Origin of the sequence: Gordonia sp. SMJS1, from assembly GCF_029866425.1 — a bacterium.
GTDB lineage: Bacteria > Actinomycetota > Actinomycetes > Mycobacteriales > Mycobacteriaceae > Gordonia > Gordonia hongkongensis.
In genome coordinates, this window is the sequence record NZ_CP123381.1 from 5,005,354 (window position 1) to 5,236,039 (window position 230,686).

A 230,686-nucleotide genomic window follows, 5' to 3' on the forward strand; every position below is an offset into this window, starting at 1 on the left:
CTGCCCGACGAGCTCGTCGACGTCGACTCGGTGAAGTACTGGCTGATCACCCCGGAGGATCTCGCCCGGGCGGTCGTGCATGTCATCGACCAGCCGTGGGGCATCAGTCTGTCCGACGTGACGGTCCGGGCCAGCGGCGAGGACTACCTGTACTGAACGTCGGCGCCGTCTCGGCCTAGTTCGACGGGCGGCGTCGTTCACCGCGGTACTTGCGGTGGTACTCGTCGTAGAGGTCCGAGTTCTTCTCTCGTTCGAGCTTGTTCACCAGGTCGGGATCGAGTCCGTGCTGGACGAGCCGGTGACGGCGGTAGACCCGGTTCAACGCGATCGAGAAGAAGAGGTAGGCCAGCAGGATCGGCATGGTCATCGTGATCCGGACGCCCCAGTCGGCCGGGACGAACAGCATCGGGGTCAGCACGATGATGCATGGCACCGCCCAGCGGACCACCATGCGTACCGACGCACCCGGGCCGGCCAGGTCGTTGGTCACCCAGCCGAGCATCGATTTCGGCAGACGCGCCCAGTAGACGTACTTCACGTACTCCCAGGCATTCGGCTTGGTGCGCGGTGCGGAGGTCACCTGTCGATCGTGCACCACGTGCGGGAGTCGTCCGACGTCGCCTCCCCCACCCCGGCTGGGTAACCTGACCGGCATGGGTTCGGAGATGACCGCGTCGGCCGACGACCCCACCGGCCCGGATCCGATCAGCGGCCTCGAGGCCGAACTCACCGATTTCTGGCGACGGGGCCGGGTGCGCACCCGGTTGCGCGCCCGCGCCATCGACCCGCGGCTGGACCCGTCGTGCTACCCGCTCATCACCGTGCTGGCCCGGCACCATTCGATGCCGATGTCGGATCTGGTCACCGCCGTCGGCATGGAGAAGTCGACGGTGACGCGGCAGATCGACGCGATCGTGCGGCTCGGGCTCGCCGAGCGGCACCCGGACCCGCGCGATGCCCGCGCCCGCGTGGTCACCCTCACCGATCACGGTCGCGAACGTGTCGACGCCGTGCTCGCCTCGGCGGTCACCGATTGGCGTGCACGGCTGGCCCAATGGGACCCCGACGACATCCGGACGCTCACGTATCTGCTGCACCGCCTCACCGAGGCCACCAACGATCCCGAGGCCGGCGAGGGGTCTCGTTGACCGGGCGCGGCACCGTCGGCGATCCTTGGCCGGTGACTCCGGACGAAGGACTTCTGCCCCTCGAGGGCATCACCGTGGTGGCGCTCGAGCAGGCCGTCGCCGCACCGCTGGCCACCCGACACCTCGCGGATCTCGGCGCCCGGGTCATCAAGGTGGAACGGGTCGGGGACGGGGACTTCGCGAGGCAGTACGACGCGGCGGTGCGCGGCGGCGCCGCCTCGCACTTCGTGTGGCTCAACCGCGGCAAGGAGTCGGTCGCGCTCGACCTCAAGAGCGAGGACGGACGCCAGGCGATCCGAACCCTGATCGCCGGCGCGGACGTCTTCGTCCAGAATCTCGCTCCCGGGGCGGCCGCCCGGCTCGGCCTTGCCGCCGACGATCTGCGCGCCGACCATCCCGAGCTCGTCGTCGTCGACATGTCCGGATACGGCGACGCCGGACCGTACCGCGACCGCAAGGCCTACGACATGCTGGTGCAGGCCGAGGCCGGGCTGATCTCGGTGACCGGGACGCCCGACGAGATGTCCAAGACGGGTATCCCGACCTCCGACATCGCAGCCGGTATGTACGCACTGACCTCCGTACTGTCGGCGCTGTTCCGACGCGCCACCACCGGAGTCGGCGCGCGCGTCTCGGTGGCCATGTTCGACGCCACGGTCGAATGGATGGGCCACCCGATGTACATGCGCCTGTACGGCGGCCGGCAGATCGCCCGTGCCGGGCTCGGCCATGCGGCCATCGTGCCCTACGACAAGTACCCGACCGCCGACGGCGACATCCTCATCGGCGTCCAGAACGACCGCGGCTGGGACACGCTCACCCGCGTGGCCCTCGAGCGCCCGGATCTGGCCGACGACCCCCGCTATCGCACCAACATCGAGCGGGTCGCCCGGCGAGCCGAGGTCGACGCCGCGATCGGCGCCGAGACCAAACGCTTCACCACCGACGAGCTCGACCGTCGCCTCGCCGACGCGGGCATTCCCGCGGCCGAGATCCGCGACCTCGAAGGCGTCGTCGCGCATCCGCAGCTGAGTGAGCGCGACCGCTGGCGCGAGGTGGACACCGAGGTCGGCCCGGTACGGGCGCTGCTTCCGCCGCTGACCTTCGACGACGTCGAACTCGCGATGGGTCCGGTACCGGCACTCGGACAGCACACCGAGGCGGTGTTGCGGGAATTCGGGATCGGCGTCCCGCCGACCCCGTCGGCGTAGGATCGGCGGAACGGACCTGCAGCCCTCGGGTCCCGTTGTTCATGCCCGGATACGACGACCTCTCGGAGGCGATATGTCCGACGATTCTCTGTTCACCACCCGGGATTCGGGAGCACCCGCGGGGAGTGACGAACACTCCTTGACGGTCGGCGCCGGCGGCCCGATCGTCCTGCACGATCACTACCTGATCGAGCAGATGGCCCAGTTCAATCGCGAGCGGATCCCTGAACGCCAGCCACATGCCAAGGGCAGCGGCGCGTTCGGCACCTTCGAGACCACGCAAGACATTTCGGCTTACACGTGCGCGGCGCTGTTCCAGCCCGGCGTGAAAACCGAGATGGTGGCGCGGTTCTCGACGGTCGCGGGCGAGCGCGGTAGCCCAGACACCTGGCGCGACCCGCGCGGTTTCGCACTGAAGTTCTATACGTCCGAAGGCATCTACGACATGGTCGGCAACAACACGCCGGTCTTCTTCGTCAAGGACCCGATGAAGTTCCAGCACTTCATCCGTTCGCAGAAACGCCGTCAGGACAACAACCTTCGCGACCACGACATGCAGTGGGACTTCTGGACGCTCTCGCCGGAGTCGGCGCATCAGGTGACCTGGCTGATGGGCGATCGGGGGATTCCCAAGACCTGGCGCCACATGAACGGATACAGCTCGCACACCTACCTGTGGGTCAATGCCGAAGGTGTCAAGCACTGGGTCAAGTACCATTTCAAGTCCGACCAGGGAGTCGAGCACCTCACCCAGCACGAGGCCGACCAGATGGCTTCTGCGGACACCGATTTCCACACTCGGGACCTGTTCGAGAACATCGCGGCGGGCAACCATCCGAGCTGGACTCTCAAGGTGCAGCTGATGCCCTTCGACGACGCGGTGAGCTACCGGTTCAACCCGTTCGACCTGACGAAGGTGTGGCCGCACGGCGACTACCCGCTCATCGAGGTCGGCAAGATGACCCTGCACACCAATCCGGTCGATCACCACACGCAGATCGAGCAGGCCGCGTTCGAGCCGAACAACGTCGTGCCGGGTATCGGTTTCAGTCCCGACCGCATGCTGCTCGCGCGCGTGTTCTCCTATGCCGACGCCCATCGCCACCGGATCGGCGGCAACTACAAGCAGATCCCGGTGAACGCGCCCAAGAACGAAGTGCATTCGTACTCCAAGGACGGGGCGATGCGCATCCACAACGTCTCCGACCCGGTCTACGCACCCAATTCCAAGGGCGGCCCGTCGGCGCTGTATCCCGGCCAGGGCGAACCGCAGTGGGCGGCGAACGGGGAGATCCTGCGCAGCGCCTACGTCGACCATCCCGAGGACGACGACTGGGGTCAAGCGGGGACGATGGTCCGGGAGGTCTTCGACGACGAGCAGCGTGAACGTTTCGTGGACAACGTCGTCGGGCACCTCCTCAACGGTGTCTCCGAACCGATCCTCCAGCGGGCGTTCGAATACTGGCATCGCGTCGACCCCGACATCGGTGCGCGGATCAAGTCCGGTGTGACCGAGAAGCAGGACGAATCCGATCCGAAGGCCGATGACCAGGCCAACCCCGCCCGGTCGTCCGCCCAGGAGAAGGCCAAGGCCGAGAAGGCCTGACATTCTCCGCGCAGTTCGCACCGAACCGTGGAACGCGCCCTCTGACGGGGGCGCGTTCTGCGTCGGTGGCCTACTAGGCTCGATGGCGTGAGTGTGCGCGCAGGCATCGTGGTCACCGGAACCGAAGTCCTCACCGGCCGGATCACTGACCAGAACGGGCCCTGGCTGTCCGAGGAACTCCTCGAACTCGGGGTGGACGTCGCCCACATCACGATCTGTGGCGACCGGCCCGCCGACCTCACCGCGCAACTGCGCTTCCTCGCCGAGCAGCAGGTGGATCTGATCGTCACCAGCGGCGGGCTCGGCCCCACCGCCGACGACCTCACCGTCGCCACCGTCGCCGAGTTCTGCGGCCGCGAACTACTCCTCGATCCCGGACTCGAGGAGCACATCGCCGCGATCATCCAGCGCTGGCGCGGGATCGGATTCGACGTCGATTCCGGCCCGACGAGGGCGGGTATCCGCAAGCAGGCCCTGGTACCGGTCGGGGCAGTTCCGGTACCACCGACCGGCACCGCGCCGGGTGTCGTCATCCCCGCTGCCGCCGGCGTGCCGACGATCGTCGTCCTGCCCGGCCCGCCCTCGGAGCTCCAGGCGATGTGGCCGACCGCGATCGCCACGGCTGCCGTCGCCGACGTCCTGTCACGCGCCGACGATCTGCGTCAGGCGACCATCCGCGCCTACGGTCTCCTCGAAGCGGAACTCGCCGAGACGCTGCGATCGGCGGAGACCGCGATCCCCGCCTTCGGGCAACTCGAGATCACCACCTGCCTGCGGCGAGGCGAACTCGACATGGTCACCCGATTCGCCGCAGCTGATGCGTCGGTCTACGACTCCCTCCTCGACCTCCTCGTCGAACATCATGGGCGGCAGATCTTCTCGACCGACGGTTCCACGATCGACGATCTCCTGGTCGCCGCCTTGGACGGGCGACTGATCGCGACCGCCGAGTCGTGCACCGGCGGACTCGTCGCGGCGCGGCTCACCGACCGGCCCGGCTCGTCGGCCTATGTGATGGGTGGCGTCGTGTCGTACTCCAACGACGCCAAGTCGGATCTGCTCGACGTCCCGGCCGAGCTCATCGCCACGCACGGAGCCGTCAGCGAGCAGGTCGCCGCCGCGATGGCCGAGGGTGCGCTCGCACGGTTCGGTACCGATGTCGCGGTGTCGACCACCGGAGTGGCCGGCCCCGGTGGCGGCACCGAGACGAAACCGGTCGGCACCGTGTGCTTCGGTGTGGCTCTACGCGACCGGCCCACGGTCACCGTCACGCGCAAGTTCCCCGGTGACCGCGAGCGTGTCCGGTCGCTGACCACCACTGCCGCACTGCATCTCGTCGTACGCGCGCTGACCTCGGGCACTTCCTGACGCGAGCCAACCCCCTGCTCCCTGAGGTGCGAGGAGCGCAAACGACGAGCCTCGAAGGGTCAGAGCGGGCCGGTCGGGAGGTGCCGGCGGACGAGCTTGCCGGTGGGGTTGCGGGGCAGGTCATCGACGAAGACGACGTCGCGGGGCACCTTGTACCGGGCGAGGTGCTTCTTGACGTGCGCCTTGATGTCCTCAGGCGTGGGGTTCGCATGTTCGGCGGCGACGATGAAGGCGCGCAGGCGTTTTCCGTACTCGTCGTCGTCGACGCCGATGACCGCCACGTCGTCGATGTCGGGATGCTCACCGAGCAGATTCTCCACCTCGAGCGGGTAGACGTTCTCGCCTCCGGAGACGATCATGTCGTCGTCGCGGCCGTCGATGTGGAGGAGCCCGTGCTCGTCGAACCGGGCCATGTCGCCGGTGGACATGTAACCGTCGATGATCTCCTTGTTGCGGCCGTCGGTGTAGCCCTCGAACGGGGCGCCGTTGCGCACGAACAGCCTGCCGCGCACGTTGGTCCCGGAGATCCGGTTGCCCTTGTCGTCGAAGAGCGCGAGTCGGCTGGTGACCGGTGCGCGGCCCACCGTCCCCGGTGCCAGGCGCAGCTCCTTCGGTTGCGCGACCGTGGCGATCGCAACCTCGGTGGAGCCGTAGAGGTTGTAGAGCACGTCACCGAACGTGTCCTGAATGGCTTCCGAAAGTGTCGGCGACAGAGCCGAACCCGCGAGCACGACGATCTTCAGCGATGACAGGTCGTACTTGCCGATGACGTCGGGACCCAGGGCGACCATGCGGTGCAGCATGGTCGGGACGGCGACCAGCACCTCCGCCTTGTGCTCGGCGATCGCGGCGAGGGTCTTCTCCGCGTCGAACCGACGCATCACCACGGTCTTGTTGCCCAGCGCAGTCCCCACCCCCCACAACGCAAAACCGGTGGAGTGGAAGATCGGCGAGACGATCACCATGGCGCTGCGCTGCGGCAACGGGATCCGGTCCAGCAGAAGCGCACTGGCGAACGGCGACATCTTGGATCGCTGGGCGCCCTTGGGCAGTCCGGTCGTGCCGCTGGTGAGGATGACGAGTCCGCCCCACGCGGCGGGTTCGGGCGGAGTCGACGTATCGCCGGTGGCTGCGATGTCGTCGAGGGTCTGGACGCCGTCGCCGACGGGGCGGTTGCCGTCGATCCAGGTGACGATGCGCAGGGTGTCGGCGGGGAGGGCGTCGGCGAGATCGGTGAACTCCTCGTCGTAGAGCATCGCCACGATCTTCTCGCGTTCGGCGACCTCGGCGAACTGCGTCTTGCCGAAGCCGGTGTTCATCATGGCCAGACGAAACCCGGCCTTGCCCGCGGCGCTCATGGTGGTCAGCAGACCCCGATGGTCCCGCGCGATGACGCCGATGACCGATCCCGGCTTGATGCCGGACGCGAGCAGGTGGTTGGCGAGAGCGTTGGCGTGCGCATTGAGTTCACCGAAGGTGAGTTCGCCGTGCTCGTCGGCGACGGCTCCGGCCTCGGGATACTCGTCGGCACCGTGTGCCACAGCCGCCGCACACGGACCGATGATCTTGGCCCGCTTGACCGTGGTCAGCAGCTCCTTGGGTTTCGTGGGATCCACCAGGCCCGACCGCCGCAGCACCTGGAACGCACCGAACGCGTCCTGCGCCGATTCGATCACCGTGCCGACTGCACCGGTCACCGAGACCATGTCCACCCCACCTTCCGCGGCTGGGCCGCGTCGTCGCTCTCTTCAGGTTCACTACGCGCCCGACGCACTCTGGTCACCGTCGTCACCAGCCGTGCCACAGGTGCAGGATATGCCGACCGATGTCCGTTTCACCCGAATCGGTTGTCACACAACTCAGTTCACCGTATTTCGCACTCAGGCCACCGTTCGCCGTCCCGATGGGGTCGACCGAACGGCGATCTCGTGGCGACAGGCTACCAAGTCTGACAACTCGCGTCATCAGATTGGAGGCCCCACGTGCTCTCGGGTCAGTACGGCGGTGGGTCGATGCGGTCGAGTTCTTCGCGGGCTCGTTTGTTGCGGGCGCGTTCGTGTCGCCGGCGGGCCAGTTTGGCGTCCAGTCGGCTGGTGGTGCGCTCCGGGTTGTCGGAGGCGATGACGCGTGGGGTGGGTGGGGCTTGGGCGGCTTGTTCGAACCGGATACGCCGCAGGTTCGGGAAGGTGTCTTCCAGCGTTTCGGCGTCGCCGGGCAGGGTGACCCCTTCGGGGGTTTCGTATTCGGTGACCAGGCGTCCGTCGTCGTCGCGGTACTGCACATCGACCCAGTCCCCGTGGGTCTCCATCAGGTGACCGGGACGGCATTTGGCGTTGAGGTTCTCACTCGACGTCGCCCCACCCCGGGCGGGGTCGGTGTGGTCGTACTCGGTGACATGGTCGAGATCGCACGCGAATGCCGAACGGATACAGCCGGGTTCGGTGCAATAGCCGTCCCGCACCCGCACGAAATCAGCACACGAGGTGGTGGGCCGGTACCCGTTGCCGGGATGGGTCGCCGGATACACCACTGCTACGCCCGAGGCGAGGCCACCGGTTCCGCGGACGTCACCGGGTTCGGCTGCGTCGACATCAGTGCCGCCGTGGGCGGTCGAATTGGGTGCACCGGCAGGCGCGGGGCGATGGGCGGTTCGCTGCGCTGCATCGTCGGCGGTATCGGCGACGTAGGTGGGTTGGGTGCGGGCGGGGGTGACCGGGGTGAGGGTGGCGTCGGGGCGGGCGGCGAGGTCACGGACATGCTCATCGCTGATGATGCCGTGCTCGTCGAGAAACCCCACCCCGGGCGCCCCGGCCAGGGTCGCGGCATCAGTCACCACATGAATCACGACCTCAGCGCGGACCGCGTTGAGGACGCTCTGCGGGTCGGGGATGTCGGCGGTGCACGGCTGTTCATCGTCGCACTGGCAGTCGAAGCTGGTGCGGGTCAACAGCGCGAACATCGCATCGGATCGTCGTATCCCCTGGGTGCGGCCATCCCGCTTGCAGACGGAGTCGGCGAGGATGGCGACGGCTTTGGCCGAGATCCGCACGTTTTCCGCCGACATCACGGCGGTGAGTTCGGCGGTGCCGTCGGGCAGTTCGTGGGTCCACACCCCACGCTGGTCCATGGCGTCTTTGCGGCGTTGGCGTACCGCGTCGGGGTCGTGGCGGAAGACGAGGCGGTCGACCATGTCGCGCAACCGGGCCCGATCCCACACGCCTTTTCGGCGGCGCACCGTGTCGGCGATCTCGGCATCCAACGCGGGGGTGATCGGGTCATCGGTGGGGATCAGTTCGGTGCGGGAGATGACCAACCGGATCTGCCACTGCGACAGGACCCCGTCACGCAGCGTGTCCGCTACCTCGGGTAGCCGATCGCGCAGTGCGATGGCCTCGTCGATGAGGGTTTCGGCGTGCCGGCGGGACACCCCGGCTTGGCGGGCGATGCGGGCGGCGCAGTCCGCGTGGCCGTCCATCACGAACCCCGATGCGCTGGTGGTGATCAGGCGGTCGGTCATCGCCGTGATCGTCTGATAGCGGTGCCAGGCGAGGTATGACTCGCCGCGCCGGGTGGCGTCGAGGCCGGCCATCAACAACACCATGTCGGTCTCGGCGGCGTGGGCAGGATCGACCCCGGCGACGAACTCGCTCGGTAGATCGGTCCACACCCGCACAACGCCCCCCGACGCCTGATTTTCATCACCCGCCCCGAGCTGGGTGATCTGATACGACCAATGTAAACCCGACCACCGACAAAACCTGGATGAGTCTCCACAGCAGATGACGCGTCGTAGACGAAATAGGTTCTGGGCGTTGCGGTATGGTTCCGTCCGGGTTGGCGGCGGATGAGATCGTCGGGTCGCCAGGTGGTTTCGACACGGCGACTCGCCTAGCGGCTCGTTGCCGGCTCAACCGGCGGAGGTGTGCCAGCTCAACCAGCGCGGGGAGGGGCGCCTCGCTCCGCTCGGGGCCGGCTCGACCAGCGACGGATTTCGCGGCTGCGCGACGAGCGCTCCGCAGGTCAGCGACGGCGGGTAGGTCGAACGCGCCGATCCGGAACCACTCCGCCGGCGCTCACACCGACGCCGCGCGGGCCCGTCCGAGCATGGCGCGCGCGACGGTGTCGAGGTGCACGTCGTCGTCCTGGAACAACAACTGGTCGGTCTTGGCCCGCCGGAAGTGGTGATGCAGCGGGTGCTCCCACGTGAACCCGATCCCGCCGTGGATCTGGATGGCCTCCTCCGCGGCGTACATGGCGGCCCGCGAGGCCAGCACGCGAGCCGATGCGGCCCGCTCGGCCAGATCCGCGTCGTCGAAGCGTTCGACATCCGCGGCGTCGAGGACCGTCGCCTCGGCGAGCTCGGTGGCAACGAGCATGTCGACGAGGCGGTGTTTGAGCGCCTGGAAGGATCCGATCGTGCGACCGAACTGCTGACGCGTCTTCGCGTAGTCCACCGTCATCTCGAGGCACCGGCGGGCGATACCCACCTGCTCGGCGGCCAGGGCGATCATCAGCAGCGACCGAACCCGGCGCAGCCGCTCCTCGAGATACGGGCCCGACACCCGGGTCGCCTCGACACCGGTGAACTCGACAGTCGCGAACTCTCGTGTGAGATCCAGGCTTTCACGCTGGTGGCGGCCGACACCGGCAGAGCTGCCGTCGACGACGGCGAGTTCCACACCGGACGCGGTATGCGCGACGACCACGAGCACGTCGGCCGACGCCGCGTCGAGGACGACGTCCTGCCGTCCGTTCAGGACGAGCGTTCCCTCATCGGTGACCTCCGCACCGATCGACGAGGAGACCACGGCGGGGCCGCAGACGAGTGCGGCGCGCCGCTCCCCGGACGCGATGGCCGGCAGGTGTGCCCGTTGCCCCTCGTCGTCGGCGGCATGGAGCAGGGTGAGGCCGGCCATGATCACCGACGAGAGGTACGGCGAGGAACCGAGACAGCGACCGTGGGCGGTCATCACGACCGACGCGTCCTTCACCCCGTACCCGGCCCCGCCCAGATCCTCCGGAAACGGGATCTCGGTCAGTCCGAGTTCCCGAATCGACGGCCAGACATCCTGCGCCGGAGCGTGTTCCGACCATGCATCGGTGAGGGCGGCCTGCAGATCGCGCTGCTCCACGGTGAGTTCGATGGGCATGTGTACTCCTAGCGGGGTTCGCGCGGCAGTCCGAGGCCGCGTTCGCCGATGATGTTCCGTTGGATCTCGTCCGAGCCGCCCGCGATGCGGTACCCGGGTGCGCCGAGCAGATGCTCCGACCATGCGAACGTGTCGGGCTGGCCGGTGTCGGCCACGATCCGGTCGCCGAGGAACGACGCCGCAGCGTCGCCGACGCGCTTCAGGTTCTGCGTCCACACGAGTTTGCCGATGGAGCCCTCGACACCCGGGACGGCACCGGCCCGTTCACGTTCGGCGTAGCGCGCCACCATGAGGGCCGCCGCCCGTTCATAGATCGCGGCGTCGCCGAGCTGCTGGCGGGCCAACGGGTCGTCGGACAGTCCGAGACGGTCGGCGAGGCGGGCGAGGTCGACACTGTTACCGCCGGCACTGACGATCCCGGCGCTGGAGTTCCGCTCGAAACCGAGTGTGGTGAGCGCGACCTTCCATCCGTCGCTTTCGGCACCGACCCGCAGGGAGTCCGGGAGTTCGACGTCGGAGAGGAAGACCTCGTTGAACGTCGACCCACCGGACATCTGCCGGATCGGCCGCACCTCCACGCCGGGCGTGTCCATCGGGACCATGAATGCGGTCATGCCCTTGTGTTTCGGCGCGACCGGTCGGACCGGGCGATGAGCAGACCCCACTCGGAGAACTGCGCGCCGGAACTCCACACCTTCTGGCCGTTGATCCGCCAGGTGTCCCCACTCCGAACGGCTTTCGTCGACAAGCCGGCCAGGTCCGAACCCGCCCCGGGCTCGGAGAACAGTTGGCAGCACAGCTCGTCCGCGCGCAGGAAGGGGCGGACGAACCGCTCCCGCTGCTCGTCGGTCCCGAGTGCGTGCAGGGTCGGCGCCACCAGTTCGACTGTCACCAAAACGTTCTCGTGCCGGTCGGGGGCCTGGTACCCGCGTTCGAGGTTCACGTAGACGCGTTCGTGGCCCGCGGTGAGACCCGGTCCGCCCCAGTCCGGGCCCCAGGTGATCGCGCCGAAGCCTGCGTCCACGCGTCGGGCCTGCCACGCTCGCGCCGCGTCGATCAGCGCACGTTCCTCGTCGTGTGTCCGATTGTGGAAGATGGCGTAGGTCGGGTCGTGCTCCTGTGCAGCCCGGGCCGGGAGTTCGGCGTCGAGCCAGGCCCGCGCCTGCTCTTCGTAGTCATCGAGCGTGATCGCGCCCGGTGCGGTCGTCGTCATTCTCGTCGTTCCTGTCCTGCTCGGTCTTGCTGTCCTGCTGGGTTTCTCACCGTTCGTGCGCCGCGGAGATGGTCACGGCCTGCATCTGCGGCGGTGTGGTCGTGCGGTCGCGGGTCCAGTCGCGGAGGGCGAACTTCTGGATCTTCCCGCTGGCCGTCTTCGGCAGGGAGTCGACGACGAACACGCTCTCCGGGACCTTCTGCATCGCGATTCCTCTCGCGGAGAGGAACTCTCGAACCTCTTCGAGGGTGAGGTCGACGGCGTCCCGGGTGACCACGAAGGCGCAGCCCCGCTCCCCGGTTCGGGCGTCCGGCCCGGCGACGACCGCGATCTCGGAGACCGCGGGATGCTCACTCAGTTCGTTCTCGACGTCGTGGGTGCTGATCTTCTCGCCGGACCGATTGATGATGTCCTTGATCCGGCCGACGATGTGGATTCCACCGTCGGCGTCGAAGTAGGCGAGATCACCGCTGCGGAAGAACCCGTCGGCGGTGAAGGCCTCGTCGTTGAGCGATGCGTCGAGGTATCCGAGGAAGGTGTCGGGCCCGCGCCACAGCACCTCACCGACGACGCCGGTCGCGGCGATGCCCCCGGCGCCGTCGGACACGATGACCTCGGTCGGGGCGAGCACGCGCCCGTCCGTTCCGGTCCGCAGACCGGGATCGTCGAACCTGTTCGCCGACGTCACCGACGGCCCCTCGGTGGCGCCGTACATCCGCGTCACGGTGCCCAGCACCTCGGTGGATCTGGTCACCAGCGAGTCCGGGATGTCGGCGCCCCCGCAGATGATGTAGCGCACCGACGGTGTGCGTACGCCACGGGCGACGGCCGCGTCCACGAGGCCACGCAGGAACGGAGTCGCGAAGATCATGAAGCTGGCGCGCTCTTCGAGCACCCTCGCCAGCGCAACCTCCGGGTCCCACGCGTCCTGGAGCACCACCGGTGCACCGAGGAGGAACGGCAGCATGAGGGCGCAGTTCACGCCCGTCACATGTGTCACCGGCGACGGGTTGAACACGACGTCGCGCTCGTTGAGCCCGAACGTGTCGATCATCGACATGTTCTCGAACACGAGGGTGTTGTGACTGTGCAACGCGCCCTTCGGGTCCGCGGTGGTTCCCGATGTGTACAGCAGCAGGCACACGTCGTCGGGATCGGCGGGCGGCAGCGCGCGCACCGCCTCGATCATCTCCGGTGTCGCGACGGCGATGAGATCGGCGAGTCCGACGGTCTGGTCGTCGGCTGCTGGACCGCCGGTCGTGACGACCAGGTCCAGTTCCGGAAGTCGTTGTCGGAGAGTTGCGTACATCGCGACGTGATCGAATCCTCGGTGTGTTCCGGGAACGAAGGCGACCTTGGTGCCCGCCTGGCCGAGGATGAACCCGACCTCCCGTTCCCGGTAGATCGGCACGATCGGGTTGGCGACACCACGGACCCGATGGATCGCATGGAAGACGACGACCGCCTCGGCCGAGTTGGGGAGCTGGAACGACACCACGTCGCCCGGCTGCACACCGAGGTCGTGGAGCGCCGCGGCCAGGCGCAAGGATTGCTGTTCCACATCGGCGAAGGTCAGCCGCCGGTCGCCGTCGATGACCGCGACCGTGTCGGGATACCGCGCGGCGGCCCGCTCGAGGAAGTGATCGACCGTCTGGTCGCGCCAATGCCCCGCCGCCCGGTAGCGCACGGCGAGATCGGGACGTGGAGAGTGCGTGGGACGCATGGTGATTCCTCCGGATGCTCTTGCCGATTGCTCGTGACGCGTTCTACAGTAACCCACGTCTCACTAAATATGTACATATTAGTGCCCCCAGAGTCCATTCCCAGAAAGAGACCTCATGGCATCCCAGGATCGACGGAGTCGGCGAGCGGTCGTCGCGGCCGGCATCGGAACGGTGGTCGAGTACTACGACCTGACGGTGTACGCGTACCTCGCGGTCGTGGTCAGCCCGCTGTTCTTCCCCAGCGATGACCCGACCGCCTCGCTGCTGTCCAGCCTCGCCGTCTTCGCGTCGGCATATCTGATGCGGCCGATCGGCGGCATCTTCTTCGGACGTCTCGGCGACCGCTTCGGCCGCAAGCGTGCGCTCCTGGTGTCGGTGATCCTGATGGGTGTGGGCACCACGCTCATGGCCCTGCTGCCCACTTACGCCGCGGTCGGGGTCCTCGCGCCGATCCTGCTGGTCATCGCCCGGTTGCTCCAGGGCTTCTCGGCGGGCGGCGAGCTCGGCGGCGCGCTGACCTACGTCTACGAGATCGTCGGACCGAAGCGTCGCGGTCTGGGCGGATCGATCGTCGCACTGGGCTCGAACAGTGGCTTCGCCCTGGCTGCGATCGTCGTCGCGACCACCTCGGCACTGACCTCCGAGGCCCAGATGGACAGTTGGGGCTGGCGCATCCCGTTCGTCGCCGGCCTGCCGCTGCTGGTGCTCTGCCTGTGGCTGCGAACCCGCATCGAGGACTCGCCCGAGTTCACCAAGACCGCCGAACGGCGCGAACTGCCGAAGGCGCCGCTCCGAGAGCTGTTGCGCAGTCAGCCCGCCCAGGTACTGCAGGTCCTCGGGTTGGGTATCGCCCAGAACGCGACCGGGTACATGGTGCTCACCTACATCGGCATCCACCTCGTCCGCGAGGGTGGATACAGTCAGACCGCGGTCACCTGGACCGCCGCCGGCGTGATCGTCTTCATCGCATCGTGTATGCCATTGGCGGGAATCCTGGTGGACCGCTTCGGAAGTCGGCCCGTCCTCATCGCCGGCCTGCTCACCGCCGCCACCCTCGCCTACCCCGCGATGGCTCTGATGACCGGTCACGGCCTGGCGGTGGCCGCCATCGCCTTCGCGGTGTTCGCACTGTGCACCCCGCTGATCCAGGTCGCCACGGCGCCGCTGTTCCCGTCGCTGTTCGACACGAAGGTTCGTCTGACCGGTGTCGCCCTCGGCTTCAACCTGTCGACGGTCCTGGCCGGCGGGACCGCCGCCTACATCGCCACGTGGCTCATCGACCGCACGGACAACTCGCTCTCCCCCGCCTACTTCCTCATCGGTTCGAGCGCGATCGGTCTGCTGACGCTGTTGACGATCCGGCGGAAGCGCCGCGGACTCGGCGAGGCCGGTGACGCTGCCGACGACACCCCGGCCGTTCCCGCGCGTACCTGACCCAACCCGGCGTCATCCGGCGCCCGACAACCGAATCCGACGAAACGGACGCGGACCGCCTCTGCACGGTGTGGTCCGCGTCCGTTTCGGCATACTGTTCGAGAACTCAGTTCCTCGAATCCCGGAGGTTCACGTGGCCAGTGGTCTCGTCGCCCTGCTCGATGACATCGTGACCCTCACCCGGGCGGCCGCCGCATCTCTCGACGACATCGGCGCGGCGGCCGGTAAGGCCAGCGTCAAGGCGGCGGGAGTCGTGGTCGACGACACCGCGGTCACACCTCGCTATGTCCACGGGTTCACGCCCGACCGCGAGTTGCCGATCGTGCGCAAGATCGCCCTGGGCTCGATCCGCAACAAGTTGCTGATCATCCTGCCGGTGGCGATGATTCTCAGCCAGTTCCTCCCACAGGCGCTTCCCTACCTGCTGATCGCCGGCGGCCTGTTCCTCTGCTTCGAGGGCGCCGAGAAGGTCTGGGAGGCGGTCGGCGGCGGCCACCACGCCGAGGAGCAGACCGCCGGTCAAGCCGGTCCGGAGTTCGAGAAGACGATGGTCAGCGGCGCGATCCGCACCGACCTGATCCTGTCCGCCGAGATCATGGTCATCTCGTTGTCCTCCGTCGAGTCCGAACCGTTCTGGACCCGTCTCGCGGTCCTCGTGGTCGTCGCCTTCCTGATCACCGCGCTCGTCTACGGCGTCGTCGCCGTCATCGTGAAGATGGACGACGTCGGGCTGGCACTGGCGCAGCGCGAGTCGCCGACGGTCCAGAAGATCGGCCGCGGTCTGGTCCGCGCCATGCCCAAGATCATGTCGACGCTGACGGTCGTCGGTATCGCGGCCATGCTCTGGGTGGGCGGCCACATCCTGATCGTCAACGTCGGCGAGGCCGGCTTCCATTGGCCCGCCGATCGGCTCCACGACGTCGAGCACTGGTTCGAAGAGCTTGTCCACGGCGGCTTCGGCGCCGTGCTGCCCTGGACGGCGGGCACCGTGCTCTCCGCCGTCGTCGGCCTCGTGGTCGGTGCCATCATCGTGGCGATCCTGCACGTCATCCCGCGGCGCAAGAAGGACACCGCCGCCGCGCACTGACCCGAGGCCCGTCGACTGGGCGTCGATTCACGTCGACCGTGCACCCCGGGATCACGCAAGCAGTCGCCAGAGGCCGATGAGCCCGACGACGACGATCACCCCGCGAAGCGCGCGGGGGGAGAGGCGCCGCCCGTACCTGGCGCCGAGGAAACCGCCGATGAGCGAGCCGACGGCGATGGCCGCCGCGGCCCACCAATCGATCCGGTCGACCGCGACCAGCGTGTACGTGACGGCGGCGACGACGTTGACCACCAGGGACAGCAGGTTCTTGGCCGCGTTCAGCCGTTGCAGGTGGTCCGGTACGACCACCCCCAGGATGCCCATCAAGAGGATGCCCTGCGCGGCGGTGAAGTAGCCGCCGTAGACACCGACGGCGAATGTCCCGATGGTCATCGCCACGACCCGCAGGGGACCGAGATGCGATGGCGTGAGGTCTCCGCCGAGGGACGTGCGAGTGCCCACCCATCTCTGGATGTAGGGCTGCGCGACGACGAGGATCAGCGCGGCGACGAGCAGAATCGGGACCACGGTCTCGAACACCGTCTCCGGCAGATGGAGCAGAAGCCAGCAGCCGGCGATCGCGCCGGTGAACGACGCCGGAATCTGCCACCGGAGGCGCGGCCACTGGCCCTCGAGTTCACGCCGGTATCCCCACGTTCCGGACACCCCGCCGGCGACGAGGCCGATCGCGTTGGACATCGTCGCGGTGACCGGCGGGACGCCGAACGCGACCAGCGTCGGGAACGTGATGAGGGTTCCGCTGCCCACGAGGGCGTTGATCGCGCCCGCCCCGACGCCGGCGACGAGTACGACGACTAGTTCCCAGATGGTCACAGTCTCCGAGGGTGCCCTCCGAGATCTACAGCGGCTGCACCGGGGTGGTTTCGACAGGGCTCAACCAGCGGAGAAGACGGCTCAACCAGCGGAGAACGGAGCTCAACCAGCGGAGAACAGGGCTCGACCAGCGGAGAATCTCGCGTCGCGAGACGACGCCCAGTCGACGGGTCGATCAGTTGATGCGGTCTCCGGTGGACGGGTCGAAGAGGTGCACCGCACTGTCGGACTGGCGCAGGCGGATACCCTCACCGCGCTTGGCCGGGGCCCGGTCGGCAGACCGCGCGACCATCACCATCGGATCGCCGTCGAGATTGCGGACCGAGTCGTCGGCGAGGTTGGCGTAGATGTAGGTCTCGCTGCCGAGTTCCTCCAGGAGGGCGACGTCAGCGTTGAGTCCGGTGCCACCGTCGGACAACGCGAGGTGCTCCGGACGGATGCCCACGACCACGGACTCCAGACCGGAACGACGCAGCGCGGCCTGCGCTTCGGCGTCGATGTCCACGGCGGCACCTGACACGGTGATCACACCGTCGACGACCGGCGCCACGAAGAGGTTCATCCCCGGCGAGCCGATGAACCCGGCGACGAATGCGTTGACCGGACGGTCGTACAGTTCCGTCGGCGTGGAGAACTGCTGCAGCACACCGTTCTTGAGGACAGCGACACGATCCCCCATCGTCATCGCCTCGACCTGGTCGTGGGTGACATAGACGGTCGTGGTGCCCAGACGCCGCTGCAGGGCCGCGATCTGGGTACGGGTCTGAACGCGGAGTTTGGCGTCGAGATTCGACAGCGGCTCGTCCATGCAGAAGACCTGCGGTTCGCGAACGATGGCCCGCCCCATGGCGACACGCTGCCGCTGGCCACCCGACAGCTTCGCCGGCTTGCGGTCGAGGAAGTCGGTCAGGTCGAGCAACCGCGCGGCCTCGGCGACCTTGCGCTTGCGCTCGTCGGCGGGCACGCCGCGCATCTTCAACGCGAAACCCATGTTCTCCCCGACGGTCTTGTTGGGGTACAGCGCGTAGTTCTGGAAGACCATCGCGATGTCGCGGTCCTTGGGCGCGACGCCGACCATGTTGTCGCCACCGATCCGGATCTGACCCGAGTCGATCTCTTCGAGCCCGGCGAGCATGCGCAGGGCGGTGGACTTGCCCGAGCCCGACGGTCCGACGAGGACCACGAACTCACCGTCGTCGATGTCCAGGTTCAGTGAGTCGACGGCGAGTTTGTCCGCGCCGGGGTAGACGCAGCAGGCCTTGTCGTAGGTGATGGAAGCCATGATGTTCTCCGGTTTCTACAAAAGTGTTGTGCGAGTGCGTGTCAGACGGAATGGATCACTTGATCGCGCCGAACGAGAGTCCACGGACGAGCTTGTTCTGGGCGATCCAGCCGCAGATGACGACCGGCAGCGCGGCGAGCACGGATGCGGCGGACAGCTGCGCCCAGTACAGGCCCTGGCCGGACATGAAACCGGTCAGGAACACCGGCATCGTCTGCGCGTTGACCGCGGTCATGTTGACGGCGAAGAAGAATTCGTTCCACGAGAAGATCACGCAGATCAGTGCTGTCGCTGCGATTCCCGGCGAGATGAGCGGGAGGATCACTTCACGCACCGAGGTCCACAGGCTAGCGCCGTCGATGCTGGCGGCCTCGAGGAGTTCACCGGGGACCTCGAGGAAGAACGACCGCATCATCCACACCGCGATCGGTAGGTTCATCGCGGTGTAGAGGATGACCAGCGTCCAGATGTTGTCGAGCATCCCGATCTCACCGACGATCACGTACAGCGGGATGATTGCGGCGACGATCGGCAGCATCTTGGTGCTGATGAAGAAGAACAGCGCATCCTTGGTCTTGCGTACGGGGCGCAGCGACAGCGCGAACGCAGCCGGCACGCCGAGCAACAGCACCAGGATCGTCGACACGATCGTCGCGAACAAGGAATTCAACAGGGGTGTGGCGATTCCCGCGTCGAAGACGTCGCGGAACTGCTGCAGCGTCGGCTCGAAGATGAAGGTCGGCGGGTTCGTCGCGGCGTCGCTCTCCTGCTTGAACGCCGTCAGCACCATCCAGAGCACCGGGAAGAAGAACCCGATGGCCAGGATCCAGGTGACGGCGGTGAGGGCTGCCTGGCGTGGTTGTCGCCGACGGCGGATCTCGGTGCCGGACTTGTCTTCTGTATTGCCGGCCGACGCATGGTCGGAGCGAATGTCGGTGGTCATCAGGCCGGCTCCTCTGTTCCGGAGAATGATTTGAAGATCAGTCGCAGGGCGAGCGTGGCGACGACGATCGTGCCGATCACCGTCACGACACCCATCGCGGCGGCCTGGCCGATGTCGAAGCCGAGGAACGCGCGCTGGTAGATGTAGTACGACAGATTCGAACTGGAGACGCCCGGACCACCGGAGGTCATCATGTACACCGCGTCGAAGGTGTTCACCAGGTAGATGGCCCCGAGCACCGCACCGAGTTCGATGAACCGGCGCAGATGCGGGAGGGTGAGTTCCCGGAAGAGCCGGAAGCTCGTGGCGCCGTCGACGCGTGCCGCTTCCTGGATGTCACGGGGCATCGATTGCAGGCCCGCGAGGATCAGCAGCATCATGAACGGCGTCCACTGCCAGACCAATTCGGCCATCACGCTCATCAGCGGGAACTCCGACAGCCAGTCGGTCTCGACACCGAACGGACTCAGCGCCCAGTTGACGAGTCCGTTGGTCGGCGAGAGCAAGCTCGTCTTCCACAGCAGCGCGGCCGCCACCGGGGTCACCAGGAACGGCGTGATGAGCAGTGTCCGAACCACGCCTCGGCCCAGGAACTTCCGGTCGAGCAGAAGGGCGAACATCAGACCGAGGAGCACCGAGATGAGCACCGTGCCCACGATCAGCAGGATTGTGTTGACCGTCACCCGCCAGAACTGACTGTCGCCGAAGACCGCGACATAGTTGTCGAGGCCGACGAACGCACGGGAATCCGGACGCACCAGGTTCCATGACTGGGTGGAGTAGTACAGCGTGAACACGAACGGGATCTGCGTGACCACGATCAAGAAGATCAGGGCCGGCAGGAGCGGGCCGCGACGCCGCCAGCCCTCGGCGCGCGTGACGTGATCACGCGAGGACGTCAGCGGTGCCTTCGGGGTCGTGTCGGGTGGTGGAGTGGAGACTGCGGTGGCCATGATCACTGCTCCCTCTGGTAGGACTTGCCGACGACCTGGGCGTACTCTTGTGCCTGGGCGAGCGCGTCGTCGACACTGATCTGACCGGCGATGGCTGCCGAGATCTGTTGACTCACCCGGGTTCCGAGGTCCTGGAACTCCGGGATCGCGAGGAACTGGACGCCGGTGTAGGGCACCGGCTCGAGGGTCGGCTTCAACTGGTTCGCTGCGCGCATCGCGCTCAGTGTCTGCTCGGCGAACGGAGCGGCGAGTTCCTTGTACGCCGGCAGTTCATACGTGGACAGTCGGCTGCCCGGTGGAACGTGACTGGGCCCCAGCGTCTCCGAGACGTACTCGATGTAGCTCTTGCTGGTCATCCACCGGATGAACTTCCACGCCTCGTCCTGGTGCTCGCTGCTGGTGGGGATGCCCAGCGACCAGGTGTAGAGCCAGCCGTTGTCTCCCTTGGCCATACTGGGCGCCGGCAGGTAGCCGACGTCCCCGGCGATCGACGAGGTGTCCGGGCTCTCGAGCACCGACACCGCCGAGGTCGCGTCGTACCACATCGCGACCTGGCCCTGCGACAACAGGTTTCCGCACTCCTGGAAGCCCGACGACGCGGCGCCGGCCTCGCCGTGGTTCCGGACGGTGTCGACGTAGAACTTCACCGCCGCGGCGACCTCCGGACTGTTGAGCTGCGCGTTCCAGTCCTCGTCGTACCAGCGGCCGCCGAAGGCGTTGATCACCGTGTTGAGCGGGGCGAGCACCTCACCCCAGCCGGGCTTGCCGCGCAGGCAGATGCCCGCGGTGCGCTCGTTGTCGAGCTTGGCTGCCGCCTCCGCGACCTGGGGCCACGTCGGCTGGGCCGGCAACGACACCCCCGCCTCGGCGAAGAGCTTCTTGTTGTACATCAGGAACGACGACTCGCCGTAGAAGGGCGCCGAGTACATCGAACCGTCGTGAGAGAGAGCCGTTTTCAGCGTCGGGATGAAGTCGTCGACGTCGTACTCGGGATCGGCATCCATGTACGGGGTCAGATTCACGAGCCAGCCGTACTCGCCCCACATCGGGGTCTCGTAGTTGCTGATCATCACGACGTCGAACTCACCGCCGCCGGTGGCCACCGATGCGGTGATCTTGGCCCGCGCCTCGTTCTCGGAGAGGGTCACGAATCGCACCGTGACGCCGGGATTCTGTTCCTCGAACTGCCTGGACAGCTTCACCGCGTCCTGCATCTGCGAGTTGGAGACCATCGCGACGGTGATCTCGCGACCACCGCCGCCGGTGAGTGAACCGGCGCCGGAGCAGCCGGTCAGCACCAGCGTCACGGTCGCGATGATCGCACCCAGCGCCCATCGCACTCGGTGTCGGGAGAACATCATTGTCCGCCTTTCTCTTGCACCACAAGCCATTCGGCGGTGGCGAGGTCGGTGACGAGAATGGTGGCGTAGCCACCGCGCAGTGCACCGAGGATGGATTCGCGACGGTGTGTGCCACCGGACACGAGGATCGATGTCGGGCAGGCCCGTACCGCGTCGAGGGACACCGAGACGGTCCGATCGACGAGACTGGAGGGCACCGCGACGCCGTGCGCGTCATAGAAGCGTCCGCCGATCTCTCCGACCGCGCCGAGTTCCAGGAGCTCGTCGAGGACGACGGCATCGATGAACGATCCCTCGAACAATGTGGTCGACGTCGACACCGACCCGACGCCGAAGAGCATCACCTGCGCACCACGTGCCGCCGCGAGCGCTTGCGACAGAATCGAATCACGGTTCACGGCGGTGACCGTCTCCGGGTCGACATACAGCGGTGCGACCAGCCGCAGCGGACGGGCATGAAGACGTTCGGAGAACCGGGACAGTGCATGGTCGACGCCGGTGTGGTACTCCACCGAGGTCATCGAGCCGTCCATCTGCACGACCCGCTGACATGACGCCGATGCGGCCATGGCGTCGGCGACAGCCACCTGCTCCGGCCCCCAGGTGAATCCGAAGGTGTCGGTCGCCTGGATGCGGCGGGTGAGCACCGAGGCCCCGGCGCGGCCGAGCGCGGCGTTGCCGGTGGTGGTGCCGTCGGCCACCTCGTCGATGATGAGCACCTCGTCGAGACCGAGGGTCTCCTCCACCGCGCGTTCGAGATCGGTGTGGATCGAGGCCGAGAGGTGCGCCGGCGCAGCCACGGACACGCGGACGAGGCCCTGCGCCCGGGCCCGCGCCACCAGCCGACCGGCGGTCGGCCGCGAGACGCCCAGGCGTGATGCGATCTCGGCCTGGGTGAGCCCCTCGAGGTGGTACATGGTCGCGGCGCGGACGAGAAGACGCAGGTCCTGGCCGGAGTCGGGGGTTCCGCGCGAGGCCGCGCGGACTGTCGAGACGGACGGCTCGCCGTCGTCGCTCGTCGACTTCCGAGGTGCCATGGTCGCGTGCCCCGTCCCTGTCGTCGCCGTCGCTCGTTGAGCCAACGACGGTGAGCATCTGCTCACTGGCGGTCAATGTGCTCAATAAGCTAGCATCCGGGTGTGACCCACGCAACAGCCGATCGCCCCATAGCGGACGTTCCCGACGCGATGCGCGCCGCCGTCCTGCATCCCGATCTCTCGGTGACCACCGAAAGTCGCAGGTCGCCGGACCCGGAGCCCGGTGACGTCACGGTGGCCGTGCGCGCGGTTGGGGTCTGCGGGTCCGACACCCACTACTTTCGTCACGGACGGATCGGCGAGTTCGTGGTCCGCGAACCGCTCGTCCTCGGTCACGAGGCGGCCGGGGTCGTCGTCGCCGTCGGGGAAGGGGTTGACCCGGGCCGGGTCGGCGAGCGGGTGTCCATCGAACCGCAGCGTCCCGACCCGACCACAGCGGAGAGCAGACGCGGTGACTACCACCTGTGCCCACACATGCGGTTCTACGCGACGCCTCCGGTGGACGGCGCCTTCGCCGAATTCGTGACCATCGGAGCCGATTTCGCGCATCCCGTACCACCCGAGGTCTCCGACGAGGCCGCCGCCTTGTTCGAGCCGCTCTCCGTGGGCATCGCCGCGATGCGCAAAGCCGAGGCGTCGGTGGGCGGCTCGGTCCTGATCGCCGGCGCGGGTCCGATCGGCCTGATGGTGGCGCAGGTCGCCCGGGCGTCCGGTCTCGCGCGCATCGTCGTCAGTGAGCCCGATGCGCAGCGACGTTCTCGCGCACTCGAATTCGGTGCCACCACGGTGATCGAGCCCGGAACCGGGAGCGAACCCGTCGACGCCTTCGTCGATGCGAGCGGTGTCGCGGGTGCGGTTCGGGATGGACTGGCCCGGGTGCGTCCCGGCGGGCGCGTCGTCCTCGTCGGGATGGGCGCCGACTCGATGGAACTGCCGGTGTCGCTCATCCAGAACCGCGAACTGGTGCTGACCGGGGTGTTCCGCTATGCCAACACCTGGCCGACGGCCCTCGCACTGGTCCGGACCGGCGCCGTCGACCTCGACGCCATGGTCACCGCCCGGTTCGGACTCGACCAGCTCGCCGACGCGCTCGACTCCGATCGCACACCCGGCACCATCAAAGCCGTGGTATACCCGTCTCTTTCGAGATACCAGCCCGGGCCCGGCGCCGACACCGCCCCGAACGAGACGGAAGGAACTCTTCGATGAACACACCCCTGAACAACGAGACGGTGTCGGACCTCGCCGGCGTGGAGGTCCCCACTTACGACCGTTCGGGCGTCACCCCCGGGATCGTGCACTTCGGTGTGGGTGCGTTCCACCGTGCACACCAGGCGATGTACCTCGACCGTCTCCTCGCGACCGACGCGTCGGCGCGCGAGTGGGGCATCTGCGGGGTCGGCGTCCGCACGGCCGACGCCGCGATGCGCGACGCCCTGGGGCCGCAGGACGGACTGTTCACGCTCACCCTCAAACACCCCGACGGTGCCGTCGAGACCTCGGTGATCGGATCGATCGTCGAATACCTCTACGCTCCTGATGATCCCGAGAAGGTCATCGAGCGGCTCAGCGACCCGGCGACACGCATCGTCTCGCTGACGGTGACCGAGGGCGGCTACAACTTCTCACCGTCGACCGGTGAGTTCGACGCCACGAGCCCGGACATCGTCGCCGACCTCGAGGCCAGTGCGCCGCCACGCACCGTCTTCGGGCTGGTGACCGAGGCACTCGCGCGGCGCCGGGACCGCGGTGTCCCGTCGTTCACGGTCATGTCGTGCGACAACATCCAGGGCAACGGGCACATGGCACGATCGACCTTCCTCGCCTATGCGCAGCTGCGCGATCCGGAACTGGCCGCGTGGATCGAATCCAACACCCGGTTCCCGAACTCGATGGTGGACCGCATCACCCCGGCCACACCGCCCGAGTTGGCCGCCGAGGTCGCCGATCGCACCGGTGTCGACGACAACTGGCCGGTGGTCGCCGAGCCCTTCACGCAGTGGGTGCTCGAGGACGAGTTCTCGATGGGACGCCCCGCACTGGAGCAGGTGGGAGTCCAGGTCGTCGACGACGTCACCCCGTACGAGCTGATGAAGTTGCGACTGCTCAACGCCGGTCACCAGGCGCTGTGCTACTTCGGATATCTGCTCGGGTACCGCTACGTCCACGACGCGTCGTCCGACCCGGACATCCGGAACCTGCTGCACCGCTACATGACCGAAGAAGGCGCAACCACCCTCCGTCCGCTTCCCGGCGTCGACGTCGAGGAGTACATCGACACCCTCCTCGAACGTTTCGCCAACCCGGCGATCGGTGACACCATCGCGCGACTGTGCCAGGACTCCTCCGACCGCATCCCGAAGTGGCTGGTCCCGGTGATCCGCGAGCGCCTCGAACAGGGCCGGCGAAGCGACCTCGCCGCTGCGGTCGTGGCGAGCTGGACCCGCTACGCCGAGGGCACCGACGAGGCGGGGGAACCGATCGACGTCGTCGACCCCCTTGCGGCCGAACTCGTTCCGCGAGCGCAACGGTCCCGCACCGACCCGCTGGCCTTCGTCGCCGACCCCGAGCTGTTCGGTACCCTCGCCCAGGATCCGCTGTTCACCACTCCGTATCTGTCGGCGCTTGAGTCGTTGCGCAGCAAGGGAACCCGCGCGACACTGATCGACCTGCTCGCATGACGACGCTGGTCGCCGGGATCGATTCGTCGACCCAGTCATGCAAGGTGGTCGTCTGTGACGCCGACACCGGGCAGGTGGTGCGCACCGGGCACGCTGCGCACCCCGCCGGTACCGAGGTACACCCGGATCACTGGTGGGACGCACTGTGCACTGCGGTCGCCGCCGCGGGCGGCTTCGACGACGTCTCCGCGGTGTCCGTGGCGGGCCAGCAGCACGGCATGGTCTGTCTGGACGGGAACGGCCGGGTGGTCCGGGAAGCATTGCTGTGGAACGACACCCGATCCGCACCGAGCGCTGCTGCTCTCGTCGACGAGTTCGGCGGATCCGAGCAGTGGGCACGCTCTGTCGGGGTGGTGCCGGTGGCTTCCATCACCGCGACCAAACTCCGCTGGCTGGCCGACCACGAACCGGCGCACGCCGACGCCACGGCTGCGATCTGCCTTCCGCACGATTGGCTGACCTGGCGACTGCGCGACAGTCACGACCTCGCCGAGCTGACGACCGACCGCAGCGACGCCTCCGGCACCGGCTATTTCAGCGCGGCGACCGGCGAGTACCGAACCGATCTGCTCGAAGCCGCGTTCCGCGGCCGTCGACCACTTCTGCCCCGGGTCCTCGGCCCCGCGGAACGGGCCGGCGGCACGCCGACCGGCGTCGTCGTGGGCGCCGGCGCGGGCGACAACGCCGCAGCCGCACTGGGACTGCACGCCGGCCCCGGGGATGCCGTTGTCTCCCTGGGCACGTCGGGCGTGGTCAGCGCCGTCGGCGACGTGGCGCCGAATGATCCGTCGGGTCTGGTGGCCGGGTTCGCGGACGCGACCGGGCGTCACCTGCCTCTGGTCTGCACCCTGAACGGCGCCCCGGTGCTGGCGTCGACCGCGTCGATGCTCGGCGTGGACCTGGCCGAGTTCGCCCGGTTGGCCATGTCGGCTGAGCCCGGCGCGGGTGGCGTCACGATGGTGCCCTACTTCGCCGGCGAGCGCTCGCCGAACCTCCCCGACGCGACCGGCACGCTGACGGGGCTGACCGCGGCCAACTTCACCCCGGCCGCGATCGCCCGCGCGGCCGTCGAGGGCCTGGTCTCGTCGCTGGTGTTCTGCCGCGAACGGATCGAGCAGCAGGGCATCGACGTCGAGCGTGTGCTGCTCACCGGGGGTGGCGCGAAGTCGGCTGCGGTGCGCCACATCGCACCGGCTCTGTTCGGCGGCGAGGTCGTCGTCCCCGCCGACGGCGAACACGTGGCGCTCGGTGCGGCGCGACAGGCCGCGTGGGCCCTGACCGGTGAACTGCCCGCGTGGGAGACATCGACCCAGACGCTCACCGGGACGCCCACGCCCGAGGTGTACGCGCACTACCGGGAGGCCTCGCTCATGGTGGAACGCGCGGCGGGGCGGTAGGACTGCGGCGGCCCGGATACGCCGAACGTCGGGCGGCCGTGCGCACTTGCCGGGACAATCGCCCGGGGTCGGTACACAACCGAGGAGTGAGCGATGGTCGATTGGGACGGTGACCGGTACGCGGACGTGAGCGCCTTGCAGCGCATGGTCGCCGAGGAGTCGATCTGCGACCTCGAACTCACCGGGACCGAACGCCTGCTGGACATCGGGTGCGGCGACGGCTTCATCACGATGCTGCTCGCCGACCGGCTGCCGTCGGGCTCGGTCGTCGGCGTCGACGCCTCGCGTCGGATGATCGAACGCGCGCTGCTCCGGGTCCCGGCGGACCTGCTGCGCATCCAGTTCCACGTCGACGACGTGCTTGCCCTGCCCTTCGACGACGACTTCGACATCGTGGTGTCGTTCAACGCGCTGCACTGGGTGCACGACCAGGGGGCGGCGCTGCAAGGAATCGCTCGCAGTCTCGTCGACGGCGGTCGGGCGGTGCTGCAGATGGTGTGCGCCACCGAAAGACCGAGTATCGAAGACGTGGCGATGGAGGTCGCGGCGCAACCGGAGCGGAAGCGCTACTTCGACGGCTTCGACGCGCCCTACGTCCACGTGGAACCGTCGCGGTTCGGGGAACTCGCCACCGACGCCGGGTTCATCGTGGACGACCTGACGGTGAAGGATCTGAACTGGCAGTTCGATTCGGTCGACGACTTCCGAGCCTGGTTCGCCGTCGGGGCGTCGGATTGGACGAGCCGCCTACCGGACAGTGCAGTCGACGACTTCGTCGACACGGTCATCGACCGCTACACCGACGTGGTCGGCGAACCCGCACTGTTCCGGTTCAGTCAGTTGCGCGCCTCGTTGTCGAAACCTGCTCGCCCCGAGAACCTCTCCTGACCTCCGGTCACCCCCGTCCCATAACTCGAGAGAACGACATAACCATTGCTCCCTGAGGTGCGAGGAGCGATAGCGCCGCCACCCCCTGCTCCCTGAGGTGCGAGGAGCGATAGCGCCGCCACCCCCTGCTCCCTGAGGTGCGAGGAGCGATAGCGCCGCCACCCCCTGCTCCCTGAGGTGCGAGGAGCGATAGCGACGAGCCACGAAGGGCCTGGTGAGGCACCTTGCGAGGCCCTTCGAGGCTCGCTTCGCTCGCACCTCAGGGAGCAGAAGGGTCACCGCTCGCACCTCAGGGAGCAGAAGGGTCACCGCTCGCACCTCAGGGAACAGAAGAGGTCACCGCTCGCACCTCAGGGGAGCACAGTCGACGGGGGGTGAATCACTCCGGCACGTAGTTGAAGGTGTCCGGATCGGGCCCGATGCGCTCGTCGCTGTTGAGGCGGTCGATCTGGGCGACCTCGTCGTCGGACAGTTCGAAGTCGAACAGTGCGAAGTTCTCCTCGACGCGCGAGCGGGTCACCGACTTCGGGAAGACGATGTCGCCGCGCTGGATGTGCCACCGCAGGGTGACCTGCGCGGGCGAGCGCTCCTTGGACTTGGAGATCTCGGTGATGACCGGGTCGTCGGTCACCTTGCCCTGGGCGATCGGGGACCATGCCTCGGTCGCGATGCCGTGCTCGGAGTTGAACGCGCGCAACGGGTTCTGCGACAGATACGGGTGCACCTCGATCTGGTTCACCGCGGGTACGACGTCGGTCTCGTCGAAGAGACGCTGTAGATGTGCCTGCTGGAAGTTCGACACGCCGATCGCGCGCGCCTTGCCGTCGGCGTAGGCCTTCTCGAGCGCCTTCCAGGTCTGGACGTAATCGCCCACCTCCGGCAGTGGCCAGTGGATCAGGAAGAGGTCGATCTGCTCGACGCCGAGGTCGGCAAGGGTCCCGTCGAGCGCCTTCAGGGCGTCGTCGTAGTCGTGGAAGCCGTTGTTCAGCTTGCTGGTGATGAAGATGTCGTCGCGCGGAATGCCCGAATCGCGGACCGCTTCGCCGACGCCCTTCTCGTTGCCGTACATCTCTGCGGTGTCGATGTGGCGGTATCCGACCTCGAATGCGGTCAGAGTTGCTTCACGCGTGTCCTCCGGCGGAACCTGGAAGACTCCGAAACCCAACTGCGGGATGGTGATTCCGTTGTTCAGTGTGATGTTCGGGACTGCCATGAGCACTTGTCCTCTCTCTAGGGGTCGTCTACCTCTGCCCCGCACCCGCGCGGCGGGCGGTCTGGGGCCACGTTGTGGTTCAAGACCACCGGCCCATCCGGGTATTCCCGGCCGGTCACGAACGGGTGCCGCCGGCGCCGAGCAACCGCTCGAGGAAATCCGGCGACAACGCTGCCGGCGCGGGACGGTCACCGGCACGAACACCGCGGGCGACGTCGTCGACGAGCCGGGTGAAGTCGTCGCCGCCATCCAGCGGGAACCGAACCATGCCCGACGCTGCGCACTGCGCCAGGACAGCCAGGGTCTGTGCACGTGCCTCGTCCGGCCGCCCGGCCGCGTCGAGACACATCGCCAGGAGTCGTCGCGCCCGCAGAATCGCTCGGTGGCGGCCGCTGCCGACCAACCTGTTCACCCACTCCTGCGCCCATCGACAGGCGACGTCAGGGGCTTCGGCGGACTCGCCGGCGTCGAGCATCAACCGGATCGCGGTCTCGGCATGGAGTTGCGCGACGATCGCCGCGATGCCGCGTGTCGGCACCTCGGCGTCGGCGTCGACACGCGCAGACACCCCTCGACGAGCCGGCAGGTGCCTCACCACCTGCTCGTTCTCGGCGACGGCACGCAGCCGCGGGGTGTCGAGCCGCTCGGCGATGTCCACGGCTTCGTCGAGGTAGGACCCCGCGACCGCCCGGTCACCGTGGCACAACGCCACGCGCGCCCCGACGAGATGCCGAGCCTCGATCATGTCGACGACGCCTTCGGCGGCCCCGATGATGAAGCTCTCGTCGAGCAGCCGTTCGGCTTCGTACAGATCACCGCGCTCGTACCGGACCGCCGCGAGAAGGGCGCTGGCGAGTTGCGCACCCTGCGACTGGGTCGACGAACCCTGTTCGCGCGACAACCGCAGTCCCGTACGGAAGCATGCTTCGGCACGATCGAGGTCGAGCTGTTCGACGTAGGCGAGCCCGTCGAGTCCGTAGCCGTACATGACCGCGTACGGACCGGTGTTGCGTCGGTGTGCCGGGATCGCGCGTTGTTGCCAGCGGTGAGCCTCGTCGAAGTCGAATCGCAAGGTGGCGCCGAGGGTCCCGACATTGTGGATGGCCGACACGAGGAACGGCGGCAACCCGTCGAGGTCGTCGGCCAGGCGCGCCACCAGTTCGTCGAGCCCGTCGAGCCGGTCGGAGATGGCGCGCACGCACGCCTCGGCGATGTCGGCCTCACGGCGAATTCCCAGGGCAGCATCTGACCTCGCCAGTCGCTCGAGTGCGACCCGCGCCCGTTCGAGGGAGGCTTCGGCGAGCGCGGCGCGGTGCAGGAGGAGGTTCGCCCACGCGAGTTGCATCTGCAGGACCGGGTTGGCCGCCACCGTCACAGGAAGCAACTTCTCCATCAATGTGATCAGGGTGGTCATTCGCGAGTGTTCGATGAGTGACCGGCCGTCGGTCTCGACGAGTTCGATGGCACGGTCCGCATCACCGGCGGCGAGCGCATGGTCGACAGCCTCGGTCAGCATTCCGTGCCCCGCGAACCACTCCGACGCCCTGCGGTGCAGTTGCGGAATGAGTTGCGGTTCATCGCGTTCCAGCCTGCGCCGGAGAAACTCGGCGAACAGGGAGTGGAATCGGAACCACTGTCCGGCCTGATCGACCCGGGTGAGGAACAGGTCACGGAGCTCGATCTCCTCGAGCATGGCCTGTCCTCGCTCCTCGCCGCTCAGCGTGGTCGCGAGATCGGCGCAGATCCGTTCCGGCAGCGAGACGGTGAGCAGGAAGTGCAGGACCTCCGGTTCCAGCACGCCCAGGACGTTCTCGGCGAGGAAGTCACCGATGGCATGGTGCCGGCCGGAGATGTCACCGATCAGCTCGCCGGGACGCCCGGATCGGCGCAGCGACACACACGCCAGTTGCAGCGCCGCGACCCAACCGTCGGTCGATGACCACAGTTCGGCGACCTCGTCGCCCCGCAGGTCCAGACCGGCGACATCAAGGAGGAACCGCCCGGCTTCCGCCTCGTCGAAACACAGTGCTCCCATGTCGATCTCGATGATCTCGTCGTGGACGTGCAGGCGACTGACCGGGAGGCCTCGCCGGGTTCGGCTGGTCACGATCACCTGCAGGTGATGGCAACCGTGTTCGAGCAGATAGTCCATCACCCCGATGACCGTCGGGTCCGTCACCCGGTGCCAGTCGTCGACGATGAGCGCGATGCGCCGGCCGTGCGCGTGGACCTCGTTGATCAACGATGTCAACACGTACTCCTCGGCGCGATCGCCGTGCTCCTCGACCGCCGCGGCGAGGTCGCCGACGGCGTCCGGGGCCGCCCGGCGCAGTGCCTCGACGAGGTCGGCGAGAAACCGTGCGACGTCGTTGTCGGTGTCGTCGACCGTCAGCCACGCCACCGGTACGCCGTCGACGGCGAGCTCCTCGGCCCACTGGGCCGCGACCGTGGTCTTCCCGTAGCCGGTGGGTGCGTGGATGAGCGTGAGACGGCGCAGCTTCCCGTCGCGCAGTGTCTTCAGGAGTCGGGTCCTGGTGACCTGCGCTCGAGGCCGGACGGGTGGGCGGAACTTCGTCGACGGCATGGGCAGCGTCATCGTCGTCCGCCGCCGCGGCGGCGTCGTCGAGGTGGCAGGCTCCGAGGACCCGTCCGGCAGCGCCATCCCGTCGAGTGGCACCCCGAGCCGCCGCTGCGCGTTCCGCAGTTCCTCGCCCAGCTCTGCCGCCGACCCGGGGCGGTCCGCGGGTTCGCGCGCCATCGCATGTTCGATGCAGCCGGACACCTCCGCGGGGAATCCGGCCGACGTGAGATCGGGGACTCCTTCGCTCGCGACGCGGAGGAAGTGCGCGACCACTTGCTCCCCGCTGCGCCTCTCGAACGCCGCGTGGCCGGTCAGCGCACAGAACAGGGTCGCGCCCAGCCCATAGACGTCGGAGGTCACCGATGGCGTCGCACCGGCGAGGAGCTCGGGCGCGGTGAAGGCGGGAGAACCGGTGACCAGATCGGCGTCGGTCTCGAAGCCGCCGGAGATCCGGGCGATGCCGAAGTCGGTCAACTGAGGTTCGCCGTATTCGGTGAGCAGGATGTTCCCCGGCTTGATGTCGCGGTGCAGGGTGCCTGCCCGGTGGGCCGTCTCGAGCGCGCCGGCCACCTTGATGCCGAGCCGGAGCACGTCGCGCCAGTCGAGCGGACCGTCCCTGCGGATGCGCAGGTCCAACGACGCGTGGGGGTGGTATTGCATCACGATGAACGGAAACCCCTCGGGCGTGGACCCGACCTCGAGGATGTTGACGATGTTCGGGTGCCCGGAGAGTCGTCCCATCGCACGCTGCTCACGCACGAACCGCTCGAGGTTCTGCGCGTCGAGGTGGTCGGTCAGCACCTTGACCGCGACATCGCGGTCCAATGCGGGCTGGCGGCAGCGATATACGGCACCGTAGCCACCACGACCGATCTCGACCGGATCGGCGAAACCTGCTTCCACCAGTTCACCGGCGACGTCGCGGACGGCATCGCGTTGTGTGGTCAGCGGATCGTTCTCGGCCATGACGTGCCTCGATCGCAGGTCGATCGCGTGGTGCCTGTCCAGCCTACTCACGCAGACCCCGAACACCCGGGTTTCGTTCTCGAACGGGGTACCCGCGCAGCGGACCGCCCACACCGATTGCGCCCTGCGTTTCCCAACGGTCCTCATCTGTGACAGAGTTGACGGGCGGCCATCGGTCTTGGTGGTTGCGCACACTGAAGAAAGAAGTACAGCAGTATGGCACAGGGAACCGTCAAGTGGTTCAACGGCGAAAAGGGCTTCGGCTTCATCGCTCCCGACGACCAGGGCGCAGATGTCTTCGTCCACTACTCCTCGATCCAAGGTAGCGGCTTCCGCAACCTCGAAGAGAACCAGCGCGTCGAATTCGACGTCGAGCAGGGTGCCAAGGGCCCCCAGGCTACCAACGTCAGCGCGCTCTGAGCTCCTGACTTTCGCGAAACGCCCCGGACGGCCACACGGTCGGATGGGGCGTTTCGTCATCCTGACGAAAACCACCCCCCTCGGCGTAGTCCACGTCACAATTAGGCGGGGCCGGACCCCAGGAGACGTGAGGGTGATGCAGGTGACCGATCCGGTGGTGGTGCTGACCAAAGCCCGTACGTCGTGCGAGATGCGGGCGGTACGCGAGTGGACGGCGGCGAACTATCCGGACGCGACGATCTCCCGATCGGCGGAGATCGACTTCGACGGCATGGCGCCGGAGACGTTGCTCGTGCCTGTCCGGGCGGTCTGGCTCCCGGCGGTCCGGCAGGGTGAGCGGCGGGTCACGCTGGGCGACGTCCTGGTGCTGTCCAATCCCCGGCGGCCGCTCGGAGCGGTCCAGCCGCTGATCCGGAAGAGACGTCCGGACAGTCTCCGCGTCGTTGCCGGTGCACCCGCCACGATCGAGGAACTACGCACCCGGTATGCCCATCACCAGGCGCAGGGTGAGCCGTTCGCCCAGTTCGTCCTGTTCCAGGCGTCGGTGTCGGCCGAGCGAGCCGAACGCCAGATCGTCGGTGATCGCTACAAGGTCCCCCGGCTGGTCGCCGAGCAGATCAGCAGTTCGTCGCGATTCCAGACGTCCGCGGCCAAACTCGCAGCCGAGCTGGGTCGGCCCACCGATGCGGTGGTCGCCGAGGCCACCGACAAACTCTCGACCTTCGTCGCCACCCAGAGCCGGCTCATGGACGACGTGTTCTCGGCGACCTTCAACCGACTGCACGAGCGGGCCTGGAACGTCACCGTCGACGTCGAGAACCTCAACACCCTGCGCACCCTCAACAAGTCCACCGGCCTGATCTTCCTGCCCTCCCACCGGTCCTATGTCGATCCGCTGGTCCTGGCGAAAGTGCTGCGCAACAACGACTTCCCACCCAACCTCGTGCTCGGCGGGAACAATCTCTCGTTCTGGCCGGTGGGCCCGGTGGCCCGCCGCGCCGGCATGATCTTCATCCGGCGCAAGTTCGGCGCGGACCCGGTCTACAAGTTCGCGATGCGCTCCTACCTCGCCTACATCGTCGAGAAGCGCTTCAACCTGGAGTGGTACATCGAGGGCGGTCGCAGCCGGACCGGCAAGCTCCGGAAGCCCAAACTGGGACTGCTCACCTACGTCGTCGACGCGGTGGGGCAGCTCGACGAGGCCGACGTGACGATCGTGCCGACCTCGATCGTGTACGACCAGCTCCAGGAGATCGGCGCGATGGCGGCCGAGGACGCCGGTGGCACGAAGAAGCCCGAGGGCGTCGGGTGGTTGTTGCGCTATGCGAAGGCGCAGCGCGCGTACCTGGGCGAGGCCCGGGTGCGATTCGGGACCCCCATCTCGCTGCGGACCGCTCTCGCCGACGCCGGCGAGGGCCGCGCGCGACTGGAGAAGGTCGCGTTCCGGGTGATGGACGAGATCAATTCCGCCACCCCGATCTCGGCGACCTCGCTGGCCGGTTTCGCCCTCCTCGGCGCGCACGACAGGGCGTACACGCTCGCGGAGATCGAGGCCATCCTGGCTCCCCTGCTCGACTACATCCGCCGGCGCGAGCTACCCGGCCCGGACCCGGCCCTGTGCCGCGGGGTCGGGCTGACCCAGACCCTCCGGGTCCTCGCCGGCAACGGCGTGGTGAGCTGCTTCGACGGCGGTTCCGAACCGGTGTGGTCCATCGTGCCGGACAATCACGCGGTCGCGGCCTACTACCGCAACGGGGCGCTCCATCACTTCGTCGACCGCGCGATCGTCGAGGTCGCCATGATCGCCGTGGCCGACGGTGACGTCCGGGCCGACGACATCCCGCCGGACGAACACCCCGTCGGATACGACGAGACGGCCGACGGTCCGCTCGCCGACGAGGGGCTGCTCGCGGCGTCGCAACGGGAGGCCCTGCGAATCCGCGATCTGCTCAAGTTCGAGTTCTTCTTCCCGGCCAAGACCGAGTTCCTGCACCGACTCGGTCTCGAACTCGATCTGCTGGCCCCGGGCTGGCGTGCCGTGACGCCGACGCAGGAGTGGACCTACGAGGTACTGCACGGCCACACCGGCGGACTCCTCGCCCGACGCACCCTGCAGCCGTTCTTCGACGCCCAACTGGTCTTCGCGACCAAACTCGTGGAACTCGGCACCGTATCGCGCGACAAGGAGGACCTGATCGTCGAATGCCTCGGTCTGGGACGCCAGCTGTCCCTGCAAGGTGTTGTGCGCAGCAAGGATTCGGTTTCCAAGGACCTCTACGACGGCTGTTATCAGCTCGCCGACAACCGCCACCTGATCCACGGCGAGGAGGTCGCGGACCTCGCGACCGCCCGCCGGGACTGGCTCGACGAGGTCGAATCGATGCGCGAGCGGCTGGCCCGGATCGCGTCGATCGAGGATCTCCAGCGTGCCGTGGGCGGAGCCGACACCATGGACACGGTCTGGTCGGAGGGGACACCGTGAGTGCCTTCACCGACCGGATGCGGGCCATCCGGTCGGCACCCACCGGTAAGAAGGTCGCCGCGCTGTTCGACTACGACGGCACCCTGATCGAGGGCTTCTCCGCCGCCGCCATCATGCGAGCACGCTTGCGCAGCATGGAATTCGGTTTCGGCGAACTCGCCGACTTCCTGCTCATCGGATTGCGCGGCGTCGTGTCCGAACAGGACTACGCAGAAGTGCTCGACGCCACGCGTCCCACGTTCGCCGGCAAGACCTACGCCGAGCTGATCGAGTTCGGCGAACACCTCTTCAAATACGAGACGGCGGCCAAGCTGCGGCCGCAGATGTGGCAGATCCTGCGCGCGCATCGGGAGATGGGACACACCATCGTCATCGCGTCGTCGGCGACCCGATTCCAGATCGAACCCATCGCGCGGGAGATCGAGGCCGACTTCGCACTCGCCACCGATGTCGAGGTCGTCGACGGGGTGGTCACCGGCAACATCCGGGGACGCCCGCTCTGGGGTCCGGGAAAAGCCGCTGCGGTACGCACCCTCGCCCGTGAGCACGGCATCGACCTCGACGCCTCCTTCGCCTACAGCGACGGCAACGAGGACATCCCGTACCTGGAGTCGGTGGGCAACCCGGCGGCGGTCTCCCCGCGCCGAATACTGCGGGCGGAGGCCGAATCCCGCGGCTGGCCGATCATCGACCTGAAGAACCCCACGTACAACCGGCTCGGGATGCTGGCCCGAACCGGCGCCTTCTACGGTTCGTTTCTCGCCTCCGCCGCGGTGGGCGTCACCACCGGGCTCGTTCGACGCGATCCCGCCGCACTCGTCGAGGCCCTGCCGACCGGTACCGACGTCGGGCTGTCACTCGCCGGGATCCACGTGCAGGTCCTCGACGGAGGCGAGTACCTCACGTCGGCGCGGCCGTGCGTGTTCCTGTTCAACCACCAGTCGAAACTCGACCTGCCGGTGATGATCAACCTCGTGCGGTCCGAGGCCACGGGGGTGGCCAAGAAGGAGGTGCAACGGGTTCCGGTGGTCGGGCCGATCCTGCAGCAGGCGGGGCTGGTGTTCATCGATCGCGCCGACCCGGGCCGCGCGATCGAACAGCTGGCGCCGGCCGTCACAGCTCTGCGGGACGAGGGAATGTCGCTCGTGGTCGCGCCCGAGGGCACCCGGTCGCCCACACCACGTGTGGGCAGGTTCAAGAAGGGTCCGTTCCACATCGCGATGCAGGCGGGTGTCCCCGTCGTACCGGTGGTCCTGCGTAACACCGGCGAGTTGATGTGGCGCGGTGCGCAACTCATCCGACCGGGGACCGTCGAGGTGATGGTGCTGCCGCCGGTGGACACCAGCGACTGGTCGCCCGACGAGATCGGCGACCGCGCCGAGGAGGTCCGGCAGATGTACATCAGCGCCCTGGCCGACTGGCCGCTGGACTTCTTCGCCGACGACGACGCCCGGCCACCCGTCGAGGTACCGGAAGAGAGGCAAGTGTGAGCGAGGAACCGGACCTGACCGACGGGGTGGACCGACCGCTCGACTGGGCCAACGAGCCCCACATGAGCTCGGTGGACACCATCATGTGGCGAGGCGACACCGATCGCCGGATGCGCGGGACCATCTGCATGCTCGAGGTGTACGACTGCGCCCCGGACTGGGACCGGCTCGTGGCTGCCCACGAATGGGGAAGCCGAATGGCCCCGCGATTCCGGCAGCGCGTCGTCGACTCCCCGTTCGGCATGGGAACGCCCAGCTGGGCAGTCGACCCGGACTTCGACCTGCACTACCATCTGCGCCGAATCCGTCTGGGCGGCAACGGCAGCATGCGTGAGCTGCTCGTCACGTGCGAGCAGCTCGCGATGACCGCGCTCGATGCCGCACGGCCGCCGTGGGAGGGCACGCTGATCGAAGGGCTGCCGGACGGCAAGGCCGCATACTTCCTCAAAGCCCACCATGCGCTCACCGACGGCCTGGGCGCGATCATCGGACTCGCCCAGCTGCATTCGCCCACACGCGAACACAATCCGGGCAAACCCCAGCCGCCGAGTCCCGACCCGGTGAACATCACGCCCGTCGACCTGCTCCGCCGGCAGGTGGGCGAGGAGATCCGGCGGATCCCGCATCGTGTCGACACGACCTTCCGCGGCGTCCGCGCCCTGGCACATCCCCGCCAGGCACTGAGTTCCGTTCTCCGCTATGGTCGCTCGGTTCCACGCGTGGCGGGACTGGTCAGTCCCCCGGGTTCCCCGTTGCTCGCGCACCGGAGCCTGTCGTGGCGTTTCAGTGCGTTCGAGGTCCCGTTCACCGACCTCAAGGCGACCGCGACGGCGACTCGTGCGTCGATCAACGACGTCTACCTCGCCGGGCTCATCGGCGGCTTCCGCCTCTATCACGAGAAGATGGGCACCCCGATCGAGACGATGCCGGTCGCGATCCCGATCTCGGTGCGGCGTCCGGAGGATCCGGCGGGTGGCAACCGGATCGCGGTGGGACGGCTCGCCGGACCGGTCGGGATCGCCGACCCCTTCGAGCGGGTCCTCACCATCCGCGAACAGGTCCGCGTCGCCCGGCACGAACCGGCCGTCGACATCTTCAACACGCTGGGCTCGGTGATGGCCTGGTTGCCCGGATCGGTGCTCATGCAGTTCAGCGGCACGACCAGCCAGAACGATCTGCAGGCCAGCAACGTGCCGGGCATCCCGTGGGACACCTACGTGGCCGGCGCCAAGGTCGAGCGGATGTTCCCGTTCGGCCCGCTGCCCGGTTGCGCGATGATGGCGACGATGATCACCCACAACGGAACGGCCTGTCTCGGAATCAATTCCGACGGCGCCGCGGTCACCGACCTCGAGTTGTTCGCCGACTGCCTCGTCGCCGGTTTCGGTGAGGTGCTGGCTCTCGCCGCCGATGACGACGTCGTGCCGGGGGTTCTGCGACGGGTGGTGTGAGGGAACTCGTGGCCCACGTTCTGTGCATTCGAACCAGTCCGAATGGTCAGAACCGAGTAGAATCGGCTCATGAGAACCCTGAGCAGCACAGAAGCCAAGGCGCGCCTCAACGCCGTGCTGGCTGAGATCGAGAGAACCGGGGAAGAGATCACTATCACCACGCATGGCCGACCCGTCGCAGTACTCAGGCCCGTGGCACCACCTCCGCGTCGATTCGGGCAGTTCCCGGCCATGGTTGTTCCCGACGACTTCGACGCACCGCTGTCCGCCGACGACCTCGAGCGCTGGGAGTCGGGTTCGTGACCGATGTCCTGCTGGACACCAACGCGGTCCTGTGGCTGGTCAGCGAACCGGACCGGCTGTCACCCACCACCTTGGACATCCTCGCGAATCCCGGCAACGCTCTCTACGTGTCGGCTGCGTCGGCCTGGGAAATCGCCATCAAGACGCGGCTGGGCAGACTCGACGGAGCGCCGCTCCTCGCCGCGTGGGAAGAAACCCTCTCGTCCATGTCAGCGACCGACCTCGCCATCGATTCCAGCGACGCGGTGACAGCAGGACAGCTCGCCTGGGAACATCGCGATCCCTTCGATCGCATGATCGTCGCTCAGGCCACCCGCCGAGGTCTGACCATCGCGACGAGCGATCAGGTCATCCAGACCGGCACGCTGACACCTGTCATCGACACTCGCCGGTGAGTCCTCGGTGTCAGTCCCCTCCCCTAGAGAGGAACTCATGGACTTTGATGCGTTCACCACTCTGTGGGAACGCCATCCCGCGTGGCGGCTCCTGCGCGCCCACCACTCCCCGCTCATCCTGACGTTTCTCGGGACATTCTTCGTCGAGGGCAACCGTGGTGCGAGTTCAGCTGGAGAACTGGCCACCGCTCTGGATGATCTGCTCTACGACCTGAACACCTCGCTACCCACCAACGACGGTTCGGTTCGATTTCCCAAAGAACCCCGCGCCTACCTCGAGGATTGGGCCGGCACCGAGGCTGGGTTCCTACGACGCTTCTGCCCCTCCGGCGACGACGAGATCTATTACGAGGTGACGCCGGCTTTCGAGAAGGCGTACGCCTGGATCGTCTCTCTACAGGGCAGAGCGTTCGTCGGTACCGAGTCGCGACTGCACACCGTCGTCGAGCTTCTTCGGCAGATCGTGGACGGCACCGAGGTAGACCCCGAGGTTCGACTGGCAGAGCTGCGGCGGCGTCGCGCCGAGATCGATGCAGAAATCGCCGCGGCCGAGTGCGGCGAACTGACGTATCTGGATCAGACCGGGGTTCGAGACCGCTATCAGCAGGTGGCGTCGACCGCACGTGAACTGCTCGCCGACTTCCGAGAGGTAGAAGACAACTTCCGCCTTCTTGATCGCTCGGCCCGCGAGAAGATCGCGTCCTGGACCGGGCCCAAGGGCGAACTCCTCGCCGACCTGGTGGGCAGCCGATCCGAGATCGCCTCGTCCGATCAAGGTCGTAGCTTCGGGTCGTTCTACGAATTCTTGCTGTCCGATTCGCGCCAGACGGAACTGGCAGACTTGCTTGCGAAGGTGTCGTCGCTGGAGATGATCGACGTCGACGAGCGCATCCGCAGCATCCATCACGACTGGTCCGAGGCTGCCGACCGAACCCAGCGCATGGTCCGACAGATCTCTGAACAGCTACGCCGATTCCTCGACGATCAGGTCTGGCTGGAGAATCGCCGCGTACTCGACCTGGTCCGGTCCGTAGAGGCTAGCGCCCTCGAGATTCGTGGCAGGACACCAGATTTCGGGCTCACTGTGGATCAGACCGGTATCGAGATCGCGCTGCCGTTCGACAGGCCACTCTATCAACAACCCGCCTCTGCGACCGTCGAGAGTCGGGTCGAGGACGCGACCGAGAACCTGGACGCAGACCTGTTGTTCGCCCAGACGTTCGTCGACCAAGCCCGCCTGGCAGCCAACATCCGCAGCATCCTCCCGGAGAGATCGTCGGCACTGCTATCCGATGTGGTCACCATGTATCCGATAGAACAGGGTGCGGCCGAGATCGTCGGTTACCTCGCCCTCGACGATGACGATGTCAGCGTCGACATCGACGACACCGACGAGACCCTGCTCGAGTACGCCGACCCGAGTGACCCGAGCACGGTCAAACGTGCCCGGCTGCCGAGTGTCACTGTGAGGCGACGATGACCGACGACCACGCAATTTCGAGTGCCATAATCCGATTGATGCGGGGCGTGGTGTACCGCGAATCGGACGAGGACATCTGGGCCACACTCGAACGCTCGGGAGCCGGCGTACGCGATCACTTCACCACGATCGGCGTCGATGTCATCGTCGACGAGTCCGAGGGCTACGCCTATCTGCGCTCACACCCGGAAGAGGAAGGCGAAGAGCCACTTCCGCGGTTGGTCCGCAGGCGGGCGCTGACCTACAACGTGAGCCTGCTGCTCGTGCTGCTACGCAAACGCCTGCTGGAGTTCGAGATCACCGGCGGTGAAGGACGACTCGTCCTGTCAACGGATCAGATCGTGGAGATGCTACAACTCTTCCAAGCCGAATCGACGAATGAGGCGCGCCTGGTCGAACAGGCCGATAACACCATCAAGAAGGCCGTCGAACTGGGCTTCCTGCGCCAGTTACGTGGGCAGACCGACCAGTGGGAGGTGCGTCGCATCATCAAGGCGTACGTGGATGCGCAAACACTGTCGGATTTCGCGGGCAAACTGCGCCAATACGCAGGAACCGCGGGCCCCGATGACTGACGGTCTGTTCTCAGCGGTCGAACTCGGGGGTGCCGGAGGCGCCGGGTTCCGATTGCAGCACGTCGAGGTGTTGAACTGGGGCACCTTGCGCCGACAGGTGTGGCGGCTCACCCCCGACACAGACACCGCACTACTCACCGGCGACATCGGGTCGGGCAAGTCGACGCTGGTGGATGCGGTGACCACACTGCTGATGCCCGCACACAAGATCGCTTACAACAGGGCCGCGGGAGCTGAGGCCAAGGAACGCACGCTTCGCTCCTACGTCGAAGGCCACTACAAGTCCGAACGACAGGAAGCAACCGGCCGCTCTCGCGCCAAAGGCCTTCGGCAGGAGCGCAATACATACTCGGTCATCCTGGGCGTCTTCAGCAATCGGGGATATGACGAGACGGTCACCCTGGCGCAGGTTTTCCAGCAGCGCGACACCGCCGGACAGCCCTACCGGTTCTACGTCACCGCAACCAAACAACTCGCCATCACGACGGACTTCGCCGATTTCGGTTCAGATTTGCGCGACCTTCGTAAACGCCTACGGTCCGGCGGGGCCGAGGTGGTCGACGAGTTCCCGAAGTACTCCACTTCGCTGCGCCGATTGCTAGGCATCCGATCAGAGCAGGCGTTGGAGCTACTACATCAGACCGTGTCGATGAAGTCCGTGGGCAATCTGAACGATTTCGTGCGCAACCACATGCTCGAGCCGAGCGACGCCGGCGAACGTGTCCGCGACATCATCGACCATTTCGACAATCTCACGAAGTCGTACGACGCGGTCAAACGCGCCCGCGAACTGCTCGAGGCGCTGGATCCCATCGTGGTCGCCACAGAGAAGTACGATGCCGCACTTGCCGAGCGCGAGGCTCTCGACGTACAGCGTGCGGCCATACGCCTGTTCATAGCCGAGAATCGCTCGCGCCTGCTGGCAGACGACATCGCCACCTATACGAGCCAGGGCGAGCAGCTCCTCCGCAACCAGGATGCGGCCAGAGGACGGCTACGCGAGTTGGCCCGCGAACGCGAGTCTCTGATCGAGGAGCGGGCAAGAGCCGGCGGCGATCGAGTCGGCGAACTCGAGCGACTCGCCGCCGTTGCCCGTGACGACGTGGAGAAGCGCCGTCACGGACGATCCCTCTTCGACGCCACCGTCACGGCTGCAGGCTTCGCCCCCGTCACAACGGTTGAGCAGTTCACTGATCTTCACGGCTTCATCACCCGCGAGACCACTACTCGTCGAGGCGAAGAGATCGCTCGATGCTGCGAGCGCCGACGCCATCGGCCGAGAGAAAGAAGCGGCCCGACGTCAGGAGACCATCCGGACCGAGCTCGACGATCTGCAGAAACGCACCAGCAACCTGCCACCCGACCAGGTCCAGATACGCGAACAGCTGGCCACCGACACCGGCCTGACACCTGCCGACCTGCCCTACGCGGGTGAACTGATCGACGTCGTCGAAGAACACAGCGAGTGGCGTGGCGCTGCCGAACGTGTCTTGCGTGGCTTCGCACTGTCGCTACTGGTACCGCAGCAGCACTACGATGCCGTGACGAACTGGGTCAACTCCCGCCGACTCACGTTCCACAATCACGGCGGCCGGACTGTCGGTGCCCGGCTCGTGTACGAACGAGTGCCGATCCGTCGAGTTCCCCTGCAGAGAAATGGCTCTGATCTACCGATTCTCGCTGACTGCCTCGAGATCAAGAGCGGGCCGTTCGAGGGCTATCTGCGCGACGAACTCCTCCGGCGCGCCGAACATCAGCGGGCCGCCACCATCGAGGAGTTCCGCGCTGCCAAGCGCGCCGTCACCCGCGAAGGTCAGGTGCGGTCCGGTGGCCGTCACGAGAAGGACGACCGACACCGGGTCGACGACCCACGCCGATGGGTGCTCGGATGGGCCAATGAGCGCAAGATCGCGGTCCTACGAGAGGATCTCGACGAGTCCGACCGCGAGCGCGTGGCTGCTTCGGCGGAGGTGGTGGCGCTGTCGGAGGAACGCGACGCCACCCAGAATCGCAGCGAGTCCCTGGCGCGGCTGGAAGGATTCCATTCCTGGGCCGAGCTCGACATCGAGGAAGCACAACGACGCGTCGCCACCCACGAGGCCGAGCGCGCCCGGCTCGAATCGGGGTCCTCACGCCTTCGCGAGATCACCACGGCGCTGGAGCAGAACGCCGCGCTCGCGGATTCCACGGCTGCCGCGATCGACGACCTCACCGGCAAGCTCGCAACCACCGCCGCCGCGAGTCATCGGGCCGAGCAGGACAAGAAGAGCGACGACGAGTTCGTCGCGGACCACCCGGAGGCTGAACTCGACGCCGCACGAGCATGCTACGACGCTCTGGAACGTCGGCTGGACGGCGGTGTTCCGGCAAGGGCAGCAGACTGCACCACAGCTCAAACGACACTGACCGCGACGCTTCATCAACGGATCGAGCGCCTCACCCGCGAGCTCGGCGGCTTCGGACAGCGCCTAACGCAGCACATGACCGAGGTTCTCCGCCGGTGGCCGGACCTGCGATCGGACATGGATGCCGACGTCGATGCCAGGGCGGATTTCGTCGCCCTCCGCGAACGGGTCGCGACCGACGATCTGCCGCGCTTCGAGTTCGAGTTCAAAGAACAGCTGAACAAGAACGCCATTCAAGAACTCGCCGGCTTCAACAACTGGCTCAACCGGCAGGCCGCATCCATCGACGAACGCGTGCGGCGGATCAACGAAGCGCTGGGCGCCGTGCCCTACAACCCCGGTCGGTATATCCGGTTGGAGCGCGAGTCAACCACGAATCAGGATGTGGCACAGTTCCGCTCCGACCTGCGGAATCTGACGAGCGACAGTCTCGCAGTAGACGGCGATCAGTATTCGGAGCAGCGTTTCCTCGACGTCAAACGCATCATCGAGCGTTTCCGCGGACGGGACAATCACGCCGACCTCGACAAGAATTGGACGCGGCGTGTCACCGATGTGCGCAACTGGTTCGTGTTCTCCGCATCCGAACGCGATGTCGAGACGGACGTGGAGTGGGAACACTACAGCGATTCCGACGGCAAGTCAGGTGGGCAAAAAGAAAAGCTCGCCTATACGATCCTGGCCGCGTCCCTTGCCTACCAGTTCGGACTCGAGTGGGGTGTGAAGAAGTCGCGCGACTTCCGGTTCGCCGTCATCGATGAGGCATTCGGGCGCGGCTCTGACCTGTCGACCCGTTATGCGCTGGACCTGTTCGCCAAATTGGGTCTGCAGCTCCTGATCGTCACCCCTTTGCAGAAGGTGCACGTCATCGAGCCCTACGTGAAGGCGATCGGATTCGTCGACAATCCGACGGGCACTTTTTCACGCCTGCAGACGATGACGATCGAGGAATACCGGTCACGCCGTGACGGGCGTCTGCGGTGACCGATCGTTGGACCACCCCGGCCGACATCGCCATCAAAGCCAGACGCCGCTGGGACGACGGGACGCTGCTCCGGACGTTTGCGAACCGAGAACCATTCGAGCCCATCGAGATTCCGCTGCGCGGGCCCACCGCGTCGCAGATAGGAGCAGATCTCGGCGCCGCTCGCGACTGGGTCACGGCGTTGGACGGCGGACGTCGTGGCGACACCAGGTACTCCCTGGTCTGGCAAACAATCGGCGGCCGGCACGTCGGGCGTAACACGCTTCCACGACGGGCGATCATCTCCACCTATGAGCAGGCGTGGGCACTTCTGAACGTGAAGGCAGCGGTACAGCAGTTCGAGAGGTTGCTCGAGCTCGCCGCCGACGATCCCGCGGTCCACGCGTGGCTGTTCCAGAACCCGTTTCGCGCAATAGATCTGGCATCGGAGTTTCCTCGACTGATCGACGCGCACCGATGGCTTGACACGCATCGGGACTCCCGACGCTTCCTGCGTGAGATCAGCGCACCTGGGGTCGACACCAAGTTCACCGAAAGGCACCGGGGAGTCTTGGCGTCGATACTCGGAGTGTCGTCGACGGCGTCCGGTTTCGTGACCGGGCTGGGTTTGCAGACGAAACCAGAGTTCGTGAGACTACGACCGTCACCGTCGCTGGGACTTCTCGAGCACGTTTCGGAGGTGAGCCTCCGAGCTGACGAGCTCACCCGGATCGACTTGCGTCCCTCGCGCGTCCTGGTCATCGAGAACGAGATCACCTATCTCAGCGTCGATGTTCCAGCCCACGGAGCCGTGTTCTGGGGCAAGGGATTCGAGATCGACAGAATCGGGCGCCTTCCCTGGCTGACCGACGTGCCTGTTCGGTACTGGGGTGACCTCGACACACACGGCTTCGCGATTCTCGACCGGCTACGTGCCTGGCTTCCGCAGACCGAATCGATCTTGATGGATCGCGAAACATTGTTCGCGCATCGCGATCGATGGGTTACCGAGCCGAGCCCCACCACAGCCGCACTCCGCCACCTCTCACCCGCAGAACACGACCTGTACGCCGACCTCGCGGACGACTCGCTCGGTGAGCGGGTTCGGCTCGAGCAAGAACGCATCGACTGGGCGTGGGCTCTGGAGCATCTCGAACGGTAGTCGTGCGGCCTACGCTCAGATGTGCCAGCGCACAGGTCGCGAGATGATGTCGCGGAGCCGGCGGCGGTAGTACCGGGCGGACTCCTGGTTGAAGACGTCCATCGCGGCCGCGGTCGCCTCGACATCGCGAGCGCGCATGGCGTCGAGGATGTCCTGCTGGAGTTCGAAGGCCGCGAGCCGCGTCGCGATGGGATGCTCGACGGGTTCGGCGTCGCGAACGAGCAGCCACAGCGTCTCCATGACCACCCGCAGTGCGGGATTGCCCGCCGCCTCGTACACCCCGCGCTGGAATGCGGCGTTGTTCTCCTGGAAGTTGGCGTGGTCCTCGGGATGGTCGCGCATCCGGTCCAGTGCCCGCTGCATCGACTCGATCTGCTCGTCGGTGACGTTCTGCGCCGCGGCCCGCGCGACCATCGGTTCGAGCATCAACCGGACGTCGATGACATCACTGATGTTCGCGCCGTTGATCTGGAGGAACAGCTTCATGATGTTGCCGAGCGAATCGAGTTCGGGCCGTTTGGCTATGGGCCCGCCGCCGATTCCCGCCTTGATCGTCACGAGGTCTCGGCTCTCGAGGAGCCGCAGTGCCTCACGCACCGTCGTGCGTGCCACGCCGAACTCGCTGACCATCTCCTTCTCGGTCGGCAGGCGCTGACCCTCGACGATGCCACCGCCGAGGATCTGATCGGCCACCATGTTGGCCACCCGCGCGGACATCTTCTGCCCGCGCGGCTGCCGGGTGGCGGGCTCGTCGGCGACGGTCATGCGGCTCCCGTGTCTCGGCTGATCGGTCGGTGCCGACACCTTACCCGCCCGCACCTGCTCTCTAGTTCGGATCGGGGCGGCAACGGTCGCCCTCGAACGATCGGTGCGGTGGCGAGACGACCCGTCGTCGTAACTGTGTACATATTTTGCTCGCTCGATTACCGTGAGTCCCGTTCCGTTCGTTCGCGCCGGGGCCCCGACCGCCCGTCGGCGCAGTCCACGACAGATAGGCACCCATGCAGACCACCTCCCCGGCCTCCGGGAACCTCTCCGTCACCGTGCACCAGCCCGGTATCGCACTCGTCGAGCTCTCGCGGGGCAAGGTCAACGCCATCGACGGGCAGATGTACGAGGACATCGCGGCGACGTTCGACGCGCTGTCCGACGACCAGGACGTGCGCGTGATCGTGCTGACCGGTCAGGGCCGCATCTTCAGCGCGGGCAACGACATCAACGAGTTCCGGACGATGTCCACTGTCAGCGGCGACATCGCGATGCGGCGGGCCCGGCGGGCGCTGTTCAGCGTGCGCGAGTGTCACCTCCCCGTGGTGTCCGCGGTGAACGGCCCGGCCCTGGGAAGCGGGTTCGGACTCGTCGCGCTCTCCGACCTCGTGGTCGCGTCCGAACGCGCCACCTTCGGACTGCCCGAGATGAACGTCGGGGTCCTCGGCGGTGGTCGCTTCACCGCCCGCATGTTGCCCCAGCAGGCGATGCGCCGCATGTTCCTCACCGCCGAACCGGTCGACGCGTCGACCCTGGAGCGGTGGGGAGCACCGCTCGAGGTCGTCGCCCACGACGATCTCCTGGAGATCGCGACCGCCCGCGCGCGCTCCATCGCGGAGAAGAGCAGGCACGCCATCGTGCTCGCCAAACAATCCCTGAACGGCTGCGAAGATCTCGACATCCGTCGCGGTTACGAGCTCGAGCAGTCCTTCACCGTGCGACTGTCCGAACACCCCGACTCCAAGACCGCGGTGGAGGCCCAGGTCGCCGACCTCGCACGCAAGTGACGACGTCGGGTCCGCGCCATCGGGACGCGGACCCGACGCACCGCGTCAGTCCGTCGCGATGGTCAGCAGGAGATCCCCGCCGTCGACCTCGGTCGATCCCGACACCGCGACACGCTGCACGATCCCGGTGACCGGCGCGGAGATCGAGGCCTCCATCTTCATCGCCTCGATCGTGCCGATCGGTTCACCCCGGCGGAGTTCGTCGCCCTCCTTCACCGACAGCGTCACCACACCGGCGAAGGGTGCGGCGAGTTGCCCCGGGAGGGCGGGGTCGGCCTTCTCCGCGGTGCGTGTCGTCGACTCGACCGAGCGGTCGCGCACCCGAACCGGCCGCAGTTGCCCGTTGAGGATGCAGAGCACGTTGCGCATCCCGGACTCGTCCGGGTCGGAGATCGCCTCGAGCCCGATGAGCAGTTCGACGCCCTTCTCCAGCTCCACGCGATGTTCCTCGTCCTGGCGCAGGCCGTAGAAGAACTGGTTGGTGGACAGCCGAGACGTGTCGCCATAGGTCTCGCGGTGCTCGCGGAACTCACGATTCGGTCCGGGGAACAGCAACCGGTTGAGCGCATCACAACGCTCCGCCGACGTACCGGCGAGCGCCGCGAGGTCGCTCTCGGTCAGGGCGGTCACCGGGCGAGGGTCGGTGCGGCCCTCGAGGGCGCGCGTGCGGAGCGGCTCCGGCCACCCGCCCGCGGGCTCGCCCAGATCGCCCCTCAGGAAATCCACCACCGAGTCCGGGATGTCGTAGGCCGTCGGATCGTCCGCGAACTCGGCGGCGCTCGCGCCGGCGCCGACGAGTGCCAGCGCGAGATCGCCGACGACCTTCGACGACGGTGTCACCTTGATCAGTCGCCCGAGCACGGTGTCGGCGCCCGCATAGGCCGCCTCGATGTCCTCGAACCGGTCCGCCAGCCCCAATGCCAGGGCCTGCTGCCGCAGGTTGGACAGCTGGCCGCCGGGGATCTCGTGGGCATAGACCCGGCCGGTGGGTGCCGGCAAGCCCGTGTCGAACGGCGAGTACGCCGCCCGGACCGCCTCCCAATATGGCTCGAGAGCGCAGCAGGCCGCGAGGTCGATCCCGGTGTCGCGGTCGGTGTTCGCCGTCGCGGCGACGATCGCCGACAACGGTGGCTGACTCGTCGTGCCGGCCAGCGGTGCGCTCGCCCCGTCCACCGCGTCCACCCCGGCCTCCCAGGCGGCGAGGTAGGTGGCCAGCTGCCCGCCGGCGGTGTCGTGGCTGTGCAGATGGACGGGCAGATCGAACCGCGACCGCAAGGCGCGCACCAGGGTCGACGCCGCGGCCGGGCGCAACAGGCCCGCCATGTCCTTGATCGCCAGGACGTGTGCGCCCGCGTCGACGATCCGTTCGGCCAGCTTCAGGTAGTAGTCCATGGTGTACAGGGTCTCGCCGGGATCAGAGAGGTCGCCGGTGTAGGACATGGCCACCTCCGCCACCGCGGTCCCCGTCTCCCGCACCGCGTCGATGGCCGGCCGCATCGCGTCGATGTTGTTCAACGCGTCGAAGATCCGGAACACGTCGACGCCCGTGGCCGCCGCCTCGCGGACGAATGCGTCGTTCACCTCCACCGGGTACGGCGTGTACCCGACGGTGTTCTTGCCGCGCAACAGCATCTGCAGGCAGACGTTGGGCATCGCCGTGCGCAGGGCCGCCAGGCGTTCCCAGGGATCCTCCTTGAGGAATCGCAGTGCGACGTCGTAGGTCGCCCCACCCCACGCCTCGACCGACCACAGCTGTGGGGTCATCCGCGCGACGTGCGGTGCGACGGTCACCAGGTCGCGGCTGCGCACGCGGGTGGCGAGCAGCGACTGATGCGCGTCGCGGAAGGTGGTGTCGGTCAGCGCGAGTGCCGTCGACGCACGGAGCTCGGCGGCGAAACCGTCCGGCCCCAGCTCCCGGAGTCGATCGCGGGACCCCGGCGGCGGTGGGGACGTGAGGTCGATCGCCGGCAGTTTGTCGACCGGGTACACCGCGGACGGCCGCTCGCCGTGCGGTCGGTTCACGGTGACGTCGGCGAGATACCGCAGAATCCGGGTACCGCGGTCGGCGGAGGCGTGCTGCTCGAGCAGGTCCGGTCGGGATTCGATGAACGAGGTGGTGACCCGCCACGCGCCGAAGTCGTCGTCGGCCAGAACCGCTTGCAGGAACGGGATGTTGGTGGCGACGCCCCGGACCCGGAACTCGGCGATCGCACGACGTGCGCGCGCCCGCGCGGTCTCCAGGTCCCGGCCGCGACAGGTCAGCTTCACGAGCATCGAGTCGAAGTGGGAGCCGATCTCGGACCCCAGTCCGACGCTCCCGTCCAGACGGACACCCGAGCCACCGGGCGTGCGGTAGGCGGTGATCCGCCCGGTGTCGGGCCGGAAGCCGTCGGTCACGTCCTCGGTCGTGATGCGACATTGCACTGCCGCGCCGCGGATCTCGATCGAATCCTGGGTCAGTCCCAGCTCCCGCAGCGTCGCACCGGATGCGATCTGCATCTGGGTGGCGACGAGATCGACGTCGGTGATCTCCTCGGTGATCGTGTGTTCCACCTGGATGCGCGGGTTCATCTCGATGAACACGTGCCGACCGTCGGAACCGAGCAGGAACTCGACGGTCCCGGCGCAGGTGTACCCGATGTGCCTGGCGAAAGCCACTGCATCCGAACAGATCCGATCACGGACAGCCGGGTCGAGCGCGGGTGCGGGGGCCACCTCGACGACCTTCTGGTGGCGGCGCTGGAGCGAACAGTCGCGTTCGTAGAGATGGATGACCTCGCCGGTGGCGTCCCCGAGGATCTGCACCTCGATGTGCCGGGCGTCGACCACCGCCCGCTCCAGGAAGACCGTGCCGTCGCCGAAGGCCGTCGTGGCCTCGCGCGAGGCCGCCTCGATCGCCCCGCGAAGCCGCGACGGCTCATCGACGCGACGCATGCCGCGCCCGCCACCACCGGCGACCGCCTTGACGAACAAGGGGAAACCGACCGCATCAGCCGCGGCCACGAGCTCGTCGACATCACTCGACGGGGTCGACGAGGTCAGCACCGGGAGACCGGCCTCGGCGGCGGCCGCCACGGCCCGGGACTTGTCGCCGGCGAGTTCGAGCACCTCGGCGGACGGGCCGATGAAGGTGATCTGCCGGGTCGCACACGCCCGGGCCAGCTCAGCGTTCTCGGAGAGGAAGCCGTACCCGGGGTACACCGCATCGGCTCCGGACGTCGCCGCGACGCGGACCATCTCGTCGACCGAGAGGTACGCGCGGACCGGATGCCCGCGTTCGCCGATCTCGTAGGCTTCGAACGCCTTGGCCCGATGAACGGAGTTGCGGTCCTCGTGGGGGTAGACGGCCACCGTGCTCGCGCCGAGCTCGACCGCGGCGCGAAAAGCCCGTACCGCGATCTCGCCTCTGTTCGCGACCAGCACCTTCTCGAACATGGGTTTCCTTTCGTCACCGGATGCGCCGGAAGTAGCCACGCGAGAAGCGGGCGGCGCGGGAAGGATGTGACCCACATCTCTGGGCCTGACGTCAGGTTACTCTATTCGAAGTAAAGTTACTTAGCGCCGCAACTGGCGGAGTCTTTACCCTCAAACTGCTGAGAAATATCTCTGTACATGTTTCCAACTGTCGCAGGTTTCTATAGTGTGACTTGATATACAGCCTGTCACCTCGATGAGGAGGAACACATGAGTGACGAGCAGTCCGCGGGGGCGGTCGACATCGATCGCTGGATCACCGACTGGGAGTTCAGCAGCCGATACCCGGTGTACACACGCGCCAACGCCGGCGAAGTGCTGCCCGACCCGTCGAGTCCGCTGAACGTCACGATGGTCTGGAACAAGGGCCTCAACATCGGCTGGCGCCAGGGCTACGTCGACAACCTCGGCACTCACCTTGCCGAGGAGATCGACGAGGTGATGCCCGAGATCATCGGCAACTTCGGCGGCTACCACTACACGAACTTCTCGATGACCGAGCTCAACGGCGCCCGGCTCCCGGGGCTGACCGTGCCGGTGTGGAACAGCCTGTGGGTGGGCGACCATCCCGACATCCCCGAGTACGTACCCAAGCCGGGCGACGAGAACGCCGAACTGACGGCTGGTCTCGCCGAGAAGACCGCCTGGGCTCTCACGACCGATGAGTTCCCCGAAGCCGAGGAGGCCAAGCGGCGCGCCGACCGGGCACGCGACCAGCGTCCCGATCTCGCCGCGATGAGCGATGCCGAACTCGTCGGCCACGCTCGCTCGCTGCTCCCCGACCTCATCTACTGCTACGCCTATCACCCGGTCACCACGACGCTGTCGACGATGGGTCCGGCCGTGGCCGGTCAACTCCTCGAAACCATCGGCGAGGCAGACAACCTCGGCGATCTGCTCAGCGGACTGGGCGGCGTGGACTCGGCCGCCCCGTCGTATGCGATGTGGAAGCTCGGGCGCCTCGTCGCCGGTTCGTCCGAACTGACCGGGATCTTCGACGACGGACTCGCCTCCGCCCTCGACGCGATCACCGCGAGTGACTCCGCCGACGCCGCGAGGTTCCGAGAGGAGTTCGACGACTTCCTCTACCGCTACGGCTCGCGCGCACCGAACGAATGGGACATCCGATCGGACAGCTGGGAGACCAAACCCGTGCTGGCACTGATGGCCATCAACGGGATGCGCAACAGCCCGCCGGAGGCCGATCCCGAAGCGATCCTGCGCCGCAATCAGGACAAGCGTCTCGCCCTCACCGAGGAGCTCGCCGCCAAGATGCCCGACGCGGAGTCGGCCACGGCGTTCCGCAACGCCGCGAAGTCGATCACCAAGTTCATGCCGTGGCGGGAGCGCACGAAGACCGCGTGCGTGAAGATCATGGGCGAGATGCGGGCCGCCCTCTACGAACTCGGACACCGGATGGTCGGACGCGGGATCATGGACGACCATCACGACATCACGATGCTCGTCGACGACGAGCTCGATCGCTTTGTCGCCGAACCCGAGTCGTTCGCGGACACCATCAAGGAGCGACGCGAGCAGTATCTCGCCCTGTTCGATCTGCAACCGCCGTTCTTCCTGTTCGAACCGCTCCCCCTCTCGCAGTGGCCCCGGCGCACCGGGCAGCGGGTGGACCCCGCGGTGCCCGGTGACGTCCTCTCCGGAGTCGGCGGCGCCCCGGGCGTCGCCCGGGGACGTGCGCGAATCCTGCACGACCCGTACGAGGCCGAGCAGCTGGAGGAAGGCGACATCCTCGTCGCACCGCAGACCGATCCCGCCTGGACGCCGTTGTTCGTCTTCGCGGGCGGTGTCGTCGTGAATGTCGGCGCGACGATCACCCACTCGTCCATCGTGTGTCGTGAGCTCGGAATCCCATGCGCCGTATCGGTTCAGGACGCGACGGCCCGCATCCCGGACGGCGCGATGATCGAGGTCGACGGCAACACCGGGTCGGTGACGATCCTCTGATGGCGATGACTGACGGCGCCCGCGGCACGACGATCGGGCTCGCCCTCCCCCAGCTCGGCGAGCACGTCGATGCCGCGGCCGTCCGCGACTTCGCGGTGGCCGCCGAGGAACTCGGATTCACCGGACTGTGGGCGCAGGAACACCTCTTCTACTCCGAGCAGAACGCGTCGGTCTACGGTGGCCGGCACACCACGGCGGTGCACCCCGCCTACCGTTCGGTGCTCGGGGCCACCGAGCTCATGGCATTCGTCGCGTCGTGCACCCGGCGGGCGCTGATCGGGAGCAGCATCCTGGTCGCCGGGTACCACCGTCCGGTCGAGCTCGCACAGCGTCTGGCCACTCTCGACGTGCTCTCCGGCGGACGTCTCGTCGCCGGGCTGGGCGTCGGCTGGTCCGACGAAGAACATCGACTCATGGACGTCGACCCCCGGACGCGCGGGCGCCGGATGGACGAACTCGTCCGCGCCATCCAGGCGTGCTGGGGACCGGATCCCGTCGAGTTCGAAGGGGAGTTCTTCACCATCCCGACCTCCACCGTGCGGCCGAAACCGGTCCAGACACCACATCCGCCGCTGCTGTCCGGGCTGCGGTCGGAACGCGGTCTCGCCCGCACCGCGGCACTGTTCGACATCTGGAATCCCAGCAGCGGCACAGCCGAGGCCCTGCAAGCCCAGCTCGACGGGATGGCCGCGCAGCGTCCCGCCGGACGGGCCCCGGTCCGGCTGTTCCTGCGGTCCTACCTCCAGCGCCCCACCGACCCGGTGGGATCCGGCGGACAGGGCATCGACGGTGTGGCCGCCGATATCGCCACCGCGAAGGCGGTCGGTGCGGAACACTTCATCATCGAATGCAATTTCTCCGACGACATCCGGTCGCCGGAGGACTGGGCCACCATGCCCGAGCGGCTGGCGCCGCTGATCCAGCTCGTGCGCGACGACAGCTCCGCGGTGCCCGACTCGTCGGGCGTCGCCCGGCCCCAGAAGGAGAACGCATCATGAAAGCTGCTGTCTGGGAGGGCAGTACACCGACACTCGCCGTCGAGGAGATCCCGCGGCCGACGCCCCGTCGTGGCGAGATCCTGCTCAAGGTCACCGCGTGCGGGGTCTGTCACACCGACCTGCACGTACTGAAGTCCGAGGTGAACTTCCCCGCTCCCGCGGTCCTCGGCCACGAGGTCTCCGGCGTGGTCGAGGAGCTCGGCGACGGCGTCGACACCCTCGCGGTGGGCGATCGGGTCGTGTGCAGCTTCATCATGCCGTGCGGCGAGTGTCGCCACTGCGCGCGCGGACTGGACGACCTGTGCGAGAAGTTCTTCGCCCACAACCGGCTCAAGGGCACGCTCTACGACGGCGAGACCCGGCTGGCCCGCGCCGACGGCACCCCGCTGGCGATGTACTCGATGGGCGGACTCGCCGAGTACTGCGTCGTCCCCGCGTCGGACGCCTTCGTCGTCCCCGACGGGGTCGGACTGGGTGAGGTCTCCATCCTCGGCTGCAGTTCGTTCACCGCGCTCGGTGCCGTGACCAACGCCGAGCTGCGGCTGGCCGACCGCATCGCCGTCGTGGCGGCCGGCGGCGTGGGATCGTCGATCGTCCAGTTCGCGGCGGCGGCCGGAGTCGCCCAGATCATCGCGATCGACGTCAACGACGACAAGCTCAAGGCGGTGGCCGAGCTCGGTGCGACCCACACCGTGAACTCGCGCGACACCGACGTCGTCGCCGAGGTACGGGCACTGACCGACGGCCACGGCGTCGACGTCGCCTTCGAGGCCCTCGGGCACCCGAGCACCTTCGCGACCGCGCTGGACATCCTCGACGACGGGGGCCGCGCCGTGGTCGTCGGGATCGCGCCGGCCGGGACGCCCGGTGAGCTCGATCTGGCTCGTCTCGTGCGCCGCAGCCTGCAGATCCGCGGTTCCTATGGCGCGAAGGCACGACGTGACATGCCGGCGCTGCTGCGCATGGTCGCCGGCGGGATCGTGGAGCCGGAACGTGTGATCACCCGCCGCTACCGCCTCGACGAGGTCGACGAGGCCTACCAGGCCCTCGCCCGCGGCGAGATCGTCGGCCGGGCGATCATCGAGATGGACTCCGAATGACCGAGACCGTGTCCGGCACCGTCGCCATCGTGACCGGTGCCGGCTCGGGCATCGGCCGGGCGGTGACCGAGCTCTTGGTCGGTCGCGGGAGTTCGGTTGTCGCGGTCGACAACTCGCCTGCGGTTCTCGACGAGCTCGCGGACCGGCCGCGGGTCGTCCCGCTCGTGGGGGATGTGACGTCGGCCGACGACAACCGGCACGCGGTCGAGACGGCGGAACAGCGCTTCGGCCGGCTCGACGCGTTGATCCTCAATGCCGGGGTCCCCGCCTCCGGGTCCATCGAAACCCTGGACCTCGACGTCTTCGACCGATCCCTCGACGTCAACCTCCGGTCGGTGGTTCTCGGTGTGCGCGAGGCGATCCCCGCCTTCCGGCGATCCGGGGGCGGTGCGGTGGTGGTGACGGCGTCGGCGACGGCCCTGGGCGGCGAACCCAACCGCTGGCCGTACGCCGCGGCGAAGGCCGGCGCGGTCAACCTCGCCCGGTCACTGGCCCTCGACCTCGCCGTCGACGGCATCCGGGTCAACTCGGTCTGCCCCGGCCCCATCGAGACCGGAATGACACGACGCATCGCGGTCAACACCCCCGAACGCTACGAGTCCCTGCGTCGGATGGTTCCCCTGCAACGCTGGGGCACGGCCGACGAGGTCGCCGAGGTGATCGCGTTCCTCGCCTCGCCGCTGGCCTCGTTCGTCATCACCGGTGCCATCCTCAGCGTCGACGGTGGGACCGCGTCCTACTGAGTTACGCCCCTCTGCAACCTGGCGACAGCCCGTCTGCCACCGCTCCTCGCACCTCAGGGAGCAAGGGTTGTGGCGTTCTCTCGGATTAGTTAGGGCGCATGGGGCCTCTGTTCGCTGAATCGATAGAAACACAGGAGGTCGGGCCCGCGACCGGCAGACCTCAACTCGACCGATGGACTTCGATCGAGGTCTAGGAGTCGAGTTGAAGTCTGCCGGTCACGAAACGGGGCACTGGGGAATGCTCTGAACCTCAGAACGTCCCGCGTACCACCCACGCCACGCAGCGGCCGAGGATGGTCCGGTACTCCGGCACCTCCCAGCTCCCGCGGTCGACACGTCCGAGGTCGTCGATTCCCAGATCCTGGACGTCGAACCGGCCGCGGCAGTGCCCGAGCGTGAAGTAGCAGACGGTTCCAGCGTCATGTCTCTTGAGATAGAGCACCGGCAGCGGATCGTCGGAGGTCGTGTGTCCCTCCGCGAAACCCGTTGACTCGCCGACAAACCGGGTGTGCGCGAGAACCTCGATCGGCTCGAAGAGTTCGCTCACGTAGAGCTCGTCGACGGCGTCGAAGGCCTCGACACCGTCGACAAGCGGATGGTCGGGGTCCGTGATCTCGACCCGGTACGGCGCAATCGGCGGATGACCCAGGAACTGGCTACCTACCAGCTGCGGCAGCACGCCCATGGTGCGTGGGGTGACGTACTTGCTCGGCGACCCCGGTGGCGTCGGCTCGATCGCGGAGTTGGTGGCGTGCAACGCCAGCCATCGACCGCCGCGCGCGAGGAACTCTGTGAGCGACCGCTGCGCAGCCTCGTCCGGAATCCGGTTGCACGTGTAGGTGATCAGCAGATCCGCGTCGTCGATGGCCGGGATCGCACCCGCGTAGTCGTCGAAGACTCGCGTTCGCACCACTTCGTGATCGGCCAGCAACGTGAGGATCTGCAGTCTCGCGTAGTCGAAGTCGTGCCATTGCCCACCGCAGATGACGACCGCGTCGAGGCGGCCGGCGGGTCCGGACATGTCGCTCCTCGAGATCTCAGGCGTGTGCGTGCAGGGGTTTGCCCGCCAGCGCGAGGTGGGCTTCGCCGAGCGCCTCGGCCTGGGTCGGATGCGCGTGCACCAAGTTCGCGACGTCGTCGGCGGTCGCTTCCCAGTTGTAGATCAGCTGTGCCTCACCGATGAGCTCACCGACCCGATCACCGACGAGATGGATTCCCACGACGGGTCCGTCGGACCCGGCACGGACAATCTTCACCCCACCCGACGTCTGGAGGATGCGGCTCTTGCTGTTGCCACCCAGGTCGTAGATGGCGGTGGTGACGTCACCGTGCCGTTCGACGGCCTCGGCCTCGGTCAGCCCGATCGAAGCAACCTCGGGGTGGGAGTAGGTGACGCGGGGAATCCCACTGTCCGCGACCGGCACACAATCGAGGCCGGCCAGTTGCTCCGCCACGAAGATCCCGTTCGCGAACCCGCGATGGGCGAGCTGCGGTCCCGGCACGATGTCGCCGACCGCGTAAACGCCCGCCACAGTGGTCTGCAGCGCATCGTCGACCTCGACGAACCCGTGGTCGAGTCGGATGCCCGCCTCCTCGAGCCCGAGACCGGACGTCCGCGGACCACGCCCTACCGCCGCCAGCAGGATGTCGGCGTGCAACGGTTCCGACTCGCCGGCGAGATCGACGGTGACCCCGGCATCGGTCACGCGCGCGGCGGACAGCATGGCCCCGGTTCGAATCGTGATGCCGCGCTTGCGGAACGCTCTGGTCAACTGCTTCGACGACCACTCGTCCTCAGTCGGGACCAGTCGTGGTGCCGCCTCCACGATGGTGACCTCGACGCCGAGCGACGCCCACAGACTGGCGAACTCGCAACCGATCACACCGCCGCCCAGGACGATCGCCGACCGCGGGATCGAATCCAGCTCCAGCGCACGGTCGCTGGTCATGATCGGACCGCCGATGTCGATGCCCGGCAGGGTCCGCGACTGCGATCCGGTGGCAAGGACAAGGGCCTCACCCCGGTGTCGCGAGGTCCCCCCGTCCGCGAGATCGACTGCGACCGTTCGGTCCCCGACGACGCGGCCGTGACCACGCACCACGCGGATCGCCCGCGATGCGATCAGTCCCTCGAGGCCGCGGTACAGACCGTCGACGACCTTCTGCTTGTACGCATGCACCGCGGTGATGTCGACACCGTCGAGCGAGGCCTTGATTCCGAAATCGGCCGCAGAGCGCACGGAGTCGACGATCTCCGCGGCATGCAGCAGCGCCTTGGTGGGGATACAACCGTTGTGCAGGCAGGTACCGCCGAGCTTGCCGGACTCCACCAGGACGACCGACATGCCGAGCTGCGCGGCGCGCAGGGCACACGAGTATCCGCCCGAACCGCCGCCGAGGACGACGACGTCGGCGGTCTCGGTGGAGTCCGCGCTCATCTCAGAAGTCGAATCGGTTGGTGAAGCCGCCGTCGACGACCAGGTTGGTGCCCGTGATGTGACCGGCGGCGGGCGACGCCAGGAAGGTCACCGCGTTGGCGACATCCTGGGCGGCGGCCAGCTTGCCCAGCGCGGCGGACGACAGCGCCGCGTCATAGAGTTGCGGGCGCTGCTCCTTGATGGTGTCCCAGGGTCCGCCTTCGAAGTAGACCGGACCGGGCGACACCGCGTTGACGCGAATCCCCTTGGCTCCCAGGACACGTGCCTGCGCCGAGGAGTGTTGCAACACGGCGGCTTTGAGCGCGCCATAGCTGTTGGCGGTGGTGATCGGGCCGGCCTCGATGGCCGATGTCGTACTGATCGTGACGACCGACGCGGCCGAGCTCTTCTCCAGGTGCGGTGTGGCCGCCTCGATGAAGCCGACCAGGCTCATCAGATCGACGTTGAAGCTGTTCTCCCAGGCCTCGCGCCCCTTGCCGGTCATGGCCGATGCGTTCACGATGACGATGTCGATCCCGCCGAGCGACTCGGCCGCGTCGTCGACGAAGGACGTCACAGCCGCGGAGTCGCCGACATCGACGGACTTCCAGAACACCGTGCCGGACTCGGACAGCTCGTCGGCGACGGTCTTGAGTTGGGCTTCGCCGCGGGCGCAGATGCCCACCGATGCTCCCTCGGCGAGGAGGGTCTTGGCGATGGCGAGGCCGATGCCCTTGCTCGCGCCGCTGATGAGGGCGCGCTTTCCGGTGAGGTCGAGATCCATGTCGGGTCCTTCTTCTTTCGGTCGTTCTGGCGGTTCGGGCTGGTTGTTCTGGCGGGGTCGGACTAGAGGTTCATCGCCCCGACGGCGGTCTGGAAGTCGAGCACGTGTGTGAAGTCGTTGACGGACTGCACCGCACGGCGGGTGTCCGCGCCGCGCAACACGTTGACCGACGTGTGGTGAACGCGGACCGGCATGTCGAAACCGCTTCCGAGCGCGTCGGCGAGCACGGCATTGATCACCCCGCTGTGGCAGGTGACCACCACGCGCTCGCCGAGGTGCGCGTCGACGATCCGGCCGATCTCGCCGAGCACTCGCGCACGGAAGGCCACCGGGTCCTCCGCGTACGGGAACGGTTCGTAGCTGCGGGTCCTGATGTGTTCGCGGAAGATCCGGGATATCTCGTCGTGCGGAAGGGTCTCGAACGGCGATTCGTCGGCAGGGAAGGACTGCCACGGCTCGTACTCGGTCAGGGTGTCGCGGACGATCGGTTCCAGACCGTGATGGGCGGCGATGGCCCGGCCGGTGTCGAGGGCCCGGCGCAGCGGCGAACTGTAGACGGCATAGACGCTGCGGGTAGCGAGCCGGTCGGCCACGGCGCGCACCTGTCGCTGCCCGAGGTCGGACAGAGGCGGATCGACGGTCTCGGCTGCGCTGAGCTCCTTGCTCAGCGCCTGCTCGCCGTGGCGGATGAGCACGAGTTCGCACAGTCCGGCCAGCGGCGCGAACGGGTTGTCGAGATCGATCGAGCGCGCACGAGTCTGGTTGGGCACGGCTCCAGTGAACCACAAACTAGGTTCTCTATAAAGATACTATCGCGAACCGCCTGCTCAGGTGAACGATCAGACGTCGAAGCTATAGGTTCGAGGGTGTCACATCACACGCTGGCGATGTCGGCGGCGAGCTCACGCACCTCGTCGGAGAAGCGCCGGCGCCCCAGGTTCGCGAGGACGACGTCCTCGGTGAGCCACGACGACGCGGACACCTCGAGGAGGCTGGACAGTGCCGTTGCCGCAGCGGCCTGCTTGGCCTTGGACGTGATGCGGTCCCGCACCCGCAACTCGGCGGAGAAGATCGCGAGCATCTCCAGACGCACCTCCCGGCGCAGCGCCTCGATCGACAGACTCCATCCGGGCGACCGCACGAAGTAGACCAGCGACGCCGCCCGGTGGGCGTCGGTCCACTCGAGAACCGAGATGATCACGTCGCCGAGCGAGGCGTCGGGATCGGCGTCGATCTCCGTGCGCAGTTGGGTGAGCATCTGCTCGGCGAAGATCCGCAGTCCGCCGAGGAGTACCTCCTCCTTGGAGGGATAGTGGTAATACACTGCCGCCGAGGTCATCTGCGCCTCGGCGGCGATGTCTGCGACGGTGACGTCCTCGATCGACCGCATGGAGTACAGGTGCATCGCCGCCTCGACGACGACGTCGCGTCGAGACGGCCGGTGCGCGGCCCGCTTCGCGCCGCTGCCGCCACTCGGAGCGCTCGCCGACGCGCGCCCGGCGTTGCGTCGGCCGGAAGTGCTTCGTCCTGAGGGATTCTTGCCCGCCATGCGATAGATCATGACAGCATCGGGGGCTGCCACGGGCTGTGCCATCCTGATGGCACGCCGTGAACGGAACCGGGAGGTCTGCGCCACGGCGGATCGGGACGGGGAGCACGGCGAGGAGGACGTATGGCGAGATCGAGGCGAGACAACGCCCGGCCGGCCGACGGCATGTCGGAGTCGGACGCCGACTGGCTCGGCTGGGATTCGACCCCGGCTGCCGACGACATCGCACTGGCGGCCGCGGATCCGGGGGCGGGCACCGGCCCACAGGAGGACGTCGATCCCGACGCCGCACCCGACATCTCGCCGGTGGAACACGAGGCCGGCGCCGAGGGCGCACCGCCGGACTCACCGGTCCAGAACGGATCGGGCGCCGGCAACGGCACGACCGCGCACCGTCCGTCGCGGCGGCATCTCATCGTGAAGGCCGCGGTTCGGGTGTTCTCGCGAAAGGGGTTCGCGGAGGCCTCCATCCAGGAGATCGCCACCGAGGCGGGAATGGTCCCGACCGCGGTCTACTATCACTTCGCCAGCAAAGAGGAGCTCTTCGAGAGCGCACTCGGCTATGCGATGGACGCGAGTTCGGCCGCGGCGCAGTCGGCTCGACCGGACGATGTGTCCGCGAGCGCGGACTCGTTCAAGGACGTCGTCGCCGCGGTCTGGGACTGGACCGCCGAGCACCCCAATTCCGCCCGCATGCTGTTCCTGCAGATGGCCGGCGGCGCGACCCCCGGGACCCGGCTGCTGACGAAGGAGTACGAGGAACGGCACATCCGACGTGCGTTCGACTACTTCCCGGCCGGTGAGGACCCGCCCAACCGGCGTGCGGCCACCGCACAGCACGCGGCGCGCACCCTCCGGGTCCGGACGATGATCGCGATGACCATCGCCATCCAACCCCTGCGTATCGAGGGTGGGCCGCTGTCGGACATCCCGGTCCCCAGTCTGCGCACCGCGACGACCGACGTCTGCACCAAGATGATCGAAGGCCGCTGACCCGAGCCGAGCCCGTCGAGTAACTTTATTTCCGAAACAGTTACTCCGATGAAGGTTGGACTCGAACATGCGCATCCTCGCGATCACCGGCGGCCACTCCTTCGACCGAGCCGCCTTCGCCGATCTCCTCGACGCCCTTCCCGGTGAGGTCACCTGGCGCGAACATCCCGACGCCGCGATCGGGCCCGACGACCTCGCCGACCACGACGTGTCCCTTCATTACGACATGCCGGGCACCCTGCCCGAACCGTACGACCCGCCGGAGTCGTTGCTGGACTGTCTGCGCGCGGCCCGCGAGACGGGGCACGGATACGTCGTCCTGCATCATGCGATCGCGAGCTGGGCCACTTGGGACGAGTGGTCGGAGTTCGTCGGCGGCCGCTACCTGTACCAGCCCGGAACCGTGCGCGGGGCACCGCGCCCCGACTCCGGCTATCGGCATGCGGTGGAGCAGCGGATCACCATCGAGGACAGCACCCACCCGGTGACCGCGGACCTGCCGGCACATCTCGACCTCGTCGACGAGACCTATCTCTGCGAGGTGTTCGAGGACTCCGTGACGCCGTTGCTGCGGACGAACGCACCGATGACCGACGACGTGCACTTCTCCACCGCACTGGCCATGTCCGGGCGGCGGGATGAACGGGAGGGGTGGCAGCACGCCGAAGGATCGTCGCTGGTCGGCTGGTGTCGCACCAACGGTGCATCCCGCCTGGTCTACCTCCAGCCCGGCGACACCGCGGCCACCCTCGCCCACCCGGACTATCGGTCCCTGATCGCCAACTCACTGCGGTGGGCAGCCCGTTCCATCTGAACTTTTTTTACAGCGAATACAGTTCGATGTGTTGCCGCTCACTCTCGGTGCTACAGTTAGTGAATACGCTGCCAAGTAAGAGGCGCGCCAGCCCCACCGAGGAGAACCCGATGCGTCAGATCCAGCATCCGATGAGTCGAGCCATCTACGAATTCGACGAGGACTTCAACGTCCTCGTGACCACCAAGGACGGCAAGACCGGCACCTTCGACCCCGAAGGCCGGTACCTGCACGGTGAAGTGAAATCCGTTGACCCGGAGATGGCCCGCTGGGTCGGTCTCGGTCCGCGCGAGCCCGTCCCCATCACCCAGAACCGTCGCTTCATGGGCGCTGCCAAGCTCCTGGAGAAGATGCAGGCGGACCGACTCGCCGACGAAGCCCGCAGCAATCGCCTGGCCGAAGGAGGCAAATTGTGACCGAGATCGACACACGCACCCCCGGATCGTCGGCATCCGACGACGAGCAGGCCGACTACGTCGCCAGCTACCAGCGACTGCTCGACACCGACACCCACCCGGTCCCGCAGGTCCTGCGGGAGGAGACCCACGACCTCTACGAGGATCAGAACTTCATCCCGGTGTCGCGGTACATCAGCCGCAAGTATCACGAGCTCGAGCGAGATCGTATGTGGTACAAGGTCTGGCAGATGGCGTGTCGTGAAGAGGAGATCCCCGAGCCCGGCGACACGCACGTCTACGAGATCTGCGACAAGTCGATCCTCGTCGTGCGCGGCAAGGACATGTCGATCCGCGCCTTCTACAACTCGTGCCTGCACCGCGGCCGGATGCTCCGCGAGGAGAGCGGTCCCGCGGGCAACGACCTGCGCTGCCCGTTCCACGGCTTCTGCTGGAACCTGGACGGATCGCTGAAATCCATGACGTGCGAATGGGATTTCCCCCACGTCGACAAGGACGCGATGAACCTTCCGCAGGTCAAGGTGGACACCTGGGGTGGATTCGTCTTCATCAACATGGACCCGCAGTCGGAGTCGCTTGCCAGCTTCCTCGGCGACCTGGGCAAGCACTTCGAGGCCTGGCCCCTGGAGGATCGCTACATCCAGGCGCACGTAGCGAAGGTCATCGACGCGAACTGGAAGATCGCCCAGGAGGCGTTCTCGGAGGCCTTCCACGTCATCACCACCCACCCGCAACGTGTTGTGGGAACCGGGGATTCGAACAGCCAGTACGACTCGTGGGGCAACTTCAACCGCGGGATCACCGCCAACGGCGTGCCCAGCCCGCACATCAAGTTCACCCCGAGCGAGCAGGAGATGTTCGACTCGATGGTGGATGCGCGCATCGACGAGGACCCGATGGTCACCCTGCCCGACGGTGTCACCGCGCGCGAGATGTCCGGTCTGCTCGCCCGCGAGGGGCTCCGCGACGTCATCGGTGATGTCAAGGCGGACAACATGTCCGACGCCGAGTCACTCGACAGCATCTACTACACGGTGTTCCCGAACTTCCATCCGTGGGGCGCCTACCAGCGCATCGTCTACCGGTTCCGGCCCAACGGCGACGACCACAACACGTCGATCATGGACGTCTACCTGCTGGCGCCGTTCACCGGGCCGCGTCCGCCGGCCGCGAAGGTGCAGTGGCTGACGCCCGAACAGACCTGGATCGACGCCACGGTCCTCGGCAGCTCGGCCCGCGTGTTCGACCAGGACGCGTACAACATGCCGAAGGTGCACCGCGGCCTGAAGACCACCACCCAGAAGTACCTGCCGATGGCGGCGTACCAGGAACTCAAGATCCGCCACATGCACCACCTGCTCGCGAAGTGGGTGGGCGAGGAAGTCGACTGATCCCCCCGTCGTCGATGATCTCGACTCGGCGCTGCGACTTCGGATGAAGCCGCAGCGCCGACTTCGTTCTGTACCCGTCGACTGTGCACCCCCGCTGGTTGAGCTGCCCCCACTGGTCGAGCTGCCCCCCGTTGGTTGAGCCGCCCCTCGCTGGTTGAGCTCCCCCCGCTTATTGAGCTCCCCCCGCTGGTTGAGCTTGTCGAAACCACTCCCTGCTGATCGGCATGATGGTGGGTGTGTTGATGATGACGCTCGTGCTCGTCGTCGGGGCCGCGGCGGCCGGGTGCGCGATGACGGCGGCGTACGTCTACCTGCGGCCCGGTGACGACCATGTGCGCGCCGAACGGCTCGCCCGGCGGTGGCTGATCGCGACGGCGGTCCTCGGTGTCACCGCGCTCTGCCTGCGATTCGGGTGGCTGTTGCTGAGTTGAGATCCAGTACGTAGGCCACGCAGCGCAAAATGCGGGATTCGTGTCGGAAACCGTTACGTATCCCTCACTCTGTTCTGCTGAGGCATACGATGCCGAGCAGTACCCGACCCACGGATTCGGAGTCATGATGCGACTGGGACTACACGCGCTGGGCATCGGGACCGGGGCACGCCGCGACATCATCGACGCCGTGGCCCGCGAAGCCGAGGCTCGCGGTTTCCGCACACTGTGGTGCGGCGAGCATGTCGTGATGGTCGACGACCCGGCGTCGCCGTACCCGTACACCCCCGACAAGAAGATCGCGGTTCCCGCCGAAGCGGACTGGCTCGACCCGACGATCGCCCTCTCCTTCGCCGCCGCGGCCACCACCACGATCCGGCTTGCCACCGGGGTGCTGCTGCTCCCCGAACACAACCCGGTCATCATGGCCAAACAGGCCGCGTCGCTCGACCTTCTCAGCGGGGGACGACTGACCCTTGGCGTGGGGATCGGTTGGTCCCGTGAGGAATTCGAAGCACTGGGGGTACCGTTCGCTCGACGAGGTGCCCGGACCGATGCCTACGTCGAGGCGATGTGCGCGCTCTGGCGGGACGAGATCGTCACACATCACTCGGAATTCGTTGCCTTCGAAAGCATTCGGGTCAATCCGAAACCGGCGGCGGGCCGGATTCCGTTCGTCGTGGGCGGCAACAGTGATCAGGCGTTGCGCCGGGTCGTCGGCTGGGGTGATGGCTGGTACGGATTCAACCTCGACGACGTCGACGCGGTGGCTGATCGGATCCGCACGATCGACCGGTTCTGCCAGGAGAGCGGACGCGACCGTTCCGATCTCGATATCGCGGTCGCGCTGCGGAATCCGGTTCCCGCTGACCGCGCCGGTCTCGACGCTCTCGGCGTCGACGAACTGGTGCTGGTGGAGTCACCGCCCGCGGATTCCGATGCGGTGCCGGGATGGTTGGACGAGCTGGCGGACCGCTGGGCGGTCTGAGGCGGACGGAACTAGCGCGACCACCGTTCCGGCTCCTCACGCAACAGACGCGCACGCCCCTTGCGGCGATAGCGGTAGATCTGGACCGCGCCCAGCCCCCAGAGCATGAACTGCGCCGACATCGCCCAGGTGAACGCCTCCGGCGGATATCCCTGGACCCCGTCCGGGGTTCGCCAGTCGAGGATGAGACCGATGAGCCCCGCGAGGATCAAGCTGGCAATGAACCCCGCCTGGTTGATGATTCCGGTGGCCGTGCCCGCCCGCGATGCCGGATTGGAGGTGCGGCCGACATCGAAACCGATCATCGACGCCGGACCGCCCATTCCACAGACCACCACCAGGAGCACGAGGAGCGCGAACGGCGCACCGCCGGGCCACGCCAGTACCACCGTCCAGGTGGCCGCGATTCCGGCGAGCACCGCCAACACCAGCGTTGACCTGTGCCACGGCCACCGGGTGATCAGCCACGCGAAGATCGGGCCGAACGCCATGATGGCGAACACCATGATCGTCAGGAGCAGACCCGCCGCACCGGCGCTCGTCCCCTCGCCCTCGACGAAGAAGGGGTAGCCCCACAACAGGCCCAGGACGGTGGCGCTGAAGTGGGTCGAGAAGTGCATCCAGAAACCCAGTCGGGTGCCGGGGTGATCCCACGACTCGCGAAGGTTTCGCCGGATACCGGCGAACCCGAGCATCGGTCCCGACACCGACCGGACCGCCGCGGAATCGCGCACGACGACCAGTGCGACCACGAGCAGAACGGCGCCGATCCCAGCGGTGGCCAGGTACGCGCGACTCCATCCGAAGGTGGACAGTGCCCAGGTCATCGGTATGGCGGCCGTGACCGCGCCGAGTTGGCCGAGCACGCCGGTGAGCTGCGTGATCAGCGGGATCCGCCGCGCTGGGAACCAGCTCGTCACCAGTCGCAGGACACACACGAAGGTCATGGCGTCGCCCACCCCGACGAAGAACCGCGACGACAGCGCCCACGTGTAGTTGTCCGCGAACGCGAAGCTGATCTGGGCAAGCGTGAGGATCAGCGTTCCGCTGAGGAGTACCCGACGCGGACCGAACCGGTCGACGACGAGCCCGACCGGCACCTGCATCAGCGCATACACCAGCAGCTGGAGCACGACGAAAGTCGACAACTGCGAAGCGCTGATCTCGAAACGCTCGGCAGCCAGCAGGCCGGCAACGGCCAATGAGGAGCGGTGCAGCACCGCAACGAAGTAGACCGCGACCCCGACGACCCAGATGGTCATCGCCTGCCGCGAACTGACCGGCGAGGTCATCGTTGGGCCTCGCCGTCCGGTCCCACCGACAAAACTCTTTCGATCACCTAACTATTGTCGGGCACGGCGCGGACAGGTCGCGAGCGCCCTCGGACTGCCGCCATCACTCCGCGGGTAAGCCGAACCCGAGCTTGAGCAGAGCATTCCGGAACTTCGACTCATGCTCGGGTTGGACAGCCAAGAATCGGTCTCCGAGCAGTTGGCACAGCGGGCGGAGCCTGCGGTCACCGACGATGAGCATCGCTGTGGCCGGATCGGCACACTCGATCACGCGAAGATGTCCGCGGTCGATGAGTTGTGCTCCCCGCCGGTGGACGTCCTCTATCAGAGTGATGAGCGCCGAAGGCAGTTCGTGTTCGGCCCGACGGTGTAGGTAGGCGGTGAACTCGGTGAGGTCGCGCCCTGCTCCGAGAGCTGCGGTCAGGCTGGCCGGCGACACGTTCCAGGTGTGGTCGGCGGTCTGGGTGGCGAAGGCGGCGAGGGTGAGTCTCTCGGTCTGGGTGATGCCGCGGGGGACCACGATGTCGAGGTTCGGCAACACCATCAACTGCGAGATCTCGGCGAGCTCCTCAGCCGGCGTGAAGGTGTCGGTGCGGCCCAACGCATAGGCGCCGAGCGATGTCAGCCGGATGCGTCGAAGACCGTCGTATCGGCTGAGGGCGTCGAGGTGGTCGCTCCCCCAATTGCTGTGATAGTCCGTGCGGGCACCGACTGGATCTCGGTAGTCGAGATCGAACAGGCCCAGCGTGCCGGCGTACTCGAAAGTCACCGCCATCGTGTACCGGCCTTCGAGCAGTGACCAATCGTGGTGCCCGTCGTATCCGAAGCTCCCGTACTCGCTGTACATATCGACACGCTTGCGCGTGTCGCCCAAGCCAGACTGTGGGACCACAAACCGATCATCCGTGAGAAGTGGGGCATCGCCGAGGGCGACTACGACGGCGACCTCAACATCGAAGAACCCGGCACTGGACGGTCGGTCTACTACGACATGTGGTCAAACATGCACCTCGGATTCGTCGGTCGTGCAGCCGGATTCGACACCCCCACGCATCTAGAGGGCCAGAACCTCCCGATCCCCGGTGTTGGGGAGACCGGACGCAGCGACGATATCGCCACCAGCTGGGGCGCCCGCATGTACGACCGGTACGGCGAGGACATGACCGAGGCAGAGTTCACGCATGCGGTGACCGAGATGATCGACGAAATGGGGACTGAGAAGGTGAACGCACCCGACTGCACCCCGGACATAGACCTGAAGTACAGCAACCAGTGACCTGGCTACGCAGACTCGGACCACTGTGGTGCATTGCGGTAAGCCTCGGCGCCGCCTATGGCGCGGCATGGGTCCGAGGCCGACTCTGGGCCGCCTGCGAAACTCCCGGCCGAGCAAGCCCGGTCGACGGCATCGCCACCTGGTTCGTCTACATACCCCTCACTGCGGCCGCCTGCCTGCGCTCGCCGGCACAACCTACTGGCTCGCGCTTCGGTCCGGCACGCGGATCGCCTACACAGCGCCCCTAGCCGCAGTGGTGGTCGGCGCAGCCGTGATGTGGGCGGCAGTGGCATGGAGCTACGACCCGGCCAGCATGACCGAAATCTGGGGTGACAGAGGCATCCTCGCCTGGGACCTATCGGTCCGGGTTGATGAACCGACTCGCGTTCCCGGTCCAGGTGACGAGCAGATCTTCGCGAGCGCGTGTGCAGGCGACGAAGAGGAGTTTGCGCTCCTGTTCGAGGTCGGACAGATGCGTGGCTCGGTCATCACTCTCGGGAGTGATCACGCCGGCTGGGGGCATGAGCTCGTCGCTGACTCCGACGACTGCGGCGCAGCGGAATTCGAGTCCTTTCGCGCTGTGCATCGTGCCGACTGCCACACCGTTCTGATCTGTGTCTTTGAGTTCCCTTGTGAAGATCCAATGTTCATTCAGCGCGGCTCTCAGCTCTTTGAGGAGGCCGTGGCTGCGGGCGAGCACCCCTATCTCGTTCGCTGGGTGTCCCATCACGTTAACCCAATCGGATATGGTCTCGACAACGTACGCGAGCTCACCCTCCTGTGTATCGAATCCCCTTGTGACAGGGCTATATCCACTGAAGCTGGCTGTGTCGCTTTCCGAGTCCTCGCCTTCGGATGTGTCGTCGCGTTCTGCCAAGTCGGGTGTGACGTCCTCGTCGGAGTTCAGGAAGTCGTGCGCCCAGCGCAGGATCTCCGCTGAGACTCTGTGGTTCTTGTGCAGTCTCGTCGAACGTCCGACGACGTTGATCCCGAGCGCGCGCAGGCTGGTGGGTCGCCGGTAGATGGCCTGCTGGTTGTCCCCGGAGATGAACAGTGCGTTTGGTTGTTCGGTCACTGCGGCCCGGAGTAGCCGCCAGTGATCGGTGGTGAGATCTTGGGCTTCGTCGACGATCACGTAGCGGTAGCCGGGCACGTCGTCGCCGACGTCGTTTGCGAGCGTGCGGGCAGCTTCGTGAAGGATGGTTTCGAACGTCCATTTTCCGGTTTCTGCCATCGTGCGGTTGAACTGTTCGGCTGCATGCCAGACTTGCCGGCGTTGCGCGGCACCCAATGCGCGGCCGCGTCCTCTACGTCGTGCAGCGAGGTAGTCCGTCTCGGTGGTGATATTCTGCGCGAGAATGACTTTCACGTGCTCTTCATGGAGGAAGGTCCCGGTGAAGTCGATGCCCTGGTCGTTGGCGATCTTCTGCCAGAAGTTCGCGGGGCGTGCCATGAACTGGCTGTCGTCGAGTCTTCCGTGCCGGTATTCGAATACTCGGCGTGCGAAGCTGTCGATAGTGCGGATCTTGATCCTCTGGCGCACGTCGGCGTCGTCGACGAGGAGGTCGACGTTGCGTTCCATCTGAACGGCGAGGGTTTTGTTGTAGGTGGTGAGCAGGACGTATCCGTCGTTGCGTTGGGCGAGGCGTTTCGCGCGATGGACGCAGACGACGGTCTTCCCGGTTCCGGGGCCTCCTGAGATTTGCGCCGGACCGTCGTAGTCGGTGCTGACCAGAGCGACCTGACTCGGATGGAGGTAGTTGCGCCACACGTCGAAGGGATAGTCGAGGATACGATTGAAGTCGTCCTCGTCATCAATGATGCGGAACTGATCGACGCTGCGCTCGATCGCAGCATCCAGTTCGTCACCGTTGTCGACGGGTGTGTGCCGCTCGGCGGCGGCTTCCACGCGCGCGGTGATGCTGCCGATGGGTATCCCGGCTGCGAGGTCACTGAGGACCTGCCACTGGCTGGGTGGCATCCATTGTTGGGCGCGGTCCAAGTCGTCGGACATCAGTATCGAACGGGCGAACGCGACGATGTCGGGCGACAGCCCGATTCCGAGAAGCTCGGTATCCGAGTGGGTGCTGAAGAGATCGGCGACCAGCCCGGGGAGGACGTCTGCTTCGGCATCGGGTGCCCTCGTCGGGTCCCAAAAGTCGATGGTGCCATCGACTTTGGAGATGTCCATCCTGGTGCGTTGGACCCAGGTATAGGCGTCGTCGTGCGGAAGGACTTTGACCAGCGTGTAGTTGTTTCCGGTTTCGGGCGCAATGACCACCGCCCGGACAGACCGATCGACCCGGACAGTGCGAAAGCGTGGATGCGCGGCGTTGTTGACCGGTTCAACATGCGTGCCGATGAGTTCGGGCGTTTCGAACTTACGGGGTAGCTGTCGCACTTTGTCCTGCACCGACTTTTCGAGTTTCGCGTAGTCTTTCTGAAACTCTTTGGCCATCCGTAACGTGCGTGGCGCGAGGGGCGTCCCGGCCGTCATCGTCCCGCCTCGTCTCGAGTGATGCGAACGGCGGTACTGAGTGTGGGCTGGACGACTCGGCGGAAGTACCAGTCATCAGGTTCCTGCCACGGATAGCTCTCTGCCCTCGGGTGTGACAGCTTGGCCACCAATGTGCGCACCGGTGAGTTCACGCGGCGAAGTGCGATATCACCGCTATGAATGTCGTTGCCGGGCAGCAGTGGAGACAGTTCACGCCACACACCTCTGCCTTGTACGACGATGAGCGTAGGTTCGAGGATCTCGATGACCGCCCGAAGATGCGGAAAGCAGTTGCGGGTCATCAAGTTCACCCCGGCCGAGCTGTTGCTACGCGGACGTGTGGTCGCCGAACAGAGTCGCGCATTCATCAACGCATAGCATTCGAGCGCGTGAACAGCACGGTCTGGCTGGCCGGCGATGGTGATGTATTCGGAGCTCGGGTCTACTTGGGCCCCAAGGCCGAGTGCGTAGCGAACACCGAGCATGACGCCCTTCATGTGCCGATTGCGCTCCCAGGGTTCGTATGCTCGGGTGTGGTCCTGTGAGCGCCTGATGCGATCGATTCGAGCGTACGGGGCGATCTTGCCGCCAAGTTCCATGCCCACGAACAACATTCGCCATGGGATGTCATCGATGGACATGTCGTAGTGGTCGCCGATGTAGCCAAGTTGGCCCTCGTAGTAGGAGCATCCGGGATGCTCGGCCCGAGCTGCATGCCGACATTCCTGCCCTGAGGTACAGACGAAATCGCGATTCGCGGTGAGCACTTCGGCTCGCATGTAGTCGTCGTAACGTTGCACGCGCTCAGCGGTACGTGCAGTGTCCGACCGATACATGTGAGCCATGGGTCATCTCCGGCCGCGTCGTGTGATCGGATTGGGCCGAGACTCAGGTCGGCAGCTGGGCGGCGGCCAAGCGTCGGTCGGGCAGCGGCGGCTAGGCATCGGACTCTGCCAGTTGCGTCTCTGCGCCATCGTCGGCCGGTGGTTGGGAGAGGAGACGTTCTCGTTCTGCGGCGACCACTTCGCGGGCCAGGTCTGCTTCGGAGATGTCGAAGGCTTCGGGTGCGCTGTCGGCGATATCGCTGACGCGGGCGAAGTCTTCGAAGAGTGCACGTTTGGTGGCGAGGATGTCGGTGACCCGGCGGTCGACGCCTTCTTCACTGAGCAAGCGGTGGACTTGGACGGACTGCAATTGTCCCATCCGGCGGGCGCGGGCGATGGCCTGCCATTCGGTGGTGGGTTTGAGTTGGGGTTCGCAGATCACGACGACGGATGCGGACTGGATGTTGAGGCCGACACCGCCGGCGACGATCTGCGCGACAAGGACTGCTCCGTGCCCGGCTGCGGAGAACCGGTCGACCATTTCCTGGCGGCGCGCCGCGGGTACGGACCCGGTCAGCGGTCCGAACACCCGGCCCGGGAGAGCGTGCGCGACGTCGTCGAGGACCTGGCGGAAGTGGGAGAACACGATGACTCGGCGTTGGTTGGCCTCGGCCTCGGCGACGAGGTCGAGCAACCGTGCGACCTTCACCGACTTCGTTCCCTGGAGCATCGCTGCCTGACGCATCGCCGCGAAATTGCCTGCGCCAACGGCGGATCGGTACGCCGTCATGTCTTCTGCCGACATGGGTAGCATTTCGTCGACCTCGACCAGTTCGGGTAGCTCGGTGAGGACGTCTTCTTGGTTGCGACGGAGGTAGGCCGGTGCGACTTGCTGCCGGAATCGGCGTGGTGAGAGTTCGTTGGCGTCGACGGTGAGGTCGGGGCGAAGGTATTCGACGAGGTTGCGGAACTCGTCGATCCGGTTCTCCAGCGGTGTGCCGGTGAGTAGGACAGTCCGGGGCACTTCGTTGATCAGCGCCGCAACTCTGCGGGAGCGTTGCGCGCCAGGGTTTTTGATGTAGTGCGCTTCGTCGACGATGACGCAGCCGATGTCACGGGTGCGGAATGTCTGTGTGCTAAGCCAGGCGAGGGTTTCGAATGTCGTGACCGCAACGCCACCGTTCCGGACCCATTGGCGCAGCGCGGCTCCCCTCGTGGTGCCGTGCAGTCTGTGTGGGTGCAGGCTGGATTTCGCCGACACCTCACGCATCCAGTTCGTCACGACAGCGGCTGGACAGATAACGAGCGCGTGGTGAAAGCCTTTGGCCTGCAGGTGGGTGAGCACAGACAACGCTTCGACGGTCTTTCCCAGACCCATCTCGTCGCCGATGATGACCTTCTTCTGGACGAGCGCGAAACGAGCACCGAAGCTCTGATACCCGCGCAGCGAGGCCAGGAGGTGTGTCGTGTCGAGTTCTTGATTGCGAACGGCAGCGATGATGGCCTCCGACAGGTCACCGTGAACCTTGTTCTCGTCCTCGGTGAGGAACCCGAGTTCGGCGAGCATGGCGAAGTAGTCGGCCGGCCGGGCGAGGAAGTCCTCCCACGGGTCCTGGGCGGGAGCGGCGGAATCCTGGATCAGACGGTGTCGGGCGTGGAGCGCATCGATGTCGGCGTAGAGTCCCCGTCGATGCGCTGGGTCCTTTGAGATGGCGAGGAAGCGTTCGGGCTTCGATCCCAGCTTCGGTATCAGTGGTCCCAGTGTCTGGGCCACCGCGAGTTCGTTGTCGGTGGGCTTGTGTCGTCGCGTCGCGTCCCACTGGGCGAGTGCGGCGAGCAGGTTGGTGGTGTGTTGGGCTCGGTTGTTGATGTCGATGCGTGTCGGCATCTCCTCGTAGGTGGTTTGCCACAGGGTTTGGGCGGCGCCTCGCATGCGTGTCGCGGTGGTCGCACCCACTCCGGGAAGTGCTTCAAGAGCCTGTCCGTTCTGCATGACTTCCCACACCGTGGTGATTCCCGCATCGGTCAATGCGGTGACTCGGAGCCGGTCGCGGGTCGCGTCTTTGAGTCGCTCCACCCCCATCTCACGAATGAGTTTCTCCGTCTCCGCCCTGCGGACCTCGTTCCCCGCGTTCTCCGCGGCGCGCCGAGCAGTGGCTTCGGTCGTGGCGGCACGGGTGATCACGGTGATTGCGTCGGACAAACCCGTTGTCGAGGCACCGGGGATGAGGTCGGCGACACCCCACTCGGCCAGATGTGCGCCCAGGCCGACCCAATCCGCGGTTGCGAGCCCGAGATCGTGGACCTCGACGTCACGGACCGGATTCGACATGGCTCCGAGACGCGCACCTACCCTCGACTCGAGGATCCACGCATGAAATTGCTCGAGGGCGGCAACGGCCTGGGCACCTGCCTCACGCTTCCCACGGCTGAGAAACAAGCGTCGCCCACCAGCGAGAACCCGTGCATCGTGTACGGCCGTGTCCGCATCACCGGTCAGCGCGGCGATGGCCTCCCTGTCATCGCGAGACAGCGCTGGCAGTTGCTCGTTTCTGGCGATCGCGGTCAGGGTCGCTGTATCGCGCGCGTAAAGCGGCAGGACGAAGACAGCGCTGAGGTCGTCGCTGCCAATCGAATGTACCCGTTTACGCAGGTCGTTTACTGCAGCCCAGCTGTTCTTCGTCACCTGGCCGCGCACCGCCGCCACCGTCTGAGCCTGCCGGATCGCGTGGCTCACCTGATCGGCGATCGCCTTGATGTGGTCCCGTTCGCTACGCCCCATGTCCCTGATTTCTCGTTTCGCGCGTCGATGCGAAGATTAGTCAAGGGCCTCCGGTTCTGCGAAGGTTCACCAATTTGTCAGACGGTGGGACTAACGTAGCGAGGCTATCGACCAGGAGGGTGGGAATGCTGCTCGAACACCTCAAGCCGGGCCTACGTGTGCAGGGAGTGATCCCTGCACAGGTCGTCACGGTGATCGCCGCGCAGCCGCACGGAACCGAAGCGGTCGAGCTCACGTACAAGACCACCGCGGGTGCGCTCGGCCAGCAGGTGGTATTCCGCAAGGACGAAGACGGTCTGTCGGTGGCCACCAGCGGCAGCCGTGCCTTCGATGCCCCGGCCGCCGACTTCAAGCTCGTCGCCGAAGCCCAGCGCATCCAGCTGGCCGGATTGTTCGACCCGATGCTCGCCGTCGCGACCAGCGACGTCCAGCCGCTGCCACATCAAATCCGTGCCGTCTACGGTGCACTACTACCCCGCACCCCGCTGCGATACCTACTGGCCGACGATCCCGGCGCAGGCAAAACCATCATGGCCGGCCTCTACATCAAAGAACTGATCCTGCGCGACGACGTGCACCGATGTCTGATCGTGGCACCCGGCGGATTGGTAGAGCAGTGGCAGGACGAGCTGTATTTCAAGTTCGGGCTGCGGTTCGAACAACTCACCACCCAACTCATCGACAGCGCCGTCGACCTGAACGCGTTCGAAGGCCACCCACTGCTCATCGCGCGGATGGACCAGCTCTCCCGCAACGAGCAACTCCAAACGCAGCTGAAAGAGACCGAGTGGGATCTGGTCATCGTCGACGAGGCCCACCGCATGGGTGCGCACTACTTCGGCAACAAGGTCGAAAAGACCAAGAGGTTCCTGCTCGGGGAACTGCTGGGCACTGTCACCCGGCATCTGCTGCTGATGACCGCCACCCCGCATTCGGGCAAGGAAGAAGACTTCCAACTCTTCCTCACCCTGCTCGACCGGGACCGCTTTGCCGGCAAGAACACCAAGACCGCGAACACCGACGGCATCATGCGGCGCATGGTCAAAGAAGACCTCCTCACCTTCGAGGGCAAGAAACTCTTCCCCGAACGCATCGCCCAAACCGTGCCGTACGAGCTGACCGCAGGCGAATACGCCCTCTACGAGCAAGTCACCGACTATGTCCGGGAAGGCATGAACCGCGCCGACCGCGTCGGCGGTAAACGTAAGAACACCGTCGGGTTCGCGCTCACTGTTCTGCAACGACGCCTGGCATCCAGCCCGGAAGCCATCTTCCAAAGCCTGCGTCGACGCACCGCGCGTCTCGAACGTCGCAAGCTCGAAATTCAGAACGGCACCTACCGCGACACCGAACGGACAATCGACGAAGACGGTATCGACGCCGACGACTACAACTCCGAAGAACTCGAGAACCTCGAAGAAGAGTTGCTCGACGCCGCGACCGCCGCGCAAACAGTCGAGGAACTCAACGCCGAACTCGCCGAACTCGCTCAACTCACCGAGGTCGCCCGCCAGGTTCGCGATGCGGGGACCGACCGCAAATGGGCTGAGTTGTCAAAGGTCCTGCAGGACAACGCTCTCGTCACCGACCGCGCTGGCCGTCCTCGCAAGTTCATCATCTTCACTGAACACCGCGACACCCTCGAGTACTTGCAGCGCCGCATCGGCACGCTCATCGGCAATCCCGATGCGGTGCGTTCCATCCACGGCGGGGTACGACGAGCCGAACGCCGCCAGATCACCGAAGAGTTCACCAAGAACCACACCTGCCAGATCCTGATCGCCACCGACGCCGCCGGCGAAGGCCTCAACCTGCAGGCCGCGCATCTCATGGTGAACTACGACTTGCCGTGGAACCCCAACCGCATCGAGCAACGCTTCGGGCGCATCCACCGCATCGGCCAGGAAGAAGTGTGCCGATTGTGGAACATCGTCGCCGAGAACACCCGTGAAGGCGAAGTCTTCACCCGACTCCTCGAGAAGATCGAAGAGCAACGTAAAGCATATGGCGGCAAAGTGTTTGATGTTCTCGGAGAGGCGTTCACCGGCACGCCGCTGCGGGACCTGCTGAAAGATGCGATCCGCTACGGCGAGCAACCCGACGTCAAGGCCAAGATGAACGAGGTCATCGACCGATCCGTCGGCGACGGGTTGCGGGAACTCCTCGACGAACGAGCCCTCGCCGCCGATCACCTCGCCGATGCGGACCTTGCCAGACTGCGGGCGGAGATGGACAAAGCCCGCGCCCGACGGCTGCAACCGCACTACATCGAACTTGCCTTCAAAGCCGCGTTCACCCGGCTTGGTGGGCGCATCGCGCGACGCGAACAAGGACGCTACGAGATTCCCAATGTGCCCCAACAGATCCGCGCCTCCAAGCATGGGCCGATCGCCACCCGGTATGACCGTGTGTGCTTCGACCTCTCCCGCGTCCAACCCGACGACCTGGCCAAAGCTGATCTCCTCGCCCCCGGCCACCCGCTACACGATGCCGTCATGGACACCGCCATCCACCAACTCGGCAGGGTCCTCAACACCGGGACCGTGCTCGTGTCGCCCACGCTCGACGAACCCCATCTGCTCGTCGGAGTTGTCGAAGAAGTCGCCGACGCCACCGGCGCATCCGTCGCCCGGCGGTTCGGCTACGCCTACGTCGACAGCCACGGCACCGTCACCCCCGCAGGACCCGCACCCTATCTGGATTGCGTTGCCGCGCCGGATGTTCCCGCGGTAGCCGCGGCACGTTCACTGCCATGGCTGGGCGAAGCCGAAGACAAAGCCACCAGCTGGATCATCGCCCACCAACTCCCCGACTATCTGGCCGAAGTACAACCACGACGGGCAGCCGAACTCGCCAAAACCCGTGAACTCGTCACCAAGCGACTCCAAAACGAGTCCGAGAGGTTGCTGCTCGACGCCGCCGTCGCCGCGGACAAGGAGCGCGCCGGTGAGAAACCCCGCGAATCCTCCGACAGCCTGAATCGCAAGGCTGTTGACATCGACCGCCGCCTCCGCGAACGACTCTCGCTACTCGACAGGCAGGAACTCATGTCGACCAAGCCGCCGACCCTGCTCACCGCAGCACTCGTTCTGCCATTGGCAATGGTCGAGAACGCCGTACCGCCGACGGCACCTGTCCACGCCACCGCCACCAAGGACGTCGAGCGACGAGGTGTCGACCTAGTGATGGCTCGCGAACGCGAACTTGGACGCAGCCCCGTCGAGCAAGCCTTCAACAACCCCGGCTTCGACATCCTCTCGACCGATAGCAAGGGCGACACGTACCGCATCGAGGTCAAAGCACGGATCGCCGGAGCTGACGACTTCTTCGTCACCCACAACGAAGTGATGGTCGGCAAGAACGCTTGGCCCCGCTACCGCCTTGCACTCGTCAGCGTCCACCCTGATGGAGCGGTACAAGACGAGGTGCGCTACCTCGATAATCCGTTCGCCAGCACCGACCTCGGCGACTTCGACAGCACCGGCATCCGAGGCGACTGGCACAAGATCTGGACGAAAGGCAAACACCCGTTCTAGAACCTCATCTCGACGCGAGACGATGACTGGATTGACGAGAGACGGATAGGCACACGGACGTGACGACGAAGAAGAAACTGATCGAGGTAGCGCTGCCGCTCGAGGCGATCAATCGTGAATCGGCCCGCGAGAAGTCAATTCGGCACGGTCACCCCTCCACACTCCACTTGTGGTGGGCTCGCCGCCCGCTTGCAGCTGCGCGTGCAGTCTTGTTCGCTCAACTCGTCGACGACCCTTCCGCGCGGCCAGAGGAGTTCCCCACCGAGGAACTGCAACGCAAAGAACGCGAGAGACTCCACAAGCTGATCGAACGCCTCGTGGTCTGGGAGAATATTCGCGACGAGAAACTCCTCGCCGAAGCCCATGCCGAGATCGTGAAGTCGACAGGCAGCGATGTCCCGCCGATCCTCGACCCCTTTGCCGGCGGGGGGACCATTCCATTCGAGGCCCAGCGGCTGGGGCTGGCGTCGAATGCGTCTGACCTCAATCCCGTTGCTGTGCTCATTAATAAGGCGCTCATTGAGATTCCACCGCGCTTCCGAGGGAGCGTTCCGGTCTTCCCAGGGATGGCCGCTGGGCAGATCCGGAATTGGGCCGGTGTAGACGGACTGGTGGCCGACGTCCGGGCGTATGGGGATTGGATGCAGCGGGAAGCCGAGGATCGCATCGGTCACCTTTATCCCAAGGCGACCCTGAGTGACGGCATTCAAGCAAACACCATCGCATGGATTTGGGCACGAACCGTGCCGTGTCCGAATCCTGCGTGCGGTATCGAGATGCCACTTGTCCGTAGTTGGTGGGTTAGCAAGAAGAAGGGCAGGGAGGCTTACCTGTCTCCTCACCTCGTGGCTGACAGTTCACACGCTTCAGGGCAACGCGTTGTGTTCGACGTCCACGACGGGGCTGAAGGTGGCCCTTCCCCGAAAGATGATGGCACTGTTGGTCGTACTGGTGCTCATTGTGTAGCTTGCGCAACTGGTGTCGCTTTGTCCTACATTAGAGAAGCGGGCCGGCACCGTCGCATTGGGACCACGATGCTCGCAGTAGTAGCCGAGGTTGATCGACGGCGATTGTTCTTACCCGCGGACAGCAAGCAAGTTAGCGCGGCCAGAATTCCCGCTCCCGACTCCGCTATTGCGGGCTCGTTGGGATATTATCCGCGCGATCTAAAAGCGGTTACGTATGGTTTTAAAGAATTCTCTGATCTATTTACCCCACGCCAATTGACAGCTCTCGCGACATTTAGCGACTTGGTTAGTGAAGCTAGAACGAGAGTTGTCGCTGATGGCGGCAGCGAGGAGTACGCTGACGCCATCGCAACGTACCTGGGCCTCGGCGTCAGCCGCCTCGCGGACATAGCCAACGCGCTATGCGGATGGGAGAATACCAAAACCCAGGTGCGCCACTTATTTACACGTCAGGCGATCCCGATGATGTGGGACTTCGCGGAGGCTCCGCCGTTCGGAAAAGCTGCGGGCTCGTTCGAAGTGAGCCTGGGAAGTCTGTCCAAAGCTATCGTCGACAGCGGCGGGCCCATCGGCCACGTCGAGCAGCATGATGCGGCGACACGTGACTACTCTGGCTTCGTAGTCAGCACCGACCCGCCTTACTACGACAACATTGGATATTCCGACCTATCGGATTTCTTCTATGTCTGGCTTCGTCGAACACTTAGGTCCATCTACCCCGACCTGTTTTCGACGATGCAGGTCCCAAAAGCAGAGGAGTTGGTCGCCAATCCGTACCGACACGGAGGCAAGACTGAGGCGAAAGAGTTTTTCGAGGACGGATTCCGGTCTGTGTTCGCACGGATCCGTGATTCCGCGCGTACAGATATTCCATTGACCGTCTGGTATGCGTTCAAGCAAAGCGATTCGGATGGTGGTGCGGAGGCTTCCACCGGTTGGGAAACGCTGTTGGAGGGAATGATCCGGAGCGGGTGGGAGATTACCTCGACCTGGCCAAGTCGAAGCGAAATGAGCAACCGCATGATGGCCAAGGACATGAACGCCCTGGCATCATCGATAGTGCTCTCGTTGCGCCCTCGCCCCGACGGGTCAGCAACGATCGACCGTCGCGGGTTCATCACTACCCTTGAGGCGGAGTTACCTAGGTCCCTACGCCAACTGCAGCAGGGGCAGGTCGCGCCTGTCGACCTCCCACAGGCAGCAATTGGCCCTGGCATGGCGGTGTTCAGTCGATACTCCGCAGTACTCGAACCCGATGGTTCGAAGATGACTGTGCGAGCGGCTCTGTCGCGGATTAACGAGATCCTCGATCAGGTGCTGAGCGAGCAGGAAGGTGACTTCGACGCGACGAGCCGCTTCGCGATTGCCTGGTATCGCCAGCACGGCTATGACGTCGGCAAGTTCGGTGACGCCGACAACCTCGCGAGGGCCCGCAACACCAGCGTTGATGTGATGGACCGCAGCGAGATCCTCACAAGTCGCGCAGGCAAAGTTCAGCTTCTCAAGCCGAGCGATCTGCCGTGGGAGTACGACATCCTGGCTGACCCGCACACCAGCAATTGGGAAGCACTCCATCACCTCATCAAGACGCTCGAGCGCGACGGCATCGCGCCTGCCGGTGACTTCTTGCGAATCGCGCTCAGTCGGCCAGACGGTGCGATCGAATCCGATTTGGTGAAGGAGCTTGCACACCTGCTGTTCCGGATTGCCGAGGCGAACGGCTGGACCAAAGCCGCACTCAGCTTCAACACCCTGGTGACCAGCTGGCCGGAGATAGTTGACGTCGCGCGAAGCGCTCCAGAGGCTGGGACCTCACAGGGCACTTTCGACTTCGACGAGGGAGATGAATGATGAAAGATCTCAGCGCAGGCGAGTACCCTCTACGCAAGATCTTCTCAAGCGACTACGAGTTCACGATTCCCGAGTACCAGCGGCCGTACGCCTGGGGCAAGGAACAAGCGCTCCAATTGCTGGACGATTTGGAGGGCGCGTTAGCACGCGATACCGACGAGCCCTACTTCCTAGGGTCAATCGTGCTCGTCAAGGCAGGTTCGGACCCTGATGCCCAGGTGATCGATGGTCAGCAACGACTAACTACACTGAGTATCCTCTTCGCTGTTCTGCGTGATCTAACGGAGAACTCAAAGCTCGCAGGCGAGCTGGCCAATGTGGTTGTCGAGCCAGGCGAGATCCTCGCTGGCACCCAGGCGAAGCCGCGGTTGAGTCTAAGGAAGAGGGACAAGCAGTTCTTTGCGGATCACGTCCAGAACGAAAGCGCCACCAAGAGCCTCGTTGGGCTCGACGACGCTTACCTCAAAACCGATGCCCAGAAGGCTATTCGCGACAACACCGTAGCGCTACGCGATCGCATTGCGTTGTGGTCTGATGACAAGCGGCAACGACTCGCGACAATGCTTGGTATCCGCACACTCCTTGTCGTGGTCAGCACTCCAGACCTCAACAGCGCACATCGCATCTTTAGTGTCATGAACGCACGTGGACTCGACCTCACCCCGTCAGACATCTTCAAATCCAAGGTGATCGGAGATGTAGGAGATGTAAGCGAGCACGAAGTATCTGAGTACGCCGACAAGTGGGAACAAGAAGAAGTCGACCTCGGTCGCGACTCCTTCGCGGATTTATTCGGGCACGTCCGAATGATCTTCCAGAAGGAGCGCGCAACCAAAGTCCTGCTCCAGGAGTTCGACGAACAAGTTCTCAGCAAGTATCTGCCCGGCAAAGGGCGTGAGTTCGTGGATGAGGTTCTCATCCCGTACTCAGATGCGTACGAACACCTTCTGGCCCAGAACTATCCCGACGACGTGAACTGGTCCCCGGTGAATAGCTGGCTACGTCGCCTGATGCAAGTCGACAATGATAACTGGCGTGCGCCAGCGCTGTGGGCCCTCAAGGAACATGGAAACGACCCTGCATACCTTGCAGAGTTTCTCCGGAAGCTCGAACGCCTAGCCGCCAGCATGCTGCTGCGACGCGTATACGCGACCCCGCGAGGCTCCAGGTACGGCGAGTTGCTCAAACAACTCGAGAAGGGCGATGGGCTGGCGTCGGGCGCATTCGACCTCACGGCAGAGGAGGTGGGAGAAACTCGCGATCGGTTGTCCGGCCGACTGTATCTTGTGGCACCCGTACGCAAGTATGTGCTTCTTCGTCTCGATGATCTGCTCGCCAAGGTGCCCGGCGTCAGCTATCAGCACAAGATGATCACCGTCGAACACGTACTCCCGCAGAACCCGAAGGACAATAGCCTGTGGAAGCAAGAATTCACTGATGGGGAGCGCCTGTATTGGACCCACCGCCTCGGCAACCTAGTGCTACTAAACCGCGCGAAAAACAGTCAGGCGCAGAATTACGACTTCGCCAAAAAGAAGGCCAAATATTTCACCAGCGCCAACGGTAGTGCCGTCTTTGCTCTCACTACCCAGGTAATCACGGAAGACGAGTGGACACCCGCAGTGATCGAAAAGCGCCAGAAGGACCTCGTCGCGCTGCTGAGCAAGGAATGGGAGTTGACCTGACTATGGCCGTCAGCAATCGCGAACGCATCGACCGCATGTTCCAAGCTATGGCCCCGGCCGTCGATGACTTCATCTCCACCGCGGTGGGCCAGGTCAATCCAGCGCAGGGCGCTCAGTGGGCACAACTCGTACAAGCCAAGGACCAACGCAACGGATCTGCAGGCGACCGCACCTATGACCCGCGTGATCCTCAAGTCCAGTTCCGGATGCTCACCGAAGGCAACATCACCGCCTCGATCAAGCCCGGGTGGTACCCGTGCAGCAAAGCACTTGGTCGCGCCGGTGAGACCTACGCGAGTGAGCTGCGTGAAGTGCGAAACACGTGGGCACACAACGGAACCTTCAGTGATGATGACGCGTACCGAGCCCTGGACACCGGCGAGCGACTCCTCAAATTGATCGGCGCCGCGAAGGAAGCAGACCAGGTCAAAGAGATCAGGCTCAACCTCCGACGCGTCACCGCGGACAAGGCCGACAAGAAGGTCCTGAAGGCAGCAGTTGACAACCCCGAGTCAACCGGTCTGAAGCCATGGCGTGATGTGCTGCCACCCCATCAGGACGTGGCTACCGGCAACTTCCACGCATCTGAGTTCGCCGCAGATCTATACAAGGTGGCCAGCGGCGGCGAAGTCGACGCCGACTACGCCGATCCCGTCGAGTTCTTCAAACGTACCTACCTCACAGAAGGCCTTCAGGATCTCATAGGACGAGCGGTCCGGCGCCTATCGGGTGACGACAACGCGTCACCAGTCATCAACCTGCAGACCAACTTTGGTGGCGGTAAGACGCACTCGATGCTGTCTCTGTGGCATGTCGCCGCCGGACTTCCCGTCGGGGAGTTTCCGCAAGACACCCAAGAGTTGCTGGCCAGCTGTGGCTACACGGGCGACAAGATCAACCGCGTCGCCGTCGTGGGCAACCACTTCAGTCCCTCGGGCGTTGTCCACGACGGCACGCGGATCAACACGATCTGGGGTGAACTCGCGTGGCAACTTGGTGGCGAAGAGGCGTATGCGATTGTTGCCAAGGCCGATGCCGACCGCACACCTCCCGGGCAGGCATTGCATGACTTGCTGGCCACATACGCACCGGCTGTGATTCTCGTGGACGAATGGGTCGCCTACGCGCGCTCACTCGTCGGTCGCGACGACTTGGCCGGCGGAACATTCGATGATCAATTCACCTTCGCCCAATCACTGACCGAAGCCGCCAAGGGCACGTCTGGAATTCTGCTTGCCATCTCGATTCCCGCGTCGGAAAGTGGTGATGATGCCGAGCCTGCCGCCGGCAACGCTGAAGAGGTCGGCGGCACACACGGACTGGAAGCACTGAAGCGGCTGCAGAACGTCGTGCGCCGCGTCGCCGACCAGTGGCGCCCCGCCTCATCGACCGAGGCGTACCACATCGTCAAACAGCGGCTGTTTACTCAGCCCGATGCTGCCGCGTTGGCGGCGATCAACGCGACCGCACGCGCGTACGTGGAGATGTACCGCAAGTACATCGACGACTTCCCTCGCGAATCTCGAGACTCTGTGTATGAGGATCGGATCAAGCAGACCTATCCGATCCATCCTGAGCTCTTCGACACTCTGTACGAGGAGTGGTCGTCGCTTGAGCGCTTTCAACGCACCCGTGGTGTGCTGCGGCTGATGTCCACCGTGATTCACGCGTTGTGGACCGGCGAAGATGCGTCGCCGCTCATCATGCCGGGCTCCATCCCGTTGGCCACGTCGGATGTGAATTCGGAACTGACTCAATATCTTCAGGACTCATGGAAGGCCATCATCGACGCCGATGTCGACGGCCCGCAGTCCGAGCCGGCACGTATCGACAAGGACAAACCGCTGTTCGGGCAGCGGTCTCTGACCAAGAGGCTGGCCCGGACGGTGTTCTTCGGTGCCGCTCCGACCATTGGGCCGGGGGCGTACAGTAAGGGAATTGCGACCCAGCGCGTGTTCCTCGGAACGGGTATTCCTGGAGATATCCCAGGCAACTTCCACTCTGCTCTGAACCAATTGCAGGACCGCGCCACTTACTTCTATTCCGGGTCAGGCAAGTACTGGTACGACCTGCAAGCCAACATCACCCGTACCGCGAAAGATCAGGCCGAACGGCTACACAAGGAAGACGTGTGGGCCGAGATCGTACGTCGCCTCCAAAGCCAGGGCCGTAGCCGAGGCGATTTCGCTGGCATCCATGTGTGCCCAGAAGTCAACTCCGATATCCCTGACATCGATGAAGCCCGCCTAGTGATCCTGCATCCCAAGGTGTGTCACAAACGGGGTACCGATTCTCCCGCGAAGGTTTTCGCGCAGAAGGCAACCGAGCAGCGAGGTAGCGCCAGCCGAACCCACCGGAACATGGTGGTCTTCCTGGCAGCCGACGAAGCGCGGCTCGAAGAACTCAACAACGCAGTTCGCGACTACCTCGGCTGGAAACATGTCCTAGACAACGAGATCGATCTCGATCTCACCCAGAACCAGAAGAACCAAGCCGATCAGCGCCGGCAGCAGGCCGACCACACCGCAACCTCGCGACTGCTCCAGACATTCGTGTGGGCACTTGTTCCGTCAGCGCAGAAGGACATCAGCGCGCCGTTCGTCGTTCGGGAGGTCAAGGTCGAAGGTCAATCCGACTCACTTGCCGAACGCGCCTCCAGGCGACTCGGCAATGATGGCGATCTCTTCACGCAGCAGGCGGCCAACACGATCCGCTTCTCCATCAACAAGATTCCCCAGATATGGAAAGACGGCCACGTATCACTCGGCACACTGTGGGGCTTGTACAGCCAGTACACCTACATGCCGCGGTTACGCGATCGTCGAGTCCTCGACGAGGGTGTCATCGATATGCCGATGATCTGGGCAGCCGAAGCCTTCGCGCTGGCCAGCGGATACAACGACAGCGAGAACCGCTACGTCGGACTGTGGATACCGGGCGACCCAGGCTCAGCACCCGTACCAACAGACTCGCTACTCCTGGTCCAACCGGACAAAGCTACAGCCCAACGCGACGCCGATACCGAACAAGAAGGCTCGGACGGTGAAGACGAAACCGACCAGGATGGCGGCGACGGCGGTGGCATGCGCCGCCCCGGTCCATCCCCCAAACCGCCCCCGACGCCACAGAAGACACGCTTCTACGGTGTGAAGACTCTCAACAGTGATCGCATCGCCCTCGACTTCAAGAACATCGCAGACGAGGTACTCGCCCACCTTCGCGACGGCGATACTGACGTCACAGTCACCATCGAGATCGAAGCAAATGATCCGACAGGCTTCGCGGAGGGCAAGATCCGGACGGTTTCTGAGAACGCGCGAACGCTCAAGTTCGACCAGTCGGGTTTCGAGGTGGAGTGACTCATGTCCGGGACTGAGTTGGGGTGCAGATCGATCTTCAGGGTCGAGAGTGATCCTGATCTGGCTACCAAGGTTCACGAGCAGATTTACGCCTGGTGCAAAGACCCTCGAAAGAGTTGGGATGCAGACAAGCTCGCGGGCCCGGGCGTCGCGGAGGTTGCGCCTGGCGTGGTCGCCTCACTAGTCCGCGACGAACGCCAAGACGGCAGCATGATTGAGCGGTGGCGCTTTCATCAAGACGAGGGTCACGGCATATGGGTTACGCAACTGACCACCTTCGTTGATCGTAAGAACGACGGCTGGGTGTGGACCGATGTCTTGAAGCCTTCAGGGCAATCCGCAAGTGTGCCGCGACTTGTTGGCAATGTGCTGGAGGTCTGTGAAGGTCTTGACGGCCACCATCGATTGACTGCAGAACCGCTTCGCTCGCAGGTTGACGATGTCCCTCAGATCTACAGTGCGTTGACCGACCCCGACCGGCGCGGATTTCTCTTCATCGCCGGAGCCGACGACAATCCCACTATCCCGCAGCCCAAGTGGGCAGACTTTGTTTCCACGCTTTTAGCTCGGACAAGAGGCATTGCCAGCGCCTACGTTCTGGACGCGGGAGCAACGCTCGCACTCAACGCGCGCCTGCCCGAATCCCACCGGCTACGGCCATGGTCGATTCGCACGTTCCTACCACAGCCGGAACTGAGTGATCCACATGATTCGCTCCGTCACCGCATCCTGACAACTCAACGCATCATCAATGATTCCGAGTATCACCTCCGAGATCTGCTGGCACGAGCTGCCTGTCGCCACTCAACGACGGTCAGCGCGCCATCTGAACTGGTTCGCATTGACCGCAAACTTCGCGAACTTCTCGATGAAGTGATCGTTGATCGCGTCACGGTCCATGCATCGCCCCCGCCCCAGACGGTTGAATCCTCCCAAGTCGACACTGTGACGCCTGACTCCTCGACTGCGCCACAGCGAGCAGATCGCACGCCCGTTGTCTCTGACATCGAGACTCCACTACCGAACGGAATCGTCGCGGCTCTGAAAACCGTTGTGCGGTCGGTGATCGGCACCGCCGAAGTGACGGCAGACGCCGTCACCCGGCTTGGTCAGCTCGCCACCGACGCGATCCATCAACGCGACAGCGTCAAACTGGTTCGGGAACGCATACAGACGATCCAGTCTGAGCGAAACGCTCTGGAGGATCAGAACATTGAACTGACCCGCAACGTGGAAGACGGGTTCCTCGATCTTTCTGAAGCTCAAAGCGATCTCGACGATGCCAACCGAGAACTCCGTCATCTTCGCAGTGAGCTGGCCCGGGTGGGCGAGCAGGTCGATTGGCAAACACCAACGTCTCCACTCGATGTGTCTCCCAGCAGCTTCCAAGAACTCCTCGATCGCTTCGACGAGTTCCACTTCGTAACCTTCACCGGGCAAGACAAGTTCGCCATCGAACTGGATGAAAAGAACCCACTGGATTCATGGGCACGCAAGACGTGGAACGCATTACGGGCACTCGAGGACTACTGCCGCCTACGCACAAATGGAGAGTTCATCGGAAGTGTGACCGACTATCTCGAACGGACTCCCGCCGGCTGCGTTTCCATTCCGCCTCAGAGCCACGCACGAGATGAAACCTCCTCCACCGAGAGGCATCCACAATTTGGTCCGGCACGCACGTTCCCGGTCCCGACTGAGGTAGATCCGACAGGGCAGATCTTCATGGGCGCTCACGTGAAGATAGCCAAGCACGGGACCGTGAGCCCGCGAATGCACTACCACAACGATGCGGCTGGTACGGGCAGGGTCTATGTCGGCTATATCGGACCGCATCTGCCCAACTTCAGGACGAACTGACATGCGACGACGTGGTAGTGGTTGTTTGCCGCCGGCGCGTTCTATGACTGCAGGATGGAGACCCTCGGTGTCGTACCCTTGTCGTAATCTTCAGCCTGGCGAAGTGAGCCGGATCAGCATCAGGAGCGATGAGCTCTGCCCTGCCGCAGAGAAGAAGCCTAGGCCGAGGAGAAGTTAGTCATTATGGGGTTCTGGCACACCGGCTACATGGATTTCCATGAGCCAACGGCAGATGATGATGGCCCTTTCGCAAGAACACCGGCCACGTTCACGTGCCGGACTTGCGACGCCCAATTTGCCACACACCGCGATCTCAATGTCCACCTGTTCGAGGGCCACGCAACGGCGCGGCCGCTGCTTATCCTACGAGGCCGTGAATGCGGTCGAAGCCGGCTCACTATCACTACGAAAACGTCACCCAGCGACTGGGCAATACGATCATCTGATCAGGTCACTGTTAACAATGCTCGGGTCGCGATCGGCGAGGCGATCCAACTGCTGTCGTCACAGCGGCGTGGTGTCATCGACATCGGTTTGCATAACTCCGGTGTTGAACAGAAGTTTGAGTTCGAGTTCGCACTTGCCGACAACGACGATCTTGAAGGCGTCGACTCTGCCCTGCAGCACTTCATCGAGGGCGGCGAACTCAGTCGCCGGTCCATTGACGATTTCATTATGCGGTCACATCATTTCGCGACAGCTGCAACTTACCGAGGCGGCATCGCCAGCTACCTTTACGGCGTTCTCGCGCGCGAACGAGAGTCGGAAGCAGGCTCAATCAACGCAGGCTCAGGCGCGTATGAAGCGAAGTACGACCAGGCCGTAGCCAGCCTCGGCGCCTTTGACCGACCACCCGCCGAAGCCATATGCGGGATTGTCGCATTTCACTACAACCAGTTCCGCCGCGCGATGACCAAAACACGAAGCAGGCGAGTCGCTGAAGTCGCTCTTCGTTTCGAGTCAATGTTGAACGGCACGTCGTGGGATACATCAGATCTCACGGTGTCGCCGGATACGAGCCTTGACCACATGCTCAGCGATTCCGTGATCGAACAGGTAGTAACTTGGAGCGCAATCCCACTCGACGGTTCCGCGAACGAGGCCACCGAACTCATCAGCAGCATTCACTCTCAACGGTCTTCCGATGCGTTCAAGCTTCACCTTATCGCCGCTGAGCATCTTCGAGCTGCCGGTGACATCGACGCAGCAAGGCACGAAGCCGATCAGATTCGTCATACAAGAGCAGCCGAACGTTGGTACAAGAACTTCCGACTTCGCACACAAGGAGAACACACACCGTGACGACCGGATCTGAGATTCCAGCGGACACTCCCGGTCCCGAGGCGACTGACAACAACAGTTCACCGCCACAGACCTCGCGTAAGAGGATGCGCTCGCACGCTAAGGAGCGCCCGTCGACGATAGCGGCTCTCTTGGACTACGCCTACCAGCAAGGCGAAAAGAAACTGGACCTAACACAGGCATCGATGCGAGCCATCAAAATGGAGCGGGACGTTGAGGCTGCAGAGATTGATCAGGTCACCCGGCTCGCCTCTAACGACCCGTTAGTCGACGTTCCACCAAACCTGTTGTCCAGCCTAGCCGGGCTCGGTGCGCAACCTGACGTACAGAAGCGGCTCATTCAATTAATGACTGTGGCTCTCGCGCACCACCCGCTCTTCGAGGGACGGCAAGACGTCCTGATTGGCACCTCTGCGGCAAATACCCCTTTGGCTGCTGAATTAGCGGCGAGAGTAAACGACCTCGAACCTCAGAGCGTCGGCGTGGCTGACGAGGAGGAATTCACGGCAGCGAAGAAGGAGCGTCTCAAGGTAAATGCGATCTCGGCATATGCACTGCTCTGCGTTCTCCGAGGCGAGTGGACATCCGCGCAGTTCATCGAAGCTATGTCCTCGGCTGTGTGGGTGCGCCCCACTCAACCCAGTGTCCAGAAGGCAGCCGCACTTTTCGCATCGTCAAAGGCGATCGATGAACTCAGCCAACTTGCAGCCCACCATTCATTGGTGCTCCGCCGAGCGCGCCACGAACTGGATTTCAGCACTGCCGAAGCATCCGAACTACGGAGACAATCCGCAGAAGCCGCGGCAAAGGCCGATTCATTGTCCGCAGAGCTTCAGCGCCAGAGTGCCAAGTTGGCTGAGTCCATGTCACAAGTTGCCCAGCTCGAGCAGCAACTCGCAGAGGAACGAAGTGGTCGAAGCGTCGACCACAGTCATGCCGTCGATGACTTCGAGAACCTGCGCAGCCGAATACTGCGTCGACTTTCATCTCAGGTCGGCATGCTCACTGATGGACTCCACGCGGTGCGAAACGGCCGCACTTCAGTGGCGGAGGAGTTTGTAGAACGTGCGCTGGACGCCATCAAAGGCGAAGTCGATGCATTGAAAGATCTTGACGAAGGAGCGCTGTGATAGTCGGATTCGATTTTGGTACGACGAATAGCTTGATTTCTGTTGTCTCGGGCGACAGGGTGATCGACTCACTTGATGAATCTGGACTTCCGTACCCATCTGTTGTCCGCTACGAAGGGGAGGAGGTGATCGTTGGCCGTGAAGCACGGGAGGCGCTTGAGGATGTCGGCTTAGGCGTTCACGGCAATACAGTGCGCTCCCCAAAGTTCCTGCTGGGACAGGAAGCCGTGACCGTGGGCGGCGTGGAGCGCAGCCCCATCGATATCGTTGCAGATGTCATCCGTCATGTGCGCTCGGAATCTCTGACGCGTAGTCGCAGGAAAGCGCTAGGTGCCGCCGACCGCGCAGTGGTCACTATCCCCGTGAACATGAACGGGCCACGTCGCGCAGCACTTCGCGAGGCTTTTGCTCAGGCTGATATCTCAATCGCACAGTTTGTCCATGAACCATTTGCCGCACTGTACGGATACATCCGCGGATCGGACGACCCACAAAGCCTCGTACGAAAACTCAAAGGCCGCAACGTACTTGTTGTTGACTGGGGTGGCGGCACTCTCGACTTGACGCTGTGCAGGGTAGAGCCTGGACGAATAGTCCAGTTGCGCAACGGCGCGACCGAGGACGTCGGGGGAGATCAGTTCGACCAGGTGATTCGCGATGAAGTAGTGGGCCGCTTCGCTGTTCGCCACGGCATCGAAGACACCGACGTGCCCACCCCAGAAGCTCGCTTGCGACTGCTTCAGAGCGCCGAACGGAACAAGATCGATCTTTCCTACAGGCAAGTCGTCACCTTCTACACTCCTGGCTACTTTCCACAATCTGACACGGCACTCGAGTACTCACTGAGCCGGACAGAGCTCGACGAGATTACAAGGCGTCTAGTCGAGTCCGGGATAGGGAAGATCGATTCGCTGCTTGAGAGCGTCGGCGTGGCACCCGGCCAGATCTCACTCTGCCTTGTTGCGGGCGGGATGGCCGCAATGCCAAGCATACGCAGCAGTCTTCACGAGATGTTTGGACCTGAACGAGTCGTAATACCTAAGAACAGCGCGACCCTAGTGTCGCAGGGAGCCGCATGGATCGCCCACGATTCACAGACTCTGGTGCTAGCCAAGCAGATCGAGCTCGAGATGGCACGCGGGTCCAGGCTCCCACTGTTACGCGCTGGCACACCGATGCCTAGCGACGGGGACGTCCGGCACGAGCGATTTGACCTTTACTGCACCGATCCAACCGACGGGACCGCCAAGTTCTCGATAGTCACTCCCACAGCGATCGCTGATCAACCGCAAGCCAGCGATCCCCGGACATTTCTGGGTACAACAACTGTCAAGGTGGATACGGCAGCACCACCACTTGTCGAACGACTCAACCTTAACGTCGAGATCGACGATGACCTCATTCTGCATGTCAACGCATTCTCCACCCAACGCGCTGATCGCTCGAAGGCATCGTATTTCGACCTGGAGTTTGGGATCGCTCTTCCAAACGACGACAACACAGATCCAGTGGACAAAACGGATCAGCCTGCAGACCCACCCAAAGGAGGACTTGTAGTCCGAGCGAATGTCGCTGCCGAGAAAGACGACGACCTGATCCCGGGAGATGTTCTTTACAAGAGCAAGCCTCATGCATTTGCCCGCATGCCCGGACGCTACCAAGCAACCGAGGACCAGAGACTCGAGCACCTCTATTACAAACCATGCGCAGTCTGTAAGAGGCAGTGGGGCGACCCCGCCTGCAGGTGCGCTACCGCGAGCTGACGATGGGAGCGCAGCAGGTTGTCGCAAGAGTCACCCATGCCGATGAGGAAATAGAGGCAGCGATACGAAGGCCAGTTCGACTGACGCCCAACGGATATGCCGGTGTCGTCTACGGCGGCGCCGTCTACCTTCTGCGCGAGGGAAACAAAGTCGATATCGCAGAATCGTCGTGGGAGATAGAGGATTGCAACCGCTTCCTTATGCCCAACTCTGCGATTCCATACGCTCCAAGTTCAGTCGGCTCCCCATCCGAACCTAACTTTCCCGGCATTCGGGGTGACTGGTCCGTCGAATCGACCGACTTTGGCCACTACCTTCTATTCAACTCGTCCGAAGCCGAAGCGAGCAAGATCGTTATAGGGCTCGAATCGAAGGGCATCACGGTCCAGAGGTGGGATGTCAGCCACCGACCCGCATCAGACGGCAAGTTCTACGACTGGTTCGCGCGTCTGCGATTCGTCGGATCCCACGACAGGGCGCTTGAGCTCGTCGCAGACGCCCTCACTCCACCAGAACCTTCTATTGAAGACGGGTCTCCGACCACAGTCGCCGCCAACCCGACGCCGCCCGCTGAGTCTCTCGATACACGGATCGAAGATCTCGTGAACGCGAACGCCGCACTCAGCCAGCGACTCGAGTCTTCTATCAACGAGATTCAGAGTCTTCACCGCCGGCTCACCTCCACCGAGGACCGTGAATCGTCCCTGCTCGTAGCATTCGAGCGGATGCGCGAGCATCAGAAGTCCATCCAGGCCGAAGTCACCGAACTGAGCCAATCCTCGGCACTCGGGCTGGATGCACGTGAGTTGCTCACAAAGCGATCTGACGCCGAAGAACTCCTCGAACTTGCTCTGGCGGAAAACACCGAACTGAACCACGAAGTGTCCTCGCTTCGCGGACAACTCCTAACCTCAGCAGACCTGAGTCGTGTGCTGACCGAGACTGTCCAAGAACTTCAACAACGACTCGCCGAGGTGACGACACTCGAACGCGAGCGCCACAAGGTAAGTGCAGCGAGGAACACTCGACGTCGCGGAGTAGCCGGATTTCTTGACTCTATGTTTGCCCGAATCGATTTCGTACTCGATAGCCAGGAGGTGTTGGCCGCCCTAGACTCACCGGCGGCCATAATGCGTTGCCTTGTCCAGCTCGATATGGGCGTAAACATCGGCAGCGGACTAGCTGGTCTGCCCGGATGGCGCGAGGTGACCAGGCTCGCCACCGGACTTTCCGGGAGCGAGGATATGGGGCGCGTGTACTACAAACCGGACGGAGGCCGCGTCATCGTCAGCGTGCACGTCAAACGCGATGAAAAGGAACAGCGCCGTCACATAGAACTGCTACGGAGTCTCGGCTGAACAAATTGGTCACTCTGAATAGGATTGACTTCCAACTCGGCTCTGCAACGACACCACCGCAGGCAGATGTGAACCAAAGAGCACAGTGTTGCTGCGGGGTTCCCAGGCACCGGTTGAGTCAGCACCGCCAGCTCCTGTTTGGCATCAAGACCTGCCAGTCAGTCGGCTCTACTTATGTGTGACACACAGTGTTGTTGGCGTGGCGTCACCAGTCAGTAGAGTCTGGGTGGGAGGCTGCGCCACTGGCCGTTGACATATCCGTTTAGCTCTCTGGAATTCTTAGGGGGCCTCGACGGGGTAGGACTGGTGACCAGCGAGAATTCCTCTCGAGGATGCAGTACTGAAAGCCCATTCTCGGCGGAGATTCGCTTGAGAACCTTGTCATTCGTGCGTAGATCCAGACCATAGTCAAGTGCAGTCGCCAGAATCAAAAGGTCATTGAATGTGTTCCGCGGGCGGGCTTTGTAGTTTATCGCGAGATTCCGCATTGAACGTAATAGTGATACTGCAAGATCAGCAATCCTCTCATCAACTAATATCGGCTCCATCCTCTGTTCGGTAATGAATTCGAAGTTCGCCTTGACGCACTTGGATATGTTGCGGCCTAGGGCTTGACGTGCGAGTTCTTCTATTGGCTCCGAGTTACCTGACTTATGTAGCCGGACTAATTGCGCATGGCAGCATTCCATTACATACTCTTCATCATGGAAGCTAGCGTCATCTGGCAATCGCAACGCAAACCCTACCGATGAATCACCTCGGAGAACGCCAATATTCTCACGCCTAGCGCGACGCGTCCGGATATACTCCCGATATCTGACTGTAAATCCTGGTCCGTAGTACACGAAGGGTGGTATCAGGTATCGATATCCCCAGCCTTCCCCTGATTGCATATTGTATAGTTCCTGTAGCGTCGCGGTACTTACATAGACCGTCGTCTCACAACTTGGCGGCTCGATTCTGGCTTCGCGCCAGGCAGAGACAAAATTTGTGTCGACTAATAATCCAGTGGGACGAGAACGCGGCATAAGCCGAGTCTAAACGGTCTGCAACTCACCGTTTGTGATCTGTCGGGTCCTACGTCGCCCTGCGGGCCAGTTGGTCCACCTGCGCCACCGCAGATGAGACAACCGCGCTCTCAGTCTCAAATTCTCACGCTACGGGCGAGTAGTCTCAAATTCTGCCTGCCGCGGCATCGGCTACCCCCGCGCCATGTCCACGAACCGGCTCAGATGTAGCTGGTGCGCAACGGTAATGGTGGCAGTGGGCCCGTTACGGTGCTTGCCGACGATGATGTCGGCCTCACCGGCGCGCGGGTCGTCGCGTTCGATGGAGTCGGGGCGGTGCAGCAGGATGACCATGTCGGCGTCCTGCTCCAGCGAGCCGGACTCACGGAGGTCCGACACCTGGGGCTTTTTGTCGGTACGTTGCTCCGGACCACGGTTGAGCTGACTGATCGCGATCACCGGGACCTCGAGTTCCTTGGCCAGCAGCTTCAACTGGCGGGAGAACTCCGACACCTCCTGCTGGCGCGACTCGACCTTCTTGCCCGACGTCATCAGCTGCATGTAGTCCACCGCAACGACTTTCAGGTCGTGCCGCTGCTTGAGACGGCGCGCTTTGGCGCGGATCTCCATCATCGTGAGGTTGGGTGAGTCGTCGATGAAGAACGGCGCCTCCGAGATCTCACCCATTCGACGTGCGAGCCGTGTCCAGTCGTCGTCGCTCATCGTGCCGGCACGCATGTCGGCGAGCTTGATCTTCGCCTCCGCCGACAGTAGGCGCATGACGATCTCGGTCTTGCTCATCTCCAGCGAGAACATGGCGGCGGTCAGGCCGTGTCCGATGGCCGCAGATCGCAGGAAGTCCATCGCCAGGGTCGAATTGTGCGTCGGGACCATCGCTTCACCCGCGAGATACAGGTGGTCGGCGTTGTCGACCTGCACGCAGCGCACCGGGACCGGATCGACGGGGCGAACGGCGACGACGCGTCGGACACCGGCCCGGCGACGCAGCTCCTTGTGCCGAATCGCCTTGTGGTGCACGGTGAACACGTCTTCGTCGGCGTCGACGCGCAACCACCCCGTGGCCGACCGCTTGTAGTTGAAACCGAGCCCGGCCACGAGGTCGGCGACGACCGCCGTCATGTGCCGCGTCGCGGCGGGCACGGTGATCCAGCCGTCGTCGTCCACCGAGGCACGGGCATCCAGCAACCCCGCGAGCAGGGCACGACGCTGCGCGATCGAACCACGGAGATACTCGTACGGAATCCGGCCACCGAGGTCCGCCATCAGCGTCATGACGTCGACCGGGCCCTCCGCGTCGATGCGCATGCTGATCTCGGGATCGTCGAAGGCCATCCCGGCCAGCGCCGCCACCGTGTACGGGCCGTACGCGAACCGCTTGCGCGGCAACTCGAGCGGCGCGGTGTTGCGCACGACCGCGCAGCCGACGTGCGCCCGCAGGCCGGCGGTCGTGACGACCCGCCGCTCGCCGTCGATCTCGGCCGCCCACTGGTGTTGCTCGTCGGCGACGATCGTCGCGCCGTCGTTGAATTCGATTTCGTAGCAGGGCCGTTCGGTCATCACCTCGGTGGCGGCGACGACCCGGGTGGGCCGGCCGTGGGCATCGAGCAGGAGATCGCCGACCCCGACCTTGCCCATCGTGGTCCAGCCGGTGGGCGTCGGCAGCGGGGTGTCGAGCGCGAGCGCCTTGCCGACGCCAGGACGTGCGGCGACGATGATCATCTGACCTGGGTGGAGCCCGTTGGTGAGCTTGTCGAAATCGGCGAAGCCGGTCGGGACACCGAGCGAGATGCCACCTCGCGACGCGATGGAGTCGATCTCGTCCATCGTCGGCTGCAGGAGATCCTCGAGCGGGACGTAGTCCTCGGCGGTGCGCTTCTCGGTGACCTCGTACACCTCGGCCTGGGCGCGGTCGACCACCTCGGCGACGTCCTGCCCGTCGGCGCCGGCGTAGCCGTACTGGACGATGCGTGTGCCGGCCTCCACGAGTCGACGCAGCAACGCCTTCTCGGCGACGATCTCGGCGTAGTAGCCGGCGTTCGCCGCGGTGGGCACCGTGGAGATCAGCGTGTGCAGGTACGGCGCACCACCGATGCGCTTGAGCTCGCCCGCCCGCTCGAGTTCCGCGGCGACCGTCACCGCGTCGGCGGGCTCGCCTTTCGAGTACAGGGTGAGGATCGCCTCGAAGACCGCCTGATGGGCCGGACGGTAGAAGTCGCCGGTGCGGATCTTCTCGACGACGTCGGCGACCGCGTCCTTGGACAGCAACATGCCACCGAGCACCGATTGCTCGGCGGCGAGGTCCTGCGGGGGCTGCCTACCGAAGTCCTCGGCAGGGATCTCGTCTTCCCGGCCTCGCCCTCCGGCGGCGGGGCCGCGCCCGCGGTCATCCACAACAGCCACGCGTGTCAAACCTCTCGCAACGTTCGATCCCACCCGACATCGAATGAGTACGACCCTGAGTCTGGTGTCGGCCCCGGTAGGCCACGTCGCGAGTCCCCGGTGTCGACGTCGTGTTCTGGTCAGTCTCTTCCTATCGGGTGGCACCGACAGCGAAGTGTCGTGTGCGCCGAGACGGACGGAGACGCTGAGGCGTGACACTAGGACGTCTGCGACCGCTACTCAAACCGACCTGTTGACGGATCTGGGGAACACTTGTGGACGGTGTGTGAGTTGCGGGGGGACGAGTTGTGCAGGCTTTGTGGACAACCTGAGGAATCAGGGTGTGAACAACACAGTTTTCGCAGGTCAGCGCCCTCACTAATTTCCACAATCAAGTAATTGGAAATCCTTTGGACTTCTTCGGCGCGTCGTCTTGCGGGCGTGTTGCGGACACCTGTTCAACTCCCCGTGGCGAATATTCGGGTGAACATCCGGTGTGGTCTGCGTTACACCTGGCCAGACGGGCGGGCGACGCCGGTTCGCACGATTCTGCGGCGATCGCCGAACGACGCCCCTGTGGGTGTGATGCAATGTCGATCGTGTCGAGGTTGGGGTTGAGGTCCGTCGTCGTCCGTCGTGCGGTCACCGTGCTGGCGGCCGTGACCGCTGCCGCCGGGCTGGCGGCGGCCCCGCCGACGTCCGCCGCGCCAGGTCCCTCGATGCCCGTCGAGTTCGATCTGTCGCGCTATCAGCCGGTCGCCCCGACGACGTTCCGATCGCTGGCCTATGTCGACAACGGACGGTCTTTCTTCACCACCGGTAGGTGGGTGTGCGAGATCGGTCCCGGCTACCGCTACGTCGGTTGCGCGGGCCGTCCCGCGACCGCCCCGCCGAACGCGACCGGCGCGGTGATCTCCGATGATCAGCAGGGCCCGTGGTGGGCGCGTGCCGATCAGACCTACCGGTTCGGCCCGGAGAGCGGCTTCCGGCCACCGATCCTCGGTGTCGGCAAACGGGTCACCATCGAAGGCGTCACGTGCACCGTGCCCCGTCGCGACACCGTCGCCTGCCGCACCGGCGACCGCGCTCTCATCTTCACGCCCGCCTGGCACAAGTTCTTCTTCCCGTCCTGGGACACACTCGGTCCGGGCAACAACGCGGTCGACCACAGCGCCAACCCGGCACCGCAGTACCTTCCGCCGCGACTGCAGTACTGGAACCAGCTGCCGGCCAGTCCGCCTGCGCCGAAATAGGGTCTCACGCGGAGGCGCTCAACAGACACGACAAGGCCGGGTGGAGGATCTCCACCCGGCCTTGTGTATGTAGAACGCTGAGGTCAGCTCGCGGCGACGACGGCGAGCTGGACGGTCGCCGAGACCTGCGGGTGCAGGTTGACGACGACCGGGTAGCTACCGGTGGCCTTGATGTGCCCCTTGGGCAGCTCGACGCTGCGCTTGTCGAGGGTCGGACCGCCCGCGGTCTTGATGGCACCGGCGACGTCTGCCGCGGTGACCGAACCGAAGAGCTTGCCCGAGTCGTGGGTCTTGACGTCCAGCGAGACGTCGGCGAGGCCCTCGAGGGCCTGCTTCAGCTCGTTGGCGTGCTCGAGACCGCGGACCTCGCGGGCCTCCTGTGCCCGACGGATGCCTTCGACCTGCTTCTCGGCGCCGCGGGTGGCCTTGATGGCCAGGCCGCGGGGCAGCAGGTAGTTGCGGCCGTAGCCGTCCTTGACCACGACGATGTCGCCGGCTTCGCCGAGGTTCTCCACGGCGGCGGTGAGGATGAGCTTCATGTCAACTGATCCTTTCCGCTTATCGGCTGGTCGAGGTGAAGGGCAGCAGGGCCACCTCACGCGAGTTCTTCACTGCCACAGCGACGTCGCGCTGATGCTGCACGCAGTTACCGGTCACGCGACGCGACCGGATCTTGCCCCGGTCGGACAGGAAACGACGCAGCAGCGCGGTGTCCTTGTAGTCGATGACGGCCTTCTTGTCCTTGCAGAAGCTGCACGCCTTGGTCTTGGTGACCTTCTCGACGCGAGGCTTCCGGCTCGGCTTTGCCTTTGCCATGTGTGTGTTGCTCCAGTCAATGCTGTCGGGGACGGTCGCTGCCGTTCCCGGGCTGTTCGGGGCGGATCATCGTGCCCCGACCGATATCAGAAAGGTGGTTCGTCGTCCCCGCCGCCGAACGATCCCCCGCTGTTGCTGGCAGGCGCGCTGCCCCAGGGATCGTCGGCGACCTGCTGGTTCGAACCACCGCCGCGGCCACCGCCGCCGCCCGATCCGAATCCACCGCCGCCACCGCCACCGCCGCGCGAGGCCCGATTGACCTTGGCGGTGGCGTAGCGCAGCGAGGGGCCGATCTCGTCGACCTCGAGTTCCACGACCGTGCGTCGTTCACCCTCTTTGGTTTCGTAGGACCGCTGCTTGAGCCGTCCCTGCACGATCACCCGGGAGCCCTTGGTCAGGCTTTCGGTCACGTTCTCCGCGGCGTCGCGCCAGATGTTGCAGCGGAGGAACAGCGCTTCGCCGTCCTTCCACTCGTTGGTCTGGCGGTCGAAGGTGCGCGGGGTGGAAGCCACCGTGAAGTTGGCAACCGCTGCGCCGGACGGCGTGAACCGCAATTCCGGGTCGGCGGTCAGATTGCCGATGACGGTGATGACCGTGTCGCCTGCCATGTGTGTTTCCCCTCGGGTCGTTGGTGGGCACTCGCTGATCGACATGCACCGGATTCTGGGCTCAACCCTAGAACCCGGTACCGACGTCTTCAGACGATCAAGAAACCCTGTGGATTACTTCCGCAGGACCTTGGTGCGCAGAACCGACTCGTTCAGCTTCAGCTGACGATCGAGCTCGGAGACCGTGGCGGGCTCGGCATTGAGATCGATGACGGCGTAGATGCCCTCGTTGTGCTTGAGGATCTCGTAGGCGAGTCGGCGCTTGCCCCAGATGTCGACGCCGTCCACCGAACCGCCGTCCTTACGGACAACGTTGAGGAAAGTATCGAGTGAGGGTGCGACGGTGCGCTCGTCCAGATTCGGATCGAGGATGACCATCAATTCGTAGTGACGCATAAGACCACATCACCTCCTATGGGCTAGGTCGGCCACGGACTGTCCGTGGCAGGAGGGTCGCCTGCGTCGGCAACCGGTCCAAGATACATGACCTGCCCGTTCGCAGAGAAATCCGTGGTCGCGGGCCGCCTCGGCGACACATCATGAGACCACCTACGCTGTTGCCCATGTCGGAGCGGCGGACAACCCCGGGCCGGTGGTCGGCGCGGCTCTCCGGCCGTGGTGAGACGGCCGTGATCGTCCTCGTCTCGGTGTTGGCGACAGCCGCGACGATGTTCTGGAGTTTCCAGGCGAAGCTGCGGTGCGGCGGCGCCCCGTTCGATGCACTCGGACGTAGCGACAACTGGCCGACCGGCGATCCGGACGCGGTGATCCCCTGCTACTCGGACCTGATGTATCTCTGGCTCGGTCGCGACATCAACACCCACGTCTTTCCCTACATCCACGGTGGGATCACATCGGACGGCACTCTGTTCGGTGGCGTCGTCGAATATCCGGTGCTCTCCGGCGTGCTCATGTTCGTCGGTGCGGTCGGCGCCGACACCGACACCGAGTTCTTCACCCAATCGGCGCTCCTGTTGGCACCGTTCGGTTTCGCGATCACCGTGCTGCTCGCATCGATGGTGCGCTGGTGGGCGTTGCTCTGGGCCGCAACACCTCCGCTGGTGCTGTACTCCTTCCACAACTGGGAGCTCCCGGTCGTCGCCACCGCCGTCGGGGCCGTCGCCGTGATGGCATGGGGCGCGTCGGTCCACCCCGTAACTCGTCGACGACGACTGCCGCTTCGTACGAGCGCGGTGATCGCGGCGGTTCTGCTCGCGATCGGATTCTGCCTCAAGCTCTACCCGGGGATCTTCGTATTGCCGTTGGCGGCATACGTTCTCACCCGCGGAGCCGGCGGAGCGCGCATGGTCGAACGACGACGAGACGCCCGCGGCGGTCTCGACTGGACGGGCGCCGGTTGGGTAGCGGGCGCTGCCGTCGTCACCGTGGTCGCGATCCAGTTGCCGTTCATGGTGCTCGGATTCGACGGGTGGAAGGCGGCGCTCTCGTTCCAGAGTCGACGACGAGCCGACGTCGACACCAATTCCATCTGGTACTGGGGGCTGCGCTATCTCACCGGGACCGGTGACACCTACCAGTCGCTGGTCAGTGTGCTGTCGCCGCTGTTGATCCTCACGTCGTTCGGGGTCGCGATGTACCTCGGGTGGCGCCGCTTCGACCGCGTCGGCACCTTCCCCTGGATCGGCGTGAGCGGCGCGATGCTCGCGGGTTTCATGCTGTTCCACAAGGTCCACTCCCCGCAGTACACGCTCTGGATCCTGCCGTTCTTCGTTCTGATGAAGGTCCGGTGGCCGGTGATCCTGACGTATCTGCTCACCGACCTCGCCCTCGACCTGACGATTTTCCGGCTGTTCCCGATCCGCGATGCCGGCGATCCGCTGCCGTGGTGGATCGTCACCGGCGTCGCCGGTTCGGTGTGGGTGCACGCCGCCCTGCTGGCCTACCTGATCGTGACCCTCCCGCGGACCCCGCTCCGAGAACCGTTGGCCTCCCGGGTGGCCGCACGCGTGCACGCGGCCACCGATCGGGAGTCCGCTGACGCACCCCGGCACCCGCCGCGCAACGCGATGGCGAAAGGCTCGTCATGACTTCCTGGTTGGCGACCGGCCCCCTGGTGCACGGACGAGTCACGTTGCGACCGATCAGCATCGAGGACATCGGACCGTTGGCGCGCGTGGTCGACGACCCGACCCGATTCCGGTGGGTCCCCGGAGTGCCGACGGACGAGGACAGTGCCCGTCGGTTCGTCGACTCGGCGCTCCGTTCCCGGGTGGCGTTCGCCGTGGTCGACAACACCGACGGCAGTGTCGTCGGGTCGACGAGTTTCTACGACATCGACGAGGCCAACCGGGCAGCTTGCATCGGGTACACCTTCTACAGCGAACGCGTCCAGGGAACCGCGGTGAACCCCACCGCCAAGTTCCTGCTGATGCGCCATGCGTTCGAGGAGCGCGGCGCCGTCCGCCTCACCTGGCACACCCACGAGAACAACACTCAGTCCCGCGCCGCGATCACCAAACTGGGTGCCAACTTCGAGGGTCTGCTGCGCAAGCACCGCCGATTCGGCGACGGCTGGCGCACGACCGCCTTGTACGCGATGACCGACGACGAGTGGCCGGCGGCGAGAGATCGCCTGTTACAACGAATCTCTCCCTGACGACCTAGGGATTCGCGGTGTGCTCGGGATGGCCCTGGGTGCGCCGGTCTTCTTTCATCCGCGCCTCGTGCACGTGTCGCTGACCGTCGGTCAGGTCGGCTCGAACCCGGTTGACGGACTCGCGCAACGGGCCCCAGTAGGTGTCGTCGAATTCCTCGACGACCTGGAATGTCCAGCGCCCCTCGAGAACGTTGCGACCCACCAACTCGGTGGACAGCTCGTCGGCGAACTCCCCGTGTCCGGCCTTTCGTAATTCGTCCACTGCTTCCCCGAGCAGCAGATCGCCGCGTCCGATGAGTTGGTGGAACGAATAGAGGTGGCCGCGGGCGCGCTCGATGTACTCGAGCGCCTCCCCCACCTTGCCGACCGCTTCCGCGGTGTCGTCCGAGATGTGTGGTGCGGTATCCGACATGATCCGTCATTACCCACCGGAGCGGTCACCCAACCGTCAGTACTCCCCGTGGTAGGAGTGCCGGTAGCGATCGCCCTCGAGCGACGCCCTGATCTCACCGACCTCGCCTCCTAGTGCGGTGTTGATCTTGTGCCCCAGCCGCTCGAACTCCTCGTGTGCGGCAGCCGATCTGGAGGTGAGCGCGGCGAGCGTGGACAGCCAGCGGTGTACGGCGCGCAGGTCGTCCGTCGTCAACGGTCCCCTCACCCAGTTCTCGCGTTCCCACGTCTGTCGTTCCCATGCCTGCCACGGATGATCCCAGCCGCTCGGCGGCGAGATGGCGAAGAGGCCCCGCACGATGACGTCGTTGCGGTCGATGCCCGCATCCGCACGCCACCCGTCGACGACCCTCGAGTAGGCGACGTAATCGGCCGCGGTCCACGTCGACTCGCGAAGGTCCCGCCAGCCGGCACGGCGCAGCGACCTGGCCACTTTGCTCTCGAGGACCGGACTCGGATGTTTCGGCTCCCCGGCGCCCGCGAAGTAGAGAAACCAGGTGAAACCGGCCGGACCCAGACGCTCGATCATGTTGCCGCCCTTGTCGGGCCGAAGCATCGCATACGCCGCGCCGGGCTCCTCGCGGCCCGTCTCGGCCGCGTCTCTCAGCAGCCCGCCGAGGTACTTCCGGTCGGCGGACACCGCGGCGATCCGCTTCTTGCCGTCGGAGGTGCGGCGGCCGAGACAGAACGCGACGACGTTCCACAGCAACGCAATCGCGTCGTCGGGCGAGTCGGTGGCCCGAGACCCCAGCGCGAACAGGTCTGCTCTGCTGATCTTGTTGCCGAGCAACGAATCCGGGAGCCCGTGTTCGGCGAGCGCGTCCGTCCACCACTGCCGGTCGACGGCGACGGTGTCGGAGTGCAGTTCGGCGGCCCGGTCGCCCGCCGAGAGCCAGTCGGTGAGATCGTCGGGGAGAGCGAGTGTGGTGTGCTTCATGGTCGTTTGGACGCAGCGGGGCCCGGTTCGGTTCCGTCGCGTTCGGTGACCGTCATCCGCCCACCGGGGCCGGTTCCCGAGGACCATCCGCCGTGCCGAGCGTCCTCGCCCGGCGGCCGATCCGGTCGGGAGCACCGTCGAGGACACCACCGGCCGGGTCGTCGTACCATCGGCCGTCGTTCCCGCGGCGGACGAGGTCGTCGCGCGGATGCCAGATCTGCCAGAGGACGACGGCACAGAGGACCAGCACCATCAGTCCGCGGAGCACGACGGCTGCGGTGAACCACTGGTCGGGAAGCCAGCGACGTTCGGCCTCGAGGAACAGACTCATCCGCGGCACCCAGATCAGGGCGTCGAGCGTCATCCAGGCCAGCAGCAGTCGAGTATGTGGAATGGCAAGCACGGCAAGCGGAACCAGCCACAGCGAGTACTGGGGACTCCACACCTTGTTCACCAGCAGGAAGCCCGCCACCGCGAGAAAGGTCAGTTGGGCCACGCGGGGTCGGTGCGGCGCGAGGATTCCGATCGCGGCCACCGCCGCGATCACGGCGACCGTCAGACCCACCGACAACGCGTTCAGATAACCGATGTTCCATGTGAAACCAGCCGAGTCGGCCACGATCCGGTAGATGGTGTCGGGGTCCGCCGACCGATCGCCGTTGAATCGGAAGAACTCCCACCACCCCGTCGGGTACGGGATCAGGATCGGCAGGTTGACCGCCAGCCAGGCGCCGATCGCCGTCGCAGCCGTGATCCCGAACTCGCGGACTCTCCCGCTGCGCAGACAGAGCGCACCCAGCACCACCAACAGGAGTGCGGGATACAGCTTCGCGGCCGCGCCGAGCCCGATGAACAGGCCGGCCACCCAGAACTTCTCCCGCGACCAGGCCAGCAGGGCCACCGCGACGGCCGCGGTGGCGATGGCGTCGAAGTTGGTGAACGCGTGGACGACGACGAGGGGGGACAGCGCCACCAGCCATACCGTCCACATGCGGGTTCGCGCGGTGAGGGCCGTCGCCCAGACGGTCACGAGCCAGAACGCCGCCAACGCCAGGGCGGCGATGGTGAAGAACAGCACGACGTCGAGCGCGCCGGGGACACCCCAGTTGGCCTCGGCCCAGACCCAGCCCTGCGTCAGCTGCGCCGCGCCGTACATGAACATCCCGGTGACGACCGGATACTCCATGTACCGCTTGATGGTCTCGCCTTCGGAGCCCTCCTGGAACCAGAAGTCGCGGTAGGGCAGCGCGCCCCGGTTGAGGCGTTCCGCCCCGAACAGGCTGATCACGTCGGAGTAGCAGAGGTTGGTGAACTGACGCTGATCGTCCCAGTCGAGCCGCATCTCGGCGCTCGCGCCGGCGGCCCCGGAGTCGGCCGGCGCCTGTTGCAGGCACCCGGCCTTGCCGAACCAGCCGAGCGCGAGTCCGCACAACGCGAGCGCGAAGAGCACCCGCAGCGGAGTCAGATGCCGGCCGCGCCCGATGACGGCGTGCGCCCCGACCGGCCCGCCGACGAGCGAACTCGCCTCTCGCACCAGACCGTCCGTGCGCGTCGGCAAGATGCGTGTATCGTCGACACGCTGATCGCTCGCCAGTGGTGCAGGGCTGTCCCAGACGGGTTCAGAGCCGCTCGCCGCGGAGTCGGCCGGGTCCGGGTCAGCCGATGGGCGGTTCAGGGACTCCTCCGCCACCGTCTCCACCGCCGCCGGGTATCCCGCCGAGGTCGCCACCGTCGCCACCGCCGGTGTCGCCACCACCGTCGCCACCACCGGGGCTGTTCCCGCCGCCGGCGCCACCACCGCCGCCGTTGCGCGGAGCGCCCGGGATCGGGATCGTCACGCCTGGTGCGAGGGTGAGGTTGCCGTCACCGCCCTGGTCGGGGATGTCGAAATTCGGTATGGAAGGCCCACGCCGGGGCTGCGACGGCGCGTACGTGGTGGCCGGTGCCTCATACGGCACGCCCGCCACGCCGCCGACCGATTCCGGCTCCGGGAACTGCTTGATCTCCTTGCCCTCGAGCGCAGCATCCATCGCCGACTTCCAGATCGACGACGGCAGGCCGCTGCCGTAGATCGACGCGCCGTTGTAGTTCGTCAGGGCTGTGCCGTCGCTGGTGCCTACCCAGACCGCGGTCGACAGCTGCGGGGTGTACCCGACCATCCACGCGTCCTTGTTCTGCCCGGTGTCGCCGAGCTGGACGGTGCCGGTCTTGGCCGCCGACGGCCGCGAACCAAGAGACGAGTCGTAGAGCGAGTTGCCGTTGGAGTATGCCGCCACCGGTTCGAGCGCCGCGCTGACGTTGTCGGCGACCTTCGCGGGGAAGACGCGCTTGCCCTCGGTCTTGCGCTCGTAGAGGACCTGCCCCTCGGCGTCGACGACCTTCTGGACGAAGTGCGGCTCGTGGTAGACACCCGATGCTGCGAGCGTGGCGTATGCCGAGGCCATGTCGATGACCCGGGACTGATACTGGCCCAGGACCACACCGCCCTCGGGCTCGCCGTTGGCCTCCTGCAGGGTGTGCTCGATGTTGCCGAAGGACTCGGCCACACCCGCGCGGTGCGCGGCGTCGGCGACCGCCCGGGCACCACCGTCGAGGTCCATCATCAGGCGGTAGTACACCGTGTTGAGGGACATCTTCATCGCCGTCGCGAGGTTGCAGGTACCGCAGCTCTCACCGTCGGAGTTCTCGACGGTGAGTCCGCCGCTGGCCTGGAACGGCGCGGAGCTGTAGGTCTTCGACAACGGGATGTCCTGTTCGAGCGCCGCGACGAGCGCGAACACCTTGAACGACGACCCGGTCTGCAGGCCCGCCTGGGCGAGGTCCCAGCCGCCCGGGTTGTCGCCGCCGTAGTAGCCACGCACCCCGCCGGTCTGCGGGTCGATGGACACCACCGACGCGAGCAGGTCGTCGGGTTCGCCGTTCAGCTCGCCTTCGGGGCACTTGTAGATCCGGTTCTTGCGGCAGGCCGCCTGGACGACGCCGTTCTGGACCTGCGGGTCGATCGTGGTGCTGATCTTGAGACCACCGGTCCGCAGTTGCTTGTCGGTGATGCCGATGCGGTTCAGCTCGGCGAGGACCTGTCGCTTGATGAGGCCGTTGGGCCCGGGGGTCTCGTCGGAGTCGCTGACACGCGCCTTGACGGTCTTGGGGAAGACCGCGTTGTCGGCCTGCGCGCGGGTGATCGCACCGGTCGCGACCATGCCGTCGAGGACGTAACGCCAGCGCGCCTCGGTGACCTCGCGGTTGGTGTCCGGGTCGTAGTAGGACGGCGCGCGGATGACCGCCGACAACAGCGCGGCCTCTTCGAAGGTGAGCGGGTTGCGCTCGGCGCGACGCTTGTCGGTGATCGACTTGTTGAAGAACTTCTGCGCGGCCACCGCGACGCCGTAGGCGCCCCGGCCGAAGTAGATCGTGTTGAGGTAGGCCTCGAGGATCTTCTCCTTCGACCAGCCGTGCCGGTCGTTCATCTTCGCGGCGATCGCGAGCTCTTTGAACTTCCGGGAGTAGCTGACCTCGTCACCGACGATCGCGTTCTTGACGTACTGCTGCGTGATGGTCGAGCCACCGCCGGCGGTCTGGTTGCCGGTGATCTGACCGATGGCAGCGCGGGACAGGCCGCGGGGCGAGAAGCCGTTGTTGGTCCAGAACTCCCGGTCCTCGGCGGCGACGATCGCCTGCTTCATCGTCTCGGGGATCTCGTCGAACGGGACGACCGTGCGGTTGCCGTCGGGCGAGGTGACGTCTGCGAGGGTCCGCCCGGACGTGTCGACGATGGTGGCCTTCTGGCTCACCTCCGGTTCGGGGATCTCGGCGGTGAAGTAGATGGCCGCGAACGCGATGATGAGCACCAGCACGATCGCCGGCACGATGGCGCCCACGATCCCCAGCGCCCACGCGAACCGTCGGTGTCGTGTCGCTGTCTGACTCCTGTTCTGACCGCCGCCGCCCGGACCGGGTCGGACTCCGGTGCGTCGCGGCGTGGGCGAAGAACCACTTGCCTCGCTCATCGTCCACCTTCCTACCGGGTCGCACGGACATTCGTCATCCGGCGAGCACGGTCAACTTCTCTGGCCTCGTGCCGCTCCACTGTGACAGCAGGCCACCGCCCCGGGCAAAAAACCGCAGGCCGGCGCGCTACTTGGCCACGCGTCGGGAGCGACGCGTGGTCTGCGGCGGCAGCCCGGCAACGTACGACTGGACCAGATGGTTCCAACTGCAGGTCCGGCACACCTCGACCACGTGCACCGAGAACTCCTCGGCGGTCGTCGCGAGCCGGGCGATCTCCTCGTTGCTGCGCGCCGACCCGCTCACCTGACCGAGCCGGTCGCCGAACACCCAGGACACCAGCGTGACCTGCTCTTTTCGGCAGATCGGGCACATCGTGGTGCTGGGTCGACCATGGAATTTCGCGGCGCGCAGGAGGTAGGGGCTCGCATCGCAGACCTCGGCAACGGCGGTCCGGCCCGCGTGGACCGAGGACAGCCGAGCGCGCCGCTGCAGGGCGTAGTCGACGATCTGGCGTTGCACGGTTCTCAGGGTACGTGGTCTCCGCCGGGGCGTCGGGCCGACGGGGTCCGGCACGCGGGTCCGACGGACCCACACCCGGGATGGTCGATCGCCGCGTGGTGGCGTCGTCGCGTGTCCGTCCTCCCGCCGACCGACCGCTCGTGGACACAGTTATATCGGTGCGATACATTGGCAAACACATCGGAACGAGGTGTCGGCTCGTCAGAGCGTGCCGGCACATCGATCCGAGGAAGTAGTGACAGTCATCGGCAGGACCGCGAAGGGGGGTGGCGAAGTGCTCGAGTTGGCCATTCTCGGACTGCTTCTCGAATCCCCCATGCACGGCTATGAGCTGCGTAAGCGGCTCACCGGCCTGCTCGGCGCCTTCCGTGCGTTCTCGTACGGATCGCTCTACCCGACGCTGCGTCGCATGCAGGCCGACGGCCTCATCGACGAACCGGAGACGCCCCTGGGCGTGAAGGTGCGGCGTGGCCGGCGCGTCTACCAGCTCACCGACGCGGGCCGGGAACGGTTCGCGGAGTTGGTCGCCGACACCGGACCCCAGAACTACACCGACGACGGTTTCGGTGTGCATCTGGCGTTCTTCAGCCGGACTCCCGCGGTCGCGCGCATGCGCATCCTCGAGGGTCGCCGGCGGCAGGTCGAGGAGCGTCGAGAAGGGTTGCGGGAGATCGTCGGGCGGTCCAACCGGGCCGTCGACCGGTACACCCGTCAGCTGCATCAGCTCAGCCTCGAATCGAGCGAACGCGAGGTCCGCTGGCTCAACGAGCTGATCGCGGCCGAGAGCTCCCAGCAGGACGGGTCGCCGGACCCGTTCGACGACGATCTCGCCGACGGCGAACGGTCACCGTTCGATCCGGGGCGGCCCGCGGCCTCCACCGGACGAGCCGATGACGAACATCAAGACCCGGACTCGACGCCGAGCCGGGACGAACAGCTCGACGAACCCGAGCAACGGAAAACACCGGTTGCGCAGCGAACGACTGCGATGCCGCGAGAAGAAGGAGAACCCGACCATGGGTGAGCCCAATAAGGTGCGCGTTGCCATTGTGGGCGTAGGAAACTGCGCTTCATCCCTGGTGCAGGGCGTGCAGTACTACAAGGACGCCGACGAGAGCTCCACCGTTCCCGGCCTCATGCACGTGAAGTTCGGCCAGTACCACGTCCGCGACGTCGAGTTCGTCGCCGCGTTCGACGTCGACGCCAAGAAGGTCGGCTTCGACCTGTCCGACGCGATCTTCGCGAGCGAGAACAACACCATCAAGATCGCCGACGTGCCGCCGACCGGCGTCACCGTCCAGCGCGGCCACACCCTCGACGGCCTCGGCAAGTACTACCTCGAGACCATCACCGAGGCCGACGGCTCCGGTGTCGACATCGTCCAGGCCCTCAAGGACAACGAGGTCGACGTCCTCGTCAGCTACCTCCCCGTCGGCTCGGAGCAGGCCGACAAGTTCTACGCCCAGTGCTGCATCGACGCGGGCGTCGCGTTCGTCAACGCCCTGCCGGTGTTCATCGCCTCGGACCCCGAGTGGGCCCAGAAGTTCGCCGACGCCGGTGTCCCGATCGTCGGCGACGACATCAAGAGCCAGGTCGGCGCCACCATCACCCACCGTGTGATGGCGAAGCTGTTCGAGGATCGCGGCGTCACCCTCGACCGCACCTACCAGCTCAACGTCGGCGGCAACATGGACTTCAAGAACATGCTCGAGCGTGAGCGTCTGGAGTCGAAGAAGGTCTCCAAGACCCAGGCCGTCACCTCCAACCTGAACGGTCCGCTGGCCGGCAAGATCGCCGACAAGAACGTCCACATCGGCCCGTCGGACCACGTCGAGTGGCTCGACGACCGCAAGTGGGCCTACGTCCGTCTCGAGGGTCGCGCCTTCGGCGACGTGCCGCTGAACCTGGAGTACAAGCTCGAGGTCTGGGACTCCCCCAACTCGGCCGGCATCATCATCGACGCCGTGCGCGCCGCCAAGATCGCCAAGGACCGCGGTATCGGCGGACCGGTCATCCCGGCCTCGGCCTACCTGATGAAGTCCCCGCCGAAGCAGCTCGCCGACGACGTCGCGCGTCAGCAGCTCGAGGAGTTCATCATCGAGGCCTGAGCCTCGACGAATCCCTGTCACGACAGATCCGACGAAGACCGCCCATCGGAGGCGGCCGACGACTTCGAGTCGACGGCCATGCCGCCGGTGGGCGGTCTTCGTCGTGAACACATGGAGCATCGGGGTGAACTGCTGCCGCCGCGAGCCTCACGGCGAGGCGAACGCGCAGGTCATCCATCCAAATCAGTGACCGCGCCAGACCCTTCACATAGAGTGTTGTCGATTGCTCCGAGTGGCCCGTATCGGGCACATCGGACATCACGAGACCCTGTACCAACAGAAAGGCGCAAACCATGGGCGTGAGCCTGAGCAAGGGCGGAAACGTTTCGCTGAGCAAGGAGGCTCCGGGCCTGACTGCGGTCTCCGTCGGCCTCGGCTGGGACATCCGAAGCACCACCGGTACCGACTTCGACCTCGACGCCAGCGCCATCGCGCTCGGCGCGGACAAGAAAGTCCTCTCCGACCAGCACTTCATCTTCTTCAACAACCTGCGTTCGCCCGACGGCTCGATCGAGCACACCGGCGACAACCTGACCGGTGAGGGCGAGGGCGACGACGAGGTCATCAAGGTCGACCTCGCGGGCGTTCCGCCGAACGTCGACTCCATCGTCTTCCCCGTCTCGATCTACGACGCGGACGCACGGTCGCAGTCGTTCGGCCAGGTCCGCAACGCGTTCATCCGCGTCGTCAACCAGGCCGGCGGCGCCGAGATCGCCCGCTACGACCTCAGCGAGGATGCCTCCACCGAGACCGCGATGGTTTTCGGTGAGCTGTACCGTCATGGGTCGGAGTGGAAGTTCCGCGCGGTCGGCCAGGGCTACGCCTCGGGTCTCGCGGGCATCGCCCGCGACTTCGGTGTGAACGTCTGAGTCTCTCGTAGACTCCGGCTGTCCGCCTGAACGTGCTTGTGGATGCCGCACCCGTTGTCGAACGGGTGCGGCATCCGCGCGTCACCACTCCTCTCCGACAATGCGGTCGGCTGGTTTCCACGCACCCTAGAAAGGCCACAAACCAGTGGTAGTAAGAATTTTCGGCCTCTCGGTCGTCGTGACGATCGTGTCGCTGATCATCGCTTTCCTCTATGGCGGCGTCGAAGCGCTGATCCTGACCGCCATCCTCGGCGTCTTCGAGATCTCGCTCTCCTTCGACAACGCGGTCATCAATGCCACGATCCTCCGCCGGATGAGCGAGTTCTGGCAGAAGATCTTCCTCACCATCGGCATCCTGATTGCCGTCTTCGGTATGCGACTGGTGTTCCCGCTGGTCATCGTGTGGCTCGCGTCGGGTCTCAACCCGGTTGAGGCGCTCGACCTCGCACTGAACCCGCCGCCCAACGATGCGGCGTACTTCCCCAACGGCGATCCCAGCTACGAGACGATCATCACCGACGCCCACCCGCAGATCGCGGCCTTCGGCGGCATGTTCCTGCTGATGCTGTTCCTCGGCTTCGTCTTCGAGCAGAAGGAGCTCACCTGGCTGACCTGGATCGAGCGGCCGCTCGAGAAGATCGGCAAGCTGGAGATGCTCGAGGTCGTCATCGCCATGACGCTTCTCGTCCTCACCGCGACCTACATCGCCGCACCCGACGAGCGGTCGACGGTCATGATCGCCGGCTCACTCGGCATGATCACCTACATCCTGGTCAACGGCCTCGGCGAGTACTTCAACGTCGAGACCGCGGAAGATGACGAAGCGGCCGAGCCCGGCACCGACGCCGCGGAGAAAGCGGCAGTCGAGAAGAACAGCGGGAAGTCGGGCCCGTCGGACCTGGCCAAGGCGACAGGCAAGGCCGGCTTCTTCCTGTTCCTCTACCTCGAGGTCCTCGATGCGTCGTTCTCGTTCGACGGCGTCATCGGCGCGTTCGCCATCACGGCGGATCCGATCATCATCGCCCTCGGCCTCGGCCTCATCGGTGCGATGTTCGTCCGTTCGCTCACCGTCTACCTGGTGCGCAAGGGCACGCTGTCGGAGTATGTGTACCTCGAGCACGGAGCGCACTGGGCGATCGGCGCGCTGGCGTTCATCCTGCTGTACTCCATCGGCACCCACGTCCCCGAGATCATCACCGGCCTGATCGGCGTCGCGCTGATCATCGCCGCACTGATCTCCAGCATCGTCCGACGCAACCGCCTCGCGGCGAAGGGCGAAGAGGAGAAGGTCAACATCTGACCCTTCGCCCCCTGAGGAGCGTCCGGAGCTTGCGGAGGGCGCGTCAGCCCTGCTCCCTGAGGAGCGTCCGGAGCTTGCGGAGGGCGCGTCACGAAGGGTCCGGCGACCGACGTTGCGAAGACCCTTCGTGACGCCCGCAAGCTCGCTCCTCAGGGAGCGGAGAGAACAACTGCGCCGCAGGACCCGAAGGTCCTGCGGCGCAGTGGTTTCGAGAGCCCGACTCAGCCCTGCTGCTGCCCGAGTTGCTGGGTGATCTGCTGGTTGATCTGGTGCAGGCTCGGCACCGACATGCCCGGGAGATGGCCCTGGATGGTGCGCAGGACCGACGAGTCGTCGCGCACCTTCTCGCTCGATTGCACGAGAACCGTTCCGGCGCCGGTGAAGTCGAACTGGCGCTCCTCGCCCGAGTTCAACCCCATCCGCCGGCCCGCGGCCGCGATGAAACCGTTGACCCACGCCTCGTCGTAGTGGTGACTGGGCGACGGGCAATCCGACCATCCGACAAGCGCTTCGGGATCGACGCGCACGGGCGGTTCGACGAACATCACCGGGCCGTTCGACGACGCGAGGAACTTACCGGTGCCGATGAGCGTCAGGAACCCCGGCACGATCGACTGGTTGAGCGACAGGTTCGGCTGGAAGGCAAGAAGATTGGCTGCCCGGATGGTGAGGTTGCCGTCTTCGAGGTCGTAAGCGTTGATGTCGTATCCGCGGTCGCCGATGATCAGCTTGCCGTGGCCCTCGGCGACGACGTAGTCACCGAGGTACAGCGGGGCGGAGAACTGCTGCGCCACCATCTGCAGCATGTTTCCCTGCAGACCCTGGGTCAGTGCGGTGAACTGCATCTGACCGTAGTAGGCGATCATCGCGCCCTTGGACATGAACCACGGCTGGTTGAGGTCGATGCAGAAGGAGTAGTTGTTGTCCGGCACGTTGTCGTCCGACGGCAAATTCATCGGACTCCACACGGTGTTGAGTTGACTCATAGCTTCTCCTCCGATGCCTGCACGTACACGATGCCCTGTCCGGAGCACTCCAATTGCATTGCCTCACCGCCGGTTCGACCCACGTTGCGCCAGCTCATCGCCGACCGCAGGCTGGTGTTGACCTGACCGGCCGACCCAACGAACGCCTGCGGGTCGACGGTCACCGGCGGCTTGGCCGGGGACACCTCGAGCTCGAAGACCCCACCGTGCCCGAGCAGCACCGCCGAACCCGGACCCGACAGCTGCGTCGTGAACATGCCCTGACCGGTGACGGCTCCGGCAGCAGCGGACCGCAATGCACCGAACAGGCCGCCACCACCGCCGCCACCACCGCCCTGTGAGGCAACCGAGACGACGGAGGCCTGCAGATTGGCCGCATAGGCGAGCAGCCGCGACGCCTCGACCCGGATCGTGCCGCCGACCGCCGCGAGATCCACGACGTGCACCTCGATGCCGAGGAAGCCGTAGTGCACCTCGCCGTGCCCCTGTGCGATCATCGTCGACTCGTGCTCGCCGGCGAGCATCCGGCCGGCCATCCCGCCCATGCCGCCCAGTCCCGGCATCCCGCCGCCCATACCGCCGGCTCCCGCGATCTGGTGGGGCTGGAAGTGCACGTCGCCCTTGTAGAAGAGCATCGCCCCGCGTCGTGCGACGACCGGCCCGGTACGGCCGATGTCGACGGAGACGACCTTGCTGTTGACCTTGGTGAACATTCTCGCTACCTCACCCTCACCGCTCGGCCGGCTGGATCGACACGACGCCGCTGCCATCCCAGCGCAACGAGAACGCCTCTCCGCCACCCTGTCCCAGCGCCGACCGCCAGGAGACATCGGTGACGAAGGACTGACTCAACTGGCCGCGGGCGCAGACGAACGCGTCCGGGTCGACCACGAGCGGATACTGCGGTGACACCTCGAGGTGGATGAGCGGGCCGCCGTTGGACAACAGCGCGATCTGCCCGTGGCCGCTCACCGTCGTGGTGAACAGACCCTGACCCGACGACGCGCCGCGCAGACCGGCGAAGGTGACGTTGGTCTGTAGGTTGCCGTTGAGCACCATCAGCTGCTCGGACTCCACTTGTAGGGTCTCGTTGTTGAGCTCGATGACGGTCGTCTCGGCGGCGTTGTGCGCGAAGTACACGATGCCGTTGCCCGAGGCCTCCATGAGCGACAGCGCCTCCCCGGTGGCCCGCTGCTTCAGGCCCGCGAGCACGCCGTCGCCGCCGCCGAAGCCCGCCGATTTGAAGGTGACCTGTCCCTCGTAGGCGACCATCGACCCGCTGATCGCGCGGACCGCGGAGTTGTTCAGCCTGGCTTCCACCACGCGTTTGGACCGTTGTACCAACTGCATTCGACGTGCCTCTCTCGCGCCGTGGGGAGGCCGCCGATCGACCATCCCTCGTTCGTCTCCCGACGCCATCCCCGCACCGCGGCACCTGCCGGCATCTCGGCATCCCAGCTCGCCGTGAGCCGGGGAATCCGGCCTCATACCGAGATGAAAATAGCCGATAGCATCGAGTGGTGCCCGGAAACTTCGTACGTCGTTGGTTCGGGAACGATTCACGCACGAATTCCGCGCCACCTGCATCATCGGAACAAATGACGGCAGCGTTCCTGGAGTCCGAATCCGTCCTGGCCGAGATCGATCCGGCCGTCGCGGTGACCGCCGCCCTCGACCCGCGGTCGCGCCTGCGCGCCTCGTGGTCGGACATCCGCGAGCAGCACGCCCAGGCGACGTCGGACTACCTCCGGCTGGTGTCCCCCCCGGCCGGCACACGCGTCGACCCCCGGGATCTCGACCGGTCGACACAGGCGCTGCGGTCGATCACCGCCTCCATGCGCGACTTCGCCCGGACCAACGCCGAGACCCTCGAGCGGGCGCGGGCCACGGTGCGGGCCGCCGACGCCCAGGACCACGAGGCGCGGGTGGCCGCCAACCGGGCGATGACCGCCCTGGAGAACGCCGCACCGGCGGTGGCACGACTGCAGTCGGTGTCGGATGCCACCGACGACCTCGCTCGTGCGCTCACGGCTTTCGACCAGGGCGCGGGGCTGCGTGCCCGGCAGACCGCCGCGGCAGCCGTGCTCAGTTCGGCGCGTCGCCTCGAACAACTTCTCGCCGAGGCCCCCGCCTTCGCCGACCGCGCACAGCAGGTCATCCGTTCGGTGGAAACGCGCCGGAGCGCGGTGTCCACCCGGAGCGCGCAACTCCCCGACACCCTCTCGGCACTGCGCCGGGAGTTCAGTGCCGATTGCTCCCTCGATCTACAGCGCAACGGCTCGGTCGTCGACGAACGGCTCGAACACGCCGACGCCGAGCTCGCGGCCGCCCGCGCGATGGTCGATGCTGCCCCCGACCAGGCCATCGGCCGCGCCGACGCCGCCCGCGACGACCTGGCCGTCGCGGAGAAGGCCGTCGACGCCGTGCTCGACCGGTTGCGACTCCTGCGGGAGGTGCGCGCCGACCCGCGGGGCGCGGAGCAGCGCGTGCGCTTTCGCCTGCGCGACGCCCAGCTCTTTGCGGTCAATCACCGTCTGGTTGACGAATGGGGCTCGGTCCTCGATGCTCAGGCCGACCGGATCGAGCGCGCCAAAGGGGTTCTGGATCGCATCCACCCCGACTACTGGAGCTACCTGACGCAGCTGCGTGCGGTGGACGACCGGATCACCGAGATCGTTTCGCGGATGAGAGGACAGGTGGCCGCAGGATGACCACCACTGCACGACACGACGACACCGGTCTCGAGCCCGGGACGATCCGGCACTTCGACCACCTGGAGCCGTCGGTCTCGAACTCCCTGTTCCATCGGCAGCCCGAGCCGATCGAGCCGACCTGGCCGGCGCAGCGGCTCGCCGTCGCGCTGGGCGCCACCCTGTACGTCCCGGCAACCCGGCCCGATCTTGCCGAGGTCATCCGCCGACGCCGCGCCGAGGGTGTGATCTCGATGGTCATCGACCTCGAGGACGCCGTCGCCGACGACGAGGAGGCCGAGGCGATCGAGCACGCCGTGGCCGCGTTGCGCGGTATCGCCGCGAACCCGTGCCGGCCGATGTTGCTGTTCGTCCGTCCGCGGTCGGCCGACCGGATAGTGCCGATCGCCACCGCGCTCGACACCCCGTCGGTGCTGACCGGGTTCGTCATCCCGAAGTTCTCGTCGGAGAATGCACCCGAGGCGTTCGACGCCGTTGCCGCTGCCGGACAGATCCTCGACAAGCACCTCTGGGTCATGCCGGTTCTCGAGTCGGCCGCGGTCGTGCACCGCGAGACCCGCGACGACGAGTTGACCGCCCTCGCGTCGCTCCTGAGCGCGCACCGTGACCACGTGCTCGCCGTGCGCATCGGTGCCACCGACATCTGTAGTCACTTCGGAATCCGCCGGGATCGTGACCTGACCATCTACGACGTCCGGGTCGCGGCCGATGTGATCGCCGGCATCGTCAACCATCTCGGCCGCAGCGACGAGAGCGGCTTCGTCGTGACGGGGCCGGTATGGGAGTACTTCGCCGACCACGAGCGCATGTTCCAGCCCATGTTGCGTCACACGCCGTTCCGCGAGAACGACGCCGTCTACTTCCGGCAGCAGCTCGTCAGCCGCGACATGGACGGTCTCCTCCGCGAGATCACCCTCGACCGCGCCAACGGCCTGCACGGCAAGACCGTCATCCACCCCGCGCATGTCGCCGCGGTGCACGCGTTGTCGGCGGTCACCCACGAGGAGTATCACGATGCACTCGACATCCTGGCCGGCGAGTCCGGCGGGGTACGGGCGTCGTCGTACCGCAACAAGATGAACGAGCTGAAGCCCCACCGCAACTGGGCCTTGCGGGTCATCGATCGCGCTGCCGCCTTCGGCGTGACCCGCCAGGGGGTCTCGTTCGTCGACCTGCTCACCGCGCTCGCCTCGCCCGGGCAGGCGAACTCGTGAACGATCCGGACACCGTCGGCATCGACTGGGTGACCGAACGTTTCGGCGTTCAGATCGCCGACGTCGGCGACGCTCCGGGTCACACGGTCCGCGACCTCGTCTCACTCGGCTTGCGCCACAATCGACGCCGTGCTCATCTGCTGGTCTCGACCGTGCTGGGCAAGCACATCCCGACCTCGCCCGCCATTGTCCGTGGCGCCGCCGACGATCTGGGCGCCGCGATCATCGCCGAGATCGGTGCGAATGCGGCGCGCGACGCCGTCGTCTTCGGCTTCGCCGAAACCGCGACCGGTCTCGGACACTGTGTCGCCGAACGCATTTCCGCATCCCGGTATCTGCACTCGACGCGGCGCAGACGCCCGGATGTGGTGGTGACGGGCACCTTCGAGGAAGGGCATTCACATGCGACGACGCATTTGCTGCAGCCCAGCGATTCCGCCTTCCTCGACGCGATGACACCCCAGGAGGTATTGATCCTGGTCGACGACGAGATCTCCACCGGCAAGACCGCGCTCGGCGCCATCGAGGCCATCGTCGCGGACCGTCCTCGTAAGCGGTTCGTCGTGGCGTCCCTGGTCGACATGCGTACCCCCGCGCAGAAGTCGGAATGCGATGATCTCGCAGCGAAACTCGGCGTCGATGTCGCTTACGTGGCGCTCGCGCACGGCTCGATCACCCTTCCCCCGGACCTCCTCGACGAGGTGTGGCAGCTCGGGTCCGACGAGCTCAACCCGGTGGCAGCCCGGCGCGGCGGCCTGGTCGCGGTGGCCCTCGACTGGCCGGCGGCAGTTCCCGACGGCGGCCGGCACGGAATTCTCCGCACCGACTCGACGGGCTTCCGGCGAGCGGCGACCGCGGCCGCCGACACCGTGGCGGCACAACTCGATCCGCGGCGCCCGGTTGTCGTGATCGGGCACGAGGAACTGATGTACGCACCCTTGTGCATCGCCGAGTCGCTGGAGCGTCGTGGCTTCGCCACCGGATACCAGACCACCACGAGGTCGCCGGCCCAGGTGCACGACGTCCCGGGTTATCCACTCCGGCGCGGATTCCGGTTCACCGCACCGGAACCCGATCCGGAGACGCCAAGGTATGTCTACAACGTGTCCTCCGTCGACCATCCGGACCCGCAGGTCGTCCTGATCGTCGACTCGCCGGCCGACACCGATGAGCTGCGTGCGCCCGGTGGACTCATCGACGTCCTCACCGCCGCCGGGCACCCGGTGGTGCTGGCCGTCGTGCCCGCCACCGACCAACGTTCCCTGGCACGAACCCGAGAGGCGGTGCGCTGATGGACATCGCCACCACCACGCCACCGCTGTGCGGACCGGAGTTCGGTTCGTACGCGGCCGACGAGGTCACCTGGCTGCTCAAAGACCTGTCCGACGTGGCGTTGGAAGGTGAACTGCGCGAACGGGAACGCCGAATCCAGTCCGGTCAGGCCCACTACGCGGAGTCGTTGCCGATCGAGTATCAACCCGGCCGCGAGTACCAGGAACTCTTCCATGCGACGCTACGGTCCTCGGCCCAGCGCCTCGCGGAAGCCGTCGGCGTGGTGTCCGAACTCATCCTGGCCGAGCGGCATTCCACGCCGACGCTGGTGTCGCTGGCGCGGGCCGGCACCCCGGTCGGCATCCTGATCCGACGGTGGATGGCGGCCGTCCACGGCATCGAACCCCAGCACTACACGATCTCGATCGTGCGCGCCCGCGGGATCGACACCGTCGCACTCGATCACATCGTGGCGCGGCACCCTGCCGAGTCGGTCGTCTTCGTCGACGGCTGGACCGGCAAGGGCGCCATCCAGCGCGAACTCACCGCCGCTGTCGACGACTACGCGCGCGCCGGCCGGCCGCAACTGCACGACGAACTCGCGGTGCTGGCGGACTCCGGCTCCTGCACGACCCTGTTCGGCACCAGGGACGACTTCCTCATCGCCTCCGCCTGCTTGAATTCCACTGTCTCCGGCCTGGTCTCGCGCACCGTCCTGAACGCCGACCACATCGGTCCGGGCGAGTTCCACGGAGCGAAGTTCTACCGCCATCTCGCCGACTTCGATGTCTCGGGACTGTTCCTGGACACCGTCAGCGCCGAGTTCGATGCAGTCGCCGACCGAGTTCGGGCGACGGTGTCGGCGATGACGCCGGAGTCACGCCGGCCCGACTGGTCCGGCTGGCGTTCCGTGGAACAGATCCAAGCCGAGTACGGCCTGTCGTCGATCAACCTGGTCAAGCCCGGCGTCGGCGAGACGACGCGGGTGCTGCTGCGTCGCGTACCGTGGCGCATCCTGGTGCGCGCCGACGATCTGCCCGAACATCGCCACATCCGGTTGCTCGCCGCCGAACGAGATGTGCCCGTGGAGGTCTCGCCCGATCTCGCGTACTCGTGTGTCGGGCTCATCAAGGAGGACTCGTGAACGCGCTGGTCGCCACCGATCTCGACCGGACCATGATCTACTCACGCGCCGCCATGGGCGACGAGCAGTTCGCGACCCTGGAGACCGTGTGCGTCGAGATCTACCGCGACGCGCCGCTGTCGTACATGACCACGACCGCCGTCGAACTGATGACCATCCTGGCACGTGAGGTCGTCGTCGTACCGACGACCACTCGCACCCCGGCACAGTTTGCCCGGATCGATCTGCCGGGCAGCCCATTTCGCCACGCCGTGGTCAGCAACGGTGGCCGGATCCTCGTCGACGGCGCCGACGATCCGGAATGGCGTGCGCACATCGACCGCGAGGTGACCCGCGCGGGCGCCACCCTCGACGAGGTCCGCGACGAACTCCGAACACGCATCGACGACTCCTGGGTCACCGCTCTGCGGACCGCCGACGACCTCTTCTGCTACCTGGTCGTCGACCCCGCGGTCCAACCGCCGAAGTTCCTCGAACAATGGCAGCAGTGGTGCGACGCACGTGGCTGGACGGCTTCCCAGCAGGGTCGCAAGATCTACGCGACCCCGCAGCCGGTGACCAAGTCGGCGGCCATCGCCGAAGTCCGGCGACGGCTCGTCGCTGACGGCACCCTCGACGACTCGGCAGTGCTCTGCGCGGCCGGCGACGGCTGGCTCGACACCGACCTGTTGCTCGCCGCCGATCACGCGATCCGCCCGCGGCACGGTGAGCTGGAATCGCTCGGCTGGTCGGCGCCCGGGCTCACGATCACCGCCGACACCGGGGCCCTCGCCGGTGTCGAGATCCTGCGGTGGTTCGGCGAGCGGAGCGGGATCACCGTGCCGGAATCCGCGACGCCTCCAGCGCGAGACCGGACCGTCGGGGTTCACGCGAACTGATCAACCGAACTGATCACGTGGGCATCGATCCGAGGACGTCGGAGTGCCCATGGCGTCGGCACCAGCTGATCAGGTATCGCGCGTGTAGGCCGCACCACCGGTAGACGGCGGCCTGGGTCATCGGCAGCGATGCGTCGTGCTCACCGCGCTCGACGATGATGGGCCCGAGGTAGTGGCTCGTCACCTTGTTCGCCGTGTTCGGCGACACCTTGGCGGCGCGGGCCAATGAGGCGTTGTCCGAGGCGCTGCCCGACGCAATCGCCCCCGCGAGACGGCCCGCGGTATGGCCGCGCCGACCATCGAACAACTGGTAGAGCGGTGGACGGCGCGCCGACGCGGCCCTGGGCAGGGCCTGGCCGAGCGCCACCGAGCGCACAACACCGACCAGCGTCGCGAAACCGTCCGATTTGGCGATGACCCCCGCGACCTCGTCGCGCAACCGCGCCTCGTCGAGATGGTCCTGTTCCAGCCCGTGTCCCTGGGTCGCCAGGACAACCGGCGCGTGCCGGTCATGGTGGTCGAGGGTGTCGATGACGTCGAGTCCGTCGAAGGTCCATTCCAGGTCGGGTCGGTTCCAGATCAGATCCGCCACCACGACGTCGAATCGCACGTTGCCGGCGATGCACTGGACGAACTCGTCGCGGCCGGTGGCAACGGTGACCGTGGCCTGGTCGAGCGCCTTGGTCAGCGGCACCGCGACCACGTGTCCCAGCGGGGAGGCGACGAGGACCCGCATGTCGGTCGGCACAGGCATGATCATGCCCGATATGTCCACGGTGTGCGCGATCACGCATCCGATCGGACGACAGGGTGATTATTTACCCTGCGATCACCACATCAGGTTCGAGATACCGCTGACAAACCGTCTCATGTTCGTGAGGCTGAAGAAATTGGCGTTCGTGAAATAAATTCTCGATGCCCGATCGCGAGCCATGTCGATCATCCGAGAGAGTCCCGCCGTGTGTTCGGCTCACAGCTCCCGGCCGAATCGAAGTCGACAGGAGATCCCGGCACGTGTCCGTACCCCTCAACGACGCCCCCCGGTCGGCGACCCCCGGCACCGGGCCCACTGCCGCGCCGAGTCCGGAGCGGCGAATCACGGCCGTCGTTGCCGAGCACGACATCTTCGACGCCGCCCTGGCCGCTCTCGTGGAGAGCGCCGGCTACGACGCGACGGTCGTCGAACCCGCCCAGCTCGCTGCCCTACGGAACCCGAGCGCGATTCTGGTGCGGTCGGCCGCGATGCTCGGATTCGTCCGGCGGGTGGCATCGCTGCGCACCGTCAAGGTCATCTTCGTGGGCAACGGGGTCGCGGGCTTCGATCACGTCCGTGTCTCACCGCGGGCCCCGGCCGCCGAGGACGAGCTGCAGCGGGCGCTCGAGACTGCGGTGGGACCGCCGACCCCGCCGTCCGCACCCACACTCGCGAACCGGGTGCGCATCACCGAACGGGAGCTGGAGATCCTGCAGACCTACACATTGGGTGCGACGCTGCGTCAGACGTCGCGTATCCACGAGATCGCCGAGAGCACGGTGCGCGAGCACTATCGGCGTGTCGCCCGACGCTACGAGGAAGCCGGCCGGCCGATCGGGAACAAGGCCCAGTTGCTGGTCGAGCTCATCGCCGACGGCTGGGTGCGCCCCTGACACCGCCGCTGTGACCGGAGACATCGTGGGATGGTTCGACCGGGTCGCCCGTCGCCCGTCGGCCCGGCATCGCGGCACGTGACCGGCGGTGACCCTTAGAAGAGCCCCACGGCGCGGCCGATCAGACCGAGCGCGACGACGAGAAAGATGATCGCCGCGACGGCGATGACGATCACGCCGCCGGCACGCCTGCGCTGCGGCGGTTCGTGCTCCTCTCCCCCGACCGCGGATTCCGCCGGCGGTGTGTCACCGGGCGCCACTCCGCCGCCGGGCTCGAGTCCCGCCGTGCTGGACGGGTCGGGGTTCTGCGGGTTGAACGGTTTGCGGGCGGGGTCGTTGTCAGCCATGCGGGCGGTGTACCCGGAATGGCGCGAAGTCACTCGCGGGCGGTCAGAGACCGGGTGCGAGTGCGGCGAACATCACGGGCAGATCCTCGGCCCAGTAGGGCCATGCGTGCGTTCCGATCGCGCGGAAATGGACGACCGGCTGCAGTCCCTCGGACCTCATCCGGCGGGCGAACTCGTTCGAGCACGCGTTGACCGACTTCTCGAGTACCGCTCCCGTCGCGATCTTCTCCGCACGGTGCCGGCCCGGGTCGAGCCGGGTGCGTTGATCGAGGGGGCCGGGCGCGCCGGTCCCGGACGCGATGAAGACGCGCTTCCGACGAGGGCCGGCAGGCGGCGACCCGGGTCGTGGTCGGCCCATCCCGGCGCGTTCCACGGACCCCACATGTTGGTGGGATCCCCACCGTCCCGGATGATCGCGGCTCGGATCTGCCCTTCGTGCACCGGGCCGGTCGTGAACGGGCAACCGCTGATGGAACCGACGCCCGTGTACAGGCCCGGCCGGCGCGTCGCGAGTGTGAACGCGGCCTGGCCGCCCATGGACAGGCCCGCGACCGCGTTCCGCCCGTTGCCGTGGAACCGGCCGTCGATCAGCGACGGCAGTTCGACGGTCAGGAAGATCTCCCACTGCGGACGCCCGAACGTCGCGTCGTCGTGCTGCCAGTTCGTGTAGAACGCCCCCTGGCCGCCGGGCAGCACCGCATTGACGTCCTTGTCGCGGAAATACCTGTCCGCGCGGGCTTCCCGAATCCAGTCGCTGATCGCCGTCTTGCGGCCGCCCCCGTCGAGGAGATACAGCGTCCCGCGCGACCGGGAGTGCGCCGGGTGCAACACACTCACCGGCACGTCCCGGCCCATCGCAGCCGAACGGATCACCAGATCGTGCCGCTGCGGCCCGACCGCCACACTGCTGATCACCGACGCCGACGCGGATACCGGTGCCGCCGAAACGATTCCCTGCGTACCCGAGACGATCGGACCGGCGACGAGCGCAGCCGCGAAGACCCTGATCAACCGGCGCCGAGCACGACTCATCCGGGGAGCACACCCAGCTGCCCGAGGAAGTCGAGCTGATCGAAGTACAGGTGCTCGGACATCAGCTCCGAGCCGTCGATCCGGTAGGTCGCACTCCATCGGAACGAGACAGGCCGTCCGGTGGGTTCGACCGGACCCGACGGACTCTGCAACACACCGTCGTGGACACCGTCGAACGTGCCCTCCACCGAGGCGTTGTCGCCGTCGACGACATACGAACCAACGGTGAGGCGACCGTCGGAGAAGGCGCCCTGGAAGACGGACAGGAAACCCAGTACGCCCTCCCGTCCCGTGAACACCCCACCCGGCGAGACCAATTCCGCATCGGCGGACCATGGTTCGTTCTCCGGTGCGCGGTCGTTGAAGGCATCGATGTGCGCGTCGATGACTGCTCGTGCATCACTCATGTCGGGCTCTCTTTCTCGGTTGTCGTCGGCAGATGCGCCGACATTCGGGTATCCGGATGACACAGACCGCGCGGCGGGTCAGGATGAGCGGGTCGATCGACGAACCGCCCGATCGACTTCGGTCACGATCGTCTGGGTCGAGTCGTAACCGGCGATCGCATGCGCCATCTGCCGACACCGAACGGCAACGCCGTCGTCGGCCAGGATGCGGCGTACCGTCGCGGCGAGGTCCGCAGGAGCGGGTCGCCGGGTCCCCAGATCTGCGCCGACCCCGAAGTACGCCACCCGAGCCGCGACTTCGGGCTTGTCCTCACCCCCTGGTACGACGACGACGGGCACGCCGTGGCGCAGTGCCTGCAGCACTCCGCCGTAGCCGCCGTTGGTGATCAGCACCGATGTGCGCGGCAATAGGGCGTCGTAGTCGAGGAACCGCGCGACCCGCGTGTTGTCGTTCCGCGGCAAGGGATCCGGGTCCGCACCGCCGGTTGTCACGACGACCTGGACGTCCATCTCGGCCAGCCCGGCGACGGCGGGTTCGATCAGTTGGGAGAAGTCGTCGTTGTCGAGCGTGCCCTGGGTGACGTGAACGATCGGGCGGTCGTCGTCGACCATCTCCGACCACCACGGCGGCGGGGGAACAGCACCGCCAGGGAACACCGGCCCCGCGAACACCGTGTTCGGCGCGAGATCTGATCGCGGATACTCGAATTCGGCCGGGCCCAACTGAACGAAACGGTCGAACGCCCTGGACAGGTCGAGGACGAAATGATCAAGCGAGCCCCCGGCCCGTCGGACCAGGTCGCGCGCCGAGGACTGCGTGGACGCGAACAACACCCGTCGTACTGCCATGTGAGCCAACCGGTTACGGAGCCGACCCAGTGGACCGGACATCGGCGGCAAGCCACTGTTGAAGGGGGCGACGTCGGGACTGGACTGAGCGAGCGGCATGGTGCCGACACCGATCACCGGAGGCCGCCGGCCCGGGGGCCGGGACAACAGGGGGATGATCCCGGCGAAGGTTCCGTCGCACACGATCACGTCGACACTCCGGCGGCCGAGGACCGATGTCACCGCCGTCGCCTGCTCCGGCAGCGGCGCGATGAACGTCCGCTCGACCTGGTAGCGCGAGAGCGCCAGTCCGCGGTACCGATGCCGGTCGGGGGTGAAGCTGTCGGGGTCACGTTCGTCCAGATCGGCGACTCCGGTCAGCGATTCGACGGTCAGCCCGGCGTCGCCAACCCGGTCGGCGAAACGCGAGCCGGTCAGCATGATCACCTCGTGACCCCGATCCGCGAGCACACGTCCGACAGCGGTGAGCGGACCGACGTGTCCGGCCAGCGGCGTGGCGCACAGCAGAATGGTCGACATCGATCCTCCATTTGGATAGAGCTCGACTCTAACCAAATTAGACGACGGATGATCACTCTCGCGTAATCGGTCCCATCTTTGCACTTCAGCGGGCTAAGTGAATTCGGGGACCGTGATCGACCTTTGGGCGAAGCCCAGCAACGCCACTACTATCGTTGTCGTTGGAGTCCGACCCGACCGGAGGCCGGCGTGAGCAAACGCCCCTACACACCGCGTAAGCGCGCGATCAGCGCCGCGCAGACGCGGACACGCATCCTCGACGCCGCCCAGGCGCTGTTCGTCCAGCAGGGATATTCGCGGACCACCGTGCAGCAGATCGCGCAGCAGGCCGAGGTGTCCGTCGGCACCGTGCATCAGGCGGGGTCGAAAGCGTCCCTCATGACGGCCGTCCTCGAACGCGCCTTCACCGGTGACGAGAAGTTCGTCTCGCTGCTCGAGCGACCCGAGTTCATCGCGATCATGAACGACACCGACACCGATCGCGCCATCGGGCGGTACGTCGACCACGTCGTCGCCGCGAACAGCCGGATCGCCGATCTATGGCATGCCGCGACGCTGGCGGCCGACACCGACCCGGCCATCGGCGAACAGCTCGAGCGGTCTGAGCTCCGCCGGCTCGACGACGTGCACACCGGCTGCCACTGGTTCGTCCACCGGGGCCTGATCTCCGACACCCGGGTCGATGAATTCGCCGACATACTGAGCTATCTCACCGGCCCGGCGACCCATCGCTACTTCACCGTCGAACGGAACTGGAGCACCGCGCGATTACGCAGCTGGCTGCTCACCGGCATCATGGCGGCGATGCGGTAGTCACACGTGCGGGTCGCCGGCCGTGGTGAGCGGTGGTCGAAGGACCAGGACGACGACGATCGCGACGAGGAAGACGGCGGTCAAGGCGAACGGGACCGGGATGACCGGGTCGAGCAGGACCAGGAGCGCACCGACCGGTACCACGGTGTTCACCACGCGATCGGCGTTGGCGCGCAGAGCAATCCACCAGATGCCCAAGATGAAGACCGCGATGGGGATCGTGACAGTGAACGACGCCTGGGTTTCCGTCAACTCGCTGTGGTGGGTCAGGACGTCGATCTCGACCTCGATACCGGCCGAGAAGGCACCAGCAGCGGCGAAGACGAAGTAGTGGACGTATCCGTACCGGAGGGAGTCGGCGAGCGATCCGATGGCCCGGTGGTGCGGCGGCCAGAAGTAGATCCACCACAGCGCGGCGGTCGCGATGAACGTGAGGATCGCGATCGAGATCAGCGGGGCGAGCTCCTGTTCGTTGTGCAGCGCCTCGATGATGGCGTTCGACGACGCCAACAGGCTCTCGCCGAGCAGGATCAGCGTGAACAGTCCGTACCGTTCGGTGATGTGATGCGGATGCCACGGAGTGTTTCCCTGCTTCTCGGCGACCACCGGCACCGCGAGCTCGGCACCGACGAGCATCACGAACCCGATGGTTGCGGCTGCTCCCGACGGTACGAGCAGCCATAGCAGCCACAGGATCTGGACGACGGCGATCCCGGCGGCATAGAGCCGGGTCGTCCGGCGGCGGTCTCCGGCAGAGCCGGAAGCGCGCAACCACTGCGCGACCATCGCGACGCGCATGACCACGTAGCCGAACACGACCAGGGTGAACTCGTGGTCGACGAAGGCGGGCTCGATCCCGGCGGCCAGCACCAGCACACCCGCCATCTGGACGAAGGTGAGCACCCGGTAGAGCCAGTCGTCGGTGCCGAACGATGTCGCGAACCAGGTGAAGTTCATCCACGCCCACCAGATGGCGAAGAAGATGAAGGCGTACGACACGACCCCGTCGACGATGTGGTTCTCGGTGAGTGCGTGATGGAGCTGGACGGCCGCGATGCTGACCGCGACCACGAAGACCAGATCGAAGAAGAGCTCGAGCGTGCTGGCCGTCCGGCCCGGTTCGGCCGGGTCTCGTAGGCGCATGGTGTTCAGGTGAAAGCGCTCAGACATCGTTGCCCCCGATCGGTCGCTGCGTGTGCACGAGATCATGCCATCGGCGCCGAGGGCATGCGCTCAGGAGCGCGGGTCGGGGTGTCCCACCGCCGACGGCGGTCGGCGTGAGGGGCGCACGCCGTGTGACCTCGGCGATCTGCGCAGGTGACGGGCGGGATGGACCCGTCGTGGCACAGTGAACACGTGCTGCTGCCCACCCTGACCCCCACCGCACCGGACGACCCCGCCGTGATCCGTGTCGGCGACGACAAGCTGTCGCGCGAGGACCTCGTCGGGGCCGCGACGGCGGTCGCCGAACGGATCGCCGGTGCCCGAACCGTCGCGGTACTGGCCACGCCGACGGTGGAGACGGTGCTGGCGGTGGTGGGCGCGCTGATCGCCGGGGTGCCGGTCGTCCCCGTTCCGCCCGACTCCGGGCCGCGCGAGTTCGAGCACATCCTCGCGGACTCGGGGGCACAGGCGTGGCTCGGACAGGCCCCCACCGCGCCGACCCTGCCCGTCATCCCGGTCCGCCGCTACGCGAAATCGTGGCACCGTCACCCGGAACCGCACGCCGATTCGACCGCACTGATCCTCTATACCTCCGGCACGACCGGCCTCCCGAAGGGGGTTCCGATCACCAGGCAGAGCATCGCCGAGGGCCTCGACGCACTCGCCGATGCGTGGTTGTGGACCGCCGACGACACTCTGGCGCATGGCCTTCCGCTGTTCCATGTCCACGGGTTGATCCTGGGGGTCCTGGGTCCCCTGCGACGGGGCGGGCGACTGATCCACACCGTCACCCCGACCGCGGACACCTACGCCGGTGCCGCCGGATCCGGCGCGACCATGTTCTTCGGCGTGCCGACGGTGTGGAGCCGCGTCGCCGCCGATCCGACTGCGGCACAGACGCTGTCGTCGGCGCGCGTCCTGGTGTCGGGCAGCGCCCCGCTTCCCGTGCCGGTCTTCGAGCGGATCCACGAGCTCACCGGCCACGAGATCGTCGAGCGTTACGGCATGACCGAAACACTGATCACCGTCAGCACGCGCGTCGACGGACAGCGCCGGCCCGGATGGGTGGGTCTCCCGCTCGCCCACGTGGAGACCAGGCTGGTGGAGAACGGTGAGCCGCTGCCCCACGACGGCGAGAGCGTGGGCGATCTCCACGTCCGCGGCCCGATGATGGCGTCCGGGTATCTGAATCGTCCGGATGCGACTGCCGAATCCTGGCTTCCGGACGGCTTTTTCGCGACCGGTGACGTCGCGGTCATCGACGGGGGCGGGATGCACCGCATCGTCGGCCGACGAGCGACCGACCTCATCAAGTCCGGCGGGTTCCGCATCGGGGCCGGCGAGATCGAGACCGTCCTGCTCGCCCACCCGGCGGTCCGTGAGGTGGCGGTGATCGGCGTCCCCGACGACTACCTGGGCCAACGCATCGTCGCCTACGTCGTCGGCGACCAGGTCGCCGACACCGAGCTCATCGAATTCGTCGCCGGCGAGCTGTCGAATCACAAGCGGCCGCGCGAGATCCGGTTCGTCGAGTCCCTCCCGCGCAATGCCATGGGCAAGGTGCAGAAGAAGCTGCTGGAGTGACCGTCGTCTGAAAACCGCCCGGTGGAGCGGACCCGACGACGGTCTGCCGGCTGTCCGTTTTCCACGGGCGGTTTTCACACGGCTGACGTAGTAATCCACAGACGTCTCGGACGCCGGGTTCTGCCCGCCGCCACGATAGACACTGTCCCGCATGACCTTCGACGAGCTCACCGAGCGGTTCGGCGGCGTCGTCGCCACCCATCAACTCCTGGCCGCCGGCGAGACCTCCGCATCGATCCGGGATGCGTGCCGTTCCGGCACGCTCTCGTCGATACGCCACGGGTGGTACCGGACCGAGGCCGCCGAACCAGAAGTGGTCGAGGCAGTCGCCGATCATGGCGTCGTCTCCTGTGCGACCGCGCTACGACGCCACGGACTCTGGATACCTGAACATCCCGAACAAGTGCATTCGCGTGTGACGCGCCACGAGCGACGCCGATCCCACGACAGGTGCCGACGGTACGGCCGGCCGACCCCGGCCAACGGCGCCGTCGACGATGTCGCGACAGCATTGCAGTACGCCGCCCGATGCTTCGACGTCGAGGGATTCGTCATCCTGTGCGACTCCGCACTCAACACCGGCAAGATCACCCCCGCACGACTCCGCACCGAGTTCGATGACGCGCCGATGTTCATCAAGCGCGCCATCGAGAAGACTCACCAACTTGCCGCGTCCGGAACCGAGACAGCAGCCCGCCTACGTCTCCGGAGCGCCGGCTTGCGAGTCACGGTCCAGCACCACGTACCCGGTGTCGGATGGGTCGATCTGCTCGTCGGAGAACGGCTCGCGCTCGAGCTGGACAGCGTCGAACACCACTCCGGAATCGAGAAGTACGAGGAGGATCGCACTCGAGACCGAAAGCTGATCTCACGCGGTTACTTTCCGTTGCGGGTCACCTATGCACAGGTGTTCGGCGACTGGGCGACACCTATGCGGACATCGCCGAGATCATCGCTCGGGGGTACCACCGCAGCCGGTCGTCTGCCTGGAGAAAACCCAGCTGATAACCGCCCATCAGAAACGGACACCGGGCGCTACGTCCCCGAGCCCTTTCCACCGGGCGGTTTTCAGCGAACCCAGGCCGTCAGTTGGCCCACGACCGCTCGGCCAGCCACTCGGTGATGGTCCCGACCGCCTCCTTCAGGTGTGAGATCTGGTCCCGGCCCGAGTAGTAGTGCGTCGCACCGACAATGGTGTGCAGGGTCTTGTCGGGATGACCGACCGCGTCGAAGAGGCGGTGCGTATGACTGGGCGTGCACGCGTTGTCGGCGGAGTTGCCGATGACCAGTGTCGGGACGGCGAGATCGGCCGCACACCGGGGACCGTCGCCGTTGGCGTCGTCGAAGCTCCACTGCGACAGCCAACTTCGCAGCGTGGTGAACCGGGCGAGCCCGACCGGTCCCATGTTCACGATCCGCGGATCACCCAGGTAGCAACCGAGCCTGCGATCGCTCGGGTCGACGGTCAGGTCGAGCCAGCGCGGATCGGCCATCGTTCCGTGCACGATGAAACCGCGCTCCATCAGCGGTTCGCCGCGCTCGCGCAGATCGACGAGTCGCTCTTTCACCCAGGCGGTGATCCGCCGGTTACGGTCGATCTGCGCCGCGCGGTAGCGGTCGAGGAACTCTGCCGAGTACGGCGGCTGGTTCGGATTCGAGGGGTTGTAGAGGTCCAGCTCCGGGTCGCGGTTGTCGGGATCAGACTCGTCGAGAATCGACGGGTCCATCCACTCGGTCAGAGTGCCGTGCCGCGAGACGTGCGCCGCAAGCAGCATCATGCCGTCCGCGGCGGGGAGGTCGAGGGCGGTCAGGTCCGGCGGCTCACCGGCGGGGGTCGCGGTGACCGTCGCGTGCTGTGCCTGCTGCTGGTAGTACAGCGACAGGGCGCCGCCACCGCTCCACCCGGCCAGGATGACCTTCTCGTAACCGAGGCGTTCGCGCGCATCCTTCACGCACGCACCGAGATCCTGCACCACCTTCTCCATGATCAACGCACTGTCGACGCCGCGATACCGGCTGTTGCAGTAGATGACGTGGTGACCGGCGCGGGCGAGCGCATTGGTCATCGGCAAGTAGGCGCCGCCCCCGATCGGGTGCATGAAGACGATGACGTTCTTCGACGGCACGCCACGGGGGCGGAGCAGGTAGCTCTCGAGCACCACGCTCTCGGTGACCCCGCCGTAGGTGTCCTGGTACGCCGAGAGATCTTCGAAGACAACGAGGTACGGAATACGGTCGTAGTCGTGACGGGGCACGTCCCCCCGGTCGCTCATACTCGTGACCCGGCGTCGGCCTGTGCGGAGTCCGCGACCCCGGATTCGAAAAGTGCGGGTGCGGCGATCAACCGTCGACGGGTGTCGATCGAGATCACCTGCCATTCCACGCGGTCGAACTCGTCGAACTTGCGCCGGGAACGCTCTCGCGCCCGCTCCGGGATGCCGTGATGCATCCCCTGGGGTGCGTGGGAGATCAGACCCGGCGGCATGCCGACTCCGAACATGCTGCCGCCGTGGAAGAACGCGATCTCGTCGAAGTCGGTGTTCCGGTGGTACCACGGCAGCCGTTCGGCACCCTTGCGCGCCTCGGCGGGGCGCGGCAGGAAGTTCATCACGTACACCCCGGTCGCCTGCATGAACAGATGCACCGTGGGCGGCAGATGCACCGTCTCGGAGGTGATGACGTCGTAGTCCTCGATGTTGAACGTGAACGGGAAATTGTCTCCACGCCAGCCCTCTACGTCGAGCGGGTGGAACGGGTAGAACAGCGATGTCTGCCCCTCTCGCTGCCGGAACCGCACCTCGTACTCGTCTCGGCCGTCACCGTCGAACGCCTCCGCCTCGGGAACGACGACGAGCGAGGAGTCGAAGGGGAAGAACCTGCCCAGCATGCCGGGCTCGGGCACCCGGAACTCGTCGACCGCCTCGATGACGAGCAGCAACGACGCACCGTCGGGCACCTGACGATAGGTGCACCCCTTGGGGAGATATACGTAATCGCCGGGCCGGTAGGGCAATCGACCGAACTCGGTCTCGAAATACCCGGTGCCCTCGTGGACGAAGACGAGTTCGTCGCCGTCGACCGGGCGAAACCAGAACGGAGCGGCCTCTTTCCGACGACTCAAAGAAATCCGGCAGTCCTCGTTATGGAACATCAGCAGCGGCTCACCCGCGGGGTCGTTCTGGTCGGTGGGCGCGAGGTCGGTGACGATTCGATCGACGCCCGTGTGGGTGCCCACCGCCCGGAACTGCGTCGGGTCGTTGCGTCGATACAGATGTGCCGTGCGGCCGGTGAAACCGTAGCGTCCGAGTTCATCGTCTTTCAGATCGGCGACATCTCGGTGCACCTGCCGAGGCGTGCGCCCCTTGCGGTGCTGGACGAACGATTCCATGCCGAACTCCTGTCTCTGCGTTTTTCTGATGCTAGATTCAGGTTCAGAAGATGACAAGGGTCACACTGTCGTTCGATCCGAGTGCGGTCGTCGACCGTCCACATGGTTCGATGAGGAATCGGTCCGCGGAAGGAGCTCACGGTGCCGCCGACGAACAAAGGACGCCAGACCGAGGCTGCGTTTCTCGACGCCGCGCGCCGGACGTTCGCCGAAAAGGGCTACCTGAACACCAAGATCTCGGACATCTCGGCCGCTGCCGGCCGCTCGACGGGTTCGTTCTACAACTACTACGACAGCAAGGACCGGCTGCTCGAAGCCCTGCTGGACCAGTTCTCGGACGAAGTGGTGGAGCAGTCGCTCGCGACCCGGCACACCGACCCGGAGGCGAGCGTCCGCGCGGCCGTGACCGCGTATTGGACGACCTACAAGAAGTACCTGCCCGAGATCATCGGCCTGTTCCAGATGTCGATGACCGACGACGATTTTCGCAACCGATGGCTGGCCAACCGGGTGTCCGGTGTGAAGCAGGTGCTGTCGGGTCTGCACGGTGCCGAGCGCGCGGGCTACTCCATCGGCTTGCCGCTCGAACCGCTGGCGTCCGCACTGGTCGCGACCCTCGAATCCACGTGCTGGACCTGGCTTGCGGTCCGCGGCGACGCCGCCGGGCCCGTCCCCGACGACGACACGGCCATCGAGATCCTCACCGCGATCTGGTACCGGACCGTCTTCGGGGCCGGACCGGCACAGTCGGCTCCTTGACCCTTCGTGGCTCGTCGCTGGCGCTCCTCGCACCTCAGGGAGCAATGGTTATGTCGTTCTTTCGGATGAGGGAGCAGGGGCGTGAGCGACAGCCACAGGGCTGACACCGGCCCGCTTGCCGTCCCGGACCGTGCCGACGACCATGGGACCCATGCCCATCGAGGTCCGGCCCGCGACGATCTTCGACGACATCGCCACGATGGTCGGTCCGAAGAAGCCGACGTCGAACGTGTGCTGGTGTCTGAGCTACCGCATTCCGAGCAAGCAGAACCAGGAGCTGGTCCGCGAGCAGCGCGGAGAGTTCGTGAAAGAGTTGTGCGACAGTGGCATTCCGCTGGGTGTGCTCGCCTACGACGACGCGGGCGAGGTCGTCGGCTGGGCGGCTGTCTCACCGCGCGCGGACACGAGCTTCGCCCGGAACCGGAGGATCCCGCACGTGGACGACCTACCGGTGTGGTCGGTGTGGTGCATCCGTGTCCGCCCCGGTCACCGCAAGCAGGGGATTTCGCACGCACTCCTGGCCGGGGCCGTCGACTGCGCACGGTCGAACGGTGCCCCCGCGATCGAGGGCTACCCCGTCGACAATCAGGGCGCCAAGGTCGACCTGACGATGGCCTATGTCGGGACCCGCGCTCTGTTCGAGAAGGCCGGTTTCACCAAGGCGGCCGACACCTCGTCGGTCCTCGCCGGGTTCCCGCGCGTGCTCATGCGGTTGTCGCTGGACTTGACCGAGGCCCCAACTCAGATCAGCTCCGCCAGTTCGGCGCTGGGTACGTGGATCCACCCCTCCCGCGCGGCGAACGGCCGGTCGGTGGCATCGGGCAGGATGGTCCGGCCGAGCTCGGCGGCGCGCGCGATCAGCGCGGTGATCACGGCGTCGAACGCGTCGTCGTCACGGGCCATGGTCTCGGCATGAACGCTGAGATCCAACCATGGCGCAGCTTCTTCGAGAGCGACGACGAGCCCGGCGAGCACCGAAACATTGGCGGCCCGTTTGTATCCGCGCGAGGTCAGTCCCCAGCGCTTGAGTGCCCCCGCGGGATACGCCTCGACCGCCCACCCGTCGACGCGGTCGTCGACGCCCAGGTCCGCAAGCAAGCCGGCGCATCGGAACGCGACGTGCGCGATCTGGTCCGCCGACACGCTGAGCGGACGACCGACACCGGCATCGACGATCCGCAGATCGGTGCGACGCAACGCAAGTGGTCGTCGACGGGCGATGTCGTCGAGCTCCCGCCCCTTCGACAATTCGTTGCGATGATGCGCGACGACGAAGTCGACGAACTCGTCGGGCCAGCCGAAGGGGGAGTCGATCCCGATGCGGGTCGATCCCTCGACGAGGCGTCGGATGGCGGTGTCGTCCGCGCCCACGACGAGGTCGGTGAGCACGGCCCTCTCCGCATCCCAATCGACGCATGCGACAGCTGTTTTCGCCGGCGATGCGGACAGGTCGACGCCGACCGTCCGCATCACCGGGATCACTGATCGACTCAGAAGTTGCCCTCGAGGAACTCGGCGTACGCGGGCAGATCTAGTTGCCCGTGGCCCGACAGCCCGATCACGACGACCTCGTCCTTGTCGCTGTCGGCGACGTGCGCGGCGCAGGCCGCGATCGCGTGCGTCGACTCGGGAGCCGGGACGATGCCCTGGGTCCGGGCGAACTGCACGCCCGCGGAGAACGCGTCGTGCTGGGAGATGGCAACGCCCTGCACCAGACCGAGCTCCACCGTGTGGCTCAGCGCGGGCGCCATGCCGTGGTAGCGCAGACCACCGGCATGGATCGGGTCGGGCACGAAATCCATACCGAGCGTGTGCATCTTGAGCAACGGGGTGAGTCCGGCGACGTCACCGTGGTCGTACCGATACTCCCCCTGCGTGATCGACGGGCACGCGGCGGGCTCGGCGGCGATGACGCGCGGATCCGAGCGGCCGTGCAGCTTCTCCCGCAGGAACGGGAACGACAACCCCGCGAGGTTCGAACCGCCTCCGGCACAACCGAACACGACGTCGGCACCACCCGGCTCCACCGCGTTGAGCTGGTCGACGGCCTCCTGCCCGATGACACTCTGGTGCAGCACCACGTGATTGAGCACGCTGCCCAGCGCGTAACGGGTGTCGGGGTTCGAGGCGGCGACCTCGACGGCCTCGCTGACGGCCATCCCCAGGCTGCCCGTGGTGTTCGGGTCCTTGGCGAGCATCGCGCGACCCGACTCGGTCAGCTCGGACGGACTGGGGTGGATGGTCCCGCCGTAGGTGCGGATGAGGAACCCCCGGTAGGGTTTCGAGCTGTACGACGCACGGACCTGCCACACTTCGACGTCGATGCCGAACTGCGCACCCGCGAACGCCAGTGCGCTCCCCCACTGACCGGCTCCGGTCTCCGTCGTCAGTTTGGTGACACCGTCGAGGCTGTTGTAGTACGCCTGCGCGACAGCCGAATTCGTCTTGTGGCTGCCGACCGGACTGACGCCCTCGTACTTCACGTAGATCCGCGCCCTGGTGTTGAGCGCCTCCTCGAAACGACGCGCGCGGATCAGCGGCGACGGCCGCCACATCCGGTAGATCTCGCGCACCGGTTCGGGGATCTCGATGTAGGGCTCGGTGGACACCTCTTGCGCGATGAGGCCGCTCGGGAACAACGCGGCGAGATCGCTCGGACCGACCGGTTCCTTGGTGCCCGGATGCAGGTGCGGCGGGATCGGCGTGTCGAGTTCGGCCGCGAGGTTGTACCAATGGGTCGGGACATCCACTGTGATCAGATCCGGATTACCGGTCTCGACATGCATCGTCATGGATCACCACTCTAATCCTCGGGCCGGTCCCCGCGTCCCGCGCCGACCGATCCCGTTGTCACGCCCGGGGCAGCCGGTACTCCTGCCGGGGCCGGCCGGTGGTGCCGTACTGGAGCGACATCGTCAACCGCCCGGCCGCCACGAGGTTCGCGAGGTGCCGCCGCGCGGTCGGTGCCGCGATGCCGATCTCCCGCGACACATCGTCGGCGAACAGCGGAGCGCCCTCGGCGAACAACGCCAGGATGCGCTGTTCGGTCGGCGAGCCACCCTCGGCCCGGTCCGCGGCGCGGGTGCCGAACCGCAGTGCCGACAGCGCTGCGTCGACGGCGTGCTGGTCGACGTTCTCGCCCGCCAGCATCCGCCGGTACTGGGCATAGCCGGCCAACCGACGGGCGAGGTCGGCGTCGTCGAAGGGTTTGATCAGGTAGGCGAGCGCACCGGCACGCATCGCGCTTCGTACCGCCGAGGCGTCGGTCTCGGCGCCGACGATGAAGCAGTCGCAGTCGAGTTCGGCGACCAGTTCGATGCCCGAGCCGTCCGGCAGGTAGACGTCGAGGAGTGCGAGATCGATGTCGGGATGTTCGGCGATCGCTTGACGTGCCGCACCGATGCTGCCCGCCCGGGCTCGCACCGAGAAGCCCCGGACGGCGTCGACGATCGCCGAGTGCAGAGCCGCGACCCGGAAGTCGTCGTCGACGATCAGGACGCCGAGGTCGTCGGTCATGGGGTCACTCCCGGTTCTTCGGTCTGGCTGTACGAGTCGTCTTCGGCCTCGTCCGTCGGCGCGAGCACGCCGGGCAGGCGGGCGACGAACACGGCCCCGCCCGGTTCGTCATCATCCGCGGAGCCGCGACCCCCCGCATCGGCGACCCACACGTCGCCGCCGACCCGGCGCGCGATCTGCCGGGCCAGGGCGAGTCCCATACCGCGGCCGCCGGGTACGTGCGCGCCCGATTTGGTCGTGACGCCCTCGGCGAAGACGTCGTCGGGGTCCTCGAAGGCGATGCCGGGTCCGGAGTCCCCGACGGTGACCAGGACCGTGTCGCCGTCGGCGATGACCTCGACCTCGACCTCACCGGGCTGTCCACCGTCCGGTCCGGACGCGGCGGCATCGATCCCGTTGTCGACGAGGTTGCCGAGCACGGTGGTGACGACGACGGGTTCGGTGAGCACGCCCTGAATCCAGGTCTGGTCGCCCAGTCGCAGGACCACCCGGCGCTCGCGCGCCTGAGCCGCCTTCGCGTCGAGAAACGCGTGGAGGTGTGGTTCGCGCACATTGTCGAGTCCGGCGAGAAGCGCCCCTCCCGGTCCGGTTCCGGTGACCTCGTCCAGGTAGGCGAGCGCCTCGTCGGCGTGCCCGTGCCGGAGCAGGCCGGCGAGTACGTGCATCCGGTTGGCGGTTTCGTGGCGCTGTGCGCGTAGGGCGGTGCTCATCGACTTGATCGAATCCACCTCGCGGCTGAGTGCTTCGACGTCGGTGCGATCGATCACCGACAGGACCATGCCGAGGTCGCGACCGTCGGCCCGCACCCGATGGGAACTCACCAGCACCACCCGTTCGCCGACACCGGCGGCGAGGGGTTCGTCGGTGGGCGTGGCCAGGACGGTCGCCACCCGCGGGGTCAGGCCGAGGTCGTCGGCGGGGGTGCCGACCGGGGCGTCGATGTCGAGCAGCGCACGCGCCCTGTCGTTGACGACGCGCACGATGCCGTCGGCGTCGACGGCGAGCACGCCGTCGGCCATCGAGTGCAGCACCGCCCCCTGTTCCCGGACGAGCTCGGCCAGTTCGTCGGGCTCCAAACCCAGGGTGAGCCGGCGCCACCGACGGGCCAGCAGCACCGAACCCACCGCGCCGATACCCAGTGCCGCAAGCGCGAGGAGCGCGATCGCGACGATGTCGGTGCGGGTCTCGGAGCCCAGGCGTTCGGTGGAGACACCGACGCTCACGAACCCGACGACCACGCCGTCGGTGTTCAGGACCGGGACCTTCGCGCGGACCGACTCGCCGAGGGTGCCCCGGTCGGTGTTCACCTCGTTCGATCCGGACAGCACCTTCGACGGGTCCGTGGAGACCGTCCTGGCCAGCTCCGTCACCTCGGGATGTGCCAGACGGATGCCGCGGTCGTTGCCGATGACGACGAACAGGGCTCCGGTCCGGGCTCGTACTGCCGCCGCCTGACGTTGCAGCGGGCCGTCGACCAGGTCCGCCGCGTCCACCCGGTCACCGGGATGGGCGGCGACCTCGCTGCGGACCTCGGCGTCGGCGGCGACCGACTGCGCGATGGCGAGCGCGCGCTGTGCGTACTCGTCGCGCACCCGGTCGTCGGCTCCGGCGATGACCAGACCGAACCCGACCGCGAGGCTGACCGCTATCACCGCCAGCTGCAGGAGCAGCACCTGCGTCCGCAAACGCATGGTGTCAGCCTAATGCTCGCTGTGGGGCAGGCACGCCGACGCGGCGATCCGTGGGGAACGGATCGCCGCGTGGAGTGTGGATCGGCATGCACCGGTTGGGCCGTATCAGAACGGGATGGCCCCGACCAGGACCCCGACGGCGAGCATCACCAGCGAGACGACCGTGGCGCGCCACAGGACCTTCTTGTGGTGGTCGGCCAGGCTGACCCCGGCCAGTGCGACCAGCAGCAGGATCGCCGGGACCAGCGGGCTCTGCATGTGCACGGTCTGGCCGGTGATCGATGCCCGCGCCATCTCGGTGGGGTCGATGCCGTAGCGGGTCGCGGTCTCGGACAGGACCGGCAGCACCCCGTAGTAGAAGGCGTCGTTGCTCATCAGGAAGGTGAGCGGGATCGAGAGCACGCCGATCACGATGGCCATGTGGGGGCCCATCCAGTCGGGGATGCCATCGGCCAGCCAGTGCGCGATGGCGTCGACCATCCCGGTGCCGTTGAACACGCCGGTGAGGACGGCGGCGGCGAGGACCATGGCGACCACCGACACGATGCTCGAGCTGTGCCGGGTGATGGCCTCCTGCTGCTGCTTGATGTGCGGGAAGTTGATGGCCAGGGCGATGCCGGCGAAGATCATGAACAGCACCGGGATGGCGACGATGTCGGCACCGAGGATGGCCAGCAGGGCCACGGTGAGTCCGGCGTTCACCCAGAAGAGCTTGGGCCGCAGGGTTTCCCGATTGGGGTCGAGGACGCCCGAGAAAGATGCGTCGCGGTCGTCGTCGGCGGCGCCCGCCACGGGGCGGCTGAGATCGTGATCGCCGGTGGGAGCGTCGTCGTAGGCGCCCGAGCCTGTTCCCGTCGAACCCGAACCGCGCGCCCGACGACCCTTGGGCGGCAACCCGGTTCCGCCGCCGGCGCCGACCAGTACCTCTTCCTTCGGGGCGAGGATCGAATCCCGGATCTCCAGCTTGCCGATGCGCCGGCGTTCGAGCACACCGAGGTGATAGGCGAAGAGCAGTACGACGATCAGCGCCGCCACCAGTGCGGGGACCATCGGGACGAAGACGTCGTTGGTGTCGATGTTCAGCGCACTTGCGGCGCGGGCGGTGGGGCCACCCCACGGCAAAATGTTCATCGTGCCGTTGGTGAGTCCGGCGACGACCGTGAGGACGACCGGGCTGACGCCGAGCTTCAGGTACAGCGGCAGCAGTGCGGCCGTCGTGATGATGAAGGTCGTCGAACCGTCGCCGTCGAGGGAGACGACACCGGCGAGCACCGCGGTTCCGACCACCAGGCGGGCCGGGTCGTCGTGCACCGCGCGGACGACCGCCCGGACCACCGGGTCGAAGAGTCCGACGTCGATCATGATGCCGAAGAAGATGATCGCGAAGAACAGCATCGCCGCGGTGGGGGCGAGGTCTTTGATGCCGTCGGTGATCATGTCGCTGATGCCGAGGCCGGCACCGGCGAAGAGGCCGAAGGCGACGGGGACGAGGATCAGCGCGACCACGGGCGTCGCCCGCTTGGTGATGATCAGCACCATGAAGGTGGCGACCATCCCGAGGCCGAGGGCTACCAACATTGTCTTACTCGATTCTGCAGCGGATGTGAGGGCGACCACATCGGGTGGTCACATCAGAAGTGTTGGGGGTCACCGGCATCACAGTCACGCTTGGGCGCATAAGTAGCGTTTCGCGCTTTTCGCGCTAGTCGGGCAGCATCGGTGCGTCGTCGCCGTGGTTGCGTCCGATGAGGACCGCGCGGGTGACCGAGTCGCGGCCGAACCGGTCCCGCAGCAGATCCATCGTCGCGTCGAGTTCGTGGGCATGGTCGGTGTCGAAGGGAAGCGTCAGCTGGATGCTGTCGTGGTCGTCGAGGTTGGTCAGCGACAACCCGACCAGGGTGCATCCCCGTTCGCGGATGATCGGCATCGCGTCGGCGAGGAGGCCGCGCGCCGACGTCATGATGAGGTCGGTGCGGTCGGTGGACTCCAGCAGCGTGCGGGACCGGGTGGCGCGGGTGAAGTCGTCGAAGCGCAACCGCAGAACGATTGTCCGACAGACCCGTTCGGCCGTTCGGAGCCGTTTGCCCAATCGTTCGACGATCGCGGTGATGGTCGCCTCGAGGTCGGCCTCGGACTTCGGACGTCGGCCGAGCGCGCGTTGTGAACCGATTGAGCTGCGTCGTTTGCCGGTCTCCACCCGACGCGGGTCCTGGGCGAGTGACAGCGCGAAGAGGTGCCGTCCGGCACCCGACCCGACGATGCCGCGCAACGACCGCTCCCCGAGGGCCGCCAGCTGGCCGACGGTCTCGATTCCTGCGTCGTGCAGCTTGGCCTCGGTGACCGGACCGACCCCCCAGAGTCGACGGACCGGGAGCGGATGCAGGAAGTCGAGTTCGGTTCCCGGCTCGACGATGAGCAGGCCGTCCGGCTTGCCGACGGCGCTGGCGACCTTGGCGAGGAACTTGCTGCGTGCTCCGCCGACCGTGATGGGGAGACCGACCTCCTCGCGGACGCGGCGTCGGATCGTCGATGCGACGTCGTGCGGCGTACCGCTGATCCGGCCGAGCCCCCCGACGTCGAGGAAGGCCTCGTCGACCGAGATCCCCTCGACCACGGGAGTGGTGTCGTGGAAGATGTCGAAGACCTCCCGACTCGCCTCCATGTAGGCCTCGAACCGCGGCCGGACGACGATCGCGTCGGGACAGAGTGCCCGCGCCTCGTGGCCCGGCATCGGCGATCGCACCCCGCGGGCCTTGGCCTCATAGCTCGCCGCGAGGACGACGCCGCCGCCGACGAGAACCGGACGGCCGCGAAGCGAGGGGTCGTCCCGCTGCTCGACCGAGGCGTAGAACGAGTCGAGATCGGCATGCAGGATCGACGGATCCCGCCGTTCCCGCCGCTCGATGCGCATAGAACACATGTGGATCTCCTGATCTGAAAGTGGGCGGTTTTCGGTCAGTTTCGATGTGGGAGTTCTGGGCATGCGCCGCCCCTGGTGAGGTTCGCCATCGCGATCAAAGCGTCGGGAGTGTGAAATCCGTACGACCGCTTTGTCAATGACCGCAGATGGCAGTTCGTTGCTTCGACTCGCGCATTGCTCATCTGACACTCGACCGCGTTAAAGATCTGGACCTCACGTTTACGGATACTCGGCGCCAGGGTGCGAATCTCTGGTATGTCACAAGCCTCCGCCTTCTTCAACCACCGCCGCAACGGCGCCCAACATGACAAGTAGGCACCTGAAAGTATGTGCCGTATCTCTTCTTTCATCTGATACGCACGGGCCAGCACACTGTTGGCATCGCTGACCACGATGGACTGCAACCGCTCCTGGTTCTCGGTGAGGCTGTCAGGATTCTTCAACAACGCCCACCTCAACCGGCCACGTTCCACCTTCGACAAGCCGGCTATCCGACTCATCACCCGAGACCGGCACCGGTCCAACGCCTGATTGACCCACTGCAGCACATGAAATGGGTCCATACACCAGTACGCCCCCGGCGCCTGCTCGGCGAGGACCGCACCGATGTACTCGGCGCCATCAGCACTGATATGGGTGATCCTGCGTGCGCGCACATCACCCAGTTCATCAAAGAACCGCTCGATCGTCTCCTTTTTGGCGCCCTCACCCGCCCATACCAACTGACCTGTGTCATGATTGACCACGACAACCAGGTACCGGCGGCCCTTGCGATAGGCGATCTCATCGATACCGATGCGCCGCAACCCGTTCAAGCGTTTAGTGAGTCCGACATGGTCGTCGACCACGCGCTCGACGATACGAGATACCGTCCGCCAGGAGACCCGCAGATAGGCACTGACCGCGGTCATCGGGGCGTGCGCGCACAGCCATGCGACGGTGTCGTCGAACGCCCTGGTCATCTTCGCTTCCGGACGTGCCCACGGAACCAACTCAGTCTTCACATCATGGCGAGGACACTGCACACGCTTGGCGGGCAACTCGAGGAAGCACCGCCAACCGCCCATGTCGAGATGTCGCCACCGTCGCGGCGCCGCAGGTTGATCGTAACCAGGGCAGCGCTTCTTACATTGCGGGCACCGTGATCGTGCGTTCTTGTGCAGTTCCAGCGACACGACCACCATCTGCCCGCGGTCATCCTCATCGAACCTGACACCCACAACACGGGCACGCTCGATTCCGAGCAACTTCTGCAGTACTCTGACAGTGCGCAACGCCCACTCCTTTGGTCTTGTTCTTCGCAAATCAAAACCTAAGCGAGACTGGGCGTTGCGTGCGTTAGGCTCGCGAAAAGGAACCCACTTCGACGTCAGAAGAGCCACACATGTTCGCATGAGGGTCGGACATGTACCAGCACGTCCGAGGCAGCCGACTCGGGCTATGGGTCCATCGGCTTTGTGGGATCGCCGATGCCGGCCAGGCGGCGCACCGCGACCAGACCGTCGTCGCTGCCGGGCCAATGGCGCCGGAGCGCATCTTGGCCGGCACGGCGGACGACCGAGCGCAGCGCCAACACCACGATGATCGCGTCGTCGGCGTAGCCGAGAACGGGGATGAAGTCGGGAATCAGGTCGATGGGAAGGACCAAGTAGATCAAGAGCAGCATTAGCCGGACGCGGTCCATCAGGGACGGCTCCGTTCTGTCGGCAGAGGATTGAGACGTCCGCCACTTTATCGGGAACCGTTGTCAACACGTCTACGCTGAACCCATGCCAGGCCCGAGCATCGCCGAGATCTTCAACTCGACCAGTCCCGATTTCGACCTGGTGACTCCCCTCGTCTGGGGTCCGGCGGGCGAGACCCTCGTTGCTCGGGCACGGGTCGCGCTGGGCGATGAGGTTCTCGACATCTGTTCCGGCACCGGTGCCAGCGCGCTGGCCGCCGCGCGGGTCGTCGGACCCGACGGGCACGTCACGGCAGTCGACTTCGCCGCCGATCTGGTGGAGCGTGGCCGAACCAGCGCCTATGCGGCCGGTCTGCGCAACATCGACTTCCGGGTCGACGACGTGACCGCGCTGCCCGGCCGGGAGCGCGGCGAATACGACGTGATCACATGCGGTTTCGGCGTGTTCTTTCTGCCGGACATGGACGACTCGGTGCGCAAACTACTGCCCCTCCTGCGCCCACGTGGTCGTCTCGCAGTCGCGGTATAACATGACGACGCACTCCACGACTTCACCGGCGCCTACTTCGCCGAGGTCGCCCGCGTGACGAACACGCCGCCGCCACCCGGTCCGCGTGCCCCGTCCGACGGACCGCCTCACCCCATCACGCGGATCGACACCGAGGAGAAGATCGTCAGGTGGCTCGAATCGCTTGGCGCAGAAGAGGTGTCCGCGTCAGTTCTCGACCTGCGCGTACCACGGACCGACGAGTTCTCCTGGTCGATGGTCCTCGGCAGCGGGTTGCGCGGCGCACTCGCCGACCTGGACGCCGACGCCGTCGAGGACGTGCGAGTCGGGTTCCTGCAGCGGCTGGCAGACGAGAGGGGATCACCGAAGTCGACTGCGACACACTGATTGCCGTGGGTGAACGACCGGCCGACTGACCTCGCGGCGCTTCCACCGCCGGGCGTCGACGGCTTCGCGCGATTCGGCTGCAGACGCCCAATCCGTGGTGAGACCGCGGGTACAGTCGCATTCGCGCTACGCGATGCCGCGGTCAACGGAAGCGGATCAGGCCCGGCACATCAGCCGGCGCGGTCCATCCGTCGCGAGCGAAGTCCGCCCAGATCCGTCGCAACGTGCGGCCGTCCTCGGCAGCCCGATCGGCGTCGTGGCCGGCCAGGATCGGGGCGCCGGCCCAGATCTCCGGGGTTCCGAACAGCAACGGGATGTCGACGGTGTGCACGGCGCGCAGCGGGTGATCTGCTGCGCCCCAGTCGATGACGTACTGCGCGGCCTTTCCTCCGGCGCGTCGGTGGCGTCGGGCGAAGCGGTCGGCCGCCGACGTGTAGATGGCACGGGTGAGTTGCTGGACAAGGCATTCGTACAGGCGGTTGCCGACCAACGGAACCGCGGGGAGCGACGACACCCCGTCGATCGCCGCGGTGAAGAACGCGGCCTCGCGGCTGCACCAGCCGATGAGGACCTCGACGTCCCGCGCTCGACTCTCCCAGACCGCGTCCACCTCGTCCTCGGGTGGCAGCGGATGGTGGCCGTACTGGGGACCGAAGGACATGAACGCCGGAAGTCCATGTTGCAGAATCGCTTTGAGTCCCATCATCGACTCCTGGACGGCCAGGACCTCGTCGACGGTCGCCGACGCCGACACCTGGTGCGACGCAGCGAACATGTCCGCATGCAACCGCTCGCGACGTCGGGTGATGCCGAGGGGCGCACTCTGGATGATGGCGCGGCGGAACAGGCCCGTCACGCCGTCGGCCGCCATCAATTGTGCAACCGCGTCGCCGCCGGCTGATTCGCCGAAGACGGTGACGGCGTTGGGATCGCCGCCGAAGGACGCGATGTTCCGCTGAACCCAGCGCAGCGCTTCGATCATGTCGAGCAGGCCCAGGTTCGCCGGCCGGTTGATGCCGTCGCCGAGGAACCCAAACAATCCCAGTCGGTAGGTCACTGACACGACGACCACCCGCTGTTCGGCGACCAGCGCCGCCGGATCGTGGCAGGGCGCGTCGGCGGCGCCGATGATGTACGACCCGCCGTGAATCCAGACCATCACCGGGAGAGCCTCGTCGGGTCGACGGTCGACCGGCACCGTGACCGACACGTACTGGGCGTGCTCGTCGCCGACCATCTCGCCCAGCGCGGCATCGCCGAAGGTGTCGTGGACGATCCCCTCGCCGTTGCGCTGAGGACAGGCGGGCGACCACGAGGTCGCATCGATCGGCTCGTCGGCCGGCGGTTGCGGGGACGGAACCTCGAAGCGCGCCGCCTGCGCGAAGCGGATCCCGGTGGCGCGCACGACCTGTCCGTCGGTGCGAGCGATGATCGTCCCGGCCGGACACTCGAAGGTCGCGGTCGTCGTGGGTACCTCGGTCATGCGCGGACTTCCTCCGCCGACGCCGACGGAGCCGGTTCGACCTGATACCGGATGAGCCGAGAACTGTTGAGCACCACGGCAACCGATGATGCGTTGTGCAGCACGGCGGCGAGGACCGGCGAGAGCGCACCGCCCGCGCCGATCACCAGCCCCAGGGCGTTGACGGCGATCGACATACCGTAGTTCTGTCGTATCACCTCGACGGTGTGCGAACCCAGATCGCGGATGTCGAGCAGCTTGCGCAGGTCGTCCCCGGCTAGCGCGACGTCCGCGGTCTCGACCGCGACATCCGTTCCGGCCAACCCCATCGCGATGCCGATGTCCGCGGCGGCCAACGCGGGGGCGTCGTTCACACCGTCACCCACCACCGCGACCACGTGGCCGAGGGCCTGCAGCTCACGAACCACCGCGAGCTTGTCGTCAGGGGTGACCTCGGCGGCCCACCGCTCGATGCCGAGTTCGGCGGCGATGGTCGCCGCGGTGACCGGGTGATCGCCGGTGAGCATGGCGATCTCGGTGACCCCGTCGGCACGCAGCGCGTCGAGCACCTCACGCGCCTCGGGACGCAGCTCGTCGGACAGACTCACCAGACCGACGAGCGTGCCGTCGACGGCCAGCAGCAGCGGTGTCTCGCTCGCCTGCCGCAAGCGGTCCACCCAGCCGATGGCGTCGTCGGAGATCGCGACGCCGTGCCGGTCGAGGAGCGACGGATTACCCAGCAGGAGCACGCGCCCGTCTTCGGCGCGGGTGCGCATGCCGAGTCCGACGATGACCTCGCATTCCGCATGCGTCGGGATCTCGATGCGACGTTCCTCCGTGGACCGGATGACCGCTTCGGCGAGCGGATGACGCGAATGGATCTCGGAGCTGGCCGCGTAGGCGAGGATCTGTTCGGGCTGCCAGTCGTCGGAGAAGGACACGACGTTGGTCACGACCGGGCGCCCGACGGTCAGCGTGCCGGTCTTGTCGAACACCACCGCCGAGATCCGTCCCGAAGCCTCGAGGTGCGATCCGCCCTTGATGAGGATTCCGCGCCGCGCGCCGTTCCCGATGGCGCCGCTGATCGCGGTCGGGGTGGACAGCCCCACCGCACACGGGCACGCGATCAGCAGCATCGTCATCGCACGACGGAGATCGCGCGTCACCAGCAGCGTCAGCGCCGACAACGCGAACGACGCGGGTACGAACCGCCGGGAGAAGTTCTCCCCGACCGTCTGGATGGGAGCGCGGTCGCGCTGAGCCTCCTCGACCCGGCCGATGATCCGACCGATCGAGGTGTCGTCGCCGACCGCGTGGGCCTCGATGACGATCCGGCCGGTGAGTACCACCGAGCCGGCCTGCACGCGGTCGCCGACGTGCTTGGTCACCGGGAGGTTCTCGCCGGTGAGCGCGGACTGGTCGACCACCGCTTCACCGTCGACGACCACACCGTCGACCGCGACGGCGACCTGTTCGTGCACGATGACCGCGTCGCCGACGTGCAGCGCGTCGATGGCGACCTGCACCTCGGTGCCGTCGGAGAGTCGAACCCAGGCGGTGTCCTGGGTGCCGCGGAGGAGCTCGGCGATGGCGCGTCGGGTGCGTCGTAGCGTGAGGTCCTGGAGGAACTCACCGATGTTGAGCAGCCACAGCACGGTCAGCGCGACCACGTTCTCGCGAAGGAGCAGGCTCGCGATCGTGGCGGCCGAGACCAGCGCATCGGTCCCGGCCCGGCCACCACGGAGCGAGCGGAGCGCGCCGCGGAGGAACGGGTACCCGGAGAAGATGGTGACACCGGTGGCGACGGTGCGCGAGGCCGGCCCGAGCAGCGGCGGGCGGCGGAACCCGTAGCGCCGGAAACCCAGCAGGACCAGGGCTCCCGCGCCTATCCCCATGCGCAGCAGGTCGGCATTGGTGACGTCGGCCGAATGCGGTGCGCGGTCAGGAAGATTCGCGGGGTCGGCGTGAGTGGCCGCCGCGATCGCATGATCGATGGCATCCCGGTCGGTGTCGGCCCGAAACCATACGACGACCGAGGCGGTCCGCGGGTAGGCGTGCACGGCGCGCACACCGGTCACCCGGGCAACGCTCTCCTCGACGGCCACGGCACGACGGTCGGCGACAGTGCGATCGGTGACCCGCAACCACGGAACCGTCATACGCACCCGGCCCGCCGCCGACGACCGGACGACGATGTCGGTCGGCTGCAGCTCCGGCGAGTACGTCGGCGCGGACGTGCTCACCATTCAGTGATCGTGGTCGTGATCGTGTGCGACGGCGGTTCCCGGCGGAGTCGACTCCTCGCCCAGCCGTTCCTTCGCCTCGGCGACGATGTCGGCGGTGTTGAGTCGCACCGACTCCGCGACCTCCTCGGCCTTGCGTGTTCCACGGATACCCCACGTGGTCGCCACGACGGCTCCCTCACGCAGCGGGGCGCGTCGGGCGACGGTGCGTACGGCGTCGTAGGCGACGGCTCCGACGAAGCCGGTGGCGACCGTCGCGCCGGCCTTGGCGAGCAGTGCATGAAGTGCCATGTGGGGTCCTCGCTATCCGATGTGCTTGCACACGTGGTGACAGGACACCACGCTACAGGCGTACCGCGACTCACATGGTGCGGCCGCGGGTGCGGTTGTCGGACATGCGGACTCGCTAATGTGAGTGGCACCGTTCGGGTGCTTTTCGAACCCCGGTCGCCGGACCCTTCGTGACGCGCCCTCCGCAAGCTCCAAGCGCTCCGCAGGGAGCAGGACTGCCGCGCCCTCCGCAAGCTCCGAGCGCTCCTCCTGCCCACCGCAGCGCGCGGTCGGCGACCTTCGGATCACCGTAGGAGGAAACCGGATCGCCGATCGTGTCGAGGCTGCACGGTTCTGTGCTGTCCGTGACGCGGACCGGTTGTGAAGGCGGTCATGGCTCGGCGCCGTGTGCCCGCGCAACGTCTCTCAGTGTGGGGCGAGCGAGCCCCGCAGACTCCGCCGGACCGCGGCCCGGACGTCGGCGTCCGGGTCGTCGGCGGCGCCCTCGAGGATCCGCCGGACCACCGGATCGTCGCTCCACTCCGCGAGGGTGAGGGCGGCAGCCCGCCGGACGTCGTTGTGGACATCCGCGATCGCCTTCTCCAGCGCCGAGACCGTCGCCTCATCACGTGCGACCGCGAGCCCCCGCGCCGCACCGACGCGCACCTGCCATGCGGTCTCACGTAACGCGCGGACGAGGACCGGGCCGTCGACAGCGCCGTCACCCACGACCGCCATCGCGGAGAACGCCGCGGCCCGGACGAGGGGATCGCGGTCGGCTCCGAGTGTCCGGACGGCCTCCACACCACCGCCCCCGACCGTCGACAGCCCGTCGGCCACCGCGATCCGGACCTCACGGTCGGGATCCGTTGCCAGGCCGGCGATCAGCTCGGACTCATCCCGTGACACCAGCGCGCGGATGGCCTCGATCCGGACGCGGTGGTCGGAATCCCCTGTGGCGGAAGCGAACAGGTCGACCCGATCGGCGCGCACGGCCCGCAGCAGGTCGACGACGGTCGCACGCACGACCGGGTCCGGGGACTCGGCGTGATTGGCGAGCGCGGACACGAACTCCGCGGTCGGATCGATGATCTCCACGAGTTCCCGCAGCCCCTGCGTCGCCGCTCCGCGGACCGGTGCCGCGGCGTCGGCCAACGCCCGGACCACGGCCATCTCGAACCCATCCGGGGTGTTCTCGGTCAGCACCGCGATCGCGGTCCGGCGGACCGTCGGATCCGGGTCTGCCAGATAGCCGGCGAGATCGGCGGCGTGGGTCACCGCGGTTCCGAGCAGTTCGACGATCCTCGGTGACGCCGTTGCCGTGGACTCGTCCTTCCTCGTGGTCTCGCGCACCGGGCTCTCGACACCGCGGTAGCCCGGGCCCGTCCACACGACAGGTTGCTCGATCGCGATCACCGTCCGGTCGGCCGGCGGGATGTGGTCCAGCCCCTCGACATCGACCAGGAAGGGTTCGACCGGCCGACCGAGGAACTCCATCGTGCCGTCGGCGGCCTTGCGGACGTTCAGGTGGTAGCCCCACTCGTCGTCCCGGCGCTCGGGCAGATCGGCACGCTCGTGATAGAGACCCCAACGACTCTCGGTGCGCGTCAACGAGCTCCGGGCCGCCAGTTCGGCGCAGTCGCGGATGAACGACACCTCCGCACACCGCATCAGTTCGTGCGGGGTCCGCCCGCCCATCTGCTCGATCTCCGAGCGCATGCGCTCGAAGGTCTCGATGGCGATGGCGAGCTTGTTCGACGTCTTTGGCGGCGCCACATAGTCGTTGACGAATCGGCGCAGCTTGTACTCCACCTGTGGCTGGGGTGGGCCGTCGGGGTGGGTCAGCGGTCGGTAGATCAGCTCGTGGGCGGCGCGCAGTTGGTCCATCGGCAGTTCGGTGGGCGCGGCCAGGTCGCGGGCGGAGTCGCTGGCATGCTGACCGGTGAGCTCGCCGTAGACGAATGCGCCGATCATGTAGTTGTGCGGCACGCACGCGAGGTCGCCGGCCGCATACAGGCCGTCGACGGTGGTGCGTCCGTGCTCGTCGACCCAGACGCCGGACGCGGAATGTCCACTGCACAGACCGATCTCGGAGATGTGCATCTCGATGTCGTGGGTACGGTAGTCGTGTCCGCGGTTGCTGTGAAACGTTCCCCGCGTGGGTCGTTCGGTGGTGTGCAGGATCGACTCGAGCGAATCCAGCGTCTCGTCGGGAAGGTGACTGACCTTGAGATAGATCGGGCCGCGCGCCGACTCGATCTCGGACTTCACCTCCGCCATCATGTCGCCCGACCAATAGTCGGAATCGACGAACCGCTCACCGTCGGCGTTCACCTGGTACCCGCCGAACGGGTTCGCCACATACGCACACGCCGGGCCGTTGTAGTCCTTGATCAGCGGGTTGATCTGGAAGCACTCGATGCCGCTGAGCTCCGCGCCCGCGTGGTAGGCCATCGAGTAACCGTCGCCGGCGTTCGTCGGGTTCTCGTAGGTGCCGTAGAGGTACCCGGAGGCGGGCAGGCCCAGGCGGCCGCAGGGCCCGGTGGCGAGAATGACCGTCTTGGCTCCGATCTCGACGAACTCGCCGGTGCGCGTGTGCAACGCGGCCGCACCCACCGCGCGCCCGCCCGCGGTCAGGACCCGGACGGGCATCAGCCGGTTCTCGATCGTGATCTTCTCGCGCATGTCCCGCTTGCGCAGGACGCGGTACAGCGCCTTCTTCACGTCCTTGCCCTCGGGCATCGGCAGGACGTACGACCCCGACCGGTGCACCCGGCGGACCGCGTACTCGCCGTACTCGTCCTTCTCGAACTTCACGCCGTAGCGTTCCAGACGACCGATCATTGCAAAGCCGCGAGTCGCTGTCTGATACACCGTCTTCTGGTTCACGATGCCGTCATTGGCTCGAGTGATCTCGGCGACGTAATCCTCGGGGGTGGCCTTGCCGGGGATGACCGCGTTGTTCACCCCGTCCATCCCCATGGCGAGGGCCCCGGAGTGGCGAACATGCGCCTTGTCGAGCAGCAAGACCGACGCGCCGTTCTCGGCGGCGGTGAGAGCGGCCATCGTCCCGGCGGTCCCGCCGCCGATGACCAGCACGTCACAGTCGAGCCGACTCCGGTCGGCGATGTCTGGGATATCCACTGCCGGTTCACTTCTCCAATGCATCGAGGATGGTGCGGCGAAGCCGCCGGGTGGCGTCGTCCCCGCGGCGATCCGGGTCGCGAGGGTGCGGGACGTCGACGGTGGCGCGGACGGTCTCGCCCGCACGGCCCAGTACGACGACCCGGTCGCCCAACAGCAGCGCCTCGTCGACGTCGTGGGTCACGAAGACCACGGTCGACGGGTGCGCCGACAGGGTCTGCAGCAGCAATCGCTGCATGGCGGTCCGTGTCTGCGCGTCGAGCGCCCCGAAGGGTTCGTCCATCAGAACCGCTCTCGGCGACCCGGCGAGGCCACGGGCGAGCTGCACGCGCTGACGCATGCCGCCGGACAACGACTTCGGCAGGTGGTCGGCGAAGCCGTCCAGACCGATCTCGGTGATCCACTGCTCGGCCTGATCCCGGCGGTGTCGCCGCGGGACGCCGCGCAATGTCAACGCCAGCAAGATGTTCCCGCGTACCGTCCGCCAGGGGTGCAGCGCATCGTCCTGGAACACCATGGCCCGATCCCGAGACGTGGTGCCAACCGGGTCGCCGTCTGCCAGGATTCGACCGCCGCGGACCGGCAGGAGACCCGCGACGGCGCGGAGGATCGTGGACTTCCCGCACCCGGACGGTCCCGTCAGGACGACGATCTCGCCGGCGCCGACGACGAGGTCGAAACCGTCGATCACCGTCGAGTCCCCGTAACCGATCCGAATGTCCTCGAGATCGAGCCGCATCGCGGCGACCGAGTCCGCCGTCAATGCCGTTGTCGTGGGGGCCATCGTCGCTCCTGCCGTCGTCGGGGTCATCGTTGCTCCTGCCCTCGCGGCAGCCAGCGGGTGACCCGCCGACCGATCACCTCGATCAGCCCCGACGTCAGTGCGCCGAGCACGCCGATGGTCAGCATGCCGACGAACACCTGCGGGTAGTCGACCACCGTGTACGCCTGCCACGTCCGGTATCCGACCCCGAGCCGGCCGGAGATCATCTCGGCGGAGATGAGGCAGATCCAGGCGACGCCGACCCCGACCGACAGCCCGCTGAACACACCCGGCGCGATGCCGGGCAGGATCACCCGGAGGACGACGTCTCGACGGGTGCCGCCCATCGTCCGCACCGAGTCCTCCCAGATCGTGGGCAGCGCCCGGACGGCATGGCGAGTCGCAACGAGGATGGGGAAGAACGCCGCGGCGAAGGTGATGAAGACCATGCCGGCCTCGTCGGTCGGCAACACCAGGATCGCGACCGGTACCAGGGCGATCGCCGGGATCGGACGGAGCACCTCGGTGAGGGTGCCGACCGTGAGTCGCGCTGTCCCGGAGCGGCCGAGGGCGATTCCCACCGGGATGCCGACGCAGACCGCCAGCGCGAATCCCGTACCGATCCGGATCAGCGACTGGCCGAGATCCAGGTAGTACTGCTCGGTGCCGAGAGCTGCCCAGAACGCATGGCCGACGTCGGTGAGCGAGGGAATGGTGTCGAACCTGGCCCACAGAACCACATCGTGCGTGGTCAGCAGCTGCCAGACGACACCGGCCACCACCAGGACCAGTATCCGGACTCCCCAGTGCCAGTATCGGTTCGACCCGTCCGGGGTCCGGGCCGGCACCGAATCGGTGGCCGTGTCGTCGACGGCGACCGATCCGATCGTCGCGGTGGTCATGACACGACTCCGGCAAGTGCCTGCTCGTACGTCACGTCGACGGCACCGGGATGCGTCGCGCGGTACTGTCGCGCGCTGTCGGTCGTGGTGAACGCGACGTACCGGTCACCCTCCCGCAGCCACACCGCCTTGTCGGCGAACCAGCGGGTCCCGAGCTGCGGGTCCGAGATGTAGGCGGCCCGGACTTCCTGCCCTTGTCGTCGAGCCTGTGCGACCCCGCGCAGCAAGCAGGTCGGATCAGCGGCGGGCTGGGTCCGCTCCTGTCCGCGCAACCAGATCTCACCGGCGGTCGCCGGGTCGACCGCGACCCCGCAGACCGGGTCGTCACCACGAGTGACGGAAGCATTGCCGCTGCGGCTCAGGGCTTCCGAGTAGTCGACGCCGGCCGCGGCGAAGGTCTCCTGCAGCGGCCCCGGATCGACGAAGGTGTCCAGGTCGATCTCGTGGGGGAAGCTGCCGATGGACTTCAGGTAGGGGACGTCGTTGCGCAGCGCCTCGACGAGGCCCGACTTGATGGCCGGATTGAAGTCCGTTCCGCCCGGGCCGTTGTAGAGGTAGACGACCTCGGCCGGGAGACCGCTGTTCTCCGCGACGAGTTCGGCGGCGGCGAGCGGGTCGCGGGTCAGGGACTCGGTCGAATCGAGCTGCGCGCGCAGGAAGGCCTGGACCACGTCCGGGTTCTCCTGCGCGTAGGCAGATCTCGCGACGACGCCGTGCAGGGTCGGAACCCCGAGCTGGGCTCCGTCATAGAGCAACCGAGCCTTGTCCTGGAAGACCAGGAGTCCGGGCCAGGCCACGAACTGGGCCAGGGCATCCGCCTTGCCCGACTCGAGCGCCGACGCGCCCACCTGCGGCTGTTGGTTCTGCACCTGCACCCCGGTGGTGGGGTCGATCCCAACGCGGTCGAGGGCCTGCACGAGCGTCCCGTGACCGGCCGATCCGACGCTGGCCGAGATTGACTTCCCGCGTAGATCGGCGATCGTCGTGGCCGGTGAATTCTGCGGGACCACAACCATGTTCAGCGAACCCCGCGGGCTGGATCCCGTGACCGACAGCATCTCGGTGCGGGTCTTCTCCTCGGCACCGGCACGGGATCCGTTGATCAGCAACGGATAGTCACCCATCGACCCGATGTCGATCTTGCCCGCGATCATCCCGGTCGTGATCGGCGCGCCGGTGTCGAAGTCCTGCCACTCGACCGTGTACTCCTGGCCGGTCCGCTCGGTGACCTCGGCGAGCCGCTTCTCGAACTGACCTTCCGCGCGTAGCAGGGTCCCGGCGGTCACCGTGTTGATCGTCTTCGACTGATAACCGACGACGACCCGGATGGCGTCGGTGTCACCGGTGTCCTCCAGCGAGCAGGCGGCACTGCCGAGGGCGACGGCGAGCGTGACGGTGATCGCCGCCAGTTGTCGGGATCGGAGACGTGTTCTCATCGGACGTCCTTTGGGCTGGGACCATGGGCATGGGTGATCGCCGCCGGTTGCGTTGCAGTACCGGCGTTGTGGGGCAGGAGATTTCAGCGGAGCAGATAGGGCATGTTGACGGTGACCGCACCCGTCGGGCATCGGACCGCGCACGGCCCGCAGTACCAACACTCGTCGACATGCATGAAGGCCTTGCCCGATTCCGGGTTGATCGCCAGCGAGTCGAGAGGACAGACCTCGACGCAGAGGGTGCAGCCCTCGATGCACAGCGATTCGTCGATGGTGACCGGCACGTCGACCCGGTTGTTGACCTGACTCATGAGCCGGCCGCCTCGCGTCGGGCGGTGCTCCGCAGACAGACTCGGTCACTGCGCATCCGGATGTACTCGAGATCGACGGGGCGGCTCTCGTGCGCGAGATGGGTCAGTCGTTCGAGCAGCAGCAGCGAGGTACCCGAACCGATCTCGAGATGCGCCGCCGAATGCGGGTCGGCGTCGACGGCCTCCACCGTCATCGTCGCGTGTCCGAGGGGTCCGCCGGCGATCTGCTCGAGAAGCGTGAACACGTCGTTGTTCTCGAGGTCGTGCTCGAGCAGCGGGATGCCGAGGTCCGGTACGAGATACGTGATGTCCAGGCTGATCGGCTCGTCGTCGAGGTAACGCAGCCGTTCGATGTAGACGGCCTGCGCGTCGGCGAGTTGCAGCCGTCTCGCGACGGCGCGGGGGGCATCGACGAGGGTGGCGATCTTGACCGTGTTGCGCACCTCGCCGTGCAAGCGGAATGTCTCTTTCAGTCCCTGCAGGGCATCGAGCCCATGATCGAGTTTGCGAGCCACCACGTGGGTGCCGATCCGTGGCGCTCGCTCGATCAGTCGTTCCTCGGTGAGGATCGCGAGTGCATCGCGGATGGTGTTGCGGGAGACGTTGAAGTCGGCGATGAGGGTGCGTTCGTCGAGCGACTCGGCGAGGTCGCCGTCGTGGATCTGTCGCCGGAGCACGTCGGCGACCATACGGGCGTTGTCCGCCCGGAGCCGTCCGGCTGCTGTGGTCCTGAGCTGCATGGATGGCACGATAACGTGATCGCGCCGGCCCCGGAATGCCTGTGCGCGGCGCTGGTCGCGACCCGGGGCGAATGCGCCACCGGCGGTACGCCGTGACCTGCGGCCCGTGCTCGGCCGCAGGTCATTGCGCCACCCTCGTGCGCCTCGGTCCGATTAGAATCACCGCGCTCACAATGCGGTGTCGGCCCCCCGGGTCAGCGCGGTTGCGTCGCGTCGACCGCTCGCAGCACCGTCCGCGAGACCGCATCGGGGCGAGAGACCAGTGAGGCGTGCGAGGCGTTGACCTCCGCGGTGCGCCCGGGTGCGGCTCGTCCGGCCAGGAATCGCTGCAGCGCCGGTGGGATCACCCGATCCTGCTGCGAGACGAGGTACCAGCTGGGCACCCGTGCCCACGACGGCGGTCCGGACGGTTCCAGGTTGGCGCGGAGCGCGGCGGATTTCTGGTGGGCGAACATGTCGGCGGCGACCGCGGGCGACACGTCCTGCGCGAAGATCTCCCGGAAGTACGGGCGCGCGATGTAACCGTCGACGTTGCGTCCGGCCACGCCGGTCGGGTCGTTCTCGACCACCGTCAGCTGCAGGGCCGGCGGAAGGAGCCGGCTACCGGGATAGGTGATCGGGTTCAGCAGCCCCTGGACGAACTCGCCCGTGGTCGGCGCGAAGGCGGCGATGTAGACGTTGGCACGGACGTCGGGGTCCTGGGTGTTGGTGATGACGAAGCCGCCGTAGGAGTGACCGACGAGGACGATCGGTCCGTCGATCGTCGCCAGCTTCTTCTCGAGCTACTCGGAGTCGTAGGCCGGGGACCGGAGCGGATTGTCGAAGGTCTGGACCGCCAGTCCCCTGCTGCGCAGATCCTGCGCGACGTCGCGCCAGCCCGACGAATCCGCGAACGCCCCGTGCACCAGGACGACGGTCGGGGCCGACGGCTGGGCGTGGGCGGGGACCACCGACAGGCCGACGGCCGCGGCCATCAGCGTCGAGACGAGTACTGCCCGTCCGGCCAGTTTCCGGAGCGCGATTCTGGGGTTCATACCGACGGCCTTTCCAGGGGAGAACGGGGTCGAGCTGGACCTTAACCACTCCGGCGGGCACCGATCTGGTCACGAGCGCACGGTTCTGTGCTGTCCGCGCACGATCTGGTGACGCCGTCGACGGGCATCGGGTGTTCCGACCACTCGCCGGCGATGACCACTACTCTTGCCCTCATGACCAAGCGAACCGAACCGGACGCCGAGATCGACATCAAACCGCGTAGTCGCGACGTCACGGACGGCTTGGAGAAGACCGCGGCCCGCGGCATGCTCCGCGCGGTGGGCATGGGCGACGACGACTGGGTGAAACCGCAGATCGGCGTCGGGTCGTCGTGGAACGAGATCACGCCCTGCAACCTGTCGCTCGACCGGCTGGCCAAGGCGGTCAAAGAAGGTGTGCACGAGGGCGGCGGGTATCCGCTCGAGTTCGGCACCATCTCGGTCTCCGACGGCATCTCGATGGGTCACGAGGGCATGCACTTCTCGCTGGTGTCCCGTGAGGTGATCGCCGACAGCGTCGAAACCGTCATGAGCGCCGAGCGGTTGGACGGTTCGGTCCTGCTGGCCGGTTGTGACAAGTCCCTGCCCGGCATGCTGATGGCCGCGGCCCGGCTCGACCTCGCGTCGGTGTTCCTCTACGCCGGGTCGACGCTGCCCGGATACGCGACGCTGTCCGACGGCAAAGAGCGTCAGGTGACCATCATCGACGCCTTCGAGGCGGTCGGCGCGTGCTCGCGGGGACTGATGAGCCGGGAGGACGTCGACACCATCGAGCGCGCGATCTGCCCGGGTGAGGGTGCGTGCGGCGGCATGTACACCGCCAACACGATGGCCAGCGCGGCCGAGGCACTCGGGATGTCGATCCCGGGCAGTGCCGCGCCCCCGGCCCCGGACAAGCGCCGCGACCAGTTCGCCCGCCAGAGCGGGGTCGCCGTCGTCGAGATGCTGCGCCGCGGTATCACCGCGCGCGACATCATGACCCGCGAGGCCTTCGAGAACGCGATCGCCGTGGTGATGGCGTTCGGCGGCTCGACCAATGCCGTGCTCCACCTCCTCGCCATCGCCAACGAGGCCGAGGTCGAACTGTCGCTCGACGACTTCATCAGCGTCGGCAGCCGGGTTCCGCACCTCGCCGACGTCAAGCCGTTCGGCCGGCACGTGATGACCGACGTCGATCGCATCGGCGGTGTGCCGGTGGTGATGAAGGCACTCCTCGACGCGGGCCTCCTGCACGGCGACTGCCTGACGGTGACCGGATCGACGGTCGCCGAGAACCTGGCGCACATCGCGCCGCCGGACCCGGACGGCCAGGTTCTGCGGGCCACGAAGTCCCCCATCCATCCCACCGGCGGCATCACGATCCTCAAGGGATCGCTCGCACCAGAGGGCGCGGTGGTGAAGTCCGCCGGCTTCGACTCCGACGTCTTCGAGGGAACGGCACGGGTTTTCGACCGCGAACGCGCCGCGATGGACGCACTCGAAGACGGCACGATCACCGCCGGGGACGTCGTCGTCATCCGGTACGAAGGCCCGAAGGGCGGACCGGGCATGCGGGAGATGCTCGCGATCACCGGCGCCATCAAGGGCGCGGGTCTCGGCAAGGACGTGCTGTTGATGACCGACGGCCGGTTCTCCGGCGGCACCACCGGTCTGTGCGTGGGTCACATCGCGCCGGAGGCCGTCGACGGCGGACCGATCGCTCTGGTCCGCGACGGCGACCGGATTCGGCTCGACGTCGGCCGCGGTCTCCTCGACCTCCTCGTCGACGACGACGAACTCGCTTCGCGCGCACAGGAGTTCACTCCCCTGCCCCCGCGGTACACGCGCGGCGTGCTGGCGAAGTACTCCAAGCTCGTCACCTCGGCGTCGCAAGGGGCGGTCTGCCGCTGAGCGCGGTACCGGTCCCGCTGGACCCCTTGAACCCCGGTGCCGGCGTCAGGTTGCGGTTTGTCCCGGATTGCGGGACAAATCGCAACGGGATCTCCGGTGACCGCCGTCGAATGCGCCTACAGTCTCTGGCATGGCCAAAGACCGTGGCACCCCGAAACCCACCACTGGGAAATCGTCCGCGCTGTCGAAGGTGTCTCTGCCGCAATGGATTGCACTCGGACTGACCGTTCTCGCGGTGGTCTTCATCGTGCAGAACCGGACCACGGTGCGCATCGACCTGTTCTGGGTGAGTGTCGAGTCCCCGCTGTGGTTCATCCTGGCCGTGGTCTTTCTCGTCGGCTGGGTCGTCGGCGTACTCGCCGCGCGCGGTCGCTACCGGCAGCGCCGTCCGCACTGAACCGAACGCCGCCGCGCCGACGAATCCGCGAGCCCCCTCACGACGACCGACCGGACGGCAAGGCCTTTCGCGGGGTGAGGTGACCGAGCAGCCAGTCGTAGATCGCGTCGCTGTTCAGCAGGGTGAAATGGTGCGCGTTGCCGATGTGGAACCCCTCCTGGAACTTCAGCCCGCGACGCTGCCGCGTGTGCTGCCCGCGCCCACTCGGCGCGAGCACCAGGCCGTCACCCAGCAGACGCCCGACCGGGTGGTCGGGGTCGCGGGTGATCGTCGCGGTGACGAAGAGATGGCGAGCGCCCGCCAGCAGCGGCACGTCGGCGCCGGGCGGCTGTGACCACGCGTCCGGGTCGTGACCTATCCAGTCGTCATCGGTCAGGCTGCCGTGGAACAGGTCTCGCACCCCGGCACTCCGACGACGCAACAATGAGCCGATCGGGCGGGTGACCGGCGTCCGGTTCAGCGCATTCGTGGCCAGGTGGACACCGCGAGCGAGTGGAGCCCCGAGGTGCGGCGTGCCGAGGCACACCGTCTCCGACACCAGGCCCGTCCAGTAGTCGCCGCGCTGATCGGCTGCGTGGCAAGCACTTCGGACAACCAACCCACCCATCGAATGCCCGATGAGGGTCAGTCGTGTCACCGGCGTCGGCCAGAGCAGGACGAGTGCGTCGAGAAGGTCGGCGAGGGCGCGGCCGTTCTCGCTGATGTGGCGACCGGTGTTGTAACGGACCTGGACCTCGGTGGCGCCGATGTCGTGGGTCAGCCGCTCGCCGTAGGTCGGTTGCCGGGCGCCGGGAGCGGAGCGAGCGGGCCCAGTTCGGCGGGCGCCGGGAGCGGAGCGAGCGGGCCCAGTCTGCTTCGGTCTGAGCGACCACGCGAACTCCGACTCCATCAGGCCGTGCAGGAACACGACGACGTGTCCACCCGCGTCGGGGAAGCCATCGCGGAGCGACTCGACGTCGAGGGAGACCGGCCGGCCGTCGACGCGGATCGACATGTCGGCCGTGAGGGGCGAGTCCGCGGTGTCCAGTTCATCGCCGATGAGACCGTTGAGGATGCCGAGGAGCACCGCGCCTCGAGGGGTGTGCGAGGGCGCGCGGCCCTCCGACCAGGGCACATGGTCCGCAGCCGACCGGCCGGCGTCGAGGGCAGCGGTGATCGAGTTGTACGTCCCCTCGCTGACGGCGTCATGCACCATCCGCGCGGTGTCGACGGAACTCCCCAGGACAGGCCGGAGCATCCGGAAGACGCCCCCGGCGATGACGCGGTGCATCGCTCCGACGCCGCGCGTCGCAGCGCCGGCCTCGTACAGCCCGAGATCGGTGAGGGCCCGCAGCTCGGACTCACGCGTGGTCGTGGCGGTCATGCCCCGAGTGTACAGATGTGCACTCAATTGCGGACCGTCCGATCACAATCGCCGGGCAACGCAGATCCGATTGCGTTTTGTCCCGGCTACCGGGACAAAACGCAAGGGGATCTCAGGCGGCCAGTCTCCGCGCCCGGAACACCACGTCGTGGGTGTGGTGACCTCCTCCTGCGGCCCGTCCACGTGCCCGCGTCTCGTCGGTGACGATTTCCCAACCGTCGCCGAGCAGTCCCGCGAAATCAGCGGGTTGGACGTAGGCATCAGGGTCGAAGCCATGTGCACGCACACCCTCGGGGGCGTGTGCCACGACGAGCAGGGACCCGCCGGGGCCGACGGCTTCGACCAGCCGCCGCGCGGCGTCCAAACCCTCCTTCGGGATCGGAAAGTAGTGCAGCGTCACGAGGTCGACGCCGGCCGCCGGGACGTCATCGGCGATCACGTCTGCACGCAACCACGTGATCGACGGCCGCGGGTCGATCTCACGGGCCCGATCCACCGCGACCTGCGAGATGTCGAGGGCCGTGACCTGCCATCCGCGATCGGCGAGCCATCGGGCGTCGGCACCCTCACCCGACCCGACGTCGAGCGCGGTGCCCGGTTCGATGTCCGACACCTCGGCGACGAGCGCGGGGTTGACGTCGGAGGTCCACAGACGGTCCGCGCTGCGGTACCGCTCGTCCCACCCTTCGGCGGTTCCCGGATCGTTGCTCCCCCGGGACTCGGTCGCGGCCTCGGGGCGATGGCTGTTCTCGGTGGTCATGCCTTCGACTGTGGCACGCACCGTCGTGAGCGGCAAGGACGGTTGCCGATCCGGCAAGAAGTGATGGTGGAGGGAGACCCCGGGTCAGTGCACCACGCCCGCGATCCGCCGGATGGCCTCGGTGAGCACGTCGGCCGAGCACGCGACGTTGAGACGGGCGAACCCCGCCCCCGGTCCACCGAAGGCCGGTCCGTAATGCAATGCAACGCGCCCCCGTTCGAGAATGACGAGCCCGGGGTCGTCGCCCAGCCCGGTCTCGCGGAAGTCGAGCCACGCGAGATACGACGCCTCCGGCCGCGTGTACCGGACCGACGGGAGATGCTGCGCGAGAAGCTGTTCGAGGAGATCGAAGCTTTCGCCGATGACCTCGAGGGTGGCGTCGAGCCACTCGTCACCGTGCACCAATGCCGCTTCGGTCGCAGCGCGGCCCAGAATGCTCGTGCGATAGCGCACCTCGTCGGGTTGCCGCGTGATCAGAGCCCGGCCCCGATCCGACGCGACTACCGTGAGCGCGCACTTGGCACCGGCGAGATTGAAGGCTTTGCTCGCCGAATGTGCGGCCACGCCGACGTCACGCGCCGTGTCGCTCACCGCGAGGAACGGAACGAACTCCACGCCGGGGTGGACCAGGGGCGCATGGATCTCGTCACTGACGACGGTCGCGCCATGTGCCGCGGCCAAGTCGGCCAATCGCGCGAGGTCGGTGGCGTCGTGGACGAGGCCGAGCGGATTGTGCGGGTGGCACAGTAGGACCGCCCGGGCGCCGGCGGCGAGGGCGCGTTCGATGCCCGCCAGATCCATCCGCCAGGCAGTCGACGACGACCCGCGTTCCTCGAGGAGGGGCACCTCGAGCACACGACCGCCGGCCTCGGGGACGAGTTCGAAGAACGGCGGATAGACCGGCGGCATCAGGACGACGCCGTCGCCGGGACTGATCGCGACGCGCAGACTCTCGACGATGACGACGCTCACGTCGGTCGTCGAGCTGACGTCAGCCGGATCCACCCGCCACCCCCACCGACGGTCTGCGAACCCGGCGAAGGCCTCCCCTGCCGAACCCGAGGTCGCCGCGTAACCGATGTCGGACGCACGTACCCGGTCGACGATGGCGTCGGCGACCACCGGTGCGAGCGGATAGTCCATCTCCGCGATGAACAGCGGTAGTACGTCGTCGGGGTGCGTGCTCCACTTCGCGCTCGTACGACGACGTAGTTCGTCGAGCGGCGGCGCGACCGGTCTGATGCTCACCGCTACTTCGTACCGCCGATGTCGACGCGGCACCACCAGTGCGCTGCCACCACGTCCGTCGACGATTCCGCCGTCAGCGGGCAGACTGGTCGGCATGGCCTTCCCCATTCGCATCGGTGTCCAGATCCAGCCCCAGCACGCACCCGAGTACTCGCTGATCCGTGACGCGGTCCGCCGCGCCGAGGACACGGGCGTCGACATCGCGTTCAACTGGGATCACTTCTATCCGCTCTACGGCGCCCCCGAGGGCGAGCACTTCGAGTGCTGGACGATGCTCGGCGCCTGGGCCGAGCAGACGTCGCGCGTGGAGATCGGCGCGCTGGTGACCTGCAACTCCTACCGCAATCCGGAGTTGCTCGCCGACATGGCCCGCACGGTCGACCACATCAGCGGCGGCCGCCTGATCCTGGGTGTCGGAGCCGGCTGGTTCCAGAAGGACTACGACGAGTACGGCTACGACTTCGGCACCGTCGGTTCCCGGTTGAACGATTTCGGTGCCGCCCTCCCGCGGATCAAGTCGCGGCTGGCCAAGCTGAATCCGGTTCCCACCCGCGACATCCCGATCCTCATCGGCGGCAGCGGCGAGAAGAAGACGCTGCGCTACATCGCCGAGCACGGCGACGTCTGGCACGGCTTCAACGACGTCGAGCAGTACCGGCACAAGTCCAAGGTGCTCGCCGAGCACTGCGCCGCCGTGGGTCGAGATCCCGAGACCATCGAGCGGTCGTCGGGCGTGCAGTTCGACGGGGACACCGACGCGCTGCTGCGCGATGCGGATGCACTCGCCGACGAGGGCGTCACGCTGCTGACCGTCGGTGTGACCGGCCCCAACTACGACCTCACCGCACTCGAGGCGCTGTGCCGGTGGCGCGACTCGCGGAACTGACCGCGTAGCACCCGGGCGCATCCGCGCCCGGGTGCCGACACTCCCCCGAAGGCGTCGACGACACCGCACGCCCGCACGGCTAGGTTTGTGATCATGCATCGAGTGCCGGCACTTCGGGAACTGCTGACACGCGCGGCTTCGGCGGTCGCGCTGACGGGACTGCTGGGCGTCCTCATGGCCCTGGCGTCTCCCGGCGCGGCGTCGGCGGAGCCGCCCACCCGGCTGCCGAACTACGTCGTCGACTCCGCCGACGCGATCTCCCCGGCGCAGCGCACCGAACTCGAGACGGCCATCGATTCGCTCTACAACGCCCACGCGGTCCAGATGTGGATCGTGTACGTCCGCGATTTCGACGGTCTGACCAGCGAGGAATGGGCGGATCGGACCGCTGCCGCCAGCGAGCTGGGTGACCATGACGCCCTGCTCGCCGTCGCCACCGAGGACCGGGCGTATCGGTTCTTCGCACCGGACAGTGTGGGCGGTCTCGATCAATCGACTCTCGAAGAAGTGGCCAACGACGACGTCGTCCCGCAGTTGCGTGAGGCGAACTGGGCAGGTGCGGGCCTGGCGGCGGTCAACGGGCTGTCCGGCGCACTCGATCCGAACCACACCGGCCTGATCGCAGCCGGCGTCGTCGGCGGCGTGGCCGTCCTCGGCGGCGGCGGCGCGTACCTCTACTCCCGACGCCGCAGGCAGCGTCGTATCGACGACAGCGTCGAGACCCTGCGCGAGCAGGAACTGACCGTCGACCAGTTGGCCGCGCAACCCGTCGAGGTGCTCGACCCGTGGTCGCGTGAGGTGCTCACCGACCTCGACAACGCCATCCGTACCAGCAAGGAGGAGCTGGACTTGGCGGTCGGCGAGTTCGGTGAGGCCGAGACGGCTCCGTTCACCGACACCGTGCGGCACGCCGAACAGGCGCTCGGACGGGCGTTCGGGCTGCGCCAGCGTCTCGATGACAACGTTCCCGAGACCGACGACGAACGACGCTCGATGCTCGTCCAGATCATCACCACCTGCACCGAGATCGACAGCACGCTGGACGACCACGTCGAGAACTTCGACGCGATGCGCAACCTCCTCATCAATGCGGACTCGCGATTCGACGCCATCACCCAGCAACTCATCGGTCTACGCGCCCGTCTGGAGACGGCGACGCAGCAGCTGACCGAGCTCATCGGCAAGCACGGCGAGGCCACGTTGACCTCCATCCTCGACAACGTCGATCTTGCCCGAGCCCAGATCGACTTCGCCGAGGCGACCGCGGATCAGGGGCGCGCCGCCATCGCCGCACCGGTGGGTCAGCAGGGACCGGCCGTCGCTGCGATCAGGTCGGCCGAGGGATCGATCGAGCAGGCGACCACGCTGCTCGACGCCATCGATCACGCAGATGCGAACATCGCCGTCGCCCGCTCGCGAATGCCGACGCTCATCGCCGAGGTGGACGACGAACTGGCCGAGGCCAACGCCCTGGCACAGACCGGCGGGACCTCGCTGGTGACTGCGATCGAGGTCGCGAGCGCCGCGGTCGCGAATGCCCGCAGCAACTTCGACGCCGATCCGCTGGGTACCTTCACGGCGCTCGTCGACGCCGATGCCGATCTCGACGACGCACTCGCCGCGGCCCGGGACGCCGCTGCCGAACGCATCCGTCGAGCACAGGTCCTCACCGCGGCACTCGAATCGGCGGAGGCCAAGGTGACAGCGGCCGCCGACTTCATCGGCACCCGGCGGGGGGCCGTGCAGTCCACGGCACGGACCCGACTGGCGGAAGCGCAGCGGCTTCTGCAGTCCGCGACGGACGCCGCTGCCACCGATGCACCGGTGGCGACCGCGACCGCACGTCGCGCCGGTTCCCTGGCCGACCAGGCGCTCATGGCCGCTCAGACCGACGTCGTCGACTGGCAGTCGCAACAGCGACATCCGGGCGGCTCGTCCACCGCCGGTGCGGTCCTCGGCGGAATCCTCGTCGACAGCTTTCTACGCGGCACCGTCGCGGGACGCGGGGGCGGCTTCGGTGGCGGCGGTTTCGGCGGGGGTTTCGGCGGGGGCGGTTTCGGAAGCGGCGGACGCAGCCCCGGTTCCTTCGGCGGCTCCGGGTCCTCGGGCCGGATCGGAACCGGCGGGCGGTTCTAGGCCCCGGCGCCGGAAGCGCAGCGAGCGGGCCGAATCAGCACGGCGCCGGGAGCGCAGCGAGCGGGCCGAATCAGCACGGCGCCGGGAGCGCAACGAGCGGGCCGAATCAGCACGGCGCCGGGAGCGCAGCGAGCGGGCCGGATCGACACGGCCGCGTGATGTTCCACGTGGAACCAACAGGGGTGTTGGGCTGCCGTTAACGCTCGGGTAGCCATCGGTTCGTTTCATCCTCCTAACGTGCTCCTCGTCGTGCGCCGGCCCCGTGGCGCGACCATGTTTTCAGAGGAGCCCGTGTGCGTATTCCGTTGCAGCTGTTCATGTCCACCGGTGAGGATGCCGGACGTTCGTCCCGCGCCAACGTGACCTGCCGCTATAAGTGCGGCGACGCGTGCCGCCACGATCCCGGGAACACCAGCGACAACAACTACTTCCGGGACGTCGTGCGCACCGCGGTCTCGCGTCGAAGCGTTCTCAAGACCTCGGCCGGTGCAGCGGTGGCCGTCGGTGCGACCTCGCTCCTCGCGGCGTGCGGTGATTCCGGGTCGTCAGGGTCGGCCTCGTCGTCGAGCGGTGCGGCATCCGGAGATGCGATGCCGGGCATGAACTTCGCCGCCGTCGCGCCGAACACCGAGGACGCCGTGGTGATCCCGGACGGGTACCGCCAGGAGGTGGTGATTAGGTGGGGCGACCCGATCCTGCCCGGCGCTCCCGAGTTCGACTTCGCCAATCAGACGCCCGAGGCGCAGGCCGGGCAGTTCGGCTTCAACAACGACTTCGCCGGCCTGATCCCGGTCGACGGCGTCGCCGATCACCACTACCTGGTCGCCAACCTGGAGTATCCGACCGAGCCCTTCATGTTCGCCGGCTACAAGGAAGGCGAACCCACCGAGCAGCAGGCCCGCATCGCCATGGCGTCGGTCGGCATCGCGGTCGTCGAGGTCGCCGCGCAATCCGGCAGCGGAGCTCTCAAAACCGTTGTGGGCCCTCGGAACCGACGTCTGACTGCCTCGAGCCCGTTCCGCCTCACCGGCCCGGCCGCGGGCAGCGAGTTCGTCAAGACGGCCGCGGACCCGGCGGGCACCACTGTCCTGGGCACCTTCGCCAACTGTTCCGGAGGTCTCACCCCGTGGGGCACGATGCTCTCCGGGGAGGAGAACTTCAACAACTACTTCGCGAACCCGAGCGCCGTCACCGACGCCAAGGCCAAGGAGCGGCTCGAGCGCTACTCCTTCGAGGACGACGGCGACGAGCACTACTGGGGACGGTTCGACAAGCGCTTCGACCTGGCGGTCGAGCCGAACGAGGGGAATCGCTTCGGTTACATCGTCGAGGTGGATCCGCACGACCCGAATTCTGTTCCGGTGAAGCACAGTTCGATGGGCCGGTTCAAGCACGAATCGGCGAACATCTACGTGGTCGGGAGCGGGCCGGACAAGGACACCGTCGTCGCCTACAGCGGTGACGACGAGAGGTTCGAGTACATCTACAAGTTCGTCTCCAGCCGCAAGATGAAGTCCGGCCTGTCGAAGACGGCCCGCGACCACAACATGGGCATCCTCGACGAAGGCACGCTCTACGTCGCCACCTTCACCGGGGACTCCCCCGACCCGGTGGACGGCACCGGAACCCCGCCCGCCTCAGGAAAATTCGCCGGGAAGGGGTCCTGGAAGCCGCTGCTGACGGTCAATGCCGACGGTTCGGCACGCTCGTACATCCCCGGCATGTCCCCCGCCGAGGTCGCGGTGTTCACCCGGCAGGCCGCCGACACCGTCGGCGCGACCAAGATGGACCGGCCCGAGGACATCGAACCGAATCCGAAGTCCGGCAAGGTCTACTGCGCGCTGACGAACAACGATGATCGCGGCACCGATGGAGAAGCGCCTGCCGATGCGGTGAACCCCCGCAACGAGAACAAGAACGGTCAGGTCCTGGAGATGACCGACGACCACACCGGCACCGAGTTCACCTGGGAACTCCTGCTGGTGTGCGGCGACCCGGCTGCTGCCGACACCTACTACGGCGGGTTCGACAAGACCAAGGTCAGTCCGATCTCCTGCCCCGACAACGTCGCGTTCGATCCCCATGGCAATCTGTGGATCTCCACGGACGGCAACGCACTCGACAGCAACGACGGGTTGTTCGCGGTCGCCCTGGACGGCGATCGACGCGGGGAGACCAAGCAGTTCCTGACCGTGCCCAAGGGTGGCGAGACCTGCGGCCCGATCATCGACACCAATCGTGTCTTGATCGCGGTTCAGCATCCCGGCGAACTCGACGACCACTCCGCGGACAACCCGGCGTCGCACTGGCCCGACGGCGGACAGTCGCAGCCCCGGCCCTCCGTCGTCGCCGTGTGGCGGGACAACGGAGGCGAGATCGGCGTCTGACCACACCTCGTTATCCGAGCACCCTCGAGTCCTGGCCACTGCCGCCCGGCTCGGGGGTGTTCGCATCTCCCACCAGGACTGTCCAGCGGCACCGAGCCGTTGACCTGGATCTTTCGTGGCCCGCACCCCGATCGTGACAGTCGTCAAGGTTTTTCTTGACGACTGTCAAGACCCAGGCCTAGTGTGGCGTGCAGCACATGTCGTCTCGACTGTGTCTTGCTTCTCCGCCTCGGTCGAGGCGGTCTCACGGAGGTGGAACGATGACGAGTTATGACCTGACCGGGCGGACGGCACTGGTCACCGGTGGCGCACAGGGTCTCGGTGCCGGGATGGCCGAGGCGCTCGCCGCAGCGGGCGCGTCCGTCGCGATCGGCGACGTGAACTCCGACGGCGGTCGGCAGACGGTCGAAACGCTTCGGGCACAAGGCGCGAAGGCCGAGTTCGTCGCGCTCGACGTGACCGACGACGCAGCCTGGGAGTCGGCCGTGGCGTCGACCGTCGAGTCGCTGGGCGGGCTCGACATCGTCGTGAACAACGCCGGCATCGAGGTGACGAACCTCCTGGTCGATCTCGACGCCGGCGAGGCGTCGAAGATGCTGGACGTCAACGTGCTCGGTACTGCCCTCGGCATCAAGCACGCGTTCCGCGCGATGCGTCCCGGCGGCATCGCAGGCAGGGGCGGAGCCGTCGTGAACATCGCATCCGTCGCTGCGACAATCGCTTTCCCCGGCATCAGCGTCTACTCCGCGACGAAGTCGGGTATCGACCGCCTCACCCGGGTGGCGGCCGCCGAATCCGGCAAGCTCGGCTACGGAGTGCGCGTCAACTCGATCTATCCCGCACTCACCCCGACCGCGATGGGCAACAAGCTCGCCGTCGAGACCGCGGCCCTGGGGCTGTTCGAATCCCCGGAGGCGGCTGCCCAGGCGGTCGCGGAGCTGACACCCCTGGGCCGACTCGGACAGGTCGACGATATGGCCGACGCCGTGGTCTTCCTCGTCTCCGACGCCGCGAAGTTCATCACCGGCGCGGGCCTCCCGGTCGACGGCGGCATGGGAATGTGATCCCGCCGACGTCCACCGCCTCAACGCTTTTCCCGAACACCCGCATCGAACACCCGAACCAGACACGAGGAGTCCCACCATGCCCACTGACAAACGCGTCGTCGTCTACGGAGCGTCCGGATACACCGGCCGACTGATCTGTGAGTACCTGCGCGAGTACAACATTCCGTTCCTGGCCGCGGGCCGCGACCACGCCCGGCTGAAGAGCGCCGTCGAGGCGGTGCCGGGCATCGACACGGTCGCGTACGACATCGTCGAGGTCGAGCACACGGTCGAGGCGCTGACCGAGGCCTTCCGCGGCGCCGACATCGTACTGAACACGGTCGGGCCGTTCGCCCGCTACGGTCACGAGGTCGTCCAGGCGTGCCTGGAGATCGGGGCCCACTACACCGACACCAACGGTGAACAGAACTGGATGATCGATGCCGAGGCGCAGTACGGAGCCGAATTCGCCTCTCGCGAACTGGTCTTGACGCCGGGCCTGGCGCAGATGTACTCGATCGGCGAGATCGCCGCGAACATCTGCCTGGAGAACCCCGGACTGGACACCCTCGACATCCAGGTGTTCTGGAAGGGCCACCCGACCGTCGCGTCGACCAACACGATCCTCACCAATGCCGCATTCGCGAAGGCGTACTACCTCGAGGAGAACGAGTACGTCGAATGGCCGGCGGACGCGGGTCTGTACACGGTCAGCGTGCCCGGTCAGCACGACCTCGGTCTCGCTCTGCCCTGGGGCGGTACGTCACACCCGGTGTGGTTCAAGAACGACCCGCGCGTGGCCACCGCCAAGGCACTCGGCGGCGTCTTCAATCGGCCACTGATGCAGGGCGTTCCGGTTCTGGTGGCCGCCGCGCTCGAACAGATGGAGGGCAAGTCCGAGGAGGAGAAGTACCGGATCATCGACGAGCAGTCGGCCGCCATCCGCAGCGAGATGCCCCCGCGTGAGAACCCGCGCCTGAACACCTCGCTGGACTCGGTGTACGCCTCCGGTCCGCTCGGCCGCGCGCACTGCGTGATTCACGGCAACTCCAACTACAAGCAGACCGCCCTGCTCAACGCGCACGCCGCGAACGAACTCCTCCAGGCCCGCCCCCGCCGTGTCGGCTTCGTCTCGAGCTGCCAGGCGTTCGGCCATCGCGAATTGCTCGGCACACTTCGCGCTTTCGGTCTGGTCCTGGACCCGATCGTCACCGTGCACCGCTGAGGACGACATGCGACTCTCGGAGTACCTCGACAAGGGCGCCTCGCTGGGGCGCGACGCGCCGTGCCTCACCGCCGGCGGGGTCACCTCGACCTACGGCGAGGTCCAGGATCGGTCGACCGCCATCGCGGGCGCGTTGCAGCACAACGGGATCGAGGCCGGCGACCGAGTCGCCGTCCTGTCGGCCAACGATCCGCTGGCCTTGACGTGCGTCTTCGGCATCTCGCGTGCGGGTGCCGTGTGGTGCCCGGTCAATCCGCGCAACGAGGCCGAGGAGAACCGACAGCTGTTCGATCTCTTCGGGTGCCGGCTGCTGTTCTTCCAGGCGAAGTTCGCCGGCCTGGTCGAGAAGATCAAAGATCAGCTCCCGCAACTGGACCGGTTGATCTGTCTGGACGGCGACGTCGACTGGGCGACGCCGTTCGACGCCTGGCTCGACGAACATCGGGCCGAGCCGGACGAACGCCGACGACCAGTTGGCGGCCTGTGCATGCTCGCCGGTACCGGCGGGACGACCGGCCGACCGAAGGGGGTGCGGCTCACCGAGGACAACATGATGACCTCGACGGCACTGGCGTTGATGAGCTACCCGTTCGGTGAGCGCCCCCGGTATCTGGCGCTCGCCCCGCTGACCCACTCGGCGGGGGTGCTGACATTCCCCATCCTCAGCCTCGGCGGTGAGGTCGTGATCATGGCGGCACCTGACATCGGGGAGTTCCTGGCGCTGATCGAGCGGCATCGCATCACTCACGCCTTCCTCCCGCCGACGGTGATCTACGGGGTGCTCGACCATCCCGACCTCGACAGTCGGGATCTGAGCTCGCTGCGATGTCTGTGGTACGGCGCGGCGCCGATGTCGCCCACGCGGCTGGAAGAAGCACTGACGCGTATCGGACCGGTGCTCGGCCAGTTGTTCGGGCAGACGGAGGCGCCGAACATGATCGCCACCCTCGCGCCCGCCGAGCACTTCCACGACGACGGGTCGATGGCCACCGAGCGGTTCGGATCGGCCGGTCGGCCGACACCGCTGACCACGGTCGCGATCATGGCCGAGGACGGGTCGCTGCTGAGTCACAGCGAGCGCGGGGAGATCGTCGTGCGGGGACCGCTCGTGATGGACGGTTATCACGAGAACCCCACGGCCACAGCCGAAGTGAGCGCGCACGGCTGGCATCACACCGGCGACATCGGCTACCTCGACGACGACGGCTATCTCTTCGTCGTCGACCGCGCCAAGGACATGATCATCACCGGCGGGTTCAACGTGTACTCGGCCGAGGTGGAACAGGCGTTGCTGGCCCATCCGGCGGTGAAGGACTCGGCCGTCATCGGGCTGCCCGATCCCAAATGGGGCGAACGAGTGACGGCCGCCGTCGAACTGCGTGCGGGGTACGACGCCGACACCGAGGAGCTCATCGCCTTCGTCAAGGAACGGATCGGCAGCGTCAAGGCGCCGAAGGAGATCGAGATCTGGACCGAGCTGCCACGGTCCAAGGTCGGCAAGATCCTGAAGACCGAGGTCCGGGGCGCATTCAGCTGACCGGATCGAGGCCTCACCCGGTGCCCGCCCGGCCGGCGCCGACAAGCGTCGAACTCGGCCGGGTGGGTACACTCGGGTCTCGAACTCCATCACTCCCCGAGCAAGGGAATCCCCCGGCAAGGACGGCGAGATGACACAGGTCGTCGACCGACAGGCCCGCATCGAGGCCCGCGCACGAGACAAGTTCCAGGCCAAGCGCGACGAGCTGGCCATGGCGACTCTGACGACGCTGGCCGAACTGGGGTACGCGCGGACGAGCCTGCGCGAGATCGCGCAGAACTCCGAGTACTCGCACGGGGTCTTGCACTACTACTTCACCGACAAGCTCGACCTCATCGCCCACGCGGTCCGGCAGTACGAGGCCGTCTGCGTCACCCGCTACGACGAGGTCGTGGCCCACGCGGCGACCGCGGACCAGTTGCGCGACGAGTTCGCCGACACCTTCTTCGAAGGCATGCACTCCGAGGCAGCCATTCATCGGCTCTGGTACGACCTGCGCAACCAGAGCATGTTCGACGACTCCTTCCGCGCGGACGTGATCGAGATCGAGCACCGGCGCGAAGAGATGATCTGGCGCGTGGTGGAGAGATTCTGCGAGTTGTCGGGGACGCAGCCCGCGGTGACACCGGCGGTCGCCTACATCGCGCTCGACGGCATCTTCCAGCGCGGACTGCTCAGCGAGATCGACGGCCGGCCCGACGGCGTCGCGACTGCACGCCAGGACCTGATCGCCTTCTTCGGAGTCGTGGGGCACCACTGACCGTCTGACGAGTGGAGTCGCACATTCGTGCGCAGCGTCACAGGCTCCCGCCCTAATACTTCGAATTCCTAAGTATTAGACTCTCTAAACGTGTCCGCTTCCGACCCCGCCCAGCTCGCCCAGACCCTGCGGCCGACGATCACCAGGCTCTACCTGGCCCTTCGTCGTCGCGCACCGTCGGTCGAGCTGACCGCGGCGCAGACCTCCGCCCTGAGCGTCCTCGCCGATCACGGGCCGATGCGGATGGGTGAATTCGCCACCCGCGAATCCATCCGCATGCCGACAGCGACGTCGGTGATCGACGGACTCACCAAGCACGACCTGGTCGAACGCAGACCTGATCCAGACGACCGCCGAGCCGTGCTCGTCGGCCTCACCGACCACGGGCGCACCCTCGTGCGACAGATCCGCGAGGAGCGTGACGTCATCCTGACCGGTGCGCTCGCCGCACTCGACGATCAGCAGCGCGAAGCCATCGCCGCGGCCGGGCCGGCCCTGCAGGCCCTGCGCGACCAGCTCGACAATCACCCGGTATCGCACCCCGCCCGCCCGGCGAGTGCGTGAGCGGCCCGGTCGCGGTTCGGACACCGCCGGCCGTCCGCCTGATCTGGCAGAGGAATCAATGACCGTCACCGAACACACCCCGGGCGACATCGCCGCGGTTGCGCGCGACACCACCGCAACCGAACCGTCGATGCTCGCCTCCCTGCGTGCCCAACCGCGCGCGGTGTGGATCACCGCCTTCGCCGCCGTCATCGCCTTCATGGGCATCGGCCTCGTCGACCCGATCCTGCACAGCATCGCCGAAGCGCTGAACGCCCCACCGGAGAAGCTCACGCTCCTGTTCGGTGTCTACGTCGGCGTCCAGTGCGTCGCGATGCTGCTGACCGGTTGGGTCGCATACCGTTTCGGGCCGCGACGCACACTCACCGTCGGGCTGGGACTCATCGTCGTCGCAGCCGGCGTCTCGGCCTTCGCCGACAACATCGACCAGCTCATCGCCTACCGGGTGATCTGGGGTCTCGGCAACGCACTGTTCCTCGCCACCGCACTGGCTTTCATCGTCCAATCGGCGGTGGGCAACCGCAACAGCGCCATCATGATGTACGAGGCCGCCCTGGGCATCGGGCTGGCCGTCGGACCGCTCCTGGGTGCGACGCTCGGTGAATGGACCTGGCGCGCACCGTTTGCCGGTACCGCCCTGCTGATGCTGGCCGGAGCCATCCTGTGCGCGTTCATGCTTCCCGCCGACGGCCCCCGGTCCGAACGAGTGCGGGTCCGGATCGTCGACCCGATCAAGGTCCTGCGCAACCGCACCCTGTTCGTCACGTCCGTCGGTTCCGCCTTCTACACGGGCGCCCTCTTCACCGTGATCGCCTGGGCGCCGATCGCGATGGGCCTGCGACCCATCTACGCCGGACTCGTCTTCTTCGGCTGGGGTCTACTCACCGCGGTCGCCGGAGTCTTCGTCGCGCCGCTGCTCGCTCGGGTCGTCGGTGAGAAGGCCGGTGTCATGGTTGCCATCTCGACATACGGACTGGTCATGGTGCTGGCCGGGATCGGCACGTTCACCGGACAGATCTGGCTGATCGGCCTGGCCGTCATCCTCTCCGGCTTCCCCTCGGGCGTGCTCAACACCCTCTTCACCGACGTCGCGATGTCGGCCGTCGGCGGCGACACCCCGCGCTCGGTCTCGAGTGCCGGGTTCAGCTTCCTCCGCTGGATGGGCGCCGCGATCGCGGCCGTGCTCGTCGCCTACCTCGCGAAGTGGACCGGCTCGGAGGCGACACCGTGGTGGTTCGCCACCGGATACTGCGTCGTCGCCCTCGGCGCGGTGTCGTTGGCCAAGGTCGCCCACGACCACAAGGTCGCCGACGATGCCGCCCTCATCGGGGCCGAGGAGTTCTGAGGCTCCCGCGCACGCAGCTTCACGCTCCTTGAGCACAGGCGCAAGGAGCACGGCCCCCTCCCGCTCCCCGAGGTGCGACGAGCGCGACGCCTCCGCTCCCTGAGGAGCGGCCGGACGGCCGTCGTGGACCACCGAGCGAACCCTCCTGGGCGCCCGAATTCTATGCTCCCTGAGGTGCGAGCGAAGCGAGCCACGAAGGGCTCCGCAACGTGTCTCACCAGGCCCTTCGTGGCTCGTCGCTATCGCTCCTCGCACCTCAGCCTGAATCTTTCATGGGTGGCTGGGTTTTCGTCGATCAACGGTCGGTGTGGGGTTGTGGGGTTGGTGTTGGTGTGTGGGCAGGGTGGGTCGCCAGCGTTCGGTTCGCTGGTTGTTCTCAGTTCCTGGTGGGGGTGGGGGCTGCGGTGACCGGGTGCGTGTGACAGGGGGCTGGTTAGGCGGTGAGGCGTTGCCAGCCGTGGCGTATGTGGTGGTTGTAGGGCCAGTCGGTGGGTAGTCGCAGGGTGGTGGTGCGGGCGTGGGTGATGATTTTGCCGGCGACGGTGAGTAGGCGGTGGCGTAGGCGTTTGGGTTCCCAGCGGCGGATGGGGTCGTGGCGGGTGTAGCCGAGGGTTTGAGTCCAGGCGAGTAGGTCGGAGGCTAGGGCGACGATGTCGAGCCACAGTTGGTTTTTGGCGAATGAGTCGAACGGTAGGTTGGCCATGCCGGTGTCTTTGAGGCAGCGGATACGGTCTTCGGCGCGGGCACGTTGACGGTGACGCAGTTCCAGGATCGGCAGTGTCCAGCCGCGGCCGCGGGTGTTGGTGGCGAACACGGTGTAGCGGCGGCCCTCGATATCGGTGATGAGGTGTTGGGCTCCGTTGTGGGGATATTCGCGGCGCACGATCAGCCGCATCCCCGATGGCCAGGACTTGTAGCCGGGTTCTGCGGCACGGGTGGCCGGCGGTAGGTAGCGGGTGATCTCGGCGACCTGGGCATCAGCTCGCGGATCGGCGTCGGCGTTGTTGACCGCGGTGACCCAGGCAGCCTCGGGCAGCACGTCTAGGGCTTCTTTGACCAGTTCGGTGATGGTGAACCCGACCGAGTACTGCAGATTCTGCTCGGCCAGGTAGGCCAGGAACTCTTTGGCACACCCGGCCGAATCGGTACGGATGAGCACGTGGGCGCGTTCGGCAGCGGGCAACTGCGCCACCGCCCTTTCGGTGGCGGCGATGTGCATGTCCGCACCCTTGGGGGAGGCGCCCCCACGCCGCAGGTCCAGGTTCAGTGTTTCCCCGGTGCCGTAGGCGCCGTGGTCGACGAACGAACACATCGGGGAATGCCCGAACACCCGTTTATACGTTTTCTGGGCCTGTTCTTTGGCCGATCCGGCCGTCACGGTCGTGGCATCGAGATCGACGGTCACCAGCCCGCCATCGACGCTGCCCGCGGCGCCTTCCAGTGGGCGGGCGATGTCCCACACCCGTTCCCGCGCGGCGGCGCGAGCCGCACCGATCGCGGTACTGACCGCCTCGACATCAGCAGCGAGTCGGGTGATCACCCGCGAGATCGTGGGATCAGAGGCCACCTGCCCATACAACTGTGGTTGAGCACGGACTGTGGCCACATCGGCCACACAGTCACCACCGGTCGCCAAGGTCATCGCCAGATCCAGCACGATCTTGGCCGGATCATGGACCGTGGCTGTCGTTCGCCATGGCGCCATTGCCGCGGTCAGGGCGGCGCCCAGGCCGCAGACCTGCACGGTTTTCGTCAGCAACACCGCTCCCGAGGTTGTCACCACCGACTCAGTGCGCGTGGGGTCGACAATCAACTCGGGATACACGTTATTCTTCACCTGCGAGGTGCCTTTCTTCTTGTGACTATTTGTTTGTGGTGAATCAATAATCACAAGGCAGACAGGCACTTTCGCGTATCACACGCCGAACACCAGCAACATCAGTGAAATATCCAGGCTCAGGGAGCAGTAATAGGGCTCGCCCCATGCACAACGGGTTCTTCGTAGTCCACGACGGCCGACAGGCCGCGGATACCGAGGAGCGACCCCTCGCTCCCTGAGGAGCGGCCGGAGCTTGCGGAGGCCGCGTCACGAAGGGTCTTGGTGAGACGGCGGTGGATCTGCGAATCGGCGACCGGCGCGCGGAACGCCCGGTACCGTCCGCGGGATGACGGATTCGAAGGTGATCGTCGCCATCCGGGGCGGCGGGCCGACCCGTGCCGACGCCGACGATCTCGTCGAGCGCTGTATGGCAGCGGGGGCAACGCGCATGCAGGTCAACCTCAGCGACGACGCGGTCTCCGGGGCCATGCGCATCGACGAACTAGACCCGCCGATCGGCGCCGTGCTCTCGTTCTGGGCGCCCGACCCCGGGCCCGTCCTCGCCGTCGTCAACCACGTGCTCGACGGACCGATCGCCGCCTGGGCGGTCACCGCGCGGACACCGCTGGATCCGGAACTGCCCGCGGACGGGACGCGGATCGACGCGCTGTCCAACGTCGCGTTCTTGCGGCGACCCGACGAACTCGACCACGCCGAGTGGTTGCGCCGCTGGTTGGACGATCACACCCAGGTCGCCATCGACACCCAGGCCACGTTCGGTTACGTCCAGAACATCGTCGAACGACCGTTGACCGAGGACATCCCGCCGGTCGCGGCCATCGTCGAGGAACTGTTCCCGATGGCGGCGGTCAGCGACATCCACGCGTTCTACGGAAGCGGCGGTGACCAGCGGGAACTCGAGCGTCGGATGACCCTGATGCTCGAGAGCGTGTCCCGCTTCGGCGCGGACCGCCACCTCGACGTGGTGCCGACCTCGCGCTACGACTTCGACCTCAGCCGGTCGCGAACCTGAATCGGGCTGTCACACGGCCGAATCCGGGAACGCGATCACGGACAGGAAGCGCACCGGCAGCTCGACGAGTTCGACGGGTCCATGCGCGCCCTCGCCGTCGAGCTGTAGCGAGTCGCCCGGGTGCATCCGGTACACCGAGCGACTGTGGGCGTAGTCCATCACGCCCTCGAGGACGTACAGGAACTCGGTTCCCGCATGCTGGAACAACGGCTGGGTCACCGACTTCTCCGTCAAGGTGACGAGGAGACATTCCAGGCGTTTGTGCTCACCGCGCAGCGACCCGAGCAGCTCGTACTCGTGACCCTCCCGGGACCCCTCGCGCACGATCTCCGAGCCCTCGCCCGCTTTGACGAACACCGCCGACCGCTCCATCTCGGCGCCGCGGAACAGCGAGGTGACCGACACGTCGAAGCCGTTGGCCAGGCGAGCGAGCGTGCTGAGACTGCACGAGGTCTGGGCGTTCTCGATCTTCGACAGCATCGCCTTGGAGATGCCGACGCGAGTGGCCATGTCCCCCACCGACAGTCCCTGCTGACGTCGCAGGCGCCGCACGTTGTGCGCGATCGCCGTCTCGAGCTCCAGCTCCTCGACCGACTGGTCGACAGGTCTCTCTCGCGCGGTGCCGGACTGATTCCGGATCAATGGGTCGTCCGTCACGCCGCCAGCATAGTGAGAAACAACGTTTCCTGACAGTTGACACACGATTCCACCCTTGTCGACGGCCACGGCCTCGGATCATCCGGCGTCCCGGTCAGCGCATCTCGCCGGCTCCCACATACGGGAAGCGCGTCGTCAGCAGGTCGCCTTCGGCGAACCGCGTGAACCGGAAGTCCGACTCCGGAATACGCGGGTCCGCGCTGCGTCCGTCGACGACGAGGTCGGCGATCAACCGGCCGACCGCCGGCGAGATCTTGAACCCATGGCCGCTGAACCCGGCCGCCAGGACGAGCCCGTCCAGTGGTCCGCTGGAGATGATCGGATTCCAGTCGGGTGTGACGTCGTAGCACCCGGCGTAGCTCGTGGTGATGGCCGGATCGGTGAACCCGGGGAACCGGGTGCCGACCTTGTCGACGGTGAGGTCGATGAAGTCCGAGTCCGCGCGGTTCCGGTAGTCGTCGGGATTCGCTATGTCGAGCGCCGCGAGATCGCTGTTGCCGAACAGAATCTCGCCCCGGACGTCCGGTCGGACGTACTGCAGCGACACCAGATCGGAGAAGACCGGCACCTCGCCGAGGTCCTCACCGGGGTGAATCATCACGATCTGTTCGCGGTGCACCTCGATCGGGATGTCGACCCCGTAGGGCGCGAGGAACGGTTTGGACCAGACACCGGTGGCGACGACCACGGTGTCCGCGGAGATCGTCGAACCGTCCGCGAGTCGGACTCCCGTCACCCGGTCGGCGTCGCCGATCAGGCCGGCGACGTTGGTGCCCTGACGAATTCGGATTCCTGTTGCCCGCGCCGAGGCCGCGAAGGCCTGCGCGGTCTGATACGCGTCCCCGTAGCCGCCGCGCTCTTCCCAACCGAAGGCCGCGAAGGGTTCGAGGTCGGCGGTGGGCCACATCGCGGCGACATCGGCGGCGTCGATCTCCTCGGTCTGCACGCCGACCGCACGTTGCGCCGCGAGGCTCTTGCGCATGTTCTCGACATTCGGCTCGCCGACGCCGACGACATATCCGGTCTGACGGAATCCGATGTCGGAGCCGAAAATCTCCTCCGCCTTCTCGAAGACCTCGAGTCCGACCGCGGCCATCGCCGCCAGCGAACCGACGCCGTAGTGGCACCGCACGATTCCCGAAGACTTGCCCGTCATCCCGCCGCCGACGGTGTCCCGCTCGCAGACGATCACATCGGTGATGCCGCGTTGTCCCAAGGCCCAGGCGGCCGCCACGCCCTCGAGGCCGCCACCGACGATGACGACCGAGGCGGTCTCGGTGCTCACAGGCCCGCCCCCGGAATCCAACTCGTCCCGGCGAGCGGAACGCGGGCCATCGCCGACGCCTCGATCGAGATGGCGACGAGATCTTCGGGCTCCAGATGCTGCAGGTGCGCTTTGCCGCACGCACGGGCGATCGTCTGGGCCTCCATCGTCATCACGCGCAAGAAGTTCGCCAGGCGCTTTCCGCCGAGGACTGGGTCGAAACGCGCCGAGAGTTCCGGGTCCTGCGTGCTGATGCCCGCGGGATCACGCCCGTCCTGGAAGTCGTCGTAGAAACCGGCTGCCGATCCCAGCGCCTCGTACTCCGCGGCGTATCGGGGATCGTTGTCGCCCAACGCGATCAGCGCAGCGGTGCCGATGGCGACGGCGTCGGCACCGAGGGCCATCGCCTTCGCGACATCGGCGCCGTTGCGGATTCCGCCCGACACGATGAGTTGGACCTCCCTATGAACGCCCAACTCCTGCAGGGCCTGCACCGCCTGCGGGATGGCAGCGAGGGTCGGGATGCCGACGTGTTCGATGAAGACGTCCTGGGTCGCTGCCGTTCCGCCCTGCATGCCGTCGACCACGACGACGTCGGCGCCGGAATGCACCGCGAGTTTCACGTCGTAATACGTGCGGGTGGCGCCGACCTTCACATAGATCGGCTTCTCCCAGTCGGTGATCTCGCGCAACTCGCTGATCTTGATCGCCAGGTCGTCCGGTCCGGTCCAGTCGGGGTGACGGCACGCGCTGCGCTGGTCGATACCCTGTGGCAAGGTCCGCATCCCAGCCACGCGTTCGGAGATCTTCTGTCCCAGCAGCATTCCCCCGCCGCCCGGTTTGGCACCCTGACCGAGCACGATCTCGATCGCGTCGGCCTTGCGCAGGTCGTCGGGGTTCATCCCGTATCGCGACGGAAGGTATTGGTAGACGAGGTGTTTGGACTGACCCCGCTCTTCGGGCGTCATCCCGCCGTCACCGGTGGTGGTGGAGGTACCGACCTCCGAGGCGCCGCGCCCCAGCGCTTCCTTCGCCCCGGCCGACAGCGCGCCGAAGCTCATCCCGGCGATCGTCACCGGGGTGGAGAGATGCAACGGGTACTTCGCATTTCGCGAGCCGAGGACGACGTCGGTGTCGCAGCGCTCGCGATAACCCTCGAGGGGGTAGCGGGACATCGACGCGCCGAGGAACAGCAGATCGTCGAAGTGCGGCAGCTTGCGCTTGGCGCCCCAGCCACGGATGTCGTAGATGCCGGTCTCGGCCGCGCGCTGGATCGCGGCGATGGTGGTGCGGTCGAACGTGGCCGACTCGCGCAGGCCGCGCTGTTCGACGCTCAGGTTGTCGGTCATGGTGGTTCTCTTTCGTCGTGTGGTTGTGCGACGTTGCGGCCCTTCGTGGCTCGTCGCTAACGCTCCTCGCACCTCAGGGAGCAGGTGGTCGGCCGCGCTAACGCTCCTCGCACCTCAGGGAGCGGGGGGTTGCGTGTCCTCCGCAAGCTCCGGGCGCTCCTCAGGGAGCGGAGGACGGCTCAGTACGCGGAGGTGTTGTCGACCTTGAAGTGGTAGAGCTCGCGGGCAGAGCCGTAGCGGGTGTAGTCGCGGGGGTCGTCGTCGCCGAAACCGGCGGCCTTGAGCAATCCGGCCAGTTCCTCGAGGTGCTCGGCGCGCATCGGTTTGGCGATGCAATCGGCACCCAGCGAGGCGACCTCGCCGCGCACGTAGATGCGGGTCTCATAGATCGAGTCACCGAGACCGTCGCCGGCGTCCCCGCGGACGACCAGACGCCCCGCCTGCGCCATGAAAGCGCTGTTGTGGCCGACGTTTCCACCGACGACGATGTCGACGCCCTTCATCGAGATGCCGCAGCGCGCCGCGGCATCACCCTCGACGACGAGGAGCCCGCCGTGGGCGGTGGCGCCGGCCGACTGGGAGGCGTTGCCCTTCACGATCACACTGCCGCTCATCATGTTCTCGGCGACGCCGGTTCCGGCGTTTCCGTTGATCGTGACCTCGGCCTGCTGATTCATGCCGGCCGCGTAGTAGCCGACATGTCCGTTGATCGTGATCTTCACCGGGAGGTTGACGCCCGCGGCCACGCTGTGGGCTCCGGCCGGGTTGTCGATGACGATCTCGCCGGAGATGTCCCCGTGCAGCATCGAATTGATCTCGCGCAACGGGGTTTCGGCGAGGTCGAAGGTGTGATTGGGGTTCATCGTCTCAGCTTTCGCCGTGTCGTTCGAGGCGGGAACGGGAGGGGTGGAGGGAAACTCGGCGGTCATCGAGTCCATGCGTAGACGACCTCCGGCTCGGGCTCCCAGATGCGGGCGTTCTCCACGCCGGGCAGTTTGGCCAGTGCGCGGTACTCACTCGCCATCGCCACCCAGTCGTCGGTCTCGGCGATCACGGCCGGTTTGCATGCGATGGCGTCACGGACCACCGCGAACGAATCGCGATTCGACACCAGCAACGTGTAGAAACCGTCGAAGTTCGCGCAGACCTCTTTCAGTGCTGTTTCCACGTCCTTGCCCGCCGCAAGCTGGTGTGCGACGAAGCGCGCCCCCACTCCGTGTCGTTCTCACTGTCGAACTCCACTCCGGCAGCGCGCAGTTCACGCCGGATGGTCGCGTGATTCGCAAACGAACCGTTGTGGACCAGGCACTGTTCGGGGCCGACCGCAAACGGATGTGCGCCCGAGGAGGTGACCGCCGATTCGGTCGCCATCCGGGTGTGCCCGACGCCCTGCCATCCCGACGCCGCGGCCAGGCCCCAGGATTCGGTCAGGTCACGGGGTGCGCCGACGCCCTTGAGGACGGTCAGGTCCGACCCGAAACCGGCCACCAGGGCCTGCGGGTATGCGGCCCGGGCGGCGGCCAGCAGCTCCTCGGCCGGCGCGGGGGCGGAGGCCACCAGCGTCACGTCGATCGTCTGTGCGGCGACCGGCACGCCGAGGGCCGCACCCAGCGTCGTGGACACCTCGTCGGGAAGAACGTCGAGTTCGAGGAGGGAGATGCAGCCGTGTCCGGGCGGTGCCCACGTGGGGTTGCCGTAGACGGCGATACCCGCCGAATCCGCGCCACGGTCTTGCATCTCGCCGAGCATCCCGGCGAGCATCTCGCCCAACCGGGGGTGAAGGTCAGGGTTGCGCAGGTGCAGCCCGACGATTCCGCACATGATCAGTTCCTTACGTCGATCGATGAATCTCGTTGAGAGATCTTGTGTTCTGGGGGAAGGACGGTCAGAACGCCGTCAGGTACTTGTCGACCTCCCACGGCGTGACCGCCGCGTGCCAGTCGAAGAACTCGTCGCGTTTGAGTCCGGCGAAGTATGCCGAGACCCGCTGCTCGTCCTCGGGCCAGTCCTCGGGAAGCGCGGCGTCGAGCGTGCCGGCGACGACCCCGTCGGCCTCCAGCGCCTCCACCGCGTGCAGGAGGGTGAGCGGGAGTTCGGCGATGTGGCCGGGGCAGTTGCCGACGGCGCCCGGGTCCAGACTCCGCTTGATGCCGTCGAGTCCCGCACCGAGCAGCGCGGCGACGGCCAGGTACGGATTCGCCGACCCGTCACCGCCACGGAGCTCCACGCGCTGCTCATCGGGCACCCGGATGTAGTGGGTGCGGTCGTTGCCGCCGTAGGTCGCCCGCCGCGGAGCCCAGGACGCACCCGAGCGCGTCGCCGTCGCACCGGTTCGCTTGTAGGAGTTGACCGTCGGTGCGATCACGGCTTGGAGCGCGGGTGCGTGTTCCAGAATCCCACCGATGAACCCGTACGCCGTCTCCGACAACCCCAGTCCTCGCTCGTCGTCGGTGACCTGCGGGAACACCGGGTCGCCCGCCTGCGTAAGGGACAGGTGGAAGTGCAGACCCGACCCGGTGCGCTCTGCGAAGGGTTTCGGCATGAAGGTCGCGATCATGCCCTTCTCCGCAGCCAGGGCGGAGAGCAGGTACCGGAGCGTGACGACGCGGTCGGCGGTCGTGAGCGCGTCGGAGTAGGCGAAGTTCTGCTCGAACTGGCCGTTCCCGTCCTCGTGGTCGTTGGCGTAGTTGCTCCAGCCGAGTTGGTTCATCGCGGTGGACACGGTGGTGAGGTGGTCGTACATCCGGGTGAGACCGCGGACGTCGTAGCACGGCTGGTCGGAATCATCGGCGGCGTCGGCGGTCACCAGCGAGCCGTCGGCGGCCCGTTTCAGGAGGAAGTACTCGACCTCGGCCCCGACCCACGGCTCGAAACCCGCGTCCGCGGTCTGCGCGATGAGCGCCTTGAGGATGTTCCGGGGCGCGAACGGCCACGGCTTGCCCTCGACATGGGGATCACACTGGACGACCGCGAGGCCCTCCTTGATGAACGGGATGGGCAGGAAGGACCGGACATCGGGGATAGCGATGAGATCGGGATCCTTCGGCTCCTGGCCGATCGCGCCGACCGCATATCCGGCGAAACCTACGCCCTCGGTGGCCAATTCGTCCACCGCTTCCACCGGCACCAGTTTGGCGCAGGGCTTGCCGCGGAGGTCGACGAACATCGCGAGGATGAACTTGGTGCCGTGCGTCGAGCAGAGATCGGCGAGTTCGCCGGTCGTTGTCTCGGTGGTTGTCATCATGTGCTCCGGGGTCGACTCTAAGGGCTTTCGTTCCGCATGTCCACTCGCGTGAACCATTGTCTACTATTAGTAGACCTGGTGGATGTTTCGTCCCTGTTTCGACTCCGTGAGCGGTGGGTGTCAATCTGTCCGGCAACGTTTTCCACGTCCTCGGACGCACAGCGCTCGGGGGCCCACCGTCGAACGGTGAACCCCCGAGCAGTTGCCAACCGATGACCGGTATGGATCAGACCCCGGCCGGTGGCGCCGAGGCCGGAGTCGACGGCGGCATCGCCTCCTCCACCTTGTCCGCGGCGCGGGCCGGCGACATGGTCGCGAGTCCGCCGGCGTGACCGACCGAGGCGGCGGGGATCTCGTACGCCGTCTCCGCGTGGACCGCGGTGTCGAGGCCGACCATCTCGGTCTCCTCGTCGACGCGCATGCCGATGAGCTTGTCGAGTCCCTTGGCGATCAGCCAGGTCATCACGAACGAGTACGTGCAGGTGATGACGATGCCGGCGAGCTCACGCCAGACGATGTCCACCGGACCGCCGAACAAGATCCCCTGGACACCGGCCGGCGCGGCCTCGGTGGCGAAGAGCACGATGCAGATGGTTCCGACGATCCCGCCGATGCCGTGCACGGCGAAGGCATCCAGCGTCTCGTCGATCTTGAGCTTGCTCTTGAAGCTCAGCAGGAACGCCACGACCGCCGCGGCGAAGATGCCCACGAGCAGCGCACCGAGCGGTGCCATGCTGCTGGCCGCGGGGGTGATCCCGACGAGGCCCGCGACGGTGCCGGTGATCATGCCGAGCGAGGTGACGTGCCCCTCGCGCCACTTCTCGATGATCGCGAACCCGATCATGCCCGCCGAACCGGCCAGCAGTGTGTTCAGGATGACGGCCTGCGCGAGGAAGTTGGCGCCGAGCGCGCAACTGCCGTTGAACCCGAACCAGCCGAAGAACAGGATGCCGCCGCCCATGATCGTCATCGGCACGTTGTGCGGGCGCTCCATCCGCCGCTTGCGCGCACCGAGCACCACCGCGAGGGCAAGGGCCGCGACACCGGCATTCATGTGGACGGCGGTGCCGCCTGCGTAGTCGACGATCTCGAGATCGTTCAGCAGGAAACCGCCGCTGTAGTTGTCGTCGACGTCGGCCGCGAAGACCCAGTGGGCGACCGGGAAGTACACCACGATGAGCCAGATCGGCGCGAAGACCAGCCACGCCGAGAACTTCATCCGGCCCGCCGCGCCGCTGGCGACGATCGCGATCGTGATGGCCGCGAACAGGATGAACCAGGCTGCGAAGTAGAGCGTCTGGGTGGCGCCGGAAGCGTCGTCGGTGAGCCAGTTGGTCAGGCCGATGTAGTCGGTCGGGTTGCCGATGAGGCCCCACCCGCCCACCGACGGACCGGACACCAGGCCGTGCCCGATCACGACGTACAGGACCGCCGTGATCGCCAGGGTGGACATGACCATCGTCATGATGTTGAGGACGTTCTTCGATCCGACCATGCCTCCGTAGAAGAAGGCCAGGCCCGGGAACATCAGCAGGACGAAGACGAAGGCCGCCAGCATCCATGCCAGGTCGGCATTGGCGGCGAGTATGGGTTCCATGAGCGATCTTTCGGTTCTGGGACTCTACGAGAAGTCGGGTGTTACGGGACCAGGGCTCACGGGCGACTTTGACCGCGGAGGTATGCGACGACGTTGTCGCGATAGTCGAGAAAACCCTTGTAGGCGGCGATGTCCTCGCCGAGCGTCTCGATGACGGTCGCCAATTGACCGGCCCACTCGGGTATGCGCTTCACGTCCTCGAGCGAGGCCATGAATGTCCGGATATTGAACGTCACCGCACCCGACATCGGCAACCGGACGAAGTGTTCCAGCTCGATGCGCAGTCGCGCGCGACCGAAATCGCCGTCGGCGATCATGCCCGCGACGTCGGCCGCCCACTCCGGCAGCTCCTCGAGGCTGACGTCGAGTTTGTGGGAGTCCGACGCCGACAGCGTCCAGTTCACCCTGCGGTACACCTGGTCTGCGGGTAGCCTCCGCAGGAACTGTTCGGCGCGGGCGACGATGCCTTCGCGGAGCATGCGGGGAACGGGCGCGTGGATCTCGTACATGTCCATCCCGACGTCGAAGGACACCGACCACGCGGCGGCGAAGGTGACCACGCCGGCGTCGAAGTACAGGTGCCCGTCGCGTTCGGTGACGAGCAGCAGGTCGTCGGGTACCTCACGCGCCAGGAATTCCATGGGGCCGTAGGGAAGGGTGGCCGGATCACCCAGGACGAACTCCTGATCCGTACCCAGAAGCCGGTTGCACCAACGGAATCGACCGTCAGCGTGTTCGGTGAGCTCCATCGCCGCGGGGTAGGCGTGACCGAGATCGCGCAGGTAGTACAACAGCAGATCCCAGGAGGCCAGTTCCATCCCCGGGCGCACACGGACGCGTGTCGGATCGGCGTCGAGGATCCGCCGTCGCTCGGCCATGATCTCCGGATACTCGGCGCCGCCGAGATCGACGAGGTGCCTGCCCCATTCGCCGGCCCGGGTCGGACGCGGGATGCGTGCCGGTTCGACGTTCACGCTGTAGGAGAACTCCTCCATTTCGTCCGGAAACGGCCACGGCAGGTTCGCCAGGTGGTCGACCCGACGGGTCGGGAACGATTCGATGCTCACAGGTCCACCTCGATGTCCTGACCGCGCGAGACACAACACAGCATGGCGTCGCCCACGGTCTTCTCGTCGTCGGTCAGTACGAAGTCGCGGTGCTCGATTCGGCCGCTTCGCACCGGGATTCGGCATTCGCCGCACACGCCTTGGCGGCACAGACTCGGCACCGGGACGCCGTTGTCGAGCAACCGCTGCAGCAGCGACACACCCGGTGGCACGTCGATGCGGAGGCCCGAAGACGCCACCGTCACGGTGAAGGGATCGCCGGGATCCTGTTCGGGGGCGGTGAAACGTTCGAGATGTACTCGCGCGCTGGGCCATCCGGCGTCCTCCGCGAGCCGCGTGTACGCCTCCAGGAGTGACGTGGGACCACAGGCATAGGCGTGCGTTCCGAGCGGCTGCGCCCGCAATCGCTCAGCGATCACCCGCATGGTGGCCGCGGCCCCGGACACCTCGTGCAGCGTCACGGAGGGTTGCATGGCGAGCGCCCGCAGGTCCTCGGTGTGCGCACCGCATCCACGCCGATAGGAGTAGACGATGTCGGCCCGACGCCCGTCCCGAGCGAGGGCACGGGCGTGCGACAGCACCGGAGTGACCCCGATTCCGCCCGCGATCAGCAATGCGCCGCGCTGATCGAGCACCGGCGGGAACATCGAACGCGGACCCTCGATCTCGATGACGGCATCGACGACGAGGTTGTCGTGCAACCAATCCGAACCACCGCCCGCACCACGTCGCAACACCGAGATGCCGTAGCTGGTCGGGTACATCCCGTCGTCGACGAGCGAGTAGGCATTCCGCTGTCCGCCGGCCGAGATGATGAGATGGCTGCCCGGCTGGTACGCGGTCAGGACCGCGTGGGCGTCGTCGACGGGGCCGAACCGGAAATGCGTGACCTCGTCCGTGAGTTGTCGCACGGACATGACACGCATCGGTCGCGGACCGGTGGCATAGGCCGGATGAAGGTGGGCCGGGTACTGCCCTACGGCGACCGCGGTCATTCGTCGCCGCCGACCGCAGAGGCCAGGAAGCTGCCCATCACCGGTGAATGGTGTTCGTGCACCTCGAGATCCCGAGCGCAACCGGGGCACGCGACGACGCCGCCGACAACGGCCTCGGCGCGAAAGGTCTCGCGGCAATGCGCGCAGTAGAGCGGTAGGTCGCGGGTGTGCGTGACATAGCACGACAGTTCGGCCGCCACCGCCCCCGCGTTACGCGCCATGGCGAGTGCCGTCATGACGTCGTACTGCCCGCCGGTGACCAGGACTCGGGTACCGGTGCGGCACTCGTCCAGAGCAGACTGCAACGCCGATCTGTCGACCGCGTCGCCCAGTGAGTCCAGGACCACCAACCGCGTCCCTCCGGCGGCCTCGGCGGCCGCCACCCAGTTCCGTGACACGTGCGCGGCTGCCGGATCGTCGCCGATCGCCACCACGAGGAACGCCGCCCCGGTGGTGTCGACGGCCGGGGGCGAGGCGGGCCACCGCGGCATGCCGGCCCCGGTGGTCTCCTGCGTCGCCGGTGCGGCCGCGCGCAGCCACTGCGCCGCACGATCCCGGAACTTGATGATGCCCTTGTAATCGGCCATGTCACCGGGCAATTCGGCCAACACCTCCGCGGTGCGTCGGCGCCAGACCTCGACGGTGGCGAGTTGCTCGAGCGGAAGCATGTACGTCCGGATGAGGAACATCACCGCACCCGAATCCGGCAGCCGGATGAGGTGTTGCACTTCGACGCGGAGGTGTACCCGCCTGCCGAACTCGTCGTCGGGGACCTGTTGGATGACCTCCCGGTCCGGTCCCCACTTGTGATAGATCTCGGTCGAGACGTCGAGCCTGCGGTCGATCGTCAACGTCCAGTTGGTTCGTCGATACGGCTGATGAGGTTGGAGGCGCTTGAGGAACTCGTGCGCACGGGTGATGACGCCTTCGGGGTGGATGCGCGGCACCGGTCCGTGGATCTCGAGGAAGCTCATCCCGACGTCGAACCCGAAACTCCAATCGGCCGCGAAGGTGACGACCCCGGCATCGACGTGGAGTTGCCCATTGCGCTGATCCAGAAGGGCGATGTCCTCCTGGACCTGAGAGCTGATGTAGCGCAACGGTTCCTCGGGAAGTGACGCCGGGTCACCGTATCGGAAGTGTTGCTCGATCCCGAGGATTTCGTTGTGCCACAACCAGGTGTCGGGTCCGGTCGACGCGAGCCGGAACCCGGGACAGGTCGCGGCGAGCTCACCCATGACGGTCAACATCGCGTCCCACGCGGCCGGGACCATATGCGGCAACACAGCATGGCGGGTGGGATCGGCGGCCAGGATCACCGCGCGCTGATCGATCTCGGTGCGGTACTCCGAATCGATGTCGACAACCGACGTCCCCCACTCGCCGGCCGCCGTGGTCACCGGGGTCCGGGCCGGCTCGACATTCGTGCTGTAACGATAGCGGTCCTCGGGGAACGGGAACGGGAAGCCCGCGAGGAGATCTGGCGCGACCGTCGTCGTCGCTCCGCCCGGGTCGAGAGTGTCTGTCACAGGGGAACCTCCAGGGTGCTGGCGGCCGAAGCGCGCGAGACGCACGGCATGATGGCGTTGCCCGCGTCCTTCTCCTCGGGGGTGAGGTAGAGATCGCGGTGGACCGGGATACCGCCGGCGAGCGGGATGCGGCACTCACCGCACACGCCTTGCCGGCAGAGATTCGGCACGACGATGCCCTCGTTCTCGAGAGCCTCGAGCATGCTCGTCCCCGCCGGTACATCGACCGTCCGCCCGGAAGCGGTCAGCTCCACACGGAAGGGGTCGCCGGCGTCGAGAGCGTCGATCCCGAACCGCTCGAGATGAATCCGCGATTCCGGCCAGCCGGCGTCCACCGCCGCAGCAGTGACCGCGTCGATCATCGCCGCCGGACCGCATACGTACAGGTGGGTACCGATCGGCTGGGTACGCAGGGTCTGTGCGAGGCGATCGGCGAAAGAGTGCCGGTCGGTGAACAGTTCGGCACGGGGTCCGGCGAGTGCGGTGACCTCGTCGAGGTGGGCGGCCGCCGAATCACGGAAGACATACAGCAGTTGCACATCCCGGCGCCAGCGAGCCGCCGACCGAAGGTGGGACATCATCGGCGTGATCCCGATCCCGCCGGCGATCAGGAGATGTTTACGCGCCCGGGCGACCGGAGCGAACGCGCTGCGCGGCAACCCCACCGACACCGTTGCGCCGACCTCGAGTTCGTCGTGCAACCAACGCGATCCGCCCTTGCCGTCATCGAGTCGGAGCACCGAGATCGAGTAGTGCAACGGATGCGCGCCGTCGCCGGTCAGGCTGTAGGCGTTGGTGAAGGCACCCCCGTGCACGACGACGTGACTGCCCGGGATGTAACCGGGCAGCACGTTGCCGCCGGGGTCGGAAAAGGTGATCGCGCGGATGTCTCGGGCGGGGGCGTCGACAGCCGTGACGACGAGTTCCAGCGTCGTCGCGCCGGCTCCGGGACGCACGACGGACTCGGGGCTGCTCATGTCGGCCACTCCGGTGTTCATGAGGGATCCTTCGTGAGGGTGGGTACCTCGCCTGGTCCGGTTCCCGGACAGGCCGACTGGGCGGTCTCGGCGTCGGCCATGAAACCCAGATATTGTCCGGTTCGACGCGAGACGTGGTGGTACACGAGCAGGTCGCGACGGCAACCGACGCACCCGACGATGTCATCGACGGCCGCGGCCGCGCGGGTGACCGATCGGCAGTGTGCGCAGAAGATCTGCACGACCGACTGCGGCGCGGAAGTCACCGGGACGACGGCGATCTCGTCGTCCTCGAGTCCGGCACCGAGCGCGACCGCGCGCAGTGTCAGTGCCGATCCAGGCTCCGCTGCTATCCAGACTCGCACGCCGACAACGGCTTCGGCGAGGGTGCTGCCGAGCTGGGCGGCGACCGAGTCGGTATCCCCGTGGATACGTGTGGTGGCACGCGGAGGTAGTGATGACTCCCAGCGAGCCAGGGTCTCGGCGACATCCCCGACACCGACCAGCACGTACGAGTTGCCGGTCGGTGGGGGCGTCGTCGCCTCGATCGGTACGCCTGGACGTGCCCACGTCGGCACGCTGGAGAAGTCGATCTGCGACATGGCAGCGACTCAGAGGAGGGTGGCGTCGCGCAACCCGGTGTAGAAGGCGAGCGCGTAGTCGGGGGTGCTGAAGTAGATCTTGGACCCCTTCGGGAAGAAGATCGCGTCCTTGGCCTTGGCCACGGTCTTCTGCCCGGTCTCCCTGTTCTCCAGGAGGAACTCGCCTTCGAGCACGACCTTCATCTTGTCGTATTCGTACTCGTAGTACAGCGGCTCGTCGGTGTGGCGCAGCTCGAAGTACCCGCTGCACATGGGGCTTCCGTCCGGGTTCTCGTAGACGTCTCCGATGAAGCCCTCGGTGCCCGGGTACTCCGCCTCGGGCATCTTCGGCAGATCCTCGTATCCGCCGCTGGTCACGCGGAACTCCAGGGCCTTGGCACTCTCGATGGTCACGATGCTCCTTCACAGGTTCGATCTGGGCGTACTCGCGGGCGGCGGTACGTCGACGACATCCGGGGTCCGCGACCCATCGGCGCGACTCCCCGTAGTGGACTTTGTCCCCTGTTATGAAACAAGCGTCGTGTTTCGTAGGTGTGACGGCACTGTAATGGCGTGCTACGGAACCGGCCCGTCCCGGACAGGGTGATCGGTCGGGCACGCAGACATCGACCCGCAGGTGCGCACCGTTTCGGCCCCTGGTCGGTCGGGTACCGCGGTCGGCAAGCCGGTTCCGCCGCATGCGAGCGACCCGGCCCAGGCGCCCGGTTGAGAACCCAGCCGGGCGCCGTCTCATGACTCGACTCCGCGGGCCTGCTCGGCACGACTGCGACCGCGCCGCAACGTGATTCGCGATCAGTGTTGCACCTTCGACCAGACTCTGACAACATACGTTCTCAGTTTGATCGGAGGGATCAATGGGCCATCGGCGTCAGTGGGTGACGGTTGCCGGCGCAACCAGCACGACAGGTCGTGCACGAAGTGCGCGCGATGTCGGCGGAGTGCCTGACATGCGACCCACGTGTACCTCGAACCCGGACGCCTGGTTCCCAGAGCAGGCCGCCGGTGCCCGGAGCCTGGCCAATCGGCACGCTGTCGACGGGTGCGTCCGCTGTCCGATCCGTTCGCGCTGCGCCCGCCTCGCCCTCGACGATCCGACTCACCTGACCGGGATCTGGGCGGGTGTCTACGTGCCGCCGCCGGGCAACCAGCACCGGGCCCGTACCCATGCACTGAATCGACTGCAATCCATCGGCTTTCCGCACGCGCACCCGAACGAAGAGCACCGGACGACGGCCTGACCCGACGATGCGGTGGCACTCGCACACGACATCGGCCCGGGTGCGGCGACTACCTGAGAGGTAGTGGCTCTCACGATGTCTGACGCCGACACTAGGATCACGACGATCCGCAGAGGAGGTGTCCGATGACCGACCGACCGACCGCCGTCGGCAGAAGACCCGCTGCTCTCCTCGCGCCCACGGGCTCGAGTCCGCGGTGGCTGACCGCGGTCATGCGGTGCGACCGCGCCCTGTCCTCGTGGTTCATCGGGGCGGGCTTCTTCTTCGCGCCGGTCTCGTTGATCCTCGACCCGTGGCCTGCCGCTGTCGTGATCGCCTGGGTGGCGATCTCGGTGTCCGGGCTATGGCTCGGTCTGCTCGGCGTCTTCATGGCCGCCGGCTTGGCGCAGGTGCTGCGCGCCGGCGACGAGATCCCCGACGAGTTCTGGTCCGGTCTGCTGGATTACCGGACCCGGTGAGCCGGCCGGGCCGACGGTCGAGCGGCTAGGCCGACTCGGCGGCCCGGGCCGCCGGCGCACCCGTTCGGCCACGGACGAGCGCGGCCGCTGCGATGAGCACGAGTGACAGGCAGGCCGCGACGACGAAGGCCAGGTGAATGCCGTCGGCCCCCGCCTGCAGCGGCTTCACCCCGTCGTCGATGGCCGACTGTGTACCCCGGGACATCAGCGTGATGAACAGCGCGGTGCCTGCCGCTCCCGCGACCTGCTGGATGGTGCTGACGGTCGCGCTGCCGTGCGAGTACAGCTCGGGACTCAGCAATCCCAGCGCTGAGGTCATGAGCGGCGTCAGACCGAAAGCGATACCAGCACTGAGGATCACGTGAGCCGCGATCACCATGCCCAACGACGACCCGGCGTCGAGCGTGGTGAGCAGCCACGTGCCGGCACTGACGGCCAAGGTGCCCGGTAGCACCAGTGGTCGTGCACCGACCTTGTCGAACAATGCACCGACGAAGGGCGCCAGCAGACCCATCACCAGGCCACCGGGCAGGAGCACGAGGCCGGTGGTCAGGACGTCCTTGCCCATCACGTTCTGTAGGAAAAGGGGAAGCAGGATGAGCGCGCCGAAGAGCGTCAGCATGAACCCGGCCATCAGCACGACGGCCAAGCGGAACGGTGCGATCGCGAAGGTCCGCAGGTCGAGCAGTGCCAAGCCGCGGTCGGCGAGTTTGAGCTGTCGCACGACGAACAACGCGAGCGCGACGGCGCCGATGACGAGTGGCACCCACGGTGGGATCGGGGCGTGCCCACCCGCCGACTCCCCGATGCTGCTGAGACCGTAGACGACACCGCCGAAGCCGAGAGCCGACAACGGGACCGAGATGAGGTCGAGCTGCGCGGGCCGACGTTCGGTGACGTTGCGGACGAACACCCCGCCGAGGATCAGCGCACCGATCGCGATGGGCAGCACGATCCAGAACATGGCTCGCCAACTGAGGGATTGCAGGATCAGGCCGGACACCGTCGGACCGACGGCCGGCGCGACGGCGATGACGATGGAGACCAGTCCCATCGTGCGGCCACGATTCTGCTCCGGGACGACGTTCAGGATCGTCGTCATCAGCAGCGGGACCATGAGCGCGGTGCCGGACGCCTGCACCACGCGGGCGACGATCAGGAGTTCGAAGCCCGGCGCGAGGGCGGCGGCGAGGGTGCCGATCGTGAACAACGTCATCGCCGCGATGTAGATCGACCGCAGGGTGAATCGCTGCATCGGTAGCCGGTGATCGGGATGACGATCGCCATCGTCAGCAGGAACCCGCTGGTGAGCCATTGCGCGGTGGCGGCGGTGATCTCGAGGTCGGCCATCAGGGTGGGCAATGCGACGCTCAGGATCGTCTCGTTCAGGATCACCACGAAGGCCGCGACCAGCAGGACCCCGATGAGCAGCACGGCGCTGCGATCCGTGCCGGTGTCGGTGCGGTTGTCGGTGCCCGGGAGGGCGGCGTTCTCGGTCACTGTCGTTCTCTCATCGCTGTGGGGGTCCGGGTCGATCACACGGCGACGCTACCGGAAAGTGGCAGCGCCTGCCAGAGTGGCACCGACTGACATATCGGCGGGTCGACCGCTAGTCTCGACCCATGCCGGAACCCTCCGAGACCGGCGGGTTGCGGGCCCGCCGTCGAGATGCGACGCGCCTGGAGATCCACGAGGCCGCAGTGGAACTGTTCGAGCGCAACGGATTCGACGAGACGACGGTCGACGAGATCGCCGCTGCCGCCGGGGTCTCACCGCGCACGTTCTTCCGGTACTTCCCGACCAAGGAAGAGTGCGTGCTCTTCGACCGCTTCGGTTTCGACCAGGCACTCGACGACCATCTGGCCGGCATCGACCCCGATGCCCTGTCGCTCGCCGACATCGAGGGCGTCTACCGGCAGCTCCTGGAGGGGTTCGGTGATCGCAGCGACGACGTGTCCGCCCATTTCATGCGCGTGCAGAAACTCGTACTCGCGACACCCACCCTGAGCCGTGCCGCCCTCGGCCGCTACGCCGACAAGTCACGCCGACGGCCCGAGGCCCTCGGCGACCGCAGCTCGGCTCGGACGCGGGGCCAGCTCCGGATGATCCTGGAGATCGCCAATCTCGAGGTGCAGTGCGCCTTCGAGGAGTGGGTAGAGATCAACGAGCGTCCCGGGTCGTCGGGGACGCCCCGGCCGCTGGTGGACGTCTACGACGACGTGTGCCGTCGGATGCGGGAGCTCTAGTCGAGCCAGTCGAGCACCGACGCCGCGGTCCAGCTCTGCTGCATGCTGCCGAGCGGCTCCCCGGTGAACGGCTCGTAGTACTCGGCAAACGTCCCGTCGGTGGCTTGGCGAAGCCCTTCCTCGCGCAGGCGCGCCGACCGCTCGGTCCAGCCACGGCGGGCGAACGCCCAGCTGAAGAGCCAGGTCATCACCGGCCAGACGGGCCCGCGCCAGTACTCGCGCGGGCGGAAGTCGGCCGAGATCGGTGACGTCGACGGCGGGACCGCATACCGCAGATCCGGGTGGCCGCAGTACCGCGGACCGTCGAAGAGTCGCAGCAGCGCGCGTTCGCGGTCCCGGGAGAGGCCGCCGCACAGCAGCGGCGCGAACACCGCGATCGTCTCGGTGTTGATCCACGAGTTGGCTCGCAGGTCGAAATCCCTTGCGGCACCGTTCCGGTCGTTGGCGGCGGACACGACCCCGGCCCGGAATCGATCGGCCCACGCGCGGAGATCTCGGACATCCGACCGCGGTTTGGAGTAGTCCTCACCGATCGTCGCCAATACATCGCAGGCGACGGCGAAGATGGCGGAGACGAAGACGTCCTCGACGGCGAAGCTCATCACCTTCGGGAGCAGCGCGTCGTCGTAATTGGCGCGCTTCATCTGTTCGACCAGCCAGATGTAACGGTCGTACTCGAGGTCGGTGGGCCGCATCGAGAAATCGTCGACGTGATCGAGGTCGGCGCGCTGGTAAGGCGGAAGGTCGACCCCGGGGATCACGTTGGCGTACGCGGAATCCCAGCGTGGCGAGTTGTCCATCCCCGACTCCCAGCCGTGGAAGATAGTGATCCGCCCGCGCCCGTTGGGGTCTCGCGCGTGTGCCAGCCACCGGTGCCACCGCACCAGCGAACTCCATCGCCGGTCGATGAACTCGTTGGCGACGGCGCGCGTGGTGCGACCGTGGCGTCGGGAGTGGTCGAGGATCCGCTGCACCGCGATCGCATGCACCGGCGGCTGGGTGATACCGGACGTGTCGGGGAAGTCGGGCGCGCACTCGGCGAGGCGGGCGCACTCCCAGCGAGCCGGCCCCGGGAAGTAGCCGTCGCGGCCGTTCGCGAAGACGATGTGCGGAATCATCCCGTTGCGCCACTGCGCCGACAGCAGGGTGTCCATCTCGATGACGGCCCGCTCCACCGACAACGGCGCGAGACCGACCGTGACGAACGCCGCATCCCAGCTCCACATGTGCGGATACAACTTGGGCGCAGCGCTTGTCATCGTGCCCAGGTCATTGCCTCGAAGCAGGTACGCGGCACGTGCCGACAGCTGCGTTGGGGTGAATCCGTACCGGGCCACGTCGACGATTGTGCCCCGCGACGTCGGCGTCTGCTCATCGAGCCCGACGGGGCTGCCGCCCACGAATTCGCAGTAGGGTCGAGAGGTGCCCACCGCGTTGATCACCGGGGCGAGCCGCGGCCTCGGAGCCGAGATCGCCCGCCAGCTCGCGCCGACCCACGACCTCCTGCTCGGCGGACGCCCCTCCCCCGAACTCGATCGGCTGGCGACCGAACTCGACGGCGCGAGCACCTTCGCTGCCGATCTGACCGACTACGACGAGGTCGAGGCCGCCGTGGAGGCGATCACCGAACTCGACGTCCTCGTCCACAATGCGGGGGTGTCCAGCAGCCTCGAGCCCGTCGGCGAGACCCCCGTCGAGGAATGGCGTCATGTCCTCGAGGTGAATGTCGTCGCCGCTGCCGAACTGACGCGGTTGCTGCTCCCCGCGTTACGAGCGGCCGCCGGCCACGTCGTGTTCATCAACTCGGGCGCGGGACGTCGGGTCAACCCCGGATGGACCCCCTATGCAGCAAGCAAGTTCGCGGCGCGAGCGCTCGCCGACGGGTTGCGTGTCGAGGAACCGACCCTCCGGGTGACGTCCGTCTTCCCCGGCCGCATCGACACCGACATGCAGCGCGACATCGTCGCCATCGAAGGAGACGAGTACGACGGGTCGCGGTTCCTGCGTCCCGCGACCGTCGCCCGAGCAGTCGTGCACGCCATCTCCACCCCGGCCGACGCCCACCCCGAAGAAATCGTGCTGAGGCCGACGGGGCGGGGCTGACCCTTCCTGAGCGTCCGTATTCTCTGCTCCCTGAGGTGCGAGCGAAGCGAGCCACGAAGGGCCCGCAAGACGTCTGGGGGATCGCTAGAAACCGCCGTCCACCAGGCCCTTCGTGGCTCGTCGCTTGCGCTCCTCGCACCTCAGGGAGCAAGGCTGACGCGCCCTCCGCAAGCTCCGGGCTCTGTCAGGAGCGGAGGGATCGCGGTCAGAGCTGTTTGAGATCCGACTGCTGCCAGACCGCGCGCATCGTCGACACCTTGCCCTCGGCGTCGAAGACCATGATGTCGACGGGGGTGATCTCGAAGGCGAGTCCGGCGGTCTTGGTGACCAGGGTGAACTCGAAGACCGCGGTGTCGCCGGCGATCTTCTTCCACTTGAGCGTCGCGGTGCGCTCGTCCATACCGGTGATCACCGAGTAGAACTCCACCAGCTGCTCGCGGGTGTCGCGGATGTCCGCGCCGATGGGGTCTTCGACGGTCGCGTCCGCGGCGTAGAGGTCGGCGATCTGCTCTGCGGTACCCGAGTTGAGCAGCTCGATATAGGCGTCGACGGCCGCGTCGATCTTCTCCGCGAGCCCGGCTTGTTCCACGGTCATGAATCCTCCAGAAAAGTAGAACGTGTTCTAATTCGGCACGGTAGCACGGCGTCCGTCAACCGGTGGATGATTTCGGTGCCCGGTCGGAGTTGTTTGATACGTTCGCCGCACAGTTTCCCCGCGTGCGGAAAGGCCGGTGCACCTCTCGATGACCGAGCCGCCGCGCGTACCTCCACCACCGTCCGGCGAGCCCCCGTGGCAGCCGCCCGTCGTCTCCGACGAGTGGAGCCCGGTGCCAGATGCGGGACCGCCGCAGGGTCCACCCACACCGCGGCCGCCTACCGTGCCCGGACCGCAGCCGCAATGGGGTTCGGCGATGTCGACCCCACCTGGCTCGAGTGCTCCCCTTCCGGGGAACGGGTGGGCGGGGTGGATGCCGCCACGACGGCCGACGCCCGTCAGCGCACTGCTGCAACAGATCTTCTCGACCACGTTCGCGGCACCGCGTGTCTTCCTGGGCCTCGTCGGCGTGAGCTGGGGCGCGGCGGCGGCACCAGTCGCGCTCATCACCTGGTGGCTGGTGAGCGCCGAACCGACCCTCGACGACCCGGACGACTGGGCGAGCCTGGCACCGGTCACCGCGTTCGTCCTCACTGTCTTTGCGCAGTGGGCCGTCATGACGGGCGCACTCAGCGGTCTCGCCGCCCGTCCCCTGGCCCGCCTGCGCGCCGGGTCCGTACCGACGCTCGACGACGCCCTGCGCGCGGGTCGCCGGTCCCTCGCCCGACTGTCGGGGTGGACCGCCCTCCTGGGACTCGCCGTCGCGGCGGCGTTCACCCCGGGCATCGCACTCCTCGGTCTGGGAGTCAGCTCCGACGGAATCGTACTGATCGCCGGGAGTCTCCTCCTCTTCCTCGTCGCGCTCATCCCGGTGACGTGGCTGCTGGTACGCACGGTGTTCACGGCGCCTGCGATCGTGGTCGACGGCCTCTCCGTGCGAGGCGCGATCGCCCGCTCGGGGTCGTTGTCGGCGGAGCGGTTCTGGCGGACCTTCGGCATCCTGGCGGTCATGGTCGTGCTGGCGTGGGTCGCGATGACGACGATGATGTACCCCTTCGATCTTCTCGGATCGATCGCCGGCGTGTGGTTCGCCGACGGGGACGCCCGTGGCACCGAGACCGTCGTCGCGGTGATTGGCATCGTCGTGGCGTCGATGGTCGTGCAACCGGTACTGACCGTCGTCCCGGCCGTCCTCTACGACGATGCACGCGCCGAGGCGGCCCCGACGCCGTTCTTCTCCGGACAGGGCGACCGGTGATCGGAGTTCTCGCTGCGCCATTGGACCCCGGCAACGACGAAGCACGCCGGTGGGCCGAGGAGGAGCTGTCCGACTCCGAGTATCAACCGCCCGAACCGTCGTGGTTCGACCGCTTCGGTGAGCGGCTCTGGGAGTGGATCGCCGACAACGTCTTCAGCTGGTTCGGCGGCTCCGACACCCTTCGGGGCATCGTGATCGTCGTGGCGATCGCCCTCGTCCTCGGGCTCGTCGTCGCGGTCGTCCGGCATCTCCGACGCAACCCACGAATTCCTCGCACCAGCGCTGGCCCGCCAACGGGGTCGGTGCTGACAGGTCCGGCCCGGTCCGCGGCCGACTTCCGGTCCGACGCCGACGCCGCCTTCGCCGCAGGCCGGTACGACGAGTGCGTGCTCGCCGCCGTGCGTGCCGTGGCCCGTCGCGGTATCGAGCGCGGCCTGCTGGCCGATGAGCCGTCCCTGACCGCCCACGAGGTCGCTGTCGACCTCGGACCCCGCTTTCCCACCTACGACTCCGGATTGCAGACGGCGACAGACATGTTCGACGCCATCGCCTACGGCGACCGACACGCATCGGCCGAATCCGCGCGCGCGGTCCTCGACATCGAGCGCGGGGTCTCGTCCGCACGGCCGGTCGACGAGGACTCGGTCCGGTCGAGGCGACTGGCGGTGCCCCGATGACCGACACCGTGCAGGCGACGCCACCCGGACCCGTCTCGTCGACGCCGATGCGACCGGCGCCCGGGAAGAGCAAGACGCCGGCGTGGATCTGGGTGACCATCGTGCTGGTGGTGGTCGTCGTGGTCGCCGGCGTCGGACTCCTCGGTGTCACGGCACTCACCGGGGTGCAGGGCACGCCCGGTCCCGGCGTCAGCTACGACCCCGACAACGCCCAGCCCACCGGATCGCGCGCTCTCGCTCAGATCCTCGACGACCACGGGACCGACCTCCGGCAGGTGCGCGGCCTCGCGGAGTTCACCGACGCCCCACGTCCCGGCCGCGGGACCACGGTGGTGGCGAGCTCGACCTCATCGCTCAATCCCGGTACGACACAACAGTTCCGAGAGCGCGTGCAGGACGCCGACCGCGTGATCCTGATCGCGCCGGACACCACCGTGCTCACCGCGCTCGACCTGCCCGTCACGTCCGGTTACGGCGCCGGCCCGGCAGCGGTCCCCGCGGGTTGCCGCACGCCCGGCATCGACGAGACCGACGTCGTCGACTTCAGTCCGTTCGGATACTCACCGACCTCGCCCGCGGCCACGGCCTGCTTCACGTCCGACGGGACATCGAATCTGGTCGTGGTCCCCCGCACCGCCGACCGTCCCGAATTCGTCGTCATCAGTGGCACAATGCTCACCAACGAGCACCTGGCACAGCAGGACAACGCCGGCGTCGCCGTGCGGATATTCGCGAGGTCCGACGAGATCCTCTGGTACGTGCCCTTCTTCACCGATCAAGTCGCGACCGAGGAGGAGGAGTCCGACATCCCGGCCGCGGTCGGGCCGCTGATCGTGTTGACCGTCTTCGCGGTTCTGGCCCTGATGTTGTGGCGGGGCCGGCGATTCGGCTCGCTGGTCACCGAGCCGCTCCCGGCGGTCGTCAAGGCGGTCGAGACCACCCGGGCGCGGGGCCGGATGTACCACCGCGCCCGTGCCGACGCGCGCGCCGCGGCGGCGCTGCGCATCCACACGCTGGGTTCGCTGGCGTCGTATCTGGGACTTCCGTTCGACGCCGCCCGTGCCACCGACGCACTGTCGCGACCCGACTGGGACACCGTCGTCGCGTCGACCGAGAACTCGGACCCGATGGTGTCGGCGATCGTCCTCGCCGTGGTGGGGGCTACGCACCGTGATCTGGGCGAGGTCCGGTCGCTGCTGTCCGGTCCGCTCCCCACCACCGACACCCAGCTCGTGCATTTCACCGCCGAACTGACCAACCTCGAGAAGGAAGTCCGACACACGCCATGACCGTCGACCCGTCGCGCAACCCAGGCCCCGGTCCGTTCGCCCCGGACGCATACTCACACGCGGACCCGTTCGCCAAGGCACCGGCCGGGCCACCACCGGACCACACCGACCACCGACCCGGCGGAGGGCCGAACCGCGCCCGCGATGCACTCGGGGCCGTCCGCGGCGAGGTCGGGAAGGCCGTCGTCGGCCAGGACCCGGCGGTGGCGGGCATCCTGATCGCGCTGCTCTGCCGTGGACACATCCTGCTCGAAGGCGTTCCCGGCGTCGCCAAGACGCTGCTCGTCCGGTCGGTGGCGGCCGCGCTCGACGTCGAGACCAAGCGCGTGCAGTTCACGCCTGACCTCATGCCCGGTGATGTCACCGGCTCGCTCGTGTTCGATTCCGCCAGCTCCGAATTCACGTTCCGCGAGGGACCGGTGTTCACCAATCTCTTGCTGGCGGACGAGATCAACCGCACGCCGCCGAAGACCCAGGCATCGTTGCTCGAGGCGATGGAGGAGCGACAGGTCACCGTCGACGGGGATCCCCGACCGCTGCCGAGCCCGTTCCTCGTCGCGGCGACGCAGAACCCGGTCGAGTACGAGGGCACCTACCCGTTGCCCGAAGCCCAGCTCGACCGCTTCCTGCTGAAGGTCACCCTGCCGCTCCCCCCTCGCGACGACGAGATCACCGTCCTGACGCGGCACGCATCCGGATTCGATCCGCGGGATCTGTCCGCCGCCGGCCTCCGTCCGGTCGCCTCGGCCGCCGACATCGAGACCGGCGCCGAGCAGGTCCGCCGGGTGACGGTCGCCCCGCAGGTCACCGCCTACATCGTCGACATCGCCCGGGCCACCCGATTCTCGCCGTCACTGGCCCTCGGCGTCAGTCCACGCGGCGCCACCGCATTGCTCGGCACGAGCCGGGCATGGGCGTGGCTGAACGGCCGCGACTTCGTAACCCCCGACGACGTGCAGGCGCTCGCCCAGTCGACGCTCGCGCACCGCCTCTCGTTGCGCCCAGAGGCCGAACTCGAAGGAGTGTCGGTGGGTTCGGTGCTCGACGCCGCGATCAACTCGGTGCCCGTCCCCCGCTGATGTTCCTCACGGGCCGCTTTCTGATCCTGGTGCTGCTCGGTGCGGTGCCCATCCTGATATGGCCGAACTACTTCGTGCCCGTGCTGTGGGCGCTGTTCTGTGTCCTGGTCGTGTGCCTCGACATCGCGCTGGCAGGGTCCACGAAATCGATCACCATGTCGCGGTCGGGACCCGGCCCGATCCGGCTCGGCCAGAGCACGACGTGTTCGATCGCGGTCACCAACCACGGCTCTCAGACGTTCCGCGGAGTGCTGCGCGACGGCTGGCAGCCGTCGGCGGGTGCCTCGTCGAACACCCACCGCGTCAGCATCCCCCGCGCGGAGACCCGCTCGGTGACAACGACTCTCACCCCCACCCGACGCGGTGACCGACTCGCGGTCCGAGTCGCCGTCCGTCGGGTGGGTCCCCTCGGCATCGCCGGACGCCAGCGGTCGGTGCCGCTGCCGGGCCGTGTCCGCGCACTCCCGCCCTTCGACTCGCGGCGGTTGCTGCCGTCACGGTTGGCCCACCTGCGTCAGCTCGACGGTCGGTCGGCGGTGCGCGTACGTGGTCAGGGAACCGAATTCGATTCCCTGCGTGACTATGTCGAGGGTGACGATGTCCGCAGCATCGACTGGCGGGCCACCGCCCGGCGTCGTTCGACCGTGGTGCGGACTTGGCAGCCGGAGAAGGATCGGCACATCGTCATCGTCCTGGACACATCTCGGACGTCGGCCGGGCGGGTGGGCGACACCCCGCGCCTCGACGCCGCGATGGACGCCGCGTTGCTGCTGGCCGCGCTCGCGTCGCACGCCGGCGATCGGGTCGATCTCATCGCCGGTGACCGCCGGGTCCATCGACGGGTGGTCGGTGTCGGCCGCACCATGCTGCTCAACAGCCTCGTCACCGCAATGGCCGACCTCCAACCCGCTCTCCTGGAGGCGGATTGGCCCCTGCTCGGTGCCGAGGTCGCCAAGATCGGGCGGCAGCGCGCGCTGCTGGTCCTGCTCACACCCCTCGAACCCGCAGCTGTCGAGGAGTCGCTGCTGCCCCCGCTGGCAGTGCTGGCGCAGCGCTACAAGGTCATCATCGGCTCCGTCGCCGACCCCGCCCTCGACGCCATGCTCACCAAGCGCGCCGACGCCGCGCAAATCTACGATGCGGCGGCCGCGGCACGCACACTCACCCTGCGGGACCGAACCGCCACCGCGGTGGGCCGGCTCGGCGTCGACGTGGTGGATGCCCCACCGGACAAGCTGGCCGCCAAGCTCGCCGATCACTATCTGTTACTCAAGTCGCGAGGGTTGCTCTGACCGGCGCGATTGATGGTCTTCGTCATGACAGTGACTGCTCGACAATCGTTTTCAATCTTGTGTATGCCGGCGGCGCCGACCACGCGAGGTGTCTCCGCTGGCACCGGTGTCGTTGCATTCCCACAGCTGTGTCGCGCGTCGCCCGAGACGTTGTGAAGTTGGTCTTGACAGACAGCCTTCATCCTCTGCTCTCGAGGCGAGACGACGGACACCGACAGTCGAGAGCAACCGGCACGCTCCGCTACCACCTGCACAGTCACTCGTTGCTGCTTTTCGCGTCCGATGCATCACTATGTTCCCGACACTGACCATGATCACGAACATCTTGCTGGCATGGCATTCGAGGAGCCGATCGATCACAGCTTCGGCGCGACGCGGACGCTCAGAGTGCACTCAATCTGTGACAACGTATGCGACTGTGCCACTAACCAAGACAACTAGCGAGCAGCATCGACTGTCGGGCTGTTCAAAAGTGTCGGGCTCGTCATGAGACACCCGAATGAACCTGGGCCGCCCACCTCACTCGGGTCATGCCACGCCACGCTCGATGCGTGACAGCGATCACGGCAGTATCAGCGATCCGCAAAGGTCCATCAGTCGAACTGAATATGGACAAGGATGGCACTCGGCCGCCGGGGAGGACGGCGGGTGTCATCCTTGTCCATTTCTGTCTGCGATCGCCCGGAGCCCGAGACCGCCAACCCCTCCGGCTCCCGGACGCAGGCGTCTTTCAGAAGCTCTCAGATCGAGGTGGGCGGGCCACGCTGCCGCCCACCTCGCCTCACCACTCGGTGTCGCGGCCGCAGGTGCGCGATGCGAGCGGCGGTTCGGCTTGAACCAGGTACCCGGCGCCGAACGGTGGCGACCCCGCACGTGAGGGTAGGTAGCACCTGTTGCGGATCGCCGACCTGCGCGAAGACAGCATCGATTTCAGCGGCCAGCCAGGTGTCTTCGGCGTCGATCACGTCGACACATCCGGCTGGCGACGCAGCCGTGACGCAGCCCATCATCATCTCAGACCTCCCGGTACTGGGGTGACAGTGACGAACCACCTCCCCGGTCAGTCAGCCCGAGGCCGCCTCGGAGCCGGCGGTGATCTCCTGACGTCCGTCGCCGGAATGCTCGATGGCCACCTTGCGAGGCTTGGCTCTCTCGGCCACCGGGATCGTCACCGTGAGCACACCGTTGTCATAGGCAGCAGAGATCTTCGCCGGATCGACACCCTCACCCAGAGTGATCTGCCGACGATAGGTGCCGGCGAAACGCTCGTTGGCCAACCACTGCACACCCTCATCCGAGAGTGCGCTGCGATGCGCCGACAAGGTCAACACCCCGTTGTCGACGTTGAGATCGATCGAACCAGGATCAGCACCAGGCAGGTCGGCAATCAACGAATAGTGGTCGTCGACCTTGTACACATCGATCGGCATGAATCGCGGTGTACGTCGGCCAGCGCCGGACTCGCCGGTGAGAAGTCCTCGAGCCCAGTCATCAACCATGGAGAACGGATCGATACCCAGCATCGCAAACACCTCCTTGATCCACGGGTGCCGCCACGCTGACGGCACCACATCAACCATCACTGCGCGCCATCAGATTAGCACTCAACGCCAGTGAGTGCCAAGCATCTTTTCGATGATCAACGCACTCAGTCCTCCACCGGCACAACAGCACTCGCCCCAAGAGCAGAGCAGTAGTCCGCTTTCGGCATCGGGTGGCGATTCACCCAGACGAGTGCTATCTAGGAACACGACGTTCACCCCCGGCACGTTCCGACGACATGACCCAGGAAGGACCCAACCGATGTCGGCCCCCGCCCCTGAACTTCACCCGATCGTCTGGCCCGACCCCAGCCCGCTGCAGCACTGGTGGACCCACGTCATGGGCCGGCCACGTCTCCACCCGGATCAATCCGAAACACCGGTACCAGCCACACCCGGCACCCATGACCAGCAACGACGCACGCCCGGCCCGGCATTGACCGCCAGCATGGGTGCCCGCGGCCGCCACAGCATGCCTCGACAGCAGCTGGCTTCCGCTCGACGGCGCTGACCGCGTCACACACCTCTACGGCCGGGCCACGCCTCCCGAGGCGTAGTGACTTGGACGCCTCGAGCTCAGGGTGGCGTTTCGGGACGAGCGTCGGCCCTGCGACGACTCTTGTTGTCGCACAACCCCAATCCCACCACTTGGATCGAACTCGCAGTCATGACCTCTCGCAGCCTCACATTTCACCGTTACACCCCGCCCACCCCGCACCACGACCTACGGTGGGCCCTTGCCTACCTCATCACCCTGGCCGCCATCCTTGTATTCCTCACCACGTCGCAATGACACCTCGATCCCTGGCGGGTTTGCCGGCGCCGCGACAGACCACGTCCGTCCACGCCTCGGCCAGCCCTGGCCGGGCACCCCGACAGCGGGTGACGGCAGCGGTTCCCTCGAAACCCTCGACGACCTACCTCCGAACCCGCGCCGTATCCGGTTCGAGCAGCCGCGCAGGAAAGCCCTCACCGCACACCGTTGCGACAGGGGACATTCCGCGGCGCACCACCACCCGACTCGCCGCAATACTGGCCCCTCCGCGAGCCGCGCGTGCACGCGATCGGAGGCAGCGCGAAGCCACGCAAGAAGCCGAACGTCATGACCTTCTCGAGGACCGCCGCCGGTCCGATCTCACTCCTCCACGACACTCACACCGCCACCGCCGGGATGTCGGCCGCGTAGCGGATCACCGAGCCGACCCGACCGAAGCGACGTTCGATGATCACGATCGCCTCCGCGAGCTGGTCGGGGTCGTCGACGTCGGCGACGAATGCCGCGGTGTGCCCGTTGTTGCCGAGCATGAACGGCAGCACCGCGGAGTACTCACTGCTGACGACAGCCAGCGGGATGTCGTGACGGAACAGGTCGTACGCGTGATCGATGGCGGCGGGGTCGTCGAGGACGACGAGCGGGACCGAGGAGATGTGCTTGTTCTTTCTCATGTATCGAGACTGAACCCGCAGGTTATGAGGGGGTTGACCGATCACTGTGAATTCGCTGGCAGGTAGGCGTTGCCGGCGCCCTTGGCCCGCGAGGTCACCGCACGAGTTGCTCGTCGAGGATGCTGGGGATGACTCCGCCGCGTCGGAGAAGCCGACGGTCCAGATCGGTCTCGGCGGCCACCCGCGCGTCGAAACGCAACTCGGAACCGTCGACCCGCCGGACGACGACCGCCACCGTCCCGCGGTCGACGGCGTCGGCAGTCCCGTTGACGTGCAGTCGGTCTCCGGGCCGGAGGTCCTGCAGCCCGCCGTCGACGTCAGCGGGGATGAGCAACGGCAGGACGCCGACACCGATCAGGTTGGACCGATGAATTCGTTCGAAACTGCGCGCGAGCACGGCCCGCACTCCGAGCAGGCGCACCAGCTTGGCCGCCCAGTCGCGTGAACTGCCCATGCCGTACCGTTCCCCGGCCACGATCACCACCTCGTCGCCGTCGTCGGCGTACCGGCCCGCGGCCTCCGGAAGGGACACGACCTCGCCCGTGGGCGCATGCACGGTGTGCGCGGGAGCCGCATCCGGTGCGAGCGCGTTGCGGACGTTCTTGTTCTGAAAGCCGCCCCTCAGCATGGCTTCCCAATTGCCGCGCCGGGACGCGTAGACGTTCAGGTCGCCCGGTTCCGCGCCTCGCTCCACGAGGTATCGACCGGTCGGGCTGTCGGGCTTGATCGCCCCGGCCGGGGAGATGTGGTCGGTGGTGATGTCGTCGCCGAGCACGAGCAGGGGATGCGCGGTGTACTCCCCGAGCATGGTGTGCGCGTAGCCGTCATCGGCAAAAGGAGGACGCCGCAGGGCCGTCGACGACGGGTCCCAGGGAAACAGCGGCCCATCCGGTACATCGAGTGCGTCCCACGCGGGATTGCGGGATGCCGACGCGAAGTCGTCGACGACATCGCGCGGCCGCCGCGACGAATCCGTCAGAGCATCGATTTCGTCAGGGGCGGGCCACAGATCAGCGAGCAGCACGTCGTGTCCGTCGGCGTCGACGCCGATCGGCTCCGAGGTGGGATCGATGGCCGCGTCACCGGCAAGGGCGAAGACGATCACCATCGGCGGCGACATCAGCAGACCCAGTTCGAGGTCCGGGTGGACGCGGCCGGGGAAGTTGCGGTTGCCACTGAGAACAGCCACCGGCTTCCGGGTGCGCGCCTCGGCCACCGCGGTGATCTCCGCCGGCAGCGGACCCGAGTTGCCGATGCAGGTGGCACAACCGAATCCGACGATGTCGAAACCGACCGCGGACAGGTCGTCGGTGAGACCGGCCCGCTCGAGCACGCCGGCGGCAGAGGGCGAACCCGGCGCGAGGGAGGTCTTCACATACTCCGGCACCCGCATCCCTCGCTCCCGTGCGCGGCGGGCGACCAAACCCGCGGCGATGAGGAGGCGCGGGTCAGAGGTGTTGGTACAGCTCGTGATCGACGCGATGGCGACGGGGAACGCCGGCATGTCGACGCCGTCGTCGCACTGCGCCGGTCCCTCGGCGTCGAAGGTCGCCGGCAACTCGGTCACCGTAACCAGGTCCTGCGGACGACGCGGACCGGCCACCGACGGGACCACCGCACCCAGGTCGATGTCGATCATGCGGGTGAAACGCGGCTCGGCGTCGGGGTCGAACCACAGCCCGAGCCGTCGTGTCACCGACTCGACGAGCTCGCAGTGTTCTGCGGCACGTCCGGTGTCGGCCAGGTATCGGACGGTCTGTGCGTCGACGGGGAAGAACCCGGTGGTGGCACCGTATTCCGGGGCCATGTTGGCAATCACCGCCCGTGCGCCCACCGTCAGTGCCGATACGCCCGGTCCGTAGAACTCGACGAACTCACCCGTGACCCCGAGCTCGCGCAGACGGTGCGTGACCACCAACGCAAGGTCTGTGGCCAGCACACCCGCGGAGAGCGTCCCGGTGAGGCGGACTCCCACAACGTCGGGGATCCGCAGTGTGGTCGGCATGCCGAACATCACCGTCTCGGCTTCCAGACCTCCTATGCCCCAGCCCAATACACCCAGCCCGTTGATCATGGGCGTGTGGCTGTCCGTACCGAGCATCATGTCCGGAACCGCGTGGTCGACGCCACCGACCTTCTCCACCGTCACCACGGTGGCGAGCTGTTCGAGGTTGATCGTGTGCATGATCCCGGTACCCGGCGGGTTGATGTGCACGGTGTCCATCGTCGTCGACGCCCAGGCCAGGAAGCGATACCGCTCCGCGTTGCGACGCATGTCGTGGGCGAGATTGGCCGCGGCGGCATCGCGGCGCGCGAACGACTCGACCGCGAGCGAATGGTCCACCGAGACCTCCACCGGCAGGCGGGGACTCAACGCCGTCGGATCCCCACCTCGGGCGGCAACCGCGTCACGCATCGCGGCGATGTCGACGAGGGCGGGCGTGCTGGTGGTGTCGTGCATCAGCAACCGGCCCGGCACATACGGGATCTCGGCGTCGCTGGTGCCGGCGCGAAGCCAGCGGGTCATGTCGTCCAGGGCTCGATCGCGCGTCTCGGCGTCGGCATGGCGAGTCACGTTCTCGGCGAGTAGACGGACCACCGTGGGCCACTGCCGGTACACGTCGGACCCGACCCGCCGCTCGACATCGACGACCGGCAGATCGGGTTGCGCGCGGCGTTCAGCTCCACTCATGGGTCCCACCATAGGTTATAACCTATAACTTACGTCACCGGTGCTATCATCGCGGCGTCCGGCGCTGCCGGATCTCGACGTCCCATGACCACTGCCGGGAGGCCGCCATGACCACACCAGGCGGGATGTTCACCAAGAACGATTACGCATACGCCGAGCTCCAACGGCGAATTCTGACCGGGGTCCTGCCGGCCGGCGCGGTGATCCCCCAGGCCAAGCTGGCGGCCGAGATCGGCGTCAGCACGACTCCCCTCCGCGAGGCGATCCGCCGGCTGTCCGCCGAGGGCATGGTCGAACTCGAGGCCCACCGAGACGCGCGGGTGACCCCCGTATCGGCAAATGAGGCGCGCCACCTCTACCAGGTACGGGAGAACCTGGACCCGCTCGCGGCGGCGCTCGCCGCGCGGACGCGAACGGCGGCCGACATCGCCGCCATCAGCAATGCCTTCGATCGCCTCTCGCCTATTGCCAGTGCGTCCGATGTCGATGCCCTTGTCCGACACCGGGAATTCCATCGCACGGTGTACCGCGCGTCGGGCAACCCCGTTCTCATCGACATCCTCGAACGACTCTGGGACAAAGCAGATCGTTACCGAGTCATCGGCCTCTCCCACCGGGGCGATTCACCCGACGACCGGTCGCGGGTCACCGCCGAGCACCGGGCGATCATGGAGGCCGTCGCCGACGGTGACGCCGAGCGTGCCGACGCGGTGATGCGCGAGCACATCGGCAACAGTCTCGGACGTCGTGCCATCGATGCGCTCACCGCGGACCCCGTCGCCGGTTGACCTGGCCGCTGCCACTTTTCCAACCCCTGTGTCCTGCGTCACGGCCATAGGTTATAATCTATAACTGTGCGACGCCGAGTGCGCGCGAAAAGCGCAAAACGATACTTATGCGCCCAAGCGTGACTGTGACGACGGTTACGCCAACACTTCCGATGTGACCACCGACGTGGTTGTCCTCACATCCGCAGCAGAATCGAGTCAGACGATGTTGGTAGCTCTCGGCCTCGGGACCCGACCCCGAACGAAAACGAGGACCGCATGACCGCACCATCCCCCGGCACCGACGAATCGACAGAGCTGTCCCGCACGTCTCGTCCGCCGAAACGTGTTCCCACGCTCGTCAAAGCACTCGGCGCACTGGTCGCCGCAGCGATCGTCGTCGTCGGCGTCGTCGACGCGGCCGGTAGCGAGGGCGGCGCCGACGCGCGATCGCAACTGACCCTGATCGCGCCCGCGGCCGCCGGTGGAGGTTGGGACGGTGCGGCGCGCGAGATGCAGCAGGCGCTGCGAGCCCAGAACATCGTCAACAACTCGCAGGTCGTCAACATCCCCGGTGCCGGCGGCACGATCGGACTCAGCCAGTTCGCGGGGATGACCGGCGACGCCACCACGATCATGGTCATGGGCATCACGATGCTGGGCGCGATCAACATCAACGGGTCCGACGTGGATCTCGGAGACGTCACCCCCATCGCGCGGCTCGCCGACGATTACGACGTCGTCGTCGTGCCGGCTGATTCTCCGATCACGACCATCGAAGAGCTGATGGCCGAATGGAAGAAGGACCCCAAGAACTTCACGTTCGGTGGCGGTTCGCTGGGCAGCGTCGACCAGATGATCATCAGCCAGATGGCTCGGGAGAACGGTATCGACCCCGCCGCGGTCAACTACATCGCCTACTCCGGTGGTGGCGAACTGGCGACCTCACTCATGTCCGGGACGATCAAGGCCTCGGTCAGTGGTTACGAGGACTTCGTCGACCAGATCACCGCCGGAAATCTACGCGCACTGGCGATCTCGGCTCCCGAGCCGGTCCCGGCCATCGATCTGCCGACCCTGTCCGAACTGGGTTACGACGTCACCCTCACCAACTGGCGCGGGGTGGTCGCACCGCCGGGCATCACCGATGACCAGCGCACCGAACTCGAGGCGATCGTCACCGAGGTCGTCGAATCACCCGAGTGGCGAGATGCACTGCAGCGCAACAACTGGTCCGACACGTTCACGCCGGGTACCGGATTCAACCAGGTCATCGACCAGCAATCGGAGTTCGTCCGCGGCATCTGGGCCGACCTCGGGTACTGACCGACCGCCTGTCGGCGAACCCGCACTGCACAACCCCTGCCCCACACGACATCACGGAGAACCCATGCCCATCCTTGTCGCTTTCGCCCACACCCCCGAAGGTCGAGCGGCCTTCGAACACGGCCGGCGCCTCGCGCGCAACGAGAGCTCTCAACTGATCGTCTTCGATATGGAGACCCCCGCTGTCGACGACGACGGTGGCATTCCCGAGCCCGACTTCGCCCCTGTCGAGAATGCCGGCAACAACACCGCGATTCGCTGGCTCGGCCATCGTCGCGAGGATTCCGATCCGGCCGCCGAACTCATCGACGTCTCAGAAGAACTGGCCGCCGATCTCATCGTCGTCGGACTGCGCCGCCGGTCCCGCGTCGGGAAACTCCTGCTCGGCTCGAACGCACAGCGCATTCTCATCGACGCCGAGGTCCCCGTACTGGCAGTGAAGGCAGCCCATCATGACGACTGACAATGCGGCGGTACAGCCCGCCGGCACGACGCTCGACGACGGACACGGATCGGACCGCGCGCGCCGACCGCTCACCGGACGAAGCGGTCTGGTCGTCGCGGGCCTGATGCTCGCACTTGCCGTCTACCTGACCGCGGGCATCATCGGGATGGACATCCCGGGCAGCGCAGCGACTCCCGGACCCGCGTTCTTCCCAATCATCCTGACGATCTGCGCGTACGTGATCGCCGGACTGCTGACCGTGCAGACCCTGCGTCACCCCGACGAGCCCGACCCCGACATCGTGCCGCCCGCGACCGGTCAGTGGCGAACGCAGAGTGATTGGCGTGCACTGGGTCTCGTCCTGGCCGGGCTCATCGCCTTCACCGCGCTGCTGGTTCCGCTCGGTTGGATTCTGTCCGCCGCGCTGCTCTTCTGGATCGTCGCCTATGCCATGGGTTCCACCCGTCCGGTCCTCGACATCGCGGTGTCGCTCGTCGTCTCCTGTGCGGTGCAGGCGTTCTTCTCGGCGGGTCTCGGGCTGAACCTCCCCGCCGGCATCCTGGGAGGTCTGTTCTGATGGACAACGTCTCACTCCTGTTGGAAGGTTTCTCCCAGGCGCTCACCCCGATGAACCTGCTCTGGGTCTTCATCGGCGCGCTGCTGGGCACCGCAGTGGGTGTGCTCCCGGGCCTCGGTTCGGCGATGGCCGTCGCACTGCTGCTGCCGGTGACCTTCACCCTCGACCCCACCGCCGCGTTCATCATGTTCGCCGGCGTGTACTTCGGCGGCCTGTTCGGTGACTCGACCATGGGCATCCTGATGAACACGCCCGGCGGGTCCACCGCCATCGCAACATCATTCGAGGGTCATCGGATGGCCAAACGCGGGCGGGCCGCCCAGGCCCTCGCCACCGCCGCGATCGGCGCCTTCATCGGCGGCATGATCGCGACGACCATCGTCGTGTTCTTCGCACCCAAGCTCGCCGATCTCGCCATCCAGTTCGGTCCCGCCGAATACTTCGCCCTCGCCGTCTTCGCCTTCATCGCGATTGCCTCGGTGGTCTCCGACTCCGTCATCAAGGGTCTGACCGGACTCCTCATCGGGCTGATCCTTGCGGTCGTCGGGATCGACGGGATCTCGGGCACCCAGCGCTTCACGATGGGGGCGCCGGAGTTGTTCGACGGCATCAGCATCATCGTCATCACCGTCGGCACCCTGGCCCTGGGCGAGGTCCTCTACGTCGCCTCCCGCATCCATCGCACACGTGCGCCGGACGCCGACGCCGTCATCGGACGGCCCTTCCTCAAGCGCGCCGAGTTCCGCGAGGCGCTCCCGGCGTGGTTGCGCGGCACCGGTTTCGGCGTCCCCTTTGGCGTCATCCCGGTCGGCGGCGCAGAGGTGCCGACGTTCCTCGCCTACGGAACCGAGCGTCGTCTCGACCGCAAACGACCCGACCCCCAGTTCGGCCACGGCGCCATCCGCGGTGTCGCCGGTCCGGAGGCGGCGGGCAACGCGACGTCGGGCACCGCGATGGGAGCCCTGCTCGCGATGGGTCTGCCCACCTCCGCCACGGCGGCGATCATGCTGGCCGCATTCCAGCAGTACGGCCTGCAGCCCGGCCCCCTGCTCTTCGAACGCAACGCCGATCTCGTCTGGACGCTCATCGCCAGCCTGTTCATCGGCCTGGTCATGCTGCTGATCCTCAACATGCCGTTCGCCGCCATCTGGGCGAAACTGCTGCTGATCCCCAGGCACTACCTCTACGCGGGGATCGCGGTGTTCTGCGTGCTCGGTGTCTACGCGACCTCGGCCGCGATCACCGACCTCATCCTGGTCATCGCCATCGCCTTCGTCGGATATCTGCTGCGACGCTACGGTTTCCCGCTCGCCCCCGTCATGATCGGCGTCGTCCTCGGCCCCCTTGCCGAGACCAGCCTGCGCAACGCGATGATGTCGAGCGGCGGCGATCCGAGTGTGCTGGTGGGCAGCGCGATCACCTGGGTCCTCTACGGAGTCCTGGCCGTCGTCGTCCTGTTCACCGCGTTCCGCCGCCTGCGGATGCGAACGCGTCAGGACACCTGATGCGACCGCAGTTCGTCCCGCGCTTCTCGCCCGCCCTCACCGAAAGTCAGCCGCCGACGCCCATGCGCACCACCACCGACCGCGCACTCATTCGCTCCCGCTTCCTCGCCGTCGACGTCGCGAACGTCGCCGACGTCCTCGACGACCTGGGCCACCGTGATCAGGCGCTCGCCACCGACATCAGGTGTGTGGCCGGACGCGAACGGCTGGCCGGGTGGGCGTTCACCATCTCGGGCGCGATGAGCGCCGCCCCGGGACGGGACCCGCTGAAAGCGCAGGCGTGCAGCCAGATCGGCCCGGACGAGGTCTCCGTGTGGCAGGGGAACGGCCGGGGCGTCTGTTACTTCGGTGAACTCGTCGCGATCGGCATGATGCAGCGGGGCTCCGTCGGCGCAGTGGTCGACGGCGGTGTGCGCGACAAGAGATGGCTCCACGAGATCGGTTTCACGACGTTCTCCTGCTATCCGACCTCGGTGCAGACCAGCGGCCGTTGGCGCGTCGAGACGTGGCAGCAACCCGTCACCATGCCGGGCGCATCCGGGCAACCGGTCGTCATCGAGCCCGGCGACTTCGTCCTCGGCGACGACGACGGTGTCATCGTCATCCCCGCCGGGATCGCCGACGTCGTGCTCGAGGCAGCGGAGACCATGACGGAGAAGGAGATCGACGTCCGTGCCGCCATCCGCAACGGCATGACCCTCGCCGACGCGATGGCGGAGTTCGGACGGTTCTGATCCCGCACTCTGCGGCGTCACCTCCGCCCCACGGTCACTTCTTCGCGAGAGCCGCCCGGTAACCGAGGAACCCGACGTAACCGGCCAGCCCGGCCAGGCCCAGCCGGCGGGTCCGCGGCGACACCAGTGCGAGGCCGATGGCGGTCTCGCAGGCACCGTTGCGGTAGGTCCAGGTGGTGGTGTCGTCGGGGAACACCGGCTCGGTGATCGGGGCGAAGATCTCGGGCTTGATGAAGTGCGCAACCCCGGTGGCGGCCAGTCCCCCGCCCAGCAGCGAGACAGCGTCCAGTGATCCCTTGCGAGTGGCCATCAGAGTGTTCCCCTTCGTCGTCGTCGACCCTTTCCGGTGATCGTAGGCGTCGTTCCATTCCGGTTCGACGTCGACGGGCCGCTATCTCGCCGTCGGGACGGTGAGCCCGCGAGCTGCCTCGTCGAGATCGCCGGTGTCGCCGTACTCGTACGCGCGGCGACCGGCGACGAAGACGTACGACATGAAGAGCGTCCACGCCGTCACGCCGATCCCGATCCGGGCCCAGGTCGGCAGCGGGGACGGCGTGACGAACGCTTCGATGACCCCGCACAGCAGCAGCACGACGACCAGACCCAGCGCGACACCGACCGCTGCCCGGCCCTCCTCCCCGAGAGCCGTTGCACGCGTTCGATTCCCCGGGGCCACCCAGGCCCAGAAGATCCGCAGGCCCACGCCCGCAGCGACGAACAAGCAGGTCAGTTCGAGCATTCCGTGCGGCAGGATCAGTCCGAAGAACAGGTCACCACGACCGTGCCGGATCATGATCGACGCCACGACCACCAGATTGAGGATGTTCGTGTAGAGCATCCAGATCACGGGGAACCCGAAGAGCCCTAACGCGATACACAGCGCGGCCAGCCAGAAGTTGTTGGTCCACACGCGAGCGGCGAACGACGTCGCCTCGTATTCGCTGTAGTAGTTCTCGAAGTCGTTGGTGACGAGACGCTCGATCTCCGCGGGCGATGCGAACGAACTCTCGATCCGCGGGTGGGCCAGCACCCACCACGTCATGATCACGGCCGCACCGAGGGACCCGCCCATCACCGAGAGCCACCACCAGCGCATCCGGTACAGGGCCGCGGGGAACGATCGGGTGAAGAACTCGATCACCGTCGCCGGCGTGCTGACCCGGGTTCCGGTGGCGCGACCGCGGGCGCGGGCCAGGAGGCCCGACAGGTATGCCACCAGCGAGGCATCGGGCGCCGTCGAGCGGATGACCGACAGGTGGGTGGCCACCCGCTGGTAGGTGTCGATCATCTCGTCGGCCTCGGCACCGGTGAGTCGGCGGCGCCGCGAGAGCGCATCGAGCCGCTCCCACGTCGCGCGGTGCGCGGACACATAGGCGTCGAGATCCACTCGGCCAGCGTATCGGGCATTCTCACCTCCGCGGCACGTGTCATTCAGCGGACGTCGGGGCTGTGAGTTCCCGATGCCCTGTCGACGAATTGCGTCGTAGGGTGAGGCGTGATGTCTCGTCCAGTGCCGCCTCGGGCCCCGCGGGCCCGGGTGCACCCGTCGCCGGCCGACCCGGTCCGGTCGCGTGGGGCGCGGGCGCCACGACGACAGTCGGCGTCGGACGCAACGACCTCGTCTCCGGCGAGGCGGTCGCTCTCGCACTCCCGCCGGCGAACCTCGGCTACCGGATTCTCTCCGGCATCATCGACGTCCTGCTGGGGTTCGGACTGTGGTTGTTCCTGTGGTGGATGTCGTTCAAGGTCGCCGGCGAGGCCAGCGAGGCGTGGCGGGGAACCATCAACACCCTGATCCCGATCGTCGCCGTCGTCGCACTCCCGACGCTGCTGGAGACCGTGACCCCGGGGAAGACCGTGGGACACCTCGTCCTGGGCCTCCGAACAGTCCGCGATGACGCGGGCCCGACCGGGTTCCGCCACTCCCTGACCCGAGCACTCGTCGGCTTCGTCGAACTGTATGCGTGCCTGGGACTCCCAGCGCTGATCTCGGCGGCCATCTCGCGCAAGAGCAAGCGCCTGGGCGACCTGCTCGCCGGGACCTACGTCATCCGCGACCGCCACCGGCTCGTCGAGCAGGCACCCATCGAGATGCCACCCGGCCTGCACTCGTGGGCCGTGTCCGCCGACATGGCCGCCCTCCCCGACCCACTCGCGGTGATCATCCGCCAGTTCCTCAACGGCCGCCACGGCATGAAGCCCGAGCCGAGAGCCCATGCCGCCCGGAGGATCGTGTTCGACGTCGCGCCGTTCGTCGCACCCGCTCCCCCGCCCGGCGCCCCGTTCGAAGACGTGTTGTCGGCGATCATGGCCGAGCGCCGCCGCCGCGACGCCGAACGGCTCGCGCGCGAAGCCGCACTGCGCCAACGTCTCCTGCGCTGATCTGTGCTGCGACCCGCAGAGGCGGCGCGGCGCACCCGGATCCCGGTTACTCTGCTACGGGTGACGTTGCCTACCCTGCTTGCGAAGGACAAGAGATCGATCGGCGGCCGACGGCTTCTCGCCGCAGTCGTCGGAGTCGCGTTGACCTTCGCCACGGCCCTGACCGTGCAAGCTCCCGCCAGGGCGGGAGGTCCGGGGCCGGATTCGCCGGCCGGTGTTCACGTGGTCCCGCGCATCGTCGACTCCGAGACCGTGACGGACCCGGTCATCGCACTCCCCCAAGCGGGTTCGACATTGCGCGTGCGATACAGCTCGACGTCCATCCGCGGTCTCCCGACGGAGATGACCGGCACGCTGCTCACACCGTCGACGCGGCCGCCCGCCGGGGGTTGGCCGCTCGCCGTGTGGAATCACATGACGGTCGGCGCTGCAGACCGATGCGCGCCGTCGCGAGCCCGGGCCGGTCATTCCGAACTTCCCCGCATGACGTCAGGTGACGGCATCGTCGGCCGGTTGCTCGACGCCGGATTCGCCGTGGCGCGGCCCGACTTCGAGGGCATCGGCGGGCCCGGGCCGCACCCGTATCTCATCGGCGACTCGCTGGCGCGATCGACGGTCGACATGGCGCTGGCCGTCGCGGATCACGACCGACGGATCGGCCGCGACGTCGTCGTGGCCGGGCATTCCGAGGGCGCCGTCGCCGCCTTGGCCGCCGCGGCGCGGCCGTCATCGGAATGGGGTGACCTCCGACTCCGCGCGGTGTCGGCACTCGCACCGCCGACGCAGGTGGCCGCGCTCCTCGATGGGGCGTCCCACGTTCCGGTGTCCGGTCCCGCGATCAACGAACTGATGGGATTGGCCGCTCTCATCGGATATGGCGCGGCCGCAGCCGATCCCGAGTTCGACGAGCTGATGTCCAACGGCGGGCTCAGCGCGGCGGCGAGCAGGCTCCGTCCGCAGGTCGAGGCCCGCTGCTACGCCGACCTGACCTCACCGGACTCGTTCGGCGGCCTCGCGCCGGCCCAGCTCCTGGGACCGCGCGGCGACGAGATGAAGGCCGCATTGTTGAAAGTGCTGCGCGACAACGACGTCGACCGTCTGCGTTTTGCTCGAGGGCTACCGGTCCGCATCGACTCGGGCACCGTCGACACCGTGTCGCCGCAACCGCTGGTGTCCGGTCTGGTGCAGACCTATCGGCGCGCCGGGGTGCGCGTCACGTATTCCGACCGGTTCACCGGGCATGCGGGCGTGGCCACCGACCGCGACAATGCCGAGACGATCGCGGCGTGGCTCATCGCGCAGGTCTGAGGACGTTCGACGACACCCGGACTACGTCAGATCGGTCGAGCTCTTCCCCAACATGCGCCGGGCGATGATCAGCTGCTGGATCTGCTGTGTGCCCTCGAAGATGTCGAGGATCTTCGAGTCACGCGCCCACTTCTCCACCAGTGACGTCTCGGAATAGCCTGCCGTGGAACCGATCTCGACGGTCTTGTTGGTGATGTCGGTGACGGTCCGACCGGCTTTCGCCTTCGACATCGATGCCTCGGTCGAGTTGGGCTGCTTGTTGTCTGCCATCCACGCCGCCCGCACCGTGTGCAACCACGAGGCCTCCCAATCGGATTCGAGGCGGATGAACTCGGCGACGGTGGCGTGCTGCGACGACGCGGGACGGTCGTAGTCGATCTCGTGACCCGCTTCCTCCAGCATCCGACGCAGCTCCTCCAGGGAGGCGCGACCGAGCCCGATGGCCATCGCGGCGACCACCGGACGAGTGTTGTCGAAGGTCTGCATGACCCCGCCGAAGGCCTTCTTGGTGTCGATCTCCGGCGAGCCGAGCAGGTTCTCGGCGGGGACCCGCGCGTTCTCGAACCGGATGACGGCCGTGTCGGAGGCCTTGATGCCCAGCTTGTGCTCGAGGCGGGCCACGGTGACGCCCTCGGTGGTCATCGGCACGACGAAGCTCTTGATGGCCGCGCGTCCGACGCTCTTGTCGATGGTCGCCCACACGACGACGTGGTCGGCGCGCGATCCCGCGGTCACGAAGATCTTCTCGCCGTTCAGGATGTACTCGTCGCCATCGAGGGTCGCGGTCGTGGAGACCGCCGCCGAATCGGAACCGAAGCTCGGTTCGGTGATGGCCATCGCCGCCCATACGTCGCCGAAGCGTTCGAGCTGCTCGGGGTTCGCCACGGCCGCGATCGCGGCATTGCCCAGGCCCTGACCGGGAATGGAGAGCAGCAGGCCCACGTCGCCCCAGCTCATCTCCAGAGCCGACAGGAGGCCGCGCATGTTCGCGCCGTTCACCGACGGAGCGTCGGAGGCGGACTTCTCGGCGTCGGCGGACTTCTCCGTGGAGCGACTCTGCTTGGCGAGCTTCGCCAGTTCGTCGAGTTCGACCGGGTACTCGTGCTCGGCCTGGTCGTACTTGCGCGAGATCGGCCGGAAGAGGTGCTCGGCAGCCATGTGGGTGCGCTCGACCGTCGAATCGAACTTCTTCGGGAGCTCCAGGTTGATCGCCATGGCAGTACCTTACTGCGCAGTAAGTTCGTTGCCAAGTCCCGGTTCGTGACCGAAGCCGAATAATGTGGACCGGTGGCGTACGACGAGGAACTGGCCTACCGCATCCGTGCTCTGCTGGCGACCGAGTGCGGCCTCGACGAGAAGCGCATGTTCGGCGGGCTGGCCTTTCTGATCAACGGCAACATGGCCGTCGCCGCCAGCGGCAAGGGCGGGATCATGGTGCGCGTCGCACCCGAGGAGACCGAGAGCCTCCTCGAGTACCCGCACACCCGGCCGATGGTGATGTCGGAACGCGAGCTCCGGGGATGGCTACGCGTCGACGACGCCGGCATAGCCACCGACCGCCAGCTCTCCCGCTGGATTGCGATCGGTTCGAACTACGCGCGGAAGTTGCCGCCGAAGTAGATGGCAACCGCTCCGCCCTCTGACCTGGGAGAACCGCACCCCATTGCTCCCTGAGGAGCGCCCGGAGCTTGCGGAGGGCGCGTAACGAAGGGTCTGCCAGGCATCTCACCAGGACCCTTCGTGACGCTCGCAAGCTCGCTCCTCAGGGAGCGGGGGGTGTTACGCCCGAGCCCCGCGGGGAACAGAGGGGGTCACGACCCAACCACGCGGGGAGCAGAGCAGAGGGGGTCACGACCCAGCCACGCGGGGAGCATGAGTACGGCCCTCTCGGATCAAAGAGCAGAGAGGTGCCGTCAGGGAACGATGTTCACCATCCGACCGGGTACCACGATGACCTTGCGGGGTTCGGCGCCGTCGAGGAGCGCGACGATCTTCTCGTCGGCGAGCGCGGCGGCACGCAGGGTCTCTTCGTCGGCGTCGGCCGGGACGGTGATCCGACTGCGGACCTTGCCCTTGACCTGAACCGGGATCTCGACGGTGTCCTCGACCAGCCACTCCTCATCGGCGACCGGGAATGCGGTCCGCACCACCAGGGTGTTCCGACCCAGCCGATGCCACAGCTCCTCGGCGATGTGCGGCGCCAGGGGAGCCAGCATGATCACCAGCGCCTCGACGGCCTCCCGCGGAGCGCCGGTCTTCTCGAAGTTCTTGGTGAGGTGGTTGGTCAGCACCGTGAGCTTGGCGACCGCCGTGTTGTTGCGCAACGCGTCGTAGTCCTCGCGGACGCCGGCGATCGTCTTGTGCAGCAACCGTTTCGTGTCGTCGTCGAGCGCGGTGTCGGCGACGCGCAGCGCACCGGACTCCTCGTCGACGACGAGTCGCCAGATGCGCTGCAGGAATCGCTGCGACCCCACCACGTCCTTGGTGGCCCACGGCCGTGACTGGTCGAGCGGACCCATGAACATCTCGTAGACGCGCAGCGTGTCGGCACCGTAGTCGCGGCAGATGTCGTCGGGCGCCACCGAGTTCTTCAGGGACTTGCCCATCTTGCCGTACTCCCGGCGAACCTTCTCACCGTTGTAGAAGAACTCGCCGTTCTCTTCGGTGACCTCTTCGGCGGGCACATAGATGCCGCGCGAGTCGGTGTAGGCGTACGCCTGGATCATGCCCTGGTTGAACAGCTTTCGGTACGGTTCGCGACTCGTGACGTATCCGAGGTCGAAGAGGACCTTGTGCCAGAACCGCGAGTACAGCAGGTGCAGTACCGCGTGCTCGACACCACCGATGTAGAGGTCAAGACCACCCGGGTCGTTCTCGCCGTGCAGTGCCGGCCGGGGGCCCATCCAGTACGCCTCGTTCTCCTTGGCGCACAGGGTTTCCGAGTTGGTGGGGTCGATGTAGCGCAGCTGGTACCACGAACTGCCCGCCCACTGGGGCATCACGTTGGCGTCCCGGGTGTAGGTCTGCACACCGTCGCCCAGGTCGAGCTCCACCGTCATCCACTCGGCGGCCTTCGCCAGCGGAGGCGACGGCTCGCTGTCCGCGTCGTCGGGGTCGAAGGACACCGGCGCATAGTCGTCGACCTCCGGGAGCTCCACCGGCAGCATTGATTCCGGCAGTGCATGGGGCTGACCGGCGGCGTCGTAGACGATCGGGAAGGGTTCCCCCCAGTAACGCTGACGGGCGAACAGCCAGTCGCGCAACTTGTATTGGATTCTCCCGGTGCCCACCCCGTCGGCCTCGAGACGTTCGACGATCGCCGCCTTCGCGTCCTCGACGTTGCGACCGTCGAGGAACCCGGAGTTCACCAGGGGACCGTCGCCCACGTACGCCTCGGTGGCGATGTCGGTGTCGGAGCCGATCACCTCGCGGATCGGCAGTCCGAACACCGTCGCGAACTCATGGTCGCGGGCGTCGTGGGCCGGGACCGCCATGATCGCGCCGGTGCCGTAGCCCATGAGGACGTAGTCGGCGACGAAGACCGGAACCTGCTCTCCGTTCACGGGATTGACGGCGAAGCTGCCGGTGAAGACGCCCGTCTTCTCCTTGTTCTCCTGGCGCTCGAGGTCGGACTTCGCGGCGATCGACGCGCGGTACTCCGCGATCGCGGCCGCGGGGTCGGCCCCGCCGCGGGTCCAGCGATCATCGGTGCCCTCGGGCCATGCTCCGGTGATGAGGTCGCCGACGAGCGGATGCTCGGGCGCGAGAACCATGTAGGTGGCGCCGAACAGGGTGTCGGGACGGGTGGTGAACACCTCGATGCCGCCGACGCCGGGCACGTCGAAGCGCACCTGCGCACCGCGCGAGCGTCCGATCCAGTTGCGCTGCATGGTCTTGACCTTCTCCGGCCAGTCCAGCAGATCCAGGTCGTCGAGCAAGCGGTCGGAGTACGCGGTGATCCGCATCATCCACTGCCGCAGATGCTTCCGGAACACCGGGTAGTTGCCGCGGTCGCTGCGGCCGTCGGCGGTGACCTCCTCGTTGGCCAGCACGGTGCCCAGCCCCGGGCACCAGTTGACCAGTGAATCACTCAGGTACACCAGGCGATGGTCGTCGAGGATCTCGGTGCGCTCGGCGGGGGAGAGGTCGGCCCAGCTGCGCCCCTCGTGCTTTCCACCCAATGCTCGTGCACCCGAAGCGAATTCGTCGACCAGCTCGGAGATGCGCCGAGCCTTGCCCTGGTCGGTGTCGTACCAGGCGTTGTAGATCTGCAGGAAGATCCACTGTGTCCACCGGTAGAAGTCCACGTCCGTGGTGGCCACCCGACGGCGCTCGTCGTGGCCCAGCCCGAGCCGTCGGATCTGGCCCAGGTAGCGCTCGATGTTCTGCTCGGTGGTGGCGCGCGGATGGGTGCCGGTCTGCACCGCGTACTGCTCGGCGGGCAGCCCGAACGAGTCGAAGCCCATCGTGTGCAGCACGTTCTTGCCGGTCATCCGCTGGTAGCGCGCGAAGACATCGCTCGCGATGAAGCCGAGCGGGTGGCCGACATGCAGGCCTGCGCCGGACGGGTAGGGGAACATGTCCTGCACAAAGAGCTTGTCGGCGTCCCCGCCGCCGAAGGCGGACAGGTCACCGGCGAGCGGCCCGACGGGATTCGGCGCCTCGTAGGCGTGCTCGTCGGACCAGGTCTGCTGCCAGCGCTGCTCGATCTCGCCGGCGACCGCCGCCGTGTAGCGGTGGGCGGTCGTGCCGGCGGTGTCGCCGCTCGTCTTCTCGGCTGAAGTCACGCGACCAGGGTAAATCCTGTCCGTCGCCGCCCCCAATCCGGTCGCCTCCGCCGTGGGCGGCACCGGCTCGTCAGATGCCGATTCACTTCGGTACGACGCACGGTCGTATGCTGTGGGTCGTGAATGCCGTGTCCGTCGCCGTTGCCGTACTGCTCTTCGTGCTGGCCGGACTCTGGGCGGTGGTAGGAATCCGCGGACTCCGCGGCACCCTCCCGCGCAATCGTTGGATCGGCGTTCGCTCCGCGGAGACCATGCGATCCGACGAGGCTTTCCGCATCGCCAACCGCATCGCCGGACCGGGCACCCTCGGCGCGTCGGTGATCCTCACGCTGGGGGCCATCGCGACCATTGCCGTCCCGGGCGGGTGGGCACTGGGCTTCGGACTCGTCGCGCTGGTGGCCGCGCTCGTGGTGGTCGGACTGGTCAGCGGCATCGGTGTACGCGCCGCTGCAGCCGTACCCGCCGACGACGAGGGCTGTTCCTGCTGTTCCGGCGGCGACGCCCACGGCCATGCCGCCGACGAGAACCCCTCGGACCCGGCGGCCGACTGCGGCACCAGCAGCTGCGGTGCCTGCTCGTTGCGCGGCGTCTGCGCAGGCGACTCGGCCCAGGCCTGAGCCGGCCGGCGTCGTCTCACACCACTGATCTCGGGGCACATCCATGCGTACTCTCAAGAAGCTTCTCGATCGTTCTCCGATCGACGGCTTCATCCTGGCCATCTGCATCGCCGTCGCGGTGGCCGCATTCCTGCCGGTTCGCGGCGCGGCGGCGGAGGCACTCGACTGGGTGGTGATCGTCGCGATCGCCGCACTGTTTTTCCTGTACGGCACACGGCTGCACCCACGCGAGGCGCTCGAAGGTCTCCGGCACTGGCGACTGCACGTCACGATCCTCGCGTTCACGTTCGTCGTCTTCCCGATCGTGGGACTGGCGCTGAAACCGGTCGTCGAGCCGTTGATCGGCGAAGACCTCTATGCCGGACTGCTCTTTCTATGCCTGGTCCCGTCGACGGTGCAGTCATCGATCGCTTTCACCTCGATGGCCAGAGGCAACATCGCCGGGGCGATCGTCAGCGCATCCACGTCGAACATCCTCGGCGTCTTCCTGACCCCGCTGCTGGTGGTCGCGCTGATGCAGAACGCCGGCGACATCAGCATCGACGCGACGTCGGTCCTGAAGATCGTCGCGCAGATCCTGGTGCCGTTCCTGCTCGGGCAGCTCGCCCGCCGGTGGGTCGGCCCGTTCTTCACCCGGCACGCGAAGATCACCAAGCTCGCCGACCGCGGCGCCATCGTGCTCGTCGTCTACGTCGCGTTCAGTGAAGGCGTCGTCCAGGGCATCTGGTCGTCGGTGGAGGTGGGTCAGGTGATCGCCGTGACCGTCATCTCGCTGCTGCTCGTCATCGTGATGCTCGCGATCACCGGCTGGCTCCCGAAGCGGCTCGGCTTCGACCGCGCCGACACGATCGCCATCCAGTTCTGCGGCACCAAGAAGAGCCTGGCCACCGGCCTGCCCATGGCGACCGTCCTGTTCACCGGCACCACCGTCGGCCTCATCGTGCTGCCGCTGATGATCTTCCACCAGATCCAGCTCATGATCTGCTCGTGGTTGGCGACCCGGTACGGACGCGAGGCGGACGACGCCGAAGCGGCCGGGGCGCCCACCCCGGCTCCCTGATCCGAGAGAACGCCAGGTCAGCGGTTCCGGGTCTGGAAAGCGGCCTGCGGGTAGAGCAGATAACAACGGAGGGCGCCGGGTCCGCGACCGGCAGACTTCAACTCGACCGATGGACTTCGATCGAAGTCTAGGAGTCGAGTTGGAGTTCGTCGGTCACGAGAATGCGGCGCCACAGTGCACGCGAGTAGCGCAAGTTCGGCAGAGATTGCGCTTCAAGATAGGGCGGCAACGATGCAGTTCTTTCGACCCCACGACGGCAGCCAGGCCGCAGATACTGAGGTGCGAGGAGCGTTGGCCGCCGGGTCGAGCAAGCGACGAAGGAGCGCGTCGAGGTCGACGGGCCTCGAAGGGTTGGCGACGTCATCTCGCCAGGACCCTTCGTGACGGCCTCCGCAAGCTCCGGCCTCCTCAGGGAGCGGAGGTTGGGCCCGCTCCGACACAACGGGTTCCTTCGTAGTCCACGACCGCCAAGCCGTAGATACTGAGAGCGAGCTCGCGGGCGTCACCACCCGCTCCCTGAGGAGCGAGCTTGCGAGCGTCACGAAGGGTCCTGGTGAGTCGGGTTGCGAAGACCCTTCGTGACGCGCCCTCCGCAAGCTCCGGGCGCTCCTCAGGGAGCAGGGGGTCCCACCGGGGTCGACAACGGTAGGTTCACGAAGCTCGGCCGGTTCGGGTCGAGCTGGATGTGTTGCGGCCGGAGTCCGGACTCGTTCAGCAGCGGACGCAACGGCAGACCGCGCGGGAAGTTCATCGCGAACACGTCGATCCGCAGGCGGTGGCCCGGTTTGATGAGTGCCTCGGTCGGCAGCAGACCGATGTCGACACTCACCGGGCGGCCCGGCACGACGCGCTGGCGTGACGCCAACGTGAGCTCGTAGAACGGATCGATGACGTCGCCGTTGGGCGCGAACTGCGACCTCGCGTCGTCGTATCCGCGCAACGACGCCATCACCTGGCCGGAGGTCAGGACCTTCGACGTCCCGTCGGGGGCGACGTCGTTCAGGGTGGCGGTCCAGTATCCGTCGGTGGCGTCGAGCACGGTGTTCAACCGCACGTTGGCGTACCCGGACACGCTGCGCGTCGTGGTCATCGGGGGAGTGGTGAAGGACAACGCGGCACGCTCGGAGATGCGGGCGTCGTCGGCACAGAACGGGAAGATCGCGAGGGCACCGGCCAGTTGCTGCGCAGCGTCGCGTGAACACATCGGTGCCAGTCCGGGCGCGATGGTCATCCGGGCACGAGATGCGGGAGCGGCCGGGGTCAGGCTGCCGTCACGGACCGCATGTGCCGCGGTACCGCTGCGCCGGTCGCTGAGGTAGAGCCGCTGGCGTTCCATCCCGGCGCGCGGGAACTGCTGCGCGGTGATCCACGAGTCGCCGACCTGCTTGAGGTTGACGGGCCCGTAGGCGTCGACACCGTTGTCGATTCCCTTGAGCCACTTGTCGAACCACGCCTTCTGCAAGACGTCCAACCGGGGTGGGGTGTTGCGCCTGCCCTCCTGGCCGCCGCCGATCGTCAGGTGATAACCGTCGCCCATGATGAGTTGCTTCTGGCCCGGCGGCAGCGGGATCTTGTTGTACATCCGGACTTCACTGTTGGTGAAGAGGTCGAACCACCCGCCGTAGATGAACGTCGGCGTGGTGATGCGGTCGGCATGGTCGAGCCACGACGACCTCGGCTCGGAATCGTTGTCCAGCAACGCCTTCAGGTTCGGCGGCACCGACGGGATGTCGGGGGTGAGCAGTGCGGCGAACAGCTGTGGGTAGAAGGTGAACGGGTCGGAGATCCGGTCCGCCAACCACTTCCAGTCGAAGGTGCCGTTCAGCATCGACGCGACGTTCGGGATCATCTTGGTGGTGTTGACCAGCGTCAGCCACAGCGGGAGGAAGCCGACACCCAGAGCGCCGCCAGGCGCGACGATGTCGCGGATGAGGTCGCCGCCCGGCTCGACCGGGAAGATCGCCTTGAGTGCCTTCGGGTTCTTGTTCGCGGCCTGGATCTGGTTGATCGCCGAGTACGACACACCCGACATCCCAACCTTGCCGTTGGACCACCGCTGCTTCGACGCCCAGTCGATGACCTCGATGGTGTCGCGCTGTTCCCGCGACTGGAAGACGTCCCAGACTCCCTGCGAGAAACCGGTGCCACGCACATCCACGACGACCTGCGTGTAGCCGCTGCGCACGAGATCGAAGTCGACGAGGAAGGTCTTCGCGCCGCCGTCGCGGATGGTGTGCGCGATGTCGTTGATGCCGTCGATGGGGGTGCCGGACAGGTTGATCGACCGCGCGATCTGCAGCAGGTAGGGCTCGAGCACCGGGTTCTGCATCACCGCGGAACCGACGGTGGTGATGAGCTTGGTGTAGGGCGTCATGTTGACGATGACCGGCGTCTTCGTCGACGTGGGACGCTCGCGAGCGTCGGCCGGGCGGTACACGTTGGCCCGGAGAACCGTGCCGTCGCTCATCCGGATCGGCACATCCCAGGTGACATTGACGCCGGCATAGGGTTGCGGGCCGTCGTGGCTCGCCGCCCATCGCGCCCCGTCGGCGCCGCCGGTGGGTCCGACCGGGGCAGCGCCCGCCACGGCGATGGGCGCCACCAGCGCGACCACCGCGAGGATCACCCCGGCCAGAACCCGCGCACTCTTCGACCCGCTCATGCACACCCCCGCATGTCATGCGCTGGAACAATTCACGGTTTGTCCAGCGAAAAATTGATCAAGCGTCCACAACCTAACACCCCGCGGGTGACGTGGATCACCGGGTGTCTCAGGCAATGCTCAGCATCACCGTCCGGACGGACGGACTCAGTTCACGCTGAGATCGATCGGGTGGGTCGCGAGGAGAGGTTTCGGCCAGGCCTGCCTGCGCAGGACGTCGAACCACACGTCCGATGCCGGCGGCGCGAGCAGGTCGCGGGGGAGTGCCGAGGCGACCATCCAGCTGAACTGGTCGAGCTCATCGTCGAGTTGCCCGATGCCCCATCCGCTGTAGCCCGCGAAGATCCGGACACCCTCGAGGACCTCGGCGAGGGGCTCGGGGTCGGCGTCGAGATCGACCAGGACGACCCGGCCGTCGACCGGACGCAGGGCGGGCACGTCGTCGATGTCGATGCCGGGTTTCACCACCCCCAGGCACAGCGCCGCCTCCTGGTTCACCGGCCCGCCCACATAGAGGGCGCGCGGCGAGGCTGCGATGTCGGTCCACTGCGGCAGGAGGTTGTGCACGGCGGTCTGGCTCATCCGGTTGAGGATGACCCCGAGACTGCCCGACTCGTTGTGCTCGATGACGTAGATGACGGTTCGGGCGAAGGTGGGTTCGATGAGATCGGTCGAGGCGATCAGCGCGGTGCCCGGGCGCACCCGCGGCGTGGGGTCGGCATCCCAGGGGACGCCGGGCATACGCGCACCACCACCGCTGTCCGCCGAGTGTTCTCCGGGGCGGGATTCCGGTGTGGGATCGTCTGCGTCTTCACCTCCGGCCACCCGACCATCATCGCACGTCCGTGGCCGACGACGTCCATCGTCAGCTCGGTAGGCTGGATCGGTGAACAGCACCCAGGTGACCCGTGACCAACGCGGGTGGTCGGTGTTCGTCCACTCCCTCCGTTCCTCGCCGGGACTAGGCCGGTTGTTGTCGGTCCGGTTGTCCAGTCAGATCACCGACGGGATCTTCCAGGCCGCGCTGGTCGGCAGCATCCTGTTCAACCCCGAGCGCCATGCGGATCCGCTCGCGGTGGCCGGTGGCCTCGCGGTGCTGCTGCTGCCGTATTCGCTCATCGGCCCGTTCGCGGGCGCGTTGCTCGACCACTGGGATCGACGCAACGTCCTCCTGTACGCGAACCTGCTGCGCGGGCTGATCATCGGGCTCGTCGCACTGGCCGTCGCCTCCGGCGCACCTGATGTCGTGGTGCTGATCTCCGCCCTCGCCGCGACGGGTGCGAGCCGGTTCGTGGCGGCCGGACTGTCGGCCGGACTGCCGCACGTCGCGCGGCGTGAGGTGCTGGTCGCCACCAATGCGTTGTTCACCACGTTGGGCGGCGCGATGCTCACCGTCGGTCTCGGCATCACTCTGGGACTCCGCGCGATCTTCGGCGACGACAACGTGGGCAGTGCCCTCACGATGATCGCCGGGATCGTGCTGGCCGTCGTCTCCGGCGGGCTGGCGCATCGGTTCCGTCCGCTGCAACTCGGTCCCGACGAGCCCGACGACCCTGGTCGTTCGGCCGTGCACGCGGTCTCGGTCGGACTCTGGCACGGTGCCCGCGCCGTCGTCCACCACAAGACCGTGGCCGCCGCGTTGTCGGCGATCGGGGCCCACCGGCTGGTCTTCGGGATGAACACGCTGATGATCCTGGTGCTGACGCGCCAGATGGGTCCCGGCGACGGGGTCGACCGCGTCAGCGTGGTCATCGGTTTCACCGGCGCGGGGGCGCTTCTCGCCGCGGTCATCACGCCGATCGCGGTGGCACGGGTGGGCCGGTACGTGACGCTGCTCGCCGCACTGGCCGTCGGCGCGTTCGCCGAGCTGTCCGTGCTCAGCTTCGAATTCGCGGTGATCTGCGGGTCGGCGTTCGTACTCGGACTCATCGGCCAGATCGCCAAGCTGTGTGGCGACGTGGCGATGCAGGTCGACGTGGACGACGCGGTGCGTGGACAGGTGTTCTCGGTGCAGGACGCGGTGTTCAACATCGCCTACGTGGGTGCGGTGACCGTCGCGGCGCTCGCGATCCCCGACGACGGCCGGGCGGTCGGGCTCGTCGTGCTCGGGGTGGTGCTGTACCTGCTCGGAATGCTCGTGGTGCGCCTCCTGCATCCGCGTGGGCACTGGTCCGCCGAGCCCACGACGCTGCGGCACACCGTCACCGACCCCGCCGCGTGAACCGCGGGTCCCGGTTGTCGTAGGCGGCGTCGGCCACGCCGTTCGCATCCAGGTCCACCAGCATCACATCGTGGCTGCCGTCCCCGTCGGAGTCGACGTAGAGTCGTTCGCCGACGATCCGGCCGCCCCGGTCGGCGCCGACGATCTCGACGTCGGGGTCGCCGTCGTCGTCGAGGTCGACCCGGGTGACCCGCGCCGGCGGGGGTTGCGGAGTCCGCTCGGGGACGTCGCGCCGCGGTAGTTGTTCGCCGACGAGGTCGGCTCGCGCGACGGGCCGGTCCCACAGACCGGCACCGGAGTCGCGGTAGAAGGCGTCGGGCTCGCCGTCGTCGTCGGTGTCGAGCGCGGCGACGTCGGCGACACCGTCGGCGTCGGTGTCCCACATCGCGTCATCGCGACGGCCGTCGCCGTCGAAGTCGAGCCCGATCGCGTCCAGGACATCGGACCGCGGATCCCCGAGCGCGAGGTCGGCGGTCCCGGACCAGCGCGTCGTCGGACCGTCGCCGGTCCCGAAGAAGTACTCGATCGCCGGGTCCATGAGGTCTTGGACGCAGCGGGGCCCAATCCGGTTCCCATCGATCGGCTCCCAGCGCCCGGGTTCCCGCTGTGCGGTTCCCGATGGGTGTGGACACCTCGACCACCCGGTAGGTTGTGGCCCATGTACGTCAGCGATCTCGGCGAGCAGTGGCATGCGGCCCGGGTCGAACCAGCCCTGGCACACCTCGACTCTGCTTCGGCGGGCCGCTCGTCCTACGCACTGATCGGCGCGATGACCGCGCACCTCTGGCGGGAGACCGAACGCGGGTCGTATGTCGCCGCCGACGACCGCGCCGAGGAGATCGCGCGCGACACAAGGAATCTCGCTGCCCTGATCGGACACACCGGCGACGAGGTGGTCTTCCGTGAGAGCGCCCGCGCCGCTCTGCGCGCCCTCCTCACCAACTGGAGCCTGCCCGTCACATCGACCGTGTGGGTGGCGAAGAACGAATTCGGCCCCAACCTCGAGGAGTTCGAGCGCCGCGGGTACGCGGTACGGACCATGCCCGACGGGGACGTCTACGGTCACGTCGACACCGACGCGCTCGAGAACATGCTGCAGTTCGAGCAGCCCGACTTCATCCACGTCTGCCACATCGGCTCGATGTCCGGTGTGGTGCAGCCGGTCACGCGGATCGTCGAACTCGCGCATCGGGCCGGTGTGCCCGTCGTGGTGGACATGGCGCAGTCGGTCGGTCACGTCCCCACCGTCACCGGTGCCGACGTCGTCTACGGCACCAGCCGCAAGTGGCTCACCGGCCCGCGTGGCGTCGGGTTCGTCGCGGTGCGTCGAGACTCGTTGCGGCCGGTACGAATCGACGGTTCCGAGGCATTCATCGCCGGGCGCCTCGGACTCGGTGTCGCGGTCCGCGAGTTGCTCGAGATCGGCCAGCAGCGCGTCTTCCGCGAACTCGCGAAGATCGGCCGGGTCACCCGCGAACGACTCCACGGCATCGCGAGCTGGGAGGTCCTCGAACCGCTCGACGAGCCGTCGGCGATCATCACCCTCGCACCGCCGCCCGGATGGCAGTTCGACGACGTCGCCGCGGCCCGCGACAAACTGCTGTCACTCGGTGTCCTGGTCACCGCCGCGGACACCTGGCGCGCCCCGCTGGCGACCGAGCATCCGGTGCTCCGGATCAGCCCGCACCTCGACGTACGCCGGTCCGAACTCGACCGCGTCGCAGACGCCCTGCGCACCATGGGGTACTGACCAGGCCGCCTCACCCCAGGAGTTCGCCGATGATCGCCTCGATCTCCGGCCGTGCCGCGTCGGCGTCGACTCGCACGAGGCCGATCCGCGTGCGCCGGTGCAGGATGTCGTCGGCGTCGAGGGCACCCTCGTGCGTGATCGCGAACTCCATTTCGGCGCGGGTGACATCGATGCCGGGGACGATCGGATCCAGGGGACCGGGGAGAACGGCGGCGTCCACCACCGCCGGCGCCTCCCCGCCGAACCGCTGCACGAGCGAAGCCGGCAATCCCTGCTCGCGCGGACTCCGCAGGGCTCCGACCAGCGGGGTCGTGGTCGTGACACAGTCCCCGGCGGTGAGGTCGGTGGTCGCGAGCGCGGCGTCGACGGCGTCCTGGGCCATGCGCCGGTAGGTGGTGAGCTTGCCGCCGAGGACGTTGACGAGACCATCGCCGCGGACGCCGACGTGGTGCTGCCGCGAGACGTCGGCGAGGGCCTCGGAGTCGCGGCCGCCGCCGCGGGTGTCGACCAACGGTCGCAGACCCGCGAACGTGCCGATGATGTCCGAGCGATCCAACGGTCGTGCGAGAGCGGGATTCACGGCGTCGAGCAGGAAGTCGATCTCCGACTCGTCCGGCATCGGGACGTCTGGGATCGGCCCCGGCGCCGCGACATCGGTGAGGCCGACGTAGACGCGCCCCAGCTGCGCGGGGATCACGAAAACGAACCGCGACACCGAGGTGCCGAGCGGGGTCATCAGCGCGGCGTCGGGGAATCCCAACCGCGCCGCGTCGACGACGAGATGCGTTCCGCGACTGGGATGTACGGCGAGGGCATCATCGATGCCGCCGGACCAGACGCCGGTGGCGTTGACGACCATCCGCGCACCGACGTCGAAGCTCTCACCGGTCAACTGATCGGTGAGGGAGGCCCCGCGGCCGTCCACGCGCTCGGCCCGCACCCGGGTGCAGACGGATGCGCCGTAGCCAGCCGCCGTACGTGCGAGGGCGACGACGAGCCGAGCGTCGTCGACGAGCTGACCGTCGGCGGTGGAGATACCGCCGCGCAGACCGTGGGGCGACACCGCCGGGAAGCGGGCGAGGGTCTCCAGCGCCGACACCCGGGTCGGCGGCGGCAACAGCGAGTCGGGGGTACCGGCGTTGCGTCGGAGCACATCTCCCGCGCGGAGGCCCAACCGGATGATCGAGGTCTGCCTGCCGCCACGGTCGGGGATGATCTGGCGGAGGGGAGCGATCAGATGCGGAGCGATGGCGGTCATCAGATGATGACGTTCGACGGCACTTTCGCGCGCGATCCGCAGATCACCCCTGGCCAGGTAACGGAGACCACCGTGGACGAGTTTGCTGCTCCAGCGCGAGGTTCCGGCCGCGAGGTCGTCCTTCTCGACGAGCGCGACGCGCAGGCCACGGGTCGCGGCGTCGAGCGCCACCCCGGCGCCGGTCACACCGCCGCCGATGACCAGCAGATCCAGGGGATCGCCGGACGTCAGACGGTCGAGCGCACGACGGCGGGTGTCGGCGGACAGGGTCGCCATCAGAGTCGCACCGCGGGACCGGCGCTCACGACGTCATCCGTCGACGCCCGCGCCGGCCGGACGCAGATACCCGGCCAGCATCTCGTGCAACTCGGTGCTCCAGCCCTCGGCGATGATGTCGGAGACCAGTGCCCCGGACTGGAGGAACGACTGCGCGATCAGCAGCACCATCGCCGCCATCCGTTTGGCGTCACCCGCCCGGACGTGGCGCCGTTCCTGGGCCTGCGACAGCATGTCCGAGAGAATCGCGAGCGCCCCTTGCTGACTCGTACCGAGAC

Annotated in this window: 189 protein-coding genes and 6 pseudogenes (2 of these 195 running past the window's edge); 97 read left to right on the forward strand and 98 right to left on the reverse strand. The window is 66.7% G+C overall.

Translation table 11 applies throughout. The annotated features are described in order from the left end of the window. Positions 1–156 carry the 3' portion of an SDR family oxidoreductase gene (locus tag QAD21_RS22665; protein ID WP_065629450.1) on the forward strand. The gene continues 681 nt to the left of window position 1, outside the view, so 156 of the gene's 837 nt are visible here — the last part of the coding sequence; its start codon lies beyond the left edge, outside the window; it ends in the stop codon at positions 154–156. Positions 157–175: 19 nt separating this feature from the next. Here QAD21_RS22665 and QAD21_RS22670 read toward each other — a convergent pair whose 3' ends face one another. After that, positions 176–598 carry a DUF5313 domain-containing protein gene (locus tag QAD21_RS22670; protein ID WP_065629513.1) on the reverse strand — a complete coding sequence of 141 codons (423 nt, stop codon included), beginning with the start codon at positions 596–598 and terminating at the stop codon, positions 176–178. A gap of 55 nt (positions 599–653) precedes the next feature. Here QAD21_RS22670 and QAD21_RS22675 point away from each other — a divergent pair, with 55 nt between their 5' ends. From QAD21_RS22675 to QAD21_RS22690, 4 genes are all read left to right on the forward strand, one after another. Next, positions 654–1,148, forward strand: a complete 495-nt coding sequence (locus QAD21_RS22675) for a MarR family winged helix-turn-helix transcriptional regulator (RefSeq protein ID WP_065629451.1) — start codon at positions 654–656, stop codon at positions 1,146–1,148. Between the two features lie 32 nt (positions 1,149–1,180). Then, positions 1,181–2,359 carry a CaiB/BaiF CoA-transferase family protein gene (locus QAD21_RS22680; RefSeq protein WP_065629514.1) on the forward strand — a complete coding sequence of 393 codons (1,179 nt, stop codon included), beginning with the start codon at positions 1,181–1,183 and terminating at the stop codon, positions 2,357–2,359. Between the two features lie 73 nt (positions 2,360–2,432). Continuing rightward, complete coding sequence (locus tag QAD21_RS22685; RefSeq protein ID WP_065629452.1) at positions 2,433–3,965, forward strand: catalase; 1,533 nt, start codon at positions 2,433–2,435, stop codon at positions 3,963–3,965. 87 nt (positions 3,966–4,052) lie between these two features. Then, positions 4,053–5,333 carry a competence/damage-inducible protein A gene (locus QAD21_RS22690; RefSeq protein ID WP_065629453.1) on the forward strand — a complete coding sequence of 427 codons (1,281 nt, stop codon included), beginning with the start codon at positions 4,053–4,055 and terminating at the stop codon, positions 5,331–5,333. Between the two features lie 59 nt (positions 5,334–5,392). Here QAD21_RS22690 and QAD21_RS22695 read toward each other — a convergent pair whose 3' ends face one another. The 5 genes and pseudogenes from QAD21_RS22695 to QAD21_RS22715 all read right to left on the reverse strand — a co-directional run bounded on the left by QAD21_RS22695 (position 5,393) and on the right by QAD21_RS22715 (position 13,419). Further along, positions 5,393–7,039 carry an acyl-CoA synthetase gene (locus QAD21_RS22695; protein WP_065629515.1) on the reverse strand — a complete coding sequence of 549 codons (1,647 nt, stop codon included), beginning with the start codon at positions 7,037–7,039 and terminating at the stop codon, positions 5,393–5,395. 287 nt (positions 7,040–7,326) lie between these two features. Next, complete coding sequence (locus QAD21_RS22700; protein WP_065629516.1) at positions 7,327–9,000, reverse strand: HNH endonuclease signature motif containing protein; 1,674 nt, start codon at positions 8,998–9,000, stop codon at positions 7,327–7,329. 406 nt (positions 9,001–9,406) lie between these two features. Next, the gene (locus QAD21_RS22705; protein ID WP_065629454.1) at positions 9,407–10,483 is read right to left on the reverse strand and encodes an acyl-CoA dehydrogenase family protein; all 1,077 of its coding nucleotides are present in this window, start codon (positions 10,481–10,483) and stop codon (positions 9,407–9,409) included. An 8-nt stretch (positions 10,484–10,491) separates the two neighbouring features. After that, positions 10,492–11,696 (reverse strand): annotated as a pseudogene (locus tag QAD21_RS22710) (acyl-CoA dehydrogenase family protein). Positions 11,697–11,742: 46 nt separating this feature from the next. Continuing rightward, complete coding sequence (locus QAD21_RS22715; protein WP_065629456.1) at positions 11,743–13,419, reverse strand: AMP-binding protein; 1,677 nt, start codon at positions 13,417–13,419, stop codon at positions 11,743–11,745. A 115-nt stretch (positions 13,420–13,534) separates the two neighbouring features. Here QAD21_RS22715 and QAD21_RS22720 point away from each other — a divergent pair, with 115 nt between their 5' ends. Beyond that, positions 13,535–14,854 (forward strand): MFS transporter, encoded by a 1,320-nt coding sequence (locus tag QAD21_RS22720; protein WP_065629457.1) that lies wholly within the window; start codon positions 13,535–13,537, stop codon positions 14,852–14,854. 133 nt (positions 14,855–14,987) lie between these two features. Continuing rightward, positions 14,988–15,941 carry a DUF808 domain-containing protein gene (locus QAD21_RS22725; RefSeq protein WP_137810253.1) on the forward strand — a complete coding sequence of 318 codons (954 nt, stop codon included), beginning with the start codon at positions 14,988–14,990 and terminating at the stop codon, positions 15,939–15,941. 51 nt (positions 15,942–15,992) lie between these two features. On the opposite strand, the gene QAD21_RS22730 is transcribed toward QAD21_RS22725, so the two are convergent. From QAD21_RS22730 to QAD21_RS22755, 6 genes are all read right to left on the reverse strand, one after another. Further along, a complete protein-coding gene (locus tag QAD21_RS22730; protein WP_137810252.1) occupies positions 15,993–16,775 on the reverse strand; it encodes a sulfite exporter TauE/SafE family protein in 783 nt (260 codons plus the stop codon). 175 nt (positions 16,776–16,950) lie between these two features. Further along, positions 16,951–18,057 carry a sn-glycerol-3-phosphate ABC transporter ATP-binding protein UgpC gene (gene ugpC / locus QAD21_RS22735; RefSeq protein WP_058252812.1) on the reverse strand — a complete coding sequence of 369 codons (1,107 nt, stop codon included), beginning with the start codon at positions 18,055–18,057 and terminating at the stop codon, positions 16,951–16,953. Between the two features lie 55 nt (positions 18,058–18,112). After that, positions 18,113–19,000 (reverse strand): carbohydrate ABC transporter permease, encoded by an 888-nt coding sequence (locus QAD21_RS22740; RefSeq protein WP_249356277.1) that lies wholly within the window; start codon positions 18,998–19,000, stop codon positions 18,113–18,115. Then, positions 19,000–19,953 carry a sugar ABC transporter permease gene (locus tag QAD21_RS22745; RefSeq protein WP_137810251.1) on the reverse strand — a complete coding sequence of 318 codons (954 nt, stop codon included), beginning with the start codon at positions 19,951–19,953 and terminating at the stop codon, positions 19,000–19,002. Before QAD21_RS22745 ends, QAD21_RS22740 begins: the two co-directional genes overlap by 1 nt. A 2-nt stretch (positions 19,954–19,955) precedes the next feature. Beyond that, positions 19,956–21,314 (reverse strand): sugar ABC transporter substrate-binding protein, encoded by a 1,359-nt coding sequence (locus tag QAD21_RS22750; RefSeq protein ID WP_137810250.1) that lies wholly within the window; start codon positions 21,312–21,314, stop codon positions 19,956–19,958. Then, positions 21,311–22,351 carry a sugar-binding domain-containing protein gene (locus tag QAD21_RS22755; protein ID WP_137810249.1) on the reverse strand — a complete coding sequence of 347 codons (1,041 nt, stop codon included), beginning with the start codon at positions 22,349–22,351 and terminating at the stop codon, positions 21,311–21,313. The genes QAD21_RS22750 and QAD21_RS22755 overlap by 4 nt, the downstream gene beginning before the upstream one ends. A gap of 150 nt (positions 22,352–22,501) precedes the next feature. On the opposite strand from QAD21_RS22755, the gene QAD21_RS22760 reads away from it, so the two are divergent. From QAD21_RS22760 to QAD21_RS22775, 4 genes are all read left to right on the forward strand, one after another. Continuing rightward, entirely contained in the window at positions 22,502–23,560 is a 1,059-nt protein-coding gene (locus QAD21_RS22760) for an NAD(P)-dependent alcohol dehydrogenase (RefSeq protein WP_137810260.1), read from the forward strand. Continuing rightward, the gene (locus QAD21_RS22765; protein WP_137810248.1) at positions 23,557–25,032 is read left to right on the forward strand and encodes a mannitol dehydrogenase family protein; all 1,476 of its coding nucleotides are present in this window, start codon (positions 23,557–23,559) and stop codon (positions 25,030–25,032) included. Before QAD21_RS22760 ends, QAD21_RS22765 begins: the two co-directional genes overlap by 4 nt. After that, the gene (xylB, locus tag QAD21_RS22770; RefSeq protein WP_065629463.1) at positions 25,029–26,429 is read left to right on the forward strand and encodes a xylulokinase; all 1,401 of its coding nucleotides are present in this window, start codon (positions 25,029–25,031) and stop codon (positions 26,427–26,429) included. The genes QAD21_RS22765 and xylB overlap by 4 nt, the downstream gene beginning before the upstream one ends. A gap of 93 nt (positions 26,430–26,522) precedes the next feature. After that, entirely contained in the window at positions 26,523–27,317 is a 795-nt protein-coding gene (locus QAD21_RS22775) for a class I SAM-dependent methyltransferase (protein ID WP_065629464.1), read from the forward strand. 379 nt (positions 27,318–27,696) lie between these two features. Here the strand turns inward: QAD21_RS22775 and QAD21_RS22780 are convergent, their stop codons facing one another. Together QAD21_RS22780 and QAD21_RS22785 are read right to left on the reverse strand one after the other, a co-directional pair. Beyond that, entirely contained in the window at positions 27,697–28,530 is an 834-nt protein-coding gene (locus QAD21_RS22780) for an aldo/keto reductase (protein ID WP_280360278.1), read from the reverse strand. A 115-nt stretch (positions 28,531–28,645) separates the two neighbouring features. Further along, positions 28,646–32,077: a serine/threonine-protein kinase gene (locus QAD21_RS22785; RefSeq protein ID WP_280360279.1), complete on the reverse strand. Its 3,432-nt coding sequence runs from the start codon at positions 32,075–32,077 to the stop codon at positions 28,646–28,648. A gap of 216 nt (positions 32,078–32,293) precedes the next feature. On the opposite strand from QAD21_RS22785, the gene QAD21_RS22790 reads away from it, so the two are divergent. The 10 genes and pseudogenes from QAD21_RS22790 (at position 32,294) to QAD21_RS22835 (ending at position 45,204) form a co-directional block, all read left to right on the forward strand. Further along, the gene (locus tag QAD21_RS22790) at positions 32,294–32,497 is read left to right on the forward strand and encodes a cold-shock protein (RefSeq protein ID WP_058252822.1); all 204 of its coding nucleotides are present in this window, start codon (positions 32,294–32,296) and stop codon (positions 32,495–32,497) included. Positions 32,498–32,633: 136 nt separating this feature from the next. After that, a complete protein-coding gene (locus tag QAD21_RS22795) occupies positions 32,634–34,979 on the forward strand; it encodes a glycerol-3-phosphate 1-O-acyltransferase (RefSeq protein ID WP_280361847.1) in 2,346 nt (781 codons plus the stop codon). Further along, complete coding sequence (locus QAD21_RS22800) at positions 34,976–36,469, forward strand: HAD-IB family hydrolase (protein WP_058252824.1); 1,494 nt, start codon at positions 34,976–34,978, stop codon at positions 36,467–36,469. The genes QAD21_RS22795 and QAD21_RS22800 overlap by 4 nt, the downstream gene beginning before the upstream one ends. Then, positions 36,466–37,920 carry a wax ester/triacylglycerol synthase domain-containing protein gene (locus tag QAD21_RS22805; RefSeq protein WP_065629467.1) on the forward strand — a complete coding sequence of 485 codons (1,455 nt, stop codon included), beginning with the start codon at positions 36,466–36,468 and terminating at the stop codon, positions 37,918–37,920. Before QAD21_RS22800 ends, QAD21_RS22805 begins: the two co-directional genes overlap by 4 nt. A 69-nt stretch (positions 37,921–37,989) precedes the next feature. Next, positions 37,990–38,223, forward strand: coding sequence for a type II toxin-antitoxin system Phd/YefM family antitoxin (locus tag QAD21_RS22810; protein ID WP_065629468.1), 234 nt, complete (start codon positions 37,990–37,992; stop codon positions 38,221–38,223). Further along, positions 38,220–38,618, forward strand: coding sequence for a type II toxin-antitoxin system VapC family toxin (locus QAD21_RS22815; protein WP_065629469.1), 399 nt, complete (start codon positions 38,220–38,222; stop codon positions 38,616–38,618). The genes QAD21_RS22810 and QAD21_RS22815 overlap by 4 nt, the downstream gene beginning before the upstream one ends. Before the next feature lie 37 nt (positions 38,619–38,655). Next, on the forward strand, positions 38,656–40,098 hold the full coding sequence (locus QAD21_RS22820) for a DUF3375 domain-containing protein (RefSeq protein ID WP_247452162.1): 1,443 nt from the start codon (positions 38,656–38,658) through the stop codon (positions 40,096–40,098). Continuing rightward, positions 40,095–40,673 carry a DUF4194 domain-containing protein gene (locus QAD21_RS22825; protein ID WP_065629471.1) on the forward strand — a complete coding sequence of 193 codons (579 nt, stop codon included), beginning with the start codon at positions 40,095–40,097 and terminating at the stop codon, positions 40,671–40,673. Before QAD21_RS22820 ends, QAD21_RS22825 begins: the two co-directional genes overlap by 4 nt. Then, positions 40,666–44,062 (forward strand): annotated as a pseudogene (locus QAD21_RS22830) (SbcC/MukB-like Walker B domain-containing protein). The gene QAD21_RS22825 and the pseudogene QAD21_RS22830 overlap by 8 nt, the downstream one beginning before the upstream one ends. Next, entirely contained in the window at positions 44,059–45,204 is a 1,146-nt protein-coding gene (locus tag QAD21_RS22835; RefSeq protein ID WP_269554724.1) for a Wadjet anti-phage system protein JetD domain-containing protein, read from the forward strand. Before QAD21_RS22830 ends, QAD21_RS22835 begins: the two are co-directional and overlap by 4 nt. Before the next feature lie 15 nt (positions 45,205–45,219). Here QAD21_RS22835 and QAD21_RS22840 read toward each other — a convergent pair whose 3' ends face one another. Beyond that, positions 45,220–45,969 carry an FCD domain-containing protein gene (locus QAD21_RS22840; RefSeq protein ID WP_269554726.1) on the reverse strand — a complete coding sequence of 250 codons (750 nt, stop codon included), beginning with the start codon at positions 45,967–45,969 and terminating at the stop codon, positions 45,220–45,222. 236 nt (positions 45,970–46,205) lie between these two features. Between QAD21_RS22840 and QAD21_RS22845 the strand changes: the two genes are divergently transcribed. Next, positions 46,206–46,979: an enoyl-CoA hydratase-related protein gene (locus QAD21_RS22845; RefSeq protein WP_154885525.1), complete on the forward strand. Its 774-nt coding sequence runs from the start codon at positions 46,206–46,208 to the stop codon at positions 46,977–46,979. Between the two features lie 45 nt (positions 46,980–47,024). On the opposite strand, the gene QAD21_RS22850 is transcribed toward QAD21_RS22845, so the two are convergent. Then, positions 47,025–50,414: a pyruvate carboxylase gene (locus QAD21_RS22850; protein WP_280360280.1), complete on the reverse strand. Its 3,390-nt coding sequence runs from the start codon at positions 50,412–50,414 to the stop codon at positions 47,025–47,027. Positions 50,415–50,663: 249 nt separating this feature from the next. Here QAD21_RS22850 and QAD21_RS22855 point away from each other — a divergent pair, with 249 nt between their 5' ends. From QAD21_RS22855 to QAD21_RS22870, 4 genes are read left to right on the forward strand one after another with little or no spacing between them, the layout of a single operon-like run. After that, entirely contained in the window at positions 50,664–52,418 is a 1,755-nt protein-coding gene (locus QAD21_RS22855; protein WP_159371676.1) for a PEP-utilizing enzyme, read from the forward strand. Continuing rightward, positions 52,418–53,416: a TIGR03619 family F420-dependent LLM class oxidoreductase gene (locus tag QAD21_RS22860; RefSeq protein ID WP_280360281.1), complete on the forward strand. Its 999-nt coding sequence runs from the start codon at positions 52,418–52,420 to the stop codon at positions 53,414–53,416. The genes QAD21_RS22855 and QAD21_RS22860 overlap by 1 nt, the downstream gene beginning before the upstream one ends. Continuing rightward, positions 53,413–54,516 (forward strand): zinc-binding dehydrogenase, encoded by a 1,104-nt coding sequence (locus QAD21_RS22865; RefSeq protein ID WP_058252831.1) that lies wholly within the window; start codon positions 53,413–53,415, stop codon positions 54,514–54,516. Before QAD21_RS22860 ends, QAD21_RS22865 begins: the two co-directional genes overlap by 4 nt. Next, positions 54,513–55,259, forward strand: a complete 747-nt coding sequence (locus tag QAD21_RS22870; protein ID WP_280360282.1) for an SDR family NAD(P)-dependent oxidoreductase — start codon at positions 54,513–54,515, stop codon at positions 55,257–55,259. Before QAD21_RS22865 ends, QAD21_RS22870 begins: the two co-directional genes overlap by 4 nt. Positions 55,260–55,509: 250 nt before the next feature. Here the strand turns inward: QAD21_RS22870 and QAD21_RS22875 are convergent, their stop codons facing one another. From QAD21_RS22875 to QAD21_RS22895, 5 genes are all read right to left on the reverse strand, one after another. Continuing rightward, on the reverse strand, positions 55,510–56,280 hold the full coding sequence (locus tag QAD21_RS22875; RefSeq protein ID WP_280360283.1) for a ThuA domain-containing protein: 771 nt from the start codon (positions 56,278–56,280) through the stop codon (positions 55,510–55,512). 16 nt (positions 56,281–56,296) lie between these two features. Next, entirely contained in the window at positions 56,297–57,697 is a 1,401-nt protein-coding gene (gene lpdA / locus QAD21_RS22880) for a dihydrolipoyl dehydrogenase (RefSeq protein WP_280360284.1), read from the reverse strand. Position 57,698: 1 nt separating this feature from the next. Continuing rightward, positions 57,699–58,460 carry an SDR family oxidoreductase gene (locus QAD21_RS22885; RefSeq protein WP_058252853.1) on the reverse strand — a complete coding sequence of 254 codons (762 nt, stop codon included), beginning with the start codon at positions 58,458–58,460 and terminating at the stop codon, positions 57,699–57,701. Between the two features lie 62 nt (positions 58,461–58,522). Continuing rightward, positions 58,523–59,230: a histidine phosphatase family protein gene (locus QAD21_RS22890; RefSeq protein ID WP_280360285.1), complete on the reverse strand. Its 708-nt coding sequence runs from the start codon at positions 59,228–59,230 to the stop codon at positions 58,523–58,525. Positions 59,231–59,334: 104 nt separating this feature from the next. Continuing rightward, positions 59,335–60,042 (reverse strand): TetR/AcrR family transcriptional regulator, encoded by a 708-nt coding sequence (locus QAD21_RS22895; protein ID WP_223259032.1) that lies wholly within the window; start codon positions 60,040–60,042, stop codon positions 59,335–59,337. 90 nt (positions 60,043–60,132) lie between these two features. Here QAD21_RS22895 and QAD21_RS22900 point away from each other — a divergent pair, with 90 nt between their 5' ends. The 6 genes from QAD21_RS22900 to QAD21_RS22925 all read left to right on the forward strand — a co-directional run bounded on the left by QAD21_RS22900 (position 60,133) and on the right by QAD21_RS22925 (position 65,042). Beyond that, a complete protein-coding gene (locus tag QAD21_RS22900) occupies positions 60,133–61,002 on the forward strand; it encodes a TetR/AcrR family transcriptional regulator (RefSeq protein ID WP_083229472.1) in 870 nt (289 codons plus the stop codon). 67 nt (positions 61,003–61,069) lie between these two features. Further along, positions 61,070–61,816, forward strand: a complete 747-nt coding sequence (locus tag QAD21_RS22905; protein ID WP_280360286.1) for a ThuA domain-containing protein — start codon at positions 61,070–61,072, stop codon at positions 61,814–61,816. Between the two features lie 110 nt (positions 61,817–61,926). Continuing rightward, positions 61,927–62,232, forward strand: a complete 306-nt coding sequence (locus QAD21_RS22910) for a hypothetical protein (protein ID WP_058252858.1) — start codon at positions 61,927–61,929, stop codon at positions 62,230–62,232. Continuing rightward, positions 62,229–63,623 (forward strand): aromatic ring-hydroxylating dioxygenase subunit alpha, encoded by a 1,395-nt coding sequence (locus QAD21_RS22915; RefSeq protein WP_277242438.1) that lies wholly within the window; start codon positions 62,229–62,231, stop codon positions 63,621–63,623. The genes QAD21_RS22910 and QAD21_RS22915 overlap by 4 nt, the downstream gene beginning before the upstream one ends. A gap of 242 nt (positions 63,624–63,865) precedes the next feature. Next, entirely contained in the window at positions 63,866–64,054 is a 189-nt protein-coding gene (locus tag QAD21_RS22920) for a hypothetical protein (RefSeq protein ID WP_280360287.1), read from the forward strand. 127 nt (positions 64,055–64,181) lie between these two features. Then, positions 64,182–65,042: an LLM class F420-dependent oxidoreductase gene (locus QAD21_RS22925; RefSeq protein ID WP_280361849.1), complete on the forward strand. Its 861-nt coding sequence runs from the start codon at positions 64,182–64,184 to the stop codon at positions 65,040–65,042. Positions 65,043–65,053: 11 nt separating this feature from the next. On the opposite strand, the gene QAD21_RS22930 is transcribed toward QAD21_RS22925, so the two are convergent. Both QAD21_RS22930 and QAD21_RS22935 read right to left on the reverse strand, forming a co-directional pair. Beyond that, positions 65,054–66,334, reverse strand: a complete 1,281-nt coding sequence (locus QAD21_RS22930) for an MFS transporter (protein ID WP_165629374.1) — start codon at positions 66,332–66,334, stop codon at positions 65,054–65,056. A gap of 103 nt (positions 66,335–66,437) precedes the next feature. Beyond that, positions 66,438–67,103, reverse strand: a complete 666-nt coding sequence (locus QAD21_RS22935; protein WP_280360288.1) for a helicase-associated domain-containing protein — start codon at positions 67,101–67,103, stop codon at positions 66,438–66,440. A gap of 36 nt (positions 67,104–67,139) precedes the next feature. On the opposite strand from QAD21_RS22935, the gene QAD21_RS22940 reads away from it, so the two are divergent. Beyond that, positions 67,140–67,610: a polymorphic toxin type 44 domain-containing protein gene (locus QAD21_RS22940; RefSeq protein WP_280360289.1), complete on the forward strand. Its 471-nt coding sequence runs from the start codon at positions 67,140–67,142 to the stop codon at positions 67,608–67,610. A 355-nt stretch (positions 67,611–67,965) separates the two neighbouring features. On the opposite strand, the gene QAD21_RS22945 is transcribed toward QAD21_RS22940, so the two are convergent. The 3 genes from QAD21_RS22945 to QAD21_RS22955 form a co-directional block, all read right to left on the reverse strand. After that, the gene (locus QAD21_RS22945; protein WP_280360290.1) at positions 67,966–70,107 is read right to left on the reverse strand and encodes a UvrD-helicase domain-containing protein; all 2,142 of its coding nucleotides are present in this window, start codon (positions 70,105–70,107) and stop codon (positions 67,966–67,968) included. Next, the gene (locus QAD21_RS22950; RefSeq protein WP_280360291.1) at positions 70,104–70,907 is read right to left on the reverse strand and encodes a hypothetical protein; all 804 of its coding nucleotides are present in this window, start codon (positions 70,905–70,907) and stop codon (positions 70,104–70,106) included. Before QAD21_RS22950 ends, QAD21_RS22945 begins: the two co-directional genes overlap by 4 nt. A gap of 136 nt (positions 70,908–71,043) precedes the next feature. Continuing rightward, complete coding sequence (locus QAD21_RS22955) at positions 71,044–73,713, reverse strand: DEAD/DEAH box helicase (protein WP_280360292.1); 2,670 nt, start codon at positions 73,711–73,713, stop codon at positions 71,044–71,046. A 125-nt stretch (positions 73,714–73,838) separates the two neighbouring features. Here QAD21_RS22955 and QAD21_RS22960 point away from each other — a divergent pair, with 125 nt between their 5' ends. The 9 genes from QAD21_RS22960 to QAD21_RS23000 all read left to right on the forward strand — a co-directional run bounded on the left by QAD21_RS22960 (position 73,839) and on the right by QAD21_RS23000 (position 92,525). Then, on the forward strand, positions 73,839–77,249 hold the full coding sequence (locus QAD21_RS22960) for a helicase-related protein (protein ID WP_280360293.1): 3,411 nt from the start codon (positions 73,839–73,841) through the stop codon (positions 77,247–77,249). A 59-nt stretch (positions 77,250–77,308) separates the two neighbouring features. Then, positions 77,309–80,068 (forward strand): DUF1156 domain-containing protein, encoded by a 2,760-nt coding sequence (locus tag QAD21_RS22965; RefSeq protein WP_277242423.1) that lies wholly within the window; start codon positions 77,309–77,311, stop codon positions 80,066–80,068. Further along, positions 80,065–81,753, forward strand: coding sequence for a DUF262 domain-containing HNH endonuclease family protein (locus QAD21_RS22970; RefSeq protein ID WP_280360294.1), 1,689 nt, complete (start codon positions 80,065–80,067; stop codon positions 81,751–81,753). Before QAD21_RS22965 ends, QAD21_RS22970 begins: the two co-directional genes overlap by 4 nt. 2 nt (positions 81,754–81,755) lie before the next feature. Further along, entirely contained in the window at positions 81,756–85,112 is a 3,357-nt protein-coding gene (locus tag QAD21_RS22975) for a DUF499 domain-containing protein (RefSeq protein WP_280360295.1), read from the forward strand. A 3-nt stretch (positions 85,113–85,115) separates the two neighbouring features. Next, positions 85,116–86,972, forward strand: a complete 1,857-nt coding sequence (locus tag QAD21_RS22980) for a hypothetical protein (RefSeq protein WP_280360296.1) — start codon at positions 85,116–85,118, stop codon at positions 86,970–86,972. Positions 86,973–87,155: 183 nt separating this feature from the next. After that, positions 87,156–88,274 (forward strand): hypothetical protein, encoded by a 1,119-nt coding sequence (locus QAD21_RS22985; RefSeq protein WP_277242418.1) that lies wholly within the window; start codon positions 87,156–87,158, stop codon positions 88,272–88,274. A gap of 131 nt (positions 88,275–88,405) precedes the next feature. Further along, complete coding sequence (locus tag QAD21_RS22990; protein WP_280360297.1) at positions 88,406–89,404, forward strand: hypothetical protein; 999 nt, start codon at positions 88,406–88,408, stop codon at positions 89,402–89,404. After that, entirely contained in the window at positions 89,401–91,167 is a 1,767-nt protein-coding gene (locus tag QAD21_RS22995; RefSeq protein ID WP_277242416.1) for an Hsp70 family protein, read from the forward strand. The genes QAD21_RS22990 and QAD21_RS22995 overlap by 4 nt, the downstream gene beginning before the upstream one ends. A 2-nt stretch (positions 91,168–91,169) precedes the next feature. Continuing rightward, a complete protein-coding gene (locus QAD21_RS23000) occupies positions 91,170–92,525 on the forward strand; it encodes a hypothetical protein (protein ID WP_277242415.1) in 1,356 nt (451 codons plus the stop codon). A gap of 1,199 nt (positions 92,526–93,724) precedes the next feature. Here the strand turns inward: QAD21_RS23000 and dnaB are convergent. Further along, the gene (gene dnaB / locus QAD21_RS23005) at positions 93,725–95,953 is read right to left on the reverse strand and encodes a replicative DNA helicase (RefSeq protein ID WP_058252878.1); all 2,229 of its coding nucleotides are present in this window, start codon (positions 95,951–95,953) and stop codon (positions 93,725–93,727) included. Between the two features lie 569 nt (positions 95,954–96,522). Between dnaB and QAD21_RS23010 the strand changes: the two genes are divergently transcribed. Beyond that, positions 96,523–97,185 (forward strand): hypothetical protein, encoded by a 663-nt coding sequence (locus QAD21_RS23010; RefSeq protein WP_068972301.1) that lies wholly within the window; start codon positions 96,523–96,525, stop codon positions 97,183–97,185. Positions 97,186–97,268: 83 nt separating this feature from the next. On the opposite strand, the gene rplI is transcribed toward QAD21_RS23010, so the two are convergent. From rplI to rpsF, 4 genes are all read right to left on the reverse strand, one after another. Continuing rightward, positions 97,269–97,724, reverse strand: coding sequence for a 50S ribosomal protein L9 (rplI, locus tag QAD21_RS23015; protein ID WP_058252880.1), 456 nt, complete (start codon positions 97,722–97,724; stop codon positions 97,269–97,271). 19 nt (positions 97,725–97,743) lie between these two features. Beyond that, entirely contained in the window at positions 97,744–98,001 is a 258-nt protein-coding gene (gene rpsR / locus QAD21_RS23020; RefSeq protein ID WP_004020662.1) for a 30S ribosomal protein S18, read from the reverse strand. 86 nt (positions 98,002–98,087) lie between these two features. Beyond that, on the reverse strand, positions 98,088–98,609 hold the full coding sequence (locus QAD21_RS23025) for a single-stranded DNA-binding protein (RefSeq protein WP_058252881.1): 522 nt from the start codon (positions 98,607–98,609) through the stop codon (positions 98,088–98,090). Between the two features lie 114 nt (positions 98,610–98,723). Beyond that, the gene (rpsF, locus tag QAD21_RS23030) at positions 98,724–99,005 is read right to left on the reverse strand and encodes a 30S ribosomal protein S6 (RefSeq protein WP_058252882.1); all 282 of its coding nucleotides are present in this window, start codon (positions 99,003–99,005) and stop codon (positions 98,724–98,726) included. Positions 99,006–99,172: 167 nt separating this feature from the next. On the opposite strand from rpsF, the gene QAD21_RS23035 reads away from it, so the two are divergent. Together QAD21_RS23035 and QAD21_RS23040 are read left to right on the forward strand one after the other, a co-directional pair. Further along, positions 99,173–100,657: a hypothetical protein gene (locus QAD21_RS23035; RefSeq protein ID WP_068972302.1), complete on the forward strand. Its 1,485-nt coding sequence runs from the start codon at positions 99,173–99,175 to the stop codon at positions 100,655–100,657. After that, positions 100,654–101,226: a GNAT family protein gene (locus QAD21_RS23040; RefSeq protein ID WP_068972303.1), complete on the forward strand. Its 573-nt coding sequence runs from the start codon at positions 100,654–100,656 to the stop codon at positions 101,224–101,226. Before QAD21_RS23035 ends, QAD21_RS23040 begins: the two co-directional genes overlap by 4 nt. Positions 101,227–101,230: 4 nt before the next feature. Here the strand turns inward: QAD21_RS23040 and QAD21_RS23045 are convergent, their stop codons facing one another. From QAD21_RS23045 to QAD21_RS23065, 5 genes are all read right to left on the reverse strand, one after another. Next, on the reverse strand, positions 101,231–101,638 hold the full coding sequence (locus QAD21_RS23045; RefSeq protein WP_280360298.1) for a hypothetical protein: 408 nt from the start codon (positions 101,636–101,638) through the stop codon (positions 101,231–101,233). 36 nt (positions 101,639–101,674) lie between these two features. Beyond that, positions 101,675–102,613, reverse strand: coding sequence for a hypothetical protein (locus tag QAD21_RS23050; protein WP_065629489.1), 939 nt, complete (start codon positions 102,611–102,613; stop codon positions 101,675–101,677). Between the two features lie 52 nt (positions 102,614–102,665). Next, entirely contained in the window at positions 102,666–104,207 is a 1,542-nt protein-coding gene (locus QAD21_RS23055) for a glycosyltransferase 87 family protein (RefSeq protein ID WP_223259053.1), read from the reverse strand. A 61-nt stretch (positions 104,208–104,268) separates the two neighbouring features. Then, positions 104,269–106,620 (reverse strand): transglycosylase domain-containing protein, encoded by a 2,352-nt coding sequence (locus QAD21_RS23060; protein ID WP_068972304.1) that lies wholly within the window; start codon positions 106,618–106,620, stop codon positions 104,269–104,271. 127 nt (positions 106,621–106,747) lie between these two features. Then, positions 106,748–107,140, reverse strand: a complete 393-nt coding sequence (locus QAD21_RS23065) for a DUF5318 family protein (protein WP_065629491.1) — start codon at positions 107,138–107,140, stop codon at positions 106,748–106,750. 274 nt (positions 107,141–107,414) lie between these two features. Between QAD21_RS23065 and QAD21_RS23070 the strand changes: the two genes are divergently transcribed. The 4 genes from QAD21_RS23070 to QAD21_RS23085 all read left to right on the forward strand — a co-directional run bounded on the left by QAD21_RS23070 (position 107,415) and on the right by QAD21_RS23085 (position 111,417). Next, positions 107,415–108,164, forward strand: a complete 750-nt coding sequence (locus QAD21_RS23070; protein ID WP_068972324.1) for a PadR family transcriptional regulator — start codon at positions 107,415–107,417, stop codon at positions 108,162–108,164. Continuing rightward, positions 108,157–109,248, forward strand: coding sequence for an inositol-3-phosphate synthase (locus QAD21_RS23075; protein WP_065629492.1), 1,092 nt, complete (start codon positions 108,157–108,159; stop codon positions 109,246–109,248). Before QAD21_RS23070 ends, QAD21_RS23075 begins: the two co-directional genes overlap by 8 nt. A 293-nt stretch (positions 109,249–109,541) precedes the next feature. Then, a complete protein-coding gene (locus QAD21_RS23080) occupies positions 109,542–110,117 on the forward strand; it encodes a TerD family protein (protein ID WP_058252891.1) in 576 nt (191 codons plus the stop codon). Positions 110,118–110,262: 145 nt separating this feature from the next. After that, entirely contained in the window at positions 110,263–111,417 is a 1,155-nt protein-coding gene (locus tag QAD21_RS23085; RefSeq protein WP_068972305.1) for a DUF475 domain-containing protein, read from the forward strand. A gap of 221 nt (positions 111,418–111,638) precedes the next feature. Here QAD21_RS23085 and QAD21_RS23090 read toward each other — a convergent pair whose 3' ends face one another. The 3 genes from QAD21_RS23090 to QAD21_RS23100 are packed head-to-tail and all read right to left on the reverse strand — an operon-like array spanning position 111,639 to position 113,753. Continuing rightward, positions 111,639–112,403: an AIM24 family protein gene (locus tag QAD21_RS23090; RefSeq protein WP_058252893.1), complete on the reverse strand. Its 765-nt coding sequence runs from the start codon at positions 112,401–112,403 to the stop codon at positions 111,639–111,641. After that, a complete protein-coding gene (locus QAD21_RS23095; RefSeq protein WP_068972306.1) occupies positions 112,400–113,116 on the reverse strand; it encodes an AIM24 family protein in 717 nt (238 codons plus the stop codon). Before QAD21_RS23095 ends, QAD21_RS23090 begins: the two co-directional genes overlap by 4 nt. A 16-nt stretch (positions 113,117–113,132) precedes the next feature. Next, positions 113,133–113,753, reverse strand: coding sequence for an AIM24 family protein (locus QAD21_RS23100; protein ID WP_033204169.1), 621 nt, complete (start codon positions 113,751–113,753; stop codon positions 113,133–113,135). Positions 113,754–114,001: 248 nt separating this feature from the next. Between QAD21_RS23100 and QAD21_RS23105 the strand changes: the two genes are divergently transcribed. Genes QAD21_RS23105 through QAD21_RS23125 form a run of 5 tightly spaced genes read left to right on the forward strand, consistent with a single transcriptional unit; the run spans position 114,002 to position 119,622 of the window. Continuing rightward, entirely contained in the window at positions 114,002–115,114 is a 1,113-nt protein-coding gene (locus tag QAD21_RS23105) for a hypothetical protein (protein ID WP_065629496.1), read from the forward strand. Further along, on the forward strand, positions 115,111–116,328 hold the full coding sequence (locus tag QAD21_RS23110; protein WP_065629497.1) for an HpcH/HpaI aldolase/citrate lyase family protein: 1,218 nt from the start codon (positions 115,111–115,113) through the stop codon (positions 116,326–116,328). The genes QAD21_RS23105 and QAD21_RS23110 overlap by 4 nt, the downstream gene beginning before the upstream one ends. Then, positions 116,325–117,620: a phosphoribosyltransferase family protein gene (locus tag QAD21_RS23115; RefSeq protein WP_280360299.1), complete on the forward strand. Its 1,296-nt coding sequence runs from the start codon at positions 116,325–116,327 to the stop codon at positions 117,618–117,620. The genes QAD21_RS23110 and QAD21_RS23115 overlap by 4 nt, the downstream gene beginning before the upstream one ends. Beyond that, positions 117,620–118,744: a cysteine protease StiP family protein gene (locus QAD21_RS23120; RefSeq protein WP_065629499.1), complete on the forward strand. Its 1,125-nt coding sequence runs from the start codon at positions 117,620–117,622 to the stop codon at positions 118,742–118,744. The genes QAD21_RS23115 and QAD21_RS23120 overlap by 1 nt, the downstream gene beginning before the upstream one ends. Continuing rightward, positions 118,741–119,622 carry an HAD family hydrolase gene (locus QAD21_RS23125; protein WP_065629500.1) on the forward strand — a complete coding sequence of 294 codons (882 nt, stop codon included), beginning with the start codon at positions 118,741–118,743 and terminating at the stop codon, positions 119,620–119,622. The genes QAD21_RS23120 and QAD21_RS23125 overlap by 4 nt, the downstream gene beginning before the upstream one ends. A 13-nt stretch (positions 119,623–119,635) precedes the next feature. Here the strand turns inward: QAD21_RS23125 and QAD21_RS23130 are convergent, their stop codons facing one another. Continuing rightward, entirely contained in the window at positions 119,636–120,376 is a 741-nt protein-coding gene (locus QAD21_RS23130; protein WP_065629525.1) for a response regulator, read from the reverse strand. Between the two features lie 260 nt (positions 120,377–120,636). Here QAD21_RS23130 and QAD21_RS23135 point away from each other — a divergent pair, with 260 nt between their 5' ends. Continuing rightward, positions 120,637–121,269: a helix-turn-helix transcriptional regulator gene (locus tag QAD21_RS23135; protein ID WP_254661169.1), complete on the forward strand. Its 633-nt coding sequence runs from the start codon at positions 120,637–120,639 to the stop codon at positions 121,267–121,269. Between the two features lie 95 nt (positions 121,270–121,364). Here the strand turns inward: QAD21_RS23135 and QAD21_RS23140 are convergent, their stop codons facing one another. From QAD21_RS23140 to QAD21_RS23155, 4 genes are all read right to left on the reverse strand, one after another. Then, positions 121,365–121,616 (reverse strand): DUF6480 family protein, encoded by a 252-nt coding sequence (locus tag QAD21_RS23140; protein ID WP_065629501.1) that lies wholly within the window; start codon positions 121,614–121,616, stop codon positions 121,365–121,367. A gap of 156 nt (positions 121,617–121,772) precedes the next feature. Then, positions 121,773–122,648 (reverse strand): alpha/beta hydrolase family protein, encoded by an 876-nt coding sequence (locus QAD21_RS23145; RefSeq protein ID WP_280360300.1) that lies wholly within the window; start codon positions 122,646–122,648, stop codon positions 121,773–121,775. Continuing rightward, positions 122,645–123,055, reverse strand: a complete 411-nt coding sequence (locus QAD21_RS23150; protein ID WP_058252902.1) for an ester cyclase — start codon at positions 123,053–123,055, stop codon at positions 122,645–122,647. The genes QAD21_RS23145 and QAD21_RS23150 overlap by 4 nt, the downstream gene beginning before the upstream one ends. 78 nt (positions 123,056–123,133) lie before the next feature. Beyond that, entirely contained in the window at positions 123,134–124,423 is a 1,290-nt protein-coding gene (locus QAD21_RS23155; protein ID WP_065629503.1) for a nucleotide disphospho-sugar-binding domain-containing protein, read from the reverse strand. Between the two features lie 189 nt (positions 124,424–124,612). On the opposite strand from QAD21_RS23155, the gene QAD21_RS23160 reads away from it, so the two are divergent. Continuing rightward, complete coding sequence (locus tag QAD21_RS23160; protein WP_065629504.1) at positions 124,613–125,236, forward strand: TetR/AcrR family transcriptional regulator; 624 nt, start codon at positions 124,613–124,615, stop codon at positions 125,234–125,236. Here QAD21_RS23160 and QAD21_RS23165 read toward each other — a convergent pair whose 3' ends face one another. Then, on the reverse strand, positions 125,237–126,406 hold the full coding sequence (locus QAD21_RS23165; protein WP_083207252.1) for a low temperature requirement protein A: 1,170 nt from the start codon (positions 126,404–126,406) through the stop codon (positions 125,237–125,239). A gap of 186 nt (positions 126,407–126,592) precedes the next feature. Here QAD21_RS23165 and QAD21_RS23170 point away from each other — a divergent pair, with 186 nt between their 5' ends. Together QAD21_RS23170 and QAD21_RS23175 are read left to right on the forward strand one after the other, a co-directional pair. After that, a complete protein-coding gene (locus QAD21_RS23170) occupies positions 126,593–127,984 on the forward strand; it encodes an acyl-CoA synthetase (RefSeq protein ID WP_211540120.1) in 1,392 nt (463 codons plus the stop codon). A gap of 151 nt (positions 127,985–128,135) precedes the next feature. Then, the gene (locus QAD21_RS23175) at positions 128,136–129,107 is read left to right on the forward strand and encodes a hypothetical protein (protein WP_280360301.1); all 972 of its coding nucleotides are present in this window, start codon (positions 128,136–128,138) and stop codon (positions 129,105–129,107) included. Here the strand turns inward: QAD21_RS23175 and QAD21_RS23180 are convergent. Together QAD21_RS23180 and QAD21_RS23185 are read right to left on the reverse strand one after the other, a co-directional pair. Next, positions 129,070–130,257, reverse strand: a complete 1,188-nt coding sequence (locus QAD21_RS23180) for an alpha/beta fold hydrolase (RefSeq protein WP_280360302.1) — start codon at positions 130,255–130,257, stop codon at positions 129,070–129,072. The genes QAD21_RS23175 and QAD21_RS23180 overlap by 38 nt on opposite strands. Beyond that, positions 130,254–131,372, reverse strand: a complete 1,119-nt coding sequence (locus tag QAD21_RS23185; protein WP_065629507.1) for a homogentisate 1,2-dioxygenase — start codon at positions 131,370–131,372, stop codon at positions 130,254–130,256. Before QAD21_RS23185 ends, QAD21_RS23180 begins: the two co-directional genes overlap by 4 nt. A gap of 141 nt (positions 131,373–131,513) precedes the next feature. Between QAD21_RS23185 and QAD21_RS23190 the strand changes: the two genes are divergently transcribed. Then, positions 131,514–132,131: a TetR/AcrR family transcriptional regulator gene (locus tag QAD21_RS23190; protein WP_068972321.1), complete on the forward strand. Its 618-nt coding sequence runs from the start codon at positions 131,514–131,516 to the stop codon at positions 132,129–132,131. 151 nt (positions 132,132–132,282) lie between these two features. Further along, positions 132,283–132,852, forward strand: a pseudogene (locus QAD21_RS23195) (GNAT family N-acetyltransferase); the annotation flags it as partial. 20 nt (positions 132,853–132,872) lie between these two features. Here QAD21_RS23195 and QAD21_RS23200 read toward each other — a convergent pair. The 8 genes and pseudogenes from QAD21_RS23200 to QAD21_RS23235 all read right to left on the reverse strand — a co-directional run. Continuing rightward, complete coding sequence (locus tag QAD21_RS23200) at positions 132,873–133,601, reverse strand: DUF429 domain-containing protein (RefSeq protein ID WP_171011648.1); 729 nt, start codon at positions 133,599–133,601, stop codon at positions 132,873–132,875. 20 nt (positions 133,602–133,621) lie between these two features. After that, entirely contained in the window at positions 133,622–134,923 is a 1,302-nt protein-coding gene (locus tag QAD21_RS23205) for a TrpB-like pyridoxal phosphate-dependent enzyme (RefSeq protein ID WP_068971355.1), read from the reverse strand. A 58-nt stretch (positions 134,924–134,981) separates the two neighbouring features. Continuing rightward, positions 134,982–135,647, reverse strand: coding sequence for a response regulator (locus QAD21_RS23210; RefSeq protein ID WP_068971354.1), 666 nt, complete (start codon positions 135,645–135,647; stop codon positions 134,982–134,984). Then, positions 135,644–137,338, reverse strand: a complete 1,695-nt coding sequence (locus tag QAD21_RS23215) for a sensor histidine kinase (protein ID WP_068971353.1) — start codon at positions 137,336–137,338, stop codon at positions 135,644–135,646. Before QAD21_RS23215 ends, QAD21_RS23210 begins: the two co-directional genes overlap by 4 nt. Before the next feature lie 105 nt (positions 137,339–137,443). Next, positions 137,444–138,955, reverse strand: a complete 1,512-nt coding sequence (locus QAD21_RS23220; RefSeq protein ID WP_278250878.1) for an SLC13 family permease — start codon at positions 138,953–138,955, stop codon at positions 137,444–137,446. Positions 138,956–139,040: 85 nt separating this feature from the next. Beyond that, on the reverse strand, positions 139,041–140,249 hold the full coding sequence (gene dinB, locus QAD21_RS23225) for a DNA polymerase IV (RefSeq protein WP_068971351.1): 1,209 nt from the start codon (positions 140,247–140,249) through the stop codon (positions 139,041–139,043). Between the two features lie 44 nt (positions 140,250–140,293). Continuing rightward, positions 140,294–141,640: an ISL3 family transposase gene (locus QAD21_RS23230; RefSeq protein ID WP_280360303.1), complete on the reverse strand. Its 1,347-nt coding sequence runs from the start codon at positions 141,638–141,640 to the stop codon at positions 140,294–140,296. 56 nt (positions 141,641–141,696) lie between these two features. Beyond that, positions 141,697–141,975 (reverse strand): annotated as a pseudogene (locus QAD21_RS23235) (YkvA family protein); the annotation flags it as partial. A 52-nt stretch (positions 141,976–142,027) separates the two neighbouring features. Between QAD21_RS23235 and QAD21_RS23240 the strand changes: the two are divergent. Together QAD21_RS23240 and QAD21_RS23245 are read left to right on the forward strand one after the other, a co-directional pair. Continuing rightward, complete coding sequence (locus QAD21_RS23240; RefSeq protein WP_223259023.1) at positions 142,028–142,471, forward strand: class I SAM-dependent methyltransferase; 444 nt, start codon at positions 142,028–142,030, stop codon at positions 142,469–142,471. Between the two features lie 54 nt (positions 142,472–142,525). Then, positions 142,526–142,837 (forward strand): hypothetical protein, encoded by a 312-nt coding sequence (locus QAD21_RS23245; protein ID WP_223259022.1) that lies wholly within the window; start codon positions 142,526–142,528, stop codon positions 142,835–142,837. A 142-nt stretch (positions 142,838–142,979) separates the two neighbouring features. Here the strand turns inward: QAD21_RS23245 and QAD21_RS23250 are convergent, their stop codons facing one another. From QAD21_RS23250 to QAD21_RS23295, 10 genes and pseudogenes are all read right to left on the reverse strand, one after another. After that, entirely contained in the window at positions 142,980–144,320 is a 1,341-nt protein-coding gene (locus QAD21_RS23250; protein WP_068972120.1) for a carboxylesterase family protein, read from the reverse strand. Further along, complete coding sequence (locus tag QAD21_RS23255) at positions 144,317–146,545, reverse strand: cation-translocating P-type ATPase (RefSeq protein ID WP_068972119.1); 2,229 nt, start codon at positions 146,543–146,545, stop codon at positions 144,317–144,319. The genes QAD21_RS23250 and QAD21_RS23255 overlap by 4 nt, the downstream gene beginning before the upstream one ends. Next, complete coding sequence (locus tag QAD21_RS23260; protein ID WP_058252919.1) at positions 146,546–146,833, reverse strand: DUF1490 family protein; 288 nt, start codon at positions 146,831–146,833, stop codon at positions 146,546–146,548. It abuts the gene before it with no gap. A gap of 405 nt (positions 146,834–147,238) precedes the next feature. Beyond that, positions 147,239–149,956, reverse strand: a complete 2,718-nt coding sequence (locus QAD21_RS23265; RefSeq protein WP_280360304.1) for a fumarate reductase/succinate dehydrogenase flavoprotein subunit — start codon at positions 149,954–149,956, stop codon at positions 147,239–147,241. Positions 149,957–149,963: 7 nt separating this feature from the next. Next, complete coding sequence (locus QAD21_RS23270; RefSeq protein WP_137810945.1) at positions 149,964–150,740, reverse strand: ABC transporter ATP-binding protein; 777 nt, start codon at positions 150,738–150,740, stop codon at positions 149,964–149,966. 23 nt (positions 150,741–150,763) lie between these two features. Then, a complete protein-coding gene (locus tag QAD21_RS23275; RefSeq protein WP_065631102.1) occupies positions 150,764–151,621 on the reverse strand; it encodes an ABC transporter permease in 858 nt (285 codons plus the stop codon). Continuing rightward, the gene (locus QAD21_RS23280) at positions 151,618–153,057 is read right to left on the reverse strand and encodes an ABC transporter substrate-binding protein (RefSeq protein ID WP_137810944.1); all 1,440 of its coding nucleotides are present in this window, start codon (positions 153,055–153,057) and stop codon (positions 151,618–151,620) included. The genes QAD21_RS23275 and QAD21_RS23280 overlap by 4 nt, the downstream gene beginning before the upstream one ends. 83 nt (positions 153,058–153,140) lie before the next feature. Further along, on the reverse strand, positions 153,141–153,368 hold the full coding sequence (locus QAD21_RS23285; protein ID WP_010843879.1) for a ferredoxin family protein: 228 nt from the start codon (positions 153,366–153,368) through the stop codon (positions 153,141–153,143). Further along, on the reverse strand, positions 153,365–154,057 hold the full coding sequence (locus tag QAD21_RS23290) for a GntR family transcriptional regulator (protein WP_137810947.1): 693 nt from the start codon (positions 154,055–154,057) through the stop codon (positions 153,365–153,367). Before QAD21_RS23290 ends, QAD21_RS23285 begins: the two co-directional genes overlap by 4 nt. A 245-nt stretch (positions 154,058–154,302) precedes the next feature. Next, positions 154,303–155,142 (reverse strand): annotated as a pseudogene (locus tag QAD21_RS23295) (alpha/beta hydrolase). A 174-nt stretch (positions 155,143–155,316) separates the two neighbouring features. On the opposite strand from QAD21_RS23295, the gene ilvD reads away from it, so the two are divergent. Then, the gene (ilvD, locus tag QAD21_RS23300) at positions 155,317–157,032 is read left to right on the forward strand and encodes a dihydroxy-acid dehydratase (protein WP_065631105.1); all 1,716 of its coding nucleotides are present in this window, start codon (positions 155,317–155,319) and stop codon (positions 157,030–157,032) included. A gap of 130 nt (positions 157,033–157,162) precedes the next feature. Then, positions 157,163–157,429, forward strand: coding sequence for a LapA family protein (locus QAD21_RS23305; RefSeq protein ID WP_065631106.1), 267 nt, complete (start codon positions 157,163–157,165; stop codon positions 157,427–157,429). Between the two features lie 37 nt (positions 157,430–157,466). Here QAD21_RS23305 and QAD21_RS23310 read toward each other — a convergent pair whose 3' ends face one another. From QAD21_RS23310 to QAD21_RS23320, 3 genes are all read right to left on the reverse strand, one after another. Then, positions 157,467–158,792 carry an alpha/beta hydrolase gene (locus QAD21_RS23310; RefSeq protein WP_280360305.1) on the reverse strand — a complete coding sequence of 442 codons (1,326 nt, stop codon included), beginning with the start codon at positions 158,790–158,792 and terminating at the stop codon, positions 157,467–157,469. Positions 158,793–158,904: 112 nt separating this feature from the next. After that, complete coding sequence (locus tag QAD21_RS23315; RefSeq protein WP_226511951.1) at positions 158,905–159,552, reverse strand: class I SAM-dependent methyltransferase; 648 nt, start codon at positions 159,550–159,552, stop codon at positions 158,905–158,907. An 84-nt stretch (positions 159,553–159,636) separates the two neighbouring features. Further along, positions 159,637–160,800, reverse strand: coding sequence for an aminotransferase class I/II-fold pyridoxal phosphate-dependent enzyme (locus QAD21_RS23320; RefSeq protein ID WP_280360306.1), 1,164 nt, complete (start codon positions 160,798–160,800; stop codon positions 159,637–159,639). Positions 160,801–160,894: 94 nt separating this feature from the next. Between QAD21_RS23320 and QAD21_RS23325 the strand changes: the two genes are divergently transcribed. From QAD21_RS23325 to QAD21_RS23365, 9 genes are all read left to right on the forward strand, one after another. Next, entirely contained in the window at positions 160,895–161,686 is a 792-nt protein-coding gene (locus QAD21_RS23325) for an LLM class F420-dependent oxidoreductase (RefSeq protein ID WP_280360307.1), read from the forward strand. Positions 161,687–161,779: 93 nt separating this feature from the next. Further along, positions 161,780–163,822, forward strand: coding sequence for a TPM domain-containing protein (locus tag QAD21_RS23330; protein ID WP_280360308.1), 2,043 nt, complete (start codon positions 161,780–161,782; stop codon positions 163,820–163,822). A 293-nt stretch (positions 163,823–164,115) separates the two neighbouring features. Continuing rightward, the gene (locus QAD21_RS23335; protein ID WP_280360309.1) at positions 164,116–166,209 is read left to right on the forward strand and encodes a PhoX family phosphatase; all 2,094 of its coding nucleotides are present in this window, start codon (positions 164,116–164,118) and stop codon (positions 166,207–166,209) included. 260 nt (positions 166,210–166,469) lie between these two features. Continuing rightward, positions 166,470–167,273: an SDR family NAD(P)-dependent oxidoreductase gene (locus QAD21_RS23340; RefSeq protein ID WP_205333794.1), complete on the forward strand. Its 804-nt coding sequence runs from the start codon at positions 166,470–166,472 to the stop codon at positions 167,271–167,273. A gap of 79 nt (positions 167,274–167,352) precedes the next feature. Further along, the gene (locus QAD21_RS23345) at positions 167,353–168,480 is read left to right on the forward strand and encodes a DUF5938 domain-containing protein (RefSeq protein WP_280360310.1); all 1,128 of its coding nucleotides are present in this window, start codon (positions 167,353–167,355) and stop codon (positions 168,478–168,480) included. A gap of 7 nt (positions 168,481–168,487) precedes the next feature. Beyond that, positions 168,488–170,017 (forward strand): long-chain fatty acid--CoA ligase, encoded by a 1,530-nt coding sequence (locus QAD21_RS23350; protein ID WP_280360311.1) that lies wholly within the window; start codon positions 168,488–168,490, stop codon positions 170,015–170,017. A gap of 130 nt (positions 170,018–170,147) precedes the next feature. Next, complete coding sequence (locus tag QAD21_RS23355) at positions 170,148–170,777, forward strand: TetR/AcrR family transcriptional regulator (protein ID WP_065631113.1); 630 nt, start codon at positions 170,148–170,150, stop codon at positions 170,775–170,777. A 90-nt stretch (positions 170,778–170,867) separates the two neighbouring features. Continuing rightward, positions 170,868–171,341, forward strand: coding sequence for a MarR family transcriptional regulator (locus QAD21_RS23360; protein ID WP_058252932.1), 474 nt, complete (start codon positions 170,868–170,870; stop codon positions 171,339–171,341). A gap of 58 nt (positions 171,342–171,399) precedes the next feature. Next, the gene (locus tag QAD21_RS23365; RefSeq protein WP_065631137.1) at positions 171,400–172,686 is read left to right on the forward strand and encodes an MFS transporter; all 1,287 of its coding nucleotides are present in this window, start codon (positions 171,400–171,402) and stop codon (positions 172,684–172,686) included. Positions 172,687–173,119: 433 nt separating this feature from the next. On the opposite strand, the gene QAD21_RS23370 is transcribed toward QAD21_RS23365, so the two are convergent. Next, a complete protein-coding gene (locus QAD21_RS23370; RefSeq protein ID WP_348534523.1) occupies positions 173,120–174,523 on the reverse strand; it encodes an IS1380 family transposase in 1,404 nt (467 codons plus the stop codon). A 328-nt stretch (positions 174,524–174,851) separates the two neighbouring features. On the opposite strand from QAD21_RS23370, the gene QAD21_RS23375 reads away from it, so the two are divergent. Then, positions 174,852–175,538 carry an EthD domain-containing protein gene (locus QAD21_RS23375; protein WP_280360313.1) on the forward strand — a complete coding sequence of 229 codons (687 nt, stop codon included), beginning with the start codon at positions 174,852–174,854 and terminating at the stop codon, positions 175,536–175,538. A gap of 9 nt (positions 175,539–175,547) precedes the next feature. On the opposite strand, the gene QAD21_RS23380 is transcribed toward QAD21_RS23375, so the two are convergent. From QAD21_RS23380 to QAD21_RS23440, 13 genes and pseudogenes are all read right to left on the reverse strand, one after another. Next, on the reverse strand, positions 175,548–176,240 hold the full coding sequence (locus tag QAD21_RS23380) for an XRE family transcriptional regulator (protein WP_065631115.1): 693 nt from the start codon (positions 176,238–176,240) through the stop codon (positions 175,548–175,550). A 49-nt stretch (positions 176,241–176,289) separates the two neighbouring features. Next, positions 176,290–177,480: an FAD-binding oxidoreductase gene (locus QAD21_RS23385; protein ID WP_280360314.1), complete on the reverse strand. Its 1,191-nt coding sequence runs from the start codon at positions 177,478–177,480 to the stop codon at positions 176,290–176,292. Then, the gene (locus QAD21_RS23390) at positions 177,477–178,808 is read right to left on the reverse strand and encodes an FMN-binding glutamate synthase family protein (protein ID WP_137809192.1); all 1,332 of its coding nucleotides are present in this window, start codon (positions 178,806–178,808) and stop codon (positions 177,477–177,479) included. Before QAD21_RS23390 ends, QAD21_RS23385 begins: the two co-directional genes overlap by 4 nt. Before the next feature lie 179 nt (positions 178,809–178,987). Next, a complete protein-coding gene (locus tag QAD21_RS23395; protein ID WP_205333787.1) occupies positions 178,988–179,746 on the reverse strand; it encodes a protein glxC in 759 nt (252 codons plus the stop codon). After that, positions 179,734–180,629 (reverse strand): annotated as a pseudogene (locus QAD21_RS23400) (glutamine amidotransferase). The gene QAD21_RS23395 and the pseudogene QAD21_RS23400 overlap by 13 nt, the downstream one beginning before the upstream one ends. A gap of 64 nt (positions 180,630–180,693) precedes the next feature. Beyond that, positions 180,694–182,049 (reverse strand): type III glutamate--ammonia ligase, encoded by a 1,356-nt coding sequence (gene glnT / locus QAD21_RS23405; protein ID WP_205333800.1) that lies wholly within the window; start codon positions 182,047–182,049, stop codon positions 180,694–180,696. Between the two features lie 229 nt (positions 182,050–182,278). After that, positions 182,279–183,649 (reverse strand): ammonium transporter, encoded by a 1,371-nt coding sequence (locus tag QAD21_RS23410; protein WP_065631120.1) that lies wholly within the window; start codon positions 183,647–183,649, stop codon positions 182,279–182,281. A gap of 56 nt (positions 183,650–183,705) precedes the next feature. Continuing rightward, positions 183,706–184,716: a DUF3445 domain-containing protein gene (locus QAD21_RS23415; RefSeq protein WP_165629345.1), complete on the reverse strand. Its 1,011-nt coding sequence runs from the start codon at positions 184,714–184,716 to the stop codon at positions 183,706–183,708. Next, positions 184,713–185,711, reverse strand: coding sequence for a PDR/VanB family oxidoreductase (locus QAD21_RS23420; RefSeq protein WP_065631121.1), 999 nt, complete (start codon positions 185,709–185,711; stop codon positions 184,713–184,715). Before QAD21_RS23420 ends, QAD21_RS23415 begins: the two co-directional genes overlap by 4 nt. Continuing rightward, positions 185,708–187,240: a DUF3445 domain-containing protein gene (locus QAD21_RS23425; RefSeq protein ID WP_205333785.1), complete on the reverse strand. Its 1,533-nt coding sequence runs from the start codon at positions 187,238–187,240 to the stop codon at positions 185,708–185,710. Before QAD21_RS23425 ends, QAD21_RS23420 begins: the two co-directional genes overlap by 4 nt. After that, positions 187,237–188,238 (reverse strand): PDR/VanB family oxidoreductase, encoded by a 1,002-nt coding sequence (locus QAD21_RS23430; protein ID WP_205333784.1) that lies wholly within the window; start codon positions 188,236–188,238, stop codon positions 187,237–187,239. The genes QAD21_RS23425 and QAD21_RS23430 overlap by 4 nt, the downstream gene beginning before the upstream one ends. Beyond that, positions 188,235–188,819, reverse strand: coding sequence for a dimethylamine monooxygenase subunit DmmA family protein (locus QAD21_RS23435; RefSeq protein ID WP_159371727.1), 585 nt, complete (start codon positions 188,817–188,819; stop codon positions 188,235–188,237). Before QAD21_RS23435 ends, QAD21_RS23430 begins: the two co-directional genes overlap by 4 nt. A gap of 9 nt (positions 188,820–188,828) precedes the next feature. Continuing rightward, a complete protein-coding gene (locus tag QAD21_RS23440; protein WP_205333783.1) occupies positions 188,829–189,212 on the reverse strand; it encodes an ethanolamine utilization protein in 384 nt (127 codons plus the stop codon). 554 nt (positions 189,213–189,766) lie between these two features. On the opposite strand from QAD21_RS23440, the gene QAD21_RS23445 reads away from it, so the two are divergent. Both QAD21_RS23445 and QAD21_RS23450 read left to right on the forward strand, forming a co-directional pair. Then, complete coding sequence (locus QAD21_RS23445) at positions 189,767–190,057, forward strand: WhiB family transcriptional regulator (protein WP_137809188.1); 291 nt, start codon at positions 189,767–189,769, stop codon at positions 190,055–190,057. A 125-nt stretch (positions 190,058–190,182) separates the two neighbouring features. Further along, positions 190,183–190,515, forward strand: a complete 333-nt coding sequence (locus tag QAD21_RS23450; RefSeq protein WP_205333782.1) for a hypothetical protein — start codon at positions 190,183–190,185, stop codon at positions 190,513–190,515. Between the two features lie 25 nt (positions 190,516–190,540). On the opposite strand, the gene QAD21_RS23455 is transcribed toward QAD21_RS23450, so the two are convergent. Next, positions 190,541–191,770, reverse strand: a complete 1,230-nt coding sequence (locus tag QAD21_RS23455; RefSeq protein WP_307814779.1) for a DHA2 family efflux MFS transporter permease subunit — start codon at positions 191,768–191,770, stop codon at positions 190,541–190,543. Then, positions 191,728–192,015: an MFS transporter gene (locus QAD21_RS25425; protein WP_307814778.1), complete on the reverse strand. Its 288-nt coding sequence runs from the start codon at positions 192,013–192,015 to the stop codon at positions 191,728–191,730. Before QAD21_RS25425 ends, QAD21_RS23455 begins: the two co-directional genes overlap by 43 nt. Positions 192,016–192,137: 122 nt before the next feature. On the opposite strand from QAD21_RS25425, the gene QAD21_RS23460 reads away from it, so the two are divergent. Next, positions 192,138–192,761 (forward strand): TetR family transcriptional regulator, encoded by a 624-nt coding sequence (locus tag QAD21_RS23460; protein WP_065631127.1) that lies wholly within the window; start codon positions 192,138–192,140, stop codon positions 192,759–192,761. On the opposite strand, the gene QAD21_RS23465 is transcribed toward QAD21_RS23460, so the two are convergent. Then, positions 192,758–194,098 carry a hypothetical protein gene (locus QAD21_RS23465; protein WP_058252975.1) on the reverse strand — a complete coding sequence of 447 codons (1,341 nt, stop codon included), beginning with the start codon at positions 194,096–194,098 and terminating at the stop codon, positions 192,758–192,760. The two genes, QAD21_RS23460 and QAD21_RS23465, sit on opposite strands and share 4 nt — an antisense overlap. Positions 194,099–194,183: 85 nt before the next feature. Here QAD21_RS23465 and QAD21_RS23470 point away from each other — a divergent pair, with 85 nt between their 5' ends. Next, entirely contained in the window at positions 194,184–194,864 is a 681-nt protein-coding gene (locus QAD21_RS23470; protein ID WP_205333781.1) for an SDR family oxidoreductase, read from the forward strand. Between the two features lie 205 nt (positions 194,865–195,069). Here QAD21_RS23470 and QAD21_RS23475 read toward each other — a convergent pair whose 3' ends face one another. Beyond that, positions 195,070–195,459: a nuclear transport factor 2 family protein gene (locus tag QAD21_RS23475; protein ID WP_064572124.1), complete on the reverse strand. Its 390-nt coding sequence runs from the start codon at positions 195,457–195,459 to the stop codon at positions 195,070–195,072. A 316-nt stretch (positions 195,460–195,775) separates the two neighbouring features. On the opposite strand from QAD21_RS23475, the gene QAD21_RS23480 reads away from it, so the two are divergent. The 5 genes from QAD21_RS23480 to QAD21_RS23500 are packed head-to-tail and all read left to right on the forward strand — an operon-like array spanning position 195,776 to position 201,054. Next, positions 195,776–196,717, forward strand: coding sequence for a hypothetical protein (locus QAD21_RS23480; protein WP_240199020.1), 942 nt, complete (start codon positions 195,776–195,778; stop codon positions 196,715–196,717). After that, positions 196,714–197,394, forward strand: coding sequence for a DUF4129 domain-containing protein (locus tag QAD21_RS23485; protein ID WP_159371734.1), 681 nt, complete (start codon positions 196,714–196,716; stop codon positions 197,392–197,394). The genes QAD21_RS23480 and QAD21_RS23485 overlap by 4 nt, the downstream gene beginning before the upstream one ends. After that, the gene (locus QAD21_RS23490) at positions 197,391–198,683 is read left to right on the forward strand and encodes a DUF4350 domain-containing protein (RefSeq protein WP_280360315.1); all 1,293 of its coding nucleotides are present in this window, start codon (positions 197,391–197,393) and stop codon (positions 198,681–198,683) included. Before QAD21_RS23485 ends, QAD21_RS23490 begins: the two co-directional genes overlap by 4 nt. Beyond that, positions 198,680–199,762 (forward strand): MoxR family ATPase, encoded by a 1,083-nt coding sequence (locus QAD21_RS23495; protein WP_280360316.1) that lies wholly within the window; start codon positions 198,680–198,682, stop codon positions 199,760–199,762. Before QAD21_RS23490 ends, QAD21_RS23495 begins: the two co-directional genes overlap by 4 nt. Continuing rightward, a complete protein-coding gene (locus tag QAD21_RS23500; protein WP_165629339.1) occupies positions 199,762–201,054 on the forward strand; it encodes a DUF58 domain-containing protein in 1,293 nt (430 codons plus the stop codon). The genes QAD21_RS23495 and QAD21_RS23500 overlap by 1 nt, the downstream gene beginning before the upstream one ends. A 1,064-nt stretch (positions 201,055–202,118) precedes the next feature. Here the strand turns inward: QAD21_RS23500 and QAD21_RS23505 are convergent. Next, complete coding sequence (locus QAD21_RS23505) at positions 202,119–202,577, reverse strand: Hsp20/alpha crystallin family protein (RefSeq protein WP_065631143.1); 459 nt, start codon at positions 202,575–202,577, stop codon at positions 202,119–202,121. A gap of 685 nt (positions 202,578–203,262) precedes the next feature. On the opposite strand from QAD21_RS23505, the gene QAD21_RS23510 reads away from it, so the two are divergent. Next, the gene (locus QAD21_RS23510; protein WP_269434039.1) at positions 203,263–203,388 is read left to right on the forward strand and encodes a hypothetical protein; all 126 of its coding nucleotides are present in this window, start codon (positions 203,263–203,265) and stop codon (positions 203,386–203,388) included. 359 nt (positions 203,389–203,747) lie between these two features. Here QAD21_RS23510 and QAD21_RS23515 read toward each other — a convergent pair whose 3' ends face one another. Together QAD21_RS23515 and acnA are read right to left on the reverse strand one after the other, a co-directional pair. Then, a complete protein-coding gene (locus QAD21_RS23515) occupies positions 203,748–204,041 on the reverse strand; it encodes a hypothetical protein (protein WP_165629338.1) in 294 nt (97 codons plus the stop codon). Between the two features lie 94 nt (positions 204,042–204,135). Beyond that, complete coding sequence (acnA, locus tag QAD21_RS23520; protein WP_165629337.1) at positions 204,136–206,733, reverse strand: aconitate hydratase AcnA; 2,598 nt, start codon at positions 206,731–206,733, stop codon at positions 204,136–204,138. Positions 206,734–206,840: 107 nt separating this feature from the next. On the opposite strand from acnA, the gene QAD21_RS23525 reads away from it, so the two are divergent. The 6 genes from QAD21_RS23525 to QAD21_RS23550 all read left to right on the forward strand — a co-directional run bounded on the left by QAD21_RS23525 (position 206,841) and on the right by QAD21_RS23550 (position 212,087). Continuing rightward, positions 206,841–207,521: a GntR family transcriptional regulator gene (locus tag QAD21_RS23525; protein WP_137809169.1), complete on the forward strand. Its 681-nt coding sequence runs from the start codon at positions 206,841–206,843 to the stop codon at positions 207,519–207,521. A 258-nt stretch (positions 207,522–207,779) separates the two neighbouring features. Beyond that, complete coding sequence (locus tag QAD21_RS23530) at positions 207,780–208,826, forward strand: tripartite tricarboxylate transporter substrate binding protein (protein WP_159371743.1); 1,047 nt, start codon at positions 207,780–207,782, stop codon at positions 208,824–208,826. Between the two features lie 64 nt (positions 208,827–208,890). Then, entirely contained in the window at positions 208,891–209,289 is a 399-nt protein-coding gene (locus QAD21_RS23535) for a universal stress protein (RefSeq protein WP_137809167.1), read from the forward strand. After that, positions 209,279–209,848, forward strand: a complete 570-nt coding sequence (locus QAD21_RS23540; protein ID WP_137809166.1) for a tripartite tricarboxylate transporter TctB family protein — start codon at positions 209,279–209,281, stop codon at positions 209,846–209,848. The genes QAD21_RS23535 and QAD21_RS23540 overlap by 11 nt, the downstream gene beginning before the upstream one ends. Beyond that, positions 209,848–211,353, forward strand: a complete 1,506-nt coding sequence (locus QAD21_RS23545) for a tripartite tricarboxylate transporter permease (protein WP_137809165.1) — start codon at positions 209,848–209,850, stop codon at positions 211,351–211,353. The genes QAD21_RS23540 and QAD21_RS23545 overlap by 1 nt, the downstream gene beginning before the upstream one ends. Next, positions 211,353–212,087, forward strand: coding sequence for an RraA family protein (locus QAD21_RS23550; RefSeq protein ID WP_238994977.1), 735 nt, complete (start codon positions 211,353–211,355; stop codon positions 212,085–212,087). The genes QAD21_RS23545 and QAD21_RS23550 overlap by 1 nt, the downstream gene beginning before the upstream one ends. Positions 212,088–212,121: 34 nt before the next feature. On the opposite strand, the gene QAD21_RS23555 is transcribed toward QAD21_RS23550, so the two are convergent. Continuing rightward, positions 212,122–212,397 (reverse strand): hypothetical protein, encoded by a 276-nt coding sequence (locus tag QAD21_RS23555; protein ID WP_065630873.1) that lies wholly within the window; start codon positions 212,395–212,397, stop codon positions 212,122–212,124. 81 nt (positions 212,398–212,478) lie between these two features. Continuing rightward, entirely contained in the window at positions 212,479–213,474 is a 996-nt protein-coding gene (locus QAD21_RS23560; RefSeq protein WP_068970385.1) for a stage II sporulation protein M, read from the reverse strand. Between the two features lie 101 nt (positions 213,475–213,575). Here QAD21_RS23560 and QAD21_RS23565 point away from each other — a divergent pair, with 101 nt between their 5' ends. After that, positions 213,576–214,469, forward strand: coding sequence for an RDD family protein (locus QAD21_RS23565; RefSeq protein WP_280360317.1), 894 nt, complete (start codon positions 213,576–213,578; stop codon positions 214,467–214,469). Between the two features lie 60 nt (positions 214,470–214,529). Next, on the forward strand, positions 214,530–215,777 hold the full coding sequence (locus QAD21_RS23570) for a lipase family protein (RefSeq protein ID WP_223258850.1): 1,248 nt from the start codon (positions 214,530–214,532) through the stop codon (positions 215,775–215,777). A 21-nt stretch (positions 215,778–215,798) separates the two neighbouring features. Here QAD21_RS23570 and QAD21_RS23575 read toward each other — a convergent pair whose 3' ends face one another. Continuing rightward, positions 215,799–216,992: an acyl-CoA dehydrogenase family protein gene (locus QAD21_RS23575; protein WP_058253755.1), complete on the reverse strand. Its 1,194-nt coding sequence runs from the start codon at positions 216,990–216,992 to the stop codon at positions 215,799–215,801. Between the two features lie 72 nt (positions 216,993–217,064). Here QAD21_RS23575 and QAD21_RS23580 point away from each other — a divergent pair, with 72 nt between their 5' ends. After that, complete coding sequence (locus tag QAD21_RS23580) at positions 217,065–217,397, forward strand: TfoX/Sxy family protein (RefSeq protein WP_065630869.1); 333 nt, start codon at positions 217,065–217,067, stop codon at positions 217,395–217,397. A gap of 293 nt (positions 217,398–217,690) precedes the next feature. Here QAD21_RS23580 and leuS read toward each other — a convergent pair whose 3' ends face one another. Continuing rightward, positions 217,691–220,564, reverse strand: a complete 2,874-nt coding sequence (gene leuS, locus QAD21_RS23585) for a leucine--tRNA ligase (protein WP_165629322.1) — start codon at positions 220,562–220,564, stop codon at positions 217,691–217,693. Between the two features lie 107 nt (positions 220,565–220,671). On the opposite strand from leuS, the gene QAD21_RS23590 reads away from it, so the two are divergent. Both QAD21_RS23590 and QAD21_RS23595 read left to right on the forward strand, forming a co-directional pair. Continuing rightward, entirely contained in the window at positions 220,672–221,181 is a 510-nt protein-coding gene (locus QAD21_RS23590) for an SdpI family protein (RefSeq protein ID WP_165629321.1), read from the forward strand. A gap of 43 nt (positions 221,182–221,224) precedes the next feature. Further along, positions 221,225–222,241, forward strand: a complete 1,017-nt coding sequence (locus tag QAD21_RS23595; protein WP_280360318.1) for a bile acid:sodium symporter family protein — start codon at positions 221,225–221,227, stop codon at positions 222,239–222,241. A gap of 610 nt (positions 222,242–222,851) precedes the next feature. Here QAD21_RS23595 and QAD21_RS23600 read toward each other — a convergent pair. Both QAD21_RS23600 and QAD21_RS23605 read right to left on the reverse strand, forming a co-directional pair. Beyond that, positions 222,852–224,903 carry a CocE/NonD family hydrolase gene (locus tag QAD21_RS23600; RefSeq protein WP_165629319.1) on the reverse strand — a complete coding sequence of 684 codons (2,052 nt, stop codon included), beginning with the start codon at positions 224,901–224,903 and terminating at the stop codon, positions 222,852–222,854. Positions 224,904–225,050: 147 nt separating this feature from the next. Next, positions 225,051–225,644 (reverse strand): YqgE/AlgH family protein, encoded by a 594-nt coding sequence (locus tag QAD21_RS23605; RefSeq protein ID WP_165629318.1) that lies wholly within the window; start codon positions 225,642–225,644, stop codon positions 225,051–225,053. A 145-nt stretch (positions 225,645–225,789) separates the two neighbouring features. Between QAD21_RS23605 and QAD21_RS23610 the strand changes: the two genes are divergently transcribed. Next, a complete protein-coding gene (locus QAD21_RS23610) occupies positions 225,790–227,124 on the forward strand; it encodes an MFS transporter (RefSeq protein ID WP_165629317.1) in 1,335 nt (444 codons plus the stop codon). Here QAD21_RS23610 and QAD21_RS23615 read toward each other — a convergent pair. Then, entirely contained in the window at positions 227,105–227,662 is a 558-nt protein-coding gene (locus tag QAD21_RS23615; RefSeq protein ID WP_165629316.1) for a hypothetical protein, read from the reverse strand. The two genes, QAD21_RS23610 and QAD21_RS23615, sit on opposite strands and share 20 nt — an antisense overlap. Positions 227,663–227,782: 120 nt before the next feature. On the opposite strand from QAD21_RS23615, the gene QAD21_RS23620 reads away from it, so the two are divergent. After that, positions 227,783–228,874 carry an aminotransferase class V-fold PLP-dependent enzyme gene (locus QAD21_RS23620; RefSeq protein ID WP_165629315.1) on the forward strand — a complete coding sequence of 364 codons (1,092 nt, stop codon included), beginning with the start codon at positions 227,783–227,785 and terminating at the stop codon, positions 228,872–228,874. Between the two features lie 10 nt (positions 228,875–228,884). Here the strand turns inward: QAD21_RS23620 and QAD21_RS23625 are convergent, their stop codons facing one another. After that, on the reverse strand, positions 228,885–230,408 hold the full coding sequence (locus QAD21_RS23625; protein ID WP_165629314.1) for a glycerol-3-phosphate dehydrogenase/oxidase: 1,524 nt from the start codon (positions 230,406–230,408) through the stop codon (positions 228,885–228,887). A gap of 33 nt (positions 230,409–230,441) precedes the next feature. Beyond that, positions 230,442–230,686, reverse strand: the 3' portion of a protein-coding gene (locus QAD21_RS23630) for a TetR/AcrR family transcriptional regulator (RefSeq protein WP_065630859.1). It continues 352 nt past the right edge of the window; 245 of the gene's 597 nt are visible here — the last part of the coding sequence; its start codon lies beyond the right edge, outside the window; the stop codon is at positions 230,442–230,444.

What these genes read in the sequence shown, in the direction of transcription:
- QAD21_RS23480 (WP_240199020.1), top strand. Translation starts at nt 195,776, where the DNA reads ATGTCGACCCCACCTGGCTCGAGTGCTCCCCTTCCGGGGAACGGGTGG.
- QAD21_RS23310 (WP_280360305.1), bottom strand. Translation starts at nt 158,792, where the DNA reads ATGACCGCCACGACCACGCGTGAGTCCGAGCTGCGGGCCCTCACCGAT.
- QAD21_RS23080 (WP_058252891.1), top strand. Translation starts at nt 109,542, where the DNA reads ATGGGCGTGAGCCTGAGCAAGGGCGGAAACGTTTCGCTGAGCAAGGAG.
- QAD21_RS23155 (WP_065629503.1), bottom strand. Translation starts at nt 124,423, where the DNA reads ATGTCGACCATTCTGCTGTGCGCCACGCCGCTGGCCGGACACGTCGGT.
- QAD21_RS22795 (WP_280361847.1), top strand. Translation starts at nt 32,634, where the DNA reads ATGCAGGTGACCGATCCGGTGGTGGTGCTGACCAAAGCCCGTACGTCG.
- QAD21_RS23435 (WP_159371727.1), bottom strand. Translation starts at nt 188,819, where the DNA reads ATGTCGCAGATCGACTTCTCCAGCGTGCCGACGTGGGCACGTCCAGGC.
- QAD21_RS22930 (WP_165629374.1), bottom strand. Translation starts at nt 66,334, where the DNA reads ATGACCTCGCCGGTCAGTTCGCGGCAGGCGATGACCATCTGGGTCGTC.
- QAD21_RS22685 (WP_065629452.1), top strand. Translation starts at nt 2,433, where the DNA reads ATGTCCGACGATTCTCTGTTCACCACCCGGGATTCGGGAGCACCCGCG.
- QAD21_RS23550 (WP_238994977.1), top strand. Translation starts at nt 211,353, where the DNA reads ATGCGACCGCAGTTCGTCCCGCGCTTCTCGCCCGCCCTCACCGAAAGT.
- QAD21_RS23330 (WP_280360308.1), top strand. Translation starts at nt 161,780, where the DNA reads ATGCATCGAGTGCCGGCACTTCGGGAACTGCTGACACGCGCGGCTTCG.
- QAD21_RS23075 (WP_065629492.1), top strand. Translation starts at nt 108,157, where the DNA reads ATGGGTGAGCCCAATAAGGTGCGCGTTGCCATTGTGGGCGTAGGAAAC.
- QAD21_RS23500 (WP_165629339.1), top strand. Translation starts at nt 199,762, where the DNA reads ATGTTCCTCACGGGCCGCTTTCTGATCCTGGTGCTGCTCGGTGCGGTG.
- QAD21_RS23505 (WP_065631143.1), bottom strand. Translation starts at nt 202,577, where the DNA reads ATGCTGGGTATCGATCCGTTCTCCATGGTTGATGACTGGGCTCGAGGA.
- QAD21_RS23260 (WP_058252919.1), bottom strand. Translation starts at nt 146,833, where the DNA reads ATGGCACTTCATGCACTGCTCGCCAAGGCCGGCGCGACGGTCGCCACC.
- QAD21_RS23540 (WP_137809166.1), top strand. Translation starts at nt 209,279, where the DNA reads ATGACGACTGACAATGCGGCGGTACAGCCCGCCGGCACGACGCTCGAC.
- rplI (WP_058252880.1), bottom strand. Translation starts at nt 97,724, where the DNA reads ATGAAGCTCATCCTCACCGCCGCCGTGGAGAACCTCGGCGAAGCCGGC.
- QAD21_RS23325 (WP_280360307.1), top strand. Translation starts at nt 160,895, where the DNA reads ATGGCCTTCCCCATTCGCATCGGTGTCCAGATCCAGCCCCAGCACGCA.
- QAD21_RS23525 (WP_137809169.1), top strand. Translation starts at nt 206,841, where the DNA reads ATGACCACACCAGGCGGGATGTTCACCAAGAACGATTACGCATACGCC.
- QAD21_RS22720 (WP_065629457.1), top strand. Translation starts at nt 13,535, where the DNA reads ATGGCATCCCAGGATCGACGGAGTCGGCGAGCGGTCGTCGCGGCCGGC.
- QAD21_RS23165 (WP_083207252.1), bottom strand. Translation starts at nt 126,406, where the DNA reads ATGTCTGAGCGCTTTCACCTGAACACCATGCGCCTACGAGACCCGGCC.
- QAD21_RS23060 (WP_068972304.1), bottom strand. Translation starts at nt 106,620, where the DNA reads ATGAGCGAGGCAAGTGGTTCTTCGCCCACGCCGCGACGCACCGGAGTC.
- QAD21_RS23010 (WP_068972301.1), top strand. Translation starts at nt 96,523, where the DNA reads ATGTCGATCGTGTCGAGGTTGGGGTTGAGGTCCGTCGTCGTCCGTCGT.
- QAD21_RS23280 (WP_137810944.1), bottom strand. Translation starts at nt 153,057, where the DNA reads ATGAGAACACGTCTCCGATCCCGACAACTGGCGGCGATCACCGTCACG.
- QAD21_RS22845 (WP_154885525.1), top strand. Translation starts at nt 46,206, where the DNA reads ATGCAGACCACCTCCCCGGCCTCCGGGAACCTCTCCGTCACCGTGCAC.
- QAD21_RS23250 (WP_068972120.1), bottom strand. Translation starts at nt 144,320, where the DNA reads ATGACCGAGGTACCCACGACGACCGCGACCTTCGAGTGTCCGGCCGGG.
- QAD21_RS22740 (WP_249356277.1), bottom strand. Translation starts at nt 19,000, where the DNA reads ATGACCACCGACATTCGCTCCGACCATGCGTCGGCCGGCAATACAGAA.
- QAD21_RS23445 (WP_137809188.1), top strand. Translation starts at nt 189,767, where the DNA reads ATGCGACCCACGTGTACCTCGAACCCGGACGCCTGGTTCCCAGAGCAG.
- QAD21_RS23150 (WP_058252902.1), bottom strand. Translation starts at nt 123,055, where the DNA reads ATGAGTGATGCACGAGCAGTCATCGACGCGCACATCGATGCCTTCAAC.
- QAD21_RS23590 (WP_165629321.1), top strand. Translation starts at nt 220,672, where the DNA reads ATGCTGTGGGTCGTGAATGCCGTGTCCGTCGCCGTTGCCGTACTGCTC.
- QAD21_RS23215 (WP_068971353.1), bottom strand. Translation starts at nt 137,338, where the DNA reads ATGCGTTTGCGGACGCAGGTGCTGCTCCTGCAGCTGGCGGTGATAGCG.
- QAD21_RS23095 (WP_068972306.1), bottom strand. Translation starts at nt 113,116, where the DNA reads ATGTTCACCAAGGTCAACAGCAAGGTCGTCTCCGTCGACATCGGCCGT.
- QAD21_RS23120 (WP_065629499.1), top strand. Translation starts at nt 117,620, where the DNA reads ATGGACATCGCCACCACCACGCCACCGCTGTGCGGACCGGAGTTCGGT.
- QAD21_RS22820 (WP_247452162.1), top strand. Translation starts at nt 38,656, where the DNA reads ATGGACTTTGATGCGTTCACCACTCTGTGGGAACGCCATCCCGCGTGG.
- QAD21_RS23475 (WP_064572124.1), bottom strand. Translation starts at nt 195,459, where the DNA reads ATGACCGTGGAACAAGCCGGGCTCGCGGAGAAGATCGACGCGGCCGTC.
- QAD21_RS23200 (WP_171011648.1), bottom strand. Translation starts at nt 133,601, where the DNA reads ATGCGGACGGTCGGCGTCGACCTGTCCGCATCGCCGGCGAAAACAGCT.
- rpsR (WP_004020662.1), bottom strand. Translation starts at nt 98,001, where the DNA reads ATGGCAAAGGCAAAGCCGAGCCGGAAGCCTCGCGTCGAGAAGGTCACC.
- QAD21_RS23315 (WP_226511951.1), bottom strand. Translation starts at nt 159,552, where the DNA reads ATGACCACCGAGAACAGCCATCGCCCCGAGGCCGCGACCGAGTCCCGG.
- QAD21_RS22760 (WP_137810260.1), top strand. Translation starts at nt 22,502, where the DNA reads ATGCGCGCCGCCGTCCTGCATCCCGATCTCTCGGTGACCACCGAAAGT.
- QAD21_RS23035 (WP_068972302.1), top strand. Translation starts at nt 99,173, where the DNA reads ATGTCGGAGCGGCGGACAACCCCGGGCCGGTGGTCGGCGCGGCTCTCC.
- QAD21_RS22945 (WP_280360290.1), bottom strand. Translation starts at nt 70,107, where the DNA reads ATGACGGCCGGGACGCCCCTCGCGCCACGCACGTTACGGATGGCCAAA.
- QAD21_RS22905 (WP_280360286.1), top strand. Translation starts at nt 61,070, where the DNA reads ATGCGCATCCTCGCGATCACCGGCGGCCACTCCTTCGACCGAGCCGCC.
- QAD21_RS22925 (WP_280361849.1), top strand. Translation starts at nt 64,182, where the DNA reads ATGCGACTGGGACTACACGCGCTGGGCATCGGGACCGGGGCACGCCGC.
- QAD21_RS23050 (WP_065629489.1), bottom strand. Translation starts at nt 102,613, where the DNA reads ATGAAGCACACCACACTCGCTCTCCCCGACGATCTCACCGACTGGCTC.
- QAD21_RS23420 (WP_065631121.1), bottom strand. Translation starts at nt 185,711, where the DNA reads ATGACCGCGGTCGCCGTAGGGCAGTACCCGGCCCACCTTCATCCGGCC.
- ilvD (WP_065631105.1), top strand. Translation starts at nt 155,317, where the DNA reads ATGACCAAGCGAACCGAACCGGACGCCGAGATCGACATCAAACCGCGT.
- QAD21_RS23255 (WP_068972119.1), bottom strand. Translation starts at nt 146,545, where the DNA reads ATGGTGAGCACGTCCGCGCCGACGTACTCGCCGGAGCTGCAGCCGACC.
- QAD21_RS22785 (WP_280360279.1), bottom strand. Translation starts at nt 32,077, where the DNA reads ATGGCCGAGAACGATCCGCTGACCACACAACGCGATGCCGTCCGCGAC.
- QAD21_RS23575 (WP_058253755.1), bottom strand. Translation starts at nt 216,992, where the DNA reads ATGGCGATCAACCTGGAGCTCCCGAAGAAGTTCGATTCGACGGTCGAG.
- QAD21_RS23490 (WP_280360315.1), top strand. Translation starts at nt 197,391, where the DNA reads ATGACCGACACCGTGCAGGCGACGCCACCCGGACCCGTCTCGTCGACG.
- QAD21_RS22840 (WP_269554726.1), bottom strand. Translation starts at nt 45,969, where the DNA reads ATGACCGTCGCCGACGAGCCCGCCACCCGGCAGCCGCGCGGGCAGAAG.
- rpsF (WP_058252882.1), bottom strand. Translation starts at nt 99,005, where the DNA reads ATGCGTCACTACGAATTGATGGTCATCCTCGATCCGAATCTGGACGAG.
- QAD21_RS23145 (WP_280360300.1), bottom strand. Translation starts at nt 122,648, where the DNA reads ATGAGTCGTGCTCGGCGCCGGTTGATCAGGGTCTTCGCGGCTGCGCTC.
- QAD21_RS22825 (WP_065629471.1), top strand. Translation starts at nt 40,095, where the DNA reads ATGACCGACGACCACGCAATTTCGAGTGCCATAATCCGATTGATGCGG.
- acnA (WP_165629337.1), bottom strand. Translation starts at nt 206,733, where the DNA reads ATGAGTGGAGCTGAACGCCGCGCGCAACCCGATCTGCCGGTCGTCGAT.
- QAD21_RS23535 (WP_137809167.1), top strand. Translation starts at nt 208,891, where the DNA reads ATGCCCATCCTTGTCGCTTTCGCCCACACCCCCGAAGGTCGAGCGGCC.
- QAD21_RS23345 (WP_280360310.1), top strand. Translation starts at nt 167,353, where the DNA reads ATGCCCACTGACAAACGCGTCGTCGTCTACGGAGCGTCCGGATACACC.
- QAD21_RS22765 (WP_137810248.1), top strand. Translation starts at nt 23,557, where the DNA reads ATGAACACACCCCTGAACAACGAGACGGTGTCGGACCTCGCCGGCGTG.
- QAD21_RS22810 (WP_065629468.1), top strand. Translation starts at nt 37,990, where the DNA reads ATGAGAACCCTGAGCAGCACAGAAGCCAAGGCGCGCCTCAACGCCGTG.
- QAD21_RS23450 (WP_205333782.1), top strand. Translation starts at nt 190,183, where the DNA reads ATGACCGACCGACCGACCGCCGTCGGCAGAAGACCCGCTGCTCTCCTC.
- QAD21_RS22675 (WP_065629451.1), top strand. Translation starts at nt 654, where the DNA reads ATGGGTTCGGAGATGACCGCGTCGGCCGACGACCCCACCGGCCCGGAT.
- QAD21_RS22885 (WP_058252853.1), bottom strand. Translation starts at nt 58,460, where the DNA reads ATGGATCTCGACCTCACCGGAAAGCGCGCCCTCATCAGCGGCGCGAGC.
- QAD21_RS22870 (WP_280360282.1), top strand. Translation starts at nt 54,513, where the DNA reads ATGACCGAGACCGTGTCCGGCACCGTCGCCATCGTGACCGGTGCCGGC.
- QAD21_RS23615 (WP_165629316.1), bottom strand. Translation starts at nt 227,662, where the DNA reads ATGGACCCGGCGATCGAGTACTTCTTCGGGACCGGCGACGGTCCGACG.
- QAD21_RS23350 (WP_280360311.1), top strand. Translation starts at nt 168,488, where the DNA reads ATGCGACTCTCGGAGTACCTCGACAAGGGCGCCTCGCTGGGGCGCGAC.
- QAD21_RS22775 (WP_065629464.1), top strand. Translation starts at nt 26,523, where the DNA reads ATGGTCGATTGGGACGGTGACCGGTACGCGGACGTGAGCGCCTTGCAG.
- ugpC (WP_058252812.1), bottom strand. Translation starts at nt 18,057, where the DNA reads ATGGCTTCCATCACCTACGACAAGGCCTGCTGCGTCTACCCCGGCGCG.
- QAD21_RS22970 (WP_280360294.1), top strand. Translation starts at nt 80,065, where the DNA reads ATGATGAAAGATCTCAGCGCAGGCGAGTACCCTCTACGCAAGATCTTC.
- glnT (WP_205333800.1), bottom strand. Translation starts at nt 182,049, where the DNA reads ATGACAACCACCGAGACAACGACCGGCGAACTCGCCGATCTCTGCTCG.
- QAD21_RS23270 (WP_137810945.1), bottom strand. Translation starts at nt 150,740, where the DNA reads ATGGCCCCCACGACAACGGCATTGACGGCGGACTCGGTCGCCGCGATG.
- QAD21_RS22985 (WP_277242418.1), top strand. Translation starts at nt 87,156, where the DNA reads ATGGGGTTCTGGCACACCGGCTACATGGATTTCCATGAGCCAACGGCA.
- QAD21_RS23410 (WP_065631120.1), bottom strand. Translation starts at nt 183,649, where the DNA reads ATGGAACCCATACTCGCCGCCAATGCCGACCTGGCATGGATGCTGGCG.
- dinB (WP_068971351.1), bottom strand. Translation starts at nt 140,249, where the DNA reads ATGCGCATCGAGCGGCGGGAACGGCGGGATCCGTCGATCCTGCATGCC.
- QAD21_RS23545 (WP_137809165.1), top strand. Translation starts at nt 209,848, where the DNA reads ATGGACAACGTCTCACTCCTGTTGGAAGGTTTCTCCCAGGCGCTCACC.
- QAD21_RS23365 (WP_065631137.1), top strand. Translation starts at nt 171,400, where the DNA reads ATGACCGTCACCGAACACACCCCGGGCGACATCGCCGCGGTTGCGCGC.
- QAD21_RS22910 (WP_058252858.1), top strand. Translation starts at nt 61,927, where the DNA reads ATGCGTCAGATCCAGCATCCGATGAGTCGAGCCATCTACGAATTCGAC.
- QAD21_RS23100 (WP_033204169.1), bottom strand. Translation starts at nt 113,753, where the DNA reads ATGCAGTTGGTACAACGGTCCAAACGCGTGGTGGAAGCCAGGCTGAAC.
- QAD21_RS23305 (WP_065631106.1), top strand. Translation starts at nt 157,163, where the DNA reads ATGGCCAAAGACCGTGGCACCCCGAAACCCACCACTGGGAAATCGTCC.
- QAD21_RS23205 (WP_068971355.1), bottom strand. Translation starts at nt 134,923, where the DNA reads ATGACGATGCATGTCGAGACCGGTAATCCGGATCTGATCACAGTGGAT.
- QAD21_RS22900 (WP_083229472.1), top strand. Translation starts at nt 60,133, where the DNA reads ATGGCGAGATCGAGGCGAGACAACGCCCGGCCGGCCGACGGCATGTCG.
- QAD21_RS23140 (WP_065629501.1), bottom strand. Translation starts at nt 121,616, where the DNA reads ATGGCTGACAACGACCCCGCCCGCAAACCGTTCAACCCGCAGAACCCC.
- QAD21_RS22755 (WP_137810249.1), bottom strand. Translation starts at nt 22,351, where the DNA reads ATGGCACCTCGGAAGTCGACGAGCGACGACGGCGAGCCGTCCGTCTCG.
- QAD21_RS22745 (WP_137810251.1), bottom strand. Translation starts at nt 19,953, where the DNA reads ATGGCCACCGCAGTCTCCACTCCACCACCCGACACGACCCCGAAGGCA.
- QAD21_RS23625 (WP_165629314.1), bottom strand. Translation starts at nt 230,408, where the DNA reads ATGGCGACCCTGTCCGCCGACACCCGCCGTCGTGCGCTCGACCGTCTG.
- QAD21_RS22695 (WP_065629515.1), bottom strand. Translation starts at nt 7,039, where the DNA reads ATGGTCTCGGTGACCGGTGCAGTCGGCACGGTGATCGAATCGGCGCAG.
- QAD21_RS23620 (WP_165629315.1), top strand. Translation starts at nt 227,783, where the DNA reads ATGTACGTCAGCGATCTCGGCGAGCAGTGGCATGCGGCCCGGGTCGAA.
- QAD21_RS23340 (WP_205333794.1), top strand. Translation starts at nt 166,470, where the DNA reads ATGACGAGTTATGACCTGACCGGGCGGACGGCACTGGTCACCGGTGGC.
- QAD21_RS23130 (WP_065629525.1), bottom strand. Translation starts at nt 120,376, where the DNA reads ATGCCTGTGCCGACCGACATGCGGGTCCTCGTCGCCTCCCCGCTGGGA.
- QAD21_RS23025 (WP_058252881.1), bottom strand. Translation starts at nt 98,609, where the DNA reads ATGGCAGGCGACACGGTCATCACCGTCATCGGCAATCTGACCGCCGAC.
- QAD21_RS22790 (WP_058252822.1), top strand. Translation starts at nt 32,294, where the DNA reads ATGGCACAGGGAACCGTCAAGTGGTTCAACGGCGAAAAGGGCTTCGGC.
- QAD21_RS23185 (WP_065629507.1), bottom strand. Translation starts at nt 131,372, where the DNA reads ATGGAATCGTTCGTCCAGCACCGCAAGGGGCGCACGCCTCGGCAGGTG.
- QAD21_RS23515 (WP_165629338.1), bottom strand. Translation starts at nt 204,041, where the DNA reads ATGAGAAAGAACAAGCACATCTCCTCGGTCCCGCTCGTCGTCCTCGAC.
- QAD21_RS23510 (WP_269434039.1), top strand. Translation starts at nt 203,263, where the DNA reads ATGACCTCTCGCAGCCTCACATTTCACCGTTACACCCCGCCCACCCCG.
- QAD21_RS23595 (WP_280360318.1), top strand. Translation starts at nt 221,225, where the DNA reads ATGCGTACTCTCAAGAAGCTTCTCGATCGTTCTCCGATCGACGGCTTC.
- QAD21_RS23275 (WP_065631102.1), bottom strand. Translation starts at nt 151,621, where the DNA reads ATGACCACCGCGACGATCGGATCGGTCGCCGTCGACGACACGGCCACC.
- QAD21_RS23240 (WP_223259023.1), top strand. Translation starts at nt 142,028, where the DNA reads ATGCCAGGCCCGAGCATCGCCGAGATCTTCAACTCGACCAGTCCCGAT.
- QAD21_RS22850 (WP_280360280.1), bottom strand. Translation starts at nt 50,414, where the DNA reads ATGTTCGAGAAGGTGCTGGTCGCGAACAGAGGCGAGATCGCGGTACGG.
- QAD21_RS23285 (WP_010843879.1), bottom strand. Translation starts at nt 153,368, where the DNA reads ATGAGTCAGGTCAACAACCGGGTCGACGTGCCGGTCACCATCGACGAA.
- lpdA (WP_280360284.1), bottom strand. Translation starts at nt 57,697, where the DNA reads ATGAGCGCGGACTCCACCGAGACCGCCGACGTCGTCGTCCTCGGCGGC.
- QAD21_RS22875 (WP_280360283.1), bottom strand. Translation starts at nt 56,280, where the DNA reads ATGTCCGGACCCGCCGGCCGCCTCGACGCGGTCGTCATCTGCGGTGGG.
- QAD21_RS22705 (WP_065629454.1), bottom strand. Translation starts at nt 10,483, where the DNA reads ATGCCCATCGAACTCACCGTGGAGCAGCGCGATCTGCAGGCCGCCCTC.
- QAD21_RS23110 (WP_065629497.1), top strand. Translation starts at nt 115,111, where the DNA reads ATGACCACCACTGCACGACACGACGACACCGGTCTCGAGCCCGGGACG.
- QAD21_RS22865 (WP_058252831.1), top strand. Translation starts at nt 53,413, where the DNA reads ATGAAAGCTGCTGTCTGGGAGGGCAGTACACCGACACTCGCCGTCGAG.
- QAD21_RS23175 (WP_280360301.1), top strand. Translation starts at nt 128,136, where the DNA reads ATGACCTTCGACGAGCTCACCGAGCGGTTCGGCGGCGTCGTCGCCACC.
- QAD21_RS23600 (WP_165629319.1), bottom strand. Translation starts at nt 224,903, where the DNA reads ATGAGCGGGTCGAAGAGTGCGCGGGTTCTGGCCGGGGTGATCCTCGCG.
- QAD21_RS23395 (WP_205333787.1), bottom strand. Translation starts at nt 179,746, where the DNA reads ATGGACTCGATGACCGCCGAGTTTCCCTCCACCCCTCCCGTTCCCGCC.
- QAD21_RS23430 (WP_205333784.1), bottom strand. Translation starts at nt 188,238, where the DNA reads ATGAACACCGGAGTGGCCGACATGAGCAGCCCCGAGTCCGTCGTGCGT.
- QAD21_RS23390 (WP_137809192.1), bottom strand. Translation starts at nt 178,808, where the DNA reads ATGACCGACAACCTGAGCGTCGAACAGCGCGGCCTGCGCGAGTCGGCC.
- QAD21_RS23000 (WP_277242415.1), top strand. Translation starts at nt 91,170, where the DNA reads ATGGGAGCGCAGCAGGTTGTCGCAAGAGTCACCCATGCCGATGAGGAA.
- QAD21_RS23495 (WP_280360316.1), top strand. Translation starts at nt 198,680, where the DNA reads ATGACCGTCGACCCGTCGCGCAACCCAGGCCCCGGTCCGTTCGCCCCG.
- QAD21_RS23605 (WP_165629318.1), bottom strand. Translation starts at nt 225,644, where the DNA reads ATGCCCGGCGTCCCCTGGGATGCCGACCCCACGCCGCGGGTGCGCCCG.
- QAD21_RS22920 (WP_280360287.1), top strand. Translation starts at nt 63,866, where the DNA reads ATGATGACGCTCGTGCTCGTCGTCGGGGCCGCGGCGGCCGGGTGCGCG.
- QAD21_RS23455 (WP_307814779.1), bottom strand. Translation starts at nt 191,770, where the DNA reads ATGCAGCGATTCACCCTGCGGTCGATCTACATCGCGGCGATGACGTTG.
- xylB (WP_065629463.1), top strand. Translation starts at nt 25,029, where the DNA reads ATGACGACGCTGGTCGCCGGGATCGATTCGTCGACCCAGTCATGCAAG.
- QAD21_RS22955 (WP_280360292.1), bottom strand. Translation starts at nt 73,713, where the DNA reads ATGGGGCGTAGCGAACGGGACCACATCAAGGCGATCGCCGATCAGGTG.
- QAD21_RS22715 (WP_065629456.1), bottom strand. Translation starts at nt 13,419, where the DNA reads ATGCGTCCCACGCACTCTCCACGTCCCGATCTCGCCGTGCGCTACCGG.
- QAD21_RS22980 (WP_280360296.1), top strand. Translation starts at nt 85,116, where the DNA reads ATGTCCGGGACTGAGTTGGGGTGCAGATCGATCTTCAGGGTCGAGAGT.
- QAD21_RS23180 (WP_280360302.1), bottom strand. Translation starts at nt 130,257, where the DNA reads ATGAGCGACCGGGGGGACGTGCCCCGTCACGACTACGACCGTATTCCG.
- QAD21_RS22975 (WP_280360295.1), top strand. Translation starts at nt 81,756, where the DNA reads ATGGCCGTCAGCAATCGCGAACGCATCGACCGCATGTTCCAAGCTATG.
- QAD21_RS22960 (WP_280360293.1), top strand. Translation starts at nt 73,839, where the DNA reads ATGCTGCTCGAACACCTCAAGCCGGGCCTACGTGTGCAGGGAGTGATC.
- QAD21_RS23290 (WP_137810947.1), bottom strand. Translation starts at nt 154,057, where the DNA reads ATGGTCGCCGACGTGCTCCGGCGACAGATCCACGACGGCGACCTCGCC.
- QAD21_RS23375 (WP_280360313.1), top strand. Translation starts at nt 174,852, where the DNA reads ATGACGGATTCGAAGGTGATCGTCGCCATCCGGGGCGGCGGGCCGACC.
- QAD21_RS23105 (WP_065629496.1), top strand. Translation starts at nt 114,002, where the DNA reads ATGACGGCAGCGTTCCTGGAGTCCGAATCCGTCCTGGCCGAGATCGAT.
- QAD21_RS23530 (WP_159371743.1), top strand. Translation starts at nt 207,780, where the DNA reads ATGACCGCACCATCCCCCGGCACCGACGAATCGACAGAGCTGTCCCGC.
- QAD21_RS23210 (WP_068971354.1), bottom strand. Translation starts at nt 135,647, where the DNA reads ATGACCGACGACCTCGGCGTCCTGATCGTCGACGACGACTTCCGGGTC.
- QAD21_RS23555 (WP_065630873.1), bottom strand. Translation starts at nt 212,397, where the DNA reads ATGGCCACTCGCAAGGGATCACTGGACGCTGTCTCGCTGCTGGGCGGG.
- QAD21_RS22860 (WP_280360281.1), top strand. Translation starts at nt 52,418, where the DNA reads ATGGCGATGACTGACGGCGCCCGCGGCACGACGATCGGGCTCGCCCTC.
- QAD21_RS23040 (WP_068972303.1), top strand. Translation starts at nt 100,654, where the DNA reads ATGACTTCCTGGTTGGCGACCGGCCCCCTGGTGCACGGACGAGTCACG.
- QAD21_RS22780 (WP_280360278.1), bottom strand. Translation starts at nt 28,530, where the DNA reads ATGGCAGTCCCGAACATCACACTGAACAACGGAATCACCATCCCGCAG.
- QAD21_RS22855 (WP_159371676.1), top strand. Translation starts at nt 50,664, where the DNA reads ATGAGTGACGAGCAGTCCGCGGGGGCGGTCGACATCGATCGCTGGATC.
- QAD21_RS22750 (WP_137810250.1), bottom strand. Translation starts at nt 21,314, where the DNA reads ATGATGTTCTCCCGACACCGAGTGCGATGGGCGCTGGGTGCGATCATC.
- QAD21_RS23460 (WP_065631127.1), top strand. Translation starts at nt 192,138, where the DNA reads ATGCCGGAACCCTCCGAGACCGGCGGGTTGCGGGCCCGCCGTCGAGAT.
- QAD21_RS23355 (WP_065631113.1), top strand. Translation starts at nt 170,148, where the DNA reads ATGACACAGGTCGTCGACCGACAGGCCCGCATCGAGGCCCGCGCACGA.
- QAD21_RS23090 (WP_058252893.1), bottom strand. Translation starts at nt 112,403, where the DNA reads ATGAGTCAACTCAACACCGTGTGGAGTCCGATGAATTTGCCGTCGGAC.
- QAD21_RS23045 (WP_280360298.1), bottom strand. Translation starts at nt 101,638, where the DNA reads ATGTCGGATACCGCACCACACATCTCGGACGACACCGCGGAAGCGGTC.